191 protein-coding genes and 4 pseudogenes (1 of these 195 cut by a window edge) are annotated in these 230,686 nt (G+C 72.5%); 84 read left to right on the top strand and 111 right to left on the bottom strand.

Features of this window, described 5'->3' with window-relative positions; genetic code table 11:
• Positions 1-108: the end of a glyceraldehyde-3-phosphate dehydrogenase gene (locus RM704_RS12245; RefSeq protein WP_033525792.1), read on the top strand. It extends 1,347 nt beyond the left edge of the window; the window shows 108 of its 1,455 coding nt (coding positions 1,348-1,455); the start codon falls outside the window, past its left edge; its stop codon occupies positions 106-108.
• A gap of 189 nt (positions 109-297) precedes the next feature.
• Positions 298-2,385, top strand: coding sequence for an NAD-dependent DNA ligase LigA (gene ligA / locus RM704_RS12240; protein WP_033525791.1), 2,088 nt, complete (start codon positions 298-300; stop codon positions 2,383-2,385).
• Positions 2,386-2,457: 72 nt separating this feature from the next.
• On the opposite strand, the gene RM704_RS12235 is transcribed toward ligA, so the two are convergent.
• The 11 genes and pseudogenes from RM704_RS12235 to RM704_RS12185 form a co-directional block, all read right to left on the bottom strand.
• Positions 2,458-3,687: a PP2C family protein-serine/threonine phosphatase gene (locus RM704_RS12235; protein WP_033525790.1), complete on the bottom strand. Its 1,230-nt coding sequence runs from the start codon at positions 3,685-3,687 to the stop codon at positions 2,458-2,460.
• 156 nt (positions 3,688-3,843) lie between these two features.
• Positions 3,844-4,350 (bottom strand): hypothetical protein, encoded by a 507-nt coding sequence (locus RM704_RS12230; protein ID WP_033525789.1) that lies wholly within the window; start codon positions 4,348-4,350, stop codon positions 3,844-3,846.
• 68 nt (positions 4,351-4,418) lie between these two features.
• Entirely contained in the window at positions 4,419-5,231 is an 813-nt protein-coding gene (locus RM704_RS12225) for an endo alpha-1,4 polygalactosaminidase (protein ID WP_052145888.1), read from the bottom strand.
• Entirely contained in the window at positions 5,228-5,890 is a 663-nt protein-coding gene (locus tag RM704_RS12220) for a spherulation-specific family 4 protein (RefSeq protein ID WP_033525787.1), read from the bottom strand. The genes RM704_RS12225 and RM704_RS12220 overlap by 4 nt, the downstream gene beginning before the upstream one ends.
• A gap of 215 nt (positions 5,891-6,105) precedes the next feature.
• Positions 6,106-7,074, bottom strand: a pseudogene (locus RM704_RS12215) (NAD-dependent epimerase/dehydratase family protein); the annotation flags it as partial.
• Positions 7,075-7,081: 7 nt separating this feature from the next.
• Complete coding sequence (locus RM704_RS12210; protein WP_033525786.1) at positions 7,082-7,795, bottom strand: nucleotidyltransferase family protein; 714 nt, start codon at positions 7,793-7,795, stop codon at positions 7,082-7,084.
• A gap of 92 nt (positions 7,796-7,887) precedes the next feature.
• Positions 7,888-8,889, bottom strand: coding sequence for a GDP-mannose 4,6-dehydratase (locus tag RM704_RS12205; RefSeq protein ID WP_033525785.1), 1,002 nt, complete (start codon positions 8,887-8,889; stop codon positions 7,888-7,890).
• A 79-nt stretch (positions 8,890-8,968) separates the two neighbouring features.
• Entirely contained in the window at positions 8,969-10,387 is a 1,419-nt protein-coding gene (locus RM704_RS12200; protein ID WP_033525784.1) for a hypothetical protein, read from the bottom strand.
• Positions 10,384-11,892, bottom strand: coding sequence for a GT4 family glycosyltransferase PelF (pelF, locus tag RM704_RS12195; protein WP_033525783.1), 1,509 nt, complete (start codon positions 11,890-11,892; stop codon positions 10,384-10,386). Before pelF ends, RM704_RS12200 begins: the two co-directional genes overlap by 4 nt.
• Before the next feature lie 125 nt (positions 11,893-12,017).
• Entirely contained in the window at positions 12,018-14,162 is a 2,145-nt protein-coding gene (locus RM704_RS12190) for a hypothetical protein (protein ID WP_033525782.1), read from the bottom strand.
• Positions 14,163-14,568: 406 nt separating this feature from the next.
• Positions 14,569-15,096 carry a hypothetical protein gene (locus tag RM704_RS12185; protein ID WP_033525781.1) on the bottom strand — a complete coding sequence of 176 codons (528 nt, stop codon included), beginning with the start codon at positions 15,094-15,096 and terminating at the stop codon, positions 14,569-14,571.
• 556 nt (positions 15,097-15,652) lie between these two features.
• On the opposite strand from RM704_RS12185, the gene RM704_RS12180 reads away from it, so the two are divergent.
• From RM704_RS12180 to RM704_RS12155, 6 genes are all read left to right on the top strand, one after another.
• Positions 15,653-18,427 (top strand): M4 family metallopeptidase, encoded by a 2,775-nt coding sequence (locus tag RM704_RS12180; RefSeq protein WP_052145887.1) that lies wholly within the window; start codon positions 15,653-15,655, stop codon positions 18,425-18,427.
• A gap of 366 nt (positions 18,428-18,793) precedes the next feature.
• On the top strand, positions 18,794-19,660 hold the full coding sequence (locus RM704_RS12175; RefSeq protein ID WP_033525780.1) for a DUF4132 domain-containing protein: 867 nt from the start codon (positions 18,794-18,796) through the stop codon (positions 19,658-19,660).
• Positions 19,657-24,570, top strand: coding sequence for a DNA-binding protein (locus tag RM704_RS12170; RefSeq protein WP_192829590.1), 4,914 nt, complete (start codon positions 19,657-19,659; stop codon positions 24,568-24,570). Before RM704_RS12175 ends, RM704_RS12170 begins: the two co-directional genes overlap by 4 nt.
• A gap of 170 nt (positions 24,571-24,740) precedes the next feature.
• Positions 24,741-25,901 (top strand): ATP-binding protein, encoded by a 1,161-nt coding sequence (locus RM704_RS12165; RefSeq protein ID WP_033525779.1) that lies wholly within the window; start codon positions 24,741-24,743, stop codon positions 25,899-25,901.
• Positions 25,898-29,788 carry a vWA domain-containing protein gene (locus RM704_RS12160; RefSeq protein WP_033525778.1) on the top strand — a complete coding sequence of 1,297 codons (3,891 nt, stop codon included), beginning with the start codon at positions 25,898-25,900 and terminating at the stop codon, positions 29,786-29,788. The genes RM704_RS12165 and RM704_RS12160 overlap by 4 nt, the downstream gene beginning before the upstream one ends.
• Entirely contained in the window at positions 29,785-31,917 is a 2,133-nt protein-coding gene (locus tag RM704_RS12155) for a hypothetical protein (protein WP_033525777.1), read from the top strand. The genes RM704_RS12160 and RM704_RS12155 overlap by 4 nt, the downstream gene beginning before the upstream one ends.
• Before the next feature lie 144 nt (positions 31,918-32,061).
• Here RM704_RS12155 and RM704_RS12150 read toward each other — a convergent pair whose 3' ends face one another.
• Positions 32,062-32,742 carry a response regulator gene (locus RM704_RS12150; protein WP_033525776.1) on the bottom strand — a complete coding sequence of 227 codons (681 nt, stop codon included), beginning with the start codon at positions 32,740-32,742 and terminating at the stop codon, positions 32,062-32,064.
• On the bottom strand, positions 32,739-33,875 hold the full coding sequence (locus tag RM704_RS12145) for a sensor histidine kinase (protein ID WP_037657519.1): 1,137 nt from the start codon (positions 33,873-33,875) through the stop codon (positions 32,739-32,741). Before RM704_RS12145 ends, RM704_RS12150 begins: the two co-directional genes overlap by 4 nt.
• A 140-nt stretch (positions 33,876-34,015) precedes the next feature.
• On the opposite strand from RM704_RS12145, the gene RM704_RS12140 reads away from it, so the two are divergent.
• The 3 genes from RM704_RS12140 to RM704_RS12130 all read left to right on the top strand — a co-directional run bounded on the left by RM704_RS12140 (position 34,016) and on the right by RM704_RS12130 (position 37,687).
• Entirely contained in the window at positions 34,016-34,732 is a 717-nt protein-coding gene (locus tag RM704_RS12140; RefSeq protein WP_033525775.1) for an ABC transporter ATP-binding protein, read from the top strand.
• A complete protein-coding gene (locus RM704_RS12135; RefSeq protein ID WP_033525774.1) occupies positions 34,729-37,041 on the top strand; it encodes an FtsX-like permease family protein in 2,313 nt (770 codons plus the stop codon). The genes RM704_RS12140 and RM704_RS12135 overlap by 4 nt, the downstream gene beginning before the upstream one ends.
• Before the next feature lie 142 nt (positions 37,042-37,183).
• On the top strand, positions 37,184-37,687 hold the full coding sequence (locus RM704_RS12130) for a tautomerase family protein (protein WP_033525773.1): 504 nt from the start codon (positions 37,184-37,186) through the stop codon (positions 37,685-37,687).
• Positions 37,688-37,745: 58 nt separating this feature from the next.
• On the opposite strand, the gene RM704_RS12125 is transcribed toward RM704_RS12130, so the two are convergent.
• Positions 37,746-39,416 carry an acyl-CoA dehydrogenase family protein gene (locus RM704_RS12125; RefSeq protein ID WP_033525772.1) on the bottom strand — a complete coding sequence of 557 codons (1,671 nt, stop codon included), beginning with the start codon at positions 39,414-39,416 and terminating at the stop codon, positions 37,746-37,748.
• 75 nt (positions 39,417-39,491) lie between these two features.
• On the opposite strand from RM704_RS12125, the gene RM704_RS12120 reads away from it, so the two are divergent.
• The gene (locus tag RM704_RS12120) at positions 39,492-40,250 is read left to right on the top strand and encodes a PaaX family transcriptional regulator C-terminal domain-containing protein (RefSeq protein WP_033525771.1); all 759 of its coding nucleotides are present in this window, start codon (positions 39,492-39,494) and stop codon (positions 40,248-40,250) included.
• A gap of 132 nt (positions 40,251-40,382) precedes the next feature.
• Here the strand turns inward: RM704_RS12120 and RM704_RS12115 are convergent, their stop codons facing one another.
• The 3 genes from RM704_RS12115 to lnt all read right to left on the bottom strand — a co-directional run bounded on the left by RM704_RS12115 (position 40,383) and on the right by lnt (position 45,802).
• Positions 40,383-43,457 carry an aminotransferase gene (locus RM704_RS12115; RefSeq protein WP_052145889.1) on the bottom strand — a complete coding sequence of 1,025 codons (3,075 nt, stop codon included), beginning with the start codon at positions 43,455-43,457 and terminating at the stop codon, positions 40,383-40,385.
• Between the two features lie 187 nt (positions 43,458-43,644).
• Positions 43,645-44,118 (bottom strand): NUDIX hydrolase, encoded by a 474-nt coding sequence (locus RM704_RS12110; protein ID WP_033525769.1) that lies wholly within the window; start codon positions 44,116-44,118, stop codon positions 43,645-43,647.
• 67 nt (positions 44,119-44,185) lie between these two features.
• Positions 44,186-45,802 (bottom strand): apolipoprotein N-acyltransferase, encoded by a 1,617-nt coding sequence (gene lnt / locus RM704_RS12105; protein ID WP_033525768.1) that lies wholly within the window; start codon positions 45,800-45,802, stop codon positions 44,186-44,188.
• A gap of 283 nt (positions 45,803-46,085) precedes the next feature.
• On the opposite strand from lnt, the gene RM704_RS12100 reads away from it, so the two are divergent.
• Positions 46,086-47,072 (top strand): O-antigen ligase family protein, encoded by a 987-nt coding sequence (locus tag RM704_RS12100; protein ID WP_107072235.1) that lies wholly within the window; start codon positions 46,086-46,088, stop codon positions 47,070-47,072.
• 30 nt (positions 47,073-47,102) lie between these two features.
• Here the strand turns inward: RM704_RS12100 and RM704_RS12095 are convergent, their stop codons facing one another.
• Together RM704_RS12095 and RM704_RS12090 are read right to left on the bottom strand one after the other, a co-directional pair.
• Positions 47,103-47,660 (bottom strand): hypothetical protein, encoded by a 558-nt coding sequence (locus RM704_RS12095; protein ID WP_033525766.1) that lies wholly within the window; start codon positions 47,658-47,660, stop codon positions 47,103-47,105.
• Between the two features lie 50 nt (positions 47,661-47,710).
• Positions 47,711-48,517, bottom strand: coding sequence for a glutamate racemase (locus tag RM704_RS12090; RefSeq protein ID WP_033525765.1), 807 nt, complete (start codon positions 48,515-48,517; stop codon positions 47,711-47,713).
• Positions 48,518-48,574: 57 nt separating this feature from the next.
• On the opposite strand from RM704_RS12090, the gene RM704_RS12085 reads away from it, so the two are divergent.
• Complete coding sequence (locus RM704_RS12085) at positions 48,575-49,750, top strand: glycosyltransferase (protein WP_033525764.1); 1,176 nt, start codon at positions 48,575-48,577, stop codon at positions 49,748-49,750.
• A gap of 57 nt (positions 49,751-49,807) precedes the next feature.
• Here RM704_RS12085 and RM704_RS12080 read toward each other — a convergent pair whose 3' ends face one another.
• Complete coding sequence (locus RM704_RS12080; RefSeq protein ID WP_033525805.1) at positions 49,808-51,103, bottom strand: TerD family protein; 1,296 nt, start codon at positions 51,101-51,103, stop codon at positions 49,808-49,810.
• 316 nt (positions 51,104-51,419) lie between these two features.
• Here RM704_RS12080 and RM704_RS12075 point away from each other — a divergent pair, with 316 nt between their 5' ends.
• The 5 genes from RM704_RS12075 to RM704_RS12055 all read left to right on the top strand — a co-directional run bounded on the left by RM704_RS12075 (position 51,420) and on the right by RM704_RS12055 (position 57,804).
• The gene (locus RM704_RS12075; RefSeq protein ID WP_033525763.1) at positions 51,420-51,857 is read left to right on the top strand and encodes a DUF6643 family protein; all 438 of its coding nucleotides are present in this window, start codon (positions 51,420-51,422) and stop codon (positions 51,855-51,857) included.
• Positions 51,858-51,911: 54 nt separating this feature from the next.
• Positions 51,912-52,736 carry an MOSC domain-containing protein gene (locus RM704_RS12070; RefSeq protein WP_033525762.1) on the top strand — a complete coding sequence of 275 codons (825 nt, stop codon included), beginning with the start codon at positions 51,912-51,914 and terminating at the stop codon, positions 52,734-52,736.
• Positions 52,737-52,979: 243 nt separating this feature from the next.
• On the top strand, positions 52,980-53,603 hold the full coding sequence (locus RM704_RS12065) for an Rv1733c family protein (protein WP_033525761.1): 624 nt from the start codon (positions 52,980-52,982) through the stop codon (positions 53,601-53,603).
• Between the two features lie 111 nt (positions 53,604-53,714).
• Entirely contained in the window at positions 53,715-56,153 is a 2,439-nt protein-coding gene (locus tag RM704_RS12060) for a right-handed parallel beta-helix repeat-containing protein (RefSeq protein WP_033525760.1), read from the top strand.
• A gap of 154 nt (positions 56,154-56,307) precedes the next feature.
• On the top strand, positions 56,308-57,804 hold the full coding sequence (locus RM704_RS12055) for an alpha/beta hydrolase (RefSeq protein ID WP_033525759.1): 1,497 nt from the start codon (positions 56,308-56,310) through the stop codon (positions 57,802-57,804).
• On the opposite strand, the gene RM704_RS12050 is transcribed toward RM704_RS12055, so the two are convergent.
• On the bottom strand, positions 57,801-60,371 hold the full coding sequence (locus RM704_RS12050; protein WP_037657516.1) for a hypothetical protein: 2,571 nt from the start codon (positions 60,369-60,371) through the stop codon (positions 57,801-57,803). The genes RM704_RS12055 and RM704_RS12050 overlap by 4 nt on opposite strands.
• 291 nt (positions 60,372-60,662) lie before the next feature.
• Between RM704_RS12050 and RM704_RS12045 the strand changes: the two genes are divergently transcribed.
• Positions 60,663-61,496, top strand: coding sequence for a DeoR/GlpR family DNA-binding transcription regulator (locus tag RM704_RS12045; protein WP_033525758.1), 834 nt, complete (start codon positions 60,663-60,665; stop codon positions 61,494-61,496).
• A 53-nt stretch (positions 61,497-61,549) separates the two neighbouring features.
• On the opposite strand, the gene cds1 is transcribed toward RM704_RS12045, so the two are convergent.
• A complete protein-coding gene (gene cds1 / locus RM704_RS12040; RefSeq protein WP_107072233.1) occupies positions 61,550-62,692 on the bottom strand; it encodes an L-cysteine desulfhydrase Cds1 in 1,143 nt (380 codons plus the stop codon).
• Between the two features lie 336 nt (positions 62,693-63,028).
• Here cds1 and RM704_RS12035 point away from each other — a divergent pair, with 336 nt between their 5' ends.
• Both RM704_RS12035 and RM704_RS12030 read left to right on the top strand, forming a co-directional pair.
• A complete protein-coding gene (locus tag RM704_RS12035; protein WP_033525756.1) occupies positions 63,029-63,352 on the top strand; it encodes a hypothetical protein in 324 nt (107 codons plus the stop codon).
• A 273-nt stretch (positions 63,353-63,625) separates the two neighbouring features.
• Complete coding sequence (locus tag RM704_RS12030; RefSeq protein WP_192829589.1) at positions 63,626-64,159, top strand: ATP-binding protein; 534 nt, start codon at positions 63,626-63,628, stop codon at positions 64,157-64,159.
• Positions 64,160-64,233: 74 nt separating this feature from the next.
• Here the strand turns inward: RM704_RS12030 and RM704_RS12025 are convergent, their stop codons facing one another.
• Positions 64,234-65,769, bottom strand: a complete 1,536-nt coding sequence (locus tag RM704_RS12025; RefSeq protein WP_052145885.1) for a ketol-acid reductoisomerase — start codon at positions 65,767-65,769, stop codon at positions 64,234-64,236.
• Positions 65,770-65,859: 90 nt separating this feature from the next.
• Here RM704_RS12025 and ilvY point away from each other — a divergent pair, with 90 nt between their 5' ends.
• The 4 genes from ilvY (at position 65,860) to RM704_RS12005 (ending at position 71,057) form a co-directional block, all read left to right on the top strand.
• Complete coding sequence (ilvY, locus tag RM704_RS12020; protein ID WP_033525754.1) at positions 65,860-66,729, top strand: HTH-type transcriptional activator IlvY; 870 nt, start codon at positions 65,860-65,862, stop codon at positions 66,727-66,729.
• A gap of 200 nt (positions 66,730-66,929) precedes the next feature.
• Entirely contained in the window at positions 66,930-69,623 is a 2,694-nt protein-coding gene (locus tag RM704_RS12015) for a YfhO family protein (RefSeq protein WP_033525753.1), read from the top strand.
• A gap of 22 nt (positions 69,624-69,645) precedes the next feature.
• Positions 69,646-70,623, top strand: coding sequence for a glycosyltransferase family 2 protein (locus tag RM704_RS12010; protein ID WP_033525752.1), 978 nt, complete (start codon positions 69,646-69,648; stop codon positions 70,621-70,623).
• Positions 70,623-71,057, top strand: a complete 435-nt coding sequence (locus RM704_RS12005; protein WP_052145884.1) for a GtrA family protein — start codon at positions 70,623-70,625, stop codon at positions 71,055-71,057. The genes RM704_RS12010 and RM704_RS12005 overlap by 1 nt, the downstream gene beginning before the upstream one ends.
• 6 nt (positions 71,058-71,063) lie before the next feature.
• On the opposite strand, the gene RM704_RS12000 is transcribed toward RM704_RS12005, so the two are convergent.
• Positions 71,064-72,305 carry an ROK family protein gene (locus RM704_RS12000; RefSeq protein ID WP_033525751.1) on the bottom strand — a complete coding sequence of 414 codons (1,242 nt, stop codon included), beginning with the start codon at positions 72,303-72,305 and terminating at the stop codon, positions 71,064-71,066.
• 51 nt (positions 72,306-72,356) lie between these two features.
• Positions 72,357-73,016 (bottom strand): alpha-ketoglutarate-dependent dioxygenase AlkB family protein, encoded by a 660-nt coding sequence (locus RM704_RS11995; protein ID WP_033525750.1) that lies wholly within the window; start codon positions 73,014-73,016, stop codon positions 72,357-72,359.
• 138 nt (positions 73,017-73,154) lie between these two features.
• Between RM704_RS11995 and RM704_RS11990 the strand changes: the two genes are divergently transcribed.
• Positions 73,155-74,315, top strand: coding sequence for a methyltransferase (locus RM704_RS11990; RefSeq protein ID WP_192829588.1), 1,161 nt, complete (start codon positions 73,155-73,157; stop codon positions 74,313-74,315).
• Here the strand turns inward: RM704_RS11990 and RM704_RS11985 are convergent.
• From RM704_RS11985 to RM704_RS11975, 3 genes are all read right to left on the bottom strand, one after another.
• Positions 74,302-75,099: an AraC family transcriptional regulator gene (locus tag RM704_RS11985; RefSeq protein ID WP_033525748.1), complete on the bottom strand. Its 798-nt coding sequence runs from the start codon at positions 75,097-75,099 to the stop codon at positions 74,302-74,304. The genes RM704_RS11990 and RM704_RS11985 overlap by 14 nt on opposite strands.
• 100 nt (positions 75,100-75,199) lie before the next feature.
• A complete protein-coding gene (locus tag RM704_RS11980; RefSeq protein ID WP_033525747.1) occupies positions 75,200-76,072 on the bottom strand; it encodes a class II fructose-bisphosphate aldolase in 873 nt (290 codons plus the stop codon).
• A gap of 34 nt (positions 76,073-76,106) precedes the next feature.
• Positions 76,107-76,997 (bottom strand): SIS domain-containing protein, encoded by an 891-nt coding sequence (locus RM704_RS11975; protein WP_033525746.1) that lies wholly within the window; start codon positions 76,995-76,997, stop codon positions 76,107-76,109.
• 91 nt (positions 76,998-77,088) lie between these two features.
• On the opposite strand from RM704_RS11975, the gene RM704_RS11970 reads away from it, so the two are divergent.
• Positions 77,089-77,868 (top strand): DeoR/GlpR family DNA-binding transcription regulator, encoded by a 780-nt coding sequence (locus tag RM704_RS11970; RefSeq protein ID WP_033525745.1) that lies wholly within the window; start codon positions 77,089-77,091, stop codon positions 77,866-77,868.
• 30 nt (positions 77,869-77,898) lie between these two features.
• Here RM704_RS11970 and RM704_RS11965 read toward each other — a convergent pair whose 3' ends face one another.
• Entirely contained in the window at positions 77,899-78,903 is a 1,005-nt protein-coding gene (locus RM704_RS11965; RefSeq protein ID WP_033525744.1) for an Lrp/AsnC family transcriptional regulator, read from the bottom strand.
• 196 nt (positions 78,904-79,099) lie between these two features.
• Between RM704_RS11965 and RM704_RS11960 the strand changes: the two genes are divergently transcribed.
• On the top strand, positions 79,100-80,455 hold the full coding sequence (locus RM704_RS11960) for an Nramp family divalent metal transporter (RefSeq protein ID WP_033525743.1): 1,356 nt from the start codon (positions 79,100-79,102) through the stop codon (positions 80,453-80,455).
• Positions 80,452-81,951 carry an amidase gene (locus tag RM704_RS11955; protein WP_033525742.1) on the top strand — a complete coding sequence of 500 codons (1,500 nt, stop codon included), beginning with the start codon at positions 80,452-80,454 and terminating at the stop codon, positions 81,949-81,951. Before RM704_RS11960 ends, RM704_RS11955 begins: the two co-directional genes overlap by 4 nt.
• 17 nt (positions 81,952-81,968) lie before the next feature.
• Here the strand turns inward: RM704_RS11955 and RM704_RS11950 are convergent, their stop codons facing one another.
• On the bottom strand, positions 81,969-82,925 hold the full coding sequence (locus tag RM704_RS11950) for a DUF8832 domain-containing protein (protein WP_033525741.1): 957 nt from the start codon (positions 82,923-82,925) through the stop codon (positions 81,969-81,971).
• A 182-nt stretch (positions 82,926-83,107) separates the two neighbouring features.
• Here RM704_RS11950 and RM704_RS11945 point away from each other — a divergent pair, with 182 nt between their 5' ends.
• Positions 83,108-85,405, top strand: a complete 2,298-nt coding sequence (locus RM704_RS11945; protein ID WP_033525740.1) for a heavy metal translocating P-type ATPase — start codon at positions 83,108-83,110, stop codon at positions 85,403-85,405.
• Positions 85,406-85,700: 295 nt separating this feature from the next.
• Here RM704_RS11945 and RM704_RS11940 read toward each other — a convergent pair whose 3' ends face one another.
• Complete coding sequence (locus tag RM704_RS11940; RefSeq protein ID WP_033525801.1) at positions 85,701-86,678, bottom strand: SMP-30/gluconolactonase/LRE family protein; 978 nt, start codon at positions 86,676-86,678, stop codon at positions 85,701-85,703.
• Positions 86,679-87,217: 539 nt separating this feature from the next.
• On the opposite strand from RM704_RS11940, the gene RM704_RS11935 reads away from it, so the two are divergent.
• The 5 genes from RM704_RS11935 (at position 87,218) to RM704_RS11915 (ending at position 91,168) form a co-directional block, all read left to right on the top strand.
• Entirely contained in the window at positions 87,218-88,414 is a 1,197-nt protein-coding gene (locus RM704_RS11935; protein ID WP_033525739.1) for an MFS transporter, read from the top strand.
• Between the two features lie 179 nt (positions 88,415-88,593).
• On the top strand, positions 88,594-88,785 hold the full coding sequence (tgmA, locus tag RM704_RS11930) for a putative ATP-grasp-modified RiPP (RefSeq protein WP_033525738.1): 192 nt from the start codon (positions 88,594-88,596) through the stop codon (positions 88,783-88,785).
• Between the two features lie 16 nt (positions 88,786-88,801).
• Positions 88,802-89,785: an ATP-grasp ribosomal peptide maturase gene (gene tgmB, locus RM704_RS11925; RefSeq protein ID WP_033525737.1), complete on the top strand. Its 984-nt coding sequence runs from the start codon at positions 88,802-88,804 to the stop codon at positions 89,783-89,785.
• 168 nt (positions 89,786-89,953) lie between these two features.
• Positions 89,954-90,781 carry a maleylpyruvate isomerase N-terminal domain-containing protein gene (locus RM704_RS11920; RefSeq protein ID WP_033525736.1) on the top strand — a complete coding sequence of 276 codons (828 nt, stop codon included), beginning with the start codon at positions 89,954-89,956 and terminating at the stop codon, positions 90,779-90,781.
• A 63-nt stretch (positions 90,782-90,844) separates the two neighbouring features.
• Complete coding sequence (locus RM704_RS11915) at positions 90,845-91,168, top strand: DUF6332 family protein (protein ID WP_033525735.1); 324 nt, start codon at positions 90,845-90,847, stop codon at positions 91,166-91,168.
• Here the strand turns inward: RM704_RS11915 and RM704_RS11910 are convergent.
• From RM704_RS11910 to RM704_RS11900, 3 genes are read right to left on the bottom strand one after another with little or no spacing between them, the layout of a single operon-like run.
• Positions 91,129-91,794 carry a response regulator transcription factor gene (locus RM704_RS11910; protein WP_033525734.1) on the bottom strand — a complete coding sequence of 222 codons (666 nt, stop codon included), beginning with the start codon at positions 91,792-91,794 and terminating at the stop codon, positions 91,129-91,131. The two genes, RM704_RS11915 and RM704_RS11910, sit on opposite strands and share 40 nt — an antisense overlap.
• The gene (locus tag RM704_RS11905; RefSeq protein WP_078936989.1) at positions 91,791-93,131 is read right to left on the bottom strand and encodes a sensor histidine kinase; all 1,341 of its coding nucleotides are present in this window, start codon (positions 93,129-93,131) and stop codon (positions 91,791-91,793) included. Before RM704_RS11905 ends, RM704_RS11910 begins: the two co-directional genes overlap by 4 nt.
• A 59-nt stretch (positions 93,132-93,190) precedes the next feature.
• Positions 93,191-93,895 (bottom strand): TetR/AcrR family transcriptional regulator, encoded by a 705-nt coding sequence (locus RM704_RS11900; RefSeq protein ID WP_033525732.1) that lies wholly within the window; start codon positions 93,893-93,895, stop codon positions 93,191-93,193.
• Positions 93,896-94,052: 157 nt separating this feature from the next.
• Here RM704_RS11900 and RM704_RS11895 point away from each other — a divergent pair, with 157 nt between their 5' ends.
• Positions 94,053-94,505: a nitroreductase family deazaflavin-dependent oxidoreductase gene (locus tag RM704_RS11895; protein ID WP_033525731.1), complete on the top strand. Its 453-nt coding sequence runs from the start codon at positions 94,053-94,055 to the stop codon at positions 94,503-94,505.
• A gap of 33 nt (positions 94,506-94,538) precedes the next feature.
• Here RM704_RS11895 and RM704_RS11890 read toward each other — a convergent pair whose 3' ends face one another.
• A complete protein-coding gene (locus tag RM704_RS11890) occupies positions 94,539-95,744 on the bottom strand; it encodes a geranylgeranyl reductase family protein (RefSeq protein ID WP_033525730.1) in 1,206 nt (401 codons plus the stop codon).
• Between the two features lie 182 nt (positions 95,745-95,926).
• Here RM704_RS11890 and RM704_RS11885 point away from each other — a divergent pair, with 182 nt between their 5' ends.
• Positions 95,927-97,282, top strand: a complete 1,356-nt coding sequence (locus RM704_RS11885; protein WP_033525729.1) for a dipeptidase — start codon at positions 95,927-95,929, stop codon at positions 97,280-97,282.
• 65 nt (positions 97,283-97,347) lie between these two features.
• Here RM704_RS11885 and RM704_RS11880 read toward each other — a convergent pair whose 3' ends face one another.
• The 3 genes from RM704_RS11880 to RM704_RS11870 all read right to left on the bottom strand — a co-directional run bounded on the left by RM704_RS11880 (position 97,348) and on the right by RM704_RS11870 (position 99,863).
• Complete coding sequence (locus tag RM704_RS11880; protein WP_033525728.1) at positions 97,348-98,394, bottom strand: NUDIX hydrolase; 1,047 nt, start codon at positions 98,392-98,394, stop codon at positions 97,348-97,350.
• A 168-nt stretch (positions 98,395-98,562) separates the two neighbouring features.
• Positions 98,563-98,808, bottom strand: coding sequence for a hypothetical protein (locus tag RM704_RS11875; RefSeq protein WP_033525727.1), 246 nt, complete (start codon positions 98,806-98,808; stop codon positions 98,563-98,565).
• A 122-nt stretch (positions 98,809-98,930) separates the two neighbouring features.
• Entirely contained in the window at positions 98,931-99,863 is a 933-nt protein-coding gene (locus tag RM704_RS11870; protein ID WP_033525726.1) for an ROK family protein, read from the bottom strand.
• Positions 99,864-100,145: 282 nt separating this feature from the next.
• On the opposite strand from RM704_RS11870, the gene RM704_RS11865 reads away from it, so the two are divergent.
• Positions 100,146-101,195 carry a LacI family DNA-binding transcriptional regulator gene (locus RM704_RS11865; RefSeq protein WP_033525725.1) on the top strand — a complete coding sequence of 350 codons (1,050 nt, stop codon included), beginning with the start codon at positions 100,146-100,148 and terminating at the stop codon, positions 101,193-101,195.
• 3 nt (positions 101,196-101,198) lie between these two features.
• Positions 101,199-101,978: a hypothetical protein gene (locus tag RM704_RS11860; protein ID WP_033525724.1), complete on the top strand. Its 780-nt coding sequence runs from the start codon at positions 101,199-101,201 to the stop codon at positions 101,976-101,978.
• 15 nt (positions 101,979-101,993) lie between these two features.
• On the opposite strand, the gene RM704_RS11855 is transcribed toward RM704_RS11860, so the two are convergent.
• Positions 101,994-103,835: a serine/threonine-protein kinase gene (locus RM704_RS11855; protein WP_033525723.1), complete on the bottom strand. Its 1,842-nt coding sequence runs from the start codon at positions 103,833-103,835 to the stop codon at positions 101,994-101,996.
• A gap of 155 nt (positions 103,836-103,990) precedes the next feature.
• Positions 103,991-105,295 carry a DUF6986 family protein gene (locus tag RM704_RS11850; protein WP_033525722.1) on the bottom strand — a complete coding sequence of 435 codons (1,305 nt, stop codon included), beginning with the start codon at positions 105,293-105,295 and terminating at the stop codon, positions 103,991-103,993.
• Positions 105,296-105,521: 226 nt separating this feature from the next.
• On the opposite strand from RM704_RS11850, the gene RM704_RS11845 reads away from it, so the two are divergent.
• Positions 105,522-106,409 carry an endonuclease/exonuclease/phosphatase family protein gene (locus tag RM704_RS11845; RefSeq protein ID WP_033525800.1) on the top strand — a complete coding sequence of 296 codons (888 nt, stop codon included), beginning with the start codon at positions 105,522-105,524 and terminating at the stop codon, positions 106,407-106,409.
• A gap of 58 nt (positions 106,410-106,467) precedes the next feature.
• On the opposite strand, the gene RM704_RS11840 is transcribed toward RM704_RS11845, so the two are convergent.
• The 4 genes from RM704_RS11840 to RM704_RS11825 form a co-directional block, all read right to left on the bottom strand.
• Positions 106,468-107,430, bottom strand: a complete 963-nt coding sequence (locus RM704_RS11840) for an electron transfer flavoprotein subunit alpha/FixB family protein (protein WP_311590523.1) — start codon at positions 107,428-107,430, stop codon at positions 106,468-106,470.
• Between the two features lie 55 nt (positions 107,431-107,485).
• A complete protein-coding gene (locus RM704_RS11835) occupies positions 107,486-108,271 on the bottom strand; it encodes an electron transfer flavoprotein subunit beta/FixA family protein (RefSeq protein WP_311590522.1) in 786 nt (261 codons plus the stop codon).
• A gap of 203 nt (positions 108,272-108,474) precedes the next feature.
• Positions 108,475-108,984: a flavin reductase family protein gene (locus tag RM704_RS11830; protein ID WP_033527555.1), complete on the bottom strand. Its 510-nt coding sequence runs from the start codon at positions 108,982-108,984 to the stop codon at positions 108,475-108,477.
• Between the two features lie 190 nt (positions 108,985-109,174).
• Positions 109,175-109,588 carry a thioredoxin family protein gene (locus RM704_RS11825; protein ID WP_033527554.1) on the bottom strand — a complete coding sequence of 138 codons (414 nt, stop codon included), beginning with the start codon at positions 109,586-109,588 and terminating at the stop codon, positions 109,175-109,177.
• A 75-nt stretch (positions 109,589-109,663) separates the two neighbouring features.
• Between RM704_RS11825 and RM704_RS11820 the strand changes: the two genes are divergently transcribed.
• Both RM704_RS11820 and RM704_RS11815 read left to right on the top strand, forming a co-directional pair.
• The gene (locus RM704_RS11820; RefSeq protein WP_033527553.1) at positions 109,664-110,080 is read left to right on the top strand and encodes a DUF4395 domain-containing protein; all 417 of its coding nucleotides are present in this window, start codon (positions 109,664-109,666) and stop codon (positions 110,078-110,080) included.
• Positions 110,081-110,265: 185 nt separating this feature from the next.
• The gene (locus tag RM704_RS11815; RefSeq protein WP_033527552.1) at positions 110,266-110,994 is read left to right on the top strand and encodes a lysophospholipid acyltransferase family protein; all 729 of its coding nucleotides are present in this window, start codon (positions 110,266-110,268) and stop codon (positions 110,992-110,994) included.
• Between the two features lie 7 nt (positions 110,995-111,001).
• Here RM704_RS11815 and RM704_RS11810 read toward each other — a convergent pair whose 3' ends face one another.
• The 4 genes from RM704_RS11810 to RM704_RS11795 all read right to left on the bottom strand — a co-directional run bounded on the left by RM704_RS11810 (position 111,002) and on the right by RM704_RS11795 (position 114,946).
• Positions 111,002-111,595, bottom strand: coding sequence for a transglutaminase domain-containing protein (locus RM704_RS11810; RefSeq protein WP_033527551.1), 594 nt, complete (start codon positions 111,593-111,595; stop codon positions 111,002-111,004).
• Positions 111,596-111,681: 86 nt separating this feature from the next.
• Complete coding sequence (locus RM704_RS11805; protein WP_033527550.1) at positions 111,682-112,752, bottom strand: threonine aldolase family protein; 1,071 nt, start codon at positions 112,750-112,752, stop codon at positions 111,682-111,684.
• Positions 112,749-113,501 (bottom strand): SDR family NAD(P)-dependent oxidoreductase, encoded by a 753-nt coding sequence (locus RM704_RS11800; protein ID WP_033527549.1) that lies wholly within the window; start codon positions 113,499-113,501, stop codon positions 112,749-112,751. The genes RM704_RS11805 and RM704_RS11800 overlap by 4 nt, the downstream gene beginning before the upstream one ends.
• Positions 113,502-113,548: 47 nt before the next feature.
• A complete protein-coding gene (locus RM704_RS11795; protein WP_033527548.1) occupies positions 113,549-114,946 on the bottom strand; it encodes a DUF6421 family protein in 1,398 nt (465 codons plus the stop codon).
• Between the two features lie 414 nt (positions 114,947-115,360).
• Between RM704_RS11795 and RM704_RS11790 the strand changes: the two genes are divergently transcribed.
• A complete protein-coding gene (locus RM704_RS11790) occupies positions 115,361-116,044 on the top strand; it encodes a glycerophosphodiester phosphodiesterase (RefSeq protein ID WP_033527547.1) in 684 nt (227 codons plus the stop codon).
• Between the two features lie 3 nt (positions 116,045-116,047).
• On the opposite strand, the gene RM704_RS11785 is transcribed toward RM704_RS11790, so the two are convergent.
• Positions 116,048-116,587, bottom strand: a complete 540-nt coding sequence (locus RM704_RS11785; protein ID WP_033527546.1) for a GNAT family N-acetyltransferase — start codon at positions 116,585-116,587, stop codon at positions 116,048-116,050.
• 85 nt (positions 116,588-116,672) lie between these two features.
• Here RM704_RS11785 and RM704_RS11780 point away from each other — a divergent pair, with 85 nt between their 5' ends.
• The gene (locus tag RM704_RS11780) at positions 116,673-117,065 is read left to right on the top strand and encodes a VOC family protein (RefSeq protein WP_033527545.1); all 393 of its coding nucleotides are present in this window, start codon (positions 116,673-116,675) and stop codon (positions 117,063-117,065) included.
• A gap of 92 nt (positions 117,066-117,157) precedes the next feature.
• The gene (locus tag RM704_RS11775) at positions 117,158-117,922 is read left to right on the top strand and encodes a VOC family protein (protein WP_033527544.1); all 765 of its coding nucleotides are present in this window, start codon (positions 117,158-117,160) and stop codon (positions 117,920-117,922) included.
• A 51-nt stretch (positions 117,923-117,973) separates the two neighbouring features.
• On the opposite strand, the gene RM704_RS11770 is transcribed toward RM704_RS11775, so the two are convergent.
• Positions 117,974-118,522, bottom strand: a complete 549-nt coding sequence (locus tag RM704_RS11770; protein WP_033527543.1) for a MarR family winged helix-turn-helix transcriptional regulator — start codon at positions 118,520-118,522, stop codon at positions 117,974-117,976.
• Complete coding sequence (locus RM704_RS11765) at positions 118,519-120,147, bottom strand: FUSC family protein (RefSeq protein ID WP_033527542.1); 1,629 nt, start codon at positions 120,145-120,147, stop codon at positions 118,519-118,521. The genes RM704_RS11770 and RM704_RS11765 overlap by 4 nt, the downstream gene beginning before the upstream one ends.
• Before the next feature lie 229 nt (positions 120,148-120,376).
• On the opposite strand from RM704_RS11765, the gene RM704_RS11760 reads away from it, so the two are divergent.
• From RM704_RS11760 to RM704_RS11745, 4 genes are all read left to right on the top strand, one after another.
• Positions 120,377-120,931, top strand: a complete 555-nt coding sequence (locus tag RM704_RS11760; RefSeq protein ID WP_033527541.1) for a DUF5134 domain-containing protein — start codon at positions 120,377-120,379, stop codon at positions 120,929-120,931.
• Positions 120,932-121,021: 90 nt separating this feature from the next.
• The gene (locus tag RM704_RS11755; protein WP_033527540.1) at positions 121,022-121,963 is read left to right on the top strand and encodes a M56 family metallopeptidase; all 942 of its coding nucleotides are present in this window, start codon (positions 121,022-121,024) and stop codon (positions 121,961-121,963) included.
• 134 nt (positions 121,964-122,097) lie between these two features.
• Positions 122,098-122,781, top strand: a complete 684-nt coding sequence (locus RM704_RS11750; protein WP_033527539.1) for a phosphatase PAP2 family protein — start codon at positions 122,098-122,100, stop codon at positions 122,779-122,781.
• Positions 122,782-122,813: 32 nt separating this feature from the next.
• A complete protein-coding gene (locus RM704_RS11745; RefSeq protein ID WP_033527538.1) occupies positions 122,814-123,512 on the top strand; it encodes an HAD family hydrolase in 699 nt (232 codons plus the stop codon).
• A gap of 330 nt (positions 123,513-123,842) precedes the next feature.
• Here RM704_RS11745 and RM704_RS11740 read toward each other — a convergent pair whose 3' ends face one another.
• Positions 123,843-125,354: an LVIVD repeat-containing protein gene (locus RM704_RS11740; protein WP_033527537.1), complete on the bottom strand. Its 1,512-nt coding sequence runs from the start codon at positions 125,352-125,354 to the stop codon at positions 123,843-123,845.
• 194 nt (positions 125,355-125,548) lie between these two features.
• Between RM704_RS11740 and RM704_RS11735 the strand changes: the two genes are divergently transcribed.
• The gene (locus tag RM704_RS11735; protein ID WP_033527536.1) at positions 125,549-126,214 is read left to right on the top strand and encodes a DUF305 domain-containing protein; all 666 of its coding nucleotides are present in this window, start codon (positions 125,549-125,551) and stop codon (positions 126,212-126,214) included.
• A gap of 54 nt (positions 126,215-126,268) precedes the next feature.
• Here RM704_RS11735 and RM704_RS11730 read toward each other — a convergent pair whose 3' ends face one another.
• Positions 126,269-126,745, bottom strand: a complete 477-nt coding sequence (locus RM704_RS11730; protein ID WP_033527560.1) for a DUF6214 family protein — start codon at positions 126,743-126,745, stop codon at positions 126,269-126,271.
• Positions 126,746-126,973: 228 nt separating this feature from the next.
• Between RM704_RS11730 and RM704_RS11725 the strand changes: the two genes are divergently transcribed.
• Together RM704_RS11725 and RM704_RS11720 are read left to right on the top strand one after the other, a co-directional pair.
• Positions 126,974-128,326 carry an FAD-dependent oxidoreductase gene (locus RM704_RS11725; RefSeq protein ID WP_033527535.1) on the top strand — a complete coding sequence of 451 codons (1,353 nt, stop codon included), beginning with the start codon at positions 126,974-126,976 and terminating at the stop codon, positions 128,324-128,326.
• Between the two features lie 180 nt (positions 128,327-128,506).
• A complete protein-coding gene (locus RM704_RS11720) occupies positions 128,507-129,895 on the top strand; it encodes a nucleobase:cation symporter-2 family protein (RefSeq protein ID WP_033527534.1) in 1,389 nt (462 codons plus the stop codon).
• On the opposite strand, the gene RM704_RS11715 is transcribed toward RM704_RS11720, so the two are convergent.
• A complete protein-coding gene (locus tag RM704_RS11715) occupies positions 129,815-130,168 on the bottom strand; it encodes an ArsR/SmtB family transcription factor (protein WP_033527533.1) in 354 nt (117 codons plus the stop codon). The genes RM704_RS11720 and RM704_RS11715 overlap by 81 nt on opposite strands.
• Before the next feature lie 143 nt (positions 130,169-130,311).
• Between RM704_RS11715 and RM704_RS11710 the strand changes: the two genes are divergently transcribed.
• Positions 130,312-131,391 carry an NADH:flavin oxidoreductase/NADH oxidase gene (locus RM704_RS11710; RefSeq protein ID WP_033527532.1) on the top strand — a complete coding sequence of 360 codons (1,080 nt, stop codon included), beginning with the start codon at positions 130,312-130,314 and terminating at the stop codon, positions 131,389-131,391.
• A 43-nt stretch (positions 131,392-131,434) separates the two neighbouring features.
• Here the strand turns inward: RM704_RS11710 and RM704_RS11705 are convergent, their stop codons facing one another.
• Both RM704_RS11705 and RM704_RS11700 read right to left on the bottom strand, forming a co-directional pair.
• Positions 131,435-132,739 carry an SGNH/GDSL hydrolase family protein gene (locus RM704_RS11705; RefSeq protein WP_033527559.1) on the bottom strand — a complete coding sequence of 435 codons (1,305 nt, stop codon included), beginning with the start codon at positions 132,737-132,739 and terminating at the stop codon, positions 131,435-131,437.
• Between the two features lie 549 nt (positions 132,740-133,288).
• The gene (locus RM704_RS11700) at positions 133,289-134,614 is read right to left on the bottom strand and encodes an extracellular catalytic domain type 1 short-chain-length polyhydroxyalkanoate depolymerase (protein ID WP_033527531.1); all 1,326 of its coding nucleotides are present in this window, start codon (positions 134,612-134,614) and stop codon (positions 133,289-133,291) included.
• A 365-nt stretch (positions 134,615-134,979) separates the two neighbouring features.
• Here RM704_RS11700 and RM704_RS11695 point away from each other — a divergent pair, with 365 nt between their 5' ends.
• Positions 134,980-135,957 carry a pectate lyase family protein gene (locus RM704_RS11695; RefSeq protein WP_033527530.1) on the top strand — a complete coding sequence of 326 codons (978 nt, stop codon included), beginning with the start codon at positions 134,980-134,982 and terminating at the stop codon, positions 135,955-135,957.
• A gap of 47 nt (positions 135,958-136,004) precedes the next feature.
• Entirely contained in the window at positions 136,005-136,787 is a 783-nt protein-coding gene (locus tag RM704_RS11690) for a pectate lyase (protein WP_033527529.1), read from the top strand.
• A 123-nt stretch (positions 136,788-136,910) separates the two neighbouring features.
• On the opposite strand, the gene RM704_RS11685 is transcribed toward RM704_RS11690, so the two are convergent.
• Entirely contained in the window at positions 136,911-137,492 is a 582-nt protein-coding gene (locus RM704_RS11685) for an Rv1733c family protein (protein ID WP_033527528.1), read from the bottom strand.
• 237 nt (positions 137,493-137,729) lie between these two features.
• On the opposite strand from RM704_RS11685, the gene RM704_RS11680 reads away from it, so the two are divergent.
• Complete coding sequence (locus RM704_RS11680; RefSeq protein ID WP_052146040.1) at positions 137,730-138,815, top strand: WD40/YVTN/BNR-like repeat-containing protein; 1,086 nt, start codon at positions 137,730-137,732, stop codon at positions 138,813-138,815.
• A 204-nt stretch (positions 138,816-139,019) separates the two neighbouring features.
• Here the strand turns inward: RM704_RS11680 and RM704_RS11675 are convergent, their stop codons facing one another.
• The 5 genes from RM704_RS11675 to RM704_RS11655 form a co-directional block, all read right to left on the bottom strand.
• Entirely contained in the window at positions 139,020-140,033 is a 1,014-nt protein-coding gene (locus RM704_RS11675; protein WP_033527526.1) for an RNA polymerase subunit sigma-70, read from the bottom strand.
• 245 nt (positions 140,034-140,278) lie between these two features.
• Positions 140,279-140,488: a DUF6243 family protein gene (locus tag RM704_RS11670; RefSeq protein ID WP_033527525.1), complete on the bottom strand. Its 210-nt coding sequence runs from the start codon at positions 140,486-140,488 to the stop codon at positions 140,279-140,281.
• A gap of 412 nt (positions 140,489-140,900) precedes the next feature.
• Positions 140,901-141,923 carry a zinc-dependent alcohol dehydrogenase family protein gene (locus RM704_RS11665; RefSeq protein ID WP_202808133.1) on the bottom strand — a complete coding sequence of 341 codons (1,023 nt, stop codon included), beginning with the start codon at positions 141,921-141,923 and terminating at the stop codon, positions 140,901-140,903.
• Between the two features lie 79 nt (positions 141,924-142,002).
• Positions 142,003-142,176: an alpha/beta hydrolase family protein gene (locus RM704_RS11660; protein ID WP_311590517.1), complete on the bottom strand. Its 174-nt coding sequence runs from the start codon at positions 142,174-142,176 to the stop codon at positions 142,003-142,005.
• A 602-nt stretch (positions 142,177-142,778) separates the two neighbouring features.
• Positions 142,779-143,456 (bottom strand): uracil-DNA glycosylase, encoded by a 678-nt coding sequence (locus tag RM704_RS11655; RefSeq protein WP_033527524.1) that lies wholly within the window; start codon positions 143,454-143,456, stop codon positions 142,779-142,781.
• Between the two features lie 315 nt (positions 143,457-143,771).
• Here RM704_RS11655 and RM704_RS11650 point away from each other — a divergent pair, with 315 nt between their 5' ends.
• Together RM704_RS11650 and RM704_RS11645 are read left to right on the top strand one after the other, a co-directional pair.
• Entirely contained in the window at positions 143,772-144,776 is a 1,005-nt protein-coding gene (locus RM704_RS11650; RefSeq protein WP_052146039.1) for an N-acetylglucosamine kinase, read from the top strand.
• A gap of 193 nt (positions 144,777-144,969) precedes the next feature.
• Complete coding sequence (locus RM704_RS11645) at positions 144,970-145,893, top strand: sirohydrochlorin chelatase (protein ID WP_107072296.1); 924 nt, start codon at positions 144,970-144,972, stop codon at positions 145,891-145,893.
• A 160-nt stretch (positions 145,894-146,053) separates the two neighbouring features.
• Here RM704_RS11645 and RM704_RS11640 read toward each other — a convergent pair whose 3' ends face one another.
• Together RM704_RS11640 and RM704_RS11635 are read right to left on the bottom strand one after the other, a co-directional pair.
• Entirely contained in the window at positions 146,054-147,130 is a 1,077-nt protein-coding gene (locus RM704_RS11640) for a lactonase family protein (RefSeq protein ID WP_438828910.1), read from the bottom strand.
• Positions 147,131-147,453: 323 nt separating this feature from the next.
• Positions 147,454-148,944, bottom strand: coding sequence for an FUSC family protein (locus RM704_RS11635; protein ID WP_078937583.1), 1,491 nt, complete (start codon positions 148,942-148,944; stop codon positions 147,454-147,456).
• Between the two features lie 378 nt (positions 148,945-149,322).
• Between RM704_RS11635 and RM704_RS11630 the strand changes: the two genes are divergently transcribed.
• Entirely contained in the window at positions 149,323-149,811 is a 489-nt protein-coding gene (locus tag RM704_RS11630; RefSeq protein WP_033532677.1) for an Lrp/AsnC family transcriptional regulator, read from the top strand.
• Positions 149,812-149,831: 20 nt separating this feature from the next.
• Positions 149,832-150,542 carry an HAD family hydrolase gene (locus tag RM704_RS11625; RefSeq protein WP_033532678.1) on the top strand — a complete coding sequence of 237 codons (711 nt, stop codon included), beginning with the start codon at positions 149,832-149,834 and terminating at the stop codon, positions 150,540-150,542.
• A 133-nt stretch (positions 150,543-150,675) separates the two neighbouring features.
• On the opposite strand, the gene RM704_RS11620 is transcribed toward RM704_RS11625, so the two are convergent.
• The 4 genes from RM704_RS11620 to RM704_RS11605 all read right to left on the bottom strand — a co-directional run bounded on the left by RM704_RS11620 (position 150,676) and on the right by RM704_RS11605 (position 155,989).
• On the bottom strand, positions 150,676-153,300 hold the full coding sequence (locus RM704_RS11620) for a DUF8696 domain-containing protein (RefSeq protein WP_033532679.1): 2,625 nt from the start codon (positions 153,298-153,300) through the stop codon (positions 150,676-150,678).
• Positions 153,301-153,386: 86 nt separating this feature from the next.
• Positions 153,387-153,926: a hypothetical protein gene (locus RM704_RS11615; protein ID WP_033532680.1), complete on the bottom strand. Its 540-nt coding sequence runs from the start codon at positions 153,924-153,926 to the stop codon at positions 153,387-153,389.
• Between the two features lie 149 nt (positions 153,927-154,075).
• On the bottom strand, positions 154,076-155,098 hold the full coding sequence (locus RM704_RS11610) for an HtaA domain-containing protein (protein ID WP_078937584.1): 1,023 nt from the start codon (positions 155,096-155,098) through the stop codon (positions 154,076-154,078).
• 99 nt (positions 155,099-155,197) lie between these two features.
• Entirely contained in the window at positions 155,198-155,989 is a 792-nt protein-coding gene (locus tag RM704_RS11605) for a neocarzinostatin apoprotein domain-containing protein (protein ID WP_033532709.1), read from the bottom strand.
• A 92-nt stretch (positions 155,990-156,081) separates the two neighbouring features.
• On the opposite strand from RM704_RS11605, the gene RM704_RS11600 reads away from it, so the two are divergent.
• Positions 156,082-157,140, top strand: a complete 1,059-nt coding sequence (locus tag RM704_RS11600) for a heme/hemin ABC transporter substrate-binding protein (RefSeq protein ID WP_052146622.1) — start codon at positions 156,082-156,084, stop codon at positions 157,138-157,140.
• Positions 157,141-157,217: 77 nt separating this feature from the next.
• Here RM704_RS11600 and paaE read toward each other — a convergent pair whose 3' ends face one another.
• The 5 genes from paaE to paaA all read right to left on the bottom strand — a co-directional run bounded on the left by paaE (position 157,218) and on the right by paaA (position 161,277).
• Positions 157,218-158,312 (bottom strand): 1,2-phenylacetyl-CoA epoxidase subunit PaaE, encoded by a 1,095-nt coding sequence (gene paaE / locus RM704_RS11595; RefSeq protein WP_033532711.1) that lies wholly within the window; start codon positions 158,310-158,312, stop codon positions 157,218-157,220.
• A gap of 344 nt (positions 158,313-158,656) precedes the next feature.
• Positions 158,657-159,166, bottom strand: coding sequence for a 1,2-phenylacetyl-CoA epoxidase subunit PaaD (paaD, locus tag RM704_RS11590; protein ID WP_033532682.1), 510 nt, complete (start codon positions 159,164-159,166; stop codon positions 158,657-158,659).
• A complete protein-coding gene (paaC, locus tag RM704_RS11585) occupies positions 159,160-159,987 on the bottom strand; it encodes a 1,2-phenylacetyl-CoA epoxidase subunit PaaC (protein WP_033532683.1) in 828 nt (275 codons plus the stop codon). Before paaC ends, paaD begins: the two co-directional genes overlap by 7 nt.
• Positions 159,988-159,997: 10 nt before the next feature.
• The gene (gene paaB / locus RM704_RS11580; protein ID WP_033532684.1) at positions 159,998-160,294 is read right to left on the bottom strand and encodes a 1,2-phenylacetyl-CoA epoxidase subunit PaaB; all 297 of its coding nucleotides are present in this window, start codon (positions 160,292-160,294) and stop codon (positions 159,998-160,000) included.
• A complete protein-coding gene (gene paaA / locus RM704_RS11575) occupies positions 160,291-161,277 on the bottom strand; it encodes a 1,2-phenylacetyl-CoA epoxidase subunit PaaA (RefSeq protein ID WP_033532685.1) in 987 nt (328 codons plus the stop codon). Before paaA ends, paaB begins: the two co-directional genes overlap by 4 nt.
• Positions 161,278-161,534: 257 nt before the next feature.
• Here paaA and paaK point away from each other — a divergent pair, with 257 nt between their 5' ends.
• Both paaK and RM704_RS11565 read left to right on the top strand, forming a co-directional pair.
• Positions 161,535-162,854: a phenylacetate--CoA ligase PaaK gene (paaK, locus tag RM704_RS11570; RefSeq protein WP_033532686.1), complete on the top strand. Its 1,320-nt coding sequence runs from the start codon at positions 161,535-161,537 to the stop codon at positions 162,852-162,854.
• A 291-nt stretch (positions 162,855-163,145) separates the two neighbouring features.
• The gene (locus tag RM704_RS11565; protein ID WP_033532687.1) at positions 163,146-165,317 is read left to right on the top strand and encodes a TerD family protein; all 2,172 of its coding nucleotides are present in this window, start codon (positions 163,146-163,148) and stop codon (positions 165,315-165,317) included.
• 170 nt (positions 165,318-165,487) lie between these two features.
• Here the strand turns inward: RM704_RS11565 and RM704_RS11560 are convergent, their stop codons facing one another.
• Positions 165,488-166,351: a fructosamine kinase family protein gene (locus RM704_RS11560; protein ID WP_311590507.1), complete on the bottom strand. Its 864-nt coding sequence runs from the start codon at positions 166,349-166,351 to the stop codon at positions 165,488-165,490.
• 272 nt (positions 166,352-166,623) lie between these two features.
• On the opposite strand from RM704_RS11560, the pseudogene RM704_RS11555 reads away from it, so the two are divergent.
• From RM704_RS11555 to RM704_RS11540, 4 genes and pseudogenes are all read left to right on the top strand, one after another.
• Positions 166,624-166,758, top strand: a pseudogene (locus RM704_RS11555) (5-dehydro-4-deoxyglucarate dehydratase); the annotation flags it as partial.
• 49 nt (positions 166,759-166,807) lie between these two features.
• Positions 166,808-168,067, top strand: a complete 1,260-nt coding sequence (locus RM704_RS11550) for an enolase C-terminal domain-like protein (protein ID WP_033532689.1) — start codon at positions 166,808-166,810, stop codon at positions 168,065-168,067.
• A 559-nt stretch (positions 168,068-168,626) separates the two neighbouring features.
• Complete coding sequence (locus RM704_RS11545; RefSeq protein WP_033532690.1) at positions 168,627-170,054, top strand: family 2B encapsulin nanocompartment shell protein; 1,428 nt, start codon at positions 168,627-168,629, stop codon at positions 170,052-170,054.
• Positions 170,051-171,130, top strand: coding sequence for a family 2 encapsulin nanocompartment cargo protein terpene cyclase (locus RM704_RS11540; RefSeq protein WP_052146620.1), 1,080 nt, complete (start codon positions 170,051-170,053; stop codon positions 171,128-171,130). The genes RM704_RS11545 and RM704_RS11540 overlap by 4 nt, the downstream gene beginning before the upstream one ends.
• A 78-nt stretch (positions 171,131-171,208) precedes the next feature.
• Here the strand turns inward: RM704_RS11540 and RM704_RS11535 are convergent, their stop codons facing one another.
• Positions 171,209-172,147 carry a peptidoglycan-binding domain-containing protein gene (locus RM704_RS11535; protein ID WP_033532691.1) on the bottom strand — a complete coding sequence of 313 codons (939 nt, stop codon included), beginning with the start codon at positions 172,145-172,147 and terminating at the stop codon, positions 171,209-171,211.
• Between the two features lie 228 nt (positions 172,148-172,375).
• On the opposite strand from RM704_RS11535, the gene RM704_RS11530 reads away from it, so the two are divergent.
• Positions 172,376-173,773, top strand: a complete 1,398-nt coding sequence (locus tag RM704_RS11530; RefSeq protein WP_033532692.1) for a phosphoinositide-specific phospholipase C-related protein — start codon at positions 172,376-172,378, stop codon at positions 173,771-173,773.
• On the opposite strand, the gene RM704_RS11525 is transcribed toward RM704_RS11530, so the two are convergent.
• Both RM704_RS11525 and RM704_RS11520 read right to left on the bottom strand, forming a co-directional pair.
• Positions 173,717-174,082 (bottom strand): hypothetical protein, encoded by a 366-nt coding sequence (locus RM704_RS11525; RefSeq protein WP_192829888.1) that lies wholly within the window; start codon positions 174,080-174,082, stop codon positions 173,717-173,719. The two genes, RM704_RS11530 and RM704_RS11525, sit on opposite strands and share 57 nt — an antisense overlap.
• A 395-nt stretch (positions 174,083-174,477) precedes the next feature.
• The gene (locus tag RM704_RS11520; protein WP_033532693.1) at positions 174,478-175,671 is read right to left on the bottom strand and encodes a right-handed parallel beta-helix repeat-containing protein; all 1,194 of its coding nucleotides are present in this window, start codon (positions 175,669-175,671) and stop codon (positions 174,478-174,480) included.
• A 207-nt stretch (positions 175,672-175,878) separates the two neighbouring features.
• On the opposite strand from RM704_RS11520, the gene RM704_RS11515 reads away from it, so the two are divergent.
• Together RM704_RS11515 and RM704_RS11510 are read left to right on the top strand one after the other, a co-directional pair.
• Positions 175,879-176,982, top strand: coding sequence for a GDSL-type esterase/lipase family protein (locus RM704_RS11515; RefSeq protein ID WP_033532713.1), 1,104 nt, complete (start codon positions 175,879-175,881; stop codon positions 176,980-176,982).
• 196 nt (positions 176,983-177,178) lie between these two features.
• Complete coding sequence (locus RM704_RS11510; protein WP_033532694.1) at positions 177,179-178,837, top strand: cellulase family glycosylhydrolase; 1,659 nt, start codon at positions 177,179-177,181, stop codon at positions 178,835-178,837.
• Positions 178,838-178,857: 20 nt separating this feature from the next.
• Here RM704_RS11510 and RM704_RS11505 read toward each other — a convergent pair whose 3' ends face one another.
• A complete protein-coding gene (locus RM704_RS11505) occupies positions 178,858-180,345 on the bottom strand; it encodes an MFS transporter (protein WP_033532695.1) in 1,488 nt (495 codons plus the stop codon).
• Positions 180,346-180,690: 345 nt separating this feature from the next.
• Between RM704_RS11505 and RM704_RS11500 the strand changes: the two genes are divergently transcribed.
• From RM704_RS11500 to RM704_RS11480, 5 genes and pseudogenes are all read left to right on the top strand, one after another.
• A complete protein-coding gene (locus RM704_RS11500) occupies positions 180,691-182,205 on the top strand; it encodes a hypothetical protein (RefSeq protein WP_192829889.1) in 1,515 nt (504 codons plus the stop codon).
• A 54-nt stretch (positions 182,206-182,259) separates the two neighbouring features.
• Positions 182,260-183,513 (top strand): AAA family ATPase, encoded by a 1,254-nt coding sequence (locus RM704_RS11495; RefSeq protein ID WP_033532696.1) that lies wholly within the window; start codon positions 182,260-182,262, stop codon positions 183,511-183,513.
• Positions 183,510-184,751 carry a vWA domain-containing protein gene (locus tag RM704_RS11490; RefSeq protein WP_033532697.1) on the top strand — a complete coding sequence of 414 codons (1,242 nt, stop codon included), beginning with the start codon at positions 183,510-183,512 and terminating at the stop codon, positions 184,749-184,751. The genes RM704_RS11495 and RM704_RS11490 overlap by 4 nt, the downstream gene beginning before the upstream one ends.
• 195 nt (positions 184,752-184,946) lie before the next feature.
• A pseudogene (locus RM704_RS11485) lies at positions 184,947-185,640 on the top strand (ATP-binding cassette domain-containing protein); the annotation flags it as partial.
• Between the two features lie 163 nt (positions 185,641-185,803).
• The gene (locus RM704_RS11480) at positions 185,804-186,373 is read left to right on the top strand and encodes a hypothetical protein (protein ID WP_052146621.1); all 570 of its coding nucleotides are present in this window, start codon (positions 185,804-185,806) and stop codon (positions 186,371-186,373) included.
• A gap of 162 nt (positions 186,374-186,535) precedes the next feature.
• On the opposite strand, the gene RM704_RS11475 is transcribed toward RM704_RS11480, so the two are convergent.
• Both RM704_RS11475 and RM704_RS11470 read right to left on the bottom strand, forming a co-directional pair.
• Positions 186,536-189,910 (bottom strand): pyruvate carboxylase, encoded by a 3,375-nt coding sequence (locus RM704_RS11475; protein WP_033532698.1) that lies wholly within the window; start codon positions 189,908-189,910, stop codon positions 186,536-186,538.
• Positions 189,911-190,145: 235 nt separating this feature from the next.
• Entirely contained in the window at positions 190,146-191,867 is a 1,722-nt protein-coding gene (locus tag RM704_RS11470) for a serine/threonine-protein kinase (RefSeq protein WP_033532699.1), read from the bottom strand.
• Here RM704_RS11470 and RM704_RS11465 point away from each other — a divergent pair.
• The 3 genes from RM704_RS11465 (at position 191,804) to RM704_RS11455 (ending at position 194,749) form a co-directional block, all read left to right on the top strand.
• Entirely contained in the window at positions 191,804-192,415 is a 612-nt protein-coding gene (locus tag RM704_RS11465; protein ID WP_107072484.1) for an alpha-L-rhamnosidase-related protein, read from the top strand. The two genes, RM704_RS11470 and RM704_RS11465, sit on opposite strands and share 64 nt — an antisense overlap.
• A complete protein-coding gene (locus RM704_RS11460) occupies positions 192,412-192,777 on the top strand; it encodes an alpha-L-rhamnosidase C-terminal domain-containing protein (RefSeq protein WP_033532701.1) in 366 nt (121 codons plus the stop codon). Before RM704_RS11465 ends, RM704_RS11460 begins: the two co-directional genes overlap by 4 nt.
• A 109-nt stretch (positions 192,778-192,886) precedes the next feature.
• A complete protein-coding gene (locus RM704_RS11455; protein WP_033532702.1) occupies positions 192,887-194,749 on the top strand; it encodes a protein kinase domain-containing protein in 1,863 nt (620 codons plus the stop codon).
• 58 nt (positions 194,750-194,807) lie between these two features.
• Here RM704_RS11455 and RM704_RS11450 read toward each other — a convergent pair whose 3' ends face one another.
• From RM704_RS11450 to RM704_RS11430, 5 genes are all read right to left on the bottom strand, one after another.
• The gene (locus tag RM704_RS11450; protein WP_033532703.1) at positions 194,808-195,653 is read right to left on the bottom strand and encodes a MurR/RpiR family transcriptional regulator; all 846 of its coding nucleotides are present in this window, start codon (positions 195,651-195,653) and stop codon (positions 194,808-194,810) included.
• A 127-nt stretch (positions 195,654-195,780) separates the two neighbouring features.
• Complete coding sequence (locus RM704_RS11445) at positions 195,781-196,710, bottom strand: ABC transporter substrate-binding protein (RefSeq protein ID WP_033532704.1); 930 nt, start codon at positions 196,708-196,710, stop codon at positions 195,781-195,783.
• 18 nt (positions 196,711-196,728) lie between these two features.
• Positions 196,729-197,418: an ABC transporter permease gene (locus RM704_RS11440; protein ID WP_033532705.1), complete on the bottom strand. Its 690-nt coding sequence runs from the start codon at positions 197,416-197,418 to the stop codon at positions 196,729-196,731.
• Positions 197,415-198,080, bottom strand: coding sequence for an ABC transporter permease (locus RM704_RS11435; protein WP_033532706.1), 666 nt, complete (start codon positions 198,078-198,080; stop codon positions 197,415-197,417). Before RM704_RS11435 ends, RM704_RS11440 begins: the two co-directional genes overlap by 4 nt.
• On the bottom strand, positions 198,077-199,354 hold the full coding sequence (locus RM704_RS11430; RefSeq protein WP_033532707.1) for an ABC transporter ATP-binding protein: 1,278 nt from the start codon (positions 199,352-199,354) through the stop codon (positions 198,077-198,079). The genes RM704_RS11435 and RM704_RS11430 overlap by 4 nt, the downstream gene beginning before the upstream one ends.
• Before the next feature lie 266 nt (positions 199,355-199,620).
• On the opposite strand from RM704_RS11430, the gene RM704_RS11425 reads away from it, so the two are divergent.
• Positions 199,621-200,526, top strand: coding sequence for an amidohydrolase family protein (locus RM704_RS11425; protein WP_033532708.1), 906 nt, complete (start codon positions 199,621-199,623; stop codon positions 200,524-200,526).
• Positions 200,527-200,671: 145 nt separating this feature from the next.
• Positions 200,672-200,860: a hypothetical protein gene (locus tag RM704_RS11420; protein ID WP_192829670.1), complete on the top strand. Its 189-nt coding sequence runs from the start codon at positions 200,672-200,674 to the stop codon at positions 200,858-200,860.
• Here the strand turns inward: RM704_RS11420 and RM704_RS11415 are convergent.
• From RM704_RS11415 to RM704_RS11405, 3 genes are all read right to left on the bottom strand, one after another.
• Positions 200,832-202,262, bottom strand: coding sequence for a cytochrome P450 (locus tag RM704_RS11415; RefSeq protein WP_033527799.1), 1,431 nt, complete (start codon positions 202,260-202,262; stop codon positions 200,832-200,834). The two genes, RM704_RS11420 and RM704_RS11415, sit on opposite strands and share 29 nt — an antisense overlap.
• Positions 202,263-202,425: 163 nt before the next feature.
• A complete protein-coding gene (locus tag RM704_RS11410; RefSeq protein WP_052146076.1) occupies positions 202,426-203,061 on the bottom strand; it encodes a phosphoribosylanthranilate isomerase in 636 nt (211 codons plus the stop codon).
• An 82-nt stretch (positions 203,062-203,143) separates the two neighbouring features.
• The gene (locus RM704_RS11405) at positions 203,144-204,388 is read right to left on the bottom strand and encodes a PucR family transcriptional regulator (RefSeq protein WP_192829671.1); all 1,245 of its coding nucleotides are present in this window, start codon (positions 204,386-204,388) and stop codon (positions 203,144-203,146) included.
• 360 nt (positions 204,389-204,748) lie between these two features.
• Here RM704_RS11405 and RM704_RS11400 point away from each other — a divergent pair, with 360 nt between their 5' ends.
• Complete coding sequence (locus RM704_RS11400; RefSeq protein ID WP_033527802.1) at positions 204,749-205,612, top strand: DUF4394 domain-containing protein; 864 nt, start codon at positions 204,749-204,751, stop codon at positions 205,610-205,612.
• 135 nt (positions 205,613-205,747) lie between these two features.
• On the opposite strand, the gene RM704_RS11395 is transcribed toward RM704_RS11400, so the two are convergent.
• The 6 genes from RM704_RS11395 to RM704_RS11370 form a co-directional block, all read right to left on the bottom strand.
• Positions 205,748-207,133: an LCP family protein gene (locus tag RM704_RS11395; protein WP_192829672.1), complete on the bottom strand. Its 1,386-nt coding sequence runs from the start codon at positions 207,131-207,133 to the stop codon at positions 205,748-205,750.
• A gap of 266 nt (positions 207,134-207,399) precedes the next feature.
• A complete protein-coding gene (locus RM704_RS11390; RefSeq protein ID WP_033527804.1) occupies positions 207,400-207,786 on the bottom strand; it encodes a BlaI/MecI/CopY family transcriptional regulator in 387 nt (128 codons plus the stop codon).
• Positions 207,787-207,954: 168 nt separating this feature from the next.
• The gene (locus RM704_RS11385) at positions 207,955-208,389 is read right to left on the bottom strand and encodes a DUF7144 family membrane protein (RefSeq protein WP_033527805.1); all 435 of its coding nucleotides are present in this window, start codon (positions 208,387-208,389) and stop codon (positions 207,955-207,957) included.
• Positions 208,390-208,435: 46 nt separating this feature from the next.
• Complete coding sequence (locus RM704_RS11380; RefSeq protein WP_033527806.1) at positions 208,436-208,906, bottom strand: SHOCT domain-containing protein; 471 nt, start codon at positions 208,904-208,906, stop codon at positions 208,436-208,438.
• Positions 208,907-209,019: 113 nt separating this feature from the next.
• A complete protein-coding gene (locus RM704_RS11375; protein WP_033527807.1) occupies positions 209,020-210,309 on the bottom strand; it encodes a hypothetical protein in 1,290 nt (429 codons plus the stop codon).
• A gap of 249 nt (positions 210,310-210,558) precedes the next feature.
• On the bottom strand, positions 210,559-211,266 hold the full coding sequence (locus RM704_RS11370; RefSeq protein ID WP_033527808.1) for an HdeD family acid-resistance protein: 708 nt from the start codon (positions 211,264-211,266) through the stop codon (positions 210,559-210,561).
• 208 nt (positions 211,267-211,474) lie between these two features.
• On the opposite strand from RM704_RS11370, the gene RM704_RS11365 reads away from it, so the two are divergent.
• On the top strand, positions 211,475-212,890 hold the full coding sequence (locus RM704_RS11365; protein WP_033527809.1) for a DUF2252 domain-containing protein: 1,416 nt from the start codon (positions 211,475-211,477) through the stop codon (positions 212,888-212,890).
• A gap of 57 nt (positions 212,891-212,947) precedes the next feature.
• Here RM704_RS11365 and RM704_RS11360 read toward each other — a convergent pair whose 3' ends face one another.
• From RM704_RS11360 to solA, 17 genes and pseudogenes are all read right to left on the bottom strand, one after another.
• Positions 212,948-213,145 carry a DUF8691 family protein gene (locus RM704_RS11360; RefSeq protein WP_033527810.1) on the bottom strand — a complete coding sequence of 66 codons (198 nt, stop codon included), beginning with the start codon at positions 213,143-213,145 and terminating at the stop codon, positions 212,948-212,950.
• Positions 213,146-213,319: 174 nt separating this feature from the next.
• Positions 213,320-213,841: a hypothetical protein gene (locus tag RM704_RS11355; RefSeq protein ID WP_033527811.1), complete on the bottom strand. Its 522-nt coding sequence runs from the start codon at positions 213,839-213,841 to the stop codon at positions 213,320-213,322.
• Between the two features lie 48 nt (positions 213,842-213,889).
• Positions 213,890-215,590 (bottom strand): MFS transporter, encoded by a 1,701-nt coding sequence (locus tag RM704_RS11350; protein WP_311590503.1) that lies wholly within the window; start codon positions 215,588-215,590, stop codon positions 213,890-213,892.
• A 292-nt stretch (positions 215,591-215,882) separates the two neighbouring features.
• Positions 215,883-216,236, bottom strand: coding sequence for a cupin domain-containing protein (locus RM704_RS11345; RefSeq protein WP_033527812.1), 354 nt, complete (start codon positions 216,234-216,236; stop codon positions 215,883-215,885).
• Positions 216,237-216,342: 106 nt separating this feature from the next.
• Positions 216,343-216,759, bottom strand: a pseudogene (aspA, locus tag RM704_RS11340) (aspartate ammonia-lyase); the annotation flags it as partial.
• Between the two features lie 77 nt (positions 216,760-216,836).
• Complete coding sequence (locus RM704_RS11335) at positions 216,837-218,120, bottom strand: NAD(P)/FAD-dependent oxidoreductase (protein WP_033527814.1); 1,284 nt, start codon at positions 218,118-218,120, stop codon at positions 216,837-216,839.
• A 49-nt stretch (positions 218,121-218,169) separates the two neighbouring features.
• On the bottom strand, positions 218,170-218,841 hold the full coding sequence (locus tag RM704_RS11330) for a haloacid dehalogenase type II (RefSeq protein ID WP_033527815.1): 672 nt from the start codon (positions 218,839-218,841) through the stop codon (positions 218,170-218,172).
• A gap of 57 nt (positions 218,842-218,898) precedes the next feature.
• Complete coding sequence (locus RM704_RS11325) at positions 218,899-219,837, bottom strand: aldo/keto reductase (RefSeq protein ID WP_033527816.1); 939 nt, start codon at positions 219,835-219,837, stop codon at positions 218,899-218,901.
• Positions 219,834-221,294 (bottom strand): aldehyde dehydrogenase family protein, encoded by a 1,461-nt coding sequence (locus tag RM704_RS11320; RefSeq protein WP_033527817.1) that lies wholly within the window; start codon positions 221,292-221,294, stop codon positions 219,834-219,836. Before RM704_RS11320 ends, RM704_RS11325 begins: the two co-directional genes overlap by 4 nt.
• A complete protein-coding gene (locus RM704_RS11315; protein ID WP_033527818.1) occupies positions 221,291-222,244 on the bottom strand; it encodes a succinylglutamate desuccinylase/aspartoacylase family protein in 954 nt (317 codons plus the stop codon). The genes RM704_RS11320 and RM704_RS11315 overlap by 4 nt, the downstream gene beginning before the upstream one ends.
• Before the next feature lie 23 nt (positions 222,245-222,267).
• Positions 222,268-223,626 (bottom strand): aminotransferase class III-fold pyridoxal phosphate-dependent enzyme, encoded by a 1,359-nt coding sequence (locus tag RM704_RS11310; protein ID WP_033527819.1) that lies wholly within the window; start codon positions 223,624-223,626, stop codon positions 222,268-222,270.
• Positions 223,623-224,489 carry an ABC transporter permease gene (locus tag RM704_RS11305; RefSeq protein ID WP_033527820.1) on the bottom strand — a complete coding sequence of 289 codons (867 nt, stop codon included), beginning with the start codon at positions 224,487-224,489 and terminating at the stop codon, positions 223,623-223,625. The genes RM704_RS11310 and RM704_RS11305 overlap by 4 nt, the downstream gene beginning before the upstream one ends.
• Entirely contained in the window at positions 224,486-225,382 is an 897-nt protein-coding gene (locus RM704_RS11300) for an ABC transporter permease (RefSeq protein WP_033527821.1), read from the bottom strand. The genes RM704_RS11305 and RM704_RS11300 overlap by 4 nt, the downstream gene beginning before the upstream one ends.
• A 3-nt stretch (positions 225,383-225,385) precedes the next feature.
• Positions 225,386-226,525 carry an ABC transporter ATP-binding protein gene (locus RM704_RS11295; protein ID WP_033527822.1) on the bottom strand — a complete coding sequence of 380 codons (1,140 nt, stop codon included), beginning with the start codon at positions 226,523-226,525 and terminating at the stop codon, positions 225,386-225,388.
• Positions 226,518-227,621, bottom strand: coding sequence for an ABC transporter substrate-binding protein (locus RM704_RS11290; RefSeq protein WP_033527823.1), 1,104 nt, complete (start codon positions 227,619-227,621; stop codon positions 226,518-226,520). Before RM704_RS11290 ends, RM704_RS11295 begins: the two co-directional genes overlap by 8 nt.
• 182 nt (positions 227,622-227,803) lie before the next feature.
• On the bottom strand, positions 227,804-228,871 hold the full coding sequence (locus RM704_RS11285) for a succinylglutamate desuccinylase/aspartoacylase family protein (RefSeq protein ID WP_033527824.1): 1,068 nt from the start codon (positions 228,869-228,871) through the stop codon (positions 227,804-227,806).
• Positions 228,868-230,007: an N-methyl-L-tryptophan oxidase gene (solA, locus tag RM704_RS11280; protein WP_033527825.1), complete on the bottom strand. Its 1,140-nt coding sequence runs from the start codon at positions 230,005-230,007 to the stop codon at positions 228,868-228,870. Before solA ends, RM704_RS11285 begins: the two co-directional genes overlap by 4 nt.
• Positions 230,008-230,285: 278 nt before the next feature.
• On the opposite strand from solA, the gene RM704_RS11275 reads away from it, so the two are divergent.
• Positions 230,286-230,686, top strand: a 401-nt coding sequence (locus tag RM704_RS11275; protein WP_311590502.1) for an IclR family transcriptional regulator, incomplete at its 3' end; no start/stop codon positions are given.

Genomic DNA, 230,686 nt, shown 5'->3' with positions numbered 1-230,686 from the left:
CTCTACCTCTGGTACGACAACGAGTTCGGCTACTCCTGCCAGGTCATCCGGGTCGTCCAGCACGTCTCCGGGGTGGAGTACCCGACGTACCCGGCTCCGGCGGTCTGATCCTCCGGGCCGTGAGCCCTTCCGCGTGACACCGGCCGCCCGCCGGCCCTCCGGCCGGCGGGCGGTTCGTGTTCTCGCGGGGTGCGCCACCCCTTCCGCAACAGCATCCGCTTCACCCAGCCGAACGGCTGAGCCCCCGCGCTCCCCCGGTTCGGGAGCGTTGTCAGTGGTGGGCGGCAGGATGGGGGCATGACGACATCAGCTGCAGTGATCGTGGATGCCGCCGCCTACGCGCAGGCCGTCGAGGACGCGGTGCGGGCCTCGGCCGCCTACTACACCGGGGGTACGTCGGCGCTGGACGACGACACCTACGACCGGCTCGTGCGCGGCATCGCGGCGTGGGAGGCCGAGCATCCCGACGCGATACTGCCCGACTCGCCCACCGGCAAGGTCGCCGGTGGCGCGGTCGAGGGGGACGTACCGCACACGGTGGCGATGCTGAGCCTGGACAACGTCTTCTCGGGCGAGGAGTTCACCGCGTGGACGGCGTCGCTGGCCCGGCGGATCGGCCACGACGTGGAGCGGTTCAGCGTGGAGCCCAAGCTCGACGGGCTCGCGGTCGCCGCCCGCTACACGCGGGGACGGCTCACGCGGTTGATCACCCGTGGCGACGGGACGGCCGGGGAGGACGTCTCGCACGCCATCGGCACCATCGAGGGGCTGCCGGGCGAGCTCGCCGAGCCGGTCACGGTGGAGGTGCGGGGCGAAGTCCTCATGACCACCGCCCAGTTCGAGCACGCCAACGAGATACGCACCGAACACGGCGGGCAGCCGTTCGCGAACCCGCGCAACGCCGCGGCGGGCACCCTGCGCGCCAGGGAGCGTGCCTACACCGTGCCGATGACGTTCTTCGGGTACGGGATGCTGGCGCTGCCGGGCACGGACTCCGCCGACGCCGCCAAGCTGGCCGAACTCGCCCACAGCGACCTGATGACCCGGGCCGCCGAACTGGGGGTCAACACCACCGCCGGTACGGCCGTGCCCGGTGTCACCGCCGGTTCAGTCGAGGAGGTCCTCGCCCGGGTGACGGAGATCGCCGCGCTGCGGGCCGGGCTGCCCTTCGGGATCGACGGGATCGTCGTCAAGGCCGACCTGGCCGCCGACCAGCAGGCCGCCGGGTCGGGTTCCCGTGCCCCGCGCTGGGCGATCGCCTACAAGCTGCCCGCCGTCGAGAAGATCACACGGCTGCTGGAGGTGCAGTGGAACGTCGGCCGCACCGGCATCATCGCGCCGCGCGGCGTGCTGGAGCCCGTCGAGATCGACGGCTCCACCATCACGTACGCCACCCTGCACAACCCGGCCGACATCACCCGCCGCGACCTGCGGCTGGGCGACCACGTCATGGTGCACCGCGCCGGTGACGTGATCCCGCGCGTGGAGGCCCCCGTCGCCCACCTGCGCACCGGCGACGAACAGCCCATCGTCTTTCCCGAGGTGTGCCCGAGATGCGGCTCCGGCATCGACACCGGCGAACAGCGCTGGCGCTGCGAGAACGGCCGCAACTGCCACTTGGTGGCCTCCCTGTCGTACGCCGTCGGCCGCGACCAGCTCGATGTGGAGGGGCTCGGGCACACCCGGGTCGTCCAGCTCGTCGAGGCGGGCCTGGTGACCGACCTCGCGGACCTGTTCGCCCTCACCCGGGAGCAGCTCCTCCGGCTGGAGCGCATGGGCGAGACCAGCACCGACAATCTCCTCGCCGCGCTGGACACGGCCAAGGGGCGGCCGTTGTCGCGGGTGCTGTGCGCGCTGGGGGTGCGGGGCACCGGACGTTCCATGTCCCGCCGTATCGCCCGGTACTTCGCCACCATGGACAACATCCGCGCCGCGGACGCCGAGGCGATCCAGAGGGTGGAGGGCATCGGCACCGAGAAGGCCCCGTCGATCGTGGCCGAACTCGCCGAACTCGCCCCGCTCATCGACAAGCTCGTGGCGGCCGGGGTGAACATGACCGAGCCGGGCGCCACACCTCCCGCGCCGGCCGACGAGAACGCCGCCGACGCCGAGGAGGGCCCCGAGGCCGCGGGCGGGCCGCTCGCCGGGATGGCCGTGGTGGTCACGGGCGCGATGACCGGCGTCCTGGAGAAGCTCAGCCGCAACCAGATGAACGAACTCATCGAACGCGCCGGGGGACGCGCCTCCTCCAGCGTGTCCAAGAAGACCTCGCTGGTCGTCGCGGGGGAGAACGCCGGCTCCAAGCGCGCCAAGGCCGAGACCCTGGGCGTCCGGCTGGCCGACCCGGACGAGTTCGCCGCGCTGGTGGCCGACTTCCTCGACTGACCCGGCGTGCCCCGGCCGACGCCCGGCCGACGCCCGGCCCACGGCTGTCGGCGCGCGCACCGGCCGCCCAGCTCACAGCCGAATGATCACGAGGGCCGTGTCGTCGGTGGCGCGGCCGTGGTGGAGCAGGTCGAGCAGGAGGGCGTCGGCGAGGAACTCGGGGGTGGAGCGGCGATGGCGGGTGAGCGCCTCGGCGAGGCGGCCGAGGCTGACGTCGATGTCCTCGTCACGGCGTTCGACCAGACCGTCCGTGTAGAGGACCAGGGTGTCGCCCTCGCTGAAGTCGACGGTGGCCTCGGGGCGAGGGGTGTGCTCGGGACGGGCGCCGAGCGGCGGATCGGTGGCTCCGTCGAGGAAGACGACCGTGCCGTCGCGGCACAGCACCGCGGGCGGCAGATGGCCGGCGCTGCTGTAGGTGATGGTGTGGGTGTCCCAGTCGACGCAGGTCTGCACGGCGGTGGTGTTCTCGGCGCCGTCGACGGAGCGGGCGTACAGGCCGAGCGCGTCCAGTGCCTGGGCGGGACCGTCGGCCACCAGGGACGCGGCGCTCAGCGCGCTGCGGAGCTTGCCCATGACGCAGGCTGCGGCCAGGCCGTGTCCGACCACGTCACCGACGGCGATCCCGATGCGGTCGACGCCGGCCAGGCTGACCAGGTCGTACCAGTCGCCGCACACGTTCAGCGCGTCCGTCGCCGGCTGGTAGCGGACGGCCGCGCGATGGTGTCCGACCGGGTTGGGCGCGGGCAGCATCGCCTTCTGCAGGGCGAGCGCCACCTCCCGTTCGTGGGCGTGCGCCTCGCGCAGGCGATCGTTGACCTCCTGCAGCTCCCGGGCGCGGGTGTAGAGCTCTGCCTCCAGCACCCGGGCCCGGTCGCCCGGGGCGCGCTCGCGGGCACGGATCAGCTCGGTGACCTCCTCCACCTTGTGGATCAGCAGCGCCACCTTGCCGTCGGGGCCGAGGATCGGCGCGTTCACCGGACTCCAGTACCGTTCCTCCCACTCCCCCGGCCGCTCGGCGGACTCCACGTCGAAGCGCTGCAACGCCATCGCGTCCCGCTCGCCGCTCTCCACCACACGGTCCAGGGAGGCCGCCAGATTCCGCATGCCGTCCGCGGACGAGTCCTCGGGGTTGTCGGGGAACACGTCGAAGAGATACCGGCCGACGACCTGCTCGCGGGTGCGCCCCGACATCCGCAGAAACTCCTCGTTCGCGTCCGCGTACACCAGCTCGGGTGTCAGCAGCGCCACCATGCCCGGCAGCGCCTGGAACACCGCCGCGTAGTCGATCGCCGTCTCCGCCATGGTCGCCGCCTCAGCGTCCGTCGCCTGCCTGTGATCTCCACCATAGGAGCACGGGGCCACCCGGGCGCGGTTCTGTCCCAGGAAAACCGCCAGGTCACGCACGGGTGTGCGAAGGAGGACGCAGCGTCGCGGTCGTGGTGGGCGCCGCCGGAGGGGTCAACCGGCGGCGCGCAGGAGGATGTCGCGCAGGGAGCCCATGCCGTACTTGTCCTCGTGGCTGGACAGCTCGGCGACCTCGCGCAGGAGGGGTCCGAGGTCGATGCCCGCGCGCCGGGCGTCCTCGCACAGATCACGCAGGGTGAGGAGTTCGTCGCGGGTGTCGGAGCCCTGGTCGACGGCGGACAGGTGGAGCAGACGCAGTCGGAAGCCCTCGGGGGTCGGCTCCGCGGGCAGGCGCACGCCCCAGCGGAACGCGGTGTGGCGCGCGAGGAGGCCGCGCAGGGAGGCACGCAGCTCGTCGTCGCCGTCCGCGTAGGCGGTGAGCAGGGACCGCAGGACGACCTGCGCCTCCGTCCGGACCCCCGCCGCGTCCATCGCGTCCGGGCGCTGCCTCGTCTTCTCCGCCCAGTCGGGGTCGCTCAGGTCCACCGGCTCCTCCGCGATCGGCCGCAGGGCGGCGTCGACGCGGGCGACCCGCCTTTCGATCCCGTCCGGCCCCTCCATGCCGTTCCTCCTCCTCGTTCCCCCTCACGCACCGAGACCCGTGGGGACGCGGGCCGCGCGGCCCGCGCTCAGCATGGCTGCCGCCACACCCCCAGCTCCAGCCGTTTGACCATCGACGAGAGTCCGAGGCGACGTGACTCCGCGCAGAAGCTGCTCCGGGGTTCGGTGTACTCCACGTGGAACACGGCCTTGCCTGCTTCGACGAAGGGGGAGAGCCGCGCGCATTCGTCGTACTGGGCGCACTCCTCGTTGACGGCGAAGTCGAAGTCGGCCAGCAGCTCGGGTATCTGGGACAGGTCGTTCTTCAGGCCCACCGCCAGGCCGCGTTCATGGGCGATGTCCGCGATCATGCGGTTGTAGGCCAGCTGGTCCCGCGCGGTGAGCGGGAAGCCGGTGTCGTCGCCGTAGCCCTCCACCAGGTCGGGCTCCACCGCGTCGAAGCCCTTGTCGCGGCACATGTCGAAGCGGCGTTCCATGAGCGGCCGCAGGACGTCCAACTGCCGTATGTCCAGCCAGCGTTCGCCCGCCCAGCCGTTCTCCTCGCCGAGCAGCGAGCGGGGGAAGGCGTCCTTGTCGGGCCGGAAGTCCTCCCAGGCGCCGACGTTGATGTAGCAGATGACCTTGCGGCCGTCCCGGTGCAGCCGGGCCACGTCCTTCGCGGAGTTCTCGAACCCGTCGATGTCGTAGACGGGCACGTCCGGGGAGGGGTCGACCCTTCCGTCCAGCTGCCACTGCCAGGCGAGACCGGGCCGGGGTTTCCAACGCGGCCCCGACGTGGTGCCGGAATCCGGGTCGGGGTCGCCCCCGCAGCCCGCCAGCGTCGAGGCCACGAGGGCGGCCAGCAGCGCCACGTACCCGAACGCCGGTCTCCTGCTCCTCATCGGTCCGTCCCGGTGAGCGCGGGCGTCAACTGGGCCCAGGGGTTGGGTGGTTCGCCGGTCACGGGGCCGCAGACGGCGGCGCCCCGGTCGTGCGCGGTGCGCACGGCGAGCGGTACGAGTGCCTCGGGGACGCCGTAGACGAGGTGGCAGAGCCGCTCGGGCGGGTGGCGGGCGACCCAGGCCGGTCGGCTGAACGCCGACACGTACGTCGACCAGTGGCCCTCGAAGGTGACGGTCAGATCGGCGAGGCGGGCGTACCCCGGAGCCGGGTGGACGCCGGGGTTGAGGACGACGGTGGCGGCGCCGAGCCGGCGGACGGCCCGGACGATCCTGCGGCAGGCGGGCAGGCCGTCCGGGGTGGCCGTCACCTGGTCGAGGAAGCAGCCGTCGGCCGCGTACCACTCCTGGTGACGGCGTACGTCGTCGGCGATCTCGGCGCGGTCGCGCACCCCGTAGTCGGTGTCGACATAGCCGAGCAGCCGGGCCCCGGCCGCGCGCAGCGCCCCGGCCGCCGCGGTGAACGCGGGGTCGGGGACGTCGCCGGGGCCGTTCGCGGGGTTGAGGACGACGGCGTAGGTACGGGGCGCCGCCCTGATCAGGCGGAGCCAGGCGCCCGGGTCCTCGGCCGGGTGGACGTACAGCGGGATCAGCAGACTCACGGCGTACGGACACCCTTCTCGCCGCCCCCGCGTTCCCCGACGCCGTCCCGTTCCCCGACGGTCCTGTGTTCCCCGACGGCCCTGTGTTGCCCGTCGGCTCCGCGTTTCCCGTCGGCTCCGCGTTTCCCGTCGGCTCCGCGTTTCCCGTCGGCTCCGCGTTTCCCGTCGGCTCCGCGTTTCCCGTCGGCTCCGCGTTTCCCGTCGGCTCCGCGTTTCCCGGCGGCTCCGCCGCTCTCCCACAGTGCGGTGAGCGCGTCGTCCAGGCTGTGGGCCGGTCGCCAGCCGAGGGCCGTCTCGGCGGCGGTGATGTCGGAGCACTGCCACGACACGTCCGCCGATCGAACCGACCCGGCCGCGTGAGCCACGCCGGCCGCCCCCGCGCCCAGCCCCGTGCTCCCGCCCGCGCCCGCCGACGCGCTCGGGCCCGTCGCGTTCTCCATGATCCGTCCCCGGAAACCGGCCTTGCCGGCCAAGCACCGCACCACCTCGCGGACCGGGACGGCGCGGCCGCCGGCGATGTTGAGGACGGGTGGCAGCGGGCCGGGGGCCGTGGCCGCGAGGACGACCGCTCGGGTGACGTCGCGGACGTCGACGAAGTCGCGGTACGCGGAGAGGTCGCCGAGGGGGACCACGGCCTCGGGGTCGGGCCCGGCGGTGCGGAACAGGGTGGCGATGCGGCCGGGGAGGCTGGTGGGCGGCGCCCCGGGGCCGACCGGGTTGCCGACCCGCAGGACCACCGCGTCCAGGCCGGACGTGGTGACGGCCACCGTCCCCGCGAGCTTGGTCGCGCCGTAGGGGGCGAGCGGACGGGTGGCCGCCGACTCCGTCACCCGGACGTCCGGGACGCCGGGCCCGTACTCGGCGGCCGAGCCCAGCTGCACCAGCCGTGCACCGGGGGCGGCCTCGCGGAGCGCCGCGCACAGGACGGCGGGGCCGCGGGCGTTGACCTCGGCGAGGGTGACGGGGTCGCCGCCGGTCGCGCCCGCGCAGTTGACCACGGTGTTGGGCGCGGCCGACGCCAGGGTCTTCGCCAGTTCCGCGGGGCGGACGGTGGCGAGGTCGACGGCGTGGTCGGCGGTGGGCGCACGGCCGCCGCCGAGGACCAGCGCGCCCGGCAGGGCGCGCAGCCCCTCGACGACATGGGCGCCCAGATATCCGGTGAAACCCAGGACGAGAATGCGCATGGGGTGCTCAGGCTCCCTTGAGCAGAAGCGACTTGCGGGTGGTGAACTCGGCGTTGGCCCGGTCGTAGTCGTCCGGACGGCCTATGTCCAGCCAGTACCCGTCGAAGTCGTAGGCGTGCGGCTGGTTCTGAGCCCTTATCAGGTCCAGGACCAACTCGTCGAAGCCCAGCGGCAGACCGGGGGTGTAACCCTCCAGGGTGGAGCGGGACACGCCGTAGACCCCCATGGAGACGCGGTAGTCCATGCTCGGCTTCTCGGTGAAGGCGACGACCTTGCTGTCGTCGGTGGTCAGCACACCGAAGTCGATGTGGACCTTGCGGGCGTAGGTGGCGATGGTGAGCGGCGCCCCCGACTCCCGGTGCCGGCGCAGGACATCGGCGTAGTCGAGGTCGGTGAGGACGTCGCCGTTCATCACGAGGAAGGACTCGGGCAGCCGGTCGCGCAGGTTGAGCAGCGGGCCCATGGTGCCGAGAGGGCTCTCCTCGAGGGCGTAGTCGACGGTCAGGGCCCACTGGGAGCCGTCGCCGACGTAGGCACGGATGATCTCGCCGAGGTGGCCGATGGCGAGGGTGACGTGGGTGAAGCCGGCCGCGGAGAGCTGGCGCAGCACGATCTCCAGGATGGCGTGCTGGTCGCCGATGGGGACGAGCGGCTTCGGCAGCGCGGTCGTGTAGGGCCGCAGCCGGACGCCCTTGCCTCCCGCCAGGATCACTGCGTGCATGGTGCTCCTCCTTCGTGCTTCGTGGACTGGTGGACTTCGGGGATGCGCGACGACGCACGGGGACGTGCTCCGCCGACGCGGCCCGACGGGAGTCAGATGTTGTAGATGCCGGTCTTGTAGCGGGCGAGGTTCACCGGGTCGCGGAAGAACTCCACGGTGTGCGCGAGGCCTTCCTCCAGGGTGTGGGCGGGCTGCCAGCCGGTGGCGGCGGTCAGCCGGCTCGCGTCGGCGACGAGCCGCATCACCTCGGAGTTCGCGGGCCGGATGCGTGCCTCGTCCTCGCGGACGTCGAGTTCGCTGTCCATGACCTTGCCGATCAGCGCGACGAGGTCGCCGATGGAGATCTCGCCCCCGGTGCCGGCGTTGAAGGTGCGCCCCACGACCTGTTCGGCGGGCGCGGTGCCGACGGTCAGGAACGCCTGCGCGGTGTCCTTGACGAAGGTGAAGTCCCGGGTGGGACGCAGATCGCCGAGAGTGATGGTGCGCTCCCCCGCCGCGACCTGGCCGATCACCGTGGGGATCACCGCGCGCATCGACTGGCGGGGCCCGAAGGTGTTGAACGGCCGCAGGGTCACGACGGGGGTGTCGAAGCTCGCGTGGTAGCTGTCGGCGAGCCGGTCGCCGCCGGCCTTCGAGGCGGCGTACGGCGACTGGGTGTTGATGGGGTGGTCCTCGGTGATCGGCACGGTCCGCGCGGTGCCGTAGGTCTCGCTGGTGGAGGTGTGGACCAGGCGGGGTGTGCCGAGGGCCCGGACGGCCTCCAGGACGTTGAGGGTGCCGGTGACGTTGGTGTCGACGTAGCTGTGCGGTGCCTGGTAGGAGTACGGGATCGCGATGAGGGCGGCCAGGTGGTAGGCGGTGTCGGCGCCGTCGAGGAGGCCGCGGACCGAGCCGGGGTCACGGACGTCGCCGAGGACGATCTCGACCTGGTCGAGGACGTCGGGGTGCAGGGTCTCCAGCCAGCCGTAGGAGGAGAAGGAGTTGTACTGGGCCATGGCCCGGACCCGGTGTCCGGCGGCGACGAGCGCCTCGGTCAGGTGGGAGCCGATGAAACCCTCGGCTCCGGTGACGGCGGCGAGCGGTGCGGAGGTCAACTGGTGTGTCCTTCCGGTCGGTCGGTGGTGTGGGGGGTGGCACGTGGGGGGTGTGCGGTGGTCGGGGTGAACGCGGGGTTCAGGCGTGCGGTGCGGGCCGGCCCAGCAGCCGCAGCGCGCACGCCGACAGACAGAGCGCGGCGACGGCGCAGCCGACGGGCAGCGCGAGGTCGCCCGGTGGCAGGCGCAGCAGGGTGACCGTCCCGGCGCCGCCCGCCGCCGCGAGACAGATCGCGGCCGACGGCCAGGCCGCCCCGAAGGCCTGCAGCAGCAGCGCGGTCCACAGGACGGCGGCGAGCAGCAGCAGCGGGGCGGGGGCGGCGTCGGTGAGCAGGGCCGCGGGCAGCAGCGGCAGCAGGTAGGCGAGCTGGCAGAGGGCGAGGATCCCGGTCGAGCGCAGCAGGAAGCCGGCGGGGGTCGCGACGGCGCGCAGCGCGGCGACGGACAGCCCCCGGTAGCGGTAGAGCAGCCATTCCGCCGGGCCCATGCTCACCGTCAGCACGATCACCGCGTACGGCTCCTGCCGGCCCTCCAGCAGCACCAGCACGCCGGCGGCCAGGCCGAAGAGGCCGTACGGCAGGGACCACCGCAGGCGGGGGCGGCGGGCGTCCGGGACGGCCGGGGCGGCGAGGGTGGCCCGCAGGGTCAGGCCGGTGACGGCGAGGGTGGCGAGCAGGGCGAGGAGGGGCAGTCCGGCGCGCGCCCACGGGCCCGGTTCCCACCAGGGCAGGACGACGGCTCCGGCGATCAACGGGCTGAGCGCGGCGAGGAGTTGGCGTTCCCGGCCGAGGACCAGCAGGACGCCCGCCGCCCCCAGGTACACGGACTGGGCGGCCGCCACCAGGGTCACCGGGCCGCCGTCGGCGGGCAGTGCCGCGATCGCCGTGGCGACGAGCGCCCCGGCGGGCGCGCCGGTCAGGAGCGTACGGCCCGCTTCGCGCGGCCCGGTCGCCATCCGCAGATGGGCGCGGTGGCCGAGGGCCTGGCCCCAGGCCCAGGAGACGAGGCCGGCCACGATGAGGGCCGGGGCGTGGGCGCCGGGGTTCCACAGCGGGGCGGTCAGCAGATAGGCGAGGCCGGGGAGGGCGAAGAGGACGCCTCGCAGCAGGCAGCGCACGGTGTCCGGGCGCCAGGGGTCGGCGGCCGGGGCGGGTTCGGGGAATGTCCTCGGCACCCGTTCGTACAGGGCCGAGGCCAGCGAGAACAGGTTCGGGTGGCCGTAGCGTTCCTTGATGAGGGAGGCGGACAGGCCCTCAGCCTCCAGCAGGGCGGCCACTTCGTAGGGGTGGACGGCCGGGCCGACGCGGTCGGCGAGTTCGGCGGCGAGTTCGTTGACGGCCTCCTCGTCGGGGCCCTGGTGCGGGAGCCGGATGGTGAGGGTCGTGTCGTCGCCGAGGGCCCAGCTGGGGCGGCGGCGCGGGCGGCGCCGGTCGGCCAGCCGGATGGCGAGGGTGTCCTGTTCGACGCCGCCGGGTTCGAGTGACAGGGGGCCGCTCATCCGGCCACCGTGCTGATCGTCGCGGGCACCCTCGCCGGGATCTCGACGGTCGTCGACCGCCTTGCCCGGGTGGGCAGTTCGAGGTAGATGGCGCGGAAGGTGTCGATGGTCTGCCGGAGGGTGAACTGCTCGATCACCCGGAGCCGGGCCGCCTCCCCCATCGCCCGGCGGCGCGCCGGGTCGCCCAGCAGTTCCAGCGCGGCCCGCGCCATCGCCTCCGGGTCGCGCGGCGGTACCACGAGCCCGGTGTCGCCGACGGCCTCGCGCACACCCCCCACATCGGTGGAGACGGTGGCCCGCCCGCACGACATGGCCTCGATGAGGGTGAACGGGAAGCCCTCGCTGATGCTGGAGAGCATCACGACGTTGCCGGCCGCGTAGGCGTCCTTGATGTCGTCGACCCGGCCCTCGAAGGTGACGGCGTCGCCGTGACCCAGTTGCACGGCCAGGGCCTCGCAGCGCTCGCGGTAGGCCTCGCCGCCGCGCGGTGTCCCGCCGAACAACCGCAGCCGTGTGTCCGGGAGTTCGGCCCTGACGAGGGCGAACGCCCGGATGAGGGTCTCCAGGTCCTTGATGGGGTCGACGCGGCCCGCCCAGCTCAGGGTGAGCGTCTCCGGTTCGGGTCCGGCGGGCGGGAACGCGGCGGGGTCGACGCCGTTGTAGACGGTACGGATCGACTCGGGGTCGGCGCCGCCCTGTTCCTCCCAGAGCCGGTTGTAGCGGTTGCCGGGGGTGATGAGGGCGGCCCGGCGGTAGGTCTCCTCGGCGAGGAGGCGGAAGAAGCCGAGGACGACCGCCTTGACGGGCCAGCGGTAGGGGGCGGTGCGGTAGCCGAGGTAGCGCTCGCGCAGATAGACGCCGTGTTCGGTGAGCAGCAGGGGGACACCGTGCCGTTCGAGGGCGGCGAGGCCCGGGAGGACGGCGACGCCCCCGCTGACCGCGTGCGCGACACCGGTCTCGGGCGAGGGCGCGGCGAGCGGGCGCAGGGCGTGTTCGAGCAGGGAGGTCGCGGTGAGCGCGTCGTGCAGGGTGGGCCGGGCCTCGCGGACGGCGAGGCCGGGGCGGTTCCAGACGGCGGCCAGTTGCGCGATCGCCCGGTCCGAGCGCAGGAAGGGGCTGAGGGTGCCGTCCGCCGCGGCCCGGGCCAGCTCGTACAGGGCGGGCGCGAAGCCGTCCTCGGCCCCCGGGTCGAGCAGGGCGGTGAGGAACCGTTCGTAGGCGGTGGCGAGTCGGTGACGGGCGCGGCCCCGGGGCGCGCGGCCCTCGGGCGGGTCGCCCCACATGGGGACGGACAGCACACGGCGGACGTGGGCGGGCACGTCCCAGGCGAGGGGTTCGCGTCCGGTGCCGGTGACGGCGATGACGTCGAAGTCGAGGTCCGGCATCCCCTGGACGAGCTGGTCGCACCAGACGCTGACGCCGCCGTGGCTGTGGGGATAGGTGCCTTCGGTGAGGAGGGTGACGCGCGTCGCGCCGAGTCGGCGCGCGTCGTGGGGAACGGGCATCGGTGTGCTCCACTGCCGTGGTGTGGGGTGGTGCCCTGCCGGTCCCGGCCGCGGGTGACGCGTCCGGGACGGCTCGATGGGCGGGTGCCGCGGGTCAGTCGTCCGCGGAGTCAGTCGTCCGCGGGTCAGTCATCCGCGGTGTCGGTGTCCGCGGTGTACGGCACTCTCTCGCTCACGCCCGCGGGGACACGGGTGTCCGGCGCCGGATCCGTGGCCTCGACGGGCTCGTCGGCGGCGGCGGCCGAGGGGCCGGCGGCCGTGGGGAGGGCGAGGGCGAGGGGGGCGCCCGTGGAGGGTGTCCAGCCGGAGACCGCGCCCGCGTAGGCGTCGCCGAAGGCGGCGCCGGCCAGGGTGGTGCCGGTGGGCGCGGTGACGGTGACCGCCAGGCCGTCCGGTGCCTCGACGGTGACGGTGTCGCCGATGCGGTGGGCGGTGACCTCGCCGGCCTGGACGGCGGCCCGCCACAGGGCCCTGCGGCGGAGTTCGGCTCCGATGTCCTTCATCCGCAGGTTGACCACGGGGGTGTTCTCGGCGAACAGGGCCGCGTAGCCGTCCAGCACGCCGTCGAGCACCGGGTAGGCGATGCGGTCCTCGGCCAGGTTCGACTGGTGGATGAAGTGCGGCTTGGGGTCGCCCGCGAGGACGTGGCCGAGGGCGATCCGCTTCTCCAGCGGCACGATGACGTCCTCGTACCCGGTGGCCGTGTCGAGCGGTGCCGTGAGGCAGGTGGTGGTGGCGGGGTTGTCCTCGCAGATGCCGCTGCCGCCCTGGGCGCGGCTGGTGTAGATCCAGTTGTACTCGTCGACCTGTTCGGCCGCCCGGCCCGCGTTGTAGAAGACGTTCATCGGGTGGCGGGGCACGGTCGTGGCGGGGCCGACCTGACGCTGGGTGGGCTCGCGGGAGTTGTCGGAGCCGAGCCAGGTGATGTCGTTGTCGTCGAGGGCGAGCGCCAGGTTGGGGTTGTCCTCGGGCTGTTGCGGCAGCACCTTCATGCCGGAGTGTTCACCGGTGACCAACTCGCCGTCCTCCAGCGGCAGTCCGGCCGTCCGGCCCCAGACGCGGTTGGTGGCGATCTCGTCGGAGATGTCGTTGCGGCTCACCCACCGGGTGGAGCCGTCGGCGTCGGTCGCGCATCTCCAGGGGACCACGCCGGTGTCCTGGACACAGCCGAGGAAGGGGTGCGAGTAGGTGTGGTTGATCCAGCGGAAGCGGTCGCGCTCCGCGATGAACCTGTCGGTGAGGGCGTCCTCGCCGTTGTTGTCCTGGCGGTGGTCGACGCTGCCGGCGCCGTTGTAGGCGAGGTCGAGGGTGAAGCCCTTGTCGGTCTGCCAGGCGGTGGCGTGGTCGACGTCGGCCGGGGTCATGCGGATGGGGTCGGGCTCGACGTTCGGGTCGGCGCAGTCGACGTCGCCCGGGGTGCAGTTGAGCTCGGTGTTCCAGCGGTCGTCGGCGGCGAACACGTCGTCGACGTGCACGGCGAAGTAGTTCCGCGAGGCACCCAGGTGTACCCCGCCGGTCATCCAGGCGACGATGCCGCGGGCCAACAGCCGGAACTGCTGCTGGTAGCGGTTGTAGACGAAGGTGACGACGAGTTCACGCCGTCCGTCGTGCCGGTACTCGCCGACCAGTGTGCCGCGCGTGGACCCGCCGGGGACGGCCGCGTCGACGTAGGGGGTGAAGTCGGCTCCCGCGACGGGCCTCGACAGGTAGGCGTAACTCTCGCCGATGGCGGGGTCGTTGTCCTCGAAGGGCACCGCGCCGTCGAGGTACCCGAAGGGGCCCGCCCTGCCGGCGTCGGTCACCCGGGCCTCGGCGCCGTCGAGGCTGCCGGAGTAGCCGCCGTACACCGGGTACTGCAAACCGGCTTCTGGACGCGCGTAGGTGTAGGCGTCGACCTGGGGGATCGCGTACGTCCGCTCGTACTCCGCGAGCGCCGTCATCTCGGCTGAGCCGGCCGGGAACGGGTTGTCGTTGGGCAGCACGACCGCCTGGTACTTGGCGCGCGGGCGGCCGTCGACGGTGTCCGCGAGGAAACCCGCGTCGATCACGGGCCGGTCGGCGCTCGTCAGGTCGATCTCGGTGTACGGCGTTCCGGCGGTGGTGAGTTCGGCGGCTATCGCGTCGGTGGACGGGCCACCGTCGCTGACCACCAGGACCCGCAGATCGACGCGGGGTGTGGTGTCGTCGGCGTGGACCGGTCCGGCCGGCAGGCCGAGCGCGGCGATGAGCGCGCCCACCGTGAGCACGGTGGTGCGTAAAGTCCGCTTCATGCGGTGAAGTCCCCTCCCCGGGCAGGGGTGAGCACGCCTCTCCTGGAGCGGACGCACCCCCTTGCGCGACGCCGGCGTTCCCCCTCAGAACCCAGTCGTCGACGCATCCGTCGCGTCACATAGTGGTGTCTGTGTGTGGCTTTCGTGGTCATGCTGCGAAACATGACGGAAAAGCGCAGGTGTCCAACTGAGCGGACAAGGAACCGAATTGAACGTTTTCTCATCCACCCGGAACGGGGCCTACGACGACCACGAGGGCCCGGCGCGCTGGTCCGGGCCCCGCGGGACGTGTCGGCGGACCGTTCGGGCCCGCCCGGCCGTTCGCCAGTGGTTCAGACCATGACGGAAGCCTGATCGCAGATCATTTCAGGTCACTCCCGTCACGACCGCCTTGGCCGACGGACCGTCAGGCGCAGAGCACCCGCGTCTCGGGCGTGAACACCGGTCCGCCGCTGACGTTGGTGCTGTCGCTGAACTCGGCGTAGTAGTACGAGTAGAAGCCGATGTTCCCGTTGCAGCCGGAGTCACCGGCGACCTGGAGCGTCAGCGTGACGGTACGGCTCTGGCCGGGCGGGACCGTGGCGCCGTAGTTGGTGCCGAGGTTGGCGGGGCCGGTCCCGGAGCAGGGGGTGGCGCCGGCGGCCGTGGCGAGGCTGCAGCCGGTGAAGGAGTACTTCAGGTCGGGGCGCTGGGTGGTCAGCCAGGTGGGCTCGATGGTCTGGTAGATGAACCAGACGTCGTACGTGTGGTTGTTCGTGATCGTCATCGACAGGTTGACCGTGCCACCGGGCGTCGTGGTGGCGCTGTCGGTGGCGAACGTCAGTTCCGCGGGTGCCGCGGCGGCCGCGCTCGCGCCGGGGGCCGTGCCGAACACGGCGAGGGCGAGGGCCAGGACGGCACCGAGGCCGAAGCGTCTCATCAGTGGTGATCGCATGGGCCGGGAGGCTAGGCATCCGGCGGGCGCACCGTCTGCCCCGACGGGCGGCGAGCGACCGCCCCACGGCCGGAAGTGGGCGCCGGGTGAAGGAGAGGCGGTGGATCCGTGACGGCCCCCCGGAGGCCGGTATCAGCGCACGGTAACCGTTGTGTGACAGGGGGTGCGGACGGGGTCGGTGACACTCGTTCGGGGCGTGGTGCGGACGGGACGGCATTGGCGCGTATCGCACCTCACGGGCCGCTTCCCCGCCGCCACCTGGTGTGCGGGATCTCGGCCATCCGCCGATTTCCGGCCCCGCTCCCGGCCCCCGCGGTCGCGGGGCCGGAAGTCGTCCGTGGAAACCGCCGCCCCGTTGATGAGTCGGAGCATCGCCTGTTCCATGGCCGTGCCCGGCGGTCGACCACCGCCGGTTTCCGATTGTTGGGGGAATGGGGGCACCGTGGGCCGGTCCGGAGCGAGTGCGGAAAGACGGTCGGGGTCATCGGGAGCACGTCGATACGGCAGATCCGGTGCGGCGGCGCTGATCGGCGTCGCCGCACTCGTCGTGTCGGCGATGCCCGCCGACGCGGCGACGAGGGGTACGGCACCGCCACCGAGCCCGGGAGAGTTGATACCGGGTCAGCGGACGGCGACACCCGCGCTGGTGGAAGGCCTGCGCGAACAGGCCCCCGACACCCCGAACGCGGTGGACGCGGCACGCGCCCATCTCGCAGAACAGCGGGACCGCTACCGGATCGCGCATCCTCGGCGCGACCTGGAACCGGCGGGGACCCTCACGACGGACGACGGGCACGAGACCGTACGGCTGCGGCAGGAGCACCGGGGCGTGCCGGTGCTGGGCGGCCAGTACGTCGTACGCATGGAGAAGCGGGACGGCGAACGGGTCGTCACCGGCACGTCCGGCAAGTACTTCACGGGTCTGCGGGCCGACACCACCGCCACCGAGGTGGACGACGCGCTCGCCGTCGAACGGGCCGTCGACGCCGTGCTGTCCGACCTGCGCACGCGGGACTTCACCGCGTACGCGGAGGGCGGTGAGGAGAGCGGCGTGGAGGACGCGCATCCGCTCACCGGCACGTCGAACGGCCTGGTCGTCCTGCCCTCCGGCACCGGTGTGCTCACCCGGCACGTCACCGTCCGGGGCGCGAACCCGGTGGGCGGTGAGCCGGTGCTGCGCGAGGTGTACGTCGACGCCGACGCCGGGTATCCGGTCCTGCAGTACAGCGGGATCAAGACGTTCGGCGCGCCCGGGGCGACCACCGGGGTGAACGCGGACGAGCGCGTCGACGCGCCCGACCGGATCGCCGGGCGGGCCGCGGCGGGCTCCGGCGTCAAGCTGGACGGCCGGGCCGTGGGCCTGGAGGTCACCCTCGACGAGATCCGCGGCGCGCACGTCCTGCGCGACACGTCCCGGGCCGACGAGGAGACCGGGCGTCCCGTCCTGTCGACCTGGGACGCGCGCGGCAGGCAGGTCACCGACGTGGCCGGCGTATGGCCCGAGGACCTGCGGGAGTTCGCCTCGCCCACCCCGGACTTCGCGGCGGAGGCGACCGAGGCGGGCGCGGTGGACGCGCACTGGGCCGCCGGGCAGGTCTACGACTGGTTCAAGGGCAGGCAGGGCCGCGACAGCCTCGACGGGCGCGGTATGTCGGTCGACTCCCTCGTGGGAGTGACGAACTACGGGCAGCCGTACGTCAACGCCTTCTGGGACGGCACGAAGATGGTGTACGGCACCGGCGACGCCGAGTACCGTCCGCTCTCCGCCGGGCTGGACGTCGTCGGGCACGAGATGACCCACGGCGTCATCGACCACTCCGCCGACCTCGTCTACGCGGGCCAGTCCGGTGCCCTGAACGAGGCGATCGCGGACTACTTCGGCAACGCCATCGAGACGGACGTGTACGGCCTTCCCCTGGACGACCCGGACGCCGGGCTCCTGGGCGAGCGGCTGTGCCGCACCAGGACACCCGCCGCGTGCGCGTTGCGCGACCTGAACGACGGGCGGACCACGGCCACGTCCTTCCTCGGCGTGGGGTTCGGCACGGACAGCGGCGGCGTCCACCTCAACTCCACGATCTTCTCCGGGGCGTTGTGGGACATCCGCGAGGACCTCGGCGCCGCGCTCACCGACGAGATCGTGTACAAGGCGCTCACCGAGTACCTCACCCCGCTCGACGGTTTCACCCAGGGCCGGGACGCGGTGCTCGCCGCCGCCGGGGCCCTCGGAGTGGAGGGCCAGGACCTGAACGCCGTGCGGCGGGCGTTCAACGCCCATGGCATCGTGGCCGACTGGGAGCTCGCCCTGGGCGTCGACTCCGACCCGCTGCTGGAACGCGTCAACACCACCGACTCCCGCCTGGGCGCGGGGGGCGACTGGTGGGTGGCCTCGTCCTCGAACGAAGCGGGCACCGAGGCGTACTCGGTGTGGGCCGGGCGCACCGACGGCTCCGGACGGCTGAAGCTGATGAGCCCCAACGACGGCCGCTACCACGTCGATCCGGCGACCGACGGGAAGACGGTGGTCTGGGCGGCGTACGGCTCCGGTCCCGTGGAGGTCCTCGCACGGCCGATCGCGGGCGGTCCCGTCCGGAAGCTGTGGTCCGGCCGAGGCGTGGGCTCCTCGATCGCCGTCGAGGGCGACACCGTGGCCTTCGAGCACCACAACCACGGCGGGCGCCGGGGCGTGACGTATCTGAGCCTGAAGGACCCGGCGGGCAAGGTCTCCGTCGGCGGCGGCACGTACCGCCGGGCGTCCTTCCCGTCGCTGAGCGACGGACGGGTCGTCTACCAGGACTACCGGCGAGTGCGGGCGTCGTACGAGTACTCCACGCGGACCATCGACGTCGCGACCGGTGAGGACACGCTGCTGCACCGCTCGGAGTCGACCACGAGTCTCGGCCCGACCGCCGTGAACGGCCGGTACGCGTACTGGCTCGCCAACGAGGTCCGGGACGACGGCAGGACGCTGCTGAGGCGTTCCGCGCTGGACGGTTCGGGCGTGGTGGACCTGAGCCCGGAGAGCGGCCCGAACTCCCTGAACGTCTTCGACGTGACGGCGTCCGAGGACACGGTCACCGCGGGGGCCCGCACGGGCGACCCCGCGATCCGCAACGAGTCCCTGGCCAAACTCTGGCAGTTCGACGGCGACACGGGCCGGCGCGCCCGCGTCTCCTGCAACCGTGGCGAGCAGCTGTCCGCGGCGGCGGCCACCGGCACCCGGGTGATCTGGCTCGACTCCACCACCGGCATCAGCCATGTGGTGACCCGCGCCCGCCCGGCCGGAAGGTGCGAGGCCGCGCCGCGGTCGGCCGGGGCGGTGCTGCCTTAGGGTCCGGGCGGACGGAGGCGGCGCCGACCGGCCGGTGACCGGGGCGGGTCACTGCGCAGGGTGAGCGCGAGGGCCGCGCGGCGCCGCCTACGACGACTGGCCGGTAATACGTACTCCGGTTACGTAGGTCTACGGATGCGTCGCCCCTGTCCGCTTCGATTGGCTTGCCGGACGCCGGAGGGATCGTTCCGCGTGTCCGCTTCACCGTCGGGACGTCCCGACGTGCTGGAGGGGGCTCCGGGGGGAGGCGCCGGACCGGTTGTCAGTGGCTGCCGCTAGCGTTCCGCACATGGTCGCACGTGGGCCGGGATTCCCCGGCTGAACTGTGCTTTCTTCCTGTGGGATTGACGCTAGGGGCTGGGGTACGTGGGTTGGCTGTCGGCGGGCGACGGGTACGAAGTCGCTCTTGTGGAGGGGCGGGTGGCTGCGCGAGCCACCTCGGGCCGTGCGGCGGGACGGCAGTTGAAGTCGCTGCCCAAGGCGCTGAAGGACCACCCCGAGGTGGACCGGCTGCGCCGGTTCGCCGAATGGCTGGATCGGCACGCGACGGCGTGCGTCGAACAGGTGGACGCCTGGATGGTGTCGTCACTGCCCGTACCCACCGGTCTGCTGGCCCGGGTGTGGCCGGACGAGGCGTGGCAGGCCGCGCTGCGCGATGTCGCGGTGGTCGGCGACGACCCGGACGAGGTCGGCTTCCTGCGGGGCGCCACCGACGCCGGCGAGCTGCGGGTGGTGAACCTGGACGGTGAGACGGTCCGCCTCTCCCCGCGCACGGTGACCCTGCCGCACCCGGTCCTGCTGCCGGACCTCGACGACATCCGGGAGTTCGCGGCGGAGCTCGGCATCGTCCAGCGCGTCGAGCAGATACACCGGGCCACCTGGCGACGACCGGACGACCTGGCCGCCAAGGCGACCCAGGTGCGGGAGTTCACCGGCGGCCGGTACCGCTCCCGCTTCGCCCTCGCCGCGCGCGCAACCTCCCTGGGATACCGCGTCTCCGGGGGCTACGCCACCGCCCGGGTCCGGGACGGCGAGCGCACCGTGGAGGCCTCCGTGTGGATCGGGGAGCCGTACTGGGACGAAGAGGTGGAGACCGGCGGTCTCACCTGGCAGGACCAGGACGGCCACGCCCTGCCGCTCGGCGAGGTGGGCCCGGTGGCCTGGTCGGAGGGAATGCGGATGGCCGCGGCGCTGCACGCCGGGCGCGTGATCGAGGAGGGCAAGGACGCATGAGCGGGGGGACGCAGGTGTCGTACGAGGACGTGCTGGCTGCGGGCGGGGTGCTGCCGCCGGACACCGAGGGGGCCGGGGAGCGGGCGGTGCCGCTGACCGCGCGGACGTACCGTCACCCGGGCCTGGAGGACCGGGTGGTGGTGCGGCTGGTCGCCGGGGAGCTGGGGGCGGCGGAGGATCTGGCCGCCGGGTTCCTCGGCCTGGAGCGGGACGCGGAGCCGGCCGTCGTGGGGCTCGGGCTGCGGCAGTCGCTGGGCTTCCCCGAGTGGGTGCTGGTGCACCATCCGGCGGACGGGCACCACGCGCTGGGCATCGTGCCGGACCTGGAGCGTGCCGCACGGCAGGCGAAGTCCAAGCCCAAGCTGGCCATGGACGCCTATCTGGAAATCGGCGAGCGGCTGGCGGCGTCGGTGCCGCACTTCCTGCCGACCTTCTTCGAGCAGGCCGGCCGGGTGTTCCTCGCGGAGGAGAACGCCACGTACGCGGCCCAGTTGTTCACCCGCGCCCGCAAGGCCGAGGCGGAGCACGGGCTGGTCGTCGAGGAGGAGCGGCTCGACGCCGTGTTCCTGGAGTTCGCGCTGGCCGGCGCGCTCCCGGTGAAGGTGCTGTCGGCGTACGCGAAGGAGCTGGCCGCGCGGGTCCCGGCCGAGGAGGCGCTGCGGCGTTTCACCAAGCTGTGCCTGCGCCGCACGGCGGGCGGTCTGCCGCCTTCGGCGCAGATGGCGAACGACCTGCGTCGGCTGGCCCGGGCCGCCGGCCACGACGCGGACCTGACCGAACAGGAGTATCTGGCCGAACTGCTGGTCCTGCCGTCCACGGCGCGCGCGGCGGCGGGCTGGTGGAAGGGCCACCGTACGGCGCTGGTGGCGCTGGCGGCGCGGGAGCCCAAGGTGCGGGGCATCCTGCTGGACACGCTGCCCTCGTCCCACGACGACGAGATGCCCGCGATGTGGCTGGACATGCTGGAGGCCTCCGGCGCCACGGCCGGGCTGTGGGACGGCTCCCTGCCCGACGAGCAGCGTCCGCACGACGGCACGGCGGGCTGGCTGGAGCGGTTCCTGACCTACCGGGAGCGGGCCCGGTCCTGGCGCGGCTCCACCCGGATGCTCGAGCTGTACCCGCTGGTCGAGCGGGCGGCGGACCGCCTGCGCGCCGAACTCACCACCACCGGACGTGAGGTGCGGGTCACGCACGACATCGATCTGATGGATCTGCTGCTGTCCCTGGACGTGCCCGTGGCCGCCCCGGCGAAGGACGGGTCGCTGCCGCTGGAGCAGTGGGCCCCGGGCGAAGGGCACCGCGAGCTGCTGTCGCTGGCCGCCGACCCCCGGTTCCACGAGGGCTTCCGGCGGGGCGCGGACCGCTTCGGCGACGACGACGCGGGGCGACGCGCCATCCGGGTGCTGGCCGCGTCGCCGGGCGGGCGACCGCTGCTGACCGAGTGGGTGCGCGAGGTCGTCCGGCGGTTCGCCGCCGTGGGTCTGCCCCGGCTGCCCGACGCGCTCACCCGGCTGAAGTGGCTGCCCGCCGAGGCGCTGGCGCTCGCCGAGGACGAGGTGCGCGCCGCCGTCTCCACCGACCTGGCGCCGGTGCTGTCACGCACCCTGCGCGCCGGCCTCTTCGACGAACTCGGCTGGCCCGCCTGGGAGGACGCGACCGCCACGCTCGTCCCGAAGGACGACGTCGAGGACATCATCGTCGCCGACGCCTGGCCGCACCTCGTCGTGGCGGGCGCCGCCCAGGCCCGGGTGATCGGCGCGGAGGGCACACTCCTCACGCACGACCTGCGCATCCCCGCGGACGACAAGTGGGGCGACCCGGGCTTCCACCACGTGGACGGCGAGCTGCTCGTCTACTGGCGGTCCCGGGGCAACGGCCTGCGCGGCTACTGGCACACCCGGGCCGACAGCCCCCAGCCCATGGAGGGGCCGGGCGGCACCCGGGGCACCGAGATGGACTGGTACAAGGCCGACCTGAAGACCACCCTGCCCCTGCCGGGCGGCGGCCGGACCACCGGCGCGGGTGTGCTGCACGCCGGGGACACCACGATCCCCGACGAGCGGTGGCTGGTGTTCGACGGCGCCTCGTACTGGGTCTGGCACGCGGAGGGCGAGCGGGACACGCACGGGTTCCACGAGTACGACCCGGCGACGGACCGGCGCGGCCGCATGAGCATGCCCGCCTTCCTCGCCGACGCGCTGCGCGACGCCCCCGAGGGCAGCGTCTACGACAGCGGCTGGCTCGGCCCCTCCCCGACCGTCGGCCACGCACCGGCCTCGGCCCCCGTGGACGGCGTGGTCGGCATCCGCACGGTCCAGCTGCCCGACGGCTCGTGGCGCACCCAGGACCTCGCCGGACACACCGTCACCCTGCCCCGCGAGAGGGGCAGGCCGTCCGCGCTCGTCGTGTTCCCGGGCGACGACCGGGCCCGCGCCGTCGTCCGCAACGGCTGGCAGCTGGAGATCGTCGACCACGACGGCGTGGTCACCTCGGTCGCGAAGACGGACCGCACCCCGGGCGTCTACGGCGAGGGCACGCTGCTGCTGCCTCCGGTGCAGTTCTGGGAGTGCATGACAGCCCGCGACCCGGAGGGCTCCGCCGCGCTGCGCCGTATCGACGCGGCCACGTCGACGGCCCTGCTGGCCGCCGCCGCCCACAAGGACAAGGACGCGCTGCCCGACGCGATCCGCGCGCTGCTGCCGGTCACGCACGACGCCCTCGTCGCGGGCATCGCCGGAGTCGTACGCCACGCCGCCGGCCAGCAGGCCGTCCTCGACGCGGCGGCGGCCCGGCTCACCCGGGCGCTCGACGAGGGAGTGGACGAGCTGGAGGGGCCCGCGGGCCCCGCCGACACCGTCCTCCAAGGCGCGCTGAGCGGCCTCGGCGAGCCGACGCGCCACTGGTGGAACCGCGACGAGGAGGCCGACACCGTCTTCCGTTCGCTGCGCGTGATGAGCAGGGCCGCCGGGCTTCTCCCCGCCACCGCCGCCCCGAAGGGAGCGGCCGTACGCCTCCACCTCGACGGGACCGAACTGCCGAGCGGGCAGCCGGAGTTGTGGTCACTGGCCGACCGCATCAGCGCCATCGCCTTCCGCGCCGCGGCCGCCACCACCTCGGAGGAGCACCGGGAGGCGCTGCGCACCCTGCTCGACCGGTTCGCGGCACTGGGACTGGGGGTCGGTGCCCATGCCGAGCGGTGGCGCGGGGTGATCGTGAGCCTCAAGGCCGACCAACTGCGCACAGCGTCGGGCGAGTGGCGCGCCGGCTCGTGGAACGGTCTGCTGCCGCTGGGCGAGGACGCCTTCCTCGCGATCGTGGGACGCCTTTCCCTTGACGACGACGGCGCCGTCTTCACCGGGTTCTTCCACGACCCGACGGGACGCTTCGAGACACCGGAGCCGTACACCCTCCGCGAGTCCTGCCCGGTGAGCGGGGCCGGCGAGGCGGCCCGGCTGGGCGCGCTCCTCGCGGAGCTGGCGGCGCGTGGCCCGGCCCCGTGGTTCCCGGAGGCCGCCGAGGAGTTCGCGCGTCGCACCGGGGTCACCGACACGATGGCCCGGCTGATCGTCGCCGGACTTCCCCAGGTGGACCTCTACCAGCGTGCGTTCCTGTCCACGGAGGCACGCAACGCCCTCGGTGTGAAGCTGGCACCCGCGGCCGTCGCCAAGGACGAACTGCGCGGCGTCGACGGCGACATCCGCGCCGCGGTGGTGGCCGCGCTGCTCCCGGCCGACCCCGCCCGGCTGTGGACCGAGGGGCCGGACGTGGCCGCCGCGGCCGAGGTCTGGAACAGAAGGGTGGGCAGGCGGACGACCGTCCCCGAGGAACTGTTCGCCGACGCGACCCGCGCGGTCAAGCACTCCCCGTGGGAGCTCCGGGCCGCCCTGCCCGCGCTGCTGCACCCGGCCGGTGAACCCCGGCTCACCCAGGACCTGGAATGGGCCGTCAAGGGCGACCGGGTCCGGCCCGTCGACGACAACGCGGTCGGGTTCACCGCGGACACCCTCGTCGGCTCGGTCGGCCTCGCCGCCTGGCTCGCCCACCGGCTGCCCGCCGGCGACCCGCTGCGGGCCGCGCTGCCCGCCGCGCTCACCGCCGTGCGCGAGCGGCTCGCGCACCCCGGGCTCGTGCTGGACCTCGGGCGGTACATCGGCCTCCCCCAGTTCCGGAAGACCGCGGGCACCCCGACCGAGGTCGGTGAGGGCTTCGAGCGGTACGGCGCCGTCATCCTGGCCACCCACGACGACCAGCCGGCGCCCGGCATCCGGGTCGCACTGCTCGACGAGGCCGGCCAGGACCCGTACCTGCCCGCCCTGCGCGTCGACGACCAGCAGCCCTACGCCGCCGAGGTGGCGCTGCGACTGGCCCGTTCCGCCCAGTACGCCGCGCTGCTGGCCGACCCGGGCGACCCGGTGGCGGGCGAGCGCGGCAAGGACGGCACCTGGTGGCCGCAGGACCCGAGCCGTTCGGTGCCCGAGCTGGTGACCGAGGTGGCGAAGGAGTACGGCCTCGGCGAGGACGCCGCCACGCTCTATCTGATGCTGCTCGCCATGCCCGACCCGACGGACCGGATGACGGCGCGCTGGACGGGGTGGAAGCCGGCCCGGCTCAAGGCGGCCCGTGCCGAACTGGCCGGGGGCGAGCTGGTGGTGGAGGCCACCCGTGCCAGGGCAGGGCGTTCCCTCTTCCTGCCCGGCGCCTGGGTCGACCCCAAGTCACCGCGGCTGCCGCTGGAGCGGTGGAAGCTGCCGCTGTTCGCCGGCCTGATGAGCGACGAGCAGGCCACGCTCGACGTGATCGTGCCGTCCGAACCGGCCGCCGACCTGTACCGCAGGGCCTGGCAGCGGATCCAGGACGGCGACACGCCCCGGTTCGAGGAGCTGAAGGTGCGGCGGGGCCGCCGCCGCTGAGCAGGGGGCGCCCGGCCGCCGGGCGCCCCGGTCTCGCATCACCTGCACGAACGGCGGCCCCGCCTGGTGCCCTGCCGACCTCCCGACGTGCTGACCTCCCGACCCACCGCCCTTCTGACCCTTTGACTTTCTGCCCCTCTGACCTACTGACCTACTGAGCAAGGACGTTCATGACCCCGACCGACACGGCGACGGCCCTTCCGGCCCGGCAGACCCTGCCCGCCGAGGAGCGCCACGCCACCGAACTCGACTTCCTCGCGGCCCATGACGAGGGCCCGCGTCCGCCCGGCTGGCGCCTGACCCCGCGTGCCGTGGTCACCTTCGTCTGCGGCAGCGGCGGCGAGGCACTGAAGCTGCCCAAGCCGCACGAGACGCTGCCGGACAAGCTGGTGATCGCGCCCAAGTTCGTCGGCGAACGCGCCCTGGTCGAGCGGTGCGTGGTCACCCTCGCCGGTGAGCGCGGCCTGCTGCTCGTCGGCGAGCCCGGCACGGCCAAGTCGATGCTCTCCGAGCTGTTGTCGGCCGCCGTGTGCGGCACCAGCGCGCTCACCGTGCAGGGCACCGCCGGCACCACCGAGGACGCCTTCCGCTACGGCTGGAACTACGCCCTGCTGCTCGCCCAGGGCCCGACCCCGCAGGCGCTGGTCGACTCTCCGGTGCTGGGGGCGATGCGCTCCGGCCGGGTGGCACGGGTCGAGGAGATCACCCGCTGTCTGCCCGAGGTGCAGGACGCCCTGGTGTCGATCCTGTCCGACCGCCGGGTGAGCGTGCCCGAGCTGTCCGGCACGGACGACGCCCAGGTCGCGGCCGCGCCCGGGTTCACGGTCATCGCCACGGCCAACCTGCGCGACCGGGGTGTCTCGGAGATGTCGGCCGCTCTCAAGCGCCGCTTCAACTTCGAGACCGTGCACCCCATCGCCGACGTCGACGCCGAGACCGCCCTGGTCCGGCGGCAGGCGGAGGCGGCGGTGCAGCGGGCGGGGGCGGCCTTCGGCGTGGACGACGCGGTGCTCGACGTGCTGGTCACCGTCTTCCGCGATCTGCGTGCCGGGCGTTCCGCCGAGGGCTGGGACGTGGAACGCCCGGGCACGGTGATGTCCACCGCCGAGGCCGTGTCGGTCGCGGCCTCGCTCGGGGTGGCCACCGCGTACCTGCCCGGTGGGGACGTGCTCGACCTCGTCCCCGGGCACCTGCTGGGCGTGGTCCGCAAGGACGACCCGGCCGACCACGCCAGGCTGCTCGGCTACTGGGACGGCCCGGTGCGCCGTCGCGCCGAGGACGGCTCGGCGATGTGGCGCCGCCTCTGGGACCTGCGGGAGAACCTTCGGTGACGACCACTCAGGAACCGCGGGAGGCCGTCACCGCCCTCGCCGACTCGGCGGCGCCGTACCTGCTGGGGGTACGGCACCACAGCCCGGCCCTCGCCGCGGCCGTACCCTCCCTGCTCGACGACTCCGGCGCCGACGTCGTCTGCGTGGAGCTGCCGGCCGACTTCCAGCACTGGCTTCCCCACCTCTCCGCCCCGGGCACACTCGCGCCGGTCGCCCTGGCCGGGGCGGGTGAGGGCGGCCGCCTCGGCTTCTACCCGTTCGCCGACTTCTCCCCCGAACTCGCCGCCCTCCGCTGGGCTCGGGAGCGGGGGAAGGACGTGGTGTGCTGCGACCTGCCGATGTCGCATCCGGCGTGGAGCACGGACCGGGCGGAGGTGACCACGGCCGGGCCCGGCCCGTCCTCGGCCCGTCCGGCGTCGGACCCTAACCGTCCCACGTCGGACCCGGACCGTCCCACGTCACACACGGACCGTTCGACGTCGGACCAGGACGGCCCGAGGGCGGCCCTCGTCTCGCCCACCGACTTCGCGGCGGCGCTCACCGCCGCCGGGACCGGTCGTGACGGTGACGACCTGTGGGACCGGTGCGTGGAGGTGCTCGCTCCCGGCTGTACGCCCGAGGCGATCCGTCGCGCGGCCCTCGGCGTGGGTTGGGCGTTGCGGCGCGACGCCGAATCGGCGGGCGGCGTGCCGTCGGTCGACCTGGCCCGTGAGGCACACATGCGCGACACGATCGTCCGCGCCGCGGCGGGCGGGCGCCGCGTCGCGGCCGTGATCGGCGCGTTCCACGCCCCGGCACTCACGGACACGGCCACCGGGGAGGCGGACCCGGCCGGCGCCAAGGAGGGAGCGGCCGGAACCGTCGGCACGCAGACGGCCGGGACGGCCGGAACGAACGGGACGGACGGAGCGATGTCGGCGTCGGGGGCGGGCGGCACCGCGGCCGGGGCCCGGGGAGCGGGCCTCGTCGGGGAGCACCCGCCGGTCGTCACCTCGCTCGTCCCGTACGCCTTCGACCTGCTGGACTCCCGCTCCGGGTATCCGGCGGGCATCCGCGACCCGCGCTGGCAGCAGGCGGTGTTCACGGCCGGGGGCGACCCCGAGCTGCTGCACGGCGCCGCCGCGCGGGCGATCACCGATGTGTGCCGGGAGCTGCGCGCGGCCGGGCACACCGCGGGCACGGGCGAGGCGACCGAGACCCTGCGGATGGCGGGCGACCTGGCCAGTCTCCGGGGTCTCGCCGCCCCCGGCCGGGGCGAGGTCCTGGAGGCGCTGACGACGGTGATGGGCCAGGGCGAGCCGCTCGGGCGGGGCCGCGCTCTCGCCCGGGCGCTCGAAGTGGTGCTGGTCGGCACCGAGCGGGGCCGGATCGCACCGGGCACACCCCGTTCCGGTCTCGGCCCGTCCGTGGAGGCGGAGTTGGCCGAGGTGCGGCTGCCCGGCCCGGAGGACCCCGCCTCGCGCGAACTCCGGCTCGACCCGCTCCGCTCCGCCCTCGACGGCCGCCGCGAGATCCTGCTCCAGCGCCTCGCGGCGTGCGGTGCGGGCTACGGCGAGTCCGCGGAGGTGGCCGGCACGGGCGACGGCACGGCGCTCACCACGCGGTGGCGGGTGTCGTGGACCCCGGCGGTTCCCGTCCGGCTCGACCTGGCCGGGATCCGGGGTGTGACCGCGGCCCTGGCAGCCGAGGGCACCCTGCGGGAGACCTTCCGCCGGGAGTCGGCGGACGGGGGGCCCACCTGTGCCCTGGTCCTCGCCGGGCTCCGGGCGGCGGCCCGCTGCGACCTGCCCGCGCTGGTCGCCGACCGGCTGGCGGACGCCGCCGCGGTGCTCCCGGCCGCGGCCACCCTGCCGGAACTGCTCGAAGCGCTCGACCTGTTGGAGGCGCTGCGCCGGGGCCATCTGCCCGGCACCACACCCGAGGGCAGGTCGTCGGCGGCCGATCTGGCCGTCGATCTCCTGGAGGCGGCGGTCCGCGCGCTGCCCGGTCTCGCGGGCAGCGACCAGCCGGAGGACGCGGCCGCGCTCGTCGCGCTCGCCTCCCGGGCCGGTGAGCACCGCCTCGGTCTGCGGATGGACGACGCCCTGGGCACGCTGGCGCGCACCGGTTCCCCGCTGATACAAGGGGCTGCCCTCGCCGCCCGGGTCCTGCTCGACCTCGACGGCGCCGACACCGTCGGGACGCGGGCGGCCGGCTGGATCGACACGGCCACCGGCCCCGACGGCCGCCTCGGGCTCGCCCGTCGGCTCACCGGTCTGCTCAGCGGCGCGGCCCCGCTGCTCCAGTCAGCGCCGACCGCGCTGGACCCGCTGCTCGACCGCGTCGACACACTCACGGACCAGGGCTTCCTGGACCGGCTGCCCGCCCTGCGCGGCGGCTTCGACACGCTCACCCCGGCCGGCCGCGACCGTCTGCTCGGCACGGTCACCGAACGCCTCGGCGACCGTCTCGACCTGTCCCTCACCGCCTCACCGGAACTCCTCGCCCTGTGGACGGCGGCGGACGCGGCGGGCCTGACAGCGGTCAACTCCCTCCGGCTGCCCGTCCGTACGACCCCGGCGGGCGCTCCCGAGAGCAGCACGCAGAGCACCGCCGTCACGCAGAGCCCCGCAATCGCGCAGAGCCCCGGTGCCACGGACGGGCCGAAGGCCTTGACCGGCGTCCCGGCCGCCGGGACGGCGACCGCCCCCGCGCCGGCCGGCTCCCCCGCGACCGTCGGGACGCTCCGAGCCCCCACCGACGGTCAGGCGTCCGCCTCGCCCCTCCGCCTCTCGCCCACCGACCGGTGGCGGCTGCTCCTCGGCCGGGAGAGCGAGAAACTGCCGCAGGACGCCCGGCGTTACGCGCACGCGCTGGACGAGTTGTACGGCACCGGCCGGGGCGAGGGCTCCTCGGACCTCGGCCGGGGCGGCCCGGGTCAGGGCGGCGGCCAGGAGGCGTCGTTCCCCACGGCCCGGGAGTGGGGCGAGGAGCTGGACGCGCTGTTCGGCGCCGAGGTCCGTGAGGAAGTGCTGGCACGGGCCGCCGACCGAGGCCGTACGGACGTACTGGCCGAGTTGGACCCCAAGGCCGTCCGCCCTTCGGTCGATCTGCTGACCTCCGTGCTGAACCTCGCCGGAGGAATGCCCGAACAGCGACTGGCCAGGCTGCGCCCGCTGGTACGACGGCTGGTGGACGAGCTGGCCAAGGAACTCGCCACCCGGATGCGCCCCGCGCTCACCGGCCTGGCCACCCCGCGTCCGACCCGCCGCCCCGGTGGCCGGCTCGACCTGCCGCGCACCCTGCGGGCCAACCTGGCGAGCACCCGCCGTACGGCGGACGGCCGGACCGTCGTCGTGCCGGAGCGGCCGGTGTTCAGCACCCGGTCCCGCAAGGAGGCGGACTGGCGGCTGATCCTGGTCGTCGACGTGTCGGGGTCGATGGAGGCCTCCGTCATCTGGTCGGCGCTGACGGCGGCCGTCCTGGGCGGCGTGCCCACGCTGTCGACGCACTTCCTTGCGTTCTCGACCGAGGTGATCGATCTGACCGACCGGGTGGACGACCCGTTGTCGCTGCTGCTCGAGGTCCGGGTCGGCGGCGGCACGCACATCGCGGCGGGGCTCGCACACGCCCGTTCCCTGGTGACCGTGCCCAGCCGGACCCTCGTGGTCGTCGTGAGCGACTTCGAGGAGGGCCACTCGCTGGGCGGGCTCCTGGGCGAGGTCCGGGCCCTCGCGGGTTCCGGGGTGCACCTGATGGGCTGTGCCGCCCTGGACGACACGGGCACCCCCCGCTACTCGGTTCCCGTCGCCCAGCAGCTCGTCGCGGCCGGGATGCCGGTCGCCGCCCTCAGTCCCCTCGCCCTCGCCCGCTGGGTGGGGGACCGCCTCCGCGGAGAGAGCCGATGAACACCGAACTGCCCCCGGCGGCACCCGACGTGGTGGCCGCCGCCGTCGAGAGCCTGACCTCCCGGCTGCGTAAGAAACTGGACGCAGCGGTCGAGACGTACGCGGCCCTGCCCGTCACGGTCGACGGCGACACCCTGCGCGTCCGGTGCGGCGAGGACGCCGAGGTCACGCTGACGCCCGGCCCTTCGGGCGCGGTGACCGACACCGAGGGGGCGATGTGCAGTTGCCTGCTCGCACCCCGCTGTCTGCACCGCGCCGCCGTCCTGAGCGCCTGCCCCGTGGCCGACGCCGAGGCCATGTCAGCGGTCACGGCGGAGCCGGAGCACGAGCCGGCCGGCACGACGGCAGGCCTCCACGGAAGCGCCGGCGAGGCCCCGACCGCCGGGGGCCCGCGAGCAACGGGCGCGACCGGCTCGTCGGCGGGCGGAGGCCCCGTTCCCGCCGGAGCCGACGCGTCCCGCGAGCCCGGCAGGTCCTCCGCGTCCGCCACGCCCGCCGACGGCACGACGTGGGCCGCTGCCGCCACCGCTGCCGACGCGACGGAACCGACCGAGACCGGAACCACCGACGCGACGGGACCGACCGAGACCGGCACCACCGGCAGCGTTGGCAGCGCTGAAGGCACCACCCCAGTCGGCAGGGCCGGAGACCTGGGCGACGGCGGCAAACCCCCCACTCCCGCACAGGTCGCCGCCGCGGCCGGTCTCTGGGCGGCCACCGCGGCGGTGCTCGCCGCCGGGGTCCCGGCGGCGGGAGCGGTGCCGCAGGCGGAGTTGCTGCGGGCCGCGCACACCGCCCGGCTGGCCGGACTGCACCGCGCCGAGGCGGCGGCCCTGCGGGTCGTACGCGGACTGCGCGGGGCGCGGGCCCGGCACGACGGCCACCGGCTGGCCGACCTGGTCGCGAGCGTCCGCGAACTGCTGCTCACCAGCGGCCTGTTGGCGGCGGCGAACCCCGACCCCGCCCTCGTCGGCACGGCGCGGCGCGCCTACCGGCCGGGCGGCGGTCTGCGGGTGCACGGCGTGTGCCGGGAACCGGTGATCTCGGCCACGGGATACGGCGGTGTCGTGACCCATCTCGTCTCCGACGACGGGAACTGGTTCTCGATCGCCGACGTGAAGCCGGGCGGTCCGGCCCGCGCCCGGGGTGCCGCCCGGGCGACGGTCGCCCTCGGCTCCGGGACCCTCGACCACGCCCGCCTCTCCCGTGGCGGACTGCTGATCTCCGGCGCGACGGTCTCGCCGGACGGCCGCCTCGGCTCCGGCAAGGGCGTGCGGGCCACTCCGCTCGCCGGTCTCTCCTGGACGTCGGGCCCGCTCGCCGCCCTGTTCGCACGCCCCTTGGCGGAGGCGGTCGCCGAGCGGCTGACCGGCGGCCCGGGTGCCGACCCCGAGCAGGCGCAGCAGGAGGCGCGCAGGCTGATCGGCTGCGACCTGGTCGTCGTCGGCGCGGCGGGCGACCAGCTGTTCGCCCGCGAGGTGTCCGGCTCCGGGGAGTCGGCCGACGGCGGTCTCCTCGTCCGGCTGACCCCGGCCAACGGCCACCCCGACCTCGCCCACATCGCCAACTTCCGTCAGCTGGCCACCCGTACCGGTCTGCGGATACGGGTGCTCGGCCGCCTCGAACCCGACCGTGCCGCCACACTGCGCCCGCTCGCGATCGGCCCGGTGCCGGGCACCGAGGCGACCCTGCGGCTGCCGGACGAGTGGCAGGGCCACGCCGACCTGGGCTACGACCGCCTCCAGGGCGCGCACTTCCCGCCGTCGGACGACCTGCCCGCGGTCGACGTCCCCGCCGGGGTTCCGGCCGACCCGCTCGCCGAGGCTCCGTTGTGGCGGCTGCGCCGACTGGTCGAGGTCGCCGTCTCCGGGGGGCGCCGCGCGGTCGCCGAGCCGGCTCGCGACGGCGACCGCGACGGAGGGGGCGCGGCCCTGCGGCGCAGTGGGTTCCGGGCGGGTGCCGACCTGGCGACGGCGCTCACCGCGGAGGCGGACCGCCGCTCCCGCGACGTCTTCGGACGCGTCACCGACCCCGACCCGGACCGCTACGCCCGCGCCTGGCTCGCCACCGCGATCTACCTGACCGGCACCGAACGCGCCCTGATCCAGTCCACCTGGCGGCCCCACTGAGGTCTGAGGGACCCACGGGTCCGGGCCCACGGTCTGCCCGCGGGACTCGTCGGTCTGCCCGCGGGACTCGTCGGTCTGCCCGCGGGACCCGTCGGTCCGGCCGCGGTACCCGTCGGTCCGGCGGGCCGGGCGCCGCCCGCCGCGTCAGAACTCCCTGACTCTGACCAGCCCCTTCTCATAGGCGATCACGACTGCCTGGGCACGGTCACGCAGATGGAGCTTGGCGAAGATGCGGGCCACGTGCGACTTCACGGTGGCCTCGCTCAGGGTGAGTTCGGCCGCGAGTTCGGTGTTGGACAGGCCGCGGCCGAGGAGGGTCAGGACCTCCAGTTCGCGCGGGGTCAGGACCTGGAGGTCGGCGGAGAGCGCGGCGGGTCCGGCGGCTTCCGTCGCGAAGCGCTCCACCAGTCGTCGGGTGATCGAGGGGGCCAGCAGCGCGTCGCCGGTGTCGACCAGGCGTACGGCCGCCGCGAGATGCTGGGGGGTGACGTCCTTCAGGAGGAAGCCGCTGGCGCCGATCGACAGAGCCGCGTAGACGTAGCGGTCGAGGTCGAAGGTGGTGAGGATGAGCACCCGGCACTCCGGGTTCGCGGCCAGGACGCGTCGGGTGGCCTCCAGACCGTCCATGTTCGGCATCCGGATGTCCATCAGCACGACGTCCGGTTCCAGTTCGCGGGCCATCGCCACCGCTTCCGCGCCGTCGGCGGCCTCGCCCACCACCTGGATGCCCCGGGCGGTGAGGATCAGCCGGAACCCGGTCCGGATCAGGGTCTGGTCGTCGACCACGAGCACGCGGGGCGCCGCTTCGGCCCCGGCCGGCGTCACGGTCGGTCCAGGGGGATGCGGGCGCGGACCCGGTAGCCACCGCCGAGGCGGCGCCGGGCGTCCAGGTCGCCGCCGTACACCGCGACACGCTCGCGCAGGCCCATCAGCCCGCGCCCGGTGCCGTACGGATGGCGCGGGGCAGGCCGCGCGGGGTGCGTTGGCGAGGGAGTGCCGCCGGTCAGCACGCTGGGGCCGGTGTTCAGCACCTCCACGCGCAGCGCCCGGTCGGTGTACCGCACGGTGACTTCGGCCTTGCCACCGTCACTGTGTCTGAGCGCGTTGGTCAGCGCCTCCTGGACGATCCTGTACGCCGTCACGTCGATGCCCTGCGGCAACGGACAGGGCTCGCCGGAGATCCGTACCTCGACGGGCAGACCGGCGAACGAGATCCGGTCGACCAGCGGCCCCAGCCGGTCGAGTCCGGGCTGGGGCGTCAACTCCGCCGACTCCACCCACTCCGCCCGCTCCACGCACCCCACTCGTTCCACCCGCTCCACCCGCTCCATTCCATGGGTCGGCCCCGTCGGCCCCGTCCGCCTCATCCGCCCCATCGGCCCCGTCCGCCCAGTCGACGCCGTTTCCTCCGTCCGCCGCAGTCCCTCCGCCGGGCCGCCGCCGTGCCGGCCGGTACCTGAGCGGACCACCCGTCCTTCGCCCCTCGCCCCACTGTCGGCCCCAGCCCCAGCCACGTCCGCGTCCACGTCCGGGGCCGCGTCCTCCCGCGCGTCCGGGGCCCCCTCCGGCTCCTCACCGTTCTGCGACGGCGCCAGCAGGCCCAGCAGATGCCGGAGGTCGGTCATCGCGCCGCGGCCCGCGTCCTCGACGGCCAGCAGAGCCGCCGCCGCCTCGTCCGGCATGGTGCCCAGCACCTCCCGGGCCGCTCCCGCCTGGACCACCATGAGGCTGACGTTGTGACTGACGATGTCGTGCAACTCGCGGGCGATACGGTCGCGTTCGGCCGCGATCGCGGCCCGCGCGGCGCTCTCCCGCTCCCGTTCGAGCAACCAGCCGCGCTCCCCCACCGCCTTCTGCCACCGGCGCCGGGTGCGCACCAGAGCCACCGCGAGACCCGCCGCGAGACCCGCCACCATCCCCAGCGCGGCCACCGGCCCGTCCGCCCCCCACTCCCACATGGGGTTCACCTTCGCAGACCGGCCCGCCGCCGCGCATCCGCCCCGGGATGCGCTCCCCTGCATCTCCGGGATGAGGAGCGGGTCATGGTGCCGTCCCGGGAGGGATGTCGAGGCGGCGCCGCTCGCCTAGCGTCCGGTGCATGGTCAACGAGGAGAACGAGAACAGCAGCGCGGAGGCCGTCGTACGACTCGACGGTGTGCGCAAGGAGTACGGGGAGACGACGGCTCTGGACGGGGTGTCGCTGGAGATCCGGGCCGGTGAGGCGGTCGCGGTGATGGGCCCCTCGGGGTGCGGCAAGTCCACGTTGCTGAACATGATCGCCGGTCTGGACCGTCCGACGGGCGGCACGGTGGTGGTGCACGGCGAGAGCGTGGGAGAACTGACCGAGAAGGGGCTCGCCCTGTACCGGCGGCGCCGCATCGGCATGATCTTCCAGTTCTTCAACCTCATCGACGACCTGTCGGCGCTCGACAACGTGGCGCTGGCCGCCCAGTTGACCGGTACCTCGGCCCGGCAGGCCCGTCGTCGCGCGCTGGAGCTGTTCGACGAGCTCGGCATCGCCGGCCGGCGCAACGCGTACCCGGCGGTGCTCAGCGGCGGGGAAAGGCAACGGGTCGCCGTGGCACGGGCGTTGATGAACCGTCCGGCCCTGCTGCTGGCGGACGAGCCGACCGGCGCGCTGGACAGCCGCGCGGGCGAACAGGTGATGGACCTGCTGCTCGACCTCAACCAGATCGGCCAGACGCTGATCATGGTGACGCACGACGAGCGGCTCGCCCGGCGCTGCGCCAGCCGGCTCGTCGAGTTCGCCGACGGCCGCGTGTGCGGCGAACACACCCTGGAGCCGTCCGTATGAGGGCCGTGTGGCGCGCCGCGCGCGCGGCGGTACGGCGGCGCAGGCTCCAGACGTCGGTGATCGCGCTGATCACGCTGACCTCGACGGCGGCGATCGTGGTGGCGCTCGGTCTGGTCGACGCCGCCTCCTCCCCCTTCGACAAGGCCTTCGGCGCGCAGCGCGGGCCCCACGTGGTCGCGGCGTTCGATCCTCAGAAGGTCTCGGACGGTCAACTGAAGCGGGCGGCCCGGCAGTCCGACGTCGCGGCGCTCGCGGGCCCCTTCCGGCAGGCCACCGTCGAGCTGCCGAGGGAGGTCATGAACTACGGCCTCGGCAGCGAACTCACCGTGGTGGGCCGGTCGGACCCCGGGGGTCCGGTGGGCCGGTTGGACCTGTGGGCGGGCCGCTGGGCCACCGGTCCCGGCGAGGTCGTCCTGAACCGGCAGTCGGACTGGACGGCGGACGACCTGGGCAAGGAGCTGCGGCTGCCTTCCGGCCCGACGCTCACCGTCGTCGGCTTCGCCTTCGATCTGAGCCGCACCGCCGACGCCTGGGTCGCTCCCGGGCAGATCGAGGCGCTGCACCCCACGGCCACACAGCTGCTGTTCCGCTTCTCGGACGCCACATCGGAGAGTGAGCTCCGCAGCCGACTCGCGGCGGTGACAGAGCAGTTGCCTACGGGCGCGCTGGCCGGCTCGCGGTCGTACCTCACCCTCAAGGAGCGGATAGGCAGTTCGGCGCGGGCGTACGCGCCCTATCTGATGGCTTTCGGTGTCCTCGGCATCGTCGTGGCTGTGCTCATCGTCGCCCATGTGGTCAGCGGCGCGGTGATCTCCGGTTTCCGGCACATCGGCATCCTCAAGGCGCTCGGATTCACCCCGGGGCAGGTGGTGGCCGTCTACCTCGTGATGATCTCCGTCCCGGCGGTGCTGGGCTGCGTCCTCGGGACGGTGGCCGGCAATCTGGCGGCACGGCCCCTGCTGCGGTTCGCGTTCACGGGCCCGGACGCGGGGGTGTTCCACGACAGTGTCTCGCTCGCCCCCTGGGTCAACGTCCTCGCCCTGGCCGGCATGCCGACCGTGTGCCTGCTCGCCGCGCTCGCGCCCTCGGTGCGCGCCCACCGGCTGCCCGCCGCGCGGGCGATCAGCGCGGGCAGCGCACCGCGCGCCGGCCGTGCGCTCGGTGTCCAGCGCCGACTGGCGGGCAGCCGGCTGCCGCGCTCGGTGAGCCTCGGGCTGGGCCTGCCGTTCGCCCGGCCGGGGCGCAGTGCCCTCACGCTCGCCGCCGTGGCCGTCGGCGTGACCACCGTGACGTTCGCGACCGGGCTCGCCACGACGATGGACCGGTTGGGCACCGCGGGTCGCGACGCCTACCAGGTCACGGTCTACGTGGGGAAGCATCGCGACGGCAAGGAGACCAGGCCGGTCCACGACGACCTCGCTCTGCACGCCCTGCTGCGCTCGCTGCCGGGCGCCCGCGAGGTCACCGCCAGGGCCGACACCGAGGTCCGGCTGGCCGGTTCCACGGAGAAGCTGTGGCTCGAAGCCCGTCGCGGCGACCACCCTCTGATGGGCAGCGTGCTCACCGAGGGGCGGTGGCTGCGGGGCAGTGGTGAGGCGGTGGCGGGATCGGCCTTCCTGCGCAGGCACGGCCTGGACGTCGGCGACCGCTTCCGGATCGAGAAGGGGAATCGCGGCGCGGACGTGGTCGTCGTCGGGGAGTACATGGAGACGAACGCCCGGGTAGTCGTCGCGGACTGGGCGACCATGCAGGCAGTGGCACCGAAGGAGAAGCCCATCGCTTACCACGTCAAGCTCCGCGACGGGGCCGACGCGGGAGCCTACGCCCGCGCCGCCGAAGCGGCCGACGAGGGGCTCAGCCCGTCTCCGACCGGCGCCAACTCCGTCACCCGGACCATCATCGGCTCCGCCACCGCACTCACCCTCCTGCTCGCCGCCGTGGCGTCCCTCGGTGTCTTCAACACCGTCGTCCTCAACACCCACGACCGCCGTCGCGACCTCGGCATGCTGAAGTCCATCGGCATGACACCACGCCAGGTCACGGTGATGACGGTGACCTCGATGACGCTGCTCGGGGCCCTCGGCTCGCTCCTGGGCATCCCGCTCGGCATGGCGGGCCACCAGCTGGTCGTTCCGCGTATGGCGGACGCGGTGGACCTGACGCTGCCGTCGTACATGACGGACGTCTGGCACGCCCCGGCCCTTGCCCTGCTGGCTCTCGCGGGCCTCGCGATCGCCGTCCTGGGCGCGTACGTCCCGGCACGCCGCGCGGCCGGGCTGACGATCGCCCAGGTGCTGCACAACGAATGAGCGCCCGCCCCGAAGCCGGCACCGGCGACTCACCGCGCGCGTGACCAGCAGGAACGTGGCCTTCCACCGCGATCGAGAGATTAGAACAGTCGTCATAGACTCTGGTACCGTCCTCCTATAACGATCGCTATAGGAGGCGGCCATGACCATCATCACCGTGAACACCACACAGGGCCGTCTGGACCTCGAACAGCGCAGGGCGCTGGCCGAGGCACTGACGGACGCGGTCCTCGTGCCCGAGGTCGGCCAGTTCGCCCCGGCCGCACGGGCCGGGTTCCAGGTCCACTTCGTGGAGCGGGCCGCCGACATGATGGCGATGGGCGGGCGCCTGCTGACGGACGCCGAGCCGACGGCCGACGTCATGGTGATCGACGTGACCGTGATGGACGGCGACTGGCGCCAAGAGGTCCGGGCCGAGGTCATCGAGCGGATCCTCGCCGCGATGGCCGAGGCGTGCGGGGTGGCACAGCCCTCGCCCACGTGGTGGGTCACCTTCCGCGTCGTCGACGAGGGCAGCTGGGGCTCCAGCGGTGGAGTGCTGTCGGTCCTCTCCCTGCTCGACAGCGGTGTGTTCACGGAGGAGAAGTCCGCGGCGATCCGCACGGCGCTCGGCGCCCGAAGCCCCCGAGTCGCCCGAAGCGCCTGAAGCGTCAGAGCCGTCGGCCATCAGAACCGTCGGGCCGTCAGAGCCGTCGGGCCTGCGGTCAGCCGGCCGGCAGGGCCCGGCGCAGGATGCCGTCGAGGTCGGCGGAGCCCGGGAGGGTGCCGTAGGCATGCCCCCAGTCGCCGCCGAGCCGGGTCGCGCAGAAGGCGTCGGCGACCGCGGCCGGCGCGTGCCGGACCAGCAGGGAAGCCTGGAGCACGAGGGCCATGAGCTCCACCAGTCGCCGGGCACCGGTCTGGTCGGCCTCGCGCACCGCGTCCTTCAGCCGGGCGGCGGCCGCGTCGAGCCGGGCGTCCGCGCCCCGGGCCAGGGCGAGTTCGGCGAAGAGTGCCTCGGCGGTCTCGGGATCGTGGGTCAACGCCCGCAGTACGTCGAGGGCGTTGACATTGCCCGAGCCCTCCCAGATGGACAACAGCGGCGCCTCGCGGTAGTGACGGGGCATACCCGAGTCCTCGACGTAGCCGTTGCCGCCCAGGCACTCCAGCGCCTCGGCGGCGAAGGCCGGGCCGCGCTTGGTCACCCAGTACTTGCCGACAGCCGTGGCGATCCGACGGAACCGCCGCTCGCCCTCGTCCCCGCGCACCGCGCGGTCGGCGGCGCCGGCCAGCCGCAGGGTGAGCGTCGTGGCCGCCTCGGACTCCAGCGCGAGGTCGGCCAGGACGTTGCGCATCAACGGCTGGTCGAGCAGCCGCGCCCCGAAGGCGCTGCGGTGCCGTGCGTGGTGACCCGCCTCGACGAGCGTCCTGCGCATCAGGGCGGCCGAGCCCATCACGCAGTCGAGTCGCGTGCAGTTGACCATCTCGATGATGGTCTTCACACCCTGCCCCTCGGGACCGACCCGCCAGGCGACGGTGCCGTCGAACTCCGGCTCCGAGGAGGCGTTGGAGCGGTTGCCCAGCTTGTCCTTGAGCCGCTGGATCCGGAAGGAGTTGCGGCTGCCGTCGGGCAGCACACGCGGCACCAGGAAACAGCTCAGCCCGCCCGGCGCCTGGGCCAGCACCAGGAACAGGTCGCACATCGGCGCCGACGTGAACCACTTGTGCCCCCGCAGGGTGTACACACCGGGCTCGGAACTCGGCGTGGCCGTCGTGGTGTTGGCCCGTACGTCGCTGCCGCCCTGCTTCTCGGTCATGCCCATCCCGGCGAGCAGTCCGGGCTTCTCGGTGGGCACCCGCAGGACCGGGTCGTACTCCCGGCCGGTCAGCAGGGGCTCGTACACGGCGGCCAGCTCGGGCTGTCGGCGCAGCGCGGGCACGACGGCGTACGTCATCGAGGTCGGGCAGGTGTGTCCGGCCTCCGTGTGACCCCATACGAGGGCGCCCGCGATGCGCGCGACATGGGCGCCGGGCCGGTCGTCCGCCCAGGCCGCGCCCGCCAGGCCCTCGCGCACGGCGGTCCGCATCAGGTGGTGCCAGGCGGGATGGAAGTCGACCTCGTCGATCCGGTTGCCGTAGCGGTCGTGGGTGCGCAGTTCCGGCTCGTAGCGGTTGGCCTGTCCGGCCCACTCCTGCGCCTCGGCACCACCGGCGACCAGCCCGAGCCGCCGGACGCCCTTCTCGGCCCACTCCGCGCCCTCCCTGCGCAGCCCCTCCCACAGGGCCGCGTCCTCGGAGGCGTCGTACGGGGCGAGGGGCGGGGGCTGGTTGGTGACGTCGTGGGTGGCGGTGGCGGTGGCGTACTGCGGCTGCGGGTGCGCGAGCGTCGGGACCATGCCGCGAGTATTACATTATCCCTACGGCCGCAGCTATGACGTAACAAGATCCGATCCCCCGTACAGTACGGAGCCATGGAGACGAACGTGTCGGGGCGGCCCTCCGACCTCGAACTGCGGCCGCTGTCCGCGCGGTCGGTCGTCCTGAGCCTGCTGCTGGGCATGCATCCGCCGGAGCTGCCGGTGCGGGAGCTGGTGCGCCATGTGGAGGCGTTCGGGGTCGCCGGGTCCACCCTGCGGGCCGCGCTCAGCAGGATGGTGTCGGCCGGGGACCTGCGGCGCGCGGACGCCGTCTACCGGCTCAGCGACCGCCTCCTCGACCGTCAGCGGCGCCAGGACGAGTCGGTGCACCCCGAGACCCGGCCGTGGCACGGCGACTGGGAGATGATCGTCGTCACCGCCACCGGCCGCCGCCCCGCCGAACGCGCCGACCTGCGGGCACGCCTGACAGCACTACGCCTCGCCGAACTCCGGGAGGGCGTCTGGCTCCGCCCGGCCAACCTGCGGCGCGCCCAGCCGCCGGACCTGGGCCCCACGGTCCGCCACTTCGGGAGCCGCCCGGACCAGCCCGCGCAGGACCTGGTCGCGAGCCTGTGGCCGCTGGACACCTGGGCGGGCACCGCCGAGGCGCTGCTCGGCCACATCGAGCGGACCCGCGAGCCCGCGGACCGCTTCACCGCCCTCGCGGCGGCCGTACGCCATCTGCTCGCCGACCCCGTCCTGCCACCCGAACTCCTCCCGCCGGACTGGCCGGGAGCCGAGCTGCGGGCCGCGTACACGGCGTACCGCCGGGAGCTGGTCGAGACGGTGTCGGGGCGCACGGAGGCCCGGTAGCCGGGGAACGCACAGGACGGGCGCGCTGAAGGGTGGCGGACCGGAGTCGTCGTCGGGCCGGACGACGCCGGGTCGACACCGGTCCGCGGCCGGCAGCCACCGGCCGGCTGCCGCCCACCGCCGGAACGCCGGTCACCAACCGTGCGTCAGGACGTCGTCCAGGGCTGCGACGAAGCCGTCCGCGCCGTCGCGGGTCAGACACAGCGGCGGCTTGATCTTCAGCACGCACTGCCGGTCGGAGGTCGGCTGCATGATCACGCCGAGTTCGCGCAGCCGCTCGCAGATCGCGGCCGTCTCCTCGGTGGCCGGCTCCAGCGTCGTACGGTCGCGCACGAACTCCACGCCCAGATAGAGACCGGAGCCGTGCACCGCGCCGATCAGCCCGTGCCGGTGGGCGAGTTCGAGGAGCCGGTTCTTCAGATGGCCGCCCACGTCCCGGGCGTTGGCCTGCAGTCCCTCGTCGCGCAGTGCGTCGAGGACGGCGAGGCCGACCACCGAGCTGACCGGGCTGCCGCCGGCGGACGAGAAGAAGTAGCCCTGGCTGCGGTAGGCCTCGGCGATCTCGCGCCGGGTGATGACCGCGCCCAGCGGATGACCGTTGCCCATCGCCTTGGCGACGGTGACCACATCGGGTACGACGCCTTGCTGCTCGAACCCCCAGAAGTGGGTGCCGAGGCGCCCGTAGCCGACCTGCACCTCGTCCGCGAGACAGAGTCCGCCGACGGCGCGGGTGGCCGCGTAGACCTGTTCCAGATAGCCGTCCGGCAGGGGCATGCCGCCGGCGTTGCCGTAGAACGGCTCGCACAGGAACGCGGCCGGCGGGGTGCCGCGCGCCGCGAGTTGGGCGATCCGCTCGGCGGCCTCGGGACCGTACCGACGTGCCTCGGCCCCCCGGTGCCGACCCCGGTAGGAGTTGGGCGCGGCGACCGTGTGCACCCAGGGCGGGCGGGAGGCGAGGGCGCCCGGGTTGTCGGCGATCGAGGTGGAGACGGCGTCGCTCGCGTACGTCCAGCCGTGGTACGCCTCCTCGACGGCGACCACGTCCCGCCGCCCGGTCGTCGCCCAGGCGAGCCGCAGCGCCAGGTCGACGGCCTCGGAGCCGCTGTTCACCAGGAAGACCGTGTCCAGGCCGTCGGGGAGCGTCCGGGCGAGCCGTTCCGACAGTTCGACCACCGACGCGTAGTGGAAACGGGAGTTGGTGTTGAGACGCCGCCACTGGCGGTGCACGGCGTCGCTCAGCGCGGGGTGACCGTGGCCGAGGACGGTCACGTTGTTGAGCATGTCGAGGTAGACGCGGCCGCGCGTGTCGACCAGGTGGTGTCGCCAGCCGCGTTCGACGCGCGGCGGCTCCTCGAAGTAGTGCTCCTGGACGGTGGCGAAGGAGTGCGCCCGGCGCTCCAGCAGCTCCGCGTCGTCGGCGGCCGACCAGGTCCCGCCCCGGCCCTCCTCCAGAGGCCCGGGCGAGACCTCGCCGAGGAGCACGCCCGGGTCGGGGCACAACGACAGCCACCCGTCGGCGAGTTCGGGGGTGGCGAACCTCGGTGGACGCGCCCCGGACAGTGCGCAGAGCTGTACGCCCAGCACGTACACCCCGTCGTCCTCCGCCACCCTGCCCAGCGGCTGCCCCGCCTCGACGGGAGCGGGCGGCTCCTCGGCATCGACCGCGACCCCGATTCCGGCTCTGGCCCCGGATCCGGAACCGACACCGACACCGACACCGACACCGACACCGACACCGTCCAGGATCAGGTCGAGCCCGTCGCCGCTGCTCAGGGTCAGCGTGCCGTCGGGAGTCCTGGTGACCGTGCCGGCCCAGGGCGCGTGGACCTCCAGCGGCTCGGTGAGGTACAGCTCGACCCCGAGCGCACAGGTCTCGGCGACGCCCGCGCCCGCGACGGACGCCCGGGTCAGCCGGAACTCACCGTGCCGGGTCCGTACGGCCGCCCGCCCCGCCGCCAACCCCTGCGCGGCGAGCGTGCGTTCGATGCCGGGGTCCAGCCAGCGCCCGGTGTGCAGGTCGTCGCTTTCTGCGGACAGGTCGAGGACGTGCACCTCGTCAGGCAGCGCGGGCAGCAGCCGGCTCGCGGTCGGGAACCCCGCGGGCAGGCCGTGCTCGGACGCGGGCGTGGCGAGCGGCCGGCCGGCGTCCCCGGGCAGGGCCGCCGAGCGGGCCAGTCCCTGCCGGAACAGGGCCGTCATCACCTGCGCCGGTACCGACACGGCGGCCTCGAACATCGCCCGTTCGCGGTCCAGCGCGGCCGTGGCGTACCGGTTGTCCGGGTCCAGCAGGGTGTCGTACTGCCCGCTGACCACCATGACGGCCGACCGAAGCACCACGAGCGGCCACAACACGGCCACCTCCTCGTCCCCGAGCGGTCGCACTCCGTCGAACGCCCGCACGGCCGGCAGCACCGACGCGGGGCCCGCGCCGTGGTGGTGCAGTACGGAGGTGCAGGTGACCGCGAGTTCCGCGACCGTCCAACCGGGGCCCAGATCACCGAAGTCGATGACGCCGACCGGGACGGGGCGTCCGTCGGGAGCCGTCTCGCAGACCACGTTGTTGTCCGTCACGTCACCGTGCACGATCTGCGTCGGCAGCACGTCGGCGTAGGGCTCCACCAGGGCGTACGCGGCGCGGGCCGCCCGCAGGATCCGCCGGGCGAGCGCCTGGTCGGACAGATGCGGGGCCAGTGCCTCGATGACAGCAGGCGCGTTGCGCAGGTCCCACATCCGGGTCGGGTCCGGTGCGGCCGCTTCCAGGCCGGCCCGTTCGAAACCGGCGAGCCCGGCCGCGACCCGTCCGGCGAGTCCGCCGAGTCGCGCGACGACGCGGGGTGCCAGGTAGCGGCTGTCCATGATCGGTTCGCCGGGGACGAAGTCCAGCAACCGGCAGGCGAGTTCCACGCCGTCCGCGGTGAGCCACTGCACCGCCGCTCCGTCCACGCCGGGCCGGGCCCGGGGCAGCCGCACGTCGGGGAGCACCCGGGCCAGATGGTCGACCGCCGCGTCCTGGGCGCCGAGGACCGCCGTGTCCGTCGCGGGATTGGCGATCTTGAGCACCCGGTCGCCCGCGTCCGTGCGGACCCGGTAGTTGCGGTCCTGCTGACTCCCCAGATCCTTGAGGGTGCCGCGTACCCCGAACCGTGTGACGAGGAAGGCGGTCAACTCCGCCTCGGAGACCGAGGGAAAGCGCGGGGGATGGCTCATCGAGGACTCCACCACTCCATGCCGGAACGTTCCGGCAACCGTAGGGCGCGCTTCTCGATCACGTCAACGCGGGCGGTGGGCGGGGGCCGCCGGGGCCGGTCCGCGCGGACGCCCGCGCACGGCGAGCGCGCGCTCCGCGCACACGGTCACGGCCACGGACACGCCCTCCGCCGCCCCTCCCGCGGCCTCAGACCGTGGGGTCGAACCACGTGACCGTGTCGGACATGGCCTGCTTGATGCGGAACAGCGCGAACTCGCTGAGGTTCGGCAGGGCGTCCAGGGAGAACCAGCCGACGTCCAGCGACTCGTCGTCGTTGACCCGTGCCTCGCCGCCCACGGCACGGCAGTAGAACGTGGTGTCCATGTACTGGCAGACGTCCCCGTTGTCGTACCGGACCGGTTCCAACGCCTGTACGAGGACGATCCGTTCGGCCACGCACCGGACCGCCGTCTCCTCGTGGACCTCTCGCACGGCACAGGCCGCCGGCTGCTCCCCCGGGTCCGGGATGCCGCCGATCAGCGACCACTTGCCGTTGTCGGACCGACGGTTGAGCAGCACTCTGCCCTCGTCGTCGAAGACGAGGGCGGTGACTCCGGGGAGCCAGAGGAGCTGGTTGCCGGCGGAAGCACGGAGTGTGCGGATGAAATCAGGGGTAGCCATGGAGCCGACCCTAACGGGCCGTTCCGGTCACCCCGCCGCATCCTGGACGCGCACGAGAGGCGTACGGCTACACGCCACCGGCGCGCCTCCCGCGCACACCGGCCCCGATCGCCCAGCCGAGCCCACCCGCCGCGACCAGCGCCAGAAGCACCTCGGGCGCGATGCCGAACCGGGTCGCGGGCGTCTGGGAGGACCGCAGCGGGACCTTCTGGACCAGCGAGTCCGGGACGAACATGCCCGTCTTCTGCGTGATCCTGCCGTCCGGCATGATGATCGCGCTGACGCCGCTGGTCACCGGTACGGTGACGGTGCGGCTGTGCTCGACGGCGCGCACCCGGGACATGGCGAGCTGCTGGTAGGTCATCTCGCTGCGGTCGAAGGTGGCGTTGTTGCTGGGCACGGAGATCAGCTGCGCGCCGTCGACGACCTCGGAGCGCACCGCCCAGTCGAAGGCCGCCTCGTAGCAGGTGACGAGTCCGATCTTCGCCCCGTCCATGGTGAACACGCCGGGCTCGGATCCCCTGCTGAAGTCCTGGCGGACCATGGACGTCCACTCGCTGTTGATGGCACCGATCAGCGACCGCAGCGGCAGGTACTCGCCGAACGGCTGGATCTGCCGCTTGTCGTAGGTGTCGACGGGGCCCTTCTCGGGGTCCCACAGGATCTGCTCGTTGTAGAGCTTGCCGTCCCGCTCCACCACTCCGCCGACGGAGATGGGCGCCCCGATGGCGGTGGCCGCCTTGTCGATCACCGCGCGGGCGTCGGCGTTGGCGAAGGGGTCGATGTCGGAGGAGTTCTCCGGCCAGAGCACGAAGTCGGGCCGGGCGACCTTGCCGGCGCCGACCTCGGCGGCCAGCCGCTCGGTCTCCCTGGCGTGGTAGTCGAGCACGGCCCGCCGCTGGGCGTTGAAGTCGAGCCCCAGGCGCGGAACGTTGCCCTGGATGACCGCCACGGTGGCGGTGCCGTCCTCGGCCGCGTCGCTCACCAGCGCGCGGGACGCGAGGGCGCCCACCAGGGGTACGGCCACGGAGAGCGCGGCCACGGCCGCCGTGCCCCGGCGTACGGCCTCGCCGGTGCGCCGGTTCGCCACGAGCAGCCGGACCACCTCGTACAGGCCGAAGCCGCACAGCACGACGGCGAAACCGAGCACGGGGGTGCCGCCGAGCGCGGCCAGCGGCAGGAAGACACCGTCCGCCTGGCCGAAGGCGATCTTGCCCCAGGGGAATCCGTCGAACGGGGCACGCGCGCGTGCCGCCTCACCGGCGATCCACACGGCGGCGGCCCACACCGGCCAGCCGGGCAGCTTCGAGACGACGGCGACGCCCGCGCCGACGAGCGCGACGAACACCGCCTCGATCACGACGAGCGCGAGCCATGGACCGGGACCGACCTCCACGCCGGTCCACACCAGCAGCGGCAGCAGGAAGCCGAGACCGAACAGATAACCGAGACCGAGGCCCGCCTTCCAGCCGCGTCCGCGCAGCACCCAGCCGAAGACCGCGAAGGCCGGCAGGGCCAGCCACCACAGGGTGCGGGGCGGGAAGCTGACGTACAGCAGCACCCCGGAGAGGGCCGCGGCGACGGCCGGAAGGAGCCGGCCGACCCATCGGGACGCCCGGGAGACGGGCGCGGCCTGGGGTTCGAGCTGTTCCGGCTCGTCTACGGGAGTGGCGGTGACGGTCACTCGGGGAGTGTACGGCGCGTCACCCCGGCGCCGACAGCGCGGCCCGTGCGTCCCGGGTGAGGCTTTTGTCGCACCCCTGCCGCATCGTTCCTGCATAACTCGTCCACAAAGCGGCGCATCACCCGTTACGGTGTGCGCGAGCCTCTGACGTGCGGCCGAACGCGGTCCTGGCGGTCGAGGCCCGGCACAGTCGGGGGGCGACACGTTGGGGTCCACGGGGACGGAGTCCGCGGCCGGAGCGTCGGCCTCGCACGAGAGACGGAACGTCTCCGACGTCACGGGCGTGCTCATGCTCGGAGCGTTCGCGGCCTGGTCGTTGATCACGGCGGCGGCGCGGGGCGGCCGGCCGGAGGGTGTGCTGCTGGCGGTGCTCGCGGTGGCGGCCGGTTACGCGGCGGGCCGGATCTGCGGGGCCCTGCTGCCGGTGGTGGCACCGTCCGCCGGAGCGCTGGCCGGTCTCGGTCTGGCGGTCACCGACCCGCACACCATGACGGGCTCGCCGCTGGTCTCACCGCTGGGGCACACGGGTGCGACCGCCGCGCTGCTGGTCCTGGCCGCCGGTGCCGCCTGCTGTGCCGCCTGGGCGGCCCGTTCGAACGGCGTACGGCTGGCCCTGCGGCTGCTGGCCGGCGGGATCGCGGTGACCGCGGCGGTGCTCGGCTCGACCACCGGCGTCGCCGCGTGTGCCGGCGTACTGCTGTGCTCGCTCGCGGCGGCCCGGATGCGCCGGGGCCCGGGTCTCGCGGGACTCGCCCTCGCCACGGGCCTGGTGACGGCGACGGTCTGGGCCGTGGCCGAGGACGCCCTCCCGGCCGGGCTGACCGACTCGCTGGAGGGGCAGCTCACCCCGCACCGCGTCCTGCTGTGGCACGACGCGCTCGGCCTCGTCCACGACGATCCGCTGCTCGGCGCGGGACCGGGCCGCTTCGGGGAGCTCACCCCGACGGTCGCCCGGTCGCTGTCGGCCGACGACCGGCCCCACTCCGCGCCCCTGCAGCTGGCGGCCGAGCAGGGGCTCATCGGTGTGGGACTGCTCGCCGCGGCGTTCGGCTGGGTCCTGTACGTCCTGTGGCGGACCCCGCGCTCCACGCCGGTGGTCCTCACCGCGGGCGCGGCCCTGACCGCGGTGGCCGCGATCGCGGCCGTGGGCAACGCGCTGAGCTTCACGACGGTGACGGCGGGCGCGGGCCTGCTCGCGGGGATGGCGACGGCGTGGCCCCTCACGGAAGGCGCGACGGGGGTGGCGCCGGACCTCGACGAACGGCCGTAGGGGGCGTTCGGCCGGGCTGCGCGCAGGGCGTCAGTGCGCGGCGTCGGACGCCTTCGGGGTGAGCCGGGCGCGGATGACGTTCACGGCCGTCTCCGCGTTGTCCACGGTGATCGTGAACGTGTGACCGTCCCAGAGGCTCAGCACCACGGCCTCGCCCCGTCGTACGACGACGGCGGTGCCCTTCTCGGGCCGCCAGCGGTAGCCCCAACCGCCCCACTGGTGGGGCGTGACGCACGGGGCGAAGACGACGTCGGCCACCTGCGACAGGGGGATGCGGCGGCGCGGGACACCGATGTGGCCGCAGCGGACCTCCAGGCACTCCTCGTCGACCTTCACGGAGACGTGCACGAACGCGAGCGTGCCGAAGAGGACGAGCAGCCCGGCCGCGATGCAGCCGACGACGGACATGACGAGCGGGGCGACACCGGACGCCCACGCGGAGTCGACCGCGAGTTCGATGCCCAGTGCCATGCAGGCGGCGCCGCCGAGTGCCAGCAGCCACTGGCCGCGATTGGTCGCGCGGCCGGTCCAGACCTCGGGGTGCGAGTCTTCGGGGGTGCCCGTCTCGCCGTGGGGGTGGTCCCTCATGGCTTTGAGACTACTCAGGTTCCGCTGCGCGGGCACCTGGTTGCGGACCGTTACCGGTCGGCCCTGACGGGCGGCGCCGCACCGGCTGTCGCGAGCAGCCTGCCCTCCTCGTAGGCCAGTGCCGGGGCGGGCAGCGAGCCCTCGCGGCCGCTGAGGATGACCGTCAGCTTCGACCCGCTCCAGTCGGCCTCGGGCTCGGGCAGTTCACCGATGCGGCGCAGCGCCTGCGCGGCCACGGCGCCGGCGGAGCCGTGCAGGACGAGGGGCGGGAGGCCGGGCTGCTGGACGGCCGCGCGGATGCGTTCGGCGACGAGCTCGTAGTGGGTGCAGCCCAGGACGACGGTCGTCACGTCGTCGGGGGTGAGCGCGGCCGCGGCGGCGATGGCGGCGTCGATCGCCGCGTCGTCGCCGTGCTCCACGGCTTCGGCCAGTCCCCAGCAGGGCACCTCGGTGACCGGGACGCCGTCGGCGAATTCCTCGATGAGGCCGCGCTGGTAGGGGCTGCCGGTGGTGGCGGGTGTCGCCCAGATGGTGAAGGGGCCGCCACCGGACGCGGCCGGCTTGATCGCCGGGACCGTGCCGATCACGGGCAGACCCGGTTCGAGGAGGGCCCGCAGGGCGGGCAGGGCGTGCACGGAGGCGGTGTTGCAGCCGACGATCAGCGCGTCGGGGAGGTGGGCGGCCGCCGCCTCGGCGACGGCGAGAGCGCGCTCCGTCAGGTCCTGCGGAGTGCGCGGGCCCCAGGGCATGCCGTCGGGGTCCGAGGAGATCACGAGATCCGCGTCGGGCCGCAGTCGCCGTACCGCGGCGGCGGCGGGGAGCAGACCGATACCGGAGTCCATGAGCGCGATCTTCACCCGGCCACGATAGACGATGGCCTCGGTGGAGCCCCTCCGGTGGGGCAGACTGCGGGCGTGAGCGCCATCGCGTGGATCGCCGCCGGATCACTCGCCGCCTGGGCGTGGCTGCTGCTCGGCCAGGGCTTCTTCTGGCGCACGGATGTGCGCCTGCCACCCCGCCGGGACCCCGACGACTGGCCGGACGTCTGCGTCGTCGTCCCCGCCCGTGACGAGGCCGCCGTGCTGCCCGAGAGCCTGCCGTCGCTGCTGGCCCAGGAGTATCCGGGCCGGGCCGAGGTGTTCCTGGTCGACGACGGCAGCACGGACGGGACCGGTGACCTGGCCCGTGAGCTGTCGCGACGGTTCGGCGGCCTGCCCCTGACCGTCTCCTCCCCCGGGGAGCCGCCTGCGGGCTGGACGGGCAAGCTCTGGGCCGTGCGGCACGGCATCACGCTGGCACGCGCGCGTGGGCCCGAGTTCCTGCTGCTGACGGACGCGGACATCGCGCATCGCCAGGACAGCCTGCGCGCGTTGGTGGCGGCCGCGCGCACCGGCGGCTTCGACCTGGTCTCCCAGATGGCCCGGCTGCGTGCCGAGAGCAGGTGGGAGAAGCTCGTCGTGCCCGCCTTCGTGTACTTCTTCGCCCAGCTCTATCCGTTCCGCCGGATCGGGGCACGGGGTTCGCGCACGGCGGCCGCGGCGGGCGGCTGTGTGCTGCTGAGCGCCGAGGCGGCGGAGCGGGCACGGATCCCGGACACGATCCGGCAGTCCGTCATCGACGACGTGGCGCTGGCCCGTGCGGTCAAGAGGAGCGGCGGCCACATCTGGCTGGGCCTGGCGGAGCGCGTGGACAGCGTGCGGCCCTACCCCCGGCTGGGCGACCTGTGGCACATGATCGCCCGCAGCGCCTACGCCCAACTGCTGCACAATCCGCTGCTGCTCGCCGGAACGGTCCTCGGCCTGGCCCTGGTCTATCTCGTCCCGCCGGTCGCGCTCGTGGCGGGCCTGGCCATGGGGGACCCGGCGACGGCGCTGCTCGGCGGGCTCGCCTGGCTGCTGATGACGGCGACGTACGTGCCGATGCTCCGCTACTACGGTCAGCCGCCGCACCTCGCTCCCCTGCTGCCGTTCACCGCGTCGCTGTACCTCCTGATGACGGTCGACTCGGCGGTGCGGCACCACCGGGGGCGCGGCGCGGCCTGGAAGGGCCGCACCTACGCCCGCCCGGCCCCGGCCCCGGACGAGAGCTAGGGGCCCGCACCGGAAGCTCTCCCCGGTGTGCGGGACCCCTCTCTCTCGCAGGGACGGCTATTTTCTGCCGGGGGTCCAGTTCATGCCCCACCCATAGGCGTAGTCGACGGTGCGCTGCGGGCTCACTCCGCGCTCGGGGACGAGGTAGCGGGCCTCGCGCTGGACGATGAGGTCACCGCCCTGGTTGGTGATGAGGGCGAGGGCGCAGACGGTGGAGGGCACGGTGCACTCGTCGAGCGAGAAGTCGATGGGTGCGCCGTGCTGCGGCTGGAGCGTGACCGTGGCGTGCAGATCGGCGAAGGAACGGGCGCCCTCGTAGATGGTGACGAAGATGAGGATGCGTCGGAAGTACTGCTTGTGGTCGAGGTTGACGGTGAGGTTCTCGCCGCTGCTGACGGCGCCGGTGCGGTCGTCGCCGTCGAGGTGGATGAAGGGCGGCTGGTGCAGTGAGCCGAAGGCGTTGCCGAGTGCCTGGACGACGCCCTTGCTGCCGTCGGAGAGTTCGAACAGGGCGCACAGGTCGAGGTCGAGGTCCGCGTGCATGGCGACCGCCCGGCCCAGTTTGCTGCCCCATCCCTTGAACTGCTTGTGCACCTCCCAGTTGAGGTTCACGCGCATGGCGCCGGAGGTGCCGCCCTGTTTGGTCAGGGAGACCGCCGGGGCCTCCTTGGTGAGCGTCACCTTGGTGAGACGGACGGGGGCCGGGGGCGCCACGGGCGGGGCGGGAGGCGGCGGCGGGGCGGTCGTCACCGGCGGCGGCACGGTGACGGGCGGGGCGACGGGGGCCGGCGCGGCCACGGGCGCGGGCGTCGGTGCGGCCGCCTGCTGGGGCTCGTCCACCGTGATGCCGTAGTCGGTGGCGAGGCCTTCGAGTCCGGTGCTGTAGCCCTGGCCGACGGCGCGGAACTTCCAGGCGCCCTGGCGCCGGTAGAACTCCCCGAGGACGAAAGCGGTTTCGACGCCGGCGTCCGCGCTGTCGAAGCGGGCGACCTCGGTACCCGCCCGCTCGTCGAGCACCCGGATGTACAGTCCGGGTACCTGTCCGAAGCTGCCGCCGTCCGCCGAGGCGACCACCACCACGGTCTCGATGGCGGGCTCCACGCGGGCGAGGTCGACGAGGAGCGAGTCGGTCACCTGCCCTCCGGCGTCCCGCTTGCCCTCGTGCCGGACGGCGCCGGAGGAGTGCGTGGGTTGGTTGTAGAAGACGAAGTCGGCGTCCGAGCGCACCTTTCCGCCGACGAGCAACAGCGCCGAGGCGTCCGTGTCGGGTACGCCCGGTCCGGAGCGCCAGCCCAGTTCCACGCGTAGCGCGCCCGTCGGCACCGCGGTGTTCGATCCTTTCGGCATTGACATGTCCGCCCCCATCAGAAGGTCATCCAGAAGGTCGTCACCAGGCCGCGTCCCACGCGGTCCGTCGGATCCGGCCGGATCCGTTGTCGGCCCAACCTATTGCCCCGGGCCCCGGAACCCCCAGAACCCGTACCGAAAGATCCTTCGGTCAACCGCCGGTAACCCTCCAGGAACTCGGCATTTACACGATCAGAAGGAGCTTTGCTGCCCTTTTTCGCCGAGTTCGCTCGCATTGGGGATCCGGCGTCACGGCCGACACGGAAAACAACCCTCTTATCGGTCTCCCCAACCAGCACATCGTGGGCTTAACTTATGTGCCATGACCTCCCCCCGCTCCACCTACGGCGGCGGTTACTACTCCGCCTCGTCCTTCGCGGACACCCCGATCTACGACTCTCTCGTCGCCGAGCGGGGAACCCCTCAGATCGCCCCGATCCGGGTACCCGCCCAGTACGACACCCCGGGCAGCAACCTGCCCGCCCTCCCGTCGGCGCTGCCCGCGCTGCCGGCCGGTCCCTCCCAGCCCGCCTACGGCTATCCGCAGGCCCAGCAGCCCTCGCCGCTCCAGCAGGCGCCGAACGCGTACATCCCGCAGCAGGCCGCGGGCCCGCGGGGCTATCCGGGCACCCAGCCGCCACAGCAGCAACAGCGTCCGATGGCGGGCTACGAGGCCATGCGCCCGGCGGCACCCCGTCCGGCCCCGGCGGCCCCGTACCAGCAGGACCCGTACAACGGCCAGCAGTACCGCGGGTACTGAGGCTTCTGGAACGTTTCGCGTGGGGTTGTCACAGCCTGCTGGCAGGATGACCCCATGGGGAATCCGTCACTGCACTCGATCCATGTCCACCCGCTGAAGGCGGCCCGGGGCTTCGCCCCCGACGAGGCCGTCGTGGAGCCCTGGGGGCTGGCGGGCGACCGCCGTTGGGTGCTGGTCGACGACTCGGGCAAGGTCATCACTCAACGTCCGCATCCGCGTATGGCGTTGGCCGCCGCCGGGCTCCTGCCCGGCGGCGGTCTCTTGCTGTCCGCGCCCGGCCGCGAGCCGCTGACCGTCCCGGTGCCCGCGCCCACCGACACGACCACCGTGGAGATCTGGCGGGACAAGGTGGAGGGCGTCCCCGCCGACGCCGTGGCGCACACCTGGTTCAGCGGCTACCTGGGCGTCCCGGTGCGGCTCGTGCACCTCGACGACCCGGCGACCCGGCGACCGATCGACCCCGAGTACGCCCGCCCCGGCGAGACCGTCAGCTTCGCCGACGGCTATCCGCTGCTGCTCACCACGCTCGCCTCGCTGGCCGCGCTCAACGACCTGGTCGCACAGGGCGACCACGCCGAGGAGGGCCCGCTGCCGATGAGCCGCTTCCGGCCGAACGTGGTCGTCGACGGCACGGACGCCTGGGCCGAGGACGGCTGGCGGCGCGTCGCCATCGGCGAAGTGAGTTTCCGGGTGGCCAAGATGTGCGGCCGGTGCGTGGTGACCACCACCGACCAGGACACCGCCGAGCGCGGTCGTGAGCCGCTGCGCACCCTCGCGCATCACCGCCGTTTCGGCGACAAGCTGGTCTTCGGGCAGAACCTCGTCCCGGAATCCGCGGGCACGGTACGGGTCGGCGATCCGGTGCGGGTACTCGAATAGGCAGTTCGATCTCGATGAGTTCTGGGCGGTCCTGAGAGAGAACCCCCGGCTCCCTCTTGAAAATTCAATCTCCTACGATTCGGTTCGTGTGCAGGGAACAGACACCCCGGGTTCGTCCGTTGGGCCTTTGTGAGAAGTTCATGAGAAGGCCGCTGGGAGGGTGATTTCGCTCTCTCCTGACCGGGACCGCGCGTGGACGGCTCCGCCCGGGGCTATCACGGACGCGTAAGGGGGTGTGGGGCGGTGCGGGCAATCGGTGGACTACGGGCGTTCGGCGGACTGTGGCGCTGGCGCCACAACCCGTTGCGGCGGACGACCGATCTGGTCGAGGCCTGGCTGGCGTTCGCGGCGCTCGTGCTGATCCTCGTCGCCGCGCCGCTGATCGGCGCCGTCGTGGGCACCACCGCCCAGAGCGCCCTGCAGCAGTCCGTGCGCGAACAGCAGCAGAGCCGCCACCGGGTCACGGCAACGGTCGTCAAGAAGGTCGACGGCTCCCCGCTGGATCCGGATCCGGAGACCGCGACGACCCGCGACCGGCAGAGCCGCGTCGTCGCGGACTGGACCGGCCCGGACGGCACCCGACGACACGGCACGGTCATGGCGAACCTCAAGACCCCGCAGCCCGGTGACCACTTCAGGCTGTGGACGGACGGTCAGGGCCGGACAGTGGGACGCCCCCTGGACACCGTCACCGCGACGACCCACGCGGTGCTGGCCGGATTCGGCGCCACCGTGCTCAGCGCGGGACTCGTCGAGGGGGTCAGACGGCTGATCGTCTGGCGCATGGTCCGCCATCGCTACACCCGTTGGGACCAGGCATGGGACAAGGCCGGGCCGGACTGGGGCAGGACGGGCGCGGGCAGCTGACCGCCTTCGCACTCCGGTCAACTCCCCCTGCCCGCGCACGCTACGGTGGACCGACCAGCCGAACTGTTCGGCATCGACCCGCGTTCCACGAGGTGGGGGCACAGCAACGCCATGGCACAGGGCACGGTCCAGGTGACGCACACCGGTACATCGCGGTGGCGGCGCCGCACGGGTGAGTACTCGTCGCTCGCCGCGGCCCTGGAGGCCGCGAGCGACGGCGACGTGCTCATCGTCGCTCCGGGCACCTACCGGGAGAACCTCGTGGTGCAACGCGGGGTCACGCTGCGCGGTCCGGAGGGTTCGCCCGGCTCGGTCCGCATCGCGCCCGTGGACGGTGTACCGCTGACCGTCTCCGCCTCTGCCGTCGTGCAGGATCTGCATGTGGAGGGGCAGGACGCCGCGGCGCCCGCGCTGCTCGTCGAGGACGGCACCCCCGAGCTGCTGGACCTGCGGATCGTCACCCGCTCCGCGGCCGGTATCGAGGTACGCGGCGGCGCCCGCCCCACGGTCCGACGCTGCACGGTCGACAACCCGGCCGGCATCGGCATCGCCGTGGTGGACGGCGGCGGCGGTGTGTTCGAGGAGTGCGAGGTCGTCGCGGCCGGCCAGGCCGGGGTCGCGGTGCGCGGCGGCGGCCATCCCCGGCTGGAGCGGTGCCGGGTGCACCACACCTCCGGCTCGGGCCTGACGGCGACCGGGGAGAACTCCTCGCTGGAGGCCGTCGGTTGCGAGGTCTACGAGGTCCGCGGCAGCGGCGTGCAGATCACCGGGCGGGCCACGGCCCATCTCACCGACTGCGATGTGCACCGGACGACGGCCGACGGGGTCACCCTCGACACCGACGCGGTGCTCACCCTCGCGGACTGCCGCATCCATGACATCCCGGAGAACGCGGTGGATCTCCGCTCGCGCTCCGTCCTCACCCTGACCCGCACCTCCGTCCGCCAGTTCGGGCGCAACGGCCTGTCGGTGTGGGACCCGGGCACGCGGGTGGACGCCAACCAGTGCGAGATCTTCGACAGCACCGGCGACTACCCGGCGGTCTGGATCAGCGACGGCGCGACGGCGGTGTTGGAGTCCTGCCGGGTGCACGACGTGCCGGACGCGCTGTTCGTGCTGGACCGGGGCTCCCGCGCGGACGTCGTCGACAGCGACCTGTCGCAGGTGCGCAACACGGCGGTGTCCGTGAGCGACGGCGCCACCGCTCAGCTCGACGACTGCCGTATCCGGGACGCCGCCACGGGCGCCTGGTTCCGCGACCACGGCAGCGGCGGCACCCTCAGCGGCTGCACCGTGGACGGCACCCAGACCGGCGTGATCGTCACCAAGGGCGCCGACCCGACGATCGAGCGCTGCACGGTGACCTCGCCCGCCGAGGCCGGCTTCTACGTCTCAGCCGAGGGCCGCGGCAGCTTCCTCGACTGCCGGGTCACGGGCAGCGGCGGCTACGGCTTCCACATCATCGACGGCTGCCGGTCGACCCTGCGCAAATGCCGTACGGAACGCTGCGCCCGCGGTGGTTACGAGTTCGCGGACGGCGGTCCCGGCACCGTCGGCGGCGGTCCGGTGGTCGAGGACTGCGTGAGCGACGAGAGCGCGGGCGTACGGCCCCCGGCCACCCTGGAGACGGCGACGCAGAACACGGCCCAGTCGCCCGGTCTGCTGGGCTCGATCCCGGGTCAGCGCACCACCGAACAGCCGCCGGCCGCCGTACCCCCCGTGGAGCCCGAGCCGTCGACGCGCAGCTCGAAGGCGGTCCTCGGTGAACTCGACGCGCTGGTCGGTCTGGACAGCGTCAAGCGCGAGGTCCGCGCCCTCACCGACATGATCGAGGTGGGCCGCCGCCGCCAGCAGGCCGGCCTCAAGGCGGCATCGGTGAAACGGCACTTGGTGTTCACCGGCTCCCCCGGCACCGGCAAGACCACGGTCGCCCGCCTCTACGGCGAGATCCTGGCCTCGCTCGGCGTCCTGGAGAAGGGACATCTCGTCGAGGTGTCCCGCGTGGACCTGGTCGGCGAGCACATCGGCTCCACGGCCATCCGCACCCAGGAGGCGTTCGGACGGGCCCGTGGCGGTGTGCTGTTCATCGACGAGGCGTACGCGCTGTCGCCGGAGGACTCCGGGCGGGACTTCGGCAAGGAGGCCATCGACACGCTGGTGAAGCTGATGGAGGACCACCGCGACGCGGTCGTGGTGATCGTCGCGGGCTACACGGCCGAGATGGAGCGCTTCCTCACCGTCAACCCCGGTGTGGCGTCCCGCTTCTCACGCACCATCACCTTCGACGACTACGTCCCCGACGAGTTGTTGCGGATCGTGGAGCAGCAGGCCGAGGAGCACGAGTACCGGCTGGCGCCGGGCGCGGGCGACGCCCTGCTGAAGTACTTCACCGCCCTGCCCAAGGGTCCGGCCTTCGGCAACGGCCGTACCGCGCGGCAGACCTTCGAGGCGATGGTCGAGCGGCACGCGAGCCGAGTCGCCCAGGTCGACGAACCGAGCACGGACGAACTGACGTTGCTGTACGCGGAGGACCTGCCGGAGCTGCCGTAGGCCCGCCGCCGGCGGGTGCGACGGCTCCGCCGGAGGGGGGACGGCGCATCCGGAGGCCGGGGGGCGGCAGGTCCGTAGGCCGGGGGCCAACCCCACCCCCGAGTGACCGGGTTGCCGGATGGGGCGGCAGTGGCCCCTTGGACAGCATGGGGCCATGACACTTCGCATGCGAAACGTCCTGGTCCTCGCCCTGACCGCCTCGGTCGTCGGCACCGCGTTGACGGTCACGACCCCGGCTCTCGCCTCTTCGTCCTCCCCCGCGCTCGCCTGGCGCCCCTGTGTCCAACCGGGCGGTCCGGCCGGCCAGGAGTGCGCCACGTTGACCGTGCCGGTCGACTACCGGGCCCCCGACGGTCCCCGGTTGAGCATCGCGGTCTCCCGACTGCCCAGTGAGCGCCCCGAAGCCCGACGCGGCACCCTGCTCGTCCTCCCCGGTGGTCCCGGTGGCTCCGGCCTCGCCAGACTCACCCGGCAGGGCGAGGCACTGCGCCGTGAACTCGGCGCCACGTACGACCTCGTGAGCCTCGACCCGCGCGGCGTGGGAGCCAGCACCCGGGTTTCCTGTGAACTCCCGGCCGCCGACCGGCACTTGGTGACCCTACGGCCCTGGCCCGCGCCGGACGGCGGCATCGCGGAGAACGTCGCCCGCTCCCGCCGCACCGCCGAGTCGTGCGCCCGCAACGGCGGTGCCGTGCTGCGCAGCCTCAGCACCGCCAACGAGGTACGCGACATCGACCGCCTGCGGCAGGCCCTGGGCGAGGACAAGCTGTCGGCGTACGGCGTGTCGTACGGGTCCTATGTCGGCGCCGTGTACGCGCAGAAGTACCCCGAGCGCACCGACCGTTGGGTGCTGGACAGCAACGACGACCCCGACCCTCGGCGGATCGAGAGGGCCTGGGTGGCGAACATGGCGGTCGGCGCGGAGGACCGGTTCCCGGACTTCGCGGCCTGGGCCGCCGATCCGGCCCGGGACGCGCGGGGTCTGCGGCTCGCGCGGCGGGCCGGAGAGATCCGGCCGTTGTTCCTCTCCTTGGCGGCGGAGCTGGACCGCGCGCCGAGGGAGTCGACGACACCGGGCGTGCCGCTCACCGGCAACCTGCTGAGGCAGGTCATGTACGACTCCCTCTACGACGACGCCGCTTTCCCCCGGCTGGCGGGGCTGATGCGCGCGGCCATGACGCCCGACGCCACGCCGGTGCTGCCGCCGGCGGTCGCCGGACCGCTCAGTGACGAGGATGCCGCCGTCACGATCGCCGTGATCTGCAACGATGTGCGCTGGCCGCGGTCGGTGGCCGGGTACGAGCGGGCGGTGGCCGCGAACCGGGCGCGGTATCCGCTCACGGCCGGACTGCCGGGGAACATCCTCCCCTGCGCCTTCTGGAAGGACACCCCCGCCGACCAGCCCACGAGGCTCACCGACCGGGGCCCGTCCAACATCCTGATGATCCAGAACCGACGGGACCCGGCCACTCCGTACGTCGGCGCGCTGCGGATGCGTCGGGCCTTCGGTGACCGGGCGCGGCTCGTCACGGTCGAGCGAGGCGGTCACGGCGTCTACCTCGGGACGGGCAACGCCTGCGGCGACCGGGCCGTGACCTCGTTCCTCATCACGGGCGAGCGCCCCGCGCGGGATGTCACCTGCCCGGACTAGGGCGACGTCCGCGGGCCGGGCAGCTCGGTGCCGAGTCGGTCCAGCAGATGTTTCCGTTCGGCCACGAAGGCCGGGTCCGCCTGGTAGTCGGAGTGACCGAGGATCGGGGCGGGCAACGGGTGGGCGCCGGTGCGGTCGTAGGCGAGCGGGTCCGGGAAGGGCTCGGCGTCGACCTGCGGTCCGTGCCGGCTCGTCAGTCGCACGGGGCCTCCGATGGGGTCGGTGCGGCGGTACAGATTGCGCCAGCGGTCGACCTCTCGGTGCAGGGCCGCGAGCGGCTCCGGGCCGAAGTGGGCGGGGAACCAGCGCCCGTAGAGCCGCTCCAGCGGTGAGCCGTAGGTGAGCAGCGCGACCCGTCCGCGGACCGACGGGGTCAGCTGCCAGGCGGCGGCCGCCGCGAGGACGCTGCCCTGGGAGTGGCCGGAGATGACGAGCCGGCCGCCGGTGGCGCGGGTCCAGGTCGCCATGCGCCAGGTCAGGTCGGGTACGGCCCGCTCGGCGTAGCAGGGCGGTGCGAACGGGTGTGCGGCGCGGGGCCAGAAGGTGCCCACGTCCCAGAGGATGCCGATCGTGCGCCGCGCCGAGGCGTCCTTGTAGGCCCGGCGGCCCCAGGTGACGAACAGCAGGAAGCCCACTCCGATCAGCCAGGATCCCAGTGCCTGCGCGGTCTGGGCGGCTCCCTCGACGAAGTCGTACGAGCCCTGCGCCGCCCTCGCCGGTGTCTCGCCCGTCACGAGGGCGCCGGTGAGGGCCGCGGCGCCGAGCAGCAGGGTCACCGTGGAGGTGACGGCGACGATGCGGGGCGCCCGGTCGGTGAGGGCCGCCATGGCGCGGGTGCGCGCGATGCGGCGGGTACGGCCGGCGTCGTGCGCCTCGTGCTCCTCGGGCCGCGGCCCGCCGGGGACCCCCGGCGCCGTCGGCTGGCGCGGGACGGACGGTTCCACCGGGCTCGACGGTGGGTCCGGCACCCCTTCCTCGCCCGGCAGTCCCTTCGCTCGCTCATGCGGCCCTTCGCCGACCAGGCCGTACTCCCGCTCCACCGCCGCCGTCTCCGCTCTGCGCAGGACCCGGGTGCGGTGGGCCAGCCAGCCGAGGAGGCCGAGGAGGACCAGGAGGAGGGGCGGGATGACGGAGGCCTGCCAGGTGAGGAGGACGGGCGGGCCGGAGAGGGCGTCGTCGGTGCCGCCCAGCCAGTCGGCGACGCGCTGGGCGACACCGGCGGACATCACTCCGCCGAGGGCGCAGGCGAGCATCGCGACGGCGGGGCCGGCCAGCCCGTACATGGCGGTGCGGGGGTCGGGGCGGGAGCGGTACAGGGTGTGGGCGACCACGCCGAGCGCGATGACGAGCAGGCCCTGCATCAGGGTGATCCCGCCGAAGGTCAGGTCGCCCGGCAGCCGACCCGTCGACCTCCAGCCGGGGCGCGACCACCCGGCGTACACCATGGCCAGGACGAGCACGGCGATCGAGCAGGCGGGCAGGCGGCGGACCACGGCCCCGTCGAGGCGCGTGTCGAGACGCCGCTCGCTGCGGCCCCTGCGGCAGACCACCCAGACCAGGGTCACCGCCAGCAGCACGAGGGCCGAGTTCAGCAGCCAGCCCAGGATTTCCAGGAGGGCGGGCCCGCCCGCTCGGCGGTCGTGGCGGGCGGCCGAGGTGCCGACCGCCGCCGCGACGGTGAGGAAACCGGCCGCCGCGTGGGCGGCGCGGAGCCTGGCGACCAGACGGCGGCCGTACCAGAAGCCGGGCCGGCCGAGCGCGACGCGGGCCGTGTCCTCGACGTCGGCCGGGAGGTGCGCCGCGTCGCCGCCACCGGCTGCGTAGGGTGCCGTCCTCTGGTCCTCGGGACGGCCGTCGGCGCGGTCCATGGGGCGCTGGGACTCGTACTCGCTCCAGGTGCGGTGGGAGAGGTACCACAGGAGACCGGTCAGCGCGGTGGGCACCACGGCCGCCACGGCGAGACGGCGGCCGGGCTGGCTCCACCAGCCGCCGTCGGAGACGGCCGGAGAGAGGAAGCCGAGCCAGGTGTGCGCCTCCGCGCACGCGCGTGCGCCCGCGCACTGCCAGGCGGTCAGGTCGAGGGCGACCTCGCAGGCCGCCGCGACGAGCAGCACGGTCAGGGTGAGGCCGGTGAGGCGGACGAGGAGGCCGTAGAGGCGGACCGCGCTTCGGCGGCCGCGGGTGCTGGGGCGCATCCAGTGCGCGAGGTTGACGACCATGAACGGCAGCAGCAACAGCCACAGGGCACGCGAGCTGTTCCCGGAGGTGAGGTTGCACCAGACATAGGCCTCGGGAACGGGCTTGCCGCGGTAGTCGGCGGGACGTTTCTCCGCGTCGGCGTCGTCGATGCGCCGGAAGACCGCGGCCGTGTCGTCGCCGGTGACGCGGACCGTGCGGGGATCGTCGAGCATGCGTTCGGGGGTGGTGCCGCCGACGCCGTGGACCAGGAGTTCGAGGGCGGTCGCGTCCGTCGTGGAACGGCCGGAAAGGGGGTGCGGACTGTCGTCCCGCGCTTCCGCGTGTTCCCCGGGGTCCGTATGTGTCGTATGTTCCCTCGCACGATCCACTGTTCCGCTTCCCCCGTGATGCGCCGCAAGTCGGTGTGAGGTGCAGGCACTGATGATCGCCCCTCGTCGGGCGTCATACACCTGTGATCACCGAATCTCCCCGATCCGTGTGATAGTGACGGGCGCGAGGAACGCAGCGTGACGTGTGCGCGACCGTGCGGGGAGTGGCGTCACCGGTGGTGGGGCGTGCGAATATGGGACGTCCTCGGGACCGGGGACGGGGGAATGTCCTTGTCGGAGGGGGTAGGGAAGGCGTGTCGGGCGTGATGGGGCGAGAGGACCGGAGCGAGCGTGAGTGAGAACCAGAACCTCCTCGCGGAGCAGCGCCGAGCCCTGATCCTCGACGAGGTGCGACGGCGGGGCGGGGTCCGGGTCAACGAGCTGACGCGCAAACTCGGTGTGTCGGACATGACCGTGCGTCGCGATCTGGACGCGCTGGCCCGTCAGGGCGCGGTGGAGAAGGTGCACGGCGGCGCGGTGCCGGTGGCCGAGGCGAGCACGCACGAGCCGGGTTTCGAGGCGAAGTCCGGGCTGGAGCTGACGGCCAAGGAGGACATCGCACGGGCGGCCGCGGAGCTGGTGGCGCCGGGCTCGGCGATCGCCCTTTCGGGCGGCACGACGACGTACGCGCTGGCGCACCGTCTCGTGGACGTGCCGGATCTGACCGTGGTCACCAACTCGGTGCGGGTCGCCGACGTCTTCCACGCGGCTCAGCGCACGACGGGCCCCCGGCAGGGTGCGGCGACCGTCGTGCTGACCGGTGGCGTGCGGACGCCGTCCGACTCGTTGGTGGGGCCGGTGGCCGATCAGGCGATCGCGGCGCTCCACTTCGATGTGCTCTTCCTCGGTGTGCACGGGATATCGGTCGAGGCGGGTCTGTCGACGCCGAATCTGGCGGAGGCCGAGACCAACCGTCGTCTGGTGCAGTCGGCGCGACGGGTCGTGGTGGTGGCCGACCACACCAAGTGGGGGACGGTGGGGTTGAGTTCCTTCGCCGCGTTGGAGCAGGTCGACACGTTGGTGACCGATGCCGGTTTGGCCTCGCAGGCGCGGGCCGAGATCTCCGAGCATCTGCGGCGGCTGGTGGTGGCCGGGGAGGAGTTCGAGGACGGCTCGGACGACTGAGCGCCGTTGTGGTTGAGGGCGGCCTGCGCACGGCGGGGAAGGAAAAGGGCGCCTCAGTCCGTCCACACGCCCGTGACCAGCAGCCTCTCGATCGCCGCCGCGTACGGCTCGATGTCCAGGCCATGTCGCCTCAGCCACTCGTCGGAGTAGTACTTGTCGAGGTAGCGGTCGCCCGGGTCGCACAGGAGGGTGACCACGCTGCCCTGGCGGCCCTCGGCGACCATCTCGGCGATGATCTTGAGGGCGCTCCACAGGCCCGTGCCGGTGGAGCCGCCGGCCTTGCGGCCGATCGCGTTCTCCAGGGCTCTGACGGCGGCGACGCTGGCGGCGTCGGGGACCTTCATCATGCGGTCGACGGCGCCGGGGACGAAGCTGGGCTCCATGCGGGGGCGGCCGATGCCCTCGATGCGTGAGCCGCAGTCGCAGGTGACGTCGGGGTCGCCGGTGGTCCAGCCCTCGAAGAAACAGGAGTTCTCCGGGTCGGCGACACAGATACGGGTGTCGTACTGCATGTAGTGGACGTAGCGGGCGATGGTCGCGGAGGTGCCGCCGGTCCCGGCGGTGGCGACGATCCAGGCGGGCTCGGGGTAACGCTCCAGGCGGAGTTGGCGAAAGATGGATTCGGCGATGTTGTTGTTGCCGCGCCAGTCCGTGGCCCGCTCGGCGTAGGTGAACTGGTCCATGTAGTGCCCGCCGGTCTCCACCGCGAGACGGGCCGACTCCTCGTACATCTTCCGTGAGTCGTCGACGAAGTGGCAGCGTCCGCCGTGGAACTCGATCAGACGGATCTTCTCGGCGCTGGTCGTGCGGGGCATGACGGCGATGAAGGGGACGCCGATCAGTTTGGCGAAGTACGCCTCGGAGACGGCGGTGGATCCGCTGGAGGCCTCGATGACCGGGCGGCCCGGCCGGATCCAGCCGTTGCACAGGCCGTAGAGGAAGAGGGAGCGGGCGAGACGGTGCTTCAGACTGCCGGTGGGGTGGGTCGACTCGTCCTTGAGATACAGGTCGATCCCCCATCTCTCGGGCAGCGGGAAGCGCAGGAGATGGGTGTCGGCGGAGCGGTTGGCGTCGGCCTGGACCTTGCGCACGGCTTCTTTGAGCCAGCGGCGGTACTCGGTGTCGCTGTGATCGACGTCGAGGGTGGCGCCAGGACGGGTGGGGTGGGCGGTGCTCACGGCGTGCTCCTCACGCATTGCGCCGACGGCGGATCGCGGCGTCGGACGTCCCGATGATAGACACCTTCCGCACGCTTCTCACCTGCATAAACATGCCTTTGAGCACCTCAAAGGCACTCCTGTGGCGAGGATGCGCGGGGCGCATGGGGGGCGCATGCCGCGCATGCGCCGGAACCCCGCTCCCGGTCCACCGTGCGCACTGGTGCTCGACGCGGGGGACGTGCAGACTTCACCGCACGGGCCGAGTCGACGCCACCGGGGCCGTCCAGGGGGAGGCGATCTCGGGCACACTGGATCACGGTCCGCGACGGACAGACGACAGGCACAGCCGAAGCGCACTAGGGGGCGGGGTACATGGCCGAGCCGGAGTTCACGGCCACGGGCGTGCGGATCGGGAAGAGGTTGCGGCAGCTCACCCGGGCGGGGCAGGTCCGGATCGAGGACGGCCGACTGCAGTTGCTCACCAGTTACGGCAGCGAGATCGACAGCGCGCCGGTGCAGGCGGTCCGGGCCTCGAAGCCGTGGTTCGCCAACGAGGACCGGGCGTTGGCCGATGTCAACGGCACTCGCTACACGCTCACGCTGAACGAGCACGACCCGGCTCCGGGGAAGCCCGGTCCACCGTCCGCGCGCCGGTTCATAGAGGCGGTGCGCAAGGCGGCCGGTCGCAGCGGCTGACGTACCGCGAGTTGCGGGACCGGGCCCCCTGGGTCACTCTGGTCTCACGTCACTCTGGGTTTACCGGCGATAACGCTGCGAACCAGCCCGCCGGCCACGTCAGCGGGCGGCGGTCGTCGACAGCCACCCCACGAGCAGGCGGCGGCTTAGGCCTCCGCCCACCAGGCGGCAGTCGTAGGCGGCCGCACCACAGCAGGCGGCGTTTTTCGCCCAGCCACCTCGCTGGATCCGTACTCCGATCTTCTTCCGGACTCAATTCGGGGAGTCGCAGCCGTGATCAGCCAGCAAAGCAGGCACTGCACGGTGGAGCTCCAAGCCCTGCCGTCGCGGATCGGCCAGGTCCGCAGAATCGTATCTGCGCAATTGCGCTACTGGCATCTGGATCCCTTGATAGAGCGGGCCGCACTCGGGGTGACCGAGCTGCTGTCCAACGTCCACCGGCACGCGGAACCGGACAAGACGTGCACCGTGGAGATGGAGTTGCTCCTCGGCCGGCTCACGGTCTCGGTGCACGACCACGACCCCCGTCTCCCGGTCGTCCAGGACGCGGATCCCTTCGCCACCTGCGGCCGAGGGCTCGCGATGGTCGCCGCGGTGAGCGAGAGCTGGGGCGTGCGCCCGCACGGCGAGACGGGGAAGGTCGTGTGGTTCACCCTGCCGGCCTCCTCGGCCGCGGTACCCAAGATCTCGCCGTACGACACCGGCCTGACGCTCGACACCACACAGCCCTACGACACCGGACGCAGGCCCGCCGCGCGTGGGCGCAGGTCCGAACACGCTCCCGCCCGGTCGGCCGTCGCAGGCTGACCGGGCGGTGACCCTCTCGTCGCCGGCCGGCCCGGGCTCGGACACCGGCTGCCAGGAGGCCGGGGGTGGCGGGCTCAAGCCGTGCGATGCCCGGCGGACGGTCCGCTCACCCGGTCCTCGGCATCCGCCACGCCCACCGAGATGTCCACCGACGGCCGGAGCTTCGCCGCCGCCGCCAGAGCCTCGTGCACGGGGTGGGCGGTGAAGGACGCCAACAGGGCCCGGTCTGCCGGGTGTTCGGCGGCGGGGTAGGCGATCTGCTCGTAGGCGGCCTGGAAGCGGGGGCCCCAGCGGCGGGCACCGAGACGGGCCGTGCGGGAGCAGTTGTCGACCATGTACGCGACGTCCCGGGCGTGCATGTAGGGCAGGAGGGAGTCGACGGCCTCGATGACGGACTCGTTGACGATCTCCGACCAGGGATGGCCGCGCTCGACGAACTCGTCGATCTGCGCGGTCATGGTGGCGACGAAGACACCTGCGGCGAACGGGTCGACGGGCAGGTCGCGTTCGCCCCGGCAGGCATGGGCCCGGGCGCTCACCGACCACATCGGGGAGCCGCCGATCTCGCTCATCGGGCGGGCGCCGAGGCGGCGTTCGGCCAGGACGACGCCGCGCAGCTCGGTGCCGTCGGCGACCTCGTCGTAGATCTCCGCGACGATCTCACGGGCGGGTCCGTAACTGGCCGTGTAGACGCGGTCGAAGACGTCCCGGCCGTCCGCGTCGAGCCCCTCGCGGACCGCGCGGAGTCCGGCGCGGGAGACGGTGCGGGCGATCGGGCCGGTGATGGTCTCGCAGGACCGCTCGTACGCGGTCACCTCGTCGGCACCGGCGAGCCGGTGGCGGGTGTAGAGGCTCTCGACGATGGCGTGGACGGCACCGAGCAGGATGGCGCGCTCGCCGACGATGTCGGAGAGGTACTCGCTCTCCAGGGTCGTGCGGAAGGTGTACGGGGAGCCGAGGGCGACCGACCAGGCGAGGGCACGGTCGGTCGCGTGGCCGTCGGGGTCGGCGTGGACGGCGTAACTGCTGTTGATCCCGGCGCCGTTGACCTCCGCGCCCTGTTCGTAGAGGCGGCGTACGGAGTCGCCCATGCCCTTCGGGCAGACGGCGATCACCCCGTGGCCGGGTGGGAAGTCGCCGCCGGTCTGCCGGAGATGGCCGAGGAGGAAGCCGTGGGAGAGGCCGATGGTGGCGCCGGGCTTCAGGGCGGCGAAGATCTCCCGGTGGTGGGCGGCGAGTGCCGCGTCGGCGATCAGCAGGATGACGAGGTCGCTCTCGGCGGTGACGGCGAGCCAGTCGCCGAGGGTGCCGTCCGCCTCGGTGAAGCCGTGGGCGCGGGCGTCGGCGGCCGAGGCGGAGCCGGGTCGCAGGCCGACGGAGACGGTGATGCCGGTGCCGCGGAGGGAGTCGCGCAGGTTGCGGGCCTGGGCCCGGCCCTGCGGGCCCCAGCCGACGACCCCGACGCGACGCACTCCGGCGAGGGCCTCGGGCAGCAGGGGGAACAGGTGGCGGCCCCCGCGCAGGACGGTCTCGGTACCGCCGGGCATGTCCAGGGTTTCGAGGGCGAAGACGGTGGAGGCGGCGGAGGCGGACGGGGAGGTGGTGGTCATGGAGGAGTTGTAGGGTCCCGGCGAGCGTTGCGGCAAGCGCAACCTTTGCAGCGGAGCGTTGCAGGAACAGAAAGGCCCTGGTGGGCGACCATGTGGGACGATCACCGCGACCTGCGGCTGTTTCTCCATCTGGCCGGGACGCTGAACTTCGGCCGGACCAGCCTGGACTGCCATGTCAGCCCGGCGACCCTGACGCGGACGGTGCAGCGGCTGGAGGCCGAGTTGGGGCACCGGCTGCTCGACCGGGGGCCGAGGGGGGTCTCCCTCACCGCCGAGGGGCATCGCTTCCGCGCCTACGCCGCCGAGGCCCTGGAGCTGTGGCAGGCCTTCCGAGAGGAGCATCCGGAGCCGGCCGAACTCACCGGGCGGCTGGTCGTGTTCGCGACTGTGACCGCGTGTCAGGCGCTGCTGCCCACGCTGCTGGCGCCGTTGCGCACGGCCCATCCCCAGGTCCGCCTCGATCTGCGCACCGGTGACGCGGCGGTCGCGCTGGCCCGGCTGGACGAGGGTGAGGCGGACGTGGCGGTCGCGGGCGTCCCGGCGCGGCTGCCGGAGTCGCTGGTCAGCCGGACGGTGGCCACCACGGACCTGGTGTTCGTCACCGCGCGCGAACGCCCGGACCCCGGTCTCGACGGCCCCTTCGTCCTCCCCCACCGGGGCCTGGTCCGTGAGGCCGCCGACCGCTGGTTCCGCACCCACGGCATGGCTCCCGACCCGGCGGCCGAACCGGAGGGCCACGAGGCGCTGCTGACGCTCGTCGCACTCGGCTGCGGCACCGGGGTGGTCCCCCGGCTGGTCCTCGACCACAGCGCCGTCCGCGACCGGCTCACCGTGATCCCCACCGAGCGTCCTCCGGCGCCGTTCCCGATCGGGCTGTGCGTCCGCAGGGCGGATCTGCGGCGACCCCATGTGGCGGCCCTGTGGAGTCTGACGGCGGAATTCACCTTCCGATCACCTTGAGGACGACTCCCGTACGTCCCCCGGCAATTACCCCTTTGAAATCCCCCACAGCATTCGGAATTGCCGCTTTCACTTTTCGTGGACGGCACAACCTTCAACGAGCCACGAGCCTCTAATTCGGCGAACCGAAATGGGGGCCCGTCGAAAATGAAGTCGATAGGACAACGGAACTCGGTGTGCCGAGCGGACAGGGACAGGGCGTGAATCCGACAACCCGCTCCTCGGCGCCGCTCGGGCCGCGGGGGAAGGCCGCACTGCTCGCCGCCGCCCTCACCCTCGCCGTGCTCTGCGCCGCCGACGCCGTGGCCCGCAGCCATCCCTTCGGCCCGCGCACCCGCAGCGTCAACGACCTCGGCAACCAGTACGTGCCGTTCCACGCGCACCTGTGGGACCTGCTGCACGGGAGGGCGGACGGCGGGCCGTACGTCAACTGGCGGTCGGGCTTCGGCGCGAGTTTCCTGCCCGACCTGGGCACGTACCTGAGCAGTCCGTTCGCCCCGCTCGTGGCGGTGTTCCCGCGCGACGAGATCGACCTCGCGGTGTATGTGGTCACCCTGCTGAAGGTGGCGTCGGCCGCCGCCGCGATGGCCTGGCTGCTGCTCGCCCTGCGTCCCGGCCGCTGGTGGGCGGCGGGGCTGCTCGGCGCGGCGTACGCGCTGTGCGGCTGGACCCTGGCGGACGCGGTCCCCAATCCCATGTGGCTCGACGGTCTGGTCTTCCTGCCACTGCTGTGCCTGGTCGGCGAGTGGGCGCGGCGGGGGCGGCGGCCGTTCCTCGGTGTGCTGGTCGTGGCACTCGCCTGGATCGCCAACTTCTACACCGCCTACATGGCCACCCTCGCCGCCGGCCTGGTCCTGCTGCTGCGGCTGTGGCTCGGCGACCTCACGCGCCGGCAGCGGCTGTTCGCCGCTGGGCGTGCGGCCCTGATCACCGTCCTCGGCATGGGTCTGGCGGCCCCCCTGGTCACCGTCGTCTACTTCGGCACCCGGCACGCCTATCCGGGCCGGGTACGGGAGTTCGCGCCCGTCCCCACCGAGGACCTGCTCGCCCGGCTGTTGCCGGGGACGTACAGCTTCGGGACCCCGGCCGTGTTCGTGGGTACCACCGCGCTGCTGCTGGCGCTCGCCCTGCCCTTCCACAAGGCGGCCCCGGCGCGCCTGCGCGCCGGGTGGACACTGCTGGTCGTCGCGGTGGCGCTGTCGATGCAGTGGGGGCCGACGCATCTGCTCTGGCACGCCTTCGCCACCCCGCAGGGCAGCTCGTACCGTCAGGCCTTCGTGCTGTGCGCGCTGCTGGTGATCGCCGCCTGGCACGCCCTGTCGTACGGCGTTCCCGGCCCGCGCGCGCTGGGCGCGGCGGGTGTGCTGCTCGCGCTGGTGATCGTGGTCGCGGGCGGCAGTGAGCGGACCACCCGTGCCTTCACCCTCCCGCTCGCCCTGCTCGCCGCCGTCGGCGCGCTGGGCGGTCTGCTCCTGCTCGGGGCGAAGCGGAGGAACGGCCGGCCCCTCGCCGTCCTCGCCGTGGCGCTGCTCGTGTGCACGCAGTTCGGCGAGGCCGCCGTCACCTCCGCCGCCGACACCCGACTGCGGCTCGGGCACATGGACGACTACGCGCCCTGGGGTGCGCGGCAGCGGGAGCAGGCGGAGGCGATCGCCGGGGCCGACGGCTGGCCGCGTCACCGGACCGACCCCGGCCGGGAGCAGACCGTCGGCAACGACCCGCTGCTGGTGGGCGGGCAGGGCGCCCAGTACTACAGCAGCCTCACCTCGGACGTGCTCAGCCGGACGCTCACCGCCCTCGGGGGCGGCTGGACCTCGCGCGGCCGCAATGTGCAGAGCCTGGACAACGCCGTCACGGACGCGATCTTCTCCGTTGGCGCCCGGGTGCACTCCCCGCCGGACCCGCACCAGAACTGGTTCCCGCAGGACGGCAGCGGGGTGACCGTGACCCGGCAGGACGTGCCGCCGCTGGTCACGGTGCGGCCGCACACCGACCGCGCCGACGGCCCCACGGACCTCTTCGGCTTCGGTCCGTCGCCGTACCGCAACCAGGAGCTGCTGCTGGGCACACGGGTGTACACCGTGCCCCGGGTCAGCGTGCGCACCGCCGCCGGGAAGCCGCCGTCGCCCAGCGACGACGGGCGGCCGGGGCTGCGGGTGGGCCCGCTGCCCTACGCGAGCGCGCCGAGGAAGCCGACGATCACGGGCAGTTGTCCGGCCGGGTCCGAGCTGTATCTGTGGGCGCCGCATCTGTCGGGCACCGCGCGGCTCGCCGACGGCGCCGCCTCCGGGGCCGGGCCCGGCGTGGAGCCGACCGGGCGGTTCCGGTCCGACCAGCCCGTCACCAAGATCGCCCCGATGCAGCGGCTGGGCACGGTCGGGGACTCCGGACGGTTCCGTATCGAGCTGTCGCCGAACAGGACCAGCCTGGTCCCGGACGGAGCGGTCGGCTGCCTGGACACCGCGCGGCTGAGCGCCGCCGTGGAGGGGCTCAAGGCCGACGGCGCCACCGACGTGAGCGTGTCCGACGGGACGATCCGGGCCGAACTCCCACCCCACAGCACGGGGATCGCCGTCGTCGCGGCACCCCGGATCTCCGGTTGGCGCTGCGCCGCCGGCAACGCGCCCGCCCTCCCCGCCAAGAGCCACTACGGCCTGATCGCGGTACCGCTGTACGGCTCGGCCAGCAGTGTGACCTGCACGTTCCATCCGCCCGGACTGCGCCTGGGCACGGCGGTCGGGGCCCTCTCGCTCACCGCCGTGCTCCTCCTCGGGGCGTCGGACCTGATCCGCCGCCGTCGGGCACCGGCCACGTCCGGGCCCATGCCCCCGGCCGCCGCACCGCCCTCGCCCGACGACCCGCCCACACGTGAGCGCGTGACCACCGCTCTGTGAAACCGCACCCCTGGGGGAATCCATGCTCATCTCGATCGTCGCACCCTGCTACAACGAGGAAGCCGTCGTCGCCCGTTTCCACGAGGAGATCCAGAAGGTCGCGGAAGAACTGCTTCCGCTCGGTCACGACATGGAGTGCGTGTATGTCGACGACGGCAGTCGGGACCGTACGCTCGCCGTTCTGAAGCAGTTGGCGGAGTTCGACGCCCGTGTCCGGTACGTGTCGTTCAGCCGCAACTTCGGCAAGGAGGCCGCGCTGCTCGCGGGGCTGCGGCACGCCTCGGGCGACTGCGTGATCGTCATGGACGCCGATCTGCAGCACCCGCCCGAACTGATCCGCCGCATGCTCGACCTGCGTGAACAGGGCTACGACCAGGTCATGGCCCGCCGTACCCGGACCGGCGACGGTCTGATGCGCACCGCCACCGCCCGCCTGTACTACCGACTGGTCAACCGGCTCGTCGACGTGGAACTCGTGGACGGCGTGGGGGACTTCCGGCTGATGTCGCGCCGGGTCGTCGACGCCGTCCTGGAGCTGACGGAGTACAACCGCTTCTCGAAGGGGCTCTTCGCCTGGGTCGGTTTCCCCGGCACGACCTTCGAGTACGAGAACGCCGTGCGCTTGCACGGCCGCAGCTCCTGGAGTTTCCGGTCGCTGCTCAACTACGGACTGGACGGGCTCCTCTCCTTCAACAACCGTCCGCTGCGGGCGGCCCTGCACCTCGGCCTGTGCCTGTTGGTGTGCGCGGGGCTCTACACGGCCTGGATCGTGGGCGACGCACTCGTCAACGGCGTGGAGACACCGGGCTATGTCACCATCGTCATGGCCGTCACCGCCCTCGCCGGAGTGCAGATGATCATGCTCGGGGTGATCGGGGAGTACACCGGCCGGATCTACTACGAGGTGAAGGGGCGCCCGCACTTCCTGGTGAAGGCGACCAACGCGGAACAGACGGAGGGGCACGCCGCGTGCGGCACGACGAAGGATCTCATTCGCTGATGGGGACGGTGACACGCACCGAACCGCGCCCCGTGGCCGGCCCGGCGCCGGAGCGGCGCATATCGGGACAGATCATTTCCTTCGCGCTGGTCGGGGTGGTCAACACCGGGACCTATTACGGGCTTTATCTGTTGTTCCTCAAGGGGCTTCCTTATCTCGCCGCACATATTCTCGCGTTCGCCCTGAGTATGACGGGCTCGTTCTTCCTGAACGCGCGATTCACTTATCGCACCCGTCCGACCTGGCGTAAATTCCTGTTGTTCCCGCTGACCAACGTCACCAATTTCGTGATCACGACCGCGGGGGTGTACGTCGTCGTGGACGTGCTGCACGCGGGCAACCGGTTCGCGCCGCTGCTCGCGTCGGGGGCGGCGATCCCGGTGACGTTCCTGGTGTCCCGCACGATCATGCTGCGGGGCTCCCGGACCGGGTGAGTCTTCTCAGGCCAGCGCGCCCAGCGGGTCGTCGAGCACCGGCTGCCAGGCCAACTCGGCCGCCCCCACCAGGCTGTTGTGGTCCAGGGTGCACGCCAGGATCGGGGCGACCCCGCTCTGGCGTCCCCACAGACTGCGGTCGGCGACGACGGCCCGCAGCCGGTCGGGGTCGGCGTCGAGCAGGGCTCGGTGCATGCCGCCGAGGATGATGCGGTCGGGGTTGAGGATGTTCACGAGACCGGCGAGCCCGAGGCCGAGACGGTCGATGATGGCCTCGGCGGCCGTGCGGACACCCGGGTCGTCGTACTGGGTGCGGATCAGTTCGTTGGCCTGTTGCAGCAGCGAACCCTCGGGTCCCGGATCGCGGCCCACCGCGGTGAGGAAGGCACGCGGGTCGGCCTCGACGTCGAGGCAGCCGCGGCTGCCGCAGTGGCAGGGCCGGCCCTCGGGGTTGACGGTGAGGTGGCCGACCTCCAGGGCCAGCCCCGAACTGCCCATGTGCAGCCGGCCGTCGAGGACCAGCGCGCCGCCGACGCCCCGGTGCCCGGTCGCCACGCACAGCAGATCGCGGGAGCCGCGTCCGGCGCCGTGCCGGTGTTCGGCGAGGGCGGCGAGGTTGACGTCGTTCGCCGCGAACGCGGGCCCCGCGATCCCGGCCGCGCGGACCCGCTCGGCGAAGATCTCCCGGACCGGCGCCCCCGCCGGCCAGGCGAGGTGCAGCGGGTTCAGCGCCAGCCCCGCCGGTTCGGCGACGGCCGACGGCACGGCCAGACCCGACCCCACACACCGCCGCCCGGTCTCCGCCAGGAGCTCGGCTCCCGCGTCGACGACCGAGCCGAGCACCTTCGCCGGGTCGGCGTCCACGATCTCGCAGGCGGGCGTGGTGGCGACGATCCGCCCGCCGAGCCCGACCAGCGCGGCCCGCCAGCCGTCGGAGTGCACCTGGGCGGCGAGCGCGACGGGCCCCTCCTCGGCGACTTCGAGGCGGTGGGAGGGCCGGCCCTGGGAGCCGGCGGCGGCTCCCGGGTGCGCGTCGACCCGGATCAGCCCCAGCGCCTCCAGCTCGGCGGCCACGGCGCCGGCCGTGGCCCGGGTGACGCCCAGTTCGGCGGTGAGCACGGCCCTCGTCGGGGCGCGACCGGTGTGCACCAGCTCCAGCGCCGGACCGAGCGCGCCCCTCCCCCGGTCCAGCCGAGCCCGTGCCGTCGTCCCTTCGCCCGCCGCCTTGGGGGCCGCCTTCCCGTCCATGAGGCCGAGTCTCCCATGATCCGCTCGGCGCCGAACCCCGCGCGGTGGGCCTCAGCCGTCGTCGAAGCCGCCGACCCGCAGGGTGATGTTCAGCCGCCCGGTCAGCCCCAGCCAGGGCGGCGCGGTCCCCGGGTGCACCCGGGGCACCCCGTGGTAGGCGGACCGCGCCGGCCCGCCGAACACGAAGAGGTCGCCACTGCGCAGCTCCACGTCCGCGTACGGCCGCGTCCGGGTCTCCGTGTTGCCGAAGCGGAAGACGCAGCTGTCACCGAGGCTCAGCGACACCACCGGCGCGTCCGACTTCTCGTCGCCGTCGCGGTGCATGCCCATGCGCGCGTCGCCGTCGTAGAAGTTGACCAGGGCGATGTCGTACGCGGCGGTCGCCGCAGCCCCGGCTCCGAGGGTGTCCGCGACCGCGCGCCGGCCCAGCTCCCCGAGCCAGTCCGGGAACGGCTTCACGGGCGCGCCGTCGCCGTCGACGACGGTGCGGGCGTAGGCGTACGGGTACCAGTGCCGGCCGAGACAGACCTGCCGGGCGGTCATCGTGCCGCCGCCCGGGGTGCGGACCGTGCGGAGCCCGGCGGGCGGCCGGGCCCACACGCGACAGGCGTCGAGGAGGTGTCGCTGCTGTTCCGCGTCCAGCCAGTCCGGCACGTGGACCGCGCCCGGCGCGATCTCCGTCCGGTCCCGGGGGAACAGCTCGGCGTCCATGGCACCATCGTCCCGCACGCGGCTCGATGTCCGCCGGGGCCCTCGTCCCGCAGGGCCGCTCGCGTCCATGGGTCCTTCGTCCCGCACCGCTGCTCGACGGCCGGGACCGGGGCCGGGCTCGGTTAGCCTGGGCGCACGATGAGCGACCGTATGACCACGCCCGAGGGCGACTACGCCCTGACCCGCTTTCCCGAGGACCCCCGTGACCTGCTGCGCGCCTGGGACGCGTCCGACGCGTATCTGCTGCGCCACCTCGCGGAGAGCGGGACGCGGCTGGACGGGACGCTCGTGGTCGTCGGGGACCGCTGGGGCGCGCTGACCACCGCGCTCGCCGCGCACCGGCCGACGCAGATCACCGACTCGTTCCTGAGCCGGGAGGCGACGCGGGCCAACCTGGCACGCAACGGCGTCGAGGCGGACACCGTACGGCTGCTCACCACCCGGGACACTCCCCCGGACCGGGTCGACGTACTCCTCGTACGGGTCCCCAAGAGCCTCGCGCTCCTGGAGGACCAGCTGCACCGGCTCGCGCCCGGCGTGCACGAGGGCACGGTCGTGATCGGCGCCGGAATGGTCAAGGAGATCCACACCTCGACGCTGAGGCTCTTCGAGCGGATCCTCGGCCCGACCCGCACCTCGCTCGCCCGACAGAAGGCACGGCTGATCTTCTGCGCCCCTGACGCGAAGACCGCCGGGGCCAGGGGGGACGATCCCTGGCCGTACACCTATCGGCTGCCGGACGACATCGGCGTCCTGGCGGGACGCGCGGTCGTGAACCACGCGGGCGTGTTCTGTGCCGACCGGCTCGACATCGGCACCAGGTTCTTCCTGCGACAGCTCCCGAAGGCTCCGCGCGGCGGGCGGGTCGTCGATCTGGGGTGCGGGAACGGCGTGGTCGGTACGGCGGTGGCGCTGGCCGATCCGGACGCCGAGGTGGTGTTCGTCGACGAGTCGTACCAGGCGGTGGCCTCGGCGGAGGCCACGTACCGGGCGAACCTGCCGGAGGCCGGCGGAACGGTCGAGTTCCGGGTCGGTGACGGGGTGGAGGGGTTCGCGCCGGGGAGTGTCGATCTCGTCCTGAACAACCCGCCGTTCCACTCCCACCAGGCGACGACCGACGCCACGGCACGGCGGATGTTCACCGGGGCGCGGCGGGCGTTGCGGCCCGGTGGTGAGCTCTGGGTGGTGGGGAACCGTCATCTGGGCTATCACGTGACGCTGCGGCGGATCTTCGGCAACAGCGAACTCGTCGCGAGCGACGCCAAGTTCGTGGTGCTCAGGGCGGTCAGGCGGAGTTAGCGACACCCGCCGGGAAGGTGGCCCCGCGCAGGGCGCGCGGCGAGGCTCCCAGTTCCCGGCGGCAGGCCTTGTTGAAGGCCTGGAGGTCGGGGATGCCGACGGAGGCGGCCACGGCGGGGATGGACAAGGTCGTGGCGCGCAGCAGATGGTGGGCGCGTTCGAGTCTGCGGCGTCTGATGTAGGCGACGACGGTGCCGCCGGTCTCGGCGTGGAACAGCCGGGTCAGGTGGTTGTGGGAGACCCCGGCGACGCGTGCCACCTCCGGGATGGTGAGCGGGGCGGCAAGGTGGGACTCGATGTGGGCGATGGCGGTGGTGACCGCCGGGTGCGGCCCGGGGGCGGCCGCGACGGGCGGGGTCAGCTGGGCGACCCGCCACAGGGCGGTCCAGAGTTCGGCGCGGCTGCGGTCCGGCTCGCTCGGGGCGGCCGCCACCGCCTGGAGCAACAGGCCGGTGAGCGCGGGCAGTTCGGGGCCGGTGTCCTGGACGACGGGAACCGTGCGGGGCGCTCCGGACGGGGGGATGCGCAGATGGGCGAAGAGGTGTTCGGAGCGGCCCCGGTAGCGGTAGCGGACGGTGGTGCCGGGCGGGACGAGGCTGACCCGGCCGGGGCGGATGGTGTGGGCGGTGCCGTCGACGGTCAGTTCGGCCTCGTACTGGTAGAGGTGCAGCTGCCACAGTTCCGGCAGCCGGAAGACGTCCGTGCGGCTCGCGACGCCGTGCACGCCGACCCCGATGAGGGCGACGTCCGGCGGCTCACCGAGGTGGATCTCCGTCTCCCGCATGACCGGAAAAGTATCAGTGACGGGCGTCACACTCCGCTCCGGGGAGACCGTACATCGCAAGACGGTCACATTCCCACGCGGGACGGGCGCGTACGGGCCCCTACGCGGGCGGAGGGGTCCCTTCCGTCCGCAGGACGCCGATCAGCCGGGCCACCGTCTCCACCATCGCCGTCCGCCCCGCCGCGAGGTAGGTGCGCGGGTCCACCGCGTCGGGGTGGGCGGCGAGGTACTCCCGGACCGCGCCGGTCAGGGCGATGTTGAGCGCGGTGCCGATGTTGACCTTGGCGATGCCGCCCGCCACGGCCGCGCGCAGTTCGTCGTCCGGGACCCCGGAGGAGCCGTGCAGGACGAGGGGGACGTCCAGGGCGGCGGACAGCCGTTTCAGCAGGACGTGGTCGAGGGCGGCGGTGCGGGTGGTCATCGCGTGGGAGCTGCCGATGGCGACGGCGAGCGCGTCCACGCCCGAGTCCGCCACGAAGGCCCGCGCCTCCTCGGGGTCGGTACGGGCACCGGGCGCGTGCGCGTCGAGCGGCGGCGCGCCGTTCTTGCCCCCGACCTGCCCCAGCTCGGCCTCGATCCAGAGTCCCTGACCGTGCGCCCACTCCACCGCGGCGTGGGTCGCGGCGAGGTTGTCCAGGTAGGGCAGACGGGAGGCGTCGTACATCACGGAGCTGAAGCCGGCGTCGGCCGCCCGGCGCAGCAGGTCCTCGCTGCGGACGTGGTCGAGGTGGAGCGCGACGGGCACTCCCGCCCTCTCGGCGGCGGCGGACGCGGCGCGGGCCAGCGGAAGCAGGTCCCCGTCGTGGAATCTGACGGCGTTCTCGCTGACCTGGAGGACCACCGGCGCGGCGACCGACTCGGCGCCCGCGACGATCGCCTCGACGTGTTCCAGGGTGATGACGTTGAACGCGGCCACGGCGGAGTCCGCGGCGGCGGCCCCGGTGATCAGCGCACCGGTCGTCGTGAGGGGCACGGCTCCTCCTTGTTCAGCGGTCGTCCGGGTCGGTTCAGCGGGCGTCTGCGGCGAGGATCACCGAGCGCGTCAGGTGCCGCGGACGGTCGGGGTCGAGACCGCGCGCGGCGGCCACGGCCACGGCGAGCCGCTGGGCGCGGACCAGTTCGGCGAGCGGATCGAGCGCGCCGGAGACCCAGGTCGCGCCGGTCTGCCGCACCTGCTCGGCCAGGCCTTCCGGCGCCTCGCCGAGCATCCAGGTCGCGGTGGACCGGGTGGTGACGCTGATCGGGCCGTGCCGGTACTCCATCGCCGGGTAGGCCTCGCTCCACGCGAGGGCGGCCTCGCGCATCTTCAGCGCGGCCTCGTGGGCGAGGCCGACGGTCCAGCCCCGGCCGAGGAAGGTGAACTGGGCACTCTCGACGAGCCCTTCGGGCAGCGGCGCCTCCAACGCGGCACGCGCGTCGGCGACGACGGCCTCGGTGTGCAGACCGAGGTGGGCGCGCAGGAGGGTGAGGGCGGTGGTGGCGAAGCGGGTCTGGACGACGGACCTCTCGTCGGCGAAGTCCAGCACGACGAGGTCGTCCGCGGTCGTCATGACAGGGGTGTCCGGGTCGGCGGTGATCGCCGTCGTCCGGGTACGGCCGCGCAGCGCGCCCAGCAGGTCGAGCACCTCGGTGGTGGTGCCGGAGCGGGTGAGGGCGACGACGCGGTCGTAGGCCCGCCCGTGGGGGAACTCCGAGGCCGCGAAGGCATCGGTCTCCCCCTGCCCGGCCCGCTCGCGCAAGCCGGCGGCGGCCTGCGCCATGAAGTACGACGTGCCGCAGCCGACGAGCGCCACCCGCTCCCCCGGCGTCGGCAGGACCCCGGCGTGCTCCCTCGCGCCGGCCGCGACGCGGGCCCAGCACTCGGGCTGGCTGTTCAGCTCGTCCTCGACATGGGTCATGCGGGAACCCTCCCCGGGATACGCAGGGCTCATGCTTACTTCTGCAAGATATAGTCCAGTTTCGAGCAACTTCAAGCACGAGGAGAGGCAGATGTCCCGCGACGAACGCTGGCAGACGCTGCTCGAACTGCTCGTCGAACGGGGGCGGCTGGACGTCGAGGAGGCCGCCGCCGAGCTGGGGGTGTCCGCCGCGACGATCCGGCGCGACCTCGACCGGCTGGCGGAACAGCAGATGCTCGTCCGCACCCGGGGCGGGGCGGTCGTGCACGGCGTCTCGTACGAGCTGCCGCTGCGCTACAAGACGGCCCGGCGTGCCACCGAGAAGCAGCGCATCGCCAAGGCGGTGGCCGATCTCGTCGCGCCCGGCGAGGCGGTGGGCCTGACCGGTGGCACGACGACCACGGAAGTGGCGCGGGCGCTGGCCGTGCGGGGTGATCTGGCGTCCGGCGCGCCCGCGCTGACCGTCGTCACGAACGCGCTGAACATCGCGGGCGAGCTGGCGGTGCGTCCCCAGTTCAAGATCGTGGTGACGGGCGGGGTGGCCCGCGCCCAGTCCTATGAGCTCGTCGGTCCGCTCGCCGACGGTGTGCTGGACCGCATCACCCTGGACGTGGCCGTGCTCGGTGTCGTCGCTCTCGACGTGACCCATGGCGCCGCCGCCCACGACGAGGCGGAGGCAGCCGTCAACCGACTGCTGTGCGAGCGCGCCGAGCGAGTGGTCGTCGCGGCCGACTCCAGCAAGCTGGGACGGCGGGCCTTCGCCTGGATCTGTGCGACGGAGGCGGTGGACACGCTGGTCACGGACTCGGCCGCCGCGGCCGCCACCGTGCGGCGGTTCGAGGAGGCCGGGGTGCGGGTCGTCGCCGTCTGAGGCCCGCCGCGAGCCGGCGTGGCAACCGGGTCAGTCCTGGAGCCAGGGGGCCGGCATGCCGCCGCGCTTCAGGGTGGTGAGGACGAGGGAGACGTCGACCGACGCCACGTCGGGGAGCCACGGGGAGCGGGTGACGAAGTCGTGGAGGGCGGTCTCGTCGGGGAACGCCGTGAGGACGAGGAGTTGACGTTCGCCGGTGACGAAGCTGGCGTAGCGGACATGGGCGGACGCGGCGAGGGCCGCCGTCACGGTGTCGACCCGGGCCGGGGGCGTGCGGACCCACAGGACGGCTTCGACGGGCAGTCCGAGCACCGCGGGTTCGATCACGGCACGGATGCGGACCTTGCCCTCGCGCCGCAACGCGCCGAGGCGTCGTCTCGCGGTGGCCTCCGACACGCCCGAGACGCGCCCGAGTTCGTCGTAGGTGCGGCGCCCGTCGTCGGCGAGGGCGTGCAGCAACAGGCGGTCGGCGCGGGTGAGTTCGAGGGGCGTCTCACCGGCCGGCAGGGGATCGGTGACCGGCGGTGACGCGGCGTCGGCGCGGGCGGAGCCCTTCAGGGCGGCGATCTCGGCCTCGGTGAGCAGGCCCGCGTGCCACTCGCGGATGGTGCGGACATGGCGCAGCACGGGCAGGGTGCGGGTCTCCACCACGCCCGGCAGACCGGCGAGTTCGTCCAGCACCAGTCCCGCCAGCCGTTCTCGGGGCCAGCGCAGTTCCGCCAGGCAGTCCGGGGTTCCGGTGAGGACGTGGGCGAAGACGCAGTCGGGCCTGCGGGCCAGCGCGGTGGCGGTGATCCGGGCCCGGCCGGGGGCGCAGCGGACGCCGACCACCACGCTGCTGCCGCGCATCGCCATCGCCCCGATCCGTACGAGGCCGGACTCCAGCAGTCGGGTGCCGCGGCGGACGACGGTGCGTTCGGGCTCACCGAGGGCCGCCGCGATGCGGTGCCAGGCGGCCCGGCCGTCGATCTGCAGCGCGCTGATGATGCGCCGGTCCAGTGAATCCGTCACGGGGCCGGTCCGCTGTGCGTCCATCGGCCCCAGAGTATGGCGGATTCCGTCAACTCCGCAGCCCTTCTTGTTCCCTTCCGTCGCCGTGGCCCAGCCTTCCGGGAAGTGGAATCGCATGGTCCCGCACGGTCTCCCCGCCGTGCGGAACCGCGCACCCGTCCCCCTCGGCCCGCACGAGCCGCACGAACCCATGACTCCCGTGACTCCCCGATCTACGGAGATGGTCGACGTGACTGTGACTCCTGGCGGTCCCCCACCTTCACCTTCCCCGGCCACCGGCGGCACCGACACCACCGACCTGGCCACGCCGGTGCCGCTCCGCCCGCCCGGCGTCCGACGGGCCCGGCCGGCTCTCCTGGGCCCCGGGCTGGTGCTGGCGGCCGCCAGTGTGGGCGCCGGGGACATGGTGACGTCGCTCGCGGGCGCGGCCGGCCACGGGATGGCACTGATGTGGGCCATCGTCATCGGCGTCGTCCTGAAGTACGCGCTCACCGAGGCGGTGGGCCGCCTGTACCTGGCCACCGGGCAGACCGTGATCGCCGGCCTGAAGTCGGCCGCCCGCTGGCTCCCGGCGGCGTTCATGCTCTTCGTCCTGGTCATCGGGCTGCTGTACGGGGCGGCGCTCGGCTCGGTGGCGTCCCTGGCGCTGTCCACGCTGTTCCCCGTGCTGCCCGTCAGGCCCGTGGCCGTCGTCATCGCGCTCACGGCGGCGGCGATCGTGTACATCGGGCGGTACACGGTGTTCGAGCGGGTGATGAGCGTCTTCATGCTCGCCAAGTTCCTCGGCATGGCCGTCCTCGCGGTGACCACCCTCGCCACCGCCGACGATCTGCCCGGCCTGCTCGGCACCCTGCGCCCGAGGCTGCCGGAGGGCGATGTGGTGACGGTGCTGGCGCTCGTCGGCGGGGTGGGCGGGACGGCCGGGATCGCCTCGTACAGCTACTGGGTGCGGGAGAAGGGCTGGGCGGACCGGAGTCGGCTGCGGCTGATGCGTACGGACTCGGCGGTGAGTTACGGCGTCACGCTGCTGTTCGTGCTGTGCACGACGGTGGTGGGCACGGGCCTGCTGTACGGCACCGGCGGCAGCATCACCGGCAGCGAGGGGCTGGCCGCACTCGCCGATCCGCTCGGCGCCGATCTGGGGTCGGTGGCCCGGGTGCTGTTCCTGGGCACGTTCTTCCTGGTGACGCTCAGCGCGCTGGTCGGTGGCTTCAACGGCCTGTGCTACCTGCTCGCCGACTCGCTGCGGGCGCTGCGGGGCGTCCCGGACGCCGAGGCGGAGCCGCACATCGCGCAGAACGGCCGCCCGTTCCGGCTGTTCGTCCTCTACTGCGCCGTCACCTCGGTCGCCGTCACCTTCCTGGGCCGGCCGGTGTCCCTGGTGCTCACCTACGCCGCCGTCGGCTCGCTGATCCTGCCGCTGCTCTCCGGCGCGCTGCTGATGCTGCTCAACCGCCGGAGCGTGGAGCCGGCCCTGCGCAACCGGACCATCTCGAACACGCTGCTGGGCGGCTCCTTCGTGCTCTTCGGAGTACTCGCGGTCGTCCAGCTCAAGGAGTCCCTGGGAGGGGCGTGAACCACCTCGTGCATCACCTCGTCGACCATCCCGCCAAGTATCCGGTGAACCCGACGGGCGACGCGGACCCGTCGGACGACCTCTGCTTCCGGACCGCGTACGAACTCGCCGTCGCGCTGGCGCGCCGGGAGATCTCGGCGCGGGAGGTGGTGACGGCCCATCTGGAGCGGATCGAGCGGGTCGATCCGGCGGTGAACGCGATCGTGACGCTGGTGGCCGACCGGGCGCTGGAACAGGCGTCCGAGGCGGACGACCGGATGGCGGCCGGGGAGCCGGTCGGTCCGCTGCACGGGCTGCCGGTCGCGCACAAGGACCTGCACGACACGGCGGGCATCCGGACGACGTCCGGTTCGCCGGTCTTCGCCGAGCGGGTGCCCGACCGTGACCATCTGGTCGTCGAGCGGCTGCGGAAGGCGGGCGCGATCACGCTCGGCAAGACCAACGTGCCCGAACTGGGCCTGGGTTCGCACACCGTCAACCCCGTCTTCGGGGCCACCCGCAACCCCTACGACCTCTCCCGCAGCGCGGGCGGCAGCAGCGGTGGGGCGGGGGCGGCCCTGGCCTGCGGGATGCAGCCCATCGCCGACGGCAGCGACACCGGCGGCTCGCTGCGCAATCCGGCCTCCTTCAACAACGTCGTCGGGCTGCGCCCGTCGCCGGGCCGGGTGCCGTCCTGGCCCGACAAGGCGCCCTGGGGTCAGCTGTCGGTGAAGGGGCCGATGGCCCGGACCGTGGCGGACGTCGCACTGACCCTGTCCGTGCTGGCGGGCCCGGATCCCCGTGATCCGCGCTCCCTCCAGACGCCCGGCTCCACCTTCGCCTGGCAACTCGACGGCGAACTGCGGGGATTGCGGGTCGCCTTCTCGCCCGATCTCGGTGGGGCCGTGCCCGTCGACGCGGAGGTACGAGAGGCGCTGCGGCCCGCGCCGGAGGTGTTCGCGGCGCTGGGCTGCGAGGTCGAGGAGGCATGTCCGGACCTCAGCGGCGCGGACGAGGTGTTCCTCGCCCAGCGTGCCTGGCAGGTGGAGCTCTCCTACGGGGCGCTGCTGGACGAGCACCGCGACCTGCTGTCCCCGGACGTCGTCTGGAACATCGAGGAGGGCCGCAGGCTCGGCGGGCCCGACCTCGGGCGGGCCCAGGCGCTGCACGGCGCGCTCTTCCACCGGGTCCGTGAGTTCTTCGAGCGGTACGACCTGTTGTTGCTGCCGGTCAGCCAGGTCGCGCCCTTCGACATCGGGCTGGCGTACCCGACGGTCGTGGACGGCACCCCCATGGAGACCTATCTCGACTGGATGCGCTCGGCGTACCTGATCTCCGTCACGGGCTGCCCGGCCCTGTCCGTCCCGGCCGGGTTCACCCCGGGGGGACTGCCGGTCGGGTTGCAGATCGTGGGTCCGCACCGGCGGGACTGGTCGGTCCTGAAGGCCGGGTACGCCTTCGAGCGGGTGACCCGCGTCGGGGAGCGGCGACCTCCGGTGGTGACGACCGGCGGCTGAGTGCTCGACCGCCGTCGTCAGTGCGTGTGTTCGGCCGGAGGTTCTTCCGCCGGGCCCGGCGCCGCCGTCTCCCCGGCCTCGACCGTGAACGTCGCCGTGTGGACCTTGCCCTCGTGCTGGAAGTCGAGGAAGAGGCGGTAGGTGCCGACGCTGGGGGCGGTGGCCGTGAAGGAGATGTCCGGGCCGGGCTCGGTCGTGCCGTCGCCGGGCTCTCCGCCCGGATGGACGTGCAGGTAGGCGAGGTCGCCGGAGCGCAGGGCGACCAGGTGGCCGTACGCGCCCAGGTAGGGCTGGAGGTCGGTGACGGGCCTGCCGTCGCGGGAGACCTTCAGCTTCAGCTCGCTCGCGGCGCCGGGGCGCAGGCCGCCGTCCAGTTCGACGTCGTAGCCGTTGACCTCGGCGGTGTCGCCCGGTGCCGGGAGCTTGTGCGGCTTGTACGTCCCCGAGGCCGCGAGGTCGGCGCCGAGGGTGAGGTTCTCGGCGTCCTCGCCGGCCGGGGTGAAGTCGGCGAAGACGCGGTAGCCGCCGGCCTCGGGCAGGTCGACCGGGGTGCTCCAGGTGCCGTCGGCGGCGCGGGTGGGGTGCAGATGGCGATAGGTGACCAGGTCGCGTGAGGCGAGGATGAGGTGCAGTTCCTTGTCGTGCTCGCGCTGGTACGCGGTGACGGCACGCCCTCGCTCGTCCCGGATGACGAAGCGCAGGTCGGCGCGGTGGCCGGCGGTGACGCTCGGGGTGCGCAGGTCGAGGGTGTAGCCGCCCTCGGAGATCTGCAGGCCGCCGGCCGGGGCGGAGGCGTGCGCGCCCGCGCCCTCTGTGGGTTCCGGTGACTCCTCGGTGTGGTCGTCGTGGCGCGCGGGCTCGCTCTCGGCGGTGTCCGAGACGACGGGTTCGATGCCCTTGCCCACGCCGTAGGCGGTGCCGAACGTCGCGGCCAGCGCGGCGGCGAACGCGGTGATCCTCAGTCCGGTGTTCATGGCCGTCTCCTTCGAGGTCCGGGTCTTCACACAGCTCACCATACCCCCGGGGGGTATATAGTCAAGCGCTGCGAGCAACTTGCCCTGGGTACCCCCGAGGGGTATACAGGCACTAGTGCGCCAGGATACCCCGACCCCGTATCCATGAAGATCGCCGCCCACGACGTACGAGGGAGCACCCCATGACCGTCACCAGCACCGGGACCGGAACCGCCGCGGAGGTGGAGCTCGCCATCGGCGGTATGACCTGCGCCTCCTGCGCCGCCCGCGTGGAGAAGAAGCTGAATCGCATGGAGGGCGTCACCGCGACGGTCAACTACGCCACCGAGAAGGCGAAGGTCAGCTACTCGGACGAGGTCTCGGTGCGGGACCTGATCGCCACCGTGGAGGCGACCGGCTACACGGCACGGGAGCCCGCACCGCCCGCACCTCCCGCCCGGGACGAGCCCGACGGCACCGACGAGGCGGCGGACGACGAACTGCGGCCGCTCCGGCAGCGCTTGACCACCGCGGTGGTCCTGGCCGTCCCCGTCATCGCGATGGCCATGGTCCCCGCGCTGCAGTTCGAGTACTGGCAGTGGCTGTCCCTGACGCTGGCGGCGCCCGTGGTGACGTACGCCGGGTGGCCCTTCCACCGCGCCGCCTGGACGAACGCCCGGCACGGGGCGGCCACCATGGACACCCTCATCTCCATCGGCACCCTGGCCGCCTTCGGCTGGTCGCTGTGGGCGCTGTTCCTCGGGACGGCGGGCACACCGGGCATGACGCACCCCTTCGAGCTGACCATCGTCCGGGGTGACGGCGCCGGCTCCATCTACCTGGAGGCCGCGGCCGGGGTGACCGCCTTCATCCTCGCCGGGCGCTACTTCGAGGCCCGCGCCAAGCGGAAGGCGGGCGCGGCCCTGCGGGCGTTGCTGGAGCTGGGCGCGAAGGAGGTCACCGTACTCACGCCGGACGGCGAGGAACGCACGGTTCCCGTCGCCGACTTGCGGGTCGGCGACCGATTCCTGGTGCGTCCGGGCGAGAAGATCGCCACCGACGGGACCGTCGTCGAGGGCTCGTCCGCCGTGGACGCGTCCATGCTGACCGGCGAGTCCGTGCCGGTGGAGGTCGCGGTCGGCGACGCGGTCACCGGTGCCACCGTGAACGCGGGCGGGCGTCTCGTCGTCGAGGCCACCAGGATCGGCGCCGACACCCAACTGGCCCGGATGGCGCGGCTGGTGGAGGACGCGCAGAACGGCAAGGCCTCGGCCCAGCGCCTCGCGGACCGGATCTCCGCCGTGTTCGTGCCGATCGTGATCGCCCTCGCCCTGGGCACCCTCGGCTTCTGGCTCGGCAACGGCGCCGGGCCCACGGCCGCCTTCACCGCGGCGGTCGCCGTACTGATCATCGCCTGCCCCTGCGCCCTGGGGCTCGCCACGCCGACCGCGCTGCTGGTCGGCACCGGGCGCGGCGCCCAACTGGGCATCCTGATCAAGGGCCCGGAGGTGCTGGAGTCCACGCGCAGGGTCGACACCGTCGTCCTCGACAAGACCGGCACCGTCACCACCGGCCGCATGACCCTGCTGGCCGTGCACCCCGCCGAGGGCACCGACGAGGCCGAAGTGCTCCGCCTGGCGGGCGCGTTGGAGCACGCCTCCGAGCACCCGGTCGCTCGCGCCGTCGCCGAGGGCGCGCTGGCCCGGCTCGGCTCCCTGCCCACCCCGGAGGACTTCGCGAACGTGCCGGGCCTCGGGGTACAGGGCGTCGTCGGCGGTCACGCGGTCCTCGTCGGCCGCGAACGGCTCCTCGCCGACTGGGCCATGGAACTGCCGGAGGACCTACGGCGGGCGCGGGACCGGGCCGAGGCCGAGGGACGCACGGCCGTCGTTGTCGCCTGGGACGGTGAGGTCCGCGCGGTTCTCGAAGTGGCCGACGCGGTGAAGGAGAGCAGTGCCGAGGCGATCGCACGGCTGCGCGCGCTCGGCCTCACCCCGATCCTGCTGACCGGCGACAACCGGGCCGTGGCCGAGTCCGTCGCCCGTGAGGTCGGCATCGCGCCCGAGGACGTGATCGCGGAGGTGCTGCCGCAGGACAAGGTCGATGTCGTCGAGCGACTGCAGGCGCGGGGCCGTTCGGTCGCGATGGTCGGTGACGGCGTCAACGACGCCGCCGCGCTCGCCCAGGCCGACCTGGGGCTGTCGATGGGCACGGGGACGGACGCCGCGATCGAGGCCGGCGACCTGACCCTCGTACGAGGAGACCTGCGCGCGGCGGCCGACGCCATCCGCCTCGCCCGCCGGACCCTCGGCACGATCCGGTCCAACCTGTTCTGGGCCTTCGCCTACAACGTCGGCGCCCTGCCGCTCGCGGCGGCCGGTCTCCTCAACCCGATGATCGCGGGGGCGGCCATGGCCTTCTCCTCGGTCTTCGTCGTCGGCAACTCCCTGCGCCTGCGGACGTTCCGGGCAGCCGACCGAATCGACCGGCCGACCCCGTGAGGCCGTTCCCCGCCGGGCCCCGGCCTCGGTGAATTCGTGACCCTCACCAATTCACCGAGGCGACGCCCGGCGGGACCGCTGAGCGATTGGCCGCGGCGCCCGCACCGCCTGCGGCGTAAACGCCGTGAATTGCCGGGGCCGGTTCATCCTGGCCGAAAATCGCGGAACTGTGCCGTAAATCACAGGGACCTCGCCCGGGAGATCACCTTTGAATACCCGGGCGGCCCTTGCCGAATTACCCGCTCCGGCCCCTGAAAAGCCGTCAAGAAACACTGATCGAATTCGACGCGAACGATCACTCAGCGTGACGGTCGCCGAGGTGGGCGAGCAGCAGGTTCGGGTCCCGCAGGGTGAAGAAGGCGCCGCTGGGGACGTACACCGTCCGGTGGCGTACGGCCACGGAAGTGGGGTTGGAGAGTCCGTCGTCCCGGGTGAGAACGACGGTGTGCGTGCCGTCGGGGCGGACGAGGGCTACTTCGTCGCTGAAGATCAGGGCGGCGAGGACGGTGTCTCCGCGCCCGGTGAAGGCGAAGTCGTCGATCCCGGCGAGTCCCGTCGCGCGGGTCTCGGCCGTGCCCGCCGAGCCGTCCCGGCGGACGGGGACGCGCAGCAGGGTCTTCCGGTCGGTGTTGGAGACCCACACGTCCCCGTCGTGGACCTTGAGACCGTTCGCGCCGACACCGAAGCCGCCCTCCGAGGCGGGCAGCGGTCGGAGGGCGTCACCCGTGGCCCATGCCGTGGGCGTGCCGCCCCGCTGCGGGACGCGCCAGACGGTTCCCAGCACCGAGTCGGCGACGTAGAGCACGCCTCTGCGCTCGTCGAGGCCGATGGCGTTGGGCAAGCCGTTCGGCGGCAGCTGGGCGATCTGCCGGGGCGTGCCGCCGGGGGTGACGCGCCAGACGCCCGTCTTGTCGGTCCCGGTGGCGTAGGTGACGTAGAGCGTGCCGTCGTGGGCGCGGGCGATGCCGAGCACGATGTCGTCGCCGACCAGGGGCGTCCGCGGGTTCGGCTCGGCGGGCAGGGTGGCGAGGACGCGGGTGTGTCCCTGCTTGGTGACGTGCGCGACCTGGCGGGCGGCCGAGAAGGTCAGGTCGGCGGAGCCGTCGGGTTCGAGGGCGATGTTCTCCGGTGTCTGGCCCCGGGTGATGTCGAAGTGGGCGACGACACGGGCACGGGACACGGTCTGTTCGCCGCCCGGCGGGGGTGCGGCGGCGAGGAGGGCGACCGCGGCGGTGACCGCCGCGACGGCGGGCAGCTGGGGAAGACGGGGCATCGGTCTCTCCTGGGACGGGGCCTGGACGCCGTGGGGGCGGCGCCACACGACCATGACGGCGCGTCCGCCGACGGCGGTGGGAGTCATGGCCGGGTGATCGCCCGCACGGCGCACGGCATGCGGCCGGTCGAGTTCCCCCAGGGGCCCGATCGGGCCGAGCGCCATGACGGTCTCGCGCAGCGCCGAGCCTCCCCACCACCGCCGTCTCCTGCCACCAACCGACCGCCGGGTGCGGGCCGGCGCACGGCGACGGGCCGGGCGCCGAAAGAACCGTCGTTCTCGACCACGAGCGGAGGGCGGTACGGCTGGGGTCCGCAGGCCGCCGGGTGATCAGCCGCAGGCGGGGCGCCGGCGCCCTACGGCGCCGCGTGACGACGTGCGTCCAGGGCCTCCAGTGCCTCCAGCCGGGTCGGTCCCGGCCACGGGCAACCGGCCCAGAGCGGCGGTCCCGGTCCGAACAGAGCCCCCTTGCCCCCGCCACGGCCCCGACCTAGCCTGGTTTTGTGCCGCGAATAAACAAAACCCGATCGCACAACGCCGTGCCGGGACGCCCCACCGACCCTTCGCACCTTCGATCCCTTCGTGTCGCCATCACCGCCTTCTTCGCCCTCGACGGCTTCGTCTTCGCCGGCTGGGTGGTCCGGATCCCCGCGATCAAGGAGCAGACCGGCGCGTCGCCCGGCGCCCTGGGGCTCGCCCTGCTGGGCGTGTCCGCCGGAGCGGTGATCACGATGATGCTCACCGGCCGCCTCTGCCGCCGCTTCGGCAGCCACCCGGTGACGGTCGCCTGCGCCGTGCTGCTGTCCCTCAGCGTGGCCCTGCCACCGCTCACGCACTCGGCACCCGCCCTGGGCGCGGTGCTCCTGGTGTTCGGCGCGGCCTTCGGCGGGATCAACGTCGCCTTCAACAGCGCGGCCGTGGACCTGGTGGCCGCGCTGGGGCGGCCCGTCATGCCCGGCTTCCACGCGGCGTTCAGCCTCGGCGGCATGGTCGGGGCCGGGCTCGGCAGCCTCGTCGCGGGCTCGCTCTCCCCGACCCGCCACCTGCTCGGCATCACCGTGATCGGCCTGCTCGTGACCGCCGCCGCCGCGCCCACCCTGCTGCGCCACGAGCCCCCGGCACCCCTCGACCACCCCCTCGGGGAGCCGGCCCGGGAGAGCGGCCCACGAGGCCCCGGCCGCCTGGACAGCCGTACGCGCGCCCTGGTGGTCGTCCTCGGCCTGATCGCCGGCTGCACGGCGTACGGCGAGGGCGCGCTGGCCGACTGGGGCGCCCTGCACCTGGAGGCGGACCTCGACGCCTCGCCCGGTGTCGCGGCGATCGGTTACTCGTGTTTCGCGCTCGCCATGACGGTCGGCCGACTGACCGGGACGACCCTGCTCGAACGCCTCGGCAGAACCACGGTGCTCGTGGCCGGCGGGAGCACCGCCACGGCCGGCATGCTGCTCGGCTCGCTCGCCCCCTCGGTTCCGGCGACCCTGCTCGGCTTCGCGATCACCGGTCTGGGCCTCGCCAACATCTTCCCGGTGGCCATCGAACGGGCCGGCGCCCTGGCCGGCCCGAGCGGTGTCGCGACCGCCTCCACGCTCGGCTATCTCGGCATGCTCCTCGGCCCGCCGGCGATCGGTTTCATGGCCGAGTGGTTCTCCCTGCCCACCGCACTCACCAGCGTCGCGGTACTCGCCGCGTTCGCCTCCGTCATCGCCTTCGCCACCCGCCACTCGGCCGCCAAATGACCACTCACCGTTGCCTCTTGACCCCTCGCGGTGCATGAAGTCAGCCCTCCGAGAACATGAGGCAACCATTCAGTCGTTCGCTTCGTATAACTCCCTGGAGACACTGCGACCCGGCCGAACAGAGGACGGCCGGAGCGTCACCATCCGCTTTTCCGGATGGTCCCGAACAAGGAGAAACGATGCGACTGTTCGTGCTCAACTACGCTCGCTCCGCTGAGCAGTTGGAGTTCAGCGCTCCGTACACCTACGACTCCGGGCTGCAGTTGAACGTGCTCGCCGATGGGCGGATAGCCGCTCACGACCAGGGCCTTATGCGGGAATTGGGGGCGACGACGTCCACCGCCGGTTCGAAGACCCATTTCGACGACTGAACGCGGACCGGCGACGATGACGGTGCTGATCCTCACCAGCGAACAGGATGTGACGGCGGACCTGGTGGTGGCACAACTGAACAGGACCGGCGTCCCGGTGGTCCGCCTCGACCCCGCCGACCTCCCCGGCGGGGTGGCTCTCTCCGGCGAGTACGTGCACGGCGTCTTCCGCGGGCATCTGTCCGCCGGCGGGCGCCTGGTGAGCATGAGCGGACTGCGCTCCATCTGGCTGCGCCGGCCGGGGGTCCCGGCCAGCCGGGTGGGTGAGCCGTCCGCCTGGCTGACCGAGGAGTCCTCGCAGGCCCTGTACGGCATGCTGCGCGGGACGGGGGCCCGCTGGATGAACGACCCCGACGCGGCCCGGCGGGCCCGCCACAAGCCGTGGCAGCTCCGGCACGCCCAACGCTGCGGGCTCCCCGTACCGGCCACGCTCATCACCACGTTCCCGCAGGCCGCCCGCGACTTCGCCGAGCGCTTCCCGGACCTGGTGGTGAAGCCCGTCTCCGGAACCCACCCGCAGGACCCGGCCCGCACGGTCCCCACGAGCCGTGTCGCGCCCGGCACCGACTTCACCGCCGTGGCGTTCGGGCCGACGCTGCTGCAGCGCCGGATCGCCAAGACGGCGGACATCCGGCTCACCGCCGTCGGTGACCGCATGCTGGCCGCCCGCAAGGCGGTCGCCCCGGACGCGCACCCCGACGAGGTCGACGTCCGCTTCGCCCCCTCCACCGCGCCCTGGCAGCCGGTGGAGGTGCCGGTACGCACCGCCGCCGCCGTGCGCACCTATCTGCGGGACGCCGAACTCTCCTACGGGGCTTTCGACTTCGCGGAGGACGCGGACGGGATCTGGTGGTTCCTGGAGTGCAACCAGTCCGGCCAGTTCGGGTTCGTGGAGATGGACACCGGGCAGCCGATCGCCCACAGCGTCGCCGAGTGGCTGGCCGAGGAGGGACCGGGGGCGGGAACACGCCGCCACGACCGGATCCGCGCGACCCCCTGACACGACCGGCGACTCCGGCCCCACCCAAGCGCCCGCCCCGGCCGGGGCGGGCGCTTGGGTGGGGCCGGGCGCTCGGGCGGGGGGCCGCGCCGGCTCGGACAGGCAACCCGGCAGGCGCGTCAGCTCGGACAGGCGACCCCGGCGCGCTTCGTCCGGCAGACTCCTCCCATGGAGACCGCTGAGCACATCAGAGCCCTGGACGAGGAAGGCCGGCTGCTCACCGCCGCCGCCCGGAAGGCCGGTACGGACGCCGAGGTGCCGACCTGTCCGTCGTGGCGGGTACGGGACCTGCTGCGCCACACGGGCGCGGTGCACCGCTGGGCCACGGCCTTCGTCGCCGAGGGCCACCCCTCGCCCCGTCCCCTCACCGACGGCCCGGAAGAACTGGACGGTGACGCTCTGCTGACCTGGTTCGAGGACGGTCACCGGCGTCTCCTCGACGCCCTGCGCGCCGCCCCCGCCGACCTCGACTGCTGGACCTTTCTGCCCGCCCCGTCCCCGCTGGCCTTCTGGGCGCGCCGCCAGGCCCACGAGACGACCGTGCACCGTGTCGACGCGGAGTCCGCGCTCGACCATGCGACCGGCGCTCCCGTCATGGAGCCCGGTATGGAGCCCGGCATGGGCGCCGTCGAGGACCACGCCGTGGACCCCGCAACGGACTTCGCCGTGAACCTCACCGCGGAGTTCGCCGTCGACGGCATCGACGAACTGCTGCTCGGCTTCCACGCCCGCCCCAGGAGCCAGGTGCGCACCGGGACGCCACGCGTCCTCCGGGTGCGCGCGACCGACACGGACGCCGTCTGGACCGTACGGCTGTCGTCCGAACCACCGGCGGCGGAACGCGCGGACGCGGCGCCGCCCCTGGACGCCGACTGCGAGATCGCGGGCCCGGCGTCCCGGCTGTACCTGTCCCTGTGGAACCGGCTCCCCTTCCCCGCCGTCACCGGCGACCCCGCACTCGCCGGGCTGTGGCGGGAGACGTCGGGCATCGGCTGAGACGGACCCGGCGGGCGCGCCGCCCTTCTTGTCCCGTACGCCCGCCGCCCCCACACTCGGTCCATGGGGAGACGGACGCAGGCCGAGCGGGACGCGATGACGACGGAGATCGGGTTCGCTCTCTTCGCGGGGGCGGTGTCGGCGGGCGCGGCCTATTTCGGCGTGACCGAGTTCCTGCCGAACGTCGTCGGCGCCCTGCGTGGCCGCTGGAACCTGCTCGGCCCCCTCGCGGTCACCGCCACCGCGGTGGTGTTCGTCGCGGTCGTCTCGATCGTGCTGACCCGTTTCCGGCGCGCCGTGCAAGCGGGTCGGCGGATTCCCGCGCCGCCCGACGGGCCGGGCGCGACTCAGCCCAGCCAGCCCGGCCGCACCAACCCGGACTCGTAGGCCAGGACGACGAGTTGGGCGCGGTCGCGGGCGCCCAGCTTCACCATCGTGCGGCTGACGTGCGTCTTGGCCGTGAGCGGGCTGACGACGAGCCGACGGGCGATCTCCTCGTTGGTCAGACCCATGCCGACCAGAGCCATCACCTCCCGTTCCCGCTCGGTCAGTCCGGCGAGCGAGGCGAGTGCCGAGGGCTCCTTGGAGCGGGCCGCGAACTCGGCGATCAGCCGCCGGGTCACGCCGGGCGACAGCAGCGCGTCGCCCTCGACGACCGCCCGTACCGCGCGTACGAGTTCCTCCGGCTCGGTGTCCTTCACCAGGAACCCCGACGCGCCGGAACGGATCGCCTCGAAGACGTACTCGTCGAGTTCGAAGGTGGTCAGCATGACGACCCTCACCTGTGCGAGGCCCGGGTCGTCGGTGATGCGCCGCGTCGCGGCGAGGCCGTCGAGCAGGGGCATGCGGATGTCCATCAGGACGACATCGGGGCGCAGTTCACGCACCCCGCGCAGAGCCTCCTCGCCGTCGGCGGCCTCCCCGGCCACCTCGATGTCGGGCTGCGCGTCCAGCAACGCCCTGAACCCGGCCCGCACCAGAGCCTGGTCGTCGGCCAGCAGTACGCGGATCACCCGTCCTCCTCGACCTCGCGGGACGCCCGCACCGGCAGCACGGCAAACACCCGGAACCCCCCGTCCACGCGCGGACCCGCCTCGATCGTGCCACCGAGCGCCGCGGCCCGCTCCCGCATCCCGACGAGCCCGTTGCCACCACCGCCCGCGTCGGCTGAGGTCGCGGGCCCGTCGTCGTCGATCCGCAGCCGCAGTTCACGGCCGGCGCGGTCGAGGTCGAGACCCACCCGCGCGTGCCGCGACCCCGAGTGCCGTACGACGTTGGTGAGGGCCTCCTGGACGATGCGGAAGGCGGCGAGATCGGTCCCCGGTGACAGGTCGGGCGGCTCGCCCTCGATCGCGACGGTCAGGCCCGCACCGGCCGCCTGCTGGACGAGTTCGGGGAGCCGGTCGAGGCCGGGGGCCGGGGTGCGCGGGGCGTCACCGGGTGTCCGGAGCGTGTCGAGCACCTGGCGGACCTCGCCCAGGGCCTCTTTGCTCGCCGCCTTGATGGTGCTGAGCGCGGTGCGGGCCTGTTCCGGGTCGGAGTCGAGGAGCGCCAGACCGACACCGGCCTGGACGTTGATCACCGAGATGCTGTGGGCGAGGACGTCGTGCAGCTCGCGGGCGATCCGCAGCCGTTCCTCGTCGGCCCGCCGCCGGGCGGCCCGGGCCCGTTCGGCCCGCTCCCGGGCCCACTGCTCGCGCCGCACACGGGCCAGCTCCGAGAGCGCGACGATCGCCACGCCCCAGGCCACGACGACGACCTCCTGTCCCCAGCTCGCGGCGTCGTCCCCGTCCGGCGGCAGCCACGGGTACAGCAGATGCCCCACCAGCACGTGCCCCACCCAGAGCGCCCCCATCGCCGTCCAGGCGGCCCGGCGGTGCCCGGCGACGATCGCGCTGAAGCATCCGAGGGCCACGGTGAGGAACACCGGCCCGTACGGATATCCGGCACCCAGGTACACCATGGCGGTCGCGGCCGTCGCGAAGACGACGAGCACCGGGTGCCGCCACCGCCACAGCAGCACCAGGGCTCCCACCAGCAGCAGCACGCGCGCGAAGGGGTCGAGCGCGGCACGCTCGTCCCGCTGGAACTCCGCGGCCGCGTTCGAGCCGACCAGGACGACGACGGTGAGCGCCAGGGTGGAGCGCCAAGGCCGGCGGGGGCGCGCCTCGTCGCCGTGCCCCCGGTTCCACCACGGGGTCCCGCCCCCGTACCACCGCCGCCACCCCGAGGCGCCCCAGCCCGAGGACCCGGTCCCCACCGGGTGGGCGTCCGGTGCCGTCGGGTTCTCCGGTGCGGGTGAGTGCCCCGGTGCCGGGAGGCCGGCCGCCTCCGCATCCCGCTCTGCCATACCGGCCACGCTAGACGCCGCCCACCGGGCACGACGTCACCCGAGCGAGGTGATCACGTCTACTCCGCGCGCAGTACGCCCGCCAGTCCCACGTGGCGCGCGACCCCGTGCGCCGCGTCGCGGAAGAACGCCTCGCGGTTCTCGACCACCTTGTTGAACTGCCCGAACACCTCGAAGTTGACCAGGCCGAACAGCTGGGCCCACGCCGCGACCAGCCCCGCGACCACCTCCGGCGGCAGATCGGGCGCGAAGTCCTCGGCCATCCGCCGCGCCTCGGACCGCAGCCCGGCCGGCAGCTCTCGCCCGGCCACCCCGCCGGCCTGATGGGCGTCCCGCACGATCCGGATGAGCACCTGCCCCACCCGGGAGGCGGCCGGGATCGTCGCGTCGGGCGCGGTGTACCCCGGCACGGGCGAACCGTAGATCAACGCGTACTCGTGCGGCCGGCCCAACGCCCACTCCCGCATCCCCTCGCACACCGCGACCCACTGCCCGGCCGGGCTCTCTTCGGCGGCCTTCGCATGCGCGGCCTCGGCCGCCTCGCCCAGCGAGTCGTAGGCGTCGATGATCAGCGCGGTGAGCAGGTCGTCACGGCTCGCGAAGTAGCGGTACAGCGCGGAGGAGACCATGCCGAGCTCACGCGCGACGGCCCGCAGCGACAGCTTGGCGGCGCCCTCGGCGGCGAGCTGTCTGCGCGCCTCGTCCTTGATGGCGGCGGTGACCTCGATCCGGGCGCGGGCACGGACGCCTCGTGCTGTGCTCATGGGCAGCAGTGTGCCACAGGACAAGAGCAGTGCACACAAACGAGAGCACTGCTCTTGCCAGGGAGCTCCGAGCATGTGCACACTGCTCTCAAGCGAGAGCAGTGCTCTCTGAAGCGGATCGCTCAGAGACCCGCTCCCCCACCCACCGGAGGAACCCATGTCCTCGTCGTCCCACTACATCAAGGCCAACCCCGTCGACCGCGCTCTCAACGGCTTCATCGGCTGGCTCGCCCGCCACGGCGTCAGCCTTCTCGGCACGGCCGAACTCTCGGTGCGCGGCCGCCGGAGCGGCGAGTGGCGTCGGCTGCCGGTCAACCCGCTGCCGTACGAGGGCGGCACCTACCTCGTCTCGGCGCGCGGCCACTCCGAGTGGGTGCGCAACATGCGGGCGGCGGGCGGTGGACGGCTCCAGGTGGGCCGCCGGGTGCGGGAGTTCACGGCGGTCGAGCTGCCCGACGAGGAGAAGCCCGCCGTGCTGCGCACCTACCTGAAGAAGTGGGGCTGGGAAGTGGGCCGGTTCTTCGGTGACATCACCGCCGACTCCACCGACGCGGAGCTGCTCGCCGCCGCGCCGAAGCACCCCGTCTTCAGGATCACCGTCCAACGGTGACCGGCCGGGGTGCCGACGGCGGCGCGGGGCGGCCTACTTGTCGAACGCGGTCAGCGCGCGCTGGGCCATAGGGTGGTTGCGGACGATCTCCCCCAGGGAGGTCGACCCGCGCGTGATGTCCACGAAGGCCCGCCAGGCGGGCCGGAATCCGGTGAGCGCGGCGTGGAAGAGCCCCGGCCGCCGCTCGAAGGCGATCAACAGCCGCTTGCCGACGCTCATCTCGACACCGAGCCCCGCCTTCACGGCGAACGCGTAGTTCAGGGCCTGGCGACGGGTGTCCACCGCGTCGTGCGCCTCGGCGATCCGCACCGCCCACTCCCCCGCGAGGCGCCCCGAACGCAACGCGAAGGAGATGCCCTCCCGGGTCCACGGCTCCAACAGCCCCGCGGCGTCCCCGCAGACCAGCACCCGGCCCCGCGAGAGCGGCGAGTCGTCGGCTCGGCAGCGCGTCAAGTGCCCTGAGGAGACGCTCGGTTCGAAGCCGGCGAGGCCGAGCCGTCCGATGAAGTCCTCCAGATACCGCTTGGTGGCGGCGCCTTCACCGCGCGCGGAGATCACACCGACGGTCAGGGTGTCACCCTTGGGGAACACCCACCCGTAACTGCCGGGCATCGGGCCCCAGTCGATGAGGACGCGCCCCTTCCAGTCCTCGGCGACCGTCTCCGGAACAGGGATCTCCACCTCCAGGCCGAGGTCGACCTGTTCGAGCTTCACCCCGACATGTGCCCCTATGCGGCTGGCACTTCCGTCCGCGCCGACGACGGCCCGCGCGAGGAGGGTCTCGCCGCCCTGGAGGACGACGGCGACCGTACGCCGGTCGGGCACCGCCGAGCCGTGCTGCTCGACGCGGGTGACCGTGACGCCCGTCCGCAGTTCGGCGCCCGCCTTCTGGGCGTGCTCCACGAGTTGCTGGTCGAACTCGGGCCGGTTGATCAGCCCGAACAGCATCTGCTTCGACTTGCGCGTGCGGGCGTAGCGGCCGTCGAGGGAGAAGGTGACGGCGTGCACCCGGTCCTTGAAGGGCAGTTCGAAACCGGGCGGCAGCGCGTCGCGCGAGGGGCCGATGATGCCGCCGCCGCACGTCTTGTAGCGCGGCAGCTCCGCCTTCTCCAGCAACAGGACGCTGCGTCCCGCGACCGCCGCCGCGTAGGCGGCCGAAGCCCCTGCGGGGCCCGCGCCCACCACGACGACGTCCCACACCCGCTGCACGTCGTCCGCCGAAGAGTTCTCGCTGCTCACGATGGTCTACTGCTCCCGATCCAGCCGCCTGCCGCACCTGTCCCACGCATCCTACGGCGGGTGACACCCAGAGCCGCTGTGGGAGGATCGGCAGCGCATGCGCCCTACACCGACACACCGGGCAGGAGCGTGTGCGGCCCCGTACCCAGAAGGACAACGTCGCACCCACCAGGAGCGTGCCCATGCCGTCGAACCCGGTCGCCGAGACCGTCGCCTCACTGATTCCCCGGGCGAAGCAGGAGCTCACCGAACTGGTGGCCTTCAAGTCGGTGGCGGACTTCGACCAGTTCCCGAGGAGCGAGAGCGAGGGCGCCGCGCGCTGGGTGGCCGACGCGCTGCGCGCCGAGGGCTTCGAGGACGTGGCCCTGCTGGACACCCCCGACGGCACCCAGTCCGTGTACGGCTGCCTCCCGGGCCCCGAGGGCGCGAAGACGGTCCTCCTCTACGCCCACTACGACGTGCAGCCGCCGCTCGACGAGGCCGCCTGGGTGTCGCCGCCGTTCGAGCTGACCGAGCGCGACGGCCGCTGGTACGGGCGGGGCGCCGCCGACTGCAAGGGCGGTGTGATCATGCACCTGCTGGCGCTGCGGGCCCTGAAGGCCAACGGCGGGGTGCCGGTCACCGTGAAGGTGATCGTCGAGGGCTCCGAGGAGATGGGCACCGGCGGCCTCCAGCAGTACGCCGAGGCGCACCCCGAACTGCTCGCCGCCGACACCGTCGTCATCGGCGACGCGGGCAACTTCCGCGTGGGCCTGCCGACGGTCACCTCCTCCCTGCGCGGCATGATCCTCATGCGGGTGCGTGTCGACGCCCTCGAAGGCAATCTGCACTCGGGACAGTTCGGCGGCGCGGCCCCCGACGCGCTGGCCGCGCTGATCCGCGTCCTGGACTCCCTGCGCGCCGAGGACGGCACGACGACCGTCGACGGACTCGCGAGCGACGGGACATGGGACGGCCTGCAGTACACGGAGACCCAGTTCCGCGAGGACGCCAAGGTGCTCGACGGTGTGGAACTGGTCGGCGCCGACACGGTCGCCGACCGGATCTGGGCCCGCCCCGCCGCCACCGTGCTGGGCATCGACGCCCCGCCAGTGGTCGGCGCGACCCCGTCGCTCCAGGCGAGCGCCCGCGCCCTGATCGGCCTGCGCGTCCCGCCGGGCGTGGACGTCCAGCAGGCGATCAAGCTGCTCGAAGCCCACCTGGTGTCCCACACCCCGTGGGGCGCCCGGGTGAGCTGCGAACTCATCGGCCACGGCCAGGCGTTCCGCGCGGACACCGCCAGCCCGGCGTACGAGGCGATGGCGGCGGCCATGGCCGTCGCGTACCCGGGCCAGGAGATGCAGTACGCGGGCCACGGCGGCTCCATCCCCCTCTGCAACGCCCTCGCCGCCCTCTACCCCGACGCCGAGATCCTCCTCATCGGCCTCAGCGAACCGGAGGCTCGGATCCACGCGGTCAACGAGAGCCTGTCGCCGGAGGAACTGGAGCGCATGTCCGTGACGGAGGCCCTGTTCCTCGACAACTACGCGGCGAGCTGACCGACCCCTTCACACCGGTGCGGCTCCGCGCCCTCGCTCGTCGGGGCCGCGGGGCCGCGCGTCCGTCAGGGCCGCGGGACAGGGACCCCGGCCTCCAGGTACAGGGCAGCGCCCCGCTCGCGGGCCCGCAGCGCCCACCGCAACCGCTCGTACCGCACCGGCGGCAGCAGATCCGCGGCCTCCTCCTCCGTGACGAACCTCCAGTCACGCAGCTCCGGCCCGGGCAGCACCGGCCGCTGCGCCCCGGTGACGTCCAGCCGGCCCCCGTCGAACAGCAGCCGCAGCCCGCCGTACCTCGGCGACGCCGGCGCCTCCCAGTCGACGACCAGCAGCCGGGGCACCTCGCCGAGCCGTATCCCGGTCTCCTCCAGCACCTCCCGCACACCCGCCCGCGCCGGCGCCTCCCCGGCCTCCACCACCCCGCCGGGGAACTCCCACCCGGCCTTGTAGGTCGGATCGACGAGCAGGACCCGGTCCTCCTCGTCGAACAACAGGACCCCCGCGGCGACCGTCTCGGCGGTCGGCTCGGGGGTCTGCACGATGTCGCACACGGGTACGCCGTCGGTGGCCACGGCGTCGGCGATGCGCCGCGCGGTCTCGTACGGGGTGAGGGCGCCGGTGTCGACGAGATGGGCATCGGTGGTGAGCCAGCCGCTCAGCGCGGCGCGGTACGGCGCGATGTGGTCGTACGCCCATTGACGCAGCCGCATCTCGCCGTCGGGGAGGTCGGGCGGAATCTCGCGCCCGGCTATTCGCTCCCGCAGTATCGTTTCGGCCGGGGCCAGGAGCAGATGCCGGACAGGGATGCGGCGGGCGGCCAGGCCGCCGAAGATCTCGTCGCGGTACTCCTGGCGGAGCAGGGTCATGGGGACCACGAGGGTGCCGCCCAGCTCGGCGAGCAGCGCGGCGGCGGTGTCGACCACCAGCCGTCGCCAGCTCGGCAGGTCCTGGAAGTCGCCGACCTCGGCGAGGCGTTTGGCCGGCAGCATGTGTGTCAGTGCGCCGCCGATGACCTCGGGGTCGAAGAGCGTGCTGTTCGGGATCAGTTCGATCAGTTCCCGTGCGGTGGTGGTCTTCCCCGCACCGAACGCACCGTTGATCCAGACGATCACGGTTCCCCCTCTTCTGTTGGCCCCCTGAGGCTTGCCCTCCACTCCGCCACGGAAACCAGCCGCTGATGAGGAGCCGAAATACGACGACGGCGGGCCCCCACCGAAGGGGACCCGCCGTGCGCGATACGTGGGGAGGCGGACGAGCGTCCGCCTCCGTCCACCAGGCCGTCAGCCTTCCTTGCTGCCCTTGCCCTCCTGGTCCGCCTGGCCTCCCAGGGCGTCCTCGTCGACCGCCAGGCTGTCGCTGGCGACCGTCTTGCCGACCTCGCCGAGCGTGCCCTCGACGTCCAGTTTGCTCAGTGCGTCGGTCTTCCCGGTCGCGTCGGCGGTTTCGAGACCGTGCGACGGCGTGATGGCCGCGACGACGAAACCGGTGGCGAGGGAGGCGATGGCGAGCATGCTGCGCTTCTTCATGCCCCGCTCAACTGCGGAAGCCCCCGAGGGGTCACGGCCGGTCTTCACCTCGCGTACCGCCTCCGCGACCGGACGCACCGGCTCAGGGTCGCTCCCCGGCCTCCGCCCGCGCCGCCGCCCCGTCAGCGCCGCCCCGCCAGGGCGGCCGCGGCCGCGCCGACCAGGCCGGCGTCGGTCCCCATCACGGCGGGGGCGACCGTCAGGTCCTGGACGAAGGAGAGCGTGGCGTAGTCCTTCAGGGCGGCGCGCAGAGGGGCGAAGAGCACGTCGCCGGCGTTCGCGACGCCGCCGCCGATGACCGCGAGGTCGATCTCGACGAGGGTGGCCGTCGCCGCGATCCCGGCGGCGAGGGCCTGCGCGGCGCGCTCGAAGGAGGCCACGGCGAACGGGTCGCCGGCCCGCGCGGCGGCGGCGACCGCCGCGGCGGAGGTGTCGCCGTCGGGCCCCGGCCGCCAGCCGTTCTCCAGGGCACGGCGGGCGATGTTGGGCCCGCTGGCGATGCGCTCGACACAGCCGCGGGCGCCGCACGGGCACGCGTCTCCGTCGAGGTCGACGCTGATGTGTCCGATGTGGCCGGCGTTCCCGGTGGGCCCCGTGTGCAGCTTCCCGCCGAGGACGAGACCACCGCCGACGCCCGTCGACACGACCATGCACAGCGCGTTGTCATGGCCGCGCGCGGCGCCCTGCCAGTGCTCGGCCGCCGTGATGGCCGCACCGTCGCCGATCAGTTCGACAGGGAGCCCGCCGGTCACGGCCCGGACCCGCTCGACGAGGGGGAAGCCGCGCCAGCCGTGGATGTTCACGGGGCTCACCGTGCCGGCGGAGGCGTCCACCGGCCCGGCGCTGCCGATCCCGACAGCCGCGGCCCCGCTCCACAGCGGGTCGGCGGTCAGTTCGCCGAACACCTCCTCGACGGCCCGCATCACGGTGTCGCCGTCCTCCCGCGCGGGCGTCGGGCGCTGCGCGCGCACCAGGATCCGGCCGTGGCCGTCCACCAGCGCCCCGGCGATCTTGGTGCCGCCTATGTCGAGCGCGGCCACGAGGTCGGTCTGCATCAGTGTCAGTTCTCCCGCTGCGAGTCTCCTACCGGGCGCCCGGATCCAGCGACCCCCGGATCTCCGGCCGGAAACCGGCAGCACGACGCTCGCCTGGTGGGGGGCGCCGGCCAGAGAATGCGATAGACAGTCTCCCCCGGCTGTGACAACGTTGTCCAGGCTCTATGCTCGACCACACATTCTCCACAGCCGCACCATTTCCCCACGGCACCCACCCACCGCGCCCACCGCCCCACCCGCACCGCGACCGCACCCGTGACCGACAGGACAGGACAGCGCCCAGTGCCCGAGACCGCAGCCGGCATCGCCCGCCGCCCCGAGAACCGCTACGGCAACCGTCCCACCATGAAGGACGTCGCGGCACGGGCCGGGGTGGGTCTGAAGACGGTCTCCCGGGTGGTGAACGGCGAGGCCGGCGTCACCCCGGACACCGAGCGCAGGGTCCAGGAGGCGATCGAGGCGCTCGGTTTCCGGCGCAACGACAGCGCGCGGGTGCTGCGCAAGGGCCGCACCGCCAGCATCGGCCTAGTCCTGGAGGACCTCGCCGACCCGTTCTACGGCCCGCTCAGCCGCGCGGTGGAGGAGGTGTCCCGCGCCCACGGCTCGCTGCTGATCAACGGGTCCAGCGCGGAGGACCCGGACCGCGAGCAGGAGTTGGCGCTGGCCCTGTGCGCCCGCCGGGTGGACGGGCTCGTGATCATTCCGGCCGGTGAGGACCACCGGTATCTGGAGCCCGAGATCAGGGCGGGGATCGCCACGGTGTTCGTGGACCGTCCGGCCGGGCGGATCGACGCCGACGTGGTGCTCTCGGACAGCTTCGGCGGGGCCCGTGACGGCGTCGCCCACCTCATCGCCCACGGCCACCGCCGCATCGGTTTCATCGGCGACATGCCCCGCATCCACACCGCGGCCGAGCGGCTGCGCGGCTACCGGGCGGCCATGGAGGACGCGGGCATACCCGTCGAGGACGCGTGGATGTCGCTGGGCGTCACCGATCCGGAGCGGGTCCGCAGGGCGGCCGAGGACATGCTGTCCGGCCCGTCGCCCGTCACGGCGGTCTTCGCGGGCAACAACCGGGTGACGGTCACGGTCGTACGGGTCCTCGCCGGGCACACCCGTCCGGTGGCCCTCGTCGGCTTCGACGACTTCGAGCTGGCCGATCTGCTGCGGCCGGGCATCACCGTCGTCGCCCAGGACCCCGCCCGGCTCGGCCGCACCGCCGCCGAACGCCTCTTCCAGCAGTTGGACGGCTCCCTCGTGACCCCTGAGCGCATCGAGCTGCCGACCCGGCTGATCGCCCGCGGCTCGGGCGAACTTCCTCCCGCGGACTGACCCTTGGACACCCCCGACCCCCGTACCCTCGAAGAGCTCGGCCTCGCCGTGGCGCCGCGCGAGGACCCGCTGAGCTACCCCGGCGCGTGGCCGCCCGAGTCCGCGCTCCTGGACGGCAACCGGATGCTGCCGCTGGACACGCTCGTGTTCGAGGACCGGCTGCCCGTGCTCTCCGTCGGCTCCAACGCCTGCCCGGCACAGCTCGTCCACAAGATGGCGGAGCGCGGTGTGGAGTGCCGGATCCCCATGGTCAGGGCCCGGGTCACGGGCATCGGGATCGGGGTCTCCGCCCACGTGAGCCTGCTGGGCTACCTCTCGGCGTCGCCGTACCACTCCCCCGGCTCCACCGCCGACCTGTTCCTCACCTGGCTCGACGAGGCCCAGCTCGCCGTGGTCGACGCCAGCGAGGGTGTCGACTCGCCGACCGGCAACTTCCAGCGGGCCGTCCTGCCCGCCGCCGACTTCCGTGTCGAGCTGGAGTCGGGCCAGGTCCTCGACCACGCCTGGATCTACGTCAACCGCTGGGGCGTGCTGCGCGACGGCGGCCCGGCCCCTCGCCCGCACCCCGGCCGTCAGCGCCCGTTGCTCACCGAACTCCTCGCCTCGTCCGCCGAGTTGCGCGAACTGTTCGGCACCACCCCCGACGAGTTCTCCGCCCGGGCGCGCGGCAACCGTGAACTGTGCGCCCGGGGCAGGGAGTTGTTCGCCGAGCGGCGGTGGACCACGGTGTCCGGTCTGGAGCAGTACGTACGGCCGCATCCTGGGGCCCGGGGCCGGCCGTGACGCCGGGCCGCGGCCTCAGCAGACGGGCAGGCCGGGCACCGGCGCGTCGTTGTCGCCGCCCTGGATGTAGACGTCGCTGACGTAGACGTCGGTGTTGCCGCTGTCGTCGTCGGTCTTGGCCCACCAGACGTTGGTCCACTCGCCGGAGGTCTCACGGCGGCCCAGGTTCGCCTGGCAGTAGAAGTAGTTGGTGCCCTGCCTGAGGATGCCGACCTCGGTCCCAGCGGCGTCGTAGGACTTGGCGGTGGTCCAGACGGTGCAGTTGTACTTGCCGCCGCCGATGGAGTGGCAGACCGGTTCCTCGGTGGACCCGCCCCCGGTCGTGCTCCCGCCGGTGGTGGTGCCGCCCGACGTGTCGGAGCCTCCCGTGCCGCCTCCCGTGCCGCCGCCGGTGGTGCCGCCGCTCGCGTTCTTCGACGGCGAGGCGGACGCCTCGGGCTTCCCGTCGTCCTTCTCGGTCTTCTCGCCGGGACTCGCCGAGTTCGTGTCGTCCTTCTCGTCCTTCCCCTCGGAGACCGAGTCGTCGGTGAGGTCGACCGTGCCCCGGCTGCGCCCCGGGGAGGGGGTGCCGCCGTTCGACGCGTCGGTGGAGGGCCGGGCGCTCGTCTCCTTGCCGTCGTCCCCGTTCAGCAGTGCCACCGTGACGCCTGTGGCCGCGAGCACGACGGTGACGGCCAGGGCGGCGAGCAGGGCGCGGCCCCTGCGCGGACGGTCTCCGGTCGAGGAGACGGTGGTGACGGGTCCCGACGGGGGCACGGGCGCGCCCGCGACAGGCCCCGAGGCCGCCGGGGAGGCCCCCGTACCGGGCCCGGCGAGGGGGTGGGCGGGCCCGAAGCCCGGCGTCGGCCCGGTCGAACCGAATCCCGCGCCCGTCCCGGCCGCCGCGGCCCCCGCGGTCGGCGGCCCGAAGCCGGGCGGCACCGACGGGACGCTCCGTTGGGTCTGCGCCCTGGGCTGCGGCGCGGGCCCGGTGGTCCCGGTCGTCGAGGGGTCGAGCGCGCCGCCGGAGGCCACGGCCTCCAGCAGTTCGCGGGCCCGGTCCGCGTCCGGACGAAACTCCGGGCGCTTGTCCATCAGTTGCCGCAGGACCGGCGCGAGGGGCCCCGCCCGCACGGGTTCGGGCAGCGGGTCGGTCACGATCGCGGTGAGCGTCGACCAGGTGGACGTACGCCGGAACGGGGACGCGCCCTCCACGGCCGCGTACAGGGTGGCGCCGAGGGCCCAGACGTCGGAGGCGGGGCCGGGGTCGTTGCCCTGGGCGCGTTCGGGGGCCAGGTAGTCGAGGGAGCCGACGAGTTCGCCGCTGCGGGTGAGGTGGGTGGCGGAGCCGTCGCCCGGGTTCTCCATGGTGGCGATGCCGAAGTCGGTGAGGACGACGCGGCCCGAGCGGTCCAGGAGGATGTTGCCGGGCTTGACGTCGCGGTGCAGCACACCGACCCGGTGGGCGGCGGCGAGGGCGTCCATGACCTTGGCGCCGATGGCGGCGGCCTCACGCGGGTCGAGCAGGCCCCGGTCGCTCAGGACGTCGTCCAGGGACGGGCCGTCGACCAGCTCCATGACGATCAGCGGGCGCCCGTCGACCTCGGCCACGTCGTGCACGGCGACGACTCCGGGGTGCCGGACGCGGGCGGCGGCCCGGGCCTCGCGCTGCATGCGCAGCCCCAGGTCGGCCAGTTCGGGCGCGTCCGCGTCCGTGTAGGTGCGCAGCTCCTTGAGGGCGACCTCACGGTGCAGCACCTCGTCCACGGCCCGCCAGACGACGCCCATGCCGCCGCGCCCGAGCTGCTCCACGATCCGGTACCGACCGGCGAGGATCCGCCCGACACCGTCCGTCTGTCCGTTCGCCCCCGAAGACACCCGCGCCTCGCTCCTGTGACACACCGATGAGTGGCGTAAGCCTAAGCGGTGGCCGGGGACGCTCCGGACCGTCGGCGGCGGCTGTCACAGGACCGCTACGCACCCCGCCGCCGACCCACCCGTCCGTACCGGTCCGTACCGGTCCCCACCGTTGCCTACGGGCCGGAGACCGTCAGGTCCGCCCGCCTCGGCGTCGCGAAGCCCTCCAGGTCGGCGCGGGTCAGGCCGGTCTCCCGGGAGACCTCGCCGATGTCGAGGGCGCCGCAGTCCAGGCCGCGCAGCAGATAGCCGCCGAGGGCCTTGGCGGTCGCGGGCTCGTCCATCACGTCGCCGCCCGCGCGGTGGGCGTACCGGGAGAGACGGGCGGCGGCCTGTGCGTACCCCTCGCGGTAGAAGGCGAACACGGCCGCGTAGCGGGTCGGGATGTGGCCGGGGTGCATGTCCCAGCCCTGGTAGTAGGCGCGGGCGAGGGCGCGGCGGGTGAGGCCGTAGTGCAGGCGCCAGGCGTCGTGGACCTGGGCCGTGGGGCCGACGGGCAGGACGTTGGTCGAGCCGTCCGAGACGCGTACGCCGGTGCCGGCCGCCGCGACCTGCATGATCGCCTTGGCGTGGTCGGCGGCCGGGTGGTCACTGGCCTGGTGGGCGGCGGAGACGCCCAGGCAGGCGCTGTAGTCGAAGGTGCCGTAGTGCAGCCCGGTGGCGCGCCCCTCGGCGGCCTGGATCATTCGGGCGACGGTGGCGGTGCCGTCGGCGGCGAGGATGGACTGGCTGGTCTCGATCTGGATCTCGAAGCCGATCCGGCCGGGCTCCAGGCCGCGCGCCTTCTCGAAGGCCTCCAGCAACCGGACCATGGCGGTGACCTGCTCGGCGTACGTCACCTTGGGGAGGGTCAGGACCAGCCCGTCGGGCAGACCGCCGGCGTCCAGCAGGCCCGTGAGGAAGATGTCGAGGGTGCGGATGCCCCGGTCGCGCACCGGCGCCTCCATGCACTTCATGCGGATGCCCATGTACGGGGCGGCCGTGCCGTCGGCGTACGCCTGGGCGATCAGCCGGGCGGCGCGGGCGGCGGCCTCGTCCTCCTCGGCGTCGGGGCGGACCCCGTAGCCGTCCTCGAAGTCGACCCGGAGGTCCTCGATCGGCTCGCGCTCCAGCTTGCCGCGGACGCGGTCGTACACGGGCACGGCGAGGTCGTCGTCGAGGCCGAGGACGGCGGCGAAGGAGGCCGCGTCGGGGGCGTGCTCGTCGAGGGCGGCGAGGGCCCGGTCGCCCCAGGTGCGCGGGGTGTCCGCGGCGAAGACGTCACCGGGGACGTAGACGGTGTGCACGGGCTGGCGGGTGCCGGGGTCGCCCGGGTAGCGGCGCTCCAGTTCCGCGTCGACGGGGGCGAGGGAGGCGCTGATCTCCTCGCTGACGGCGCCCGCGAGACTCGTCGCCACGTTCTCCTGTCGGCCCTGCCCCATTCCACACCCTCCATTTTCCGCACTACGGAATCAACAATCCGTATAACGAAGCTAGCTGTCGATCTTCACCCCGGTCAACACCCTCCGGACAGGGGATTTCCCATCCTCTTCGCCTGGTCACCGCCGATCCGGCGTCTTCTTCCGTATCAGTAGGCAAGCTTCATGGTGACTCGCAAGGGGAGGAAATCGCGTGCCGAAAGAGGTCGGAGAGGTCGGACCGGTCGGAGTGACACGTCGCCAAGGACTCAGGTCCGCGGCGGCCGCCGCCATCGCCGTGCCACTGCTCACGACGGCGGGCTCGTCACAGCCGGCGTCCGCCGGTGAGTACGCGGGCGCGCTGAACGTCATGACGTTCAATGTGCGCTTCGCGACCGTCGTCGACAGCACACCGCGCTGGGCCGTTCGCCGGCCGGTGATGCGGGAGCTGCTGCGTCGCGAGCGACCGCACGTCATCGGCACCCAGGAGGGCCTCTACCAGCAGTTGCGGATGATCGAGCGGGATCTCGGCGCCCCGTACGACTGGATCGGCACCGGCCGAGGGGGCGGCAGCAAGGACGAGTTCATGGCGATCTTCTACGACACCCGCAGACTCGACCCGATCGAGTTCGATCACTTCTGGCTGTCCGACACCCCCTACACGATCGCCTCCAACACCTGGGGCGCGGACTGGCTGCGCATGGTGACCTGGGTGAAGTTCGCCGATCTCGCCGACGGGGGCCGGGAGTTCTACGTCCTGAACACACACCTGGACAGCGTCAGCCAGTACGCCCGGGAGCGCTCGGCGGGGCTGATCGGCGAGACGATCGCCGGGTGGGACCGCTCGGCGCCGGTCGTCGTCACCGGTGACTTCAACGCCGCCGCCCACGACAACAAGGTGTACGACCTGATGCTGGGCAACGGTCTGGTGGACGCCTGGGACGCCGCCGCCTCGCGCACCGAGGCGTACGGGACGTACCACGGCTACCGTGCGCCCAAGCCCGACGGCAGACGCATCGACTGGATCCTCACCTCGCCCGGGGTGACCACGCACTGGGCGGCGATGAACACCTTCTCGGTGGACGGGACGTACCCGAGCGACCATCTGCCGGTGCAGGCCTCGTTGACCCTGGGATGAGCCGAGGCCCCCGCGACCGCGCGAACGGTCGTGGGGGCCTCGGCGGGAGAGGGGAAACTCAGCCCTTGCGGGCCTTGATCTCGTCGGTGAGCTGCGGGACGACGTCGAAGAGGTCGCCGACCACGCCGTAGTCGACCAGGTCGAAGATCGGGGCCTCGGCGTCCTTGTTGACGGCCACGATGGTCTTCGAGGTCTGCATGCCGGCGCGGTGCTGGATGGCGCCGGAGATGCCGTTGGCGATGTACAGCTGCGGCGAGACCGACTTGCCGGTCTGGCCGACCTGGTTGGTGTGCGGGTACCAGCCGGCGTCCACCGCGGCGCGCGAGGCGCCGACGGCCGCGCCGAGGGAGTCGGCGAGGGCCTCGATGATCGCGAAGTTCTCGGTGCCGTTGACGCCGCGGCCGCCGGAGACCACGATCGCGGCCTCGGTCAGCTCCGGACGCCCGGTCGACTCGCGCGGGGTACGGCCGGTGACCTTGGTACCGGTGGCCAGCGCGCCGAACGTCACCTCCAGCGCCTCCACGCTGCCGGCGGCCGGGGCGGCCTCCACGGCGGCGGAGTTGGGCTTGACGGTGATGACCGGGGTGCCCTTGGAGACACGGGACTTGGTGGTGAAGGACGCGGCGAACACCGACTGGGTGGCCACCGGGCCCTCGTCACCGGCTTCGAGGTCGACGGCGTCGGTGATGACGCCGGAGCCGATGCGCAGCGCGAGGCGGGCGGCGATCTCCTTGCCCTCGGCGGAGGACGGCACCAGCACGGCGGCCGGGGAGACGGCGGCGACGGCGGCCTGCAGCGCGTCGACCTTCGGCACGACCAGGTAGTCGGCGTACTCGGCGGCGTCGTGGGTGAGGACCTTGACCGCGCCGTGCTCGGCGAGCGCGGCAGCCGTGTCACCGGCGCCGTTGCCCAGCGCGACGGCGACGGGCTCGCCGATGCGGCGGGCCAGGGTCAGCAGCTCCAGGGTGGGCTTGCGGACGGCACCGTCCACGTGATCGACGTAGACGAGAACTTCAGCCATGGGATTGCTCTCCTGCGGATGCGAAGGCTTGCGGGGGCGGTAAGAGAGAGGGGCCTCAGATGAACTTCTGGCCCGCGAGGAACTCAGCGAGCTGCTTGCCGCCCTCGCCCTCGTCCTTGACGATCGTGCCTGCGGTACGCGCCGGGCGCTCGGCCGCGGAGTCCACAGCCGTCCAGGCGCCCTCCAGACCGACTTCCTCGGCCTCGATGTCCAGGTCGGACAGGTCCCAGGACTCCACCGGCTTCTTCTTCGCCGCCATGATGCCCTTGAAGGAGGGGTAACGCGCCTCGCCCGACTGGTCGGTGACGGAGACCACGGCCGGCAGCGACGCCTCAAGCTGCTCGGAGGCGGCGTCACCGTCGCGCCGGCCCTTGACCACACCGTCCTCGACGGACACCTCGGACAGCAGCGTCACCTGCGGCACGCCCAGCCGCTCCGCCAGCAGCGCCGGGACGACACCCATCGTGCCGTCGGTGGACGCCATGCCGGAGATCACCAGGTCGTAGCCGGCCTTCTCGATCGCCTTCGCCAGCACCAGCGAGGTACCGATCGCGTCGGTGCCGTGCACGTCGTCGTCCTCGACGTGGATCGCCTTGTCCGCACCCATCGACAGCGCCTTGCGCAGCGCGTCCTTGGCGTCCTCCGGACCCACGGTCAGCACGGTGATCTCGGCGTCGTCGGCCTCGTCGGCGATCTGCAGCGCCTGCTCGACCGCGTACTCGTCGAGCTCGGAGAGCAGACCGTCCACGTCGTCACGGTCGACGGTCAGGTCATCGGCGAAATGCCGGTCGCCAGTGGCGTCGGGCACGTACTTCACAGTGACAACGATCCTCAAGCTCACGCCGGCTCTCCTACTGCATCGTCATTTCTGGGCTGCCTTCTTCCAGGCAGCATAGGCGCCTGAAGCGGCCGATCCCGATCGGGGCGACCTGCGCTCCGTTCGAAATATTACTCGCCAGTACGACATCTACGTTCTCGCATTGCGTGCCCGCTAAGCAAGCGCTTTGAACTGTGAGTTAGGCAACCCTGCGTAATCGTGCGGGATCAGTCTCGCAGACCGTTGAAGCGGCCCTGGTGATACAGCAGCGGCCTGCCGGCGCCCGAGGGATCGCCCACGACCACCTCGGCGAGGACGACGCGGTGGTCGCCGGCCGGGACGCGTGCCACCACCCGGCAGACCAGCCAGGCGAGCACGTCGTCGAGGACGGGAACTTCCTCGGGGCCGCTACGCCATCCGGTGGGCGCCCCGAACCGGTCGGCGCCGCTGCGCGCGAAGGTGGCCGCCAGCTCCCGCTGGTGCTCCCCGAGTATGTGCACGCCGATGTGCTCCGCCTCGGAGATCACCGGCCAGCTGGAGGCGCCGGTGCCGATGCCGAACGAGAGCAGCGGGGGCTCGGCGGAGACCGAGCTGAGCGAGGTGGCGGTGAAGCCCACCGGGCCGGCGGCTCCCCTGGCCGTGATCACCGCCACACCGGCGGCATGACGACGGAAGACGGACCGCAGGAGGTCGGGGGAGGCGAGCTGGGGCGAACCGAGGCCGGAGGTGGCCGTCATGGAGCTTTCCTTCTGCTGGGGTCGACGGGCTCGTGCGTGGCTGGTCACGGTCCCGGACAACACGCACCGGCCGTGCGGACCAGGAACGCCCTGGATACGACGTCGCGCACGGAGAGAAGGTTTTCGCGGGGCATAAGGTCAGGCTGACGATAGATGACGCGTACAGTCAAGTGCGTTCCGGGATGCGGCGTCACACGGCCTCGCCCAGCGCGGCGATCACATCCGCCTTGCGCGGCTGTCCGGTTGCCCTGCGCACGATCCGGCCATCCGCGTCGAGCACGAGCACGGTCGGCGTCTTGAGGATGTCGAACCGGCGCACAAGTTCCAGATGTTCCTCGGCGTCGATCTCCACATGGGCGACGCCCGGAATCATTCCGGCCACTTCGGCGAGCACCCTGCGGGTCGCCCGGCAGGGGGCGCAGAAGGCGCTGGAGAACTGCACCAACGTGGCCCGTTCCCCGAGCCCCTCCCCCAACTCCGCCGCGCCGAGCCGCTTGTCGCCGTCCCGCCCGCGCACCCTGATCCTCCCGCTCCGCCGCCGATGCAGCACTCCGTAGGCGCTCGCCGCCGCGAGCACCAGCCCACACACCACAAGTCCGGTCACAGCGTGCTTCAGCGTTCACGAGACTGCAAAGATTCCCGGCTCCACAACAGGATTGGCCTGCGGAATGCTTGACGCATGGACATCGATGTAAGGGGTCCGCGCTTCGGGGCGGCCGTGACGACCGTGGTGCTCGCGGTCGTGCTGATCACCGGCAGCGCCTGGCTGCTGGCCTGGCAGACGTTGGCGTTCGCGCTGGGCGCTGCGGGCGGGGTGGGGCGTTCACCGTACGGCTGGCTCTTCCGCTCGCTCGTCCGACCGCGTGTCGGGCCCCCGACGGAGTTCGAGGCGCCGCAGCCGCCGCGGTTCGCGCAGGGGGTCGGGCTGGTCTTCGCGCTGGTGGGCCTGGCCGGGTTCACTGTGGGGCCCGAGTGGTTGGGGCAGGCCGCGACCGGCGCGGCCCTCGCCGCGGCCTTCCTGAACGCGGTGTTCGGTTACTGCCTGGGCTGCGAGATGTACCTGCTCGTCAGGCGGGTGACCGTACGCGCGCGGTGACGGCCGGGTGAACGTCCGGCGGTCGATCGTGTGTCCGACGTGACGAGAATCTCGCCACTGGCCGACTCCAAGACTGGCTACTCGTGCGTTCTTGGGGCACGATCTGCGAGATGCCGTAAACCTACGGCTGCGTAACCTCCCGCCGGGGACCTCTTCCCGGGCAGAGAGAAGGGTCCACTCCGCCCATGGCTGAGCTTGTCTACCGTCCCGTGGTCGGCCTCGCCCAAACCCTGTTCAAGGTCTGGGATCTGAAGATCGACTGCCAGGGGTCGGAGAACATCCCGCGCCAGGGCGGCGCCGTGCTGGTGAGCAATCACATCAGCTATCTGGACTTCATCTTCGACGGCCTGGCGGCGCTCCCGCAGAAGCGTCTGGTGCGTTTCATGGCCAAGGAGTCGGTGTTCCGGCACAAGATCTCCGGTCCGCTGATGCGCAACATGCGGCACATCCCGGTCGACCGCAAGCAGGGGGAGGCGGCCTACACGCACGCGTTGGACTCGCTGCGCTCCGGAGAGATCATCGGCGTCTTCCCCGAGGCCACCATCTCGCAGTCGTTCACGCTGAAGAGCTTCAAGTCGGGCGCCGCCCGGCTGGCCCAGGAGGCCGGCGTCCCGCTCATCCCGATGGCCGTGTGGGGCACGCAGCGACTGTGGACCAAGGGTCACCCGCGCAACTTCAAGCGCAGCCACATCCCGGTCACCATCCGGGTCGGTGAGGCGATAGAGGCCTCCAAGGACAAGTACGCGGGCGCCATCACCCGCCAACTCCGCGAGCGTGTGCAGGAGTTGCTGGAGGCCGCCCAGCGCGCCTACCCGGTCCGCCCCACGGGCCCGGACGACACCTGGTGGATGCCGGCCCACCTCGGCGGCACGGCCCCGACCCCGGAGCAGGTCCGCGAGGCCGAGGCCCGCTGACCCGGCGCTAGAGCGCCACGGGAAGCGTCCTCCACAGCTGCCGCCGGTCCGGGGCCGCGCGGAGGGCGCCGAGCACGGCCGGGTGCGGTGCGGCGTGGAGGGTCGGATAGTCCACCTCGCCCAGGGCCGGGTCGGGCACCCAGGCCAGCCGCTCCCCGGTCAGTGAGAAGCGGGCGTCCACACCCGGCTTGTTCCCCCGGGGGTCCTGGCGGTGCCAGGCGCCGTTGAAGCGCACGGCGACCAGACCGTGGACGACGTGTCCGTCACCGTCGTCGTGCGCCAGCCGCTGGTAGCAGAGCGCGGTCGGGATGTCCTCGGCACGCAGCAGCGCGGCCAGGGCGTGGGCCTTGGCGTAGCAGATCCCGGTGCCCTGTTCGAGGACGTCGGACGCGCGCCAGGTGACGCGCGGATCGCCGGCGTCCTGGGAGTGCGTGATGCCGTCGCGCACGTACTCGAAGGCTGCTTGTGCATAGCCATACGAGTCCGCCACCGTCTCGGCGAGGTGCGCGGCCGTCTGCCGTACGCGCGGATGGTGATGGTCGATGACCTCGTCGGCCACCAGATAAGCGGACAGGTCAGGGGTTTGCTGGATCAGCTCCATGCCCGCAGAGCATAGGAAAACGATCACCCGAGAGTCAATGACTTTTCGGGTGACCGTATATTTATGCAGCCGTTGTCAGTGGGCGGTCAGCGGGCCATCTCCTCCTTGAGAGCCGCCACGAACCCGTCCACGTCCTCCTCGGTCGTGTCGAAGGAGCACATCCAGCGGACGTCACCGGCCGCCTCGTCCCAGAAGTAGAAGCGGTGGCGCTTCTGCAGGCGTTCGCTCACGTCGTGCGGGAGACGGGCGAAGACGGCGTTGGCCTGCACCGGGTACAGGATCTCGACGCCGTGGACCGCACGGACGCCCTCGGCGAGCCGCTGGGCCATCTCGTTGGAGTGGCGGGCGTTGCGCAGCCACAGGTCCCTCGCCAGCAGGGCCTCCAACTGCACCGAGACGAAACGCATCTTGGAGGCGAGCTGCATGGACAACTTGCGCAGATGCCTCATCCGGCGGACGGCGTCCTGGTTGATCACGACGACCGCCTCGCCGAACATCGCGCCGTTCTTGGTGCCGCCCAGGGAGAGCAGGTCGACGCCGACCGCGTTGGTGAACGTCCGCATCGGCACGTCCAGGGAGGCGGCGGCGTTCGCTATCCGGGAGCCGTCCAGGTGCACCTTCATCCCGTGCGCGTGGGCGTGGTCGCAGATCGCGCGGATCTCCTCGGGCGTGTAGAGGGTGCCGAGTTCGGTGCTCTGGGTGATCGAGACGACCTGCGGCATGGCGCGGTGCTCGTCGTCCCAGCCGTACGCCTGCCGGTCGATCAGCTCGGGGGTGAGCTTGCCGTCGGGAGTGGGCACGGTGAGCAGTTTCAGTCCGCCGACCCGCTCGGGCGCCCCGCACTCGTCCACGTGGATGTGCGCGCTCTCGGCGCAGATCACCGCGCCCCAGCGGTCGGTGACCGCCTGGAGCGCGACGACGTTGGCGCCGGTGCCGTTGAAGACAGGGAACGCCTCGGCGGTGGCCCCGAAGTGGCTGCGGACGATCCGTTGGAGGTTCTCGGTGTAGTCGTCCTCGCCGTAGGCGACCTGGTGCCCGCCGTTGGCCAGGGCCAGGGCGGCGAGCACCTCGGGGTGGACCCCCGCGTAGTTGTCGCTGGCGAAGCCGCGGATCTCCGGATCGTGATGGCGTCGGGCGTCGGTCTTCGGAGGGTTCACGGCTTGTCGGTCAGCCACAGACGGTTTCCGTTCACTTCGGCGGCGGACTTCTCCCAGACACCGACGATGGCCTCGGCCAGCTCCTTGACGTCGGTGAAGCCCGCGAACTTCGCGTTGGGTCGGTCGGCGCGCATCGCGTCGTGCACCAACGCCTTCACGACCAGGATGGCAGCCGCGGAGGTCGGCCCCTCCGGCCCGCCCGCCTTGCGGAAGTAGTCGGCCGTGGCCAGCGTCCACGCCTCGGCGGCGGCCTTGGCGGCGGCGTACGCGGCGTTGCCCGCGGTGGGCTTGCTGGCGCCGGCCGCGCTGATCAGGACGTACCGGCCACGCTCACTGCGCTGCAGCGCCTCGTGGAAGGCCAGGGAGGTGTGCTGCACGGTGCGGATCAGCAGCATCTCCAGGAAGTCCCAGTCGTCGAGGCTGGTCCTGGTGAAGGTCTCGCTCCCGCGCCAGCCGCCGACGAGGTGGACGAGGCCGTCGACCCGGCCGAAGTCCTTCTCGATGCGGGTGGCCCAGTCACGGGTCGACTGCAGGTCGAGGAGATCGACCGTGTCGCCCACGACGGTGGCGCCGCCGTGCGCGTAGCGGGCCGCGTCCACGGCCTCCGAGAGCCGCTCGGGGTCGTTGTCGGAGCCGACGACGATCGCCCCCGCGTCGGCCAGCCGCAGCAGCGCCGCCCGGCCGGCGGGTCCGCCCGCGCCGGCCACCGCGATGACCGCGCCGCTCAGTGCACCGTTGCCGTTCTGCATGGTCCTAGCCTCCTGAGCAGCGACTGCGAGGTCTGCGAGCCGGGCGGTCACGCGGCGACCCGCTCGGTGTCCGCCGCCGTGATGCCCTTGGTGGAGGCGATCACGGTCTTCAGCTTCTTGGCGAGCGCCTCATAGAACATGCTGAGCGGAAACTCGTCCGGAAGCACGTCGTCGACGAGTTTCCGCGGCGGCTGCGTCAGATCCAGGGCGTCGGGGCCCTTGGCCCAGCGGGAGCCGGGGTGCGGGGCGAGGTAGGTGGAGACCAGCTCGTAACCGGCGAACCAGTGGACGAGCTTCGGACGGTCGATGCCGTCGCGGTAGAGCTGCTCGATGTCGGCGCAGAGCTGGTTGGTGACCTGCGGGGCGCGCTGCCAGTCGATGTGCAGTTTGTTGTCGGTCCAGCGGACGACGTCGTGCTTGTGCAGGTAGGCGAAGAGGAGCTGGCCGCCGAGGCCGTCGTAGTTGCGGACCCGCTCGCCGGTGACCGGGAAGCGGAACATACGGTCGAAGAGCACGGCGTACTGCACGTCGCGGGCCTGCGGGACGCCGTCGGCCTCCAGCTTCACGGCCTCCTTGAAGGCGGTGAGATCGCAGCGCAGTTCCTCCAGGCCGTACATCCAGAACGGCTGGCGCTGCTTGATCATGAAGGGGTCGAAGGGCAGGTCGCCGTGGCTGTGGGTGCGGTCGTGGACCATGTCCCACAGGACGAAGGCCTCCTCACAGCGCTTCTGGTCGTGCACCATCGCGGCGACGTCCTCGGGCAGGTCCAGGCCGAGGATGTCGACGGCGGCGTCGGTGACCCGGCGGAACCGGGCGGCCTCGCGGTCGCAGAAGATGCCGCCCCAGGAGAAGCGGGCCGGGGCCTCGCGCACGGCGATGGTCTCCGGGAAGAGGACGGCCGAGTTGGTGTCGTAGCCGGCGGTGAAGTCCTCGAAGGTGATGCCGCAGAACAGCGGGTTGTCATAGCGGGTGCGCTCCAGCTCGGCCAGCCACTGGGGCCAGACCATGCGCAGCACGACCGCTTCGAGATTGCGGTCGGGGTTGCCGTTCTGCGTGTACATCGGGAACACCACGAGGTGCTGGAGGCCGTCCGCGCGGTTGGCCGCGGGCTGGAAGGCGAGCAGCGAGTCGAGGAAGTCGGGCACCTCGAAGCCCTCCTCGGCCCAGCGCCTCAGGTCCCCGACCAGCGCCGTGTGGTAGGCGGCGTCGTGCGGCAACAGCGGGGACAGCTCCTCGACGGCCCCGACGATCTCCCGTACGGCCTGCTCGGCGGCGGCCCGAGCCGGGGCCCCCTCCGCGTCGAAGTCGATGGAGCCGTCCTTCGACTGCCATGGCCGGATCCGCTCCACGGCGTCCTTGAGCACGGGCCAGGCCGGGTGCTCCACCACCCTACCGACCGAAGGAACAACGCCCTCCGCACCCATCTGCACAAGAATTTCCGTCATGACCCATCCTCCACGGGAGAACCTTTCGTAAGGACACCGTACGTAGCGAGGGTTCCTCACCGCAAGACCGATCATGAGCGGCCCAGCCGGAAATCTTCCCGCCACCCCCTGCACCTAACCGCTGAATCTCCTGCCACACGCGTCGTGGGTCACACTTCGTGCGTCGCACGCCCCGAGCCAAGGGCACCCGGGGTCAACGCGCACCGGACTCGCCCACTCAGGGATGACCTGATCGCTGCGGCCAGGTGCGGAAACGGTCCTGTTCTCCGACGTGACACGGGGTGACACAACCCGAAAGCACCGGTGCACATACGGATGCATCGCACGGCGGGAGGACTACGCTGCGCCCCAGCCGCGTGCCGCCCCTCCCCCGGTCACGCGGGCCGAGCCGCCGTCGACGGAAGCGAGTCCACCTTGAACTTCCTCACCATCGGTCACCGCGGGATCATGGGTGTCGAACCCGAGAACACCCTCCGTTCCTTCGTGGCCGCCGATCGCGCGGGCCTCGACGTCATCGAACTCGATCTGCATCTGAGCAAGGACGGCGCACTCGTCGTCATGCACGACGCGGATGTGGACCGGACCACCGACGGCACGGGCCCGATCGCCGACAAGACCCTCGCTGAGCTGCGTGCCCTGGACGCGGGCCGCGGCGAGCGCGTGCCCACCTTCGAGGAGGTCCTGGACGCGGTACGGGCACCGCTCCAGGCCGAGATCAAGGACACGGCGGCGGCCCGCGCCCTCGCCGAGGTCATGCACCGGCGGGACCTGGTGGGACGGGTCGAGGTCCTGTCCTTCCACGACGAGGCGGTCGCCGAGATCGCCCGTCTCGTACCGGGCGTACGCACCGCGCTGGTCGCCAGCCGCTACGGCACCGACGTCGTGGACCGGGCGGTGGCGGTGGGTGCCACCACCCTGGTGCTGAACATCCGGCGGCTGACGCTGGAGGTCGTCGAGAAGGCCCGCAAGGCGAACCTGCGGATCATCGGCTGGGTGGTGAACACCCAGGACCATCTGCGCCTGGTCCGCGCCCTCCAGCTGGACGGCGCGACGACCGACTACCCGGACATCAAACGCACCGGCCGCTTCACGGCCTGACCCCTATCCCAGCTCCTTGACCAGGAGCTCGAAGCGCAGGTCGTCGCGCCGGGGGATGCCGAAGCGCTCGTCGCCGTACGGGAACGGGGTCATCCCTCCCGTACGGCGGTAACCACGCCGCTCGTACCAGGCGATGAGGTCGTCCCGTACGGAGATCACGGTCATGTGCATCTCCCGCACCCCCCAGCCCTCGCGCGCGATCCGCTCGGCCTCGGCGATGATCACCTTGCCGAGACCACCGCCCTGGAGGGCCGGGCTCACAGCGAACATCCCGAAGTAGGCGTGTGCGCCGCGGTGTTCGAGCTGGCAGCAGGCGACGACCGTGCCGTCCCGCTCGACGGTGAGCAGTCGGCTGTCGGGCGCCTTGATGACCTCCAGGACCCCCTCGGGATCGGTCCGCTGCCCTTCGAGGATGTCCGCCTCCGTGGTCCACCCGGCGCGGCTGGAGTCGCCCCGGTACGCCGACTCGATCAGCTCCACGAGGTCGTCCACGTCGGCGTCGGTGGCGTCACGGAAGGTCAGGTCGGTGGCGGCGGTGTCCACGGGCTGCTCCTGGTAGATCCGCAGGGCTCGAACACCGAAGAGGGTATCGACAGCCCGGCCCGGCGGAGCACCTACCCTCGTCCGCGTGATCCACGTACTCGGCAGCCGCGTCCTCCTGCGCCCCACCGACCCCGAACGCTCCCTCGTCTTCTACGGCGAGCAGCTCGGGCTCCCCGTGTACCGGGAGTTCGGTACGGGCGAGCACCGGGGCGTCGTGTACTTCCTCGGCGGCGGTTTCCTGGAGGTCGCCGGCCGCTGGGAGACACCGCCGTCGCCCGCGCTGAAGCTGTGGCTGCAGGTCGCGGACGTGACGGCGGCGCACGCGGAGCTGCTGGCGGCCGGGGTGGAGGTGCGGCGGGCGCCGGTGCAGGAGCCCTGGGGGCTGATCGAGATGTGGATCGCCGATCCGGACGGCACGGAGATCGTGCTGGTGGAGGTTCCGGCGGACCATCCCCTGCGCCGGCGGCCGGGGATCTGAGGGGTCACACCCCGGTGGCCGGGACCGGAACGCGGGCATAGCGTGCTGGAGGGGGACGCGCGTACGCGCCCGCTTCCCTTCCGGAGGACGCCATGAAGCTCGAGGAACCGGTGACCGGTGGGCCCTGCTGGACGGAGCTGGGGACCAGCGACCTGGAGTCGGCCGAGCGGTTCTACACCGAGCTGTTCGGCTGGCGTCCGGAGACCGATCCGCGCCAGGAGGCCGGCGGCTACACCGTGGCCCACCTCGGAGACGCGGCGGTGGCCGCCCTCGCGCCGCTGTACCAGGAGTCGCAGCCGGTCGCCTGGAACGTGTCGTTCGCGGTGCGCGACGCGGACGCGGCGGTGGCGGCGGTACGGTCGGCCGGCGGGACCGTCGTGCTGGAACCCATGGATGTCTTCGACCTCGGACGGTTCGCGGTGGTCCTCGATCCGGGCGGCGCGGCCTTCCAGCTCTGGCGGGCGCGGTCCTTCCCGGGCGCCGGGCTGTTCAACGCGCCCGGCACGCTCGGCTGGGTGGAACTCCTGACGCGTGCCCCGGAACGCGCGCGGTCCTTCTACACGGCGGTGTTCGGCTGGAGCGTGAGCACCGGAGAGAACTACACCCGGTGGGGCGTCGAGGGCGCCGACTTCGGCGGCATGATCACGATGGACGACAAGTTCCCGCCCGAGGTGCCCTCGCACTGGCTGCCGTACTTCGCCGTGGAGGACGTCGACGACACGGCACTGATCACCACCCAGGCGGGCGGCTCCCTCCTCATGGAGCCCACCACGGTCCCGGAGGGCCCACGGATCGCGGTGCTGCGGGATCACCAAGGGGCCGTGTTCGGTGTCCGTGCGGCGGAGACCGAGGGCTGATCCGCGAAGTCCTCCGCGCCGCGTGGGCGACCTCGTGCGCGACGATCCGCCTCAGGCGCGCGGCAGCCCCAGACGGCCCTCCAGCTGGATCAGCAACTCGCCCAGCAGTACGGCGAGTTCGCGCCGGTCGCCGGTGTCGACCCCGGAGAGCACGCTCTCCTCGTACGCGAGTTGCTCCGGCATGACGCTGTCCACGAGGTCGCGGCCGGTGTCGGTGAGACGGACATGGGCGACGCGTCGGTCACGGGAGTCGCCCCGGCGCTCGACGAGACCGCGCTCGGTGAGCAGCTTGAGGCGTTTGGTGACGGCGGCGCCGGAGGCGAAGGTCTCCCGGGCGATCTCACTGGGCGTCAGCTCGTGGCCCGTGCGGCGCAGGGTGCCGAGGACGTCGAACTCGGGGCGGGTGAGCCCGGCGTGACGCAGCGGCGCGTCCTCGGCCTGCTGGAGGAGGGCGGCGCAGCGGTTGACGCGGCCGATGATCTCCATCGGCGCGGTGTCGATGCCGGGGTGGACCGTCTGCCACTGGCGCACCACCTTGGCGACCGTGTCCCCGAGAGCCGCACCGCTCCCCGTCCCCGCCCGCCCGTTGCCTGCCGTCATGCCCGTGCGCCCTCCGCTGCCTGTGACCGTCGCTGTGCCGTCGCCGCGAGCGTACGGTGTCCGGCCTGCTCGACGTGTGTCACCCGCTCCGACGGCAGGGCGCGTTGCCACCATTCGCCGCTCGCGGTGTCGAAGACGGCCCGCAGTTCGACGAGGGCTGCGGCCAGGGCGCGGCGGGCCGCGGGCAGGGCGCCGGGGGTCGCGTCCGGGTCGGCGGCCGTGCGGAGCGTGTGCGCGCGGGCGTGCTCCACGACCGCGAGGGCGCCGGCGACGCGGTCGCCGGCGCGCCGATTGGTGACGACGACCGCCATGAGGAGGCCGACCAGGGCGCCGACGACGGTGTCCGAGAGCCGGTCGGTGATCAGCTCGCCGGGGTCCTCGAAGCGGACGAACTCGGTGACGAGGAGGGCCATCGGGGTGACGCAGACGGTGCCGAGCCAGTAGTTGCGGCTGATGAGCGCCTCGGCGCCGAAGGCGAGCGCCAGGCAGCACAGGACGAGCGCCGCCGGGCCGAGGTGGGCGAGCGGGACGAGGGCGGCGAAGGCCAGCACCCCGGCGAGGTTGCCGACGACGCGCTGGACGCCCCGGCTCCAGGTGAGGGTGAGGTTCGCCTGGTAGAGCGAGGCGGCGGTGACGAGGGCCCAGTAGGGGCGGCCGACTCCGATCGCGAGGGAGGCGTATCCGGCGAGGGCGCACCCGAGGGCGGTGCGTACGGCGAGGGGGGTGAGCAGGTCGAGCGCGCTCCACGAGAGGCGGCGGCGCCGGTGTCCGCGCGGCGTGTCGAGCGGTTCGGCGGCCGATTCCGGCGGGGCGGCGGCTCGCCGGAGGTGTGCGGCGGCGAGCGGGTCCCGCGCGAGGGCCCGCAGTCGGTCCGGGTGCGCCTCGGCGGGCGCGGCGAGCGCGACGTCGGCGCGGGTCAGGAGCTCCGCGAGGACGCGGCGGGGCTCGGTGCGGTGGCCGGCCGCGAGCAGGGTCTGCCAGGCGGTGTGCACGGCCGTCGCGGCGGCGGTGCGGGACCCGGGCCGCTCGGGTGCCTCGACGTGGGCGGCCACCGCGTTCAGCGCATGGGCGGTGGCGCGGCGCTCCGGGCCGTACGGGCGCGGCAGGCCGGGAGCCATGCAGACGAGCCAGGACCAGGCGCCCGCGACGGCCGCCGCGGCGAGGTGGTGGGGGACCTGGGTGAGGCTCTGGGGCATGAAGAGGGCCGCCGAGGTGACGAAGGTGAAGATGACGTTGGCGGGCGGCCCGATGCGGCTCGCGTCGCACAGGGCCTTCTGCGCGGCGGCGAGGAGCGCGCCCACGGTCACCAGCACCACGGCGTTCGTGGTGAGTGCGGCGGTGACCAGGGCGACCGCGAGTCCGGCGACCATGCCGAGCACGACCCGGGCGAGGGTACGGGCGCGGGCGGCGTAGGGGCGGTGGTGGGCGTAGAGCGCGCACAGGGAGCCGGCCATCGTGTAGATGGCCAGGTCGAGGCGGTGGAGGGCCAGCAGCGTCAGGTTCGGGGGTGCGGTCGCGACGACCACGCTGAGCGCGGGCTTGAACCAGATCTCGGAGGGGCGGTTCACCCGGAGGACGCCGGAGAGAGGGAGCCGGCGGGCACGGGGGTGTCGGACGCTGCGCATGCCATAACCTTAGCTGGTGTTTTACTCGTGAAATACATGCCTCCACTGTGGCACTGGTCTCGCGTCTCACGGTGGCTCACCGTCGTGGCGCACTCCCGCGCGCTCCCCCGCGTACACCCTTGCGCTCGTATGCGCGCCATCGGGCCCGGGCATGCCCAGACCGACTGTCCGACCCCACTCTCAGCACGACCGACGTCGTCGAACGGGAAGCCGAACGGGGAGGTGCGCGGTGCACGGACCGGTTTCGGCCGGCTGGCTGCTGGTCGCGCTGTGCGCGGTGACCGGGGGGTACTGCCTGCTGCGGATGCGCAGCGCCGTGGAGGAGCAGCGGCGCGCCGCCGGCGGCGAGGCCCTGATGGGGTTCGGCATGGCGGCGATGGCCGTGCCCGCCGCGGCCGTGACTCCCCCGCGCTGGGCCTGGCTGGTCTACACGCTCGTCTTCGGCGCGGCCGCGGTGCGCGCGCTGTGGGCGGCCCGCGCGGGCGCGGCCCATCTGCACCACCTGGTGGGCGCCCTGGCGATGGTCTACATGGCCGCCGTCATGGCCGTCGCGCCGGGCGGCGGTCACGGCGGCACGGGACTGCCCCTGGTGACGGGAGCTCTGCTGGTGTATTTCGCCGGCTACGTGGTGTGGGCGGGTGTGCGGCTCATGCCCGTACCGGCCGCCGTCGGGACGGGGGTTCGGGCCGGGGGCGTGACGGGGTGGGGCGACCGGCCGGAGCTGGCGCGGGCCTGCCGGCTGTCCATGGGCATCGGGATGTTCGCCATGCTGCTGACGGTCTGAACGACCCCGCCCCCGACCGGTCGTGGTCTGCGTCACTTCGGTGGCTCGGCCCGTGTCGCCGTGCACCGGCGCACTCATAGGCTGCGCCTCATGATGGTCCCCGCGGCGTTGTTGCTGCTCGGCGCCCTGACCTCCGTCGTCGCCCCGCGGCTGCTGGCCCGCGCCGAGTGGCCGGACCGTGAACCGGTGGTCGCCCTGTGGGTGTGGCAGTGCGTGGTGGCGGCCGTGCTGCTGTGCTGCGCGCTGTCCATGGCGCTGAGCGCGGCCGCGGCGTGGACGGTGGTGCGCGGGCGGGTGTTCGCGCCCGCGCCGCAGGGCGTCGTGGAGGCGTACGCGCTGGACAGCGGGGGCTCCTGGGCCGTGGCCACCACCGTGGCGCTCGCGTGCGGCGGGCTGTGGACCGGGACGATGCTGGTCCGCGAGGTCCTCCGGGCCCGGCGGCAGCGTCGCCGCCGCCATGCCGAACTCCGGCTGCGCGCGCCGCTGTTGCCCGGTGAGGAGCCGGACGGCGACCGGCTGGTCGTGGTCGAGGGCGAGCGTCCGGACGCCTGGTGGCTGCCCGGCCCCGCACCCCGACTGGTCATCACCACGGCCGCGTTGCGCCGGCTCGAGGGGCGGCAGGTGGACGCGGTGGTCGCCCATGAGCAGGGGCACGCGCGGGCGCGGCACCACTGGTTGCTGCACTGTTCGGCGGCGCTCGCGGGCGGGTTCCCCCGGGTTCCGGTGTTCGCCGCGTTCCGCGACGAGATGCACCGGCTGGTCGAACTCGCCGCCGACGACACGGCCTCCCGTCGTCACGGCCGTCTCACCATCGCCCTCGCCCTCGTCGGCCTCAACGAGGACCGGGGGGTGTTCGGGCCCTGTCCGGCCCCCGAGGACCATGTGCCGCAGCGGGTCAGCCGGTTGCTCGTGCCCCCGGAACGCCTCACGCCGGCACACCGGCTGCGGCTGACCGCGTACGCCGCGCTGGTACCTGCCGTACCGGTCTTGGTGGCTTTCTTCCCCGGGTTGCGGGCACTCGGTAGGTCGTGACATGGCAAAGAAGGGATCAAGACAACCCCAAGGACAACGTGCGGCGCGACGGCTTTGCTCCGGTCGCGGCGCGTGACAGTGATCTCACGCCTCGGCATTGGCACCAGGCCCCGGGAGTCGGCCAGGATCGCTGTATGCACACCCCCACCGTCGACTCGCCGCCCCACCGGCCGTCGACCGACCGCTCCGTCCGCGCCGTCGCGGCCTTCGCGGCGCCCACCGTTCTCCTGCTCGTCCTGGTCGCGATCTCGTGGTCTCCGCTCATGTCGCTGGACGGGAGCATCGCGAACACCACGCACGGATGGGCCGTCGACGAACCGGGCGTCACCCACGCGTTCCGCATCCTGACCGACTGGGTCTGGGACCCGGTGACGATGCGTCTGCTGGTGGCCGCCGTCGCGATCTGGCTGGTGTGGCGTCACCGGGAATGGTGGCTCGCCCTCTGGCTGGCGATCACCTGCGCGGCGGGCACGGCGCTGCAGCAGGCGTTGAAGGCGGCCGTCGGCCGGGAACGGCCGGCCTGGCCCGACCCTGTCGACTCGGCCCACTACGCCGCGTATCCGTCGGGCCACGCCATGACGGCCACGATCGTCCTCGGGCTGCTGGTGTGGCTGCTGCACCTGTACGGCGCCGGTCGTGTCGTCGTGCGCACGGCCGTGGCGGTGACCGTCGTCTCCGTCGTGGGCGTCGGGCTGACCCGGATCTGGCTGGGTGTGCACTGGGCGTCGGACGTGCTGGGCGGCTGGCTGCTGGGCGGTCTGACGATCGCGCTGGCGGTGCTCGCGTACGAGCGGTGGGGAGCGCCGAGGCGTACTTGACCGGGTGCGTGCCGCCACGAAGGATCGACGGCATGACGGTCAAAGGAGTGCTGTTCGACTTCTCCGGGACGCTCTTCCGCGTGGAGTCCACCGAGGCATGGCTCCGCGCGGCCCTCACCGACTCCTCGCTCACCCTGCCCGAGGCGGAGTTGGTCCGGGCGGCCGAGGAACTGGAGCGTGCGGGCGCCCTGCCGGGCGGCGCCGTCCCGGCGGAGGCCCCGACCGGCGAACTGGCCGGCCTGTGGGCGCTGCGGGACCGCAGCGCCCAGGAGCACCGGGCCGCCTTTACGGGGCTCTCCCGTCGGGTGACACTCCCCGCCCCGGCGCTCCACGACGCGCTGTACGACCGCCACATGACACCGTCGGCGTGGAGCCCCTACCCGGACACCGCCGACGTGCTCGCGGCCCTGCGGCACCGCGGGGTGGCCGTCGGTGTGGTGAGCAACATCGGCTGGGACCTGCGGCCGGTGTTCCGCGCGCACGGCCTCGACCCGTACGTCGACACGTACGTGTTGTCGTACGAGCACGGCGTGCAGAAGCCGGACCCGCGACTGTTCGCGCTCGCCTGCGCGGAACTCGGTGTCGACGCGCGGGACACCCTGATGGTGGGCGACGACCGCCGGGCCGACGGCGGTGCGGCGGCGCTGGGGTGCGGGGTCCACTTCGTGGACCATCTGCCCGTCGCGGAGCGGCCGGACGGATTACGGCGCGTCCTGGATCTGCTGGACTGAGGTGGCGTCGGCTGGACTGAGGTGGCGTCGGCCGCTGCCCCGGTGACGGGCCTCGCGTCCGGGTGCCGCGCGCCGGACCGGTCGTTCGTCGCCGCCGGACGTCCGTCCCGGACCGTCCCCCGTGCGGCCCGGGACGAACTGCGGCAGGGCGGGCACACATGGGGTGGCCGCCCGGAAGCGCTGAGTATAGTTCGCCGTTCGTCGGTCGACGCGGGAGTTGCAGGATGTCCTCGCTCGGCGCCCCGGCCGATGAGAAGGCCGGGAGCGCGGTGTCCCGCCGGTCCCCGAAGGGCCCGGCGGGACGGGTGACTTGCCTGCCTCGCGGTACGGCTACCAGTCGAAGTCGAAGTAGTCCGGCTGCGTCTGGACGTTGAGCTCACTCTGGTGGACCCACTTGGCCGGGTCGGTCCGGCGGTCGTTGATCTTCAGGACGTCGAAGCCCTTCACCATGTCGTTCGAGTAGATGTAACCGTTGTAGTAGTACGCCGACCAGGAGCCGCCGCCCACCAGGGTGGTGGTGGAGATCGGACCGCGTTCGAAGTACGCGATCTCCTTGGGCTTCGAGGAGTCGGTGAAGTCCCAGACGGAGACACCGCCCTGGTACCACGCCTGGACCATGATGTCCTTGCCCTTGACCGGGATCAGCGAGCCGTTGTGGGCGACGCAGTTCTCGGTGTCGGCCTGGTGACGGGGGATCTTGTAGTAGCTCTTGAAGACGAGCTTGCGCTTGTCGCCCTTGCCGACGATGTCGTAGATGCCGTCGGCCCCGCGGTCCGGTCCGATCGCCGCGTTGCAGGTGGCCGCGCCGCCGCCGCCCAACTCGTCGGTGAAGACGACCTTGTTCGCCTTCTGGTTGAAGGTGGCCGAGTGCCAGAACGCGAAGTTCACGTTGTCCTGGACCTGGTCGATGACCTTCGGGTTCTCCGGGTCCTTGATGGAGAACAGGATGCCGTCGCCCATGCACGCGCCGGCGGCCAGGTCCTTGGACGGCAGCACCGTGATGTCGTGGCAGCCGGTGGTCTTCGAGACGCCGGGGTTCGTGGGTGAACCCGGGTTGCCGCCGCCGTCCGGACCGTCACCGGGGAACAGGACCGGGAAGCCCACCACGGCCGCCTTCTCCGGGGACTTGCGCGGCACCTTGATGACCGAGATGCCGTCGTGCGGCGGCTGGCAGTCGGGGAAGGCGGCGTTCGGCGAGTACGAGGAGACGTAGACGTAGACGTTCCTGCGCTCGGGCACCAGGGTGTGGGTGTGCGAGCCGCAGGCCGTCTCCACGGCTGCGACGTACTTCGGGTTGGCCTTGTCGCTGATGTCGAAGATCTTGAGGCCCTCCCACGACGACTTCTCGGTCGCGGGCTGCGTGGTGCTGTTGCAGGAGTTGTCGCTGCGCGAGGAGTCGGTCGACAGGAAGAGCAGGTTCCCGGAGACGGAGATGTCGTTCTGCGAGCCCGGGCAGAGCACCTGGGCGACCGTCTTCGGCGCCTTGGGGTTGCTGATGTCGAAGACGCGGAAGCCGTCGTAGTTGCCGGCGTAGGCGTACTTGCCCTGGAAGGCGAGGTCCGAGTTGGTGCCCGGCAGCGCCTCCTTGGGGATGTTGGTCAGATGCTGGATGTTGGCGGAGTGGACGATCTCGTCCTGGCCGGGGATCTCGCCGGCGGCTATCGCCTCCCTCGCCTCGGCGGCATCGCTCTTGGACACCTTCTCCCGCACGCCGGGAGAGTCCCCGGGATCGGGGGTCGCGGCCGCCGGTCCGGCGGTGAGTAACGCGGCCAGGAGACCGGCCGCAGTCGCGGCGACCCCCAGACGTCTGCGCCGCGTCCGAAGGTTGTTCAACAGGGTCACTGTGTCCTCCCTTGTGGCCGTTCGCAGTTGAACGGTTCGAGCACCTCCGCAGTATCGTCTGCATCATGCACAGATCAACAGACGGCAATGCATTTGTAACGAACAAATTTGATCAACCGCACGCGAAAGCATGTTAGGAACGTTCGTCAACACTCACGAGGTGTACGCCCGTTGCTGTGTCCCAGGAGGTCACTGTGCTCGTTCGCCGCACATCCCGCGCACCGCTGGTCACGACCTCACTGACGGTCGCTCTGCTGGTGCTCGCGGGCTGCGACTCGGGGTCCGAGGCGGCTCCCGACGGCGGTTCGGACAAGTCGAGCGGGCCGGCGGTGATCGCGCCCGGGAAACCCGGTGAGACGGCTCAGACCCTCTCGCCGGAAGAGGTCGAGAAGCAGCGAACGGAGGACGACTCTCCGAATTCCGCGGACTTCGACTACGCGCGCATGATGATCCAGCACCACACCCAGGCCCTGGAGATGACCGAACTCGCCGCCGACCACGCGAAGTCGACCCAGGTGAAGCGGATCGCCGAGCGCATCTCGGCCGCCCAGAAGCCGGAGATCGACGCCATGGAGGGCTGGCTGAAGGCCAACGACGCCGACGAGCGGGAGACTTCGCACGACCACGCGAAGATGCCCGGCATGGCGACGGCGGCACAGCTGAAGGAACTCGGCACGCTCGACGGGGAGAAGTTCGACCGGATGTTCCTGAAGCTGATGATCACCCATCACGAGGGGGCGGTCACCATGGCCACGGATGTGAAGGCACAGGGCAACAACATCCTGATCGAGGAGATGGCGGACGACGTGATCGCGCAGCAGACCACGGAGATCAGCCGGATGCGCGATCTGACGCAGTAGCCGACCGCCCGCCCCTCGGCCTCCTCACCCCGCCCTCGGCCCAGGGCCCAGGGCTCAGCGGCGGGCGTGACGGGGGCCGAGGAGGCCCTCGTCACGCGCCCCGGCGATCAGCCGAAGCGCCTTGCGGCGGCTGTGCCCGGTCGCGCACATCACCGCGAGGACCGGGTCGTAGCCGCACCGCTGCGCCGCGAGATACTCCTCGGCCGCCAGCCGCCGCCCCTCCACACCGCGCGGCCACGGGGGCCGGGCCCGCCGCCCGGACCCGGACGAGGTCTCCGACGGCTCCTCCTCGACGAGGTCGGGCACCGGGCCGCACGCCGCGGACAGCGGTCCCTCGATCCAGTCGGCGAGCTCCGCCAGGTCGTCCAGGGACAGCGGCGGCTGCGCGCGCACGTCCTCCAGCGACAGCCGGCCCTCGCAGACCACGGCGAGGACCTCGACCCCGGCACCGTCCGGGAAGGAGAGCCGTGCGTCGTACCAGGCCGTGGCGCCGTCGTGCTCCTGTACTTCCCACGCGGGCCGCACGGACACCGCGCCGTCCTGCCAGTGGCGGTCGGAGAGATTGAGAAAGGATGCTTCCAGCACCTACGCAACGTAAACGCATGATCACATTCTCTGCGCACAGCCACGCGTACCGGGGGCACGCGGCACCCCGACGGCGCAGCATCCCGCCCTCCCGCCGCCGCACCCCTCCCCCGGCGGGCCCGGCGGTGGGATCCTTGAGGCATCAGCGAATCTCCTCGCGTAAGGAGTTCCGCCGTGCTGCGAGTCGCCGTCATCGGTTCGGGGCCGAGCGGGTGCTACACCGCCCAGAGCCTCGTCCAGCAGGACCCGGGGGTGCTCGTCGACGTGCTGGACCGGCTGCCGTGCCCGTACGGCCTGGTGCGCTACGGGGTGGCCCCGGACCACGAGAAGATCAAGTCGCTCCAGAACAACCTGCGGACGGTGCTGGAACACGAGCGGGTGCGGTTCCTCGGCGGCGTCCGGGTGGGCGCGGACGGGGTGCCCGTCGCCCGCCTGCGGGAGCTGTACCACGCCGTCGTGTACTGCGTCGGCGCCGCCGGTGACAGACGGCTCGGCATCCCGGGCGAGGAGCTGCGCGGCAGCTGGTCGGCGACCGAGTTCGTCTCCTGGTACAGCGCGCACCCGGACGCGCCGGTCGCCGGCTTCCTCGCGGGGGCGCGGGCCGCCGTCGTCATCGGGGTGGGCAACGTCGCGGTGGACGTCACCCGGATGCTCGCGCGCGGAGCGGGCGAGCTGACTCCCACCGACATGCCCCAGGCGGCCCTGGACTCCCTCGCCGCCAGCGCCGTCACCCACGTGCACATGGTGGGCCGCCGGGGCCCCTCCCAGGCACGGTTCACCACCAAGGAGCTGCGCGAGCTGAACACTCTCCCGGACACGCAAGTGAGCGTGGATCCCGCCGAGTTGGCACTCGATCCGGCGTACGTCGACCCGTCACTCCTCCCCGCCGCCCAGCGCCGCAACGTCGAGGTCCTGCGCGGCTGGGCCACCGCCCCCGCACCGGCCGGCCGTCACCGCATCCGGCTGCGCTTCTTCCTGCGCCCCGTCGAGCTCCTCGCCGACGCCGACGGCGACCACGTCCGCGGGGTACGTCTGGAGCGCACGGAACCCGACGGCCACGGCGGGGTGAGCGGCACCGGGCAGTACGAGGAGATCGAGGCCCAACTCGTCCTCCGCTCCGTCGGCTACCGAGGCGTCCCGGTCGACGGCCTCCCCTTCGACCCGGCCCACGGGACGGTCCCGCACACGGCCGGACGCGTGCTCCGTGAGGGGGTGCCCTCGCCTGGCGAGTACGTGGCCGGCTGGATCAAGCGCGGCCCGACCGGAGTGATCGGCACCAACCGCCCCTGCGCCAAGGAGACGGCGACCTCGCTGCTGCAGGACGCGCCGCGGCTGGCGAGGAGGAGCCTCCCGGACGATCCGGCGAGAGCCCTGCGCGCACAGGGCTGCACACCCATCGAATGGTCCGGCTGGCAGGCGATCGAGAGGGCGGAGGCGGCCCTGGGCGCGTCCCTGGGCAGAGGCGTGGTCAAACTCCCTGACTGGCAGTCCCTGATGAGCGCCGCACACCAGGACGCCGCCCCCTAGGGCCCTGGGCGACGGCGGGAAACCGCGCGATCGATCCCCGTCGGCCCGCGCCTCCCTCTCGACCAGGCAATACCTCGAACAGGCAATACCTCGAACAGGCAACACCTCGTACGGGCAGCACCTCATACAGGCAACACCCCTGAAATCAACAAACTGTTCAAGCCCTCTAGGGTCTCGTCCATGGCATCCACCACCCCCACCCACCCCGTGGACGAAGTACCCCCCACCCGTCACCTCCTCGCCTTCGGCCTCCAGCACGTCCTCGCCATGTACGCGGGCGCGGTCGCCGTCCCCCTCATCGTCGGCGGCGCCCTGCGCCTGCCACCCGCGGACCTGGCCTATCTGATAACCGCCGACCTGCTCGTGTGCGGCATCGCGACCCTGATCCAGTGCGTCGGCGTATGGCGCTTCGGTGTCCGGCTCCCGATCATGCAGGGCTGTACGTTCGCCGCCGTCTCCCCCATGGTGCTGATCGGGACGGAGGGCGGTGGCCTTCCCGCGATCTACGGCTCGGTGATCGTGGCCGGCCTGGCGATCATGCTGCTGGCCCCGGTGTTCGGGCGACTCCTCCGCTTCTTTCCACCGCTCGTCACCGGCACCGTCATCCTGATCATCGGCCTCTCCCTCCTGCCGGTGGCCGGCAACTGGGCGGCCGGCGGTGCGGGCGCGGCGGACTTCGGCGCGCCCGGGAATCTCGCCCTGGCGGCGTTCGTGCTGCTCGTCGTGGTCGGCGTGCAGCGTTTCGCTCCGGTGTTCCTCAGCCGGATCGCCGTGCTGATCGGCATCGTCGTGGGGCTCGCGGTCGCCGTCCCGTTGGGGTTCACGGACTTCGGCGCGGTGCGGGACGCCGACTGGCTCGGCGTCAGCACGCCGTTCCACTTCGGGGCGCCCGCGTTCCACCTCTCCGCGATCCTGTCCATGCTGGTGGTGGCGCTGGTGACGATGACCGAGACCACCGGCGACCTGATCGCGGTGGGCGAGCTGACCGGTCGCGAGGTCGAGCCCCGCTCCCTCGCCGACGGGCTCCGCGCGGACGGCTTCTCCACGGTCCTCGGCGGTGTCTTCAACACCTTCCCGTACACGGCGTACGCGCAGAACGTCGGCCTGGTCGGGATGACCCGGGTGCGCAGCCGCTGGGTCGTCGCGGCGGCGGGCGGGATCCTCGTCCTGCTCGGTCTGCTGCCCAAGCTCGGCGCCGTGGTGGCCGCGATCCCGGCGCCGGTGCTCGGCGGCGCGGGCCTGGTCATGTTCGGCACGGTCGCCGCGAGTGGTCTGCGCACCCTCGCCCGGGTGGAGTTCAGGGGCAACGACAACCTGACGGTCGTGGCCGTCTCGGTGGCCGTGGGACTGCTGCCGGTCGGGGTGCCGACGGTCTACGCGGAGTTCCCCGAGTGGTTCCGGACGGTGATGAACAGCGGTATCAGCGCGGGCTGCCTGACGGCGATCGCACTGAACCTGCTCTTCAACCACCTTCGGGCGAGGGCCGGTTCAGCCGGCGCCGAGGCGGGCGGCCTCCCGGGCGGCGGCGTCGACGAGGGTGTCGAGGAGCCCCGGGAAAAGGCCGTCTAGGTCGTCCCGGCGCAGACCGTTCATCTTGGCCGTGCCCCGGTAGACCTGCCGGACCACCCCGCTCTCGCGCAGCACCCGGAAATGGTGGGTGGACGTGGACTTGGTGACCGGCAGGTCGAAGTACGAGCAGGCGAGCTCGTCGCCGTCGGAGGCGAGCTCGCGCACGATGCGCAGCCGCATGGGGTCGGAGAGCGCGTGCAGCACGGACTCCAGCCGGATCTCCTCACGTGTCGGGTGCGGGAGGTCGCGGCTGCTGACGGCGGGCGAGGTCACGGCGGCTCCACTGCGTCGGTCCTTCAAGGGACCTTCATTGTACGAGGCCCATCGTAGTTTGACATCCGCCGTACTACGATGCCTATCGTACGACCTGTCCACCGTCCGTCCCGTGACGGCATCCCGTGACGATTGGAGTCGCCGTGAGCGCGCTGTTCGAGCCCTACCGCCTGCGTGAACTGACCATCCCGAACCGGGTGTGGATGCCCCCGATGTGCCAGTACTCGGCCGCGCCGGAGGGCCCCGGGGCGGGCGCCCCGAACGACTGGCACTTCGCGCACTACGCGGCGCGCGCCACCGGCGGCACCGGCCTGATCATCGTCGAGGCGACCGCCGTGTCCCCGGAGGGCCGCATCTCGCCGTACGACCTCGGCCTCTGGAACGACACCCAGGTCGAGGCGTTCCGCCGGATCACCGGGTTCCTGAAGGGGCAGGGGACGGTGCCTGCCGTGCAGCTCGCGCACGCGGGACGCAAGGCCTCGACCGATCTGCCCTGGCAGGGCGGGGCGCCGGTCGGCGCGGACGCGCACGGCTGGCAGCCGGTCGCGCCCAGCGCGCTGGCCTTCGACGAACGGCACCCGGTACCCGACGAGTTGACCGTCGATCAGATCCGTGCGGTCGTCGGGCAGTTCGCGGAGGCGGCCCGGCGGGCACTGGCCGCCGGGTTCGAGGTCGCCGAGATCCACGGCGCCCACGGCTATCTCATCAACGAGTTCATCTCCCCGCACTCCAACCGTCGCACCGACTCCTACGGCGGCTCGTACGAGAACCGGATCCGTTTCGCGCTCGAAGTCGTCGACGCGGTACGGGAGGTGTGGCCGGCGGACAAGCCGCTGTTCTTCCGGGTCTCCGCCACCGAGTGGCTGGAGCAGGGCGGCTGGACCGCCGACGACACGGTCCGACTGGCCGCCGAGCTGAAGGCGCACGGCGTGGACCTGCTGGACGTCTCCACGGGCGGCAACGCCTCCGGGGTCCACATCCCCGTCGGCCCCGGCTACCAGGTGCCCTTCGCCGCCCGGGTCAGGAACGAGAGCGCGCTGCCCGTCGCCGCGGTCGGCCTGATCACAGAGGCCGAGCAGGCCGAGAAGATCCTCGCCAACGGCGAGGCCGACGCGGTCCTGCTCGGCCGGGAACTGCTCCGCAGCCCCTCCTGGGCCCGGCAGGCGGCCCGTGAGCTCGGGGGCGAGGTACGCGTTCCCGAGCAGTACCACCGCTCGGTCTAGGCGGAGTGGGGGCGCCGGGACGGGTGGGCGCCCCCCGTACCGGTCAGCCCCGCCGGAGCAGACCGGCCGGGACCGCTTCGGCCAGGATCCGGTAGCCCTCCGGGTTGAGGTGCAGCCAGTCGCCGTCGTGGAGGCCGGGGAGCAGGCGACTCGGGTCGTCCGGGTCGCGGACCGCGCGGTCGAAGTCGAGGACGGCGTCGAAGCGGCCGCTGGTGCGGATCCAGGTGTTGACGGCCTGCCGCGCGGCCTCGCGGTGTCCGGCGGCGTCGTCGTAGGGGGTGTTGCCGCCGAAGGGCAGCAGGGTGGCGCCGTACACGCGGATGCCCTGGGCGTGGGCGCGGACGATGATCTGCTCGTAGGCGGCGACGAGGTCGGCGGTCACACGCTGCTGGGCGTCGGGAGTGGCCGCGGCGGTGCCCAGGTCGTTGACACCCTCGAAGACGATCAACTGCTCGACGGCGCTGTGGGCCAGGATGTCGCGGTCCAGCCGGGCGAGGGCGTTGGGACCGAGGCCGTCGTTGAGGACACGGTTTCCGCCGGCCGCCTGGTTCACCACGGCGATGTGCCGGGTGCCGGGCCGCTGCTGGAGGCGGTCGAAGAGCTGGTCGGGCCAGCGGTCGTTGCCGTTGGTGGTGGAGCCCCGGCCGTCGGTGAGCGAGTCACCGAGGACGGCGACGGCGGTCGTGGCGGGCCGGGACAGCACCTCGACATCGCTGAGCAGGTACCAGTGGTTGGTCGGGGTCGCGCCGGGCAGATCCGCGTCCTCGGTGTGGTCACCGTGGACCAGGTACGAGGTGGTGCGGGAGCCGGGGTGCGAGGTGAGGGCGAGGGAGGCCTGGCCCTCCGCCAGGTACGCCGTCACGGTCAGGTTGGTGCCCGGCCGCAGCGTGAAGTCCAGCGGGTCGGACACGACCTGGGCGCCCACCGGAACGGTCGTGGATCCGCTCCCGCTGAACGTCACCGGACGCGACGAGCCCGGTTCGATCGCGCCGACCCCCGCCCGACCGCCCAGCGGCAGCGCCACCGTCACGGCGGTCAGGGGCAGCGCGCCACCGCCGAAGGCGTTGGAGAAGCGCAGCCGGACGCGGTCGCCGCCGGTGGTGACGCGCACGGTCTGCCGCAGGGTGGTGTCGACCAGCACGGCCCGGTCCCCGGTGAACGGCGCCGGCGGCATGTTGCCCGGCTCGGTGAGCTGCGGCATCGCGGACCAGGTGTTCACCCAGTGCCGGGCTGCCGTCGCCGTGTCGCCCGTGCCGGTGCCGTCCGTCCGGTGCGGGTCCCTGACCAGGGCGACCAGAGCGGACGAGGCCACCACGAGGGCCAGGGCGAGGACACAGACGGCGAGCACGGTCGCGAGCGGCGCCCGGCCGGACGGCCGTGCGGGCTGGGGACTGTCGATCGGGTGCAAGGACGGTGCCTCTCTGGGTAGGGGGTGGTGGCGTGGGCCGGCAGGCGGAGATCGGGTGGGCCGGGAGGGCACATGTGCCGCCCGGACCACGCCGTCCCGGAGACACGCCGCCCGGACCCGCGCCGTCCCGGAGACACGCCGCACGCACGCCGTCCCGGACGTACGCATGGCCGGCGTGCGCCCGCGGGACAGTCCGGGCGGGAGGCGGTCCGGGCCGGAGAGCCGGTCGAACCCACCGGGCGGACGGGGCGGCGGGTCGGCGGATCGGCGGATCGGCGGATCGGCGGATCGGCGGATCGGCGGGTCGGCGGGTCGGCGGGTCGACCAAGCCGTCCGGGTGAGGAGTAGGGGGGCAAGGCATCGGGCCGGCCGACCCTCGTGGGCGGGGGCGGTACGGAGCGAGACGTCAGGCCGACGGGCCCGCCGGGGCCGGGCGGCACGGCGTCGCGGTCCTGCCGCGTCCCGCGCCACCAGCCCCGGCGGCACACGTCAACCGGTCGTGCACGCCGTCCCGTTGAGCGTGAACGCCGAGGGTGCAGCGCTGTTGCCGGTGTGGTCGGCCTGGTACCCGATGCCGACGCTCGCGCCGGGTGCGATCGCGGCGTTGTACGAGGCGTTGGTCGCGGTCACGGCACCGCTCGCCGGGCTGTACGTCGCGCCCCAGCCGTTGGTGACGGTCTGTCCGGAGGGCAGGGTGAAGCCCAGCTTCCAGCCGTTGACCGCCGTCGTACCGGTGTTGGTGACGGTCACCGATGCGGTCAGCCCGGTGCTCCAGGCGTTGGTGGTGACGGTCACCTTGCAGGGGCCGGCCGGCGGCTGGGGCGCTGGGCCGGAGCCGTTGAGGCCGAAGAAGGTGAGGACGCGTTCGCCCATGCCCCACGCGTAGAGGTTGTGGCCGGTGCCCTGGAGGCTGATGGCCTCGACGGGGGCGCGGTCACCGGTGCCGCCGTAGCGGGTGCGGGTCCAGTTGGACTGGGGCGAGTCGGTGGCGGCCGGTGTCTGGCTGACACCGTGCACATTGGTCCACTGCTTGATCTCCTCGCCGAAGTTGGGGTAGCGCAGCACGTCGTCCGTGGTGCCGTGCCAGACCTGCATGCGCGGCCGGGGTCCGGTGTAGCCGGGGTAGGCGCCGCGGACGAGGTCGCCCCACGCCTGCGGGGTACGCACGACGGTGCCGTTGGCGCAGTCGCTGTTCCACTCGGAGCCGTTGGTGGTGGCGAAGCAGGCGAAGGGAACGCCCGCGAAGGCGGCGCCGGCGGCGAACACGTCGGGGTAGTCGCCGAGGAGGACGTTGGTCATCATCGCGCCGGAGGAGATACCGGTGGCGAAGATCCGGTCGGTGTCGGCGTCGTAGGTGCGGACGGTCCAGTCGACCATGGACTTGATGCCCACCGGGTCACTGCCGCCACCACGCGTCAGGGCCTGGGGAGAGGCGACGTCGAAGCACTTGCTGCTCCGGGTGACGGACGGGTACACGACGATGAACCCGTAGCGGTCCGCCAGCGAGGCGTACTCCGTGCCGCTGTACATCGCCGGTCCCGAGCCGGTGCAGTAGTGCACGGCGACGACGATCGCGGGGTTCGCGGTGACGCTGTCCGGTACGTACAGGTACATCTGGAGGTTGCTGGGGTTCGTACCGAAGCCGGTGATCTCGGTGAGCGCCGCCCGGGGAGCGGCCTCCGCCTCGGAGTTCGCCGCGGCGGCCGCGGGCGCGGGGAGAAGCGCGGCCGCGAGCAGCGCCACGAGCGCTCCCAGCAGCGCGACGAGCGCCGGGCGCCGCGGTCCGCGCGGGCGGTCGTGGGGGGTGAGGGTCACGTCGTTGTGCCTTCCTGTGACGGGGGCGGGTGCGACGGAAGGGGAACCGGTTCAGGACGGCGGAAGGGCATCGTGACATGGACATGGAGTGCACGGAAGCGCTCCCACCCGTCGAAAGAATTCGCTCGTGGCGACCCGCCCGGACCACCGGGCCCACTCGTCGCGCATGGCCGACCGCCCCCACCAGGGCCGACCCAATGTCTTTTGCGCAAAGCGTTGACTAGAAAGCGCTTGCCCCCTACGTTCCGTTCAGCGATGTGAACCGGCGCCGGAGTCGAGCTTCCCCACTCGCTCACGGCGATCAGCACGGTGAACTTCATTCACGTACATGGCCCGCCCGCTCTCCCCTGAAGGGACGCACCCGCATGCGTACCGTCCCCCCACGTACACAGGCGCAAAGATCTGCCCTGGTGGCGGCCGTGGCCGCCCTGATGACGGCCGCCACGCTCGCCGTGCCGCAATCGGCGGGCGCGGCGGAGACCTCGCCGATCGGTTACGGCGCCGGGACCACCGGCGGCGGCAGCGCCTCCGCGGTCACGGTCTCCACGCTCGCCGCCTTCCAGAGCGCCGTCACCGGGAACGCCGCCAAGGTCGTCCGCGTGAACGGCCTGATCTCGCTGAGCGGTCAGGTCGACATCGGCTCCAACACCACGGTGCTGGGAGTGGGTTCGTCGTCCGGGTTCACCGGCGGCGGCCTGCGGATCAAGGAAGAGACCAATGTCGTCGTCCGCAACCTGAACATCAGCAAGCCGGTCGCGCCCGCCGACGGGATCACCGTCCAGGAATCCACGAAGGTGTGGATCGACCACAACTCCTTCTCGGCGGACCGCACCCACGACAAGGACCACTACGACGGCCTGCTGGACATCAACCACGGCTCGGACAACGTGACGGTGTCCTGGAACACGTTCAAGGAACACTTCAAGGGCTCGCTCGTCGGCCACAGCGACAACAACGCCTCCGAGGACACCGGCCACCTGAAGGTGACGTACCACCACAACCACTTCAGCAACGTGTACTCGCGCATCCCCAGCCTGCGCTTCGGCACCGGGCACTTCTACAACAACTACGTGGACGGCGCGGAGACCGCCTGCCACTCGCGCATGGGCGCCCAGATGCTCGTGGAGAACAACGTCTTCCGGAACACCGGAGTCGCGGTCACCACGAACCGCAGCAGTGACGTGGACGGCTACGCGAATCTGCGCGGCAACGACCTCGGTGGGGCCGCCACCGAGATCTCCCGGGTGGGGAGCTTCACCACCCCGCCCTACGGCTACACCCCCCAGCCCGCCTCCTCCGTCGTCGCGTCGGTGACGTCGGGAGCGGGCGCCGGGAAACTCTGAGCACCCCTCAACCCCCCATCCGCTCGGACAACAGAAGGATTCGGGACATGACTTCTGCAACACGTCCGCGTGCCCGCACGCGCGCGCTGACCGGCACGTTCGCCGCGTTCAGCCTCTCGTTTGGCATGATCATGACTAGTGGGGCCACTCCGGCGAACGCCGCGACCTGGCCGTCCGCCAACGGCAGTCAGCCGGTGTCCTCCACCATCTCGGTGTCCGGCACCCGGGACGGCGGCATGGTGCGCTACTACGGCAGCGGCGCGCTGGCCGGCGACGGCCAGGAGGAGGGCCAGGACCCGATCTTCAAGCTCGCGGCCGGCGCGACGCTGAAGAACGTCATCATCGGCGCGCCCGGCGCCGACGGCATCCACTGCGAGGGCAACTGCACCCTGCAGAACGTCTGGTGGGAGGACGTCGGCGAGGACGCGGCGACCTTCCGCGGCGGCTCCACGTACACGGTGACCGGCGGCGGCGCCAAGAAGGCGGCCGACAAGGTCTTCCAGCACAACGGGCCCGGCACCGTGAACATCTCCAACTTCGCGGTCAGCGACTTCAAGACGCTGTACCGCTCCTGCGGCGACTGCTCCACGCAGTACACCCGCAAGGTGAACCTCAGCAACATCGAGGTGACGGGGACGGGCACCACCGCGCGCCTGGTCGGCATCAACGTCAACCGGGGTGACGTGGCGACCCTGCGGGGCATCACGATCCTCAACGACAGCGGCCGCAAGGTGATCCCGTGCCAGAAGTACAACAACACCACCGCCGTCGGTACGGGCCCCGACAGCACCAACTGCAAGTACGCCACCTCGGACATCACCTACCGGTGACACCGCTCGTCACCCGCAGGTGAGTCCCCCGGCGGCCGGACGGAGCCTCCCCCCACGGGCCTCGTCCGGCCGTCGGCCGCGCCGCGCGGGGCGATCACCGTCACGTTCACGCCCCGCCCGGCCTCACCAGATCTTGCGCTCCCAGAGCGGGCCGATCCGCGCCCACTCCTCGTCCCACTGGTCCATCCGCCGCCGTTCCATACGACCGCGCACGAGTCGGCCGCCGACGAAGGGCACGGCCGCCACGAACAGACCCGCGAGACCGCCCACGAGCGCGGCGCGCAACCGGGCCTGGGACTCGCTGGCGGGTTCGGTGACCAGCAGGCCCTCGGCGTCCGTCCAGACGGTGACCCGCGCTCCCATCAGGGCGGCGGGATCGACCCTGGCCCGGCCCTCGTGCTCGGAGCCGTCCGACGCGGTCCAGCGGACCTTCGCCCACACGTTCTCCGTGGCCGTACCGCTCCGGCTGGCGGGCTCGGGCGCGTCCTGCGTGAGAACCGCGTCGACCGGGCGCCACTCGGCGCGCTGCCGGGCGAGGCCGGACTCCACGGAGTGGGCGGCCATGAGGCCCGCGGCCACCCCGCCGAACAGCGTCAGCGTCCAGGCGATCAGCACGACCCAGGACTCCAGCCGGTCGGCGCGCCTTCTGAGCGGGTTGCGCCGCCACCGCCACAGCCACACCTTCGGACCACGGAATGCCACCATCTGGGGCACCCTCCCTCGCACACGCAGGACTGCCGGACCGCTCTCCCATACGGCGGGGTTCCCCGCCCTGCTCATGCGATGTGGGTCACCCTCGCCCGGCCCGATCGGCTCCCGGTCCGCCCCTCCGCCGCTGCCACACCCGCTGACCTGCGGCGGAGCTGCTCTGAGGGGTGACTGTCAGTGGTGGGGTGCAGACTGGCCGGTGACTGGGACGACGATGTCCGGGAGGTGGCCGGGATGGCTGAGGTACTGCTCACGGTGGGCACACGCAAGGGCCTTTTCATCGGGCGGCGGCGGGGAGGCGCCTGGGAGTTCGACGAGACGCCGTACTTCAACGCGCAGGCGATCTACGCGGTCGCCATCGACACCCGTTCGGACACCCCCCGGCTGCTGGTCGGCGGCGACAGCGCCCACTGGGGGCCCTCCGTCTTCCACTCGGACGATCTCGGCCGCACCTGGACCGAACCCACGCGGCCCGCGGTCAAGTTCCCCAAGGACACCGGGGCCTCGCTGGAGCGGGTGTGGCAGCTGCACCCGTCGGCCGCCGAACCGGACGTCGTGTACGCGGGCACGGAACCGGCCGCGCTGTACCGCTCCGAGGACCGGGGCGAGACCTTCGAGCTGGTACGGCCGCTGTGGGAGCACCCGACACGCGACCGGTGGGCCCCCGGGGGCGGCGGCGAGGGACTGCACACGATTCTCACCGACCGGCGCGATCCGCGCGCGATGACCGTGGCCGTCTCCGCCGCCGGGGTCTTCCGCACCGAGGACGGCGGGGCCAGTTGGTCGCCGTCCAACTCCGGTGTCTCGGCGGTGTTCCTGCCGGACCCCGACCCCGAGTTCGGCCAGTGCGTGCACAAGGTGAGCCGGGACGCGACGAACCCCGACCGGCTGTACCTCCAGAACCACTGGGGCGTGTACCGCAGCGACGACGCTGGGGCGCACTGGGAGGACATCGGGGCGGGACTGCCCTCCACGTTCGGTTTCGCCGCGGTCGCCCATCCCCACCGCGGGGACACCGCCTATGTCTTCCCGATCAACGCCGACGCGGACCGTGTTCCGGCCGACCACCGCTGCCGGGTCTTCCGCACGGCGGACGCGGGCAAGAGCTGGGAGCCGCTGACGGCGGGGCTGCCGACGGCGGACCACTACGGCACGGTGCTGCGCGACGCGATGTGCACGGACGACGCGGACCCGGCAGGCGTGTACTTCGGCAACCGCAACGGCGAGGTGTACGCGTCGGCCGACGACGGCGACAGCTGGCGGCAGCTGTTGTCCCATCTGCCGGACGTGCTGTGCGTGCGCGCGGCGGTCGTCGGCTGAGCGGACGGGAAGGGGCGCCGTCGCCGCCACCGCCACCGCCACCGCCACCGCCGTTCACGAGTGGTCCCTGCCGTCCGCCAAGTCACCTTGCGGACGGCAGAGTTCGCCACCGTGATCCTCGAAGGGCGACTCGCCTGCACGCTTGCGCTGCTCCGCTGCGGCGGCTGCTCGGCTGCTCGCGCGGCGTGAGCGTTCGCGCCGGGACTACTCCGTGCCGTCGGCCGGCAGGCGCTCCGGCAGCCCGAGTCGGGGGAACCGGTCGTCGTGGAAGGTGATGATCTCGGTGATGGCCCCGCCGGTGACGCGCAGGACGTCGATCGTCAACGGCAGGTACGCACCCTCCTGCTCCCGCCATTGGTAGAAGGCGACGGCGGGCTGCCGGTTGACGGCGGTGGGCACGGTGCGCAGGCCCGTCATGCCCTCGAAGCCGCTCACGACCCAGTCGTTCACCACCGCGTCGCGGCCGACGTACTGGCCCGGCGTGGGTGGCATCGAGCAGCGGACGTCGTCCCGCAACAGCGTGGTGAGCGCGGCGATGTCCGTGGCCACGCTGGCCTCGGTGAAGCGGCGCACCAGCTCGCGCGTCCCGGCGTCCTCCTCGCCGCCGGTCCAGTCCTGCCGCTCGGCGGGCAGATGCTCCCGCATGCCCGCGCGGGCCCGCTGCAGCGCGCTGTTCACGGAGTTGACAGAGTCCCCGAGCAGCTCCGCGACGTCCTTCGCCGGCCAGCCGACCACGTCCCGCAGGATCAGCACGGCCCGCTGGCGCGGCGCGAGGTGCTGGACCGCGACCAGATACGCCAGCTCGATCGTCTCCCGCGCGACGGCGAGGCTCTCCGGCTCGTCCGCGTCGCCCATGGGCAGCTCGTCGAGCAGCCGGTCCGGGTAGGGCTGCAGCCACAGCACCTCGCCGCCGGTCGCGGGCTCCGGGCGGCACTTGGCTAGCAGGTCCAGGCACGCGTTGGTGGCGATCCGGTACAGCCAGGCCCGGAACGTCGACCGCCCCTCGAAGGTCTCCCGCCGCCGCCAGGCACGGAGGAACGTCTCCTGCACGGTGTCCTCGGCGTCCTCGAACGATCCGAGCATCCGGTAGCAGTGCACGTGCAGCTCCCGCCGGTAGCGCTCGGCCAGCCCCGAGAACTCCGGCTCGTCGACCTCGCTCAGACCGCTCCCGCCCAGACTGCTCAAACCCAGCTCCTCCAGCCGCGTGTCCGCACTCATCACGTCATCCTTCCGCCTCGTCGTGTCCCGTCGTATGTGTGACGGGTGCCGGCGCGAAAACTCATCACTGGCGGTGGGCGGGCGGTGGGGGCGATCAGGTCGACGAGGCGGTTCGGCGACCGGGGTACACGGGGATCGAGGCGGCATGGGGCAGCGATCAGGCCCCCGGTACGACAGCAGAGCCCGGACCACGCCTCGTGGTCCGGGCTCTGCCCCGTGCGGTGCCGCCCCGCGGCGGCGGTGCGTCAGCGCTGTGCGGCGTCGTCGCTCGTCTGCGCGGCGGCCTCGGCTGTGCCTGCCTTCTCGCGCATCTTGCGCACCAGCTCCGCCTTCTGGTCGGCGGCACTCTGGCGGTCGAGGTTGCGGTACGGGCCGTTGTTCTGCCGTTCGGCGCGGGACAGCTTCTTGCGCTTGCCGCCGCCCATGCCCACGGGGTTGTTGATGTTCTTGCTCATGGGTTCTCCCGGAGTGAGGTGAAGTGATCTACGGATTCATCGGTGGGGGACGGGCGCGGCGACGTCGGAGGACGTCAGCAGGGGCCCGTCACGCTCTCACTCGTAAATCGGCGTCTGGAAGAACATGACCATGACGTTACCCGGTTCCGTCGGCCCCGCCTACCAAGTTTTTCGCCGTCCCGGCGTCTCGGGGACGGCTGGGCCCTGTGCAGAGCCGCCGAACGCTGCCAGATCTCGCCGACCCACCGCCCGCGGAGATCGGCGTGAACCAGTCGGCCCGCGAACCTCACGACCTTCCCTGCCACCAGGGGCCGTTTCCCGAGGGCTGCCTGACTTCTGGCCGCTGCGGCGGCTCGACACCGACGGCTCCCCGCCCCCTGAGGGACGGAGCGGGGAGCACGGGCGGAGGCGGTCAGAGGGTGAGGAGGACCTTGGTGGCGCGTCGTTCGTCCATCGCCTTGTAGCCCTCCGGGGCCTGCTCCAGCGGCAGAGTGAGGTCGAAGACCTTGCCCGGGTCGATCTCGCGGTCCCAGATGAGCTGGATCAGGTGGGGCAGGAATCGGCGTACGGGGGCGGGTCCGCCGAGGGTGTGGATGCCGGCGAAGAACAGCTCGATGCCGGGAATCTGCACGTCGTAGTTCACGCCCACGTAGCCCAGGTGCCCGCCGCCGCGGGTGGCGCCGACGGCCTGCATGAACGATTCCTGGGTGCCGACCGCCTCGACGACCGAGTGCGCGCCGAGTCCGCCGGTGAGTTCCTTGATCTTCGCGACGCCCTCTTCGCCGCGCTCCTCGACGATGTCGGTGGCGCCGTAGTAGCGGGCCAGTTTCTGCCGCTCGGGGTGGCGGGACATGGCGATGATCCGCTCGGCGCCCAGCTGTTTCGCCGCGAGGACGGCCATCAGGCCGACGGCGCCGTCGCCGACCACCGCGACGGTCTTGCCGGGGCCGGCCTCGGCGGCGACAGCGGCGTACCACCCGGTGCCCAGCACGTCGGAGGCGGCGAGGAGGTGGGGGATCAGCTCCGGGTCGGGCTGTCCGGGGGTGGCGACCAGGGTGCCGTCGGCCAGCGGGATACGGGCCTTCTCGGCCTGGGTGCCGATCCCCGCGTGAACGAATTCGGCGTGCACGCACTTGGACTGGAAGCCGGCCCGGCAGATCTCGCAGGTGTTGTCGGAGATGACGAAGGATCCGACGACGAAGTCCCCTGGCTTGACGGTCTTCACCGCGGAGCCGACCTCCTCGACCACGCCCACGTACTCATGCCCCATGAGCGTGTGGTCGGCGGGCTCGATGCCTCGATACGGCCACAGGTCGGAGCCGCAGATGCAGGTCGCCGTCAGCTTCACGATCGCGTCGGTCGGCTCGATGATCTTCGGGTCGTCACGGTCCTCCACTCGGACATCCCCGGCGGCGTGCATGATGACTCCACGCATGTCTGCGTCTCCTTGCTTCTCGTTCCATGTGCTTCTTGTTCCGTGTGCTTCATGCTTCTTGTTCCGTGGGGATGGGGGCTCAGACGAGGTTCTTGGTGAAGAACTCGTCGAGCTTGTCGAACGGAATCAGTTCCTTGCGGTGGTACAGATCGACGTGGTCCGCCGCCGGAGCGATCAGGAGGCCGATGGTGTAGGGCGCCATCGCCCGAACGTCCTCGGAGTAGTAGCGGGAGTGCGCGTCGGCTACGGCCACCAACAGGGTGGGGTGGGGCGCGGGTCCGCGTCCTCGGGGAGGGTCTGGGGAAGTACTCGGTCGACAGGGGCCGGAGTGCTGTCCGCATCGAAGGGGGCGATGGAGGCGGACTACGCGAGCTACGGCAGGGCCCTGAGGGAACGGCTTCTTTCCGGGCACTGACCCCCGGGCCCCCACACACCCGAACGCCCCATCGGCGCACACCAACGCGCCCGCGGATCGCAGCTCCCCAGCAGCCATGGTCCGCGGGCCACGGGTGCGCCCAGATCACGACGACACGCGGCACCTCTCAGGCGGTCGTGGAGATCGACGAGCGCCCGCAGCCAGGACACGCGGCCCGCCCTGTCCAACGGCTTCGGCCCCGACCTGCCCACCGAGGACAGCGGCACCGAAGGCACTGGAGTCGCCCTGAACGCCCTCACCCACCTCACCGACCTGACCTGGCGCGACCCCATCGCGGGAACCCCCTGGCACAAACACGTCCCCGCCCGTATCCAGTCCCTTCCCGCCTGACGAAGACCCGCTCCTCACGGCGGCGCCAGCACCCCCTGCACGATGATGACCCTGACCGCCACGGACGACCCGGCCTCGCCCACCGTGCCCTACGGCAACCGCCAGTCCACCGGCTGGGCGCCCTGCCGCAGCAGCAGGTCGTTGGCCCGGCTGAACGGCCGTGAACCGAAGAAACCCCGGTCGGCCGACATCGGGGACGGGTGCGCGGACTCGATGGCCGGCAGCTCCCCCAGCAACGGCCGCAGATTGCGCGCGTCACGGCCCCAGAGGATCGACACCAGCGGCTTCCCCCGACCGGCCAGCGCCCTGATCGCCTGCTCCGTGACCTCCTCCCACCCCTTGCCGCGATGCGCCGCCGGCTTGCGCGGGGCCGTGGTGAGGGCCCTGTTGAGCAGCAGGACGCCCTGGTGGGTCCACGGCGTCAGATCACCGTTGGACGGCCTGGGCAACCCGAGGTCGGAGTGCATCTCGCGGTAGATGTTCTCCAGACTGCCCGGCAGCGAACGCACCTCAGGCGAGACCGCGAAGCTCAGCCCGATCGCCATGCCCGGCGTGGGGTAGGGATCCTGACCGACGATCAGGACGCGGACATCGTCGAAGGGCTGCTGGAAGGCCCGCAGGACGTTCGCCCCGGACGGCAGATACGTCCGGCCCGCCGCTATCTCGGCCCGCAGGAAGTCCCCCATTCCGGCGATACGTTCGGCCACCGGCTCAAGGGCCTTCGCCCAGCCCGCTTCCACAAGTTCATGCAAAGGTCGTGGTGCCACGGCGCGTCACTCTACTGGCACACACAGACACCCCGCATACCGCAGGGAAGGCCCGCCCACCGGCCGTCCCGCGAGCGCTACCCTTCCTCCTCGTCGAGATCCTCGAACCGGTCGAGCACCACGCTCCACCGGTCACCGGTCACCGGTCACCGGGAAGGACAGGAAGGAGTGGGGCTTGTTCCCTCGCGTGCTCACGCCGCTCCGCCACGGTCAGCACCCTCGGCCCGCCCTTCGTGACGCCCGTGATCCCCGCCCGCTCCTCGGCGACCTCGCGCTGGTCCGCCTGGGCGGGGCTCCCGTGGACCGGCGTCTGCCATGACCGACGGCCCCGCGACCTCCCGGCCCTCGGAGGCCCAGGCACCCGTCGTGCTCGCCGTGGACTCCGGTGGGTCGGGGCTCCGGGCGGTACTGGCCAGGGGCACCGAGATGCTCGGAGAGCCGGTGGTGTCCGAGGAGGCGGTGCGCACCGGTGCGCGCGGTGTCGACGCCGGCCATCTGCTGGAGCTGCTGTCGCCGATGGCGCGGCGGTTGTTCGCCGACGCCGGGGGCGCGCGTCCGGCGGCGGTGGCCGTCGGAGCCGCCGGGTTCGCGTCGCTCGGCGAGCAGCTGCGCGCCGAGCTGCCGTCCGCGCTGGCGCGTGAGTGGGGGGTGCGCCGGGTCGCGCTGGTGGCCGACGCGGTCGCCGCGTACACCGGTGCCCTCGGGGCGCGGCCGGGTGCGGTGATCGCCGCCGGTACGGGACTGATCGCGATCGGCACGGATCTGACCGCCTGGCGTCGGGCCGACGGCTGGGGCCATCTCCTCGGGGACTGCGGCGGCGGTGCGTGGATCGGGCGGGCCGGGCTGGAGGCGGCGATGCGGGCGTACGACGGGCGCGGCGGTGGTTCGGCCCGGCTGCTGGCGCGCGCGGAGGGGGTGTTCGGCCCACCCGCCGGGATCCCCGGACGGATCTACCCGAGGGCCGACCGCCCGGCGGTCCTCGCGTCGTTCGCGCCCGAGGTGGCCGCCTGTGCCGGGGACGACCCGGTGGCGGCAGGCATCCTGCGGGAGGCGGCGCGGCACATGGCCGACGCGGCGGCCGCCGTCTGCCCGGCCTCGGGCGGGCCGCGAGTGGCCCTGACCGGCGGCCTGTTCAAGCTGGGCGCCCCTCTCCTCGCCCCCCTGGAGGCGGAGTTGGCGAAGCGGCTGCCGCACGCGCCGCCGGTGCCGGCGGAGGGGGATCCGCTCGTCGGCGCGGTGCGTATCGCCGCCGCGTTGGCGGTCGGCGGGCTCGCCCTGCCGTACGACGAGCGGATGTTGTACGTGGTGGCCGAAAAGTAGTATCTGAAACCGGGATCAAACCAGCCTGTCGGACAAGCGTCATCGTGGTCACCCAAGTGCACCACTCAGCAGAGTAATGCGGTATCGATCGGTCCTGATCGGCACGTAACTCATCAGACAAATCAGGACGGATACCGCTCACCTGCACCCTCCCCGAACAGGGGAGCCCAAGAAGCCAGTAACATGCGGCGCCATGAGTTCCCCCACTGGGCCCGCGTCCGGCCTGCCTGTACGAATGCCGCGACCCCGCCAGCCCGGGCGGCACCGCCGCCCCGAGCCGCTGGCGGCTCCCGAGGGCGCGCCCGCGCTCGTCCTCGCGGTGCCGGGCACGCCCAGCGCCGCCACGCGCAGCCTCGCCGAGGAGGTCGTGAGCATCGCGCGCTCCGAGCTGCCCGGCCTCGACGCCCGTATCGGGTACGTCGACGGTGGGGCCGACGAGTTCCCCACGCTGCAGTCGGTGCTCACCCACGCCGCCGAGGAGCGCACCGCCCGTTACGAGCGGGCGCGCGCCGCCGGTCTGGACGTCAAGGAGCCGGACGGCCCCGTCGCCGTCGTCGTGCCCCTGCTGGCCGGTCCGGACAGCGCCACGCTCCGCCAGGTGCGCCAGGCCGTCATGGAGAGCCGTATCGCGGCCGAGCTGACCGACGTCCTCGGCCCGCACCCGCTGCTCGCCGAGGCGCTGCACGTGCGCCTGTCCGAGGCGGGACTGGCACGTGCCGACCGGGCCCGGCTGTTCACCGTCGCCACCGCCGCGGACGGCATCGTCCTCGCCACCGTGGGCGGCGAGGAGGCCGTGCAGGCCGCCGGGATCACGGGCATGCTGCTGGCCGCGCGGCTCGCGGTGCCGGTGATGGCCGCCGCCCTCGACCAGGAGGGCTCGATCACCTCCGTGGCCGAGCAACTGCGCTCCTCGGGCTCCCAGCAGCTGGCGCTCGCGCCGTACCTGATAGGGCCGGAGATCGACGCCGGTCTGATCGAGGCGGCCGCGGCGGAGGCGGGCTGTTCCGCCGCCGAGGCGCTCGGTCCCTACCCGGCGATCGGCAAGCTGGCGCTCGGCAAGTACACGACGGCGCTCGGTATCGCGCCGCAGCAGCCCCAGGGCATGCCGGTCCGCTGATTCCGGCACCGACCCGGACCCGCGACCCGTACGGCCGAGGGGCCCCCCCGCCCGCCGGTGCGGGCCCCCGGCCCGGCCGCGGGCCCGCTCCTCTCCCCGGCGCGGGCCCTCGGCCGTACGCGTGCGGCGTCGCGCCGCGCCTCGTCACCGGTGGGCGGCCTCAGTCGTCCAGGACGACGCAGGAGGCCGCGGGCACCTCGATCGAGCCGCCCCGTACCGGCAGGCCGGTGTGCGCGTCGACCGTGAACCAGGTGACGTCGCCGGAGCGTTCGTTGGCCACGTACAGCGTGCCCGCCGCGTAGGTGAGGGCGCGGGGCCAGTGGCCGCCGCAGGGCACGGTCGTGACCAGGCGCAGCCCGTCGCCCTCGACGGCGAGCACGGAGAGCACGTCCGTGCCACGGGTGGCCGTCCAGACGAAGCGGCCGTCCGGGGACACGACGAGGCCCGAGGGGTACGCGTCGCCCTCCGGGTGATCCGCGAGCACCGAGGTCTCCCGCAACGGCTCCAGCGGGCCGTCAGGGGCGTTCCAGCGGCAGACGGTGATCGTGGGGGTCAGTTCGTTCAGCACATAGACGTACGCTCCGTCCGGCCCGCCGGGATGGAAGGCGAGGTGGCGCGGCCCCGAGCCCGGCCGCAGCGCCGTCTCGTGGTGCGCGACGGGGACGCCGTCCTCCACCGCGCACACCCGCACCGTGTCGGTTCCGAGGTCGACGTCGAGGAACCGTCGGCCGGACGGATCGGGCACCACCTGGTGGGCGTGCGGTTCCCGTCGGTCGCGGGGGTCGGTCCCGGACCCGCTGTGCCGGAGGGTCCCGGACGCCGGGGCCGCGAGGGTGCCGTCGGGGCGCAGCGGGACGGCGGTGACGCTGCCGGCGCCGTAGTCGGCGGTCAGGACGTGACCGGCGAACGTGGCGAGGTGGGTGGGTCCGTCGCCGACCGCCACCGGTGGCCCGGTCAACTCGGGCTTGTCGCCCGTCACCCGATAGGCGGCCACCGCTCCCTCGGGCCGCTCGCTGACCGCGTACAGCGTGCGCCGGTCCGGTGAGAGGGCCAGGTAGCTCGGATCGGGGACGTCGTCCGCGCCCGACAGGACGGTGAGCGCGCCGCTCTTCTCGTCGACGTCGGCGACGAGGACACCGGGTCCCCCCGCCGAGGTGAACGACCCGATGTACGCACGTCGTGGTCGCGGCCCGTCCACCGTGCCCCTGTCCGGCGTGCCCCTGTCCGCCGTGTCCACTTCCACTGCCACTGCCCGCCCCTCCCGTTCGCCCGTGTGCGGGCGAACCCTAGCAGCAGGTCTAGACCAGAGCCCCTGCCGGTGTGGCGCGGGAGCGGCCGTGCGCGCCCCGGGATCACCTTCGGCTCCGCCGTGCGCGACGCCCGGGACGCACGGTGGGGGCGTGCGACGGGCGGGCGCGAGCGGGCGGGCGGCGAGCGGGCGAGCGGGCGAGCGGGCGAGCGGGCGAGCGGGCGAGCGGGCGAGCGGGCGAGCGGGCGAGCGGGCGAGCGGGCGAGCGGGCGAGCGGGCGAGCGGGCGAGCGGGAACGGGGCGGGGGCGGACTAGGGAGCGGCCGGACGGGAGCCCGGAGCCGCCCCGAGCGGCATGGCCAGCTCCGACAGCGCCCTCTCCAGGTTGTGCAGATGCCCGAGGGCGGCCCCGGCCTCCCTGGAGGAGACCGGCTCCGGTCCGTCGACGGCCGCGCGTCCACCGGGGGTGGTCAGCGCCTCCACCGCGGCCTTCACCCGCCAGCAGGCGGCGATCAGGGCTGCCTCGCGGGAACCGGCCGGGTCCGCGGTGGCGGAGACCAGGGCGCGCACCTCGCTCACGCAGTCGTCGAGGAGACGGAGGGCCGCGTGGGCGCGGGCCTTGCGCGCGCGGAAGGGGTTCAGGGGGTGGACCAGCGGCGCGAGCGCCATCCGCGCCCGGCCGAACAGCAGTTCAAGCTCGGCGGCGTGGGGAGCCGGGTCGGCCCCGGGGACGCCCTCCAGCCTCGCGGCGGTGGCGGTCGCGGCGGCGTGCACACAGTGCAGGGCCCGCTGGATCCAGGCGTCGTTGGTCGCGTGCGTCGTGACCGGCAGGACGAGGACCACGGCCAGCACGGCGCACACCGCGCCCACCCCCGTCTCGACGAGTCGGAGCGCCAGCAGACCGGGGTCCAGCACACCGAGCAGGCCGTAGAGGAGGCTGACCATCACGGTGACCGCCAGCATCATCCAGGAGTACGAGACCGCCGCCGTGTAGAAGATCCCGAAGACGCAGACCGCGACGAGCGCGGCCGACGGCGCGGGCGCGCCGGCCAGCGGGACGGCGACGAGCAGGCCGACGGCGACGCCGATCACGGTTCCGAGGAAGCGGCGGAAGCCCCGGACCAGGGTCTCGCCGCGGGACGTGGTGTTGACGAAGATCCACCAGGCGGTGCCGACGGCCCAGTACCAGCGGTCCTCGGAGAAGGCCTGGCCGACGAGCAGGGCGAGGCAGCAGGCGACCGCGGCCTGGAACGCCTGCCGGGTGCTGGGCCGCGCCAGCCCCTCCCCGGGCGGACCGGCGGGGACCGCGACGGGCGGGAGGCCGCGCTCGACGGGCCACAGGAGGAACCGCACCACGCCCGCGACCAGCAGCGCGAGAGTCATGGCGGCGTACAGTCCGGGCAGGTCCGCGGGGACCGTGTGGAGGAACTGCGTGACGAAGTAGCTCATGAACGCGAAGATCCCGAGCGCCTGGCCGCGCGGCCCCCAGCGGCGGGCGTAGACACCGCAGAAGACGGTGGCCACGAACGCGGCGTCACGGGCGGCGGTGACGTCGTGCAGAACGGCGGCCAGGGCCAGGACGGGGAAGCCGGCCGCCGGCAGGAGGGCGGTGGTGATCCGCTGCGCGGGCACGTTCGCGTCGGTGACGGTGAACAGGGCGAGGAGGGCCGCCAGGCCTCCGGTGATCGACGCGGGGAGCGAGAGGCCGCACAGTTCGGACGCGGTCACGGCGGCGCCCACACCGATGACGGCGCGGAGTGCGTTCCGCAGCCGCAGGAGCCCCGGATCGGGAGCCGTGAACATCCTCTTCATGACGGTGTGCCGCCCCCTTGCCGTGGTGCCCGCCCCGTCCGCGGCGGGCCGGGGTCTCCGGCGGGCAGCGGGCACGGCGAAGGCGCCGCGCTCCGGATCCGGCCTCGTCGCCGCTCCGGCACCGCACGGCGCCCTGAGTTACGTGGATACGGCAGAGGTACCATCCCGTGCTCTTCTGGCTCAACAGCCTCCTTCAGGGCTGAGCCATTGGCACAGTCAGACAAGGGAGGCGTCCGCGCCCGTTGGGCCAACGGATCAGCGGACTCGGGCGACCGTTTCGCGGATGAGGTGGCCCCGTCGGGGTACCGTTCACTGGGCCATCGGTACAGTTTTCATGATCACAGAATCACCCCGGGAGGCTGACGGGCCATGGCTGTGGACGAGCTCGACACCCGCATCCTGCGGCTGCTGCTGGAGCAGCCGCGCACCAGTGTGCGGGAGTACGCCCGCGTCCTCGGCATCGCCCGGGGCACGCTCCAGGCCCGTCTCGACCGGTTGGAGCGGGACGGCGTGATCACCGGCACGGGTCCGTCGCTCTCCCCCGCCGCGCTCGGTCACCCGGTGCTGGCCTTCGTGCACATCGAGGTCACCCAGGGACATCTGGACGACGTGGGCGACGCGCTGGCGGCCGTCCCGGAGATCGTCGAGGCGTTCTCGATCACGGGTGGCGGCGATCTCCTGACCAGGGTCGTGGCGCGGGACAACGCGCATCTGGAGGACGTCATTCAGGCGCTGATCAGCCTGCCGGGTGTGGTGCGCACCCGTACGGAGGTGGCACTGCGGGAGCGGGTGCCGTACCGGCTGGCGCCGTTGGTGGAGTCGATCGGCTCGGCGGCGGGCCGACTGGCCCGTAACTGAGCGATGACATCCTGGCGTTCATGAGCACTACCCGTCACACCACCCGAAGCACCTCGGTCATCTTCGATCTCGACGGAACACTCGTGGACAGCGAACCGAACTACTACGAGGCGAGCGTGCGGATCCTCGCCGAGCACGGGGTCACCGGCTTCACCTGGGCGGACCACGAGCGGTACGTCGGCATCAGCATCCAGGAGACGGTCGCGGACTGGAAGCAGCGATACGACCTCGCCGCGCCGGTCGAGGCGATCGTCGCCGCCAAGAACCACCACTATCTGGAGCTGGCCCGCACTGGTACCCGGGTCTACCCGGAGATGCGGACGTTCGTGGAACTGCTCGCGGCGGACGGCATACCCATGGCCGTGGCCTCGGGCTCCTCGCGCGAGGCGATCGAGGTGATCCTCGGCGCGACGGGGCTCGACCGCCGTCTGCGGACCGTCGTGTCGGCGGAGGAAGTCGAGCACGGCAAGCCGGCGCCCGACGTGTTCCTGGAGGCGGCCCGCCGACTGGGCGCCGCGCCGGGCGACTGTGTCGTCCTGGAGGACGCGGCGCCGGGGGCCGCGGCCGCGCACGCGGCCGGGATGCGGTGCGTCGCGGTGCCGTATCTCGCCGACCAGGCCGACGACCCGGCGTTCGGGACGGCGGGGCTGCTGGTGCGGGGCGGGCAGGGGGAGTTCACGGCGCGGGAGGCGTACGACTGGGTCGTGGGCTCGGGCTCAGACACGGCGTGAGGACGTCGGACGCGGGCTGAGCGGGAACCGGCAGAGCGGGAACGGGCAGAGCGGGAACGGGCAGAGCGGGAACGGGCAGAGCCCGGGCCGCCGAGAGGTCGGCGACCCGGGCTCCGGTGTCGGCCCGGGTGGCTCAGGCGGTCGTGCCGTGGCCCGTCCGGCGGGCCCGTCGGTGCAGGATCCAGCCCGTCACGGTGAGCGCGGCGGCCGAGGCGGCCGCGCCGAGGACGGTCAGCCCGGTGGAGGCGAGGCTCCCGCCGCCTCCGCTGGTCGTGGTGCCGCCCGTGCTGCCTGAGGCGCCGGTCGTGCCGGTGCCGCCGGACGACGAACCCCCGCTGGAGCCACCGCCGTTGGAGGTGCCACCGTCGGTGTCCCCGCCGCCGTCGTCGGTGTCCACCGGGTCCTGGCCGACGAAGGCGACCGGGACCTTGACGTCCTGCGAGCGGTCGCCGGACAGGGTGTGGTCGGCCCGGGTGGCGAGGACGCACCGGGCCTCGAAGCAGTCGGTGTACTCGTCCTTGGCGTCGATCGTCAGCTCGACCTCGAACGCGCCGCCGTCCTCGTACGGGGTGGCCAACTCCTCGCCGTAGTCGGGCGGGTCGGAGGAGATCCACGCGGAGGAGTGCGACGCGCCCGTCATGTCGACGCCGCCGATGCACGGGGAGGGCAGTTCGCCTTCGCCGTTGTCGACGCAGAGAGCGACGTAGATGCCCTTCTTCTCGTCGTAGCCGGAGCCGGTGACCTTCAGGGTCTGGTTCTCGGTGGCGAGGCCGTTCACCGGGGTGACAGTGAGCTTCTGGCCGTCGGAACCGGTGACCGTCTTCGTGCCGGAGGGCTTCTCGTCCCCGCCGTTCCCGCCGTTGTCGCCGCCGCCGGTGGTGTCGTCGGACTCCGCGACGGTGAGGGTGAAGGCGGAGGTGCGGGTCGTGCCCACGGTGTTCTTGAACACAGCACGGTACTGGTAACCGTCGTGCGCCGCCTTCGCCTTGAAGGTGTACGTGTTCCTCGTCGCGCCCTCGACCGCGGACCAGGTCTGGGCGCCGTCGGTGCTGACCTCCCACTGCACGGTGGGTTCGGGGGTGCCCTCGGCCGCCGCGACGAACGAGACCTCGTCGCCCGGTGCCACGGTCCGGTCGGTCGGCGACTGCGTGACCTTGGGCGACATCCGGCGGTCGAGCTTGGTGATCTCGCCCTCGGTGGGGCTGCTGACGTAGACGGTGGTGCCGCCGGGGGCCACGGCGACGGAGGCGGCGCCGTTCTGGGAGTCGTTGCCGTCCAGCTTCGTCCGGGTCGCGGCCTCGGCGTAGGTGGCGGTGTCGTAGACGCCCAGGTTGCTGACGCCGTCGCTGCCGTCGCCGAGGGTGCCGTCGTCCTGCCAGACGACGAAGGCCCGGCCGGTGGCGGTGTCGAAGGCGATGTCGGTGGCCTCGTCCGGCCCCTCGATCGCCTTCAGGAACCTGCCGTCCTTGTCGTGGACGAGAACGGAGTCTCCACTGCCCACCCAGACATTGCCGGTGGCCGGGTCGGCCTCGACGAACTCGACGCTCGTGGCGGCCAGTTCGGCCGAGGCGGTGACGGTGAAGGAGCGGGTGTCGACACGTCGCAGGGTGCCGCCGGCTGAGCCCACGGACCAGGCCGCGTCGCGCGCCTCGTCGACGCCGAGCAGGGAACCGCCCTCCAGGATGAGGGTGCGGTTCGCCAGGGGGACGGCGGTGGCGATGTCCACCTCGGAGAGCTGGGCACCCTGGGCGACCAGGACGGTGGAGTCCTTGGTGCCGGGGCCGATCCCGGTGATGTTGGCGCCCGCGATCCACTTGCCCGCGGCCGCCGCGTCACCGGCCTTGGCGGTGCCGATGCCACGCAGCGCGAACTGGAACACGGCGCCGTCGCCGGCGAGCGGGGCGGCGATCCGTACGACGGCGCGCGGGCCGAGCGTGCCGGTCGTGCCCGGGAACTGGGGGGTGTGGCCGAGGCTCTTGCCGTCCGCCGGGTCGAGGGCGTGCAGTCCCCGCTCGTCGACCTCTCCGGAGGCGGCGAAGTTGTCCGAACCCGCGTAGAGCTTCCCCGACTCCGGGTGCAGCAGGAGGTCGTTGACCTTGCCGGCCGCCGGGAAAGCCGCGGACTCGACGTAGTCGACGGTGCCGGCGGGCACGTCCTCGCCCTCGCCGCCGTCACCGCCTCCGGTGTCCTGGCCCTCGAACCGGACGGGCACCCGGACATCCTGGGAGCGGTCGCCCGAGTTGCGGTGGTCGACGCGGGTGACGACGGAACAGACGACCTCGGTGCAGTCGACGCCGTTGTCCTCGGCCTCGATGTCGAGCTCGACGTCGAACGTGCCGCCCTCGCCCCAGGCGATGGCGAGACTGCCCTCGTACGGGTCGCCCTCGGGGACGATCCAGTGGGAGGAACCGCCGGTACCGGTCTCGTCGGCGCCGCCGATGCACGGGGAGGGGATCTTGCCGTCGCCGTTGTCCTTGCACAGGGCGACGTAGACGGCCTTGGCCGTGTCGTAGCCGGAGCCGGTGACCCTCAGCCTCTCGCCGGCGGGATCGAGGTTCGCGGAGGCGGAGACGGTCAGTCTCTGACCGTGCGCCCCCAGACCGGTCTTCGGGGTGTCGGCGGCCTCGGCGGCGGTGGTCACCGTGACGGCGGTGACCGTGGCGGCCGTCAGCGCGAGCGCTCCGAGGAGCGCCGCGGGGCGTCCGAGCCGCGGTCCGGCCCCACGCCAGGGCCGCCGGCCCGTCGTGTCGTCTCTCATGGGTACCTCATTCGTCGGGTGCGCCCCGCACCCGGGGGACGCCGAGGGCCGGGCCCCGTGGCGAAGGGGCCCGGCCTGCTGGGTGGTTACTGGAAGGTGAGGGGGGCGTGGACGTCGTACTTGCGGTCGTTGGTGTCGAAGTGGTCGGCGCGGGTGACCACCGCGCAGGTGACGTCCTCGCCGCAGACGCTGCCATCCTCCAGGGTCGCCTGGACGTAGATGCTCACACTGAAGGTGCCGCCGGTGCCGAACTTGGAACTGTTGGCGAAGAGGCCGCCGAAGGTGTTGTTGATCCAGTGCGAGGCACCGGTGGAGCCGGACTCGTCCTGGCCGCCGAGGCAGGGGGTCGGCTTGTTGGCGCCCTGCGCGCCGTCGACGACACAGAGGCCGACGTAGATGCCCTGGCTCGTGTTGTAGCCGGAGCCGGAGACGGTGATGACCTGGCCCGACGCGGCGGCCGTGTTCGGCGCGGTCAGGGACAGGTTGTAGGTGGTGCTGCCGTCGACGATCGTGCGAGTCGAGGTGGCGGCGGAGGCCGAGGTGGCGAGGCCCAGGGTCAGGGCGGCGGAGGCCGCGACGGCGAGACCGGCGCGGGCGGCGGTGCGGGCGGAGGGAACGACTCTCATCGGGAGAGGACCTTTCTCAAGAACGCGGTTTCGAGAGGGTCTTACTTAGGTAAGGCTTACCTAACCTTGCCCGTGATCTCGTTGTCAACAGAATGCAAAGAACCTGCAACGGGCCTGCGCCCGGCGGGCGTTGCCCCGGTCCGTGCGGCTCAGGAGACCGCCTCGTCGGCAAGTACGGTGAACTCGGCGACGGCCTCACGGCCCCCGGTCACGGAGTACAGCCGCACGGTGTGCACGCCCTCGGTCGCGGTGTCGTACACCGGGAAGTCGCGGGCGACCCGGCCCGACGCGTCGGCCACGGCCTGGTAGCGGGTGTCGTCGTCGATCGCGATCAGCACGACCTCATCCGGCGCGAACCCCTCGCCGGTGACCTGTTGGCCGTCCCCCGCCGCCAGGCTCGTGAGGGCCACGGCCGCGGACGGGGCCTTCTCCGCCTTCCGCTCGGCCCCCGCACCCGCGTCGGAATCGGAATCGACACCGGCACCGGCACCGGGAGGCCCGGTCGGTGTGTCGCTCCGGCCCGGCGGGGACGAGGAGGCGTCGCCGTCGGATTCACCGGGCGACCCGTCCTGCGGATCGGCGGCCCCTGACGCTCCGGTTCCCACGGTCACGTCGAGCGGGGCGAGTTCGTCCCCCGCCGCGTACGGCCGCCCGCTCCACCGGGCGAGCAGTGCGGCACCCTCGGCCGTCAGCGACACCCGCAGGCCGAACCAGGTCGCGCCGCCGCTGCGGACGCTCGGCGCGGTGGCCCCCGTGCCGACCTCGGCCAGCGTCAGATCGCCCCTCTCCCCCGCCCGTTCGGCCCGCACCCGGAGCGTGCCGGTGCCTCCGTCGAGCCGCAGACGCAGCTCATCGAGGGTCAGCGCGCCGGCGCCGGCACCGCCGAGCCGGATCGACCCGTCCAGCGCGACGTCCGCGTCCCCCGCGCCGGGGGTCGCGCTGCCGCCGTCGACCGGGAACCAGGTCCTGCCCCCGGAGCCGCGCACGGCGGGCGACCCGGCCGTCACTGTCGCGTCGGCGCCGGTGGACGCCTCGAACACCGGGCCCCAACTCGCGAATCCGCCGGACACCTCACGCGGGGCCTCGGCCCCGTCCCGTGCCGTCGCCGTGCCCTGACAGAGCAGGGCGAGCAACGCGCCCGCCACCGTCACGGCGGCACCAGGTCTGTTCATCACCTCGAAGTCCTCCCTGGAAGGCCGACCGCGTGGCCGACCGGACGCCCCGCCACGGGGGCGTCGACTGTTCTGTGGACAGCTGTCGTCGACACGCCGTCAGCTCGGGTCCGCGCCCGCGGACGCGGTGCCCGTGCGGCGACGGCGCGCCCAGGCCCAGGCCGCCCCGCCCGCGGCGACCAGCCCGACAGCGGTGATGCCGAGCGGTACGGCGGCGCTCCCGGTGCTGGCCAGCGGCTCGTCCGAGGCGCCGGTGTCGCTCGACGTGCCGCCCGTGCCGCCGGTGGCCGTCGTGCTCGTACCGGCCGACGGGGTCGCCGTGCCGTCGGTGCCCGGGGCGTCGCCGTCGCCGGCGGCACCGGTGAACGTCACCGGGACGCGGACCGTCTGACTCTGGTCGCCGCCCCTGGTGTGGTCGTTGCGAGTGATCACGGAGCAGGTGACTCCGGACTTGGCGCAGTCGGTGTTGGCGTCCTTGGCCCGCACCTTGATCTGCACGGAGAACGTGCCCTTGTGCCCGCTGCCCCGGTACGGCTTCGCCAACCCCTCCCCGTACGAGGGCGGGTTGGAGGAGACCCACACCGACGCGCCGGAGTCGCCGGACATGTCGACGCCGCCCACGCAGGGCGTGGGGGTCTTGCCCGCGCCGTTGTCCACGCAGAAGGCGACGTAGATGCCCTTCTCGGTGTTGTAGCCGGTGCCGGACACGGTGACCGTCTCGCCGTCCGGGGCGAGTCCGGAGGACTTGGAGACGGTGAGCCTCTGACCCTCGGGACCGGTCGCGGAGCCGCCGGCGGCCGTCGCCGAAGGCGCCGGAACGAGGATCAGGGCACTCGCGACGGCGACGGCCGCCGGGGCTGCGCGCAGGGCTCGTAGGCCACATCTGTGCATCGGTGTCAGCACTCCCACCATAGGAAACTCAGGTAAGGCTAACCTAAGGTAACCAACACGTGGTGCGAACGGTAGACATGGAAGGCGGTTCGATGCGTAGGTCCGGAAGAGCTCAACTCACCATCGCACGAAGGGGAGTTGCCGCGCTCGCCGTTGCTTTCGCGACGCTGGCGGCCGGCTGCGCAGGCGGCGACGGCAAGGGCGAAGCAACGGGGGCGAAGTCCTCGGCGTCGTCCGCGAGCGAGCGAGGGGCCGCCGCCCGGAAACAGTTGAGGACGAACTCCCTGGTCCCCCTGGAGGGCGAGGCACCCACGCCCGAGCTGCCCGTCACCGTCGAGTCGTCGGACGGCCGGAAGGTCACCGTCGAGGACGCGTCGCGGATCCTTCCGCTCAACGGGGGCATAGCGGAGATCGTGTTCACCCTCGGTCTCGGCGACAAGGTCGTCGGCCGGGACATCACCGCGACCTTCGAAGAGGCCGAGGACCTTCCCCAGGTGACCAAGGCGCACGACGTGAGCGCGGAGAGCGTGCTCTCGCTGGAGCCGACCGTGGTGCTCGCCGACACCGACACCGGACCCGGTGAGGCCGTCGACCAGATCCGTGACGCCGGGGTCCCCGTGGTCGTGCTCGATCCGGCCGACGAACTCTCCGACGTGAGCACGCGCACGACCCGGGTGGCGCAGGCGCTGGGGGTGCCGGCCGCCGGCGAGGCCCTCAACGAGCGCTTCGCGAGGGAGTTGAAGGCGGCCCGGGCTGCCGTGCCCGAGGGGAGTCGACCGAAGGTCGCGTTCCTGTACATGCGCGGGTCGGCCGCCGTCTACCTCATCGGCGGGAAGGGGTCGGGAGCGGATTCCCTCATCGACGCGGCCGGGGCGGAGGACGCGGGGGTGGCCGCCGGGCTGGACAAGCCGTTCACCCCGATCACCAGCGAGGCCCTCGTCAAGGCCCAGCCCGAGGTGATCCTCATGATGAGCAAGGGACTTGAGTCGGTCGGCGGTGTCGACGGGCTGGTGGACATCCCCGGCATCCGGGAGACACCGGCCGGGATGGACCGCCGGGTGGTGGATCTGGAGGACGGGGTGCTGCTCAGCTTCGGGCCGCGTACGCCGTTGGTGATCGACATTCTGGTGGATCGCCTGCATCGGGGGTGAGGTGAGGGGGACTTCTCAGGGCGCGGGGAACCGCGCGAGAAGCCCCACCTGCCCCGCGCCCGAGGACCGCCCCACCCTCACGTGTCGAAGTCGACCGTCAACGTGTCCGAGGCCGGGTACGACTGGCAGGTCAGGACGTACCCCGCGTCGACCTCGGCCGGTTCGAGGGCGAAGTTGCGGCGCATCTCGGCCCGGCCGTCCGTGACCAGCGCGCGGCAGGTGCCGCAGACGCCGCCCTTGCAGGCGAAGGGCAGGTCGGGGCGGGTGCGTTGGGCGCCGTCGAGGATGCTGCGCTCGCGGGGCAGCGCGGCGGTCGTGGTGCGGCCGTCGAGGACGACCGTGACCTCGCTGACGGGCCCCTCGGCGGCGGCCTCCTCGTGCCGCGCCTCCCGGACGGGTTCGTCGTCGGCGTAGAACAGTTCCTGGTGGACGCGATCGGCGGGTACGCCGAGTCCGCCCAGGACCCGCTGGGCGTCGCGGACCATGCCGTGCGGGCCGCACAGCCACCAGTGGTCCGCCGTTTTGACGTCGACCAGGGAGTCGATCAGCGCCGAGAGCCGGTCGGCGTCGAGGCGTCCGGAGAGCACCTCGGCCTCACGGGGTTCGCGGGAGAGGATGTGGGCGAGCTGGAAGCGGGCCGGGTACAGGTCCTTCAGGTCGGCCAGTTCGTCGGCGAACATCACCGTGCCCGTGCGGCGGTTGCCGTAGAAGAGGGTCACGGTGGAGCGGGGGTCGGCGGCGAGCACGGACTCGGCGATGGAGACCATGGGGGTGATGCCGGAGCCGGCCGCGATCAGCACATGGTGGCCGGGGGCGGTGAGATCCGGGGTGAAGAAGCCGGTGGGGGCCATGACCTCGACGGTGTCGCCGGGCCGTACGTCGTGGACCAGCCACGAGGAGAACAGTCCGCCCGGCACGACCCGTACACCGATGCGCGGTGCCGCCCCGGCCGGGGAGCAGATCGAGTACGACCGCCGCTCGTCGCGTCCGTCGATCTCGCGCCGCAGCGTCAACGACTGCCCGGGCGCGAAGGCGAACTCCGGCGCCAGCTCCGCCGGCACCTCGAACTCCACGGCGACGGCGTCCTCACAGAGCGGCTGCACCGCGGCGACCCGCAGCGTGTGGAACGCCGGACGCCGACGGGAACGCGCCCGCCCCGCCCCGGCCCGCAGGGCGGCACCGGACGAGTCCGAGCCGCCGGGAACCGCCGGGGCGTCCCGGCCGTCGGCAGCCGGGACGGAAGCCCCGAACGCGGCGGAGGCAGAAGCCGCGACGGTGGCCGAGACAGAGGCGTCGGCCTCTGCCGGTGCCGATGGTCCGGCTGCGGCCGATGCCGTGAGTCGACCTGCCCTCGGGGCCGACGATCCGGCTCCCGCGGGCAGGGAGGGCCCGGCCCCCGCCGGTGCCGCGACGGTGGAGGCGGTCGGTGCCGCGGGTGCGGCCGCGAGCCGTGCCGGAGCGGCCAGGGCGGCCGGGGCCTGGGGCTCCCCTGTCGGCTCCTTGCTGAGGCCTTCCATCAGATCTCCTTGACGTGCTCGAACGGCTCGCGGCAGGTGTGGCAGCGCCACAGGGACTTGCAGGACGTGGCGGAGAAGCGGGAGGTCTCCTCGGTGTCGGTGGAGTCGCAGCGGGGGCAGGCGACCGACCGGCGGGTGGGGGACAGCAGGAGGGGGACCGGGCCCCGGGGAGCCGCGCCGGGTGGGGCGATGCCGTGTTCCGTCAGCTTGCGGCGGCCGGTTGCGGTGATCCAGTCGCTGGTCCACGGGGGGTTCAACACCGTGCGGATCTCCACGCGTTCGTAGCCGGCCGCCCGCAGCCGCGCGGCCACGTCGGCGCGCATCTCGGCCATGGCCGGACAGCCGGAGTACGTCGGGGTCAGGCTCGCGACCACCGTCCCGTCGGCCGTCAGCCGCACCTCCCGCAGGACACCCAGGTCGGCCAGGGTCAGCATCGGCAGCTCGGGGTCCGGCACCTGCTCGGCGATGTGCCGGGCGCGCCGCGCGGCGTCGGTCAGGGTGGTCACCATGTCGCCTCCGGGTGGGCGCGGGCCACGCTCTGCAACTCGGCGAGCAGCGGTGCCAGATGCTCCGTGTGCTCGCCGGCGCGTCCCGCGCCGGAGAGCGGCCGGTACACCGGCATCGGCAGCCCGGCCGCCTCGGTGACCTGGCGCAGCACGGCGACGACCTCGTCCTGTACGTCACAGGCGGTGAACAACTCACCCAGGTACGGGGCGACTTGCTCCATGGCTTTGCGGATCCGCCGGTGCGACTCCTCCGTGCCGTCGCCCAGCCGGACGGCCCACTCGGCGGCGTACTGCCGGTGGTACGTCAGCTCCTTGACGCCCTTCGCCGCGATCGCCGCGAGGACGGGGTCCGGGTGGGTGATCAGCCGCTCGAAGTGCGCGAGGCGCCAGCTGGACAGGACGAGCAGCCGGACGATCGAGAACGCGAAGTCTCCGCACGGGAGTTCGGCGAGGCGCACGTTGCGGAAGTCGTCGGCGTCCCGGAAGTAGGCGTACGCGTCCTCCCCGCGTGCGGTGCCGTCGACCTGCCCTGCGCGGGAGTACAGCAGACGGGCCTGGCCGAGGAGGTCGAGACCGATGTTGGCGAGGGCGACCTCCTCCTCCAGCTCGGGCGCGCGGGTGGTCCACTCGGCGAGCCGCTGGGCCGAGACCAGGGCGTCGTCGGCCAACGCCACGCAGTCGGCGGCCAGCTCGGCGGCGTCCACGCCCTCGGGGACCGTGGTGTCCACACCGTGCAGGGGGTCCTCGAAGCCGGTGCCGTAGGCCCAGCGGGCGTCGTCCTCGTGCCCCTCGGCGAGGGTCAGGTAGACGTGGTCGTCACTCATTCCCTGCTCCTCAGATGTGCGGGACGTCGTCGGGGATGTCGTAGAACGTGGGGTGGCGGTACACCTTGTCGGCACTGGGCTCGAAGAAGGGGTCCTTCTCGTCGCGGGTGGAGGCGGCGATGTACTCGGAGCGCACGACCCAGAGGGAGACGCCCTCGTTGCGGCGGGTGTAGAGGTCGCGGGCGTGGGTGAGGGCCATCTGGTCGTCGGCTGCGTGCAACGAGCCCACGTGGACGTGGTTCAGGCCGCGCTTGCCGCGTACGAAGACCTCGTACAGCGGCCAGTCGCCCTTGTTCGTGCCGGTCATGCCGCCGTCCCCTTCCGGGCTCGCTCGTCGCGCTTGGCCGCGTGGGCGGTGGCCGCCTCACGCACCCAGGCGCCGTCCTCGTGGGCGGTCCGCCGCCGTTCCATCCGCTGGTCGTTGCACGGTCCGTCGCCGGTGATCACGCGCTTCAGCTCGTCCCAGTCGGGGGTGCCGAAGTCGTGCCGGCCGCGCTCCTCGTTCCACCGCAGCTCCGGGTCGGGGAGGGTGACGCCGAGCTTCTCGGCCTGCGGGACGGTCATGTCGACGAAGCGCTGGCGCAGTTCGTCGTTGCTGTGCCGTTTGATCTTCCAGGCCATCGACTGCGCCGAGTTGGGCGAGGCGTCGTCGGGCGGGCCGAACATCATCAGGGAGGGCCACCACCAGCGGTTCACCGCGTCCTGGACCATCGCGCGCTGCGCGCCGGTGCCGCGCATCATCGTCATCAGCAGTTCGTAGCCTTGCCGCTGGTGGAAGGACTCCTCCTTGCAGATGCGCACCATCGCGCGGGCGTACGGCCCGTAGGAGCTCCGGCACAGCGGGACCTGGTTGCAGATCGCCGCCCCGTCCACGAACCAGCCGATGACGCCGACGTCGGCGAAGCTCGCCGTCGGGTAGTTGAAGATCGACGAGTACTTCTGGCGGCCCTCGATCAGCCGCCGGGTCAGGTCCGCGCGGTCCGCGCCGAGGGTCTCGGCCGCCGAGTACAGATAGAGCCCGTGGCCGGCCTCGTCCTGCACCTTGGCGAAGAGGATCGCCTTGCGGCGCAGCGAGGGCGCGCGCGTGATCCACTCGCCCTCCGGCTGCATGCCGATGATCTCCGAGTGCGCGTGCTGCGCGATCTGCCGGACGAGCGTCCTGCGATAGCCGTCGGGCATCCAGTCGCGGGGCTCGATCCGCTGGTCCCGCGCGATCGTCGCGTCGAAGTGCTGCTGGAGGGCGTCCTCGGCGTCCTGGGACGGCGCCCCGGCGGAGTCTGTCGTCGTCATCGATACCAGCTTCCCAACCGACCATTCGTTCGGTACCAGTGTGACGCGATTCGAGCGGCCGGGCAAGACCCGCACCCCTCTTCGCGCTCCCGGCGACTCCTTGGGCTCCTTGGCTCCTTGGGCTCCTTGGGCTCCTTGGGCTCCTTGGGCTCCTTGGGCTCCTTGACAGGCGTGACCACGGATGGGTTACATGGCCGCGACGCACAGCAACCGAATGGTCGGTCGGCACATCGGACGGTGAGCGCGAAGGAGTCGCGATGACCACTCTGGGCGAGCCCCTCCCCCGCGACCTGCTGGACGCCGGCGAACGCCTCACCCCCGAACACCTGCGGACACTCCAACTGAGCCGGCTGCGGGCCACGTTGCGGCACGCGTACGACCACGTGGAGCTGTACCGGAAGAAGTTCGACGCGGCCGGAGTCGGCCCCGACGACTGCCGCTCGCTCGACGACCTCGCCCGGTTCCCCTTCACCACGAAGGCCGACCTGCGCGACACCTATCCCTTCGGCATGTTCGCCGTGCCCATGGCGGACGTACGACGCGTCCACGCCTCCAGCGGCACCACCGGGCGGCCCACGGTGGTCGGCTACACGGAGAACGACCTGTCCATGTGGGCGGACGTGGTCGCCCGTTCGATCAGGGCCGCCGGCGGCCGCCCGGGACACAAGGTGCACATCTCCTACGGTTACGGCCTGTTCACCGGCGGTCTCGGCGCGCACTGCGGGGCCGAGCGCGCCGGATGCACGGTGATCCCGGCCTCCGGCGGCATGACCGCCCGCCAGGTGCAGCTCATCCGCGACTTCCGCCCCGAGATCATCATGGTGACCCCCTCCTACATGCTGACGCTGCTGGACGAGTTCGAGAAGCAGGGGGTGGACCCGCGTACCTCGTCGCTCCGGGTGGGCGTCTTCGGGGCCGAGCCGTGGACGGAGGAGATGCGCCGGGAGATCGAGGAGCGGGCGGGCCTCCACGCCGTCGACATATACGGACTCTCCGAGGTGATCGGCCCCGGTGTCGCACAGGAGTGCGTGGAGACCAAGGACGGCCTGCACATCTGGGAGGACCACTTCTACCCGGAGGTGGTCGACCCACTGACGGACACCGTTCTGCCCGAGGGCGAGGAGGGCGAGATCGTCTTCACCTCCCTCACCAAGGAGGCCCTCCCGGTCATCCGCTACCGCACCCGGGACCTGACCCGTCTGCTCCCCGGCACCGCCCGCCCCGCCTTCCGCCGGATGCGCAAGGTCACCGGCCGCTGCGACGACATGATCATCCTGCGCGGGGTGAACGTGTTCCCCAGCCAGATCGAGGAGATCGTGCTGCGGACGCCCGCCGTGTCCCCGCACTTCCAGATCCGGCTGACGCGGCGGGGCCGCATGGACCACATGACGGTCCGGGTGGAGGCCCGACCCGGTACGCCGGCCGACCAGCGGGAGGCCGCGGCGACGACGATCGCCCAGGCGGTCAAGGACGGCGTGGGCGTCACGGTCGAGGTCGCGATCGTCGCCCCGGAAACGCTGGAACGCTCGGTGGGCAAACTCAAGCGGGTCAAGGACCTGCGCGACTCCGAGGCCTGAGGGCCGCGGGCCGGACCTGCGCCCCGTCAGGGCGCGGGAACCAGGTCACCCGCCACGAGAACGTCGTCCCCGGCCGGCCCGGGACCCCGCCGCTCCCGCCGCTCCCGCCGCCCCCGTGGCCCTGGGGGAGAGCGGCCTTCGCGTCGGCCCTCGACGGTTTCCGCGGTTTCCGCCCGCATGCGCGGCGCAGGCCGCACCCTCATGTACAGGGGTGGCGGAACGCGTTCGGCGCCCGGTGGCGTGGGAAAAACTCCCGTGCGCCGATTCGTACACCTCTGCGATCATCCCGGAATGGCGCAGAGTCTCGAATCGCTGGTCGTCCGGCACACCCACCGCCTCCCCGTCCCGAAGGGCTCCACCGGTGACGGCACCACCGCCGCGCGGCAGTTCGACGCCGCGCTCATGGGCGTGGGCTTCAAGCTCTCGGCCGAGCTGCTGCGGAGGCTGTCCGGACTGTCCGAGGCCGCCGTCCTGCACACCGCCCGGCGGACCCTGCGCACCGTGCGCGAGATGGTCGGCGACCACGTCCGGCACAACTCCTACTTCATCGACTTCCCCGCGAACGTCCCGGGCACCGAGGAGTTCTGGACGCGGTGCGTGGCGCGGGCCCTCGGCGACGAGAAGGCGCGCGAGGGCGTGCTGACCCAGCTGGCGAACGGGGTGCTCGACCTGCTCAGCCTGCCCACGTACGGCCGGTACCAGCACACCTACGAGGAGATGCTCGCGGCGCAGGACGAGCTGATCGCCTCGGCGGGCGACCGGATCACCGTGCTGCACCTCGGCCGGGACCTGGACGACGAACTCACCGACCTGTACCTGGCCCTGGCGGGCAGCACGACCCCGCTGGGCGAGGACGACCTGCGCGACCTCGGGGTTCTCGCCGAGCGGTGCGCGCTCGGCCCCCAGCCGGAGCGGATCCCGGTGCGGGAGAACCGGGCCGTCGTCAACGAGGCACGGCTCACCGCCGGGGCGGACCTGCTCCTCGACACCGTCACCGATGTGCTGCGGCTGGCCTGCGCGCTGTCGGGCGGCGACGTGACGCTCCAGGAGCCGACCCGGTTCCGGTCGCTGTCGCGTCCGGTGCGCCGGGCGCTGCTCGCGGGCCTCGACGCCGTGGTCGCGGCGAACCCGGCGAAGCTGGCCGATGTGCACGCGCACCGGGAGCCCTTCAAGCGGCTCGGCGAGCGCCTCCACCCGCACGAGTACCCGCGCTGGCCGCACGCCGCCGACGTGTTCGCCGTCGCGCGGGGCGAGAAGGAGGCGCGGTCCTTCGACAGCCGGGTCGAGAAGCTGCTCGACGAGTTCGACGTCACCGGGGCGGCCAGGCTGCTGAAGGCCGCTCCCGGCAGGCTGTTCCGCACCCTGGACCTCCTGCTGCGGATCGCCGCCGACCAGGCGGAGCGGGACGCGGTGCTGGCCGCCGCGGTGGAGGTCGCCCCAGATGTCTCCGGCCGGGTCGTCCTGTCGGTGCGCGAGCACCTCCACAACCGGGAGCGGGAGACCGACGCGCCCCGGGTCTTCGTCAACCGCCGGGGCCGCGCGTGGGTCTCCCCCGACGACCGGCCACCTGTTCCCGCCGCCGAGCGCGATCGCCTGATCGCCGCCCTCGACACCGAGCTGCGGCGCCGGCTCCCGGAGCCGGGGCGGCTGCTGGTCGACCCGGACGTCCTGGACGTGGCGCTGCCGCTCAGCGGCCGGGCGACGGCGGCCGGGCTCGGGGTGCTGCCGCGCGGTTCGGTCTCGGAGGTCGACGGCGAGCGGCTGCGCTTCTTCGTGTACTGGAAGGAGACCGAGCACCGCACCGACTACGACCTGTCGGCGCTGCTCCTGCACAGCGACTACAGCACCGACTGCTGGCTCTCCTACACGTCCCTGACGGCCGTCGGGGGCCGGCACTCGGGCGATGTCACCGAGGCGCCCGACGGCGCCTCGGAGTTCATCGAGCTGAGCCTGGACCGGGTGCGCGGCACGTTCATCGTGCCGCAGGTCAACATCTACGCGGGTGAGGGCTTCGAGGAGGTCGAGGAGTCGTTCTTCGGGTTCATGGTGCGCGACGCCGCGCAGAAGGGCCGGCCGTTCGAGCCGCGCACGGTGCGGATGAAGTCGGAGCTGCGCGGGGTGGGCCGGGTGGCGCTGCCGCTGGCGTTCCGGCGCGGGGAGGACGGCCGGTGGCGCGCGAAGTGGCTGCACCTGTATCTGAAGGGCATCTCGTCGGCCAACCGGGTCGAGGAGAACCAGGCGTCGGTGTCCAGGGTGGTGCGTGCCGTCGTGGAGCGCGAGCAGCTGACGGTGGGGTACCTGATCGACCTGATGACCCGTGAGGGAACGGTCATGGACCTGTGGGACGGCACGTGGGTGCCGGACGAGCCCGTGACGTACATCGGTCTCGAACGGCCCGAGGGGCTGCACCCGGACTCCCGGATCATCACCCTCGAAAATCTGCGCGACCTGATCCCGGACTGAGTGCTAGCGTGGCCCGTGGCGAGGCCATGAAGGGGCTTCCTTCTCATTCACTCCTTATGAAACCGAGTTCCTTCGCTCTCCTCGTCCTCTGCTTCCACCGGGAGGCGCCCACGCGGCGCCTCCCGGTGTCGTTCGTGCGGCCCGGCGCGACGCGGCGGACCGCCGGTGACTCACGGCCCGAGGGCCGCCCGTGCCACCGCGAGGGCCTGCTCCGCGTAGCCCCGCCCGAACAGCACCGTGTGCACCAGCAGCGGGAAGAGCTGGTGGAGGCCGACGCGGTCCTGCCAGCCGTCGGCGAGGGGGGCGGCCCGCTGGTAGCCGTCCAGGACGTGGCCCAGGTGGGGGCAGCCGAACAGCGCCAGCATCGCCAGGTCGGTCTCGCGGTGGCCGCCGTGGGCGGCCGGGTCGATGAGTCGGGCGCGGCCGTCGGCGCCCCACAGGACGTTGCCGTTCCACAGGTCGCCGTGCAGCCGGGCGGGCGGCTCGGCGGGGCCGGCCAGGTCGGGCAGCCGAGCGCAGACCTCCTCGATCAGGGTGGCCTCGGCGGGGCGGATCGTGCGGTCGTCGACCGCGCGGCGCAGATACGGCAGCACGCGGTGCTCGGCGTACCAGGCGGGCCAGTCGCCGCCGGGGACGTTCCGCATGGGGGCGCGTCCGATGTACGCCTCCGTGGGGCCGCCGGGCGGCGGGGCGCCGAAGGCGGGGGCGCCGGCGCCGTGCAGGGCGGCCAGTTCGGCGCCGAGGCGGGCCGCCGCCCCGGCACTCGCTGCCCCCTGGTTCACCAGGTCGATCACCAGGCGGTTCCCGTCGTGACCGTGGACCGTCGGGACGCCGACCGCGTCCGCCTCGGCGAGCCAGCGCAGTCCGGCCGCCTCGGCCCGCGCCGCGCCGGGACCGTCGCCCAGCTTGACCAGCAGCTTCCGGCCGTCGTCGAGGGTGACCTCGGTGAGCGTGCCGGACAACCGGCGCTCACCTGTCGTCGTCCGGCCGGTGAGCCGGGCCGCCAGGGCACTCGGTGCCGTGCGCTCGGCCACGGCCACCACCTCCCGTTTCCATCTCCCCGGTCGTTCCACAGGATCCCGCAGAGGCGGGGTGTGGCACCGGTGAAATCTCCTACCCATGTCTTGACATGCAAACGAAACGCTCCGTAGCTTGGCCGATCATTTAGATTCGTGAAGCTCGTTCACGGATATGGACAGCCGGGCGAACGGCCCGGAAGGACAACGGAGTGTGCCCATGGGCGTTCGCCGACGAAGTCGCCGCCTGGCCGCCGTGATCACCCTCGCGCGGGGGGCTGGTGTCGGCGCTGGTCAAGGCCGGGGTGACCCTGCGCGGGCTGGACGTCGGCGGCGTACGGGCGCCGTTGGTCGATCCGACGCCGGAGCACGTGGCCCGGCCGGCGAAACTGATCGACCACGGCCTGGCGGTGGTGGGCGCGTGAGGACGAACCAGCGCGACCCGCACCGTCACCGCGCGGAGGGGGTGGGCGTATGACCGGCACCCCGGGGACCCGGATCCGCGAGCTGATCGTCACCCCGATCGCCTTCCGCGACCCGCCGCTGCTCAACTCCAATGGTGTCCACGAGCCCCTCGCGCTGCGGACCGTCCTCCAACTCGTCCTGGAGGACGGCACGGTGGGGCTCGGCGAGTCGACGGGCGGCACCGTCCGTCTGGAGCGGCTCGACATCGCCGCGAAGGCCGTGGTCGGCCTGGACGTCTTCGACACGACCGCCGTGACGGCCGCGATCGACACCGCGCTGCGGCCCACCGTGCCCGGCTCCCACGAGCGCGGCTGGACCACCTCGGCGGTCGAGGTCGCCTGTCTCGACGCACAGGGCAGACTGCTCGGCCGCCCGGTCAGCGATCTGCTCGGCGGCCGGGTCCGCGACACCGTGCCCTTCGCCGCGTACCTCTTCTACAAGTGGGCCGAACACCCGGCCCTCGACGGCCGCCCGGCGGTCGGGGACGACTGGGGCGAGGCCCTCGACCCGGCCGGGGTCGTCGAACAGGCCCGGCTGATGCAACGGCGGTACGGTTTCCGGTCGTTCAAGCTGAAGGGAGGGGTCTTCCCGCCGGACGAGGAGATCGCCGCCATCGAGGCGCTCGCGGAGGCCTTCCCCGGACAGCCCCTGCGTCTCGACCCCAACACGGCCTGGACGGTGGAGACCTCGAAGTACGTGGCCCGCCGACTGGACGGCGTGCTGGAGTACCTGGAGGACCCGACCGCCACCATCCCCGGCATGGCGGAGGTGGCCGAGGAGTCGCCGCTGCCGCTCGCCACCAATATGTGCGTGGTGGCCTGGGAGCATCTGAGGCCGGCCGTCGAGCAGCACGCCGTGCAGGTCCTGCTCACCGACCACCACTACTGGGGCGGGCTGCGCCGCACCCGCGAACTGGCCGCCGTCTGCGAGGCGTTCGGGCTCGCGCTGTCCATGCACTCCAACTCGCACCTCGGCATCAGCCTGGCCGCGATGACCCATGTCGCGGCCGCCGTCCCCCACCTCGACCACTCCTGCGACACGCACTACCCCTGGAACTCGGCGGACGACGTGATCGTGCCGGGCGTGCTGGCGTTCCGGGACGGGGAGGTCGCGGTGCCGACGGGGCCCGGGCTGGGCGTGGAGCTGGACCACGACGCCCTCGACCGGCTGCACCGGCTGTACGTCGACTCGGGGATGCGCTCCCGTGACGACACCGGGTACATGCGCCGGATCCAGCCGGGGTACGAACTGCGACTGCCGCGCTGGTGAACGGGCCGCGACGGCGACGCCGGTGAACCGCCGTGCGAGCAGGGGCCGCCGCCGAGCGGCCACTGCTCGTACGGCGGCAGGGTCGCGCGCCCGCATCGCCGTCCCCGTCGTACGCCCTCCACACCACGTCCGTCGTACGCCCTCCCGCACCACCTCCGTACGCCCTCCCGCACCACCTCCGTGGTACGCCCCGCGCACCACCCGCGTCGTGCGCCCTCCGCGCCGGTCGTGGGAGGCGGGCGGAGGGCGCGGGAGCACGGCCCCGCCAACCTTCTGCCTCAGTCGGCGGTTTCCGCATCCCCAGGACGCGAAGTCGCCCCTTTCACGCGGTGCCCGGCCGGCCGCCCGACTGTTTGGCTTGACCTGCGACACATGCCGCCCCTGCGCATGTGCCGCCTCACCTCGCCGCCTCGCCGGCGTCCCTCGCCTCGGAATCCGCCCACGGCCACGTCGTACGCGCGCCACCCGAGTTCCGTGTCTCGGCAGCATCCGGCGATCCGCCCCTGTCCAGGCGCGCCCCGTCCGTCCACGCACATCCGCTCACCTCTCGGGAGGGAATGTGACCGCCCCCGTAAGCTCCTCCGAAAGCGCACCGGAACCCGCCGACGAGCAGCACTTCACCAGTCTCAGCACCCGCGCCGCGCGGCAGCTCGCGACGACCACGAAGTCCGAACCGCAGATGCAGGCGATCACCTCGCGATGGCTGCTCAGGACGCTGCCGTGGGTGGACGTCAAGGGCGGCACGTTTCGGGTCAACCGCCGTCTGCAGCTGCGGATCGGCCGGGGCCGGGTGCAGTTCGACCAGAACGGCGCCGACGACGTCAAGGTCATCCCGGAGACCCTGACCGAGCTCCCGGCGCTGCGCGGTTACTCCGACCTCCCGGCCCTCAGGGAGATCTCCGCCCGGTTCCGGGTGCGGGAGGTGCGCGCCGGCCAGGTGCTGGTGGACGCCGGGCAGCCGGTGACCGAGGCGTATCTCGTGGTGCACGGCAGGTTCACCCGGTACACCACCGGCAAGTACGGCGAGGAGGAGGTCCTCGGCGTCATCAGCGACGGCGACGGGCTGGGCGACGAGGCCATCGGACACGCCGACCCGCTGTGGCTCAGCTCGGTACGGGCCGACACGGCCGGGGTGGTGCTGGCACTCAACTGGGACCTGCTGATGGCGTTCGTCGAGCGGACGCCCTCCCTCGCCGCCCAGTTCGACGCCTTCGCCGAGCAGCAGCGCAGGCCCATGAACCGCAAGGGCGAGGCCGACGTCCCCCTGGAGGCCGGACATGTGGGCGAGTTGACGCTGCCGGGCGGCTTCGTCGACTACGATCTCGCGCCCCGCGAGTACGAACTCTCCCTCACCCAGACCGTGTTGCGGGTCCACACCAGGGTCGCGGACCTCTACAACCACCCGATGGACCAGACGGAACAGCAACTCCGCCTCACCATCGAGGAGATCCGCGAACGCCAGGAGTGGGAACTGGTCAACAACCGCGAGTTCGGGCTCCTGCACAACATCGACTACGGCCAGCGCATCAGCACCTTCTCCGGGCCGCCCACCCCGGACGACATGGACGAACTCCTGTCGATGCGCCGCAAGACCCGCCTCTACCTGGCCCACCCGAAAGCGATCGCGGCGTTCTTCCGGCAGTGCAACCGGCGTGGCCTGGTGCCCGGCACCGTGAACGTCGAAGGCCACGAGATGCCGGCGTGGCGCGGGGTGCCGCTCCTGCCGTGCAGCAAGATCCCGATCACCCCGCAGCACACCACGAGCATCATCGCGCTGCGCACGGGCGAGAAGGACCAGGGTGTCGTCGGGCTGCACCAGACGGGTATCCCCGAGGAGTACGAGCCCTCGCTGAACGTGCGGTTCATGGGCGTCGACTCCACCGCGATCATGAGCTATCTGGTCACCGCCTACTGCTCGATGGCCGTCCTGGTGCCCGACGCGGCCGGGATCCTGGAGAACGTGCAGGTGGGGTGGATGCCGGAATGAACGAACCGTCAGTGGCCGGAGCGCCGGAGCAGTCGAGTCGGGCGCGCACGCGGCTGCCGGGGCCGCCGAGTCCCGCGCGGGCGCGGCGGGTTCGGCGGTCGGGCGCGGTTCCCGGGCTGCGCCACCGGCCCGCCGTGCCCGCCGATCCGGTGCGCGCGGCGGAGGTGGACCGTCGGCTGGAGTCCTGGGCGGAGCGCCTCGATCTGTTCCCCAGCGAGTGGCGGGGGCAGTTCGCGCGCTTCGGCCTGGGCCGGGCGATCGTGCTGGCGCATCCGGGCGGTGCCGGCCTCGAACACCTCACGGCCGCCGGGAAGTTGCTGCTCGCCGAGCACCTGGTCGACAACGTCTACTGCGAGGTCGACGAGGGCAAGGGCGGCTCCCCGCGCGGCCTCGGCGGCCGGCTGCTGATGGCCCAGTCGGCGCTCGACCCGCTGCACACCACGCCGGGGACGGAGGAGGGGTGGCGCCGGGGCGTCCGGGCCGACGGTCCGCTGCGGTCGTACCACTTCGCCCTGCGCGACTACGCCGCCCTCGCCACGCCCAGCCAGACCGACCGGCTCGTGCACGACCTCGCCCGGCTGCATCTGGGCTACCTCGGCGAGGCGGCCTGGGCCGAGACGGACCACATGCCGCAGGTCTGGGAGTACCTGGTGATGCGGCAGTTCAACAACTTCCGGCCGTGTCTGTCGGTGGTCGACGCCGTGGACGGCTGGGAGCTGCCGGAGCACCTCTACGCCCGCCCCGAGGTCCAGCGGATCACCGCGCTCGCCGGGAACGCGGCCACGATCGTCAACGACCTGTACTCCTTCACCAAGGAGCTGTCGAACGACCCGGACCACCTCAATCTGCCCGTCGTCATCGCCGCCAACGAGCGGTGCGGGCTGAAGGCCGCCTATCTGCGGGCCGTCGAGATCCACAACCGGATCATGGAGGCGTTCGAGGAGGAGTCCGCGGCCCTGTCCGCGACCTCCCCGCCGATCGCGCGCTACGCCACCGGCCTCGCCGCCTGGGTGGCCGGCAACCACGAGTGGCACGCCACCCACACCGACCGCTACAACCTGCCCGACTACTGGTAGCGCCGGCGCCCCACCCCGGCCGACCGACGCCCGACACCACCGGAGGGGCCACCCGTCGACCGTCCTCGGACCCGCTCTTCACGGTTCCGAGGTCTCCGATTCGAGGGCGGCGCGGGTGGCCTCGCCGTACACGCCCGACTCGTCCTCCAGGAGGACACGGGTCAGCTGGTAGCCGCGGACCGCGCTCTGGACCTCACGGTCGTAGTCGCCGTCGGGGCCGCCGTTGTAGAAGCCGATCTGGCGCAGACGCAACTGGAGTTCGGTGACCTCCGCGCCCTGGTCGCCGAGGCCGAGGACGGGCGGCGGCCCGTCGGTGACGGGCGGCGCGGGGGCCGCCGTCACCGTGGCGTCGCTGCCGGAGGGGACCTTGGTCATGCTGGTCGACGGGGTGGGGGTGGCGCCGGTCTCGGTCGTCGTCACCGTCGGCGAGGCGGTCGCGGTGCCGGACGGGGACGCCGTGGAGCCCGTGGGGGACGGGGTCGCCGACCGTGACGCCTCCTGGGCTTCCGCCGCCTCCGGAAGGCCCGCCCTGATGTCGTCGGGACCCGAGCCGTCCCGCGACGGAGCCTCGTACGAGAAGAGGCCGCCGATGATCCCGGCCGTCACCAGGACGGCGACCGCGGCGGCCCCCACCCCTGCGGCCAGCGCCACCCTGCGCCGCCGCCGACCGCCCGCGTCCCGCTCGTCGGACAGGGCCCGTTCCTCGCCCACGGCCTGCGCGTCGACCAGGGCCTGCTCGTCGGGCGCGGCCTGCTCGTCGGTCCGGGCCTGCCCATCGTCACCGGCCGTGGGCGGCACCTCGCCCGTCGGAGGTGTGGCCTGCGGCTCGCCGGCGTCGCCCACCTGAACGAACGGGCGTATGCGCACCGGATCGAAGTCCTCCGCGGCCTCGGCCTGTGCCGCGCGAACGTCCCGATGAGCCTCCGACGCGAAGCGGCCGCAGGAACAGGCCGGGGTGCCGTCCGTCGCCCGGGGGGTTCCGCACTGCGGGCAGACGGGGGCTGTCGGTTCACTCACGCGTGGTCTCTCTTCGAACGGGGTTTCAGAATTTAAACAGATCTTCTCCACTGAATCCCCAAGACTGCTTGAATCCCGAACCAGAGAGTGCGGCTGACTCAAGTCCCGCCGCGGAACGGCGCGTTCACGCTCATGAGGTCTTCCTGTGCCGGGTCTGGTGCACGACCCGGTCCTCGGTGTGTCATGCCTCTGACATCATCCCGGTGCGCCCGGAGTGGAAGGAACCCCGTGAGTCAGATCCGTCCCCGTCCCCGTCCCCGTTCCCGCCGTCGTGTCCGCGCCCGCGCGCTCTGCGCGGTCGCCGCGCTCGCCCTGGGCGTGCCCGTCGCGTTCTCGGGCCCCGCCGCCGCGGCGGTCCCCACGTACGCGGTGTATCTGCAGAACTCCGTCACCGGCCTCAACGCGGCGGACAGCGGCGGTACGGTCGCCGCGCACAACCCCAAGGGCAACGAGGACCACCAGCAGTGGACGCCCGTCGCGGTCACCGGTGGCCACCAGCTGCGCAGCGCCGACCAGTCGGGGATCTGCCTCGGGCGCGCCGGCACGTCGGCGGTGACCGCGGCGTGCGGCGCGGACGGCACCACGTGGACGGTCGCCGAGGCCGCGAACAGCACGTACACGATCGGCGTGCCGGGAACCTCGCAGTACCTGACGGGTACGTCCTCCGACCCCTCCCTCGTGCAGCTCGGATCGAGCGGCGCCTACGCCCGCTGGCACCTCACACCGGTCTCCTACGCGACGTCGGCCATGCCCTCCGCCGACACGCGCACACTCGACCAGGTCTCGTTCCTCACCTCGCACAACGCCTACGCGAACGGCGTCGACGGCAACTTCGCGTCGTTCCCCGTCAGCCTCTTCCCGAACCAGACGCGCGGCGTGAGCCGGCAACTCACCGACGGGGTGCGGGGGTTCATGCTGGACGCGTACACGGTGTCGGGGCAGGCCATGCTCTGCCACAACAGCTGTGACGGGGTGAGCAGCCCGGTCCCGCTCGCCACCGACCTCCAGCACATGGTCACCTTCCTCAAGGCCAACCCGGGTCAGTTCGTGACCGTCTTCCTGGAGGACTACACCGCCTCCGACGTGCTGAAGTCGTCGCTGGGGTCCGTGAGCGGCCTGTCCGACGTGCTGTACCGGCCGGACCAGGAGGGTGTGGCGACGAGCGGCTGGCCGAGGATGGCGGACCTCGCGGCCCGGGGCAAGCAGCTGCTGATCTTCAGCGACCGCACCCGCGCGAGCGACACCTCCGCCGGCTACGTCACCCGTGACACGTTCGGTGTGATGTACCAGCGGGAGTGGACCGTCGAGAACTACTGGTCCATGGGCGGTGGGCTCGGCGGTTCCGACTGGTCCTGCCACAGCCGCTGGGGCACGGCCAGACCGCTCACCACGGACTCCGCCGCCTTCCACCCGCTGTTCGTGATGAACCACTTCCGCGACTACACGATCAGCGGCACCGCGGAGACGGACAACGCCAAGCTGGGCAACCGGGCGCAGAACTTCTGCACTCCCGCCGCCCGCAAGAAGCCCAACTACCTCGCCGTGGACCGCTACGAGCTGGGATCACCGTCACCGCTCACGACGGTCGGGAACCTCAACACGTACGTCCTCACGGCCGGCCAGTAGCCGCCGCCCCCGCAGCCGCCCCGCCGGGCGACCCTCCGGCGGGCGTCTGCGGGCCAGCCGCGCTCCCACCCTGCGGGGCGCCGAGCCCATGCCCCGCAGCACGGGCAGATGACTGCGGGAGAGCTTCGCCCGCTCACCGCCGCCCGCGATCAGGGCGTTGACCGACGCCATGGGATCGGCGCCGGCCGACCGCGCCACCAATGCCCCGACCACCAGCGGCAGCAGCACCACGGCGAGGGCCGAACCGGTGGCGCCGGCCGTGGCGGTGACCTGGCGGAGGGGGCGCGGGCGCGAGGGGTGCGTGTCCATGACGACAGGACATCACCGGGCCGGGGCGCCGGGCATCTGACCACATACTCAGTCGCCCCGTCCGACGTACTCAGGCCGCCACCACGGCTACGGCTTCCCTCTCCGCCTCGGCCGACAGGACCGCCTCGCCTGCGGGCGCGCGCGGAAGGCGGAGGGTCGAGCCAGACCGAGGGGCGCGGCCGGGCCGACTCCCGCTCGCCGGGACCGACTTCCCACCCGATCGCCCGAGGGCCGGCAGCGGCGCGCCACCCGCCTCCTCCGCCTCGTCATGGGCACCCCGCGCGTTCGGCAGGGCAGCGAGCCGAACGCCGCCGGGCCCACCGGGCGGCGCTCAGAAGTGTCGCGACCCCTGGGGTTCTCGCGGCTCCCTCCGGGTTCCGCAGTGCGCTGAACCGTCAGAGTCGCGCCCCGACGTCCGCGCCGTTCGCGGGCCGCAGGAAGGTCGAGGCCGGGATCGAGCCGTCGGCCGCCCTGGGCCCGGTGATCGTCGCCGGGTCGGTGCTCACGAAGGACCAACTGCCCCCGATGTTCCAGGAGTTGCCGCTGCCACCGGAGTTCGCACCCAGCGAGACGTTCGTGCCGTTGGCCACCGAGAGGTTCTTCGTCAGCGTGCCGTCGGCGTCGGCGAAGTCGAACCCGGTGCCCTTGTTGCGCCACGCGGTGCAGCGCTCGGCGACCAGCGCACCCGGGTTGGCGTTGTCGATGAAGCCACCGGCGGAGTTGTCCCAGGCCATGGCGCCCCGCACCACGTGGGCAGCGGGCAGGTCCTCGTCACCGCCGCCGCCCAGCTTGAAACCGTTGCCGTCACCGGTGTAGTTCGGGAGGTTCCAGCGGTTGTAGCCGTTGGCGTACGCGACGCTCCCCTCGACCGTCACCGGGGAGAGGAACTCCCAGAAGTCCAGCCCGTCGTCGGAGTTGTTCCACAACCGGGCGCCGCGCACCACGTTGCCCGTCCCTGAGCCCTCCTTGATGGCCAGGCCGTCGGCGCTCTCCCCGTTCTTGCGGGGGTCGCGGTTGCCGTGGCTGTCCAGGTTGATGAACTGGTTGCCGCTCGACGCACCCTGGATGTGCACCCCGGACTCGTAGTTGTTCCGGGTGACCAGCCGCTCGAAGACATTGCCGCTGGTGTCCACCCCGAAGATCCCGTACGGCCCGTTGACGATCTCCAGACCGCTCAGCCGCCAGTGCTCCCCCTCGATGTGGATCGCGCCCCGCTGGGCCCGCGGGATGCTGGAGCCCACCGCGCCGGGCGTGTACGGCATGCCCTCGCCGTCGATGACGACCCGTTCGCCGTTGTAGTTGCCCATCCTGATCGGCTGACTCGCCGTACCGCTCTTGAGCAGCTGGATGTTGCTGCTCGGCGCGTACGTCCCGCCCCGGATGAGGATCGAGTCGCCCGCCTGCGCCAGGTCCACGGCGCGCTGCACGGTCCGCAGCGGTGCCGCCAGGGTGCCGGCGTTGCCGTCGTTGCCGTTGGTCGCCACGTAGAGGCTGGTGGCGGCGTGGGCGGCGGGGGCGGACAGGGCGAGGAGCCCGCCTGCCAGGACGCTCAACAGGCCTACGCAGGCGGTGAATCGCTGTGGACGCATGGGTCGTCTCCCGGACAGACGTGAGGGGAAAGCGCTTTCCAATCCGGAAGCTAGGGCGATTGTCCCGAGCACGTCAATATCCATGCACGTGATATCTGTTTCCATGCATGAACGATCGAGAGGTCATGTCCACCACCTTGACGCGTCAATGACAACGGTGGCATGTTCGGCTGGGAGCGCTCCCATCTCACCAGGGAAGGGACCACCATGCGCAGCACCCGCCACTCCCCCTTACGGCATCTGCCGCTTCTCGGCCTGCTGGCCGCCCTGTTCCTCTGTTTCGGACCGACGTTCGCGCCGGTCGCCTCCGCGGCCGGCCCGGCCGCGGATCCCGTCCGCGTCATGCCGCTCGGCGACTCGATCACCGGCTCGCCCGGCTGCTGGCGAGCCGTGCTCTGGAACCGTCTGCAGAACAGCGGTCACACGGACATCGACTTCGTCGGCACCCTCGGCACGCAGGGCTGCGGGCAGGCCCACGACGGCGACAACGAGGGCCACGGCGGCGAGTTGGTGACCCAGGTCGCCGACCAGGACCTGCTGCCCGGCCGTCTGGCCGCGACGCTTCCGGACATCGTTGTCATGCACTTCGGCACGAACGACGTGTGGAGCAGCATCGCCCCGGACCGCATCCTCGCCGCGTACACGAAGCTGGTCGGGCAGATGCGGGCGTCCAACCCGCACATGCGGATCCTGGTCGCGCAACTCATCCCCATGAACCCCGAGGGCTGCACGGGCTGCGCTCAGCGCGTCGTCGACTTCAACGCTCGGATCCCCGACTGGGCGCGGACGACGAGCACCCCCGACTCACCCGTGACCGTGGTGGACCAGTGGACGGGGTTCAGTACGGCGACCGACACCTACGACGGGGTGCATCCGAACGCGGCCGGCGACGAACGGATCGCCGCCCGCTGGTATCCGGCGCTGAGCGCGGTGCTGGACGCGGGGGTACCGGGTGGTCCCGGCGACCCGGGCGATCCGGGTGGCGGTCGGACGTGCTCCGCGGCCTTCCGGGCCACCAACGTCTGGCAGGGCGGCTACCAGGGCGAGGTGACCGTCACCAACACGTCCGCGGCGACCGTCGCGGGGTGGACCGTGACCGTCGTCCCGGCCGCCGGGGCCCGCCTCACCCAGGTCTGGAACGGGACCTCGACCACGGCGGCCGACGGTACGGCCACGGTCACCCACGCCTCGTGGAACGGCACGCTCGCGCCGGGCGCGAGCACCACGTTCGGGTTCGTCGCGACGACGTCCACGACGGCCGGGACGCCGTCGGCGACGGTCGGCTGCACGGCCCGGGCCGCCTCCTCGTGACGGTGGGCCGGCGGAGGACGCACAGCCCGATCCGCCGGCCACCCGACGAGGGACTCCGGCGAGCGGTGCAGCCCACGGCACCGCTCGTCTTCCCGGTGCACCCACGGCACCACCCGCCTCCCCTCCCCGCCACGGCCCGCTCACCACCGTCCCGCACTCCCCCGGCACCCCCCTCACCCCCTCCGCTGGAGCCGCCATGAGATCCCGTACACGCACCCCGGCCCGCCCACGCCCCCTACACGCCGCCGCACTCGCCGCGGCCCTCCTCGGCCTGCTGCTTCCCCTGTTCGCCCTCGGCCCCCCGGCGCAGGCGGCACCGGCGGCCCCCGCCGGATTCCGGGTCGAGAACGGCCGGTTGCTGGAGCGGTCGGGCAACGACTTCGTGATGCGGGGCGTGAACCACGCCCACACCTGGTACCCGAACCAGATCGGCGCGCTGGCCCACATCAAGGCCAAGGGCGCCAACACGGTGCGTGTGGTCCTCTCCAGCGGTGACCGGTGGACCCGCAACGACACCGCCGACGTGGCGAACGTCGTGGCGCAGTGCAAGCGCAACCGGCTCATCTGCGTCCTGGAGGTGCACGACACGACGGGATACGGCGAGCAGAGCGGGGCCGTCACGCTCGCGCGGGCCGCCGACTACTGGATCGGTGTGCAGAGCGCGCTCACCGGCCAGGAGGATCACGTCATCGTCAACATCGGCAACGAGCCCTACGGCAACAACGCCTACGCGGGCTGGACGGCCGACACCAAGGCGGCGATCCAGAAGCTGCGCGCCGCCGGTTTCGACCACACCCTCATGGTCGACGCCCCCAACTGGGGCCAGGACTGGGCGTTCACGATGCGCGACAACGCCGCGTCGGTCTTCGCCGCCGACCCGGACGCCAACACGGTCTTCTCCATCCACATGTACGGCGTCTTCGACACGGCGGCCGAGGTGAGCGATTACCTCAACCGGTTCGTCGCCGCGAAACTCCCCCTGGTGGTGGGCGAGTTCGGGCACGACCACTCCGACGGCAACCCCGACGAGGACGCCATCCTCGCCACCGCGCAGCGGCTCGGCATCGGCTACCTCGGCTGGTCCTGGAGCGGCAACGGCGGCGGAGTCGAGTATCTGGACATGGTCACCGGCTTCGACCCGAACCAGCTGACCGGCTGGGGGCAACGCCTCTTCAACGGCGCGAACGGCATCGCCGCCACGGCGAAGGAGGCCGCGGTCTACTCGGGCTCCGGCGGTGACACCACTCCCCCGACGGCGCCCGGCACCCCGACCGCCTCCGGGGTGACCTCCTCGTCGGCGACCCTGACCTGGGCCGCCGCCACCGACGCGACCGGTGTCACCGGCTATGACGTGGTCCGCGTGAGCGGCACGGCCGAGTCCGGCGCGACGACCACGACGGGTACCTCCACCACGCTCACGGGTCTGACACCCGCCACCTCGTACACCTTCGCCGTCTACGCCCGCGACGCGGCCGGCAACCGCTCGCCCCGGTCGGGAACGGTGACGCTCACGACGGCCTCGGGCGGTTCCACGGCGGCCTGCGCCGTGGGCTACCGGGTGACGGGCGAGTGGTCCGGCGGCTTCCAGGGCGAACTCGTCCTGCGCAACACCGGCACCTCGGCGATCAACGGCTGGACCCTCCGCTGGGCCTTCGCCGGCGGCCAGCGCGTCTCCCACCTGTGGGGTGGTACGGCGACCCAGGCCGGCGCGGACGTGACCGTCACCGCGGCCTCGTACACCGCGAACATCCCCGCGGCCGGTTCGGTGACTCTCGGCTTCACGGCGACGCGCGGCTCCACCAACCCTGCACCGACCGCGTTCACCCTCAACGGGGCTTCCTGCGCATCGAGTTGACGTACGTCGGCGCGCCGCGCTCACCCGGGTGGCGCGCCGGTGCCCGTCCCGCCCTGCAGCCGCTCCAGGTCGGAGGGCCTGACCTGGATGGCCAGTACGGCGATCAGGGCCGCGATCACGGTGAAGATGGCAGCCATCACGAAGGCGGCCGAGACACCGGCGGTGAGCACCTCGTCGGCCCAGGGCGGCGGAAGCTCCCCGGTCCGCTCGAACTCCAGGCGCTCGGCCGGGGTCGCCTGGGAGAGGAAGTCCGGGACCTGCTTCTCCGCCTCGTTGGTGCTGGCCGTGCCGTACATCGTGACGAGGATGGACAGGCCGAGCGAACCGCCGACCTGCTGGGTGGCGTTGAGGAGCCCGGAGGCCGCGCCGGTCTCCGCGGGGGTGACGTCGGAGAGCGCCATCAGGGTCAGGGCGACGAACTCCATGCCCATGCCCAGGCTGAAGACGAGCATCGGGCCGAGCACGCTGCCGGCGTAGGTGGAGTGGACGTCGGTCAGGGTGAGCCATCCCAGGCCCGCCGCCGCCAGGACCGCGCCCACCACCATGAACGGCTTGGGCCCGAACACGGGCAGGAACCGTGAGGTCAGTCCGGCGCCGATCGCGATGACCGCGCTGACCGGCAGGAACGCGAAGCCCGTGGCCAGCGGGCTGAAGTTCAGGACGTTCTGGGTGAAGAGCGTCAGGAAGAAGAACATGCCGAAGATCGCGGCGGCCAGGCACAGCATGATCCCGTACGTGCCGGCGCGGTTGCGGTCGGCGAACATGTGCAGGGGGGTGATCGGCTGCCGGGACCGCCTCTCCACCAGGACGAACACCGCGAGCAGCACGGCGGCGCCGGCGAACGACGCCAGCGTCAGTCCGTCCCGCCAGCCCTCCTGCGCGGCCCGGATGAAGCCGTACACCAGGAGCACCATGCCCAGCGTGGAGGTCAGCGCGCCGGTGATGTCGAAGTGGCCCGGGTGCCGTTCGGACTCCTTGATCCAGCGGGGCGTCGCCAGCGCGATCAGCAGTCCGATCGGCACGTTGACGAACAGCACCCACCGCCAGTTCAGCCACTCCACGAGGATGCCGCCCGCGAGCAGCCCGATCGCGCCGCCGCCCGCCGAGACCGCCGCGAACACCCCGAACGCGCGGTTGCGTTCGGGTCCTTCGCGGAACGTCGTACTGATCAGCGCCAGGGCCGTCGGGGACGCGATGGCACCGCCGACGCCCTGGAGGGCGCGGGCGGCGAGGAGTTGGGCCTCGTTCTGGGCGAGACCGCCGAGCAGTGAGGCCAGCACGAACAGCAGCACGCCGAAGACGAACACCCGCCGCCGGCCGAGGATGTCGCCGACTCGTCCGCCGAGCAGCAACAGCCCACCGAACGTCAGCGTGTAGGCGTTGACCACCCATGCCAGGCTCGTCGTCGAGAAACCCAGCGAGCGCTGGATGTCCGGCAGCGCGATGTTCACGATGGTGATGTCCAGCACCACCATCAACTGACACGACGCGATGACGAACAGCGCCATCGCGTTTCCACCACCGCCTGCTTCCGAGGTGGTGGTCCGCGCTGGGGAGATCGGCTGCGGATCGCTCATGACGTGGTCACAAAGGCAGGGCGAGGTGAACGGTCGCGTCCACCACCGCGTTCACTGTTCGACCGTACGCCGGTGCCCTGGCCCGCACCACTGGGGAGGTTCGAGGCGTCGACGCGGCGGGGCGCGTGCGGTGGACCGTCCAGAGCGTCCAGGGGTGAGCACGTGCACCAGGTCGAAAAACAGGTGCGGGAGCGAGACGGGTGGCGTTACGATCCCCGCGATGACTACTCATTCCCTCAGCAGAATGGGGGTCCCGTCCGCGCAAGGTGAGTGCTGATGCTCACCGATGTGGCGAACGGGGATCCCCGGCTTTCCTTCTGGTTGCGCGTGCGCGAGTTCGCCGTGCCACCCTCCATGATCGAGACTGCGACCGCCCGTCGTGCCGCCGGCGACTGGGCCGGCGCATGTGCCGCCGCAGCCGTCGACATCGACTTCGACCTGCGTTCCCTGGCCGGCCGCCACGGATCGGAACTGGTGTCCCGAGTCCGCGCGGACTTGCGGCACTTGGCACCCGACCTGCTGCGTTGGCACATGCCGAGGATCGCCCCCGACGGCCTGCTGCGCCCGGGCCTGACCCTCACCCTGGCCCGGTACCGCGCGGCAGGGGGTGGGCCCCTGCATCTCGTCGCCCGCACTCCGCCGGCCTGGGCCGACGCCGGTCAGCGGATCGGTCTCGCGTTGTGGGAGGGCTCCGGGTCCGACGCCCGTGGCCATCCGCATCCACGTCCCAGTCGTCGCCACCGGTTCGATCTGCACCGGCATCTCTGGGACGCGCGCAGCGCCGCCGAGCTGCGGAGCCGTTCGGGAGCGGATCGGCAGGCCGTCGACGGGCCACCACCGCCGGGCCCGCACCCGTTCTCGAACCCGTACCCGAACCCGAACCCGCATCCACACTCGCACCCTTCGCTGCCGCCGCCGACGGCGTCGGACGAGTTGAGGGCGTGGGCGGCGGAGCACGGTTGTGCCGTCGAGCGGTGGGCGGAGGAGGCGGCGATCCTGCTGCGCGCCGAGGGGCGGTCCACCGGCTCCGTTCTCGTACGGTGCGGTGCCCGACGGCGGCTCCTGCTGGAGCTGGGCACGGATGCCCTCATGGGCCGGGGCCCGGCCGAGGACGCCCACCCGGACGCGGACGACGGCTCCCGGTCACCCGACCCGCGGATCACGGCCGTGTCCGGCGACGACGGTGCTCTCGGCGCTCTGCCGGTGCTGCCCGACGCCGCGACCTGGACACTGCCCGACCTGGAGCTGATCCGTGCCGGTGCGATCGACGTCGAGCGGTTGCATCCGCTGGTCGCGTCGGCGCTGGTGCCGGATCACCTGCCGTCGGCGCCCGCCGAGGCGCCGGACCGGGCGGGGCAGCCGCGGATCGTGGAGTGCCGGGGAGAGCGCCACCGGATCGGTCTGGTCGACGGCGTGCTGGTGGCCCTCGATCATGACCCGGCCGAACTCCGGCGCGAGGAACTGCTGGTCGCGCTGACCGGCACCCCGCTCCCCTGTCTGCGGGCCATCGACGAGGCGCATCGTCGACCGGACTGTCTGTCCGGCGTGCGCGAGCGCCTGGACCACGGGGACGTCGCCGGTGCGCTGGCGGTCGTCGAAGGGCTCCTGGGCCCCGACGCGGTCCTGCGCGACGGCCCGCTGCGGGACGAGCTGGAGTCCGCCGCGCGCCGACGGATCGCCTACGGCCTCTACCGGGCCGGTCTCGCCGAACCCCTCCCCGGCCGGGTCCGCCGCAACCTCGGCCGTCGCCCGTCCCGTCAGCGGCGCCCCCGCACGGCGACCTTCTTCTGACCGCGCACCTCGCGCGCGTTCGACCTCACCCCACTACACCCAAGGTGATCACACATGCCCACACGCACCCCGTTCGCCATGCCCTCCGACACCGAACCGCTCTCCCAACTCGACGTCGCCGCAGACCTGTTGACCATGCTGCGCACCACGACCACCGAACCGCGCCCCGACATCCAGCTGGAGGCACTGACCCTGGCCGTCGCCGCGGATCTGCCCGTACTGCTGTGGGGCGAGCCGGGCATCGGCAAGACCGCGGCGCTGACACAGCTCGCGGCTTCCCTGGATCTCCCGCTGACGACCGTGATCGCCAGCGTGCACGAGCCGTCCGACTTCTCGGGCCTGCCGATCGTGGGAGACGACCCGGCCGAGCAGGGTGTCCCGATGGCTCCGCCGGACTGGGCGGTGCGGCTCGTACGGGCCGGCCGGGGGCTGCTGTTCCTGGACGAGCTGTCGACGGCGCCGCCCGCCGTCCAGGCCGCGCTGCTGCGGCTGGTGCTGGAGCGCAGGATCGGCGCGCTCCAACTGCCGCCCGACGTACGGATCGTGGCCGCCGCCAACCCCAGGTCCTCGGCGGCCGACGGCTGGGAGCTGAGCCCGCCGCTGGCCAACCGGTTCGTGCACCTGCAGTGGACGCACGACCACGAGGTCGTCGTACGCGGGCTCGGGGGAACCTGGCCCCGGGCCACCCTGCCGCGGCTGGCATCCGAGCGGCTGGCGGAGGCGGTGGACTTCGCCCGGCGCGCGGTGTGCACGCTGCTGGCGGCACGCCCCAAGCTCGTGCATCAACTGCCCAACAGCGAGAGCCGACGCGGCGGGCCCTGGCCGTCGCCGCGGAGCTGGGAGATGACGCTGCGTCTGATCGCCTTCGCGACCGCCTCCGGTGTCTCGCGCGACGTGCTGTCCCTCCTGGTCAGGGGAACCGTGGGCGACGGCCCCGGGCTGGAGCTGCTGGCCGGCCTGGACCGGCTGGACCTGCCCGATCCGGAGGTGCTGCTCGCCGACCCCATGGCGGAGGAACTGCCCCAACGGGGGGATCTGCGGCAGGCGGTGCTCGACGGGGTGGTGGCGGCGGTCCGGTCGCGGCCGGACAGGGCCCGCTGGGACGCGGCATGGGCGCTGCTGGTCCGGGCGTTGGAGACGGGGGCGCCGGATCTGGTGGTCGTCCCCGCCACCACCCTGGCCTCGCTGCGCCGCGACGACTGGGACGTTCCGGCGGCGATCGAGAACCTCGCCGGAGTCGTCATGCTCTCCCGACGGGCGGACGAGGCGGCGGCCCGCGCCAAGACGGCGACGAAGGTCGGCCGATGAGCACGGACACCGACAGCGCCCTCGACCTCGACAAGCTCTTCACCGCCCGGCTCCAGGCGGCGCGGGCCCGGCCGTATCTGGCGACGGCGTTGTTCGCGCTGCACACGGTCGAGTCCCCGCGGGTGCCCACGATGGCCGTGGACCGGCACTGGCGGTGCTACGTCTCCCCGAGCTTCGTGGACCGTACGCCGGTCGAGGAGCTGGCCGGGGTGTGGGTCCATGAGGTTTCGCATCTGCTGCGGGACCATCACGGGCGCAGCGACCGGGTCGCCAGGGAACGGGAACTGACCGGCCCCGGGGAGCGGCTGAGGATGAACATCGCCGCCGACTGCGAGATCAACGACGACGTGTTCGGCGACGGCCTGGTCAAGCCCGAGGGGGCCGTGGAGCCGGCGTTCCTCAGGCTGCCCACCGGGCAGTTGATGGAGGACTATCTGCGGCAGTTCCAACTGGGCCCCCGCACCATGGAGTTGGCGTGGCTGGACTGCGGCAGCGGCGCCGACGGTCTGGAGCGGGAGTGGGAGCTGGGCCCGGACGGGGCACACGGGCTGAGCGAGCAGGAACGGGACGCGGTCCGGTTCCGGGTGGCCCAGGGCATCACCGGCCGTCCGGGTTCCGCGCCCGAGGGCTGGCGGCGCTGGGCGGAGGAGGCGTTCCATCCACCGCAGCCGTGGCGGGCGTTGCTGGGTGCGGCGGTCCGGTCTGCCGCCTCCGCCCCCGGCACCGGTGAGGACTACAGCTACGGCCGGCCGTCGCGGCGCTCCGCCGGTGTGCCGGGCACGGTGCTGCCGAGCCTGCGACGCCGGCCGCCCCATGTCTCCGTGATCATCGACACCTCGGGGTCGGTCAGTGACGCGGAGCTGGGCAGCGCGCTGCTGGAGGTCGCGGCGATCTCCCGGGCCGTGGGAGGCCGCCGCGACCTCGTCACCGTCGTCCCGTGCGACGCGGCGGCCCGGATCGCCCACCCGTTGTGCCGGGCCGAGGGCATCCCGCTGCTGGGCGGTGGCGGGACGAACCTGCGCGCGGGGTTCGCCAAGGCGCTCCGCAGCCACCCCAAGCCCGATGTCGTCGTGGTCCTCACCGACGGCCAGACGCCCTGGCCCAGCTCCCGGCCACCGTGCCGGACGGTGGTCGGCCTGTTTCCCCGGCACCACCCACGCACCACGTGGGACGAGGACGACCCCGACTACGTACCGGACTCACCGCCCGACTGGGCCCGCGTGGTCCAGATCGGTTAGGCCGCGGACCGGCCTGCGTCCCGTCTCGGTCTCCTTCACGATCCCCTCACGGCAATGAAAACGATTATCTATAAGGTGCGCATGCCAAGCCGGGCGCGCACCCTCGGCGCCGATGCCGGCACCCGGCTGACCGGGGTGCTGTACCTGGTCGCCACGGCGGCCTTCCTCGGCGTCGGGGTGACCCCGGACGCCGCGGATTTGCGGGCGGGGCGGTTGCTGGCTGTCGTCGGCCGCTCGGGGAGCGGCAAGACCACTCCGGCCCGCTGCCTCGCGGGACTTCACCGCGACCACGACGGCGAGGTCCTTCTCGACGGCACGCCGCTGCCCCGCAGCCTGCGCGACCGCACCCGGGCGGAGTTGGCGGCCGTGCAGTACGCCTTCCAGGACGCACGCTCCGCGTTCGACGAGCACCGCCCGGTCCTGCGGCAGATCGCCCGCACGTCGGCCCGGCTGCGCGGAGTCGATGCCGGGACCGCCGAGACCGAGGCGCTGGCGACCCTGACCCGCCTGGGCCTCCCTGCCGGAACTGGCGCACCGGCTCCCCGCCCAGTTGTCGGGCGGCGAACTCCAGCGCGCCGCCCCGGCACGCGCGCTCCTCACCCACCCCCGCGTCCTGATCTGCGACGAGATCACCTCGGGCCTGGACACGTCGGCCGGCGCGGCATTCCTCGACGTCCTCGCGGGTCTGCTCGGCGTCGGCGAGGACGCCGGACCAGCCCCGGCCGCACCGGCGCTGGTTCTGATCACCCACGACCTGGAGACCGCCTCCGTCGCCCATCGCATCGCCGTCATGGACGCGGGGGAGATCGTCGAGCAGGGCCCCGCCCGGCGGCCCCTCACCGCCCCGCGACACGCCTTCACGGCCTCGCTCCTCGCCACGGTGGCCCGGCCGCCGTCCCCCAAGGGTGAGGTCCGGCGTCAACGGATCGTCCCCACGGGTCACCCCTCGGGCCATCGCGGCCCCGCCCGGGCCCGCGCACCCGTATAAAGGGACGTGTCCCACGAATAGGAATCAACAGGGCGTGCGGGCAGACGAGTTGAAAGGCTGACGTATGGGCACGGGCAGGGGCCGGTTCGGCGTCGCGGTGGTGGCGTCCCTGGCATGGGCGCTCACCGGCTGCGGCGGGGACGGCGTTCGGGACGGCGGCTCCGAGGGCAGGGACACGTCACCGTCGGAAGCGAAACAGCAGCCGACGACGACACCGGCCTCCGCGACCGCCCCCGAGGCCGAGAGCGGAGACGGAGACAGGGGCGACACCCCCGACCCCACCGGCGCTCCCAGCGTCGACCGCGACCGCGACCGCGACGATGGACGAGGCACGGCCGACGGCACCGGCACCGGCACCGGCACCGGCACCGGCACCGAGGCATGCTTCGACGGCCGGTGCGAACTCACCGTGTCCGAGCCGCTGTCCATCGAGGTCGACAGCCGGTTCGGCGTCGGCGACCTCCGCGTCACCAAGGTCACCGAGGACACCGTCGTGGTCCGGTCCTCGGGGGCGGGCACCCGCCTCAGCTCCTCGGTCGGCGAGGGTGGCACCGGCGGCCTCAACGGCCTCGGCTTCCGCGTGAAGTCCCTCGAAGGCGGCACGGCGGTGCTGGAGTTCTTCCCCCGCGCCTGATCCGGCCGAGCACACGGGGAGGCATGGCCGACGCTCGCCGACTTCAGGTGCCGACGAACAGCCGAGGCGTCCCGCCGTACCCATGGCGTGGGCGCCTCGGCCTCGTCCGGTGTCGGAGCATCCTCGTGCCTCGTCCGGTGTCGGACGGTCCTCGTGCGCGTGTCAGACGATCTCGACGAGGAGGTCGCCGCCCTCCACCTGCTGGATCTTGTTGATGGCGAGACGGGAGACCCGGCCGGCCTTCGGCACCGTGATCGTGGCCTCCATCTTCATGGCCTCGATGGTGGCGACCGTGGCACCGGCCGCGACCTCGTCGCCCTCGGCGACCGCGAGCGTGACCACACCGGCGAACGGGGCGGCGACGTGGCCCGGGTTGGAGCGGTCGGCCTTCTCCGTGACGGGGATGTCGGTGGAGGCGGCCTTGTCGCGGATCTGGATCGGCCGCAACTGGCCGTTCAGCGTCGACATCACCGTGCGCATACCGCGTTCGTCCGCCTCGCCGACGGCCTCCAGACCGATGAGGAGCCGCACACCGGGCTCCAGGTCGACGGCGTACTCCTTGCCGGGGCCGAGGCCGTAGAAGAAGTCCTTGCTGTCGAGGACGCTGGTGTCGCCGTAGGTCTGGCGGTGGGTCTCGAACTCGCGCGTCGGGCCGGGGAAGAGCAGCCGGTTGAGGGTGGCGCGGCGGTCCTTCTCCAGTCCGGCGCGGTCCTCGGCGTTCAGCTCCTGGACGGGCTTGGCGTCGGCGCGGCCCTGGAGGGCCTTGCTGCGGAACGGCTCGGGCCAGCCGCCGGGCGGGGTGCCCAGCTCCCCGCGCAGGAAGCCGATGACGGAGTCCGGGATGTCGAACCGGTCGGGCGTGGCCTCGAAGTCCGCGGGTGCCACTCCGGCGCCGACGAGGTGCAGCGCCAGGTCGCCGACCACCTTGGAGGAGGGCGTGACCTTCACCAGGTGGCCGAGGATGCGGTCGGCGGCGGTGTACATCGCCTCGATGTCCTCGAAGCGGTCGCCGAGGCCGAGCGCGACGGCCTGGGTGCGCAGGTTGGAGAGCTGGCCGCCGGGGATCTCGTGGTCGTAGACGCGGCCGGTCGGGGAGGCGAGGCCCGCTTCGAAGGGGGCGTAGACGCGGCGGACGCTCTCCCAGTAGGGCTCCAGGTCGCCGACGGCCCGCAGGTCGAGGCCGGTGGGCCGGTCGGAGTAGTCGGTCGCGGCGACGATCGCCGACAGCGACGGCTGCGAGGTGGTGCCCGCCATGGAGGCCACGGCCCCGTCGACGGCGTCGGCGCCGGCCTGGATCGCGGCGAGGTAGGTGGCGAGCTGACCGCCCGCCGTGTCGTGGGTGTGGATGTGCACCGGCAGGTCGAACTCGCGGCGCAGGGCGGAGACCAGTTTCGTGGCCGCGGGGGCGCGCAGCAGTCCCGCCATGTCCTTGACGGCGAGGACGTGGGCGCCGGCCTCGACGATCTGTTCGGCGAGCCGGAGGTAGTAGTCGAGCGTGTAGAGCTGCTCGGCGGGGTCGGAGAGGTCGGAGGTGTAGCAGAGGGCGACCTCGGCGACGGCCGTGCCGGTGGCGCGTACGGCGTCGATGGCGGGTCGCATCTGGCCCACGTCGTTGAGCGCGTCGAAGATCCGGAAGATGTCGATACCGGTCTCGGTGGCCTCCTGGACGAAGGCGTCGGTCACCTCCGTCGGGTACGGCGTGTACCCGACGGTGTTGCGGCCGCGCAGCAGCATCTGGAGGCAGATGTTGGGCGCGGCGGCGCGGAAGGCGGCCAGCCGCTCCCAGGGGTCCTCGGCGAGGAAGCGGAGGGCGACGTCGTAGGTGGCGCCGCCCCAGCACTCCAGGGAGAGCAGCTGCGGGAGCGTCCTGGCCACCACGGGGGCCACGGCGAGCATGTCCTTGGTGCGGACCCGGGTGGCGAGCAGCGACTGGTGGGCGTCGCGGAAGGTGGTGTCGGTGACGCCGATGGTGGGTGACTCGCGCAGCCAGCGGGCGAAGCCCTCGGGACCGAGCTCGACGAGCTTCTGCTTGGAGCCGGCCGGGGGTTCGCTCGTGGTGGGCCGCGGCAGCTTGGTGGACGGGTCGATCAGGTCGGGGCGCGGGCCGTGGGGCTTGTTGACCGTCACGTCGGCCAGATAGGTGAGCAGCTTGGTGCCGCGGTCGGCGGAGTGCCGGGAGGTGAGCAGGTGCGGGCGCTGCTCGATGAAGGAGGTGGTGACGTTGCCGGACTGGAAGTCGGGGTCGTCGAGGACCGCCTGGAGGAACGGGATGTTCGTGGCCACGCCGCGGATGCGGAACTCGGCGACCGCGCGGCGGGCCCGGTTGACGGCGGTGGTGAAGTCGCGGCCCCGGCAGGTCAGTTTGACCAGCATGGAGTCGAAGTGGGCGCTGATCTCCGTACCGGCGTGGGTGGTGCCGCCGTCGAGGCGGATGCCGGAGCCGCCGGGCGAACGGTAGGCGCTGATGCGGCCGGTGTCCGGGCGGAAGCCGTTGGCGGGGTCCTCGGTGGTGATACGGCACTGGAGGGCCGCGCCGCGCAGCGTGACGGTCTCCTGGGAGAGCCCGAGGTCGGCGAGGGTGGCCCCGGCGGCGATCCGCAGCTGGGACTGCACGAGGTCGACGTCGGTGACCTCCTCGGTGACCGTGTGCTCGACCTGGATACGGGGGTTCATCTCGATGAAGACGTGGTTGCCGTCGCGGTCGAGGAGGAACTCGACGGTGCCCGCGTTGCGGTAGCCGATCTCGCGGGCGAAGCGTACGGCGTCGGCGCAGATCCGGTCCCGCAGGGCCGGGTCGAGGTTCGGGGCCGGGGCCAGCTCGATGACCTTCTGGTGGCGGCGCTGCACCGAACAGTCGCGTTCGAAGAGGTGGATGACGTCGCCGTGGCCGTCGGCGAGGATCTGCACCTCGATGTGGCGGGGCTCGACGACGGCCTTCTCCAGGAAGACGGTCGGGTCGCCGAAGGCGGAGGCCGCCTCGCGCGACGCGGCCTCGATGGACTCGCGCAGCGCCGCCGGATCCTCGACGCGGCGCATTCCGCGACCGCCGCCGCCCGCGACGGCCTTGACGAAGACGGGGAAGCCGATCTCGTCCGCGGCGCGGACCAGTTCGTCCACGTCGGTGGAGGGCTCGGAGGAGCCGAGGACCGGTACGCCGGCGGCGCGGGCGGCGGCGACCGCGCGCGCCTTGTTGCCCGTCAGCTCCAGGATGTGGGCGCTGGGACCGACGAAGGTGATGCCGGCCTCCTCGCACGCGCGGGCCAGCTCGGGGTTCTCGGACAGGAACCCGTAGCCCGGGTAGACGGCGTCGGCGCCCGCCAGCCGGGCGGCGCGCATGATCTCCTCGACGGAGAGGTACGCCCGCACGGGGTGCCCCGGTTCGCCGATCTCGTAGGCCTCGTCGGCCTTGAGCCGGTGCAGCGAGTTGCGGTCCTCGTGGGGGAAGACGGCGACCGTCCGCGCACCCACTTCGTAGCCGGCGCGGAATGCGCGGATCGCGATCTCGCCACGGTTGGCTACCAGTACCTTGCGGAGCATCCCTGATCCCTTCGAGCTGCCATGAGGACACCATGGTTTCGGCAATGATGCCGTTACACCACAGGAATCGTGTCACTCAGTGCCATGTGAGCCCCGTCACTTCCCGAGCTCAGACTGTACGATCATCTGTCATTTCGCCCAGTCTGCCCGCCCGCGGACAGCGGTGCCCGCGCGGCCTGCCGGTTTCCGTATGACCCTCAGTGCCACGCGAGCCGCCGGATCACGCCGAACCCCCTCAGCCTCCCACCGCGAACTGGCTGCCCGTCTTCTCGCCGTCGTCGGTCCGTGCCGCCGCGACGCAACGGAAGACCCGGAGCCCGTCGGCCCACTCGGCGGCGCTCGGCGGAATGACGTCGACGCTCCACTCCCCGGCGACCCGGCGTCCCTCGGGGGCCATCGACGCGGACATGACCTTCTGGGAGCAGAGCTCCTTCACATCGGGGTGCTTGATCAGGTCGCGGGCGTTGTTGGTCTGGCCGTCCTTCGGCAGGGGGGCGATGGCGAAGGTCTCCCACACGTGCTTGGCCTGACAGTCGGCGCGGCTGACCGTGACGATGCCGGAGATGTCGACGATCCCGCTCCAGCACTCGGGGGTCTCGACGCATCGTCCGCCCACGCCGTCGACCTCCGTCGCGGGGCAGTTCTCGGTGGTGGTCGCCGCCCCGAACCCCGAGGCGCCCTTGTCGTCGGCGGTCCCGGCGGACGGTGACGCGGCGGCGGACGAGGTGGAGCCGTCCGTGCCGCCTTCCCGCTGGCCGTCGCCCTGGTAGGTCACCACGGTGACCGACACGCTCACGGAGACGGCCACGGCCGCGAACGCGGCGATCAGCACCGGCCGGCGCCGTACCGCGCCCTTGCGTCCACCGTCGCCACGGTCTCCACCGTCGCCACCGGGCCCAGGAACGACGGTCGTACCGCCCACCCCACCCGATCCGCCCGGCCCGGGGACCACGGTCGCCCCTCCCCCTCCCGTCGGCGCGTCCCGGTACGGCGGCGCGTCGCCGTACGGCGGCGGCATCGTCGTGGGTGGTGCGACCGCGTACGGCGGCATCGTCGTGGGCGGCCCGCCCCGGTACGCCGGGGTCGTCGGCATGGCGGGCGCCGGGCCGAAGCCGCCGCCGCCCAGGTCGACGGTGTCGAGGTCGACCGCGGCGAGCGCGTCACGGAACGCGCCGGCGTCGGACAGGCGGTGGGCGGGGTCGGCGGCGAGGGCGTGGCGGAGCGCCGTGTTGAAGGCGGGCGGCAGTCCGGGGAGGTCGGCGTAGGGCCAGGTGTGGCGGACGATCAGCTCGGCGAGGCTGAGTTGCGTGCCGTCCTCCGGGTGGTGCGGCGGACGTCCGCACAGCAGGGCGTAGACGGTCGCGGCCAGGGAGTACACGTCGCCCGCCGGGCTGGGGTCCGCCATGTGGAAGGCCTCGGGCGGTGCGTACGCGGGGGTCAACGCCTCCCGGGTCACGGACAGTTCGCGTCCGGGCCGGGGCATGGCGGCGAGGCCGAAGTCGGTGAGGGCGACGCCCCCGTACCGGTTGACCATGACGTTGCCGGGCTTGATGTCGCGGTGCAGTACCCCGCAGGCGTGGGCGGCGGCCACCGCGTCGGCGAGGCCCACGCCGATGTCGCGCGCCTCCTTGGCCGGGAGCGCGCCCTGCCGGTGCAGCCGGTCGCCCAGGGAGCCACCGGGGCACAGCTCCAGCACCATGTAGGGGCGGTTGTCGGCGAGGACCCCCGCGTCGTACACGGGGACCACATGGGGGTGTCCCGACAGCTGCCCGGCGGCCGTGACCTCCCGCAGGAAGCGTTGTCGGTCGCGGGGTGTGGAGAGCACCCTGCTGTCCACCTTGAGCGCGACCTCCCGGCCCACGGCCAGCTGCCGGGCCCGGTACACCGTGGCGAATCCGCCCCGGCCCAGGATTTCCCGGATCTCGTAACCGGGCAGGTCCGTTCTTTCGGGCCCCATGGTCGCCGTACCCCCTGCGCACAGCCCCAGCCAGGACGTCCGGCCGAGGTGAGGCGGACTCTAGCCGAGCCCGGTGGCGGTGGAACGCCGGGTTCGCCCTCGGCGAGGACGCCGACGCGACCGCCCTGCGCGGCCGGGCCGACACCCTCGCCACCGCCCTGCGCGCCACCCAGCTGGACAGCGCGGGCGGGCGCTTCCTCGACGGTGTCGGCACCACGCACAGCGCCCAGCACGCGACCGCCTTCCCGGTGGGCGCTCGGTGTCGCGGACGCGCTGGACGAGGAGGTGCGGGCCAGGCCGGGCGACACCCTCGCGGCGGGCGGCGCCTGAAGGTGAGCGTGTACGGGTCGCTGTTCCTGCTCGACGCGCTGTTCCGACTGGGCCGCTCCGACGCCGCGCTCACCTTGCTCACCTCCACGGCGACCGACTCGTGGCTGCACATGCTGGACGTGCTGAGGGCGACGATCGTCACGGAGGCGTGGGACCCGGCGCTGAGGTCCGACATGACGCTCTCGCACGCCTGGCGTGCGCTCGCGCCGACGCGGTGACCCGGCACGTTCTCGGCGTCCAGGTCAGCGAGCCCGGTGCGGCCACGTCCCGCATCCGGCCGAGGACCGGGTCGTCGACGGAGGTCGAGGGGACGGTGCCCTCCCTGCGCGGGCCGGTCTCGATCCTGGTGCGGCGCTCCGAGGACGCGCACACCACGCGGGTGACCGTGCCGCCGAACTCCCGTGCCGTCGTGGAGGTCGAGATCGGGGGCGCCGACCCGACGGCGTACCGGGTGAAGGGCATCACGCCGGGCGGAGCGGGCCGCGTACCGGTCGAGTCCTTCACCGATCTCACGGGCACGGTGCTGCGGACCGGTCCGGTCGGCTCGGGCACGACGGAGGTGCGACGCACCGACTCGTGAGCATCGAGGGAGCCGGAAGTGAGGGAAACCCGGACCGCGAGCCCTTGCTGAGCTAGCCTCAGCTTCTGGGGGCGAACTGACGTACGCCAAAAGTTCTTTCGGGGGTGTTGTGTCAGACCAGCGGCCGGTCCCACCGGGTTCAGCGGACAGGGCTCCGGCGCTGCGGGAGGCGGGGGCGCTGCCGCTGCGTCCCAGCGATCCGGAACGGATCGGTCCGTATGTGCCGCAGGGGCTGCTCGGCAGCGGCGGTATGGGGCGCGTCTATCTGGCGCGCCCCGCCGACGGCGGCCCCGACCTCGTCGCGGTGAAGGTGATCCGACCCGAGTACGCGGAGGACGCGCGGTTCCGCCGCCGGTTCGAACGGGAGGCCTCGGTCCACGGCCGTGTCCGCACCCCACGCATGCCGCGACTGGCCGGGACGGGCTTCCGGGACGAACTGCTGTGGATGGCCACCGAGTTCCTGCCGGGGCTCGATCTGTCGGCGGCCGTGCACGAGGACGGTCCGCTGCCCGTCGACGCCGTCCGGCGGCTGGTGGCGGAACTGGGACAGGCCCTCGCCGACCTCTCCGCCGCCGGGATCGTGCACCGGGACCTGAAGCCGTCCAACGTCCTGCTGTCCGCGCGGGGCGCGCACGTCATCGACTTCGGCATCGCGAAGGCCGCCGACGCGAGCGCCATCACCGGCACGGGCAACCGGGTCGGCACGCCGGCCTACATGTCGCCGGAGTATCTGCGCACGGGCGCCTGCGACACGGCCTCGGACGTGTTCTCGCTGGCCTGCGCGCTGGTCTTCGCGGCGACCGGCAGCGCCCCGTTCGGTGACGGCACCGGCGTCGACGTCATGCACCGCGTGGCCTTCGAGGAGCCCAACCCGAAGGTGCTCGCCGAGATCGCGGCGGCCGACGCCACGCTCGCCGCCCTGCTCGGCGCCTGTCTGGCCAAGGAGCCCGGACAGCGGCCGACGCCGGAACAGCTGATCGAAGCCGCCGCGTCCGGCCCCGGCGAACCCGAAGCCGCCGCGCCGCCCCGCCCCGGCGAGCCCGAGTCCGAGCCCGTCTGGCCCGAGGCCGCCTCGTCCGACTCACCGGCCTCCGAGGGGGCCCGACCGCCCGCTGCCTTCGACTGGCCCGAACCGCTGGGCGGGAGGATCCTCGCCCGGCAGCGGGCCTGCGAGACCCTGCGCCGCCTCCCCCTCGAACAGCCCGGCCCCGGACGGGCCGGACAGGCTCCGGCCACCGACCCGCCGCCGAGTCCCCCCGCCGACGCCTCGGCCCAGCCATTACCCCCGACACCGCCCCGCTCCCGGTTCCGCCGCAGGCGCGTGCTGGTCGGGGTCGCCGGTGCCGCCGTCTGCACGGCGACCGCCGGTGTCGTCGTCCTCACTCTGATGAGCCCCGCCACCACCACCGCCTCGCCGCAGCGGGGTACCACGCGGTCCGCGGACGCCCTTCTCCCCGACGACGAGGCCTCGGTGTCGGCGGCCTCGGGCCAGGAGGGCGCGGGCGCCGCCCCCGACGGCGGATCGAGCGACGCGGAGGTGTCCGGCGCGGACGACCGGGCCTCCGCCGACGGCGATTCCCGGCGCCCCGAGGGGGCCGCCACCGGCTCCGGCCCGGGCACGGGAACGGACGACGACCCGGACACCGGTTCGTCCGCGCCCACCCCCGGCAGCAGCGCCCCCGTCGAGCCGTCCCAGGAGCCGACCGACACGTCCACCGAGTCCTCGGCCCCGTCCTGGCTCACGGACTGCACGTACTACGACGGCAGCGGACGCACCCGCCTCGGGGACAGCGGCGACCGTGTCCTCCAGGCGCAGTGCATGCTGAGCGAGCGCGGCTACGGTCTCGACGTGGACGGCGAGTTCGACGCCGACACGGAGGCCGCGGTGCAGAGCTTCCAGCAGGACAAGGGGCTCGCGCTCGACGGCGTCGTACGGCCGGCCGTCTGGAAGGCGTTGCGCTCCACCGAGTGAGCCGCGCCGCCGGGTCGCTCGGGGTGCCGGGTCCGTCCGTCGGCGCGGACGGGACCCGTCACTCGACGAACAGGCCGCGCGCGGCGGCCCGCAGGTCGAAGTCCTCCAGGCGGGCCTGGGCGTCCGGGAGGGCGTCGCACATCGTCTCCAGGAGGACCTGGCCCAGCAGCTGGGGAGCGCCGGCGGTGTCGAAGACCAGATCCGTGCCCACGGCGGCGGGGAGCAGCAGGTCGCTGTGGGCGGCCACGGGGGCGAAGGTGCCGTCGGCGACGGTCACCACCGTCAGGCCGACGCCTCGGGCGTGGGCGAGCGTGTCGAGGAGTTCACGCGGGTGGCGGGGCAGCGCGAAGCACAGCAGCGCGCTCGCGCCGGCGCTGCGGGCGGCGTCGAGGCGGTCGGCGAGCAGGGAGCCGCCCTCGTCGAGAAGTCGTACGTCGGGGTGGACCTTCGCCGCGAAGTAGGCGAAGCCGCGCGCCTGTGCCGCCGAGGCGCGCAGGCCGAGCACCGGGAGGGGCCGGGAGGCGGCGAGCAGACGGCCGGCGCGTTCGACGGGTTCGGGGTCCGTGAGCAGCGACGCCAGGTGCCGGAGATTGTCGATCTCGGCCTGTACGGCCCGTTGGTAGGGGTTGGTGGGACGCTCGTCGAAGCCGTGCCCGGTGGGTGCGACGGCCCGCAGGTGGTCGCGCAGGGCCGGATAGCCGTCGAAGCCGAGGGCGGCCGCGAAGCGGGTCACCGACGGCTGGCTGACCCCGGCCACGCGGGCCAGCTCCACGCTGGACAGGTAGGGCACGTCCGCGGCCTGCCGGACCAGACAGTGCGCGATGCGGCGCTGTGTCGGGGTGAGCCGACGGCCCTCGAAGAGCCGCTCGAGCCGCGCGGCCGCGCCGACGGCGGCGTCCGTCATACGGTCCTCCAGCCGGTCGTCGTGCCCGTCCCCTCCCCCTGCCCGGCGGGGTGCTCGGTGCGTGGTGCCGGGCAGGGTCGGGGGCGGGACGGTCATGGTGGGGCCGAGCCGGTCGGCTCCGCCCGGTTCAGCTGACGATGCCGGCGGAGGTCAGCCAGTCCTCGGCGACGGTGTCGGCGTCCTCCTTGTCGTTGACCAGCTTCTTCATCATCTCCAGCAGGTCCTCGGTGGTGAGCTTGGCGGAGACGGCGTTGAGCGCCTCCTTCGCCTTGTCGTCCATCGCGGCCTTGTAGACGAGCGGGGTGACGTTCTGCGAGGAGAAGAGGTTCTTCGGGTCCTCCAGGACCACCAGCTTGTCCGCGACGATGGCGGGGTCGGTGGTGTACAGGTTGGCGGCCTGCACCTTGTCGTCCTTGAGCAGCTTCACCAGGGTGCTCTGAGCGCCCGCGTCGAGCGGCTGGAACTTGCCGAACTTGACGCCGTAGACCTTCTCCAGGCCCACGCCGCCCTGCACACGGGTCTTGAACTCCGACCCGGCGCCGAGCGTCAGGTCGCCCGCGACGGGCTTGAGGTCGGCGAGGGTCTTGAGGTCGTACTTGGCGGCGGTCTCGGCGGTGACGGTCACCGAGTCCTTGTCCTCGGCGGCGGCGGAGTCGAGGATCTCCACCGACGAGGGGAGTTTCTCCTTCAGTTCGGCGTTGATGTCCTCGGTGCTGGTGGCGGTGCTGTTCTTGTCGACCGCCACCGACAGCAGGGCGCCGTTGTACTCGGGGAAGACGCTGATGCCGCCCTTGACGACCTGGTCGTAGTAGACCTCGCGGGCCCCGATGTCGAACTTGCGGGTCACCTTCAGGCCCTTGTCCTCCAGGGCCTGCGCGTAGATCTCGGCGAGCAGCTGGTTCTCGGGGAAGTTCGCCGAGCCGACGACGATCGACTTGCCGCTGCCGTCGCCGCCTTCGGCCAGCGGGTTGTCGTCGCTGTCGCCGCCTCCGCCGCAGGCGGTCAGGGTCAGCGCGGTGATGAGGGCGAACGCCGCGCCTCGGTACGTGCCTCGCATGGAATGTTCCTCTCTGGTTCAGGACTTCGACGCCGAGACCCTGAGGCCCGGCGAGACGACGACGCGTCGCAACGCGGTGAACACGATCTGGACGACGAGCGCGAGGACGACCACGACCGTGGAGCCGCCGATCACCAACTCGTAGTCGTTGCGGGAGAGTCCGTCGACGATGTAGCGGCCCAGGCCGCCCAGGCCGGGGTACGCGGCGACCGTCGCGGTGGCCACGACCTGGATCGCGGCGACCCGCAGGCCCAGGAGGATCAGGGGCAGCGCCATCGGCACCTCGACCCGGGTCAGGACCTCCCACGCGGTCATGCCGACGCCGCGCGCGGCGTCCCGTGTGGCGGGGTCGACGCCCCGTACGCCCTCGAAGGTGTTGATCAGGATCGGCGGCACCGCGAGCGCGACGAGGGCGACCAGGACGGGCGCGGTGCTGAGTCCGGCGAGCGTGACGACGAGGACGACCAGGCCGAAGGTGGGGATCGCGCGGGCGAGGTTCGCCACGCTGGCCACGGCGAAGGCGCCCCGGCCGGTGTGCCCGACGAGCAGTCCGAAGGTCAGCCCGATGACGGCGGCGAACAGCAACGACAGTCCGCTGTAGGTGAGATGCTCCAGGAGCCGCTGGGGGATGCCCTCGTCGCCGTGCCACTGCGCCGAGGAGGTCAGCCAGTCCCCCACGAGCTCCATCTGGTTCAGGAAGTCGTTCATGCCGACGTCACCTTGTTCCGGGACCACGGGGTGAGCAGTCGTTGCGCCAGGACCAGCAACGCGTCGGTGGCGAGCGCCAGCAGCATGATCAGGACGATCGCGGTCACGATCGGGGTGGGGAAGTCGAGTTGGAGGCCGCGGGTGATGTAGTAGCCGAGGCCGCCCTGCCCGATCAGCTGTCCCACGGCGACGAGGCTGATGGAGGAGACCGCGGCGACGCGTACGCCGGCGATGACGACGGGCACGGCGATCGGCAGCTCCACCTGGACGACCCTGCGTACGGCGCCGAAGCCCATCGCGGTCGCCGCGAGCCGGACGGGTTCGGGGACCGAGGCGAGTCCGTCGACGACGTTGGGGACGAGTACGGACAGGGTGTAGAGCGTCAGCGGGATCATCACGGTCTGTTCGGTCAGCCCCGTGTACCGGACGAAGATCATGAACAGGGCGAGCGACGGGATCGAGTACAGGATGTTGGACACGGTCAGCACCGGCGGGTAGAGCCAGCGCCAGCGGTGGCACAGGATGCCGAGCGGCACGGAGACGATCAGTCCGAACAGCACGGGCAGCAGGCCGAGTCGGAGGTGGATGCCGGTGTACTCGGCGAGTTCGCCGGTGTGATCGGCGATCCACTGCCATCGGACGAGCGGTTCGTCCCCGGTCATCGGTCGACACCGCCCTGGGTGTCCACGGCTGCGGACTTGTCGACGGCTGCGGGCTTGTCGACGGCTGCGGGCTTGTCGACGGCTGCGGGGTTGTCGACGGCCGGGGTCTTCGGCGTCGGCACCCCGGCCGAATCCTCCGAACCGGCCGCACCGGCTGCACCTGCCGTACCTGCCGAGCCGTCCGAACCGGCCGCGGTCGCCGCCGTCGAGAGTTCGTGCGCGTCCACGACTCCGGCGACCGCGCCCTCCGCGTCGACGGCGACGGCGAGACGGGCGGGTGAGAGGAGGGCCGAGTCGAGGGCGGCTCGTGCCGAGTCACCGGCCAGGCTGAACGTGTGACCGAGGGGGGTCAGGGGGGCGTCGGCGAGGGTGCCGGTCGACGGGAGGCCGGCGGTGGCGGCCCAGCCGAGCGGTCGGCGCGCTTCATCGACGACGAGCACCCAGGGCGCGTCCGCCGCCCGCGCCTCCGCGACAGGAGCCCCGGACGGCAGCACCGGGCCGTCCCGCAGCGGCAGTCGGGCCGCGTCGACGAAGGAGAGCCTGCGGATGCCCCGGTCCTGGCCCACGAAGTCGGCCACGAAGTCGTCGGCGGGGCTGCCGAGCAGCCGCTCGGGGGTGTCGAACTGGGCGAGTCTGCCGCCGGTGCGGAACACCGCGATGTTGTCGCCGAGCCTGATCGCCTCGTCGATGTCATGGGTGACGAACACGATCGTCTTGTGGAGCTCCTTCTGCAGCCGGATGAACTCGGCCTGCAACTCCGCACGCACGATCGGGTCGACGGCGCTGAACGGCTCGTCCATCAGCAGCACCGGCGGGTCGGCGCCCAGCGCCCTGGCCACGCCGACGCGCTGCTGCTGCCCGCCGGAGAGCTGGTTGGGGTAGCGCTTGGCCATCTCGGCGGGCAGACCCACGAGTTCGAGCAGTTCGGCGGCCCGGGCCCGCGCCTTCTTGCGGCCCCAGCCCAGCAGCAGCGGAACCGTGGCTATGTTGTCCAGGATCGTGCGATGCGGGAACAGTCCCGCGTGCTGGATCACGTATCCGATGCCCCGGCGCAGCTCGGGCGCGTTGACCTCCCGGATGTCCCGGCCGCGCAGGCTCACCGTGCCGGTGGTCGGCTCCACCATGCGGTTGATCATGCGCAGGGTGGTGGTCTTGCCGCAGCCGGAAGGACCGACCAGGACCGTGATGCCGCCCTCGGCCAGCTCCAGGGACAGGTCGTCCACCGCTGTCGTGCCGTTGGGATACTTTTTGCTCACCGCGTCGAATCTGATCAAGACTGCCCCTTACCCGACTGCATATAGCCATTCAGAGTCGTCGGTGAGTGAATGACAGTCAATGGAATTCCGTGAACGGCACGTTACGTTCACACCAAGCCGCACCGTGGGTGCCCGATATCCCTGCCTTCTACGGATTTACTCCCTCGCATGAGGGACCACGACGACGGCACCGGGGAGGTACCGTTCGGCGCGGGCCCGCTACCGGGTGGTCGTTCCCCGCGCGCCCTGACCGGGGAAGCGCCGGCCTTGGTGGGAGGAGCGTCATGACCAACTGCGACGTGCACCAGCATCTGTGGACCCCCTCGCTGGTGGCGGCCCTCAGGTCACGCCGCGAGCCGCCGTTCCTGGACGGCTGGACCCTGTTCCTCGACGGCGAGCCGCCCTACGAGCTCCCGCCCGCCGATCATGACATCGCCCGCCGTACCGAGCTCGCCGACAGCGACGGCCTGGGCCGGGCCCTGGTCTCGCTCTCCTCCCCGATCGGTGTGGAGTGGCTGCCCGCGGCGGAGGCGCGCCCCCTGCTCGACGCCTACCACGAGGGCTCCGCGGCGCTCCCCGAACCGTTCGGCGCCTGGGCCGCGGCCTGCGTACGGGACATCGACGCGAGGGCGACCGCCGCGGACCTCGACCGGGGCTTCGCCGGTCTCCAGCTCCCGGCGAACGCCCTTGCCGACGCGGCAGGTTATGCCCGCTGCGCCCCGCTCCTCGACCTCCTCGAAGAGCGCGACCTCCCCCTGTTCGTCCACCCGGGCCCCGCGCCGGGCGGCGCCGAGGGGCCCGGCTGGTGGCCCGCGATGGTCCCCTACGTCCAGCAGATGCACGCCGCGTGGTTCGCCTTCCGCGCCTTCGGCCGCCCCCGCCACCCCCGGTTGCGGGTCTGCTTCGCCCTGCTGGCCGGGCTCGCCCCGCTGCACGGGGAGCGCTTCGCCGCCCGCGGCGACGGCCGTGACGCCGGGGTGGACCCGGGCGTGTTCGTGGAGACGTCGTCCTACGGTCCGACGGCCGTCGAAGCCGTGGTGCGCGCCCTGGGCGTGGAAGCCGTCGTCCAGGGCTCGGACCGCCCCTACGCCGAGCCGCCCCAGCAGCCCGGCTTCGGACTGGGCGGAGCGGCCGCGTACGCCTTCCGCATCACCAATCCGCGCCACCTGCTCACAGGCACGGCCGACTGAAACCGGCGAGCCCGACCGGCACGGAGGGCCGAGACCGGCGAGGCCGCGCCCCGCCACCCCCGGTTGGGTCTGCTTCCCCACGCTGACCCGGGCTCGCCCCGTCCTGGAGACGCCGTCCTACGGCCCGACGGCCGACGCAACCGTGATGCGCGCCCTGGGCGTGGAAGCCGTCGCGCAGGGCTTCGACCGCCGCTACGCCGAGCCGTCGCCGCAGCAGCCCGGCTTCGGACTGCTGACCGGCGAGTCGAGGACCCGGGAGCCCGCGCCCAACCGTCCCGCGCGGGACAGTTGGGCGCCGGCGTCGATCAGCGGCCGGGGCGGATCAGCCCCGTGAGATAGCGCCACAGCGAGGAGCGCTGCCGGGCGGCCACGTCCGGTGTCACCGTCTCCGTCTCGCCCGTGTCGCCCGCACCCGAATCCCCCGACTCCGTCGGCTCCGCCATCGGCCCTTCGGCGAACGGCGCGAGTTCGTACCGTACGGGCAGCGAGCGCAGGCCCCGCATGAAGGGCGAGGAACGCCAGGGCAGTTGGTCGACGGGGAGGGCGAGGTCCAGGTTGGCGAACCGCTCGAACAACCGGCCCACACCGACCGCCGCGACCGTCGAGGCCAGCTCGCGGGCCGGGCACTGACGCGGGCCGGCCCCCCAGGACAGGTGCGCCCGGGTGCTGACCGTGGTGCTGGGGGCCACATGGTCGGCGAAGAGCGGGTCGGCGTGCGCCGCGGCGGAGGAGACCCAGACCGGGTCACCCGCGCGGATCGTGTAGTTGCCGAGTCTGGTGTCGGCGGCGGCGAACCTCGGCACGAAGTTGACCAGCGGCGGCTTGCGCATGACGACCCGGTTCATGGCCTCCCGGACCATCCCGGCCGAGAGGCTGGCCCGCACGCTGTCCTCGCCGGAGAGGACCTCGACGACCGTGTTGGAGACGAGGATGCCGACATGGTCGGAGGTCATGCCGAGCAGCATGAAGAGTTCGCGGGCCAACTCGTCGAGCGAGAGGTCCGGGTGGGCGGCCAGCAGATAGGAGGGGAAGTCCTCGCCCGGCGTCTTCAGCTTCAGCTCGGCGAGCTCGGCCAGCGCGCCCAGCAGCCGGTCCAGGGCGGGCCCCGCGTCGGGACCCGCGTCCAGTACCCGCCACATGTCCATCAGGGCGTCGTCGCCCTGGGAGCCGGGAAAGCCCAGCAGATGGCTGGCCACCATGAGCGGCAGGGGCCGGGAGAACTGGGCGGACAGGTCCGCCAGCCCCGTGCCGCCCGCCTGGCCCATGAGCGTGATCAGCTCGTCGGCGTAGGCGGTGACGGCCGCCTTCAGCCGCTTGGCCTGCGGGTTGCGCGGGTCCTGGAAGGGCTTGAGTGCCTGGTCCCACGCGGTCCGCAGGCTCCGGTAGCCGGGACCGCCCTGGATGAGTACGTGGTTGACCTCCAGGGAGGGGCCGAGCGGCCAGTCGGCGGGGACCCGGCCCTCGGTCCTGGCCCGCCAGTTCTCCAGGCCCTTGGGCCAGCCGGCGTCGTCCTGGAGCACCTGGAGCGCCTCGCGGTAGCCCAGCACCAGCCAGGCGGGGACGCCGAGCAGATCGACCGGCGCCACCGCGCCGTGCCGCTGCCTCAGCCGCTCGTACACCAGCGACGGACGCGTCTCGTAGTCCCGGGTCAGCAACGGTTCCGGAGACATCTCCTCCAACCCCGCACCGTCCAGCTCCACGGACACACCCTCACCCGACCGGGTTTCCCTCACCATGCCGCCCCTCCGACACTCCCCGTACCGACCCACCTTCATTCGGTAGCCGGAACGCTGGGACCCTACCCCAGGGTCACTTCCGGGGGAACGCCGGGCGGCACCACTCACAGCTCCGGCCCCGTGACGCACAGCCGCAACGCGGGGGCACCGCTGCCGCCGTCCGTCACCTCCCGGAGCGGGCCGCCCTGATGAACTCCCTGATCAGAGCGTGGTCCTTGACGCCTCGGTGCTGCTCCACACCACTGGAGACATCGACGCCCCAGGGATCGGTGGCGGCGACGGCGTCGCGCACGTTCTCCGGGGTGAGGCCGCCGGCGAGGAGCCATTTCTCCCCGGAGCCCGCCAGCGGCTTGCTCGCCCAGTCCCAGGCGATGCCCGAGCCGGGGACGGGGGCGTCGAGAAGGAGCATGTCCTCTCCGAACTCGCCGCAGCGCGGTACGGAGTCGCCGAACGCGGCGGCACGGATCAGTGTCCGGTCCTCGGTCGCCAGCTCGTCGTAGTAGGCACGGTCGTCGGGGCCGTGCAGCTGGATCGCCCGGATCCCCGACTCGGCGGCCAGGGAGCGCACGTCCTCCAGGGGCTCCTGGCGGAAGACGCCCACCGTCAGGACGTGCTCCGGCACGCGGCGGCTCAGCCGTGCGGCGGTCGCGGCGTCGATTCGGCGCGGGCTGGCCGAGAAGACGAAGCCGATGGCGTCGGCGCCCGCCTCGACGGCGGTGTCGACGTCCTGCTCGGTCTTCAGACCGCAGATCTTGATGAAGAGGGAGTCACTGTTGCTCACAGGCCCAGCCTGCCGCATCGGCGACGACGCGGGAACGGCGGCCGTCCCCTCCGGGAGGCCGACGCGTGAACGGCCGCCGCGAGGACCGCGCGCCACAGGGTCAGCGCCACGCTCCCGACAGACGCCGGGTGACGGCCGCGCTGAGTGTCCGCACCCCCCGGGTCGAGCCGGGGTCGATGCCGGTGAGCTCCCGCGCCCGGCGCAGGCGGTAGTCGAGGGTGCGGGTGTGGACGTTCAGGGCGGTCGCCGTGGCGCCGCGGTGCATGTCGTGGCGGTAGTACGTGTCGAGCGTGATCAGCAGGTCCGGGCCGGCGGCCAGCCGGTCGGACAGTGCGCGCAACCAGGCGTCGACGAACGGCACGTCGGCGACGGCGAGTTCGACGAAGAGGTCCGCCAGGGTGTGCGGCCGCAGCCGGGCGGAGGCCCGGCGCAGCGGGGCGGTGTCACTGATCCGCCGGGCTCTGTCGAGCGCGTCGGACAGTTCGGGCAGCGGCGCGGTGGCGGTGCCGACGGCGCAGGGCCGGGCGAGGGCCCGGGCCACATCCCGGACGAGGTCCGCCACATGCTCCGGGGCGAGGTCGGGCAGGAGGTCGAAAACGGTGTGCTCCGGCACATTCTCATCCCCTGCGGCACCGGAATGCACGGGGACGAGAGCGATCAGCTCACCGCTCCCGTCACCGCCCCGCGAACCCCATACGACGGGGGCCCGGTGACTCTTCACCAGTGTTTCGATCTCGTTTTCCAGGATGCGGTCGACGGGGGGAGGGTCCGGCAGTCGGAACACCGTCACCGCATACCGGTCCGGCAGTTCCATGTCGACGGCCTCGGCGAGTTCCGCCGCTATCGGGTCCCCGTTCAGCAATGACCGGGCCAGCAGGGCGACCTGTTCGACGTACGGCATTCGACGGCGCAGCACACGGACGAATCCCTGACGGTAGGCGCCGATGCCGCGTTCCCCCTGCGGGGCGAACCAGGTCATCATCCGCATGAGTTCGTCCACACCGGCGCGGCGTTGGGCCTCGGTCGCCTCGTTGATCTCGCGCAGCATGAGCGCGGTGTGCACCCGCAGCACCTGCTGCCGCGCGTCGAGCGACATGCCCGCGCCCGCCCGCAGTTCCCCCATGGACGCGATGTACTCGAGATCGTCGTCGCTCAACTCGCTGTTGTCCGGCGACAGTTCGACAGTGCGGTGCCGGATCCAGACCGCGTGGTCCAATGTCTCGGCCCGCGCCCGGGGGTCCTTGTGCAGGAACCCGAACTCCGCGATCTCGCGTGCGTACGTCTCTACCTCCCGGCGGGCGTTGGTCGACGCCTGGCGGGCCAGTTCGGCGAAGAGGCTCCCCATGGACGCGAGCATGTCATTCCGGTCGAACGGGCCGACAGTCGAGATCCGGACGGCGTTCATCACTCCGCATAAATCGGCGGCAAGTGGGCCGACCAGGTTTTTGTCACCGTGCGCAAAATTCCCGGATCGGGTCGTTTCCGTCACGGCTTCCGCTTGTGTAGGAGTCGTAAAGCGGCCTTAATGAGAGCCGCGTACCCGCCCGTGGGGGAAGAACGCCGCAATCATTCCGGCTCGGCTTCGGAGCGATTCCGGCAATCAGTACGGGCCGGCGTACGGAAATTCCTCAACCGAGCGTCGGACATGGACGCACGCCCAAACGGGAGGGAAACTCCGATGAAAGCAGGCACGCGAAAGAGAATCATGGCGGCGATGGCGGTCATGGTCACGTCGACCGCGCTCATGCTCGGCGCGCCGGGCACCGGCTCGGCCGCCCCCGCCGCCGCCCCCAGTCTCCGCGCCTACGGGATCACCGGTGACGGCACCCTGATGGCCGCGTTCTGGACCGACCGGGCGGACGTGCTCAACTGGGTCAGAGCCGTCACCGGCCTCAGCGGCGACACGGCCCTGATCGGCATCGACTTCCGGGTGCAGAACGGCGTGCTGTACGGCGTGGGCAACAAGGGGGGCATCTACACGATCACCATCCCGACGGGCAGCCAGGACGTCGTGGTCACCAAGGTGTCCCAGCTCCAGTACGCGCTGAACGGCACGAACTTCGGCGTCGACTTCAACCCGGCGGCCGACCGGCTGCGCGTGATCAGCGACAACGGCCAGAATCTGCGGCACAACCTCAACGACCACACGACGATCCAGGACCTGAACCTCACCACCCCGCCGATCGAGGGCACGACCAAGGGCGTCTCCGCCGCCGCCTACACCAACAACGACCTCGACGGATCCACGGCGACCACGCTGTTCGACGTCAACACGACCAGCGACCAGGTCGTCATCCAGTCCCCGGCCAACAACGGCACGCTCGCCGCGACCGGCAACCTCGGCATCGATGCCCAGATCAACGCCGGCATGGACATCTACAGCACCCTGAGCGGCGGCAAGACGGTGGACAACACCGCCTTCGCCACGCTCACCGCCTACGGCGCGAGCACGCCCTCCCTCTACACCGTCAACGTCTTCACCGGGCAGCTCACGCTCGTGAACGACGCCGCGAAGTCCAAGTTCCCCCTGAACATCACGGACCTGGCCGTCTCCCTGACCGGTAGCTGATCCCCCCGATCTCACCCTCGCCGCGGCCGGCCACCACCGGACCGCGGCGAGGCCGCGAGGAGGGCGACGGCCTGCCCGTCACGACGAGCCCGTCCTCGCGGCCCCGTCGTCACATCCCCGCCGCCACAGCCCCGTTCACCGCAGTTCCTCCAGATCGAGATCCGACCCCACCACCAGGGTCACCACCCCCGCCGCCGCGTCCGCGGACCGTGTGGCCTTGGCGTCGGGCAGCCGTGAGGCGAGGACCCTCGCCTGCTTGGCCAGGTCGGCCGGATGGGCGACCGTGGTGGTGTCCGTGTTCTCGGGCGCGTTGCCCGTGCCGACGACGGTGAACCCCGCCTCGCGCAGCTTCTCGGCGACGGCGGCGGCCCGCCCGGAGACGCCGGTGCCGTTGAGGACCTGGACCCGCACGTCGGAGGCGTAGATCAGGTCGTCCTTGGCCTGTGCCTGGAGTGTCTTCTTGTCGACCTCCTTGTCGTTGGCCAGGGAGGTGAACAGATCGGCGGCCTGCGGGTACTGCCAGACGATGTTGGCCCTGTCGGTGGGGACGTCGGCCTCACGGGGGTAGTTGGGGACGGTCAGGAAGGTCAGCCGGTCGCTCGGGATGCCCTTGAGCTGGGAGGCGAGGTCGTAGAGCGGGTCGATACCGTCGAGATCCTCGTCCGTGGTCAGCGACTTGGTGGCGGACTGCAGGAAGTCGTAGAGCGAGGTGGGGCTGGTCAGACGGGACTTGGCCTTGGCCGCCAGGGTCTCCATGAACTCCTGCTGCCGGCCGATGCGCCCGATGTCGGAACCGTCGCCGACGGCGTAGCGGGTCCGCACGTAGCCGAGTGCCGTCTCCCCGTCGACGGTCTGGCAGCCGGCCTCCATGTCCAGGAGGGCGTTGTCGTCCTTGATGGCCTGCTCGGGGCAGACCTCGATGCCGTCCAGCGCGTCGACCATGCCCTTGAAGCCTTGGAAGTCGACGGACATGAAGTTGTCGATGCGCAGACCTGTGTTGGCCTCGACCGTCCTGATCGAGCAGGCGGCCGCGCCGGCGACCTCGCCGGTCGCGCCGCCGATCGCGAACGCCTCGTTGATCTTCGCCAGGTGCGGTCCCGACGTACTGCCGTCGCCCTTCTCGCACGCCGCTATCTCGACCCAGGAGTCACGCGGGAACGACACCACGGTGGCCCACTCCCGGTTCGCGGGGAGGTGCAGCACCATGAGGGTGTCGGACTGCATGGTGGTCAGGTCCTTGCCGTACTTCGCGTTGGCCCCGTCGCGGCTGTCCGAGCCGACCACCATGATGTTCTTCGAGCCCGGGCTCAGATTGACCGGGCGGTCCCCGCCGAGCTTGCCGTCGACGTCGGCGCCCGTGATGTTGTTGTCCAGGTCCTTGTAGACCCAGGCCCCCACCCCGCCGACACCGAGGACGAGCAGTGCCGCGCCGCCGGCGAGCCAGCTCACCGTCCGGCCCCGTCGTGTCAGCCGCGTGCCCCCGCCTCCGGCACCCGCGCGCCGCCTGCCCGTACCACTCACCGGCCCTCCCCCGCCTCGGCCGCACCCGGCCGGTCGACTACCCCCTGGACGTCCGGCGGTCGTGATCACCGAACGCGCAGGACTCTACATGCATGTAGATATACGGATCAGCGCCGCGCGCGACTCACCACGCCCCGCACGCACGAACGTCACAGAGGCGTCGCAGCGTACAGAAGGACGACCGTCGTCACGTCCGAGTCGCCCGGGAACACCCTCGGGACGACCGCGCCCCACGGCAGCGCGAACCGCGCCTCCTGCGCCAGGCCTCAGTCGTCCCCTTCGCCCTTCGCCCGGCCGAGGAGCTCACGCAGCAGCCGCTCGTCGCCCGGTTCCAGGGAGGTGACGAAGCTGGCCAGCACCGCCCCGCGATCCCGCTCCCCGTCGAGGACCCTGCGCATCCGGTGCGCGGCCAGACCCGCCTGGTCGGAGGCCGGCGTCCACACGAAGGAACGGCCGGAGCGCTCCCGGGTCACCGCGCCCTTGGCCAGCAGCCGGGTGAGGATCGTGCTCACGGTCGTATGGGCGAGGTCCCCGCCGAGGCGCTCGCGCACCCACCCCGCGCTCTCGGGGCCGTCCCCCTCGCGCAGCGCGGACAGGACGAGCGCCTCCAGCTCCCCCTGGCCCCGACGCCTGGGACGCCGCTGGTCCGTCACGCCCGGTCTCCCTTCCGCCACGCCCGATCGCGGCCGCCTCACGATCTACAGGATTGTAGAAGGAGAGGCGCCGAAGCGCCCCACCTGTCTTCTGCGGCTCTGTAGATGTCACGGGACCGTCCACGCCGCTCCCGCCACGACGACCCGTCCCTCGGCGGAGCCGGTCCCTCAGCGGAGCGCGTCTGCGGAATCGTCCCGCCTGACCACGCACAGGGCCCAGATGATGAAGGCCGAGAAGGCGATCATCACGATGGACCAGACGGGGTAGTACGGCAGGGACAGGAAGTTGGCGATGATGATCAGGCCGGCGATGGCGACGCCTCCGACGCGGGCCCACAGGGACTCCTGGAAGAGGCCCAGACTGACGAGCACGGCCACGGCGCCCAGGGCGAGGTGGACCCAGCCCCAGCCGGTGAGATCGAACTGGAAGACGTAGTCCTGGGTGGAGACGAAGACGTCGTCCTCGGCGATGGCCATGACGCCCCGGCAGATGTCGAGGACGCCCGCGATCATGAGCATGACGGCGGCGAAGGCCGTCAGCCCCTCGGCGAAGGGCCGTGACCGCTTCGTCGAGTGCACGCGTCCGGTGTGTGTGGCGGTCATACCGTTGCCTCGATTCGGTGTCGTGCGGTGGGTGTCGGGTCGGTGGTCAGCGTCCGGCGGCGGTCGGGCCGGTGCCCGTGCCCGCCGAAGCTCCGTGGCCGCTCAGGACCAGTTCCTTCGCGCGGCGGAACTCGTCGTCCGTGATGTCACCGCGTGAACGGATCTCGGACAGCCTGGCGAGCTCGTCGACGCTGCTGGATCGTCCCTCGCCGCCCGTGGCCGTCTGCCGGATGTAGTCGTCGAAGGCCGCCTGCTGAGCGCGCGCCTGTGCCACCTCGCGGCGGCCCATGTTCTTGCCCCGGGCGATCACGTAGACGAACACGCCCAGGAACGGCAGCAGGATCGTGAGGACCAGCCATCCCGCCTTGGCCCAGCCGCTCATGTCGTCGTCGCGGAAGATGTCGACGACGACCCGGAAGAGCAGCACGAACCACATGATCCACAGGAACAGCAGGAGCATGGACCAGAAGACGCTCAACAGCGGGTAGTCGTACGCCAGGTACGTCGGACCACTCATGTCTCTCCTCCGTCCCGGGCGTTCGCCCGGCAGGTGTTCTGCCGTCCTCGGCGTGCCCGCGGCGCCAGGGTCGGCGCCTTTCTCAGCGTGCCCACGACCGGAGCCGGTCGGCCTCACCCCGGGCGGGTGAGACCGGCCTCGTCCAAAGCGGGGTCGGCCGCGGCGGCGGCCACCGCCACGAGCGCCAGTACGACCACGACCAGGACGGCCACGAGGACGACCGCGCCGACCGTGGGGTGGTTCCAGAGCAGGAGGGCCAGCGCGCCCGCGCCGAGGACGACGCCGGTGGTCCAGCGGGGGTGGGCCGCCAGTCGGCGTCCGGTCCGGCCGGTGCTCATTCCGGCGTGCCGCAGCGACCGCCCGGCCGCCGTGGTTCCGCGCAGGGCCAGGGCCCGCACCCGGCGGGCCACCCGCCCGGGACCGTACAGATAGGCGGCGAGCGCCGTGGCCAGGAAGACGACGAGCAGGGTGCGCGTACTGTCCCGCAGGAAGCGCAGGAAGGTGTCGAAGATGGCCCCGGCGGCGTCGGGCGGCAGGGCCGAGGGAGGGACGGCGTCCAGGTAGACACGGCGGACGACGGCCAGCGCGACGAGCAGCACGACCATCATCACGCTGATGCCGAGGGCTGTGATCAGCAGCATCACCCGGTGGCCGGGCGCGGTCCACACCGCCAGGGCGGCGAGGGCGATCGTGATGACGGGCAGCCAGGTGCCGAGGATGTTCAGCAGCCGCATGGCGTCCTGCGCCTTGCCCAGTTCGTCGGTGTGGAAGAGGGTGACCGTCCGGTCGCTGTCGGGGATGGCGGCGGCCTTGTCGAAGCCCGCGTCCACGAGACGCTCGCGGACCTGGTCGACGACGACGCCGACGTCGAGCTGGATCGTGTCGCCGGTGGCGCGCAGCGCGCCTTCCCGCTCGCCGGTGAGCATGTGCACCACGGCAGCGTGTGCCCGCCGGTTCGAGCCCTCCCAGACCTGTTGGAAGAACTCGCTGGTGATGACCCGGGTGACGTTGCGGTCCACGACGGTCCGCACGACGGAGCGCAACGGACCGTCGAGGGCCTCGGCACCCGCCACGACCTGCGGCGGCGCGCCGTTGTCGGCGAGCACCTTGGTGAGGGCGTCCGTCACCGCCTCGACGTCCACGTTCTTGACGACCTCGTCGGTCAGCCGGTTGATCACGACGTTCTGTATCGCCGGGTCGGACGCCAGCGGAGCGACCGTCTCGACGTACCGGTCGGTGTCGGCGACGGTGTCCTGCACCCAGGCCGCGACGACGGCGAGGGGCGCGAGCAGCAGGGTCACCACGAGCAGAACCGCGGCCCCCGCCTTGCGCAACCGCCGGTGCCGCACCCCGGCATGCCGCCGCAACCGCTCGTACTCGGCACGCTCCTCGGAGCTGAGCACATGCCCACCCGGCCCGGCTCCCGGGCCCCCACCACCCGCCCCGACCCCACCGCCCGGTTCGGCACCCCCACCTGGGCCGGTCCCCCCGCCAGGGCCCGGCCCGCTCTTCGCGCCGGCGGCATCCCCGCCGGCCGAGCCGGTCTCGTCCCCCGGTCCGTCGCCGGCGGCCGGTTCGGAGTGCGGTGGTACGGAGTCGTTGCCCGGGAACATGGCTCCTCCTCGGGGTTGTACTCGGGGTGGTGCGGAGAGTCAGAGGGCGCCAGTGGTCGATGCCCGGGAGCCCGTGAGACCCGCCCGGCGGAGGGCGGCGCGCCAGGCCAGGGCGACCGTCGCCTCGGCGAGGCCGAGCAGGACGAGCCACAGGCCGAGCAGTCGGGTCAGGGCCGTGGCCGACTCGGTCGGCAGGGCCAGCACCACGATCCCCGCGACGATGCCGAGCACCGCCACGCCGAGGACGAAGCCCCGGTGGGGCATGTTCTTGGCGGCGAGGGCGGTGTAGAGCGTGAGGATGCCGGTCGCCAGCCAGACGATCCCCACGATCAGCGAGAGCGCGGTGATGGTCTGCAGCGGGTTCCGCAGGCAGAGGACGCCGGCCAGGACGTACAGCAGCGCGAGGAGCAGCCCGGGCAGGCGCTCGCCCGGCTCGTCCCGGGCGAAGACGTCGACGAACCGGAACACCCCGATCGCGAGCAGGTACAGCCCGAGCAGGACCGCGAGCACGTGCAGGGTCCCGTCCGGCCAGACCAGGATGATGACGCCCGGCCCGAGCGTGGCCAGCGCCGAACCCAGGATCCACTTCCAGGAGCGGCCGACCCTCCCCAGCGTCTCCGCCGGGTCCCCCGGCGCTCCGGAAGCCCCTCCACCGCGCCCAGGGACCGCCCCGGACCTCGCCCCGGCCTCACCGGGCCTGTAGTCGTCCGCCCCGGTACGCGGTGCCGGGCCAGGGGACTCGGTCATGGCTCCTCCTCGCGTCCTCGCGGCCGAACGGGCCGCTTCGGCGCCGTCGGCGACTTCGGCGCGCGACGGTGCGCGGTGACCTCATCGGGCCAGCGTCGCGCCCCGCCACCGCCTCTCGGATCACCCCCGGCGGGTGATCCGAGAGCACCGAACGGCCGAGGAGGGTGGACGGTACGCCGCCGGGCCGGCGGCCCAGGAGGTGTGTGTCATGACCAGTGCGAGCGGATCCGCGGCGTCACCGACCGTGGCCGAGAGGGCGGCGCACGGCCGGGAGGCGCGCCAACGCGCCTCCCGGTCCTGTCACGGCTGGTTCGAGTCGGACGCGGACGCCGGCCGGACCGACCCGGTCGAGGTGATAGAGCGTCAGTCCGCCACCCGGATACCGGAGTTGGTGCCCATCCGCTACGGCCGCATGCTCGAATCCCCGTTCCGCTTCTACCGGGGCGCCGCGGCCGTCATGGCGTCCGATCTCGGCCCCCTTCCGAACACCGGTCTGACCGTGCAGCTCTGCGGTGACGCCCATCTGCTCAACTTCCGGCTGCTGGCCTCGCCCGAACGCCACCTCGTCTTCGACATCAACGACTTCGACGAGACCCTGGCCGGGCCGTTCGAATGGGACGTGAAACGGCTGGCGGCCAGCTTCGTGATCGCGGGCCGGGCGAACGGCTTGTCGACCGAGGAGCAGGACAGGACGGCACGGACGTGCGTGAAGGCGTACCGGCGCCGCATGCGCGAGTTCGCCGGCATGCGCACCCTGGACATCTGGTACGCACAGGACGACGCCGACCGGCTGCGAGAGCTGATGGCCTCGTCGATGGACAAGGAGACCAGACGCCGTACGACCGAGGCGACCAGGAAGGCCCGTACGCGCACCCATCTCCAGGCCTTCGAGAAGCTGACCCGGGTCACGGCCGAGGGCCGGATGATCGCACCCGACCCCCCGCTGATCACCCCGCTCCGGGACCTGCTGGCGGACTCCGCGGTGAAGGGCCAGGAGGCGGAACTGCGGAACGTGCTGGACCAGTACGTACGGACCCTGTCGTCCGAGCGCCGGCATCTGCTGCGCCGCTACCACGTCGTCGACATGGCCCGGAAGGTCGTGGGCGTGGGCAGCGTCGGCACGCGCTGCTGGATCGTGCTGCTGCTCGGCCGGGACGACTCGGACCCACTGCTGCTCCAGGCCAAGGAGGCGCAGGAGTCCGTCCTCTCCGCACAGCTCGGCGGCGACAGCTACGACAACCAGGGCCGCCGGGTGGTGTCGGGGCAGCGGCTGATGCAGACGACCAGCGACATCTTCCTCGGCTGGACCCATGTCGTCGGTCTGGACGGGCGCGAACGAGACTTCTACGTACGGCAGTTGCACGACTGGAAGGGCATCGCGCGCCCGGAGACCATGGATCCGGTCCTGCTGCGGCTCTTCGCCCGGTTGTGCGGCGCCAGCCTGGCGCGGGCGCACGCCCGCTCCGGCGACCCCGTCGCCATCGCCGCGTACCTGGGCGGCAGTGACCGCTTCGACCGTGCGCTCGCCGAGTTCGCGCAGTCCTACGCCGACCGCAACGACCGGGACTTCGAGGCGCTGGGCGTGGCCGCGCACACGGGTCGGGTCCGCGCCGAGAGCCTTTGAAGCGCGCCCCTGGGGCTCCCCTGGCGACACCCCCAGGGGCTCCCGGAGGCACCCGCCTCACTCCGGCAGTTGACGCATCTCCAGGACGCGCAGCCCCAGGGACTGGCAGCGGGCGAGCAGCCCGTACAGATGCGCCTCGTCGACGACGTGCCCGAACAGGACGGTGTGGCCGGACATCACCACATGGTCCAGTTCGGGGAAGGCGCCGGTCAGCGCCTTCGACAGCGTTCCGTCGACACGGATCTCGTAGCGCATGAGCGGTGTGCCCCCATGGCCGGGTACGGGCGGGCTGTGTTCCTTCTCTGGGTTCCTTCTCTGGGTTCCTTCTCTGCGATCGTCCGTCCTGGGGCGCGGGCCTGGCCTCACCCCGGGAAGGTGAGTCGATGGCGCGGGTGCGGCAGGACGTCTGTGCGTCGATCGGTCGATGGGTCAATGGGTCAGGTAGAGCTTGAACGCGATGATCAGGAGGCCGAGCAGCAGGTTCACCGAGGCCGTGACGGCGACCAGGCCCCACGGGGCGTGGGCCCGGCGGGCCGCGACCACCGACCAGCCCACCTGTCCCGCCACGGCGACCGCGAGCGCCAGCCAGAGGGCTCCCGACAGATCGAGGCCGAGGAGCGGGCTGACCGCGACGGCGGCGGCCGGTGGGACGGCGGCCTTGACGATCGGCCACTCGTCGCGGCACACCTCCAGCACGATCCGGCGGTCCGGGGACCGCTGCGCCAGTCGTGCCCCGAACAGTTGCGCGTGCACATGCGCGATCCAGAACACCAGGCCGGTGAGCAGCAGCAGAAGGACCAGTTCCAGACGGGGGTAGGTCCCCAGGCTCCCGGCGCCGATGATCACGGAGGAGGCGAGCATCGATCCGTAGACGCCGCCGGTGTAGTCGGCCCGGGCCCGACGCTCCGCGCCGCGCCCGCCCCGGGACGCGGCCGGCTCGCTCGTGGACATCGTCTCCGCCTCCCTGACCGTCGGCTCTTGGTCTCCGTCACCGCTGTCTCAGTGGTCCGAGCGGCGCGGGGCGGCCGGTGGGCCGGAGCCGCGCGGCCTGGATCGATCCGGGCCCGACGGCTTCGGACGGTCGGGCCCGGACGGCTTCGGACGGTCGGTGCCGGCCGGCGTCGGACGGTCCGTCCCCCCGCCCGGCAGTCGTGGCGTGACGAGGAACGCGGCGAGGGTGATGCCGCCGGTGGCGAGGATCGCCGCCTTCAGGCCGTCCAGCTGGGCCGAGGCGTAGGAGTCGGCGAGGGCGTCGACCTCGGACGGCGGCAGTCCGGCACGCTCGGCCGCCGTACGCACCTGATCGGTGGGGACGAAGCTGATCCCGGCCTGGAGCGCGACACTCGTCTGCTGCCTGGCCTCCTGCGACAGCGCCGGATTGTCGTCGACCTGTGTGGTGAAGGCCTGGGCCAGGGCGCCGATGAGCAGCGATCCGATGAGCGCGGTGCCGAGGGCGGATCCCAGGTTCTGGGCCGTGAACTGCAGACCGCCGACCTCGCTGCGTTCCTCCTCGCCCACGCTGGACTGCACCACGTTGCCCAGTTGCGAGGCGAGCAGCCCCATGCCGACGCCGAGCAGGGCCATGGCCAGCGCGAACTGGGTGTCGTCGATGACGGGGTCGATGGTGGACAGCAGCCACACGATGGCCCCGGCCAGGGTCACCAGGGCCAGCCGTACCACGCGGCGCGGTCCGGCCCGTCGGCCCAGCCGGGAGGCGACCAGGGAGGCGGCGAGCATGGTGACGGACACGGGGAGCAGCCGCAGTCCGGTCTGGAAGGCGTCGAAGCCCTGCACGACCTGGAGGTAGAGCGGAATGGTGAAGAACAGTCCGAGCAGGATGAGGTTCTGGCTGAGCAGGGCCAGCAGGCCCGACCGCAGCGCGGGGATGTGCAGGAGGGACAGGTGGACCAGGGGGTCGGTGCCTCGGGCCGCCCGCCGGTGCTCCCAGCGCGTGAAGACGAACAGGACGATCACCCCGGCGCCGATGACGAACAGGGTCGGTGCGAAGCCCATGACGGTGAACGGCGGGTTGCGGGGCTGCACCCAGCCCCAGGTACTGCTCTGCAGCACACCGAGCACGCCCAGGGCGAGGCCCGTCGCGGACAGTACGGCGCCGACAGCGTCCATCGGGGGGCGGGCCCCGGTCCGGGGCGCTTCGGTGATCACGCGGCGGAAGCACAGCACGGCCGCGACGACCACGACCTCGCCGGCGAAGACCAGCCGCCAGGTGAGGTACGTCGTCACCCAGCCGCCCAGCAGCGGGCCGACGGCGATCCCGGCCCCGGCCAGCCCGCCGATGACGCCGTAGGCGACGGCCCGGTCCCGGCCCCGGTAGGACTCGGCGACGAGGGCGGCCATGGCCGGCAGCACCATCGCGGCGCCGAGGCCCTCGATGACGGACCAGCCCAGGGCGAGGACCCACAGGGTCGGCGCGACGGCGGTCAGGGCCGAGCCGGTGCCGTAGACCACCAGGCCGAGCAGGAAGAGCCGACGGCGGCCGAGGATGTCGCCGAACCTGCCTCCGATGATCATGAAGGCGGCCATGACCAGCGCGTACAGCGTGATGACGGCCTGGATGGCGGTGACCTCGGTGTCGAAGTCCTCGACCAGTTGGCTGATCGAGACGTTCATGACGGACGTGTCCAGAACCATCAGGAACTGGGCCGTCCCGAGGACGATCAGGGCCCGCCACCGCTTCACGGCATCCACCTCGCCGAATCGGCCCGGGACACCGGCGGGCGCCGTCCGAGCAGCGACCGTCACCGACCGGCCGCCACCCCCCATCCCAGCTCAGAAGCTTCGCAGGCGCCTCACCCGTCACGGGCGAGGCGGCGCCTCGCACGGGCGATGACGCCGATCCGTGGGGGCGTCGAGCCCGTCACGCCACGTCAGCCCGCACGCCCGGCGCACCCCATCGGAATCGGCCGTGATCAGCTTCCAGCCCCGCCGCATCGAACCGGGCGGGCTACGGCCGCGTCGCGCGGCATCAGCGTCACGTCACGATCACGTAGACCTTGCGCACGGTTTCCATGGTCTTCCAGACGCCGACGAAACCCGGCTTCATGACAAAGCTGTCCCCTGCCTTGTAGACCGCCGGTTCGCCGCCTTCCGGCGTGAGTTCGACGATGCCGGAGAGGATGTGGCAGAACTCGAAGGTCTCGCCCTTGATCGAGCGCGTCTCGCCGGGTGTCGCTTCCCAGACGCCCGTACGGATCATGTCCCCGCGGGCGACGTCCTGGGCCCAGGTCTTGAAGGCGGGGTTGCCGGAGATCAGGCGTTCCGGGGGCGGGGCGGACTCGTGCGGAGCGGAGGAGGGATGGGTGTCGATGGTCTTCAGAAGGGACATGCCCTTTCCTTTCGTGAGCTTGAGAGGTCGGTAGCCGCGGCACCGGTCACGGCTCACCACCCCGACGAAACCGCCTGTTGCCCGCCGGGCCGGTACTCCGGGCATGTCAGGTCAGGGCCCGGGGCCGGCCGGCCACGACCTCGGGGCGCAGCAGTTCCCGGAGCCGTTCGGCGGGCAACAGGCCCTTGTCCTGGACGAGTTCGGCCACACCCCGGCCGGTGGCGAGTGCCTCCTTGGCGATGTCGGTGGCCGCGGTGCAACCGATGTACGGGTTGAGGGCGGTGACCAGGCCGATGGAGTTCTCGACGCTCGCCCGGAGCTGATCGGTGTTGGCGGTGATGCCGTCCCCGCAGAGTTCGGCGAGGGTGAGGCAGGCCGCGCGCAGGTGGGTGAGGGACTCCGAGAGGGAGTGCAGGATGATCGGTTCGAAGGCGTTGAGCTGGAACTGTCCCGCCTCGGCGGCCATGGTGATGGTGACGTCGTTGCCGATGACCCCGAAGGCGACCTGGTTGACGACCTCGGGCCGCGGGGACGTCCCAGGACCCTTGCTGGGGAAGTCCCCGCGGTTTCGACGCCGTCGGCATCGGCATCGCCATCGGCTCAGAGCAGCTTGTCCTTGGCCTTGTAGTAGGCGCCGCCGAACGGCAGGAACCAGGGGGTGCCGTTGTAGAAGGGGACGGGTACCTTCGGGAAGCCGAAGCCGCGCAGGGGGTTGGCGTCCGGCTTGCCGTCCATCATCTCGGCCACGGCCCGGCCCATGTACGTGGCCATCTGGACGCCGTGGCCGCAGTAGCCCATGGAGTAGTACAGGCCGTTGACGTCACCCGCGTGCGGAACGCGGTCCCAGGAGAAGCCGACCATGCCGCCCCAGACGTAGTCGATCCGCACCCCGGCCAGCTGCGGGAAGATCTCCGTCATCTCCCGCTTGAGGATGTCGCCGCTCTTGACGTCGGAGGCCGGGTTGGAGGGGGCGAAGCGGGCCCGGCCGCCGAAGGCGAGGCGGTTGTCCGGGGTGAGGCGGACGTAGTGGCCGACGTTCTTGTGGGCGACCAGGAGGCGGCCGTTGGGGATGAGCTCCTTGGCGCGTGCCTCCCCCAGCGGCTCGGTGACGATGATGAAGCTGCCGACGTTGATCAGCCGCTTGCGGAACCACGGCATCGACGTGTCGGTGTAGGCGTCCGTCGCCGCCATGACCTGCTTGGCACGGATGGTGCCGTTCATGGTCTCCACCAGGAAGCCGCCGCCGGGGAGGCGGGTGAGGCCGGTGGCGGCGTTGCGCTCGTGGATCTCGGCGCCGGCGCGCTCGGCGGCGCCTGCCAGGCCACCGACGAACTTGCCCACGTGCAGGCCCGCGCTGAGCGGGTCGAGCAGGGCACCGTGGTAGTAGTCCGTGCCGAGCTCGGCGCGCAGTTCGCTCTTGCTCAGGACGACCGTCTCGTGGCCGAAGTTGTCGGCCAGGTCGCGCTGCTTGGCCCGCAGGCCGTCGAAGTGCCCGGGCTTGCAGACCGCGCCGAGGCGCCCGGAGCGGTTGAAGTCGCAGTCGATGTTCTCGGTGTGGGTGAGCTCCTCGACGACGTCGACCGCCTCGCGGAAGGCGTCGTACAGCTCACGGGCCCGCTCCTGCCCGTAGCGCTTGCGCGCCTCGGCGGGGCTGATGGTGATGCCCTGGGTGCACATGCTGCCGTTGCGCCCGGAGGCGCCCGAGCCGACCTTGTCCTTCTCGACGAGGACGGTACGGGCGCCCTTGCGGGCGGTGTGGTAAGCGGTGGACAGCCCGGTGAGGCCGCCGCCGATCACCACCACGTCCGCCTCGTCGGGCAAGTCCTTGCCCGAACGGTCGGGCAGGGCGGGGGCTGTGTCCAGCCAGTAGGGGATCTGCTTCATGGCGTGCGTCCTCTGTGTTCTCGGTCTGGTTCGCCGGTTGCGCCGTCGGTCAGCAGCCGAGCAGCTTCGGCAGGCCCGACAGGTCGGGCAGCTCGTCGTAGGGCTGGTAGTCGGCGCTGCCGGGGCGGCCGTAACGGTTGATCCACACGCGACGCTTCAGGCCGAGGTCGCGGGTCGGGATGTGGTCGTACTCCCAGCCCTGGGCGGTGTGGATGACCTGGGACGGCTCGACGCCCATGGTCCGGAAGGCGTGCTTGAAGGTCTGGCGGTCCGGCTTGTAGGCGCCCGCCTGCTGGGCGGTGATGACGTAGTCGAACTCGACGCCGATGTTCTCGACGTTCCGCGCGATCAGGTTGTCGTCGGTGTTGGAGATGATGGCGATCTCGTACCTGGTCTTCAGCGCGCGCAGGGCCTCCGGCACCTCCGGGAAGGGACCGAAGGTGGGAACCGCGTCCACCAGGGCCTCGCCGTCGGAGTCGCGGTACTCCAGGCCGTGCAGGCGCATGGCGTTGCGCAGGCTGGAGGGCAGGGCCTCGTGGTAGGGGCGGTAGGCCTCCAGGACGGCTTGGAAGCGCATGACGCGGAAGTCGTCGAGGAACTCGTCGACGTCCAGGTTGTCCAGGTCCAGCCGGCCGGAGTCGGAAAGGATCTTCAGGGTGGTGGGGCCGAGCTGGAAGTCGATCAGGGTTCCATAGGCGTCGAAGGTGACGATCTCTCGCATGGTGTTCAGCCTCGATCTCGCGGGTTCACGGATTTTCCGGGGGTGAGGGTGGGGGCTTCAGACGACGCGTTCGCCGGGGGTGACGATCGCGTCGAGCGCGGCCAGGTCGGCCGGGGTGGGAATCCAGTCGGCCGCCGTCGCGTTGGCGGTGACCTGTTCGGGGGTCATGGCGCCGCAGATGACGGAGCCGACGGCGGGGAGCGCGGCCAGTGCGCCCACGGCGACCTGGAGGAGGGTGAGTCCTCGTTCGGCGCCGTACGCGGTGAGCGCCTCGGCCCTGTCGAGGGCGGCGTCGGTGAGCCAGCCCTGGCGCCAGGACAGCCGGCTGCCGGCCGGGGGTTGCTCGCCGCGCCGGTACTTGCCGCTGAGCAAACCGTTGGCCAGCGGGTAGTACGGCAGCAGTCCGACGCCGTGGCGCAGGCAGGCCGGGATCAGGTCCCGCTCCACCGCCCGGTCGAGCAGGTGGTAGCGGGCCTGGGTGGAGACGAAGGCGTCGGTGAGGTCCTCGGCCGGAAGGTTGGAGCAGCCGATGTGGCGGACCTTGCCCTCGTCCACCAGCTCCCGGAGCGCGGCGACCGTCTCCTCCAGCGGGGTGACGCCGTCCGGCTCGTGGTACTGGTACAGGTCGATCCGATCCGTGCCGAGTCGGCGCAGCGACGCCTCGACGGCGTACCGGATGTAGGGGCGGGCGCCGCGCCGGCCGTAGAGGTCGGCCTCCTGACCCATCTCCATGCCGAACTTGGTGGCCAGCACGACCTCGTCGCGGCGTCCTTTGAGAGCGGCCCCGAGGAGCCGTTCGCCGTCACCGCGCCCGCTGTCGCTCTCGCCGAACCCGCCGTACATGTCGGCGGTGTCGAACAGGGTGATGCCCGCGTCGAGGGCCGCGTGGACGACCGCCTTCGTGCCGTCCTCGTCCAGACGGGAGCCGAAGTTGTTCCCGCCGACACCGACCACGGAGACGGTCGGGCCGCGCTCGCCCAGCGCGCGATATCTCATGACCGGCTCCCGAAGCCGATGCAGACGTTCTTGGTCTGCGTATAGCTGTCGAGGGCCGCGAGACCCTTCTCCCGCCCCCAGCCGCTGTGCTTGTAGCCGCCGAAGGGGAGCTCGACGCCGGTGCCGACGCCGGTGGCGTTGACGTAGACCTGGCCGGCCCGGATGCCCTCGGCCAGGCGCATCGCCTTGTCGATGTCGCGGGTCCAGACGTAGGAAGCCAGGCCGTACGGGCTGTCGTTGGCGATGTCCAGGGCCTGGTCGGCGTCGTCGAACTCGATGACGGTGACGACGGGGCCGAAGATCTCCTCGCGGGCGCACCGGGCGTCGTTGGTGACGCCGGTGAGGACGGTCGGCTCGACGTAGTAGCCGTCGGCGAGGGCCGGGTCGGTCGGCGCTCGACCGCCGGCCCGGGCCACGGCGCCCTCCTCGCGGGCCAGGTCCAGGTAGCCGAGGACCCGGTCGCGCTGCCGGGCGGCGACCAGCGGGCCGACGTCCGGGTCGGTGAGCCCCGGGCCGACGCGCAGGGAGGCGGCGTGGTCGACCAACTTGTCGAGGAACTCCTCGGCGCCGCGCTGGAGCAGCAGCCGGGTGCCCGCCGAGCAGGTCTGGCCGGCGTTGCCGAAGGCCGAGGCCGCGACGGCGGTGAGTGCCAGGTCGAAGTCGGCGTCGGCGAAGACGACGACGGGGGACTTGCCGCCCAGTTCGGTGACGGAGGGCACCACGTTGGCGGCGGCGGCCTGGGCGACCTTGATGCCGGTCGGCACCGAGCCGGTGAAGGTGACCTGGTTGATGTCCGGGTGGCCGGCGAGAGCCGCGCCGGTCTCGCCGTCACCGGGGACGACGTTCAGGACGCCCGGCGGCAGACCGCACTCCAGGGCGATCCTGCCGATCTCCAGCGGGGTGAGCGGCGCCTCGGGCGAGGGCTTGAGCACCACCGTGCAACCGGCCGCCAGCGCGGGGGCGGAGCCCCTGGCGGTGTTCTGCAGCGGGTAGTTGAACGGGATGATCTGGCCGGAGACACCGATCGGCTCACGCACGGTGTAGTCGATCAGGCCGGGCCCGAGGGGGATCGTGGTGCCGCCGAGCTTGTCGGCGACGCCCGCGTAGAACTCGAAGTAGCGGGCCGCCGCCTCGACATCGGCCTTGGCCTGGCTCAGTGGCTTGCCGACGTCCTGGCTCTCCAGCCGGGCCAGCCGTTCGCCCTGGTAGCGGATGGCCTCCGCGATCCGGTACAGGACCCGTCCCCGGTCCGCGGCGCGCATGCGGGCCCACGCGGGAGAGGCGAGGGCCGAGCGGGCCGCCGCCACCGCCTGGTCCACGTCCGCCGTGCCGGCCAGCGCCACCTGGGCGATGGCGGTGCCGTCGGACGGGTCGAGGACGGTGAAGGAGCGGCCGTCGGCGGCGGGCACCTGCTTGCCGTCGATGAGCAACTCGGTCAACCGCAGTTCGCCGGTCATGGCCGGATCTCTTCCTGCACCTCGCCGAAGATGACGACCTCGTCGCCGGGGCGGACGGTACGGATCCGGCGGACCCAGAGCACGATGCCGTCCTGCGGGGCGAGGACCTCCTCCAGCGTGTCGCCGTAGTGGTCGACGATGTGGGCGATCAGGTCGCCTTCCTTGCAGGTGTCCCCCGGCTCGGCGTGGCCGACGAAGAAGCCTCCGGAGTCGGAGCGGGCGAAAGTGCCGGAGACCGTGGTGTAGGTGTCCCGCAACTCCGCCGCACCGTCGATCATCCCGAGCTGCCGGAGGATGTTGCGGACGGAGTGCATGTGCAGGGTGACGTTCTCCTCGCGGTAGGTGCCGCCGCCGACCTCGATGGTGATGGCGGGCTTGCCCGCCGCGAGGGTGGGATGGCGCACCGTGCCGCCCCACTTGCCGCCCTTCCAGACCAGCTCGTGCCCGGCCGCGAGGGCCATGTCCGTCGCCAGTTCCTCGTAGCCGCCCTGAAGGATGACCAGCGGGGCGATCTCACCGAACGTGCCGCCGGTGTGCAGGTCGACCAGAGCGTCGATGGCCGGGACGACCTGCTCGACGAAGGTGGCGGCCAGGCGCAGCGAGTACGAGCCGTCCGCGTCACCGGGGAAGATGCGGTTGAGGTTGAGGTGGTCCAGGCCGCTGGTGCGGGCCGCCGCCTCGAAGGCCGGGGTGTTCATGCAGGGGATGGCGACGAGCGTGCCGCGCAGGGTGGCCGGGTCGATCTCGGCGACCACGCGGCGGACGGCTTCCTGGCCGTCGTACTCGTCGCCGTGCACGCCGGCGTCCACACACAGGACCGGGCCGTCCTGCGCGCCGTTGACGACGATCAGTGGGATGCCGAGTTCCACACCGTAGCTGCTGGTGCCGACCGGGATGAGGCCTTGGGCGCGCTCGCCGGGGGCGACGGTCAGTGGACCGATGGAGTACATGTCGTTCCTTTCCGAAACATGGATCAGATGCGGGCGGACGCCTCGGCGAGGGTCTCCGCGAGGATGTCGGCGATACGGTCGAGAAGGGCCCGGTCGCTGATCAGCGGGGGCGCGATCTGGACCAGTGGCGCGGACCGGTTGTAGACGCGGGCGAGGAGGCCGGCCTCGCGCAGCCGGCGCGGGATCAGGTCGGCGATCAGGTCGGCGCGGGCGGTGTCGCCGAAGCCGCCGTCCTCGTGGTCGCCGACGAGTTCGCAGGCGTAGAAGAACCCGGCTCCCCGGACGTCGCCGACGATTCTCAGGTCCGCGAGGGATGCCATGCGGCCCGCCAAGTGGCCTTGGAGGTCACGGACGTTCTCCAGGATCCGGTCCCGCTCCATGATCTCCAGGTTGCGCAGGGCGATGGTCGCGCTCAGCGGGTGCCCGGCGAAGGTGTAGCCGTGGTTGAGGACCGCGCCGGGCCGGTTGATGACCTCGACGACACCCTGGCCGACCAGAGTCGCCCCCATGGGTGCGTAACCGGCGGTGATGCCCTTGGCGACGGTGATCATGTCCGGGCGGGCGCCGTAGCGGTCCCCGCCGAACCACTCCCCGAGCCGTCCGAAGGCCGTGATCACCTCGTCGGCGACGAGCAGGAGTCCGTACCGGTCGGCCAGCGCCCGCAGACCCTGCCAGTAACCCTGGGGCGGGGTGATGCAGCCGCCCCGGTTCTGCACCGGCTCGGCGATCAGCATGGCGACGGTCTCCGGACCCTCGGCCAGGATCGCGTCCTCCAGCTCGGCGAGCAGCCGTGCGGTGTACAGGCCGTCGTCCGCGTATTCCGGTGCGAGACCGAAGCGGTCGGTGTTGGACACGAAGCGGGTGTCGATCGCCGGCGGGCCGTACGGTTCCGTCAGGCCGGGGTCATCGGTGAGGGAGAGGGTGCCGATGGTCAGTCCGTGGTAGGCGCCGCGCCGAGCGATGGCCTTGGTGCGGCCCGGTTCGCCGCGCAGCGCGTGGTAGCGGCGGGCGATCTTCCAGGCGGTCTCGACGGCTTCGGCGCCGCCGCTGGAGAAGAAGGTGTGCTCGATGTCGACGGGGGCGATCCGCGACAGCCGCTCGGCGAGTTCGATCGCCGTGGGGTGCGCGGAGCCGGACCACAGCGGGCTGTAGCACAGCTCGCGCAGCTGCTTCTCGGCCGCCTCGGCGAACTCGGGGCCGTAGGAGTAGCCGAGCTGGCAGCAGTACAGCCCCGACAGTCCGTCGATGTAGCGGTTGCCGTCAGCGTCGTCGACGTACGGGCCCTCGCCGCGGCTGACGACGAACAGTTCCTGGCCCGGCATGGCGAGCGATCCGTTGGCGGTCATGTGCAGCAGCAGGTGCCGCTGAGCGGTGGCGATCATACGGTCTCGCCTCCGGGTGCGGCGACGCCCACCGTGTTCTCGACCGAGAGCAGGGATTCCTGCCGTCCGGTGCCGATCCAGCGGACCAGGGCGACGAGGCCGAGGGCGAGGACGGCGAAGGCGATGAGGATGGCGCTGACGGCGGTCACGCTGGGGTCGATCTCGAAGGTGAGGGAGTTGTAGACCTGCACGGGCAGGGTGACGGTGTCGACGGACGAGAGGAACTGGGAGATGTAGAACTCGTCGAAGCTGGTGATGAAGGAGAAGATCGCCGCCGCGATCATGCCCGGCGCCGCCAGGGGGAAGGTGATCTTCCGGGCGATCGTCAGACGGCCCGCGCCCATGCTGGCCGCGGCGTCCTCCAGCCGTTCGTCGATGCCTCGCAGGGTCGCGATCAGGATCAGCACCGCGATCGGTGAGGCCAGCACGGTGTGACCGAGCGCGATCGCGATCGGGCTGCCCAGCATCGCGGCCGGTTCGAAGAGCAGGAACAGCCCGAGCGCGGTGACGATCTGCGGGATGACCAGCGGCCCGAGGACCAGGGCGAACACCGCCGAGCGCAGCGGGAGTTCGCTGCGGACCAGGGCGGTCGCCGCGGTCACCCCGATGATCAGGGAGAACACGGTGCTCAGAGCGGCGACCAGGGCGCTCAGGGAGAGCGCGGCGGGCCATTTGCTGCCGTCGGCGAACAGCGCCTTGTACCAGTTCAGCGTCCACGCCTCGGGCGGGAAGGCGGCGAAGGCGTTGTTGCTGAAGGAGGTGACGAGGATGACGACGATCGGCAGTGCCAGGAACAGCAGGATGACGGTGGCGACGGCGGTCAGGGCGATCCGTCCGGTGAGGGTCTTGCGCAGCTCCATCATGAGGCGTTCCTCTTCTTACGGCTGGCGCCCAGGGAGCTGACGGCCTTGACCAGCAGCAGTCCGGCCAGGGTGAGCACCAGCAGGATGACGCCCTGCGCGGCCGCCCCGTTCCACTGGTTCTCCTTCGTCACCTGCTGGTTGATGAGGGTGGCGATCATCGTCTGGTTGGGGCCGCCCATCAGGGCCGGGGTGATGTAGTAGCCCAGTGACAGGATGAAGCTGAGCAGGCCGGCACTGGCCAGGCCGGGCGCGACCAGCGGCAGATAGACCCGGCGGAAGATCGTCACCCGTCCCGCGCCCATGCTCGACGCGGCCGCGAGCAGGCGGCGGTCCACACCGCGCATCACCCCGTACAACAGCAGCACCGTGTACGGCAGCATCATCGAGGTGGTACCGATGACCACACCGAGCTCGTTGTAGAGCAGATGGAACGGCGCACCGGGGACCGACACGGCGGCCAGGGTCTCGTTCACCAGGCCCTTGTCGCCGAGCATGATGATCCAGCCGTAGGTGCGCACCAGGGCGCTGACGAAGTGCGGCACGACCACGACCAGCATCGCGAGTCCCGCCCACAGCGGCTTGAGCCGGGAGATCGCCTGGGCCAGGACGAACCCGAAGACCAGGCTCAGCACCGCTGTCTCGGCGGAGATCCGCAGCGTGGTGAGCAGCACCGACAGGTTGACCCCGGTCAGCGCGTCGGCGTACCAGTGCAAGGTGAACGAGCCGTCGGCGTCCTTCAGGCTCAGCAGCAGCGTGCTGAAGATCGGGTAGACGAACAGCACCAGCAGATAGACCACGACCGGCAGCGCGTACAGGATCCCGACCCGGGTCCGGCGCGAGGCCAGGAGCTTGCGCGGACGGGCGGGAGCGCCCGCGGTGAGGGCGGCTGCCATGGCTCACCCTCCCTGTTCGTCGGCGAAGAGGTTGACGTCCTCGGGGTCGGCGGTGATCCCGACCCGCTCACCGGCGACCGGGCCACGGCCGGCCGGGACCTCCAGCCGCAGCAGTGGCGCCTCCTTGCCGTCGATGCGCACCCCCGCGCGGACCAGGGTGCCCACGTAGGTGGCCATCTCGACCGTGCCGGTACAGAACCCGTCGTCGGTGGCGACGGCCCGCAGCCGGCCCGGCTGCACAGCGACCTTCACCTGCGTACCCGGGGCCAACCGGTGACGGCGCGCCTTCAGCAAGCCGCCGGACCTGTCCAGGCGGACGAGGGTGTGCTCGTCGGTGTGCTGCTCCACGCGGCCGGGCAGGAAGTTGGCCGCGCCGAGGAAGTCCGCGACGAACGGCGTCCTCGGCCGCTCGAACAGCTCCCGGGGGGTGTCGAACTGCTCGATCAGGCCGTTGCGCATCACCGCGATGCGGTCGGACATGACCAGCGCCTCTTCCTGATCGTGCGTCACATAGATGACGGTCAGGCCGAGTTCCTGCTGGATGGTCTTGATCTCGACCTGGAGCTGGTCGCGGAGCTTCTTGTCCAGGGCGCCGAGGGGTTCGTCCATGAGGATGACCGGTGGTCGGTAGACCAGCGCCCGGCACAGCGCGACCCGCTGCTGCTGACCACCGGACAGCTCACGCGGCTTACGGCCGCCGAACCCCGACAGACCCGCGATCTCCAGTGTCTCGCCCACCCGGCGGCGGATCTCGTCCTTGCTCACCCCGCGCAGCGTCAGTGGGAAGGCGACGTTCTCACTCACGGTCATGTGGGGGAAGAGCAGGTACTGCTGGAAGACGAAGCCCAGGTTCCGCCTCTGCGGGGCGAGGCGGGTGACGTCACGGTCCCCGACGGTGATGGTGCCGGAGTCGGGTTCGCAGAACCCGGCGATCATCATCAGGGTCGTGGTCTTGCCCGACCCGGAGGAGCCGAGGAAGGTGACGAACTCCCCGGCCGCGATCTCCATGGACGCCTCGTCGACGGCGACGACGTCGCCGTAGGTCTTGCGCAGGGCCACCACCGACAGCGACTTGCCGGTCGCGGTGGCCGACTTGTTGCCGGCCACCTTGACGGACGGTGTGGCGATTCCGAATTCAGCCACGAGCCCACTCCAGCCAGCGCTTGGTGACGGCCGATTCGTTCTTCAGCCACCAGTCGACATCCGCGTCGAAGCCCTTGTCGTAGTACTTCGGCGCACCGGCGAGTGCGTTGCGCTCGTCCTCGGTGAGCTTCTCGTAGGCCACCGGGGAGGACGGGTTCGACGGGAAGACCTTGGCCAGATTGGCCTGGCTCTCGGGGCGCAGCGAGAAGTCCATGAGCTGGTAGGCGGCGTCCACGTTGGCCGCGCCCTTGGCGATGGCGTAGCCCTGGTACTGGCGGCGCATGCCGTGGAGCTGCCTCTCGACCGGGACGCCCTGCTTCTGCAGATCGGCGATCCGGCCGTCCCAGACGGTGGACATCGTCACCTCCTGGCGGCTGAGGAGCACACCGGGGAGCGGGCCGCTGTCCCAGAACTTCTTGATGTCGGAGCGCAGCCGGGTCAGCACCTTGAAGGCGCGGTCCACATCGAGCGGATACAGCTTGTCCATCGGGACGCCGTCGGCCAGCAGCGCGAACTCCAGCTCGGGCAGGTCGCCGTCCGGGCTGCACATCGAACGGCCGCCCTGGAACGCCTTGGTGTCCCAGAAGTCCGCCCAGGACTCGGGCTTGCGGCCACCGAAGGCGTCGGTGCGGTACGCCATGCACTGGCCGTAGAAGCTGTGGCCGACGGCATGCTCGGTGATCTGATTTTCGGGGATCCTCGCGCTCTTCAGGCTCTTGATCCGGTCCCGGTCCAGGGTCTCCAGGGCGTCCTCGGCCACGTACCTGACGTGGGACGTCATCGTGATGTTGATGAGGTCGCACTGCGGGCGGCCCTGCTTGATCTGGGCCAGCAGCGGGGCGTCGTCGAGGTTGAGCACCTTGACGGCGATCCCGGTTTCCTGGGTGAACGGCGTGTAGATCGCCTTCTGGAAGGCCGCGCCGTAGGAACCGCCGCTGTCGCGGACGACCACCGTCTTGCCGCTCTTGCCGCTGCCGCCGACGGACCGGCTGGTGCCGGTACCGCAGGCGCCGAGGGTGGTCGCGGCGGCGACGCCCGCCGTGACCCCGCCTATTCCTCGCAGGAACAGTCTGCGGTCTATCCGGGCATCTTTCATCGTGTGCCTCCTGGTGGTGCCGGCCGTGAGAAGAGGGGTGGCTGGGGACGTGGAGAAGGGGGATGGTGGGAACGGTGGTCTAGGGGGTGTTTCACAAGTCCTGTGCGGTGCCCGCGGTGTCCGGTGCGTGCTCTCGGCGTGCCGGGCGCCGTGGGTGCTGTGCGGGACTTTCGAAACACCCCCTAGGTGCGGGGGCCCGCCTCGTCGGACCCGGCGCCCACACCGGGGGTTCGGAGGATGTCGGCCCGCGCGGCCGTGTCGGGGTCCCACGGGACGGCGAGGGCGGCGAGTTCGGTGCCGGGGGCGACGGTGAGGCCGTGCATGCCGTAGAAGATCCGTCCGCCGGCCGGGGCGTGGACCGTGTGCTCCGTGCCGTCGGCCGGGTCGACGATGCGGCCCAGGACGTCGCCCTCGGCGACTTCGCCGATGACGTCGGCGCCGAAGGAGAACTCCGGGTACCACAGGCCGGTGGCCTCGGCGGTGACGCCGGCGGACCAGACCCACTCACGGATCGCGGCCGAGGCGGAGCCGGTCTGCTCAAGGACGCCCAGGTGGCGCAGTGCCGTGAGGAGTCCGTCGACGCGGCGGAGGGCCGTGGGCTCGTCCCGCTGCCCGAGTGAGCCGACCTCGACCAGGACCGCCGAGATGCCCCGGCGGGCGGCGGCCGCGTGGCTGTTGCCGCCGTCGGCCTTCAGTCCGAGGATGACGTCCTCGATGCCGAAGGAGCCTGCCAGTTCGGCCGTCGCCTTGTCGAGGTCCGCGTCACCGGTGAGGCGGTAGCCGACGAAGTCGCTCAGGACCTGGTCGATGCCGCCGCAGTGCAGGTCGATGTAGACGTCGGCGCCGTCGACGAGGTGGGTGAAGAGCCAGGCGGCCAGCCGCTCGGTGGGGCCGCCGGCCGGGTCGCCGGGGAAGACGCGGTTGAGGTTCACTCCGTCGACCGGGGAGATGTTGAGCCGGCCCTGGTACACGGCGGGCGGGTTGGCGACGGGGCAGATGATCACCTGCCCGTGCACCTCACGGGGGTCCAGCCTGTCCGCCAGTCGTACGACGGCGTCGATGGGCGTGAACTCGCCGCCGTGCACGCCCGCGGTGATGACGACCCGGGGGCCGGGGCGGGAGCCGTTGACCAGGGTCAGCGGAATGTCCGCGGTGAGGGTGCCGAGGTCGGCCCGGACGGTGCCGCCGGCCTTGGCGCCGGGCTGGGCCTCGAGGGACCCGACGGTGAGGGTGGCGTCGTTCATGGTCATGCCTCCGTACGGCCGACGGTGGAGATGAAGTCGATGGGCTGGGACGAGGTGCCGTCCAGCGCCAGGTCTGCGGCGATGTCGCCGAAGGCGGGCGAGAGTTTGAAGCCGTGGCCGGAGAAACCGGCGAGCAGGATCACGTTCTCGGCACCGGGCAGGGGGCCGACCAGGGGGCGGCTGCTCTCGGTGTAGCCCTCCATGTAGACGGAGAGCCGGGTCGGGTCCGGGTGCAGGTCCGGCATGTGACGCCCGATCAGCTCGGAGAAGATCTCCAGCTCTTCCGGCCGCACCGTCCGGTCCAGCTGGTTCGGGTCGCCCGCCGGCTGGTGCAGGGCGCGGGAGAGGCCGAGCTTGACCGAGATGCCGTCCGGGGAGGGCAGGCCGTAGCAGTGGGTGGGCGCGGTCCGGATGAACGCCGGGCGCTCCTCGCCGAACCAGGCCTCGGGGGCGGTCGGCACGTACCAGGCGCTGACCAGGCGGCGGACGTCCACCTCCCACGGCAGGTCGGGCAGCAGGTCGTTGACCCAGGGGCCAGGGGTGACGACGACGGTGTCGAAGCGCTCGCTGCCGGAGTCGGTGCGGATCTCGACGCCGCCCGCGACGGGAACGATCTCGCGGACCGTGCTGTAGCGGTGGATCACGGCGCCCAGCTGCTCGGCGCGACGGGCGGCGCTCTGGATGGTCAGCTCGGGTCGGATGAATCCGGCACGACGGTCGAGTACGGCGGCGTCGCCGTCCTCGATGCGGTACTGGGAGAAACGTTTCGCCAGAAGCTCGGCGTCCAGCACCTCGTGGTCGAGGTCGTGCTCCGCGATGGACTGCAGGACGGTGGCCATCTGGTGGTGCTCGGTCGGCCCCATCAGCAGACATCCGGTCAGCCGGCGCAGCTCGCGGCCGGTCTCCTCCTGGAGCCGCTCCCACAGGGCGTCGGCGTGCTTGAGCAGCGGGACGTAGCGGGAGTCCTCGAAGTGCGCGCTGCGGAAGATCCGGGTCTCACCGCCCGCGGCACCGCGGTCGTGGCCGGGGGCGAACCGGTCGTACCCGACGACCTCGGCGCCTCGGGCCGCCAGCCGCCAGGCGGCCTGGCTGCCCATCGTTCCGACGCCGACGACGGCGACGCGCTTCCTGGCAGCTGACACAGGACTTTCCTTTCGTATCGCCGAGGCGCATGCTGAGCGCCCGACGTGAGACTGATCGATTCGAGGCGGTTTGGACGGGGGCCGGGCCCTTTTGTCGGGCTCTCGGCTCACAGCCGCCGTGTCTCGCGATACCGGCCCACCTCTTCGGGATTTCCCGGGCCGTGCCACATTGTGGAATGCTGTGCTAGAATCTGGCACGAGAATGGCAGCGGCCGGTGGAGGAGTCAAGAGGTGTCCAGCAGAAATTCCGCGGATTAACGGGGGGAAACCGGATGGAAATGAAGAGCGTCACGAGATCGCTGCGCATCCTGGAGGCGGTCGCCCAGCATCAGCCGGTCACCGTCGGGGAGTTGACGAAACTCTTCGGACTGCCGAAGTCGACCGTGCAGCGCACCCTGGTCACCCTCGCCGAGGCGGGCTGGCTGCGCGCGAACCGCAAGGACACCACGCGCTGGGAGATCGGCGCCCGGGTCCTGGCCGTACGACCCGCCGCCCTGCAGGGTTCCAGCCTGTTCGCCGCCGCCCGCGAACCCATGATCCACCTCCGCGACGCGGTCAACGAGACCATCCACCTCTCGGTGCCCGACGCACTGCACAGCATGGTCGTCGTCGACCGCGTCGACTGCGACCATCCCGTACGGACCTTCCACACCATCGGCGACACCTCACCCCTGCACGC

The organism is Streptomyces gottesmaniae (assembly GCF_031845845.1).
GTDB lineage: Bacteria > Actinomycetota > Actinomycetes > Streptomycetales > Streptomycetaceae > Streptomyces > Streptomyces akebiae.
Note: the sequence above shows the minus strand (reverse complement) of the source record. Positions and strands in the feature narration are given on the sequence as shown.

Excerpts from the sequence above, each read along its gene's own strand:
- RM704_RS11330 (WP_033527815.1), bottom strand. The coding sequence starts at position 218,841 with ATGCGAGAGATCGTCACCTTCGACGCCTATGGAACCCTGATCGACTTC.
- RM704_RS11605 (WP_033532709.1), bottom strand. The coding sequence starts at position 155,989 with ATGCACAGATGTGGCCTACGAGCCCTGCGCGCAGCCCCGGCGGCCGTC.
- RM704_RS12005 (WP_052145884.1), top strand. The coding sequence starts at position 70,623 with ATGGGGACGGTGACACGCACCGAACCGCGCCCCGTGGCCGGCCCGGCG.
- RM704_RS11630 (WP_033532677.1), top strand. The coding sequence starts at position 149,323 with ATGGCTGTGGACGAGCTCGACACCCGCATCCTGCGGCTGCTGCTGGAG.
- paaB (WP_033532684.1), bottom strand. The coding sequence starts at position 160,294 with ATGACCGGCACGAACAAGGGCGACTGGCCGCTGTACGAGGTCTTCGTA.
- RM704_RS11435 (WP_033532706.1), bottom strand. The coding sequence starts at position 198,080 with ATGACCGGGGACGAACCGCTCGTCCGATGGCAGTGGATCGCCGATCAC.
- RM704_RS12225 (WP_052145888.1), bottom strand. The coding sequence starts at position 5,231 with ATGAGGAGCAGGAGACCGGCGTTCGGGTACGTGGCGCTGCTGGCCGCC.
- RM704_RS11510 (WP_033532694.1), top strand. The coding sequence starts at position 177,179 with ATGAGATCCCGTACACGCACCCCGGCCCGCCCACGCCCCCTACACGCC.
- RM704_RS11480 (WP_052146621.1), top strand. The coding sequence starts at position 185,804 with ATGGGCACGGGCAGGGGCCGGTTCGGCGTCGCGGTGGTGGCGTCCCTG.
- RM704_RS11965 (WP_033525744.1), bottom strand. The coding sequence starts at position 78,903 with ATGGACGCACAGCGGACCGGCCCCGTGACGGATTCACTGGACCGGCGC.
- RM704_RS11550 (WP_033532689.1), top strand. The coding sequence starts at position 166,808 with ATGACCGGCACCCCGGGGACCCGGATCCGCGAGCTGATCGTCACCCCG.
- RM704_RS11675 (WP_033527526.1), bottom strand. The coding sequence starts at position 140,033 with ATGAGTGCGGACACGCGGCTGGAGGAGCTGGGTTTGAGCAGTCTGGGC.
- RM704_RS11815 (WP_033527552.1), top strand. The coding sequence starts at position 110,266 with ATGGCTGAGCTTGTCTACCGTCCCGTGGTCGGCCTCGCCCAAACCCTG.
- RM704_RS11285 (WP_033527824.1), bottom strand. The coding sequence starts at position 228,871 with ATGACCATGAACGACGCCACCCTCACCGTCGGGTCCCTCGAGGCCCAG.
- RM704_RS11775 (WP_033527544.1), top strand. The coding sequence starts at position 117,158 with ATGAAGCTCGAGGAACCGGTGACCGGTGGGCCCTGCTGGACGGAGCTG.
- RM704_RS11945 (WP_033525740.1), top strand. The coding sequence starts at position 83,108 with ATGACCGTCACCAGCACCGGGACCGGAACCGCCGCGGAGGTGGAGCTC.
- paaK (WP_033532686.1), top strand. The coding sequence starts at position 161,535 with ATGACCACTCTGGGCGAGCCCCTCCCCCGCGACCTGCTGGACGCCGGC.
- RM704_RS12025 (WP_052145885.1), bottom strand. The coding sequence starts at position 65,769 with ATGACCACCACCTCCCCGTCCGCCTCCGCCGCCTCCACCGTCTTCGCC.
- RM704_RS11995 (WP_033525750.1), bottom strand. The coding sequence starts at position 73,016 with ATGGACGCCGAGCTGTTCCCCCGGGACCGGACGGAGATCGCGCCGGGC.
- RM704_RS12140 (WP_033525775.1), top strand. The coding sequence starts at position 34,016 with ATGGTCAACGAGGAGAACGAGAACAGCAGCGCGGAGGCCGTCGTACGA.
- paaC (WP_033532683.1), bottom strand. The coding sequence starts at position 159,987 with ATGAGTGACGACCACGTCTACCTGACCCTCGCCGAGGGGCACGAGGAC.
- RM704_RS11795 (WP_033527548.1), bottom strand. The coding sequence starts at position 114,946 with ATGACGGAAATTCTTGTGCAGATGGGTGCGGAGGGCGTTGTTCCTTCG.
- RM704_RS12060 (WP_033525760.1), top strand. The coding sequence starts at position 53,715 with ATGGCACAGGGCACGGTCCAGGTGACGCACACCGGTACATCGCGGTGG.
- RM704_RS11345 (WP_033527812.1), bottom strand. The coding sequence starts at position 216,236 with ATGTCCCTTCTGAAGACCATCGACACCCATCCCTCCTCCGCTCCGCAC.
- RM704_RS11685 (WP_033527528.1), bottom strand. The coding sequence starts at position 137,492 with ATGGTGGCATTCCGTGGTCCGAAGGTGTGGCTGTGGCGGTGGCGGCGC.
- RM704_RS11310 (WP_033527819.1), bottom strand. The coding sequence starts at position 223,626 with ATGATCGCCACCGCTCAGCGGCACCTGCTGCTGCACATGACCGCCAAC.
- RM704_RS11625 (WP_033532678.1), top strand. The coding sequence starts at position 149,832 with ATGAGCACTACCCGTCACACCACCCGAAGCACCTCGGTCATCTTCGAT.
- RM704_RS11900 (WP_033525732.1), bottom strand. The coding sequence starts at position 93,895 with ATGAGCACAGCACGAGGCGTCCGTGCCCGCGCCCGGATCGAGGTCACC.
- paaD (WP_033532682.1), bottom strand. The coding sequence starts at position 159,166 with ATGGTGACCACCCTGACCGACGCCGCGCGGCGCGCCCGGCACATCGCC.
- RM704_RS12070 (WP_033525762.1), top strand. The coding sequence starts at position 51,912 with ATGGGGAATCCGTCACTGCACTCGATCCATGTCCACCCGCTGAAGGCG.
- RM704_RS12145 (WP_037657519.1), bottom strand. The coding sequence starts at position 33,875 with ATGTGGGAGTGGGGGGCGGACGGGCCGGTGGCCGCGCTGGGGATGGTG.
- RM704_RS11420 (WP_192829670.1), top strand. The coding sequence starts at position 200,672 with ATGCGCGCCCTGGGCGTGGAAGCCGTCGCGCAGGGCTTCGACCGCCGC.
- RM704_RS11335 (WP_033527814.1), bottom strand. The coding sequence starts at position 218,120 with ATGAAGCAGATCCCCTACTGGCTGGACACAGCCCCCGCCCTGCCCGAC.
- RM704_RS11365 (WP_033527809.1), top strand. The coding sequence starts at position 211,475 with ATGACCAGTGCGAGCGGATCCGCGGCGTCACCGACCGTGGCCGAGAGG.
- RM704_RS11765 (WP_033527542.1), bottom strand. The coding sequence starts at position 120,147 with ATGCGCAGCGTCCGACACCCCCGTGCCCGCCGGCTCCCTCTCTCCGGC.
- RM704_RS12125 (WP_033525772.1), bottom strand. The coding sequence starts at position 39,416 with ATGGTCCCGACGCTCGCGCACCCGCAGCCGCAGTACGCCACCGCCACC.
- RM704_RS12000 (WP_033525751.1), bottom strand. The coding sequence starts at position 72,305 with ATGGACGGGAAGGCGGCCCCCAAGGCGGCGGGCGAAGGGACGACGGCA.
- RM704_RS11720 (WP_033527534.1), top strand. The coding sequence starts at position 128,507 with ATGGCATCCACCACCCCCACCCACCCCGTGGACGAAGTACCCCCCACC.
- RM704_RS11410 (WP_052146076.1), bottom strand. The coding sequence starts at position 203,061 with ATGCGGCAGGCTGGGCCTGTGAGCAACAGTGACTCCCTCTTCATCAAG.
- RM704_RS11355 (WP_033527811.1), bottom strand. The coding sequence starts at position 213,841 with ATGTCCACGAGCGAGCCGGCCGCGTCCCGGGGCGGGCGCGGCGCGGAG.
- ilvY (WP_033525754.1), top strand. The coding sequence starts at position 65,860 with ATGTGGGACGATCACCGCGACCTGCGGCTGTTTCTCCATCTGGCCGGG.
- RM704_RS11505 (WP_033532695.1), bottom strand. The coding sequence starts at position 180,345 with ATGGCGCTGTTCGTCATCGCGTCGTGTCAGTTGATGGTGGTGCTGGAC.
- RM704_RS12170 (WP_192829590.1), top strand. The coding sequence starts at position 19,657 with ATGAGCGGGGGGACGCAGGTGTCGTACGAGGACGTGCTGGCTGCGGGC.
- RM704_RS11875 (WP_033525727.1), bottom strand. The coding sequence starts at position 98,808 with ATGAAGAAGCGCAGCATGCTCGCCATCGCCTCCCTCGCCACCGGTTTC.
- RM704_RS11320 (WP_033527817.1), bottom strand. The coding sequence starts at position 221,294 with ATGACCGGCGAACTGCGGTTGACCGAGTTGCTCATCGACGGCAAGCAG.
- RM704_RS11850 (WP_033525722.1), bottom strand. The coding sequence starts at position 105,295 with ATGGGGCAGGGCCGACAGGAGAACGTGGCGACGAGTCTCGCGGGCGCC.
- RM704_RS12180 (WP_052145887.1), top strand. The coding sequence starts at position 15,653 with ATGCCCGCCGACGCGGCGACGAGGGGTACGGCACCGCCACCGAGCCCG.
- RM704_RS11770 (WP_033527543.1), bottom strand. The coding sequence starts at position 118,522 with ATGACGGCAGGCAACGGGCGGGCGGGGACGGGGAGCGGTGCGGCTCTC.
- RM704_RS12135 (WP_033525774.1), top strand. The coding sequence starts at position 34,729 with ATGAGGGCCGTGTGGCGCGCCGCGCGCGCGGCGGTACGGCGGCGCAGG.
- RM704_RS11610 (WP_078937584.1), bottom strand. The coding sequence starts at position 155,098 with ATGAACAGACCTGGTGCCGCCGTGACGGTGGCGGGCGCGTTGCTCGCC.
- RM704_RS11670 (WP_033527525.1), bottom strand. The coding sequence starts at position 140,488 with ATGAGCAAGAACATCAACAACCCCGTGGGCATGGGCGGCGGCAAGCGC.
- RM704_RS12190 (WP_033525782.1), bottom strand. The coding sequence starts at position 14,162 with ATGAAGCGGACTTTACGCACCACCGTGCTCACGGTGGGCGCGCTCATC.
- RM704_RS11500 (WP_192829889.1), top strand. The coding sequence starts at position 180,691 with ATGCTCACCGATGTGGCGAACGGGGATCCCCGGCTTTCCTTCTGGTTG.
- RM704_RS11885 (WP_033525729.1), top strand. The coding sequence starts at position 95,927 with ATGCCGTCGAACCCGGTCGCCGAGACCGTCGCCTCACTGATTCCCCGG.
- RM704_RS11895 (WP_033525731.1), top strand. The coding sequence starts at position 94,053 with ATGTCCTCGTCGTCCCACTACATCAAGGCCAACCCCGTCGACCGCGCT.
- RM704_RS11750 (WP_033527539.1), top strand. The coding sequence starts at position 122,098 with ATGCACACCCCCACCGTCGACTCGCCGCCCCACCGGCCGTCGACCGAC.
- RM704_RS11960 (WP_033525743.1), top strand. The coding sequence starts at position 79,100 with ATGGTCGACGTGACTGTGACTCCTGGCGGTCCCCCACCTTCACCTTCC.
- RM704_RS11405 (WP_192829671.1), bottom strand. The coding sequence starts at position 204,388 with ATGGGGAGCCTCTTCGCCGAACTGGCCCGCCAGGCGTCGACCAACGCC.
- RM704_RS11520 (WP_033532693.1), bottom strand. The coding sequence starts at position 175,671 with ATGCGTCCACAGCGATTCACCGCCTGCGTAGGCCTGTTGAGCGTCCTG.
- RM704_RS11820 (WP_033527553.1), top strand. The coding sequence starts at position 109,664 with ATGGACATCGATGTAAGGGGTCCGCGCTTCGGGGCGGCCGTGACGACC.
- RM704_RS11515 (WP_033532713.1), top strand. The coding sequence starts at position 175,879 with ATGCGCAGCACCCGCCACTCCCCCTTACGGCATCTGCCGCTTCTCGGC.
- RM704_RS11300 (WP_033527821.1), bottom strand. The coding sequence starts at position 225,382 with ATGGCAGCCGCCCTCACCGCGGGCGCTCCCGCCCGTCCGCGCAAGCTC.
- RM704_RS11840 (WP_311590523.1), bottom strand. The coding sequence starts at position 107,430 with ATGGCTGAAGTTCTCGTCTACGTCGATCACGTGGACGGTGCCGTCCGC.
- RM704_RS11615 (WP_033532680.1), bottom strand. The coding sequence starts at position 153,926 with ATGAGAGTCGTTCCCTCCGCCCGCACCGCCGCCCGCGCCGGTCTCGCC.
- RM704_RS12080 (WP_033525805.1), bottom strand. The coding sequence starts at position 51,103 with ATGTCAATGCCGAAAGGATCGAACACCGCGGTGCCGACGGGCGCGCTA.
- RM704_RS11635 (WP_078937583.1), bottom strand. The coding sequence starts at position 148,944 with ATGTTCACGGCTCCCGATCCGGGGCTCCTGCGGCTGCGGAACGCACTC.
- RM704_RS11755 (WP_033527540.1), top strand. The coding sequence starts at position 121,022 with ATGATGGTCCCCGCGGCGTTGTTGCTGCTCGGCGCCCTGACCTCCGTC.
- RM704_RS12110 (WP_033525769.1), bottom strand. The coding sequence starts at position 44,118 with ATGGCTACCCCTGATTTCATCCGCACACTCCGTGCTTCCGCCGGCAAC.
- tgmB (WP_033525737.1), top strand. The coding sequence starts at position 88,802 with ATGACGGTGCTGATCCTCACCAGCGAACAGGATGTGACGGCGGACCTG.
- RM704_RS11745 (WP_033527538.1), top strand. The coding sequence starts at position 122,814 with ATGACGGTCAAAGGAGTGCTGTTCGACTTCTCCGGGACGCTCTTCCGC.
- paaA (WP_033532685.1), bottom strand. The coding sequence starts at position 161,277 with ATGACGACGACAGACTCCGCCGGGGCGCCGTCCCAGGACGCCGAGGAC.
- RM704_RS11360 (WP_033527810.1), bottom strand. The coding sequence starts at position 213,145 with ATGCGCTACGAGATCCGTGTCGACGGAACGCTGTCGAAGGCGCTGACC.
- RM704_RS11940 (WP_033525801.1), bottom strand. The coding sequence starts at position 86,678 with ATGCCCCGTCTTCCCCAGCTGCCCGCCGTCGCGGCGGTCACCGCCGCG.
- RM704_RS11490 (WP_033532697.1), top strand. The coding sequence starts at position 183,510 with ATGAGCACGGACACCGACAGCGCCCTCGACCTCGACAAGCTCTTCACC.
- RM704_RS11690 (WP_033527529.1), top strand. The coding sequence starts at position 136,005 with ATGACTTCTGCAACACGTCCGCGTGCCCGCACGCGCGCGCTGACCGGC.
- RM704_RS11680 (WP_052146040.1), top strand. The coding sequence starts at position 137,730 with ATGGCTGAGGTACTGCTCACGGTGGGCACACGCAAGGGCCTTTTCATC.
- RM704_RS11400 (WP_033527802.1), top strand. The coding sequence starts at position 204,749 with ATGGCGGCGATGGCGGTCATGGTCACGTCGACCGCGCTCATGCTCGGC.
- RM704_RS12120 (WP_033525771.1), top strand. The coding sequence starts at position 39,492 with ATGGAGACGAACGTGTCGGGGCGGCCCTCCGACCTCGAACTGCGGCCG.
- RM704_RS11665 (WP_202808133.1), bottom strand. The coding sequence starts at position 141,923 with ATGCGTGGAGTCATCATGCACGCCGCCGGGGATGTCCGAGTGGAGGAC.
- RM704_RS12235 (WP_033525790.1), bottom strand. The coding sequence starts at position 3,687 with ATGGCGGAGACGGCGATCGACTACGCGGCGGTGTTCCAGGCGCTGCCG.
- ligA (WP_033525791.1), top strand. The coding sequence starts at position 298 with ATGACGACATCAGCTGCAGTGATCGTGGATGCCGCCGCCTACGCGCAG.
- RM704_RS11800 (WP_033527549.1), bottom strand. The coding sequence starts at position 113,501 with ATGCAGAACGGCAACGGTGCACTGAGCGGCGCGGTCATCGCGGTGGCC.
- RM704_RS11450 (WP_033532703.1), bottom strand. The coding sequence starts at position 195,653 with ATGACGGACGCCGCCGTCGGCGCGGCCGCGCGGCTCGAGCGGCTCTTC.
- RM704_RS12165 (WP_033525779.1), top strand. The coding sequence starts at position 24,741 with ATGACCCCGACCGACACGGCGACGGCCCTTCCGGCCCGGCAGACCCTG.
- RM704_RS11990 (WP_192829588.1), top strand. The coding sequence starts at position 73,155 with ATGAGCGACCGTATGACCACGCCCGAGGGCGACTACGCCCTGACCCGC.
- RM704_RS11525 (WP_192829888.1), bottom strand. The coding sequence starts at position 174,082 with ATGGACACGCACCCCTCGCGCCCGCGCCCCCTCCGCCAGGTCACCGCC.
- RM704_RS11915 (WP_033525735.1), top strand. The coding sequence starts at position 90,845 with ATGGGGAGACGGACGCAGGCCGAGCGGGACGCGATGACGACGGAGATC.
- RM704_RS11645 (WP_107072296.1), top strand. The coding sequence starts at position 144,970 with ATGAGTTCCCCCACTGGGCCCGCGTCCGGCCTGCCTGTACGAATGCCG.
- RM704_RS11415 (WP_033527799.1), bottom strand. The coding sequence starts at position 202,262 with ATGGTGAGGGAAACCCGGTCGGGTGAGGGTGTGTCCGTGGAGCTGGAC.
- RM704_RS11440 (WP_033532705.1), bottom strand. The coding sequence starts at position 197,418 with ATGAACGACTTCCTGAACCAGATGGAGCTCGTGGGGGACTGGCTGACC.
- RM704_RS12115 (WP_052145889.1), bottom strand. The coding sequence starts at position 43,457 with ATGAGCCATCCCCCGCGCTTTCCCTCGGTCTCCGAGGCGGAGTTGACC.
- RM704_RS11950 (WP_033525741.1), bottom strand. The coding sequence starts at position 82,925 with ATGAACACCGGACTGAGGATCACCGCGTTCGCCGCCGCGCTGGCCGCG.
- RM704_RS11600 (WP_052146622.1), top strand. The coding sequence starts at position 156,082 with ATGCGTAGGTCCGGAAGAGCTCAACTCACCATCGCACGAAGGGGAGTT.
- RM704_RS12095 (WP_033525766.1), bottom strand. The coding sequence starts at position 47,660 with ATGAGGGACCACCCCCACGGCGAGACGGGCACCCCCGAAGACTCGCAC.
- RM704_RS11425 (WP_033532708.1), top strand. The coding sequence starts at position 199,621 with ATGACCAACTGCGACGTGCACCAGCATCTGTGGACCCCCTCGCTGGTG.
- RM704_RS11650 (WP_052146039.1), top strand. The coding sequence starts at position 143,772 with ATGACCGACGGCCCCGCGACCTCCCGGCCCTCGGAGGCCCAGGCACCC.
- RM704_RS11495 (WP_033532696.1), top strand. The coding sequence starts at position 182,260 with ATGCCCACACGCACCCCGTTCGCCATGCCCTCCGACACCGAACCGCTC.
- RM704_RS11985 (WP_033525748.1), bottom strand. The coding sequence starts at position 75,099 with ATGCGGGAGACGGAGATCCACCTCGGTGAGCCGCCGGACGTCGCCCTC.
- RM704_RS11830 (WP_033527555.1), bottom strand. The coding sequence starts at position 108,984 with ATGACGGCCACCTCCGGCCTCGGTTCGCCCCAGCTCGCCTCCCCCGAC.
- RM704_RS12010 (WP_033525752.1), top strand. The coding sequence starts at position 69,646 with ATGCTCATCTCGATCGTCGCACCCTGCTACAACGAGGAAGCCGTCGTC.
- RM704_RS11475 (WP_033532698.1), bottom strand. The coding sequence starts at position 189,910 with ATGCTCCGCAAGGTACTGGTAGCCAACCGTGGCGAGATCGCGATCCGC.
- RM704_RS11905 (WP_078936989.1), bottom strand. The coding sequence starts at position 93,131 with ATGGCAGAGCGGGATGCGGAGGCGGCCGGCCTCCCGGCACCGGGGCAC.
- RM704_RS11810 (WP_033527551.1), bottom strand. The coding sequence starts at position 111,595 with ATGGAGCTGATCCAGCAAACCCCTGACCTGTCCGCTTATCTGGTGGCC.
- RM704_RS11385 (WP_033527805.1), bottom strand. The coding sequence starts at position 208,389 with ATGACCGCCACACACACCGGACGCGTGCACTCGACGAAGCGGTCACGG.
- tgmA (WP_033525738.1), top strand. The coding sequence starts at position 88,594 with ATGCGACTGTTCGTGCTCAACTACGCTCGCTCCGCTGAGCAGTTGGAG.
- RM704_RS11325 (WP_033527816.1), bottom strand. The coding sequence starts at position 219,837 with ATGAGATATCGCGCGCTGGGCGAGCGCGGCCCGACCGTCTCCGTGGTC.
- RM704_RS11970 (WP_033525745.1), top strand. The coding sequence starts at position 77,089 with ATGTCCCGCGACGAACGCTGGCAGACGCTGCTCGAACTGCTCGTCGAA.
- pelF (WP_033525783.1), bottom strand. The coding sequence starts at position 11,892 with ATGCCCGTTCCCCACGACGCGCGCCGACTCGGCGCGACGCGCGTCACC.
- cds1 (WP_107072233.1), bottom strand. The coding sequence starts at position 62,692 with ATGCGTGAGGAGCACGCCGTGAGCACCGCCCACCCCACCCGTCCTGGC.
- RM704_RS11370 (WP_033527808.1), bottom strand. The coding sequence starts at position 211,266 with ATGACCGAGTCCCCTGGCCCGGCACCGCGTACCGGGGCGGACGACTAC.
- RM704_RS11445 (WP_033532704.1), bottom strand. The coding sequence starts at position 196,710 with ATGCGAGGCACGTACCGAGGCGCGGCGTTCGCCCTCATCACCGCGCTG.
- RM704_RS11305 (WP_033527820.1), bottom strand. The coding sequence starts at position 224,489 with ATGATGGAGCTGCGCAAGACCCTCACCGGACGGATCGCCCTGACCGCC.
- RM704_RS12230 (WP_033525789.1), bottom strand. The coding sequence starts at position 4,350 with ATGGAGGGGCCGGACGGGATCGAAAGGCGGGTCGCCCGCGTCGACGCC.
- RM704_RS12055 (WP_033525759.1), top strand. The coding sequence starts at position 56,308 with ATGACACTTCGCATGCGAAACGTCCTGGTCCTCGCCCTGACCGCCTCG.
- RM704_RS12210 (WP_033525786.1), bottom strand. The coding sequence starts at position 7,795 with ATGCACGCAGTGATCCTGGCGGGAGGCAAGGGCGTCCGGCTGCGGCCC.
- RM704_RS11870 (WP_033525726.1), bottom strand. The coding sequence starts at position 99,863 with ATGCAGACCGACCTCGTGGCCGCGCTCGACATAGGCGGCACCAAGATC.
- RM704_RS12035 (WP_033525756.1), top strand. The coding sequence starts at position 63,029 with ATGGCCGAGCCGGAGTTCACGGCCACGGGCGTGCGGATCGGGAAGAGG.
- RM704_RS11540 (WP_052146620.1), top strand. The coding sequence starts at position 170,051 with ATGAACGAACCGTCAGTGGCCGGAGCGCCGGAGCAGTCGAGTCGGGCG.
- RM704_RS11380 (WP_033527806.1), bottom strand. The coding sequence starts at position 208,906 with ATGAGTGGTCCGACGTACCTGGCGTACGACTACCCGCTGTTGAGCGTC.
- RM704_RS11470 (WP_033532699.1), bottom strand. The coding sequence starts at position 191,867 with ATGGGGCCCGAAAGAACGGACCTGCCCGGTTACGAGATCCGGGAAATC.
- RM704_RS11695 (WP_033527530.1), top strand. The coding sequence starts at position 134,980 with ATGCGTACCGTCCCCCCACGTACACAGGCGCAAAGATCTGCCCTGGTG.
- RM704_RS11920 (WP_033525736.1), top strand. The coding sequence starts at position 89,954 with ATGGAGACCGCTGAGCACATCAGAGCCCTGGACGAGGAAGGCCGGCTG.
- RM704_RS11315 (WP_033527818.1), bottom strand. The coding sequence starts at position 222,244 with ATGTACTCCATCGGTCCACTGACCGTCGCCCCCGGCGAGCGCGCCCAA.
- RM704_RS12200 (WP_033525784.1), bottom strand. The coding sequence starts at position 10,387 with ATGAGCGGCCCCCTGTCACTCGAACCCGGCGGCGTCGAACAGGACACC.
- RM704_RS11975 (WP_033525746.1), bottom strand. The coding sequence starts at position 76,997 with ATGACCCATGTCGAGGACGAGCTGAACAGCCAGCCCGAGTGCTGGGCC.
- RM704_RS12185 (WP_033525781.1), bottom strand. The coding sequence starts at position 15,096 with ATGCGATCACCACTGATGAGACGCTTCGGCCTCGGTGCCGTCCTGGCC.
- RM704_RS12130 (WP_033525773.1), top strand. The coding sequence starts at position 37,184 with ATGACCATCATCACCGTGAACACCACACAGGGCCGTCTGGACCTCGAA.
- RM704_RS11290 (WP_033527823.1), bottom strand. The coding sequence starts at position 227,621 with ATGAAAGATGCCCGGATAGACCGCAGACTGTTCCTGCGAGGAATAGGC.
- RM704_RS12155 (WP_033525777.1), top strand. The coding sequence starts at position 29,785 with ATGAACACCGAACTGCCCCCGGCGGCACCCGACGTGGTGGCCGCCGCC.
- RM704_RS11565 (WP_033532687.1), top strand. The coding sequence starts at position 163,146 with ATGGCGCAGAGTCTCGAATCGCTGGTCGTCCGGCACACCCACCGCCTC.
- RM704_RS11620 (WP_033532679.1), bottom strand. The coding sequence starts at position 153,300 with ATGAGAGACGACACGACGGGCCGGCGGCCCTGGCGTGGGGCCGGACCG.
- RM704_RS12075 (WP_033525763.1), top strand. The coding sequence starts at position 51,420 with ATGACCTCCCCCCGCTCCACCTACGGCGGCGGTTACTACTCCGCCTCG.